Here is a 230,686-nt window from a genome sequence, read left to right as displayed (position 1 = left end):
TTCATGGCGATCCGCTACGGCTGGCACCTGCCGGTGGCGCGTCCGCCGGAGTCGTGATCCAGCGGCGTGCGGAAGGACTTCCGCAGCCGGCAGTCGCCAATCCGCGGGCAGCCCAGGACAAGAAAAAGGCCCGGCAATGCCGGGCCTTTTCGCACGTTGCAATCGCTCGCCGCAGGCGACTCAGGCGACGAACAGCGCCTTCATCTTCTTCAGCGCGTTCGCCTCGATCTGGCGGATGCGCTCGGCCGACACGCCGTACTCGTCGGCCAGTTCCTGCAGGGTGATCTTGCTGTCGGCATCCAGCCAGCGGCGCTTGATGATGTCGCGCGAACGCGCATCCAGTTCCGCCAGGCCTTCACGCAGCAGCTGCAGCTGGTTGTCCTCGCTGTCGGCGCGTTCGTAGGCCTGCGAGGGATCTTCCTCGTTGGCCATCAGATACGCGGCCGGCGACGGCGGTGCGTGGTCGTCGTCCTCGTCGGACGGCGCATCGAAACCGATGTCGCGACCGGACAGGCGCGACTCCATCTCCAGCACCTCGCGCTCGGACACGTTGAGGTCCTTGGCCACGGCGGTGACCTCGGCCGCGTTCATCCAGCCCAGGCGGGTCTTGGACTTGCGCAGGTTGAAGAACAGCTTGCGCTGCGCTTTGGTCGTGGCGACCTTGACGATGCGCCAGTTCTTCAGGATGTACTCGTGCATTTCGGCACGGATCCAGTGCACCGCGAAGCTGACCAGGCGCACGCCCATGTCCGGGTCGAAACGCTTGACCGCCTTCATCAGGCCGATGTTGCCTTCCTGGACCAGGTCGCCCAGCGGCAGGCCGTAGCCGTTGTAGCCGCGGGCCACGTGCACCACGAAGCGCAGGTGGGAATGGACCAGTTCGCGGGCCGCGTCCAGGTCTTCCTGGTCGCGATATCGCACCGCCAGTGCACGTTCCTCGTCGGACGTCAGCACCGGGATCTGATGCACGGCGCCGATATAGGCATCCAGCGAACCGAGCGGACTGGGGATCGGGAGGTTGTTGGCAACCAATGCGTTGGAAGTAAGCGTCTGGCTCATAGGGCTCATCTTAGCAGTCTACTAATTGGACTGCTGGGTACAGTAAAAAGTTCCTGTGTTCTGTTTATGCAACATATGAATCAGGAATGACACTGCATCACAAGCCACTGAAACAATCGGGACGCATCGTCATCCCGTTCTCTGACCGCAAAAGTAGCAGCCGGTTCGCGAAAATGGCGTCCACGTCAGGCGACAGCGTCGCCCTGTCCAACCGCGGTTCAGGCGCCGCCCAGCGCCGCTTCCAGCTCTGCGCGCGGCGGCAGACTCCAGTCGATGGGGGCGGCGCCGCGGCGCTTCAAGTACTCATTGGCCGCGGAGAAATGCTTGCAGCCGAGGAAGCCGCGGTGCGCCGACAGCGGCGAGGGGTGCGGCGCCTTCAGCACGCGGTGGCGGCGGGTATCGATGACCTTGCCCTTGGCCTGGGCATAGCTGCCCCAGAGCAGGAACACCAGACCCTCGCGCTCGCGGTTGAGGGTCTCCACGACGTGGTCGGTGAAGCCCTCCCAGCCCTTGCCCTGATGGGCGCCGGCGCGGCCCTCCTCTACCGTCAGCACCGCGTTGAGCAGCAGCACGCCGCGCTGCGCCCAGGGCAGCAGGCAGCCATGGTCGGGACGGCGGATGCCCTGGTCGTCCTCGATCTCCTTGTAGATGTTCAGCAGCGACGGCGGCACCGGCACCCCCGGCAGCACCGAGAAGCACAGCCCGTGCGCCTGGCCGTAGCCGTGGTACGGGTCCTGGCCGAGGATCACCACCTCCACCTTTTCGAACGGGGTGGCGTCGAAGGCGGCGAAGATCTGCCGCCCCGGCGGGAACACCCGCGCACCGGCGGCCTTGCGCTGGCGCAGGAAGGTGGCCAACTCGCGCATCTCCGGACGCAGCAGCCAGTCGCCGACCTGCGCCTTCCATGACGGCTCCAGCTGGATCCGGCTTTCGTCTTCGTTGTTGCTCATCGCTTCCAGGCTCGGGACATCACATCGGTCAGAAGGTCACCGCGATCTCGTCGAGCCGCGCCAGGCGCAACTGGAACAGCACCTTGGTGACCAGCAGGCGCTCTTCGATCGGTTTCTGCACCAGGTCGTTGGCGCCGGCGCGCAGCAGCTCGGACTGGGTGTGCGGATTGCTGTCGCCGGTCATCACCAGCACCGGCATGCGCCGCTTGCCGTAGGCGAAGTCGACGCGGATGCGCTGGACCACGTCGCGGCCGTTGAGCTCGCCTTTCAAGGTGACGTCGGTCAGCACCAGGTCGATACGGCGGGTGGTGCGGCCCAGCGACTCGGCGGTCAGCAGGGCGAAGGCGTCCTCGGCGCTGAGCACGTGCACCACGTGCAGCTGCTGGCGCTCGAGCATGCGCTTGGTGGCTTCGGCCACCACCCGGCTGTCCTCGACGTAGAGGACGGTGGCGCCGGCCACCGGCTGCGGCTGCACGTAGCCGCGGATGAAGGTGGCCAGCGCCTCGTGGCCGAGCGCCTTGTCGAAATAGTCGGTGACGTACTCGGTGAAGCGGCGCTCGACCAGGTGCTGCTGGGCGTCGCCGGAGACCACGATCACCGGCACGTAGGCCTGGCCGGCGGCTTCGCGCACGCTGCGGGCCAGGGTCAGGCCGTCGCCGTCGGGCAGCCCCAGCGAGGTGGTGACCAGATCGACCGGGCCGGCCTCCAGTGCGGCGCGCGCCTCGGCGATGCTGGCGCAGCCGACCACGGTCACGTCGGGCAGTTCGCGATGCAGCACGTCGGCGATCAGCTTGCGCACCAGCTTCGAGCCATCGACCACCATCACCCGGGGGGCGGCGCTGATCAGATGCTTGAGCTCGTGCCCGGCCATGTGCGCCTCAGGTGTCGGTGGGCCGCGTCTGGCGCAGGAAGTGACCGGTCACCAACCAGGCGCCGAGCCAGCCCAGCAGCAGGGTGCCGAGCAGCACGAAGCCGGCGTGCAGCGCGTCCAGCCCGTGCAACACGAAGTGGCTACCGTAGCTGTCGGCCAGTGCCGCCAGCGGCTGGCCCAGGGCCATGCCGGAGGCGGCGAGCAGGCCCAGCGCCAGCACTCCGGCGCCGAAACCGTACCAGGCGCCCAGGTACAGGAACGGGCGGCGGATGAAACCGTCGCTGGCGCCGAGCAGCTGCAGCACGCCGATCTCCTCGCGTCGCGACTGGATGTCCAGGCGCACCGTGTTGCCGACCACCAGTACCGCACCGGCGCCGAGCAGCAGCGACAGCACCTGCACCAGGCGTTCGCCGAAATGCAGCCAGCCGTCCAGGCGCTTGCGCCACAGCGCGTCGTGCTGGACCAGGTCGGCCTGCGGCAGCGCGGTCAGCGCGGTCGCCAGCGGGGTGTCGTCGGCCGCGGCGGGAGTGACGATCAGCAGCGTCGGCAGCGGGTTGTCCTGCAGCGCGTCCAGCGCCTCGCCCAGGCCAGCGCTGTCGCGCAGCTCGGCCATGCCTTCGGCGGGGGTGCGCAGCGTCACCGCGGCCACATCGCCACGGCCGCGCAGGGTCTGCGCCAGCGCCTGCGCCGCGGCGGCGTCGACGTCGGTCTTCAGGAACACGTTGATGTCGCGCGACTGCTGCACGCTGCCGGCGAACTGCTTGAGGTTGTCCAGGGCGATCGACAGGCCCAGCGGCAGGGTCAGCGCCAGCGCCATCACCGCCATGGTCAGCAGCGTCGCCCACGGCTTGCGCATGGCGCGGCCGAGGCTGTAGACGATGCTGTGCAGGTGGTGGTCCCACCACACGCCCAGCCGCGAGGGCGCCGCGGCGCCGGCGTTGCGCGCGCTCATTCGGCCAGGTCCTGCGGCGAGATGTCGTCGATCAGGCGGCCGTGGTCCAGGATCAGCACGCGCTTGCGCATCTGCTTGAGCAGGGCCAGGTCGTGGCTGACCACCAGCACGCTGGTGCCACGCGCCGGCAGTTCGGCGAACAGCTGCATGATTTCCGCGGCCAGGGTCGGGTCGAGATTGCCGGTCGGTTCGTCAGCGACCAGCAGCCGCGGTTCGCCAACCATCGCCCGGGCGATCCCGACGCGCTGCTGCTCGCCGGCCGACAGCTGCGAGGGCAGCGCCTTCTCGCGGTGGCCCAGGCCCATGCGCTCGAGCACCGAGCGCACGCGCTTGCCGATCTCGGCGCGACGGGTGCCGCGCAGGATCAGCGGCAGGGCGACGTTCTCGGCGATGCTGCGGTCGGTGAGCAGACGGTGGTCCTGGTAGACCGCGCCAACCTCGCGCCGGTGCAGGGGCACGCGGCGGCCGCGTACCTTCAGCAGGTTGCGCTCGCCGAACAGCACCGCGCCGCGCGAGGGCCGCTCGCTCAGGTGGATCAGCTTGAGCAGGGTGCTCTTGCCGGCACCGGAATGGCCGGTGACGAACAGCATCTCGCCCTCCTCGACCTCGAAGCTGACGTCCACCAGCGCCGCGTGGCCGCCGGCGTACTGTTTGCTGACATTGTCGAACCGCAGAACGCTCATCCGGCGATTATGCCGGAGCGGCTGGGGTGTTCGTCCACCGCGCGCGTCGCACGCGGCGGACGGCCGGTCCGGCTCAGGAGCTGGACACCAGCGAGCGCAGCTTGCGGCCCAGGCGGGTCAGGAACGAATCGTTCTTCGCCGCCGCACCACGCTCGGCCTGGCGCGCAGCCTTGACCGGGGTGGCCACGACCTGCACCGGCTTGGCCGGGGCCGCGGTCGCCGGGGCGGCGCTGCCGTTGCCGGCCGGTGCGCCCTCGGCACCTTCCAGCGGACGCCCGCCGCGACGGCGACGGCGCTTGCGCGGCGCACGCTCGCCCTCGACCGCGGGCGCTGCGCCCTCGGCCGGCGCGGCACGCGGCGGCTTGGGGGCAGACGCTGGCGCGGCGGCAGCCGGCGCAGTGCCGTCGGCCGCAGCGGCGGTGGCATCGGCCGGACGCGGCGTGCGCGGACGCCGCGGCTTGCCGTCGGCGCTGCGCGACTCGCCACGGCCGCCCGGGCCGCTGCGACCGCCGCCGGGCTTGCCGCGACCGCCGCCACGACGCTGCTCGTCGGCCTCGCGCTGGGCGCGGGCCTCGCGGAAGATCTCGCCGATGCTCTCCTCGCCATCGGCCTCGGCCGCCTCGCCCTCTACCGGCGCGCGCGGGGTGCGCGGCAGCGCCACCAGCAACTCGGCGGTGACCGGCTCGACCGGGATCTTCTGTTCGATGTAGGCCTCGATGTCCGGCAGGCTCATCGCATAGCGCTCGCAGGCGAAGCTGATCGCGTCGCCCTCCTCGCCCAGCCGCGCGGTGCGGCCGATGCGGTGCACGTAGTCCTCGGCGTCGAACGGCAGGTCGTAGTTGTAGACGTACTTGACCCCGTCGATGTGCAGGCCGCGCGCGGCCACGTCGGTGGCCACCAGGATCTCCAGCTGGCCCTTCTGGAAGCGGTTGAGCAGGGTCTCGCGCTTCTTCTGCGGCACGTCGCCGGACAGCACGCCGACCCGGTAGCCGTTGCGCTCAAGCGCCCGCGCCACGCGCTCGACGAACGCCTTGGTGTTGACGAACACCATGGTGCGCGCGCCCTCGCTGCGCGACAGCAGACCCAGCAGCAGGGTCAGCTTCTCCTCGTCGGAGGGGAAGTAGATGCGCTGGCGCACGCGCGCGGCGGTGATGCTCTCGGTCTCGACCACGAGCTTTTCCGGCTCGTTCATGTGCTCGTAGGCCAGCTCCAGCACGCGGTGGCTGAGGGTGGCCGAGAACAGCAGGGTCTGGCGGGTGCCGCGCTCGGGCATGCGCCGCAGCAGGAAGCGGATGTCCTTGATGAAGCCCAGGTCGAACATGCGGTCGGCTTCGTCGAGCACGCAGATCTCGCAGGCGTGCAGCGACACCACCTTGTGCTGCTTGACGTAGTCGATCAGGCGGCCGGGGGTGGCGATGATCACGTCCACGCCCTGCTGCAGCAGTTCGCGCTGCTTGTCGTAGTCCACGCCGCCGTAGACCAGGGCGAAGCGCAGGCCCAGTTCGGAGCCGAACTTGACCGCGTCCTTGTGGATCTGGATCGCCAGCTCGCGGGTCGGGGCCAGGATCAGCGCGCGCGGATCCTCCGGCTTGCGGTCGGCCAGCGCCGGGCGGCTGAGCAGGCGGTTCATCACCGCCACCAGGAACGCCAGGGTCTTGCCGGTACCGGTCTGGGCCTGGCCGGCCACGTCGCGGCCGGGAAGGGCCACCGGCAGGGTCAGCGCCTGGATCGGGGTGCAGCGGGTGAAGCCGGCGCTTTCGAGGCCTGCGAGCAGCGCGGGCTGCAGTTCGAACGCGGAAAAAGTCACATCGGTCAGCGGTTTGTCGCTCATCATTCCATCTTCGTGAGGCCACCCCGCCCGAAGCGTAAGGTCGCGGCTTGCATCGGTCCCGGCAGCGTCGCACACTGGCGTCTTCCATGCGCGGGTCGCGCGACAGGGGGAATCCCTTGAGATCGCCGCGCAATGCCCCAGTTTACCGCAATGCGGCGGCCACCCGGTCCGGCCAGTCGCATTGGCCCAGGAGAACCCCCAAAGTGAGCGACAAGGTCCTTTACGTCGGCGACGCCGATTTCGATGCCACGGTGCTGCAGTCCGACGAGCCGGTCCTGGTGGACTTCTGGGCCGAGTGGTGCGGCCCGTGCAAGATGATCGCGCCGGTGCTGGACGATCTCGCCGACGCCTACGACGGCCGCCTCAAGGTCGCCAAGGTCAACGTGGACGAGAACCGCGCCACCGCGATCAAGTACCACGTGCGCTCGATCCCGATGCTGCTGCTGTTCAAGAACGGCCAGATCCAGGCCACTCAGATCGGCGCGGTCGGCAAGGGCCAGCTGACCCAGATGATCGACAAGACCCTGGGCGGCAGCGCCGCCTGACACCCGCTGCCGGCGACCGCTCCGCAACCGGGGCGGCGCCGCGGCAGCCCGGCCGGCGCAGCATCGCCGGCGGCTGAATCGCCCACGAACGCCTGCTTGCCGTGCCTGCGTGGCGGTGATAGTGTCGATACATCCGGTGGCATTCGCACACCGCACCCCCTCTGGAAGATTCTCTCCCAGACCTCCTCCCAACCCCGTATGCCCCCACGCTGGGCGCTCGCACTCTTAGCGAGGAACACCACTTGTCCGATCACACCATGTCCGAACCCGGGAGCGCCGACGCCCCCGCCGAGAAGCGCGTGCGCAAGCCGCGCGTCAGCAAGGCCGCGAGCGGCGCGGAAGGCGCCGCCGAACACGGCGCGCCGGCACAGCCGACCCTGCCGCTGAATCCCGCGCCCGCGCCTGCACCCGTCCAGACCGAGGCGCCGCGCGCCGCGGCCCCGGAGTCGGCCCCGGCCGCGAGCAGCGGCCAGAGCCACGGCGGCGGCGACGCGCCGGCCCAGCAGGGCGGCGGCGGCCAGGCGTCCGAAGGCGGCGAGCCGCGCGAAGGCCGTGAGCCGCGCGACGGCGGCAACAACAACCGCTTCAACAATCAGAACCAGAACAACCAGAACAACCAGCAGGGCAACCGCCGCGATCGCTTCCGCAATCGCCGCGACCGCGACCGCAACCAGCGCGGCGGCGACCGCTTCCAGGACAACGGCCTGCCCAGCGACAACGGCGGCAACGAGCCGTTCGTGCCGCGCCCGCACGCCAGCGTGCCGGAAGGCTTCCCGATCTACTCGCTGAGCGATCTGAAGAAGATGCCGGCGCAGAAGCTGCTGGACATCGCCGAGCAGCTCAACATCCAGGACGGCGTGGCCCGCGCGCGCAAGCAAGATGTGATCTTCGCCCTGCTGAAGGTGCTCACCCGCCACGGCGAAGGCGTCGCCGCCGACGGCGTGCTGGAAATCCTGCCGGACGGCTTCGGCTTCCTGCGCGCGGCCGAGGCCAGCTACCTCGCCGGCCCGGACGACACCTACATCTCGCCCAGCCAGATCCGCCGCTTCAACCTGCGCACCGGCGACCACCTGTCCGGTCGCATCCGCTTCCCGAAGGACGGCGAGCGCTACTTCGCGCTGTCGATCGTCGACACCATCAACGGCGAGCCGCTGGAAGCGAGCAAGAACAAGGTCCTGTTCGAGAACCTGACCGCGCTGTTCCCGCGCAAGCGCTTCACCCTGGAGCGCGGCAACGGTTCCTCGGAAGACATCTCCGGCCGCATCCTCGACCTGATGGCGCCGCAGGGCAAGGGTCAGCGCGCGCTGATCGTGTCCCCGCCGAAGGCCGGCAAGACCATGCTGATGCAGCAGGTGGCCACGGCGATCACCACCAACCATCCGGACGTGCACCTGATCGTGCTGCTGATCGACGAGCGCCCGGAAGAAGTGACCGAAATGCAGCGCACCGTGCGCGGCGAGGTCATTTCCTCGACCTTCGACGAGCCGGCCGCGCGCCACGTGCAGGTCGCCGAAATGGTGATCGAGCGCGCCAAGCGCCTGGTCGAACACAAGAAGGACGTGGTGATCCTGCTCGACTCGATCACCCGCCTGGCCCGCGCCTACAACAACGTGGTGCCGTCCTCCGGCAAGGTGCTCAGCGGCGGTGTCGACGCCAACGCCCTGCACCGCCCCAAGCGCTTCTTCGGCGCGGCGCGCAACGTCGAGGAAGGCGGCTCGCTGACCATCATCGCCACCGCGCTGGTCGAGACCGGCAGCAAGATGGACGAGGTGATCTACGAAGAGTTCAAGGGCACCGGCAACAGCGAAGTGCACCTGAACCGCCGTATCGCCGAGAAGCGCGTGTACCCGGCCATCGACATCAACCGCTCCGGCACCCGCCGCGAGGACCTGCTGATCGAGCCGGAACTGCTGCAGAAGATCTGGATCCTGCGCAAGCTGCTGCATCCGATGGACGAGATCGCGGCGATGGAATTCCTGCTGGACAAGATGAAGAACACCAAGTCCAACGACGAGTTCTTCGGTTCGATGAAGCGCTGAGTCCAGCGCCGGTTCGACCGCAACGCCCCGCTTCGGCGGGGCGTTCGCGTTTGTGGCGGCGGCACTGTGTTGCCCAGTGTCTTGCTGGCGTCGGGTCCGACGGTCTTTCGACGTGGGCGCGGGTGAGATGGGCGGCATTCGCCCCGCCGCGTCCGTCGCCATGCCCGCCACCGCCAACACCGCCGTCAGCAAGGTCGCCCCGGTCACTCTCGGTTTCTGGGTGATGAAGATCTGCGCCACCACCCTGGGCGAGACCGGCGGCGATCTGTTGTCGATGACCCTGGATGTCGGCTATGCGCTGAGCAGCGTGCTGCTGCTCGGGGTCTTCCTGGTCTCGCTGTGGGCGCAACTGCACGCTCGCAACTTCCAGCCATGGCGCTACTGGTGGGTGATCCTGACCACCAGCACCGCCGGCACCACGCTGTCGGACTACATGGACCGCAGCCTGGGCCTGGGCTACGCGCAGGGCGCGCTGCTGCTGGTGAGCCTGCTGGTCGCGGTACTGGCGACGTGGTGGCTGTGCGAACGCAGCCTGTCGGTCGCGCGGATCGGCAGCGGCCGTGCCGAGGTCTTCTACTGGCTGGCGATCCTGGTCTCCAACACCCTGGGCACCGCGCTGGGCGACTACCTCGCCGACAGTTCGGGGCTGGGCTTCGCCGGCGGCGCGCTGCTGATCGCGGCGCTGCTGGCGGCGATCGCCCTGGCCTATGCGTTCACCCGGGTCTCGCGCACGGCGCTGTTCTGGGCGGCGTTCGTGCTGACCCGTCCGTTCGGCGCCACCCTCGGCGACCTGCTGAGCAAGCCGGCCGGCAAAGGCGGGCTGGACCTGGGTACGGTCGGTGCGTCGCTGCTGCTGGCCGCGCTATTGCTGGCGGTGCTGGTCGTCTCGACCCGGCGCCGCGACGGCGATCGCCGCGCGGCACGCTAACGTCGGCGGGTGGTCTGCGCGGGGCAGCCCGGCCTGTAAGACCGGGCGAACACCGTCGCCGATCAACCGCCCTGCAGCGGCGTCAGCAGGCGCGGACCGGCGCCGTCGGCCATGTACACGCCGCCAGCCGGCAACAGGTCCGGCGAGAAGCCTGTCGCGTCCTCGCCGGTGATCCACGGCGCACGCTGGCGCGGGCCGGGCACATAGCTGGTCCAGCGGCCATAGGACGACGGTGCGCCCTCGGGCATATCGTCGCGCAGCGCGTAATCGACCGGCACGCGCACGGTCCAGTAAGGCGCCTCCACGTCCTTGCCTTCGCTCGGCGGGCGGAAGGTCCACTTGCGCGCCGCACCCAGCGCGCTCTTGCCCAGCACCTCGCGCAGTTGCTGCATCTGCCGCTCGGACGCCACCACGCGCAGGTTGACCTGCTCCACCGCGGCGTCGGCGACGCGACCATCGCGGCCGACCTTGAGCACCAGATATGCCGATCCCGCGGCACCGACGCTGTAGGCGGCTTCCGGATAGGCCGGCGGCTTCATCTGGATCGAAGTGACCACGCTGCGGTCGTTGGGATCGTAGTGGCTGAAATCGGCGCCGCGGATCTCGACCTGGTAGTCGTCGCCCTGCAGGCGCTTGGCGACCACGCGCAGGGTCATCGGCGCGCGCGCCGGCACCGGTTTGCCATCGCGCAGGCCCGGCTCGAACTTCCACTGCATCACGGTGCTGCGGACGAAGTCGACCACGCCCTTGGGCAGGCGCTCCTGCCGATCCAGCGCCAGCGCCGACACCGTGCCGCTGGGCTCGATGTCGATCGTGCCGCTCACCAGCATGCTGCTCTCGATCTGCTTGCGCACCGCGCCGGGGCCGACCCCGTCGGCGGCGACAGCAGTAAACGCCAGCAGCAGCGACAGCACGGCGCTCCAGCGCCACCACGAACGGGGGGATCGACGGTGCATTGCGCATTCCTTTGCCTGAGATGAGGCGCCGATTACAACGCACTGGCGGCCCGCCGGCAACTCAGGCCAGGCGCAGCGCATCCGGGTAAGGCGGCGCGTCCGGATAATCGTCCTCGCGCAGCCGCGCCTGCAGGTCGCGCCACCACTGCGGATCGAACAGCTCGCCGTGCGCATGCCGCACCGCCTCCAGCGAGGCCGCGGGCAGGCCCATGAACATCGCGAAGCGCTCCGGGAACACGTCGCGCGGGGCGACGTGGAACCAGGGTTCGGCGGACATCGCCTCTTCCTCGTTGCGCGGCTGCGGCCAGTCGCGGAAGTTGCAGTCGGTGACCAGGCACAGTTCGTCGTAGTCGTAGAACACCGCCCGGCCCTGCCGCGATACGCCGAAGTTCTTCAGCAGCATGTCGCCGGGGAAGATGTTGTTGCGGGCCATGTCCTTGATCGCCTGCGCGTAGTCCAGCGCAGCCTCGCGCGCGGCCTCGGCGCCCTGCTCGCGCAGGTACAGGTTCAACGGGCGCAGGCGCCGCTGCACGTAGCACAGCTCGACGATCAGGTCGTCGCCATCCTCGCGCAGGCTGCGCGCGCAGCCCTCCATCAACTCTTTCAGCAGCGCCGGCGCGAAACGCGTGCGCGGGAAACGCAGCGAGCGGTACGGCTGCGCGTCGAGCAGGCGGCCGACGCGATCGAGGTTGAACACCAGCGCGTACTTCTCCTCCACTTCCTCGCGGCTCATCGTCTTCGGATAGGCGAAACGGTCGCGGATCAGCTTGAACACCAGCGGGTAGCTGGGCAGGGTGAACACCGCCATGACCATGCCCGGCGTGCCCTCGGCATGCACCAGCTGTTCGTTGGGATGCGCCTGGAAGTGGCGGAAGAAGGTCCGGAAGCGCTCGGTCTTGCCCTGCTTGGCGCGGCCGAGCATGGTGTACAGCTCGTCGATCGGCTTGTGCGGCAGCAGGCTGCGCAGGAACACCACCGCATCGCCGACGGTGGCCAGGTCGGCCTGGAAATAGCTGCGCGAGATGCCGAACAGTTGCGCCACGTCGTTGCGCTTGGTCAGTACCGCCTCGGCGCGCAGGCCTTGTTCGTCGTTGACCAGGGCGATCACGCACGGCGAGAAGCGGTGTTCGCCGAACACGCGGCCGATCAGGTAGGCGCGGCGCTCGCGATAGAACACCGTCTCCAGCAGTTCGATGCCGCGCACCGGGTTCTCGCCCCAGTGGGCGAGGTCGTCCTGCAGCCGCACCGCGATGGCCGCCGCGCAGCGCGTGCGGTGCGCGTACGGCACGTCGAAGCGGTAGTCGCCGAGCACGCGCACGAACGCATCCACCGGCCGCGCCTCGGACACCACATAGTTGTGCCGCGCCACCGGATGGGTGATGGCGTCGGTGGGTTCGATGTCCAGCGCCACGAACTCGATCTGCGCGTCCACGCCCTGGGTGCGGAAGAAGCGTCGGGTCAGGGTGTTGTAGAAGGTCTTGTACAGTTCCTGGTCGATCAGCGCGGCGATCAGTTCGGCGTAGTGGTCGCGCGCACGGATCCACAGCGCGCGATCGTGCGCCTGGCCGAGCAGTACCGCGCGCAGGCGCAGCATGCACTCGGCGATGCACTGGTCGTACAGGGCGATGCGTTCGATCGCATCTTCGCGCGCGGCGCTCCAGTCGCGGGCCTCGAAGCGCTGGCGCGCACGCGACGAGATCTGCGCGAAGCGCGCGTGGTAGTCCTCGAACGCCTCGAAGACGATGCGGCCGATGACCAGGGCACGGCGTTCGGACGGCAGCGGCAGCGGTGTGGAGGGCATGCCCGCAGTGTACCCAGGTGGTGGCGTCGCGCGGGTGTCGGGCACCCTGCCACGCTCCGTCTCGTGCGCACATCCAGCGGCCCGCTTCGCCAGGATCGAGCCGGACGCAGGTCAGCCGTAGAAGCGGCTTCAGCCGCGACCGGCCGTACCGGGAACGCCCTGTCGCGGCTGAAGCTGCTCCTACCGGACGCTTCCTGAGCCGGAAACGCAAAGGGCCGCCCCGAGGGGCGGCCCTTGCGTCACAGCCAGTTCGGGCGATCAGGCGTTCAACGTCGCCAGGGCGTCGTTGAGGGTCTTGCTCGGCCGCATCGCCTTGCCGATCAGCTCCAGGTTCGGACGGTAATAGCCCTGGATGTCGACCGGCTGGCCCTGCACGCCGTTGAGCTCGGCGACGATGGTCGCTTCCTGCTCGGTCAGCTGCTTGGCCAGCGGCGCGAAGCGCGCCTTCAGCGCGGCGTCCTCGTCCTGCGCTGCCAGCGCCTGCGCCCAGTACATGGCGAGGTAAAAGTGGCTACCGCGGTTGTCCAGGCCGCCGACCTTGCGCGAAGGCGACTTGTCGTTGTCCAGGAACTGGCCGTTGGCCTGGTCCAGGGTGCGCGCCAGCACGCCGATGGCGGCATCGTGGTGGCGCTGGCCCAGGTGCTCCAGCGACGCGGCCAGGGCCAGGAACTCGCCCAGCGAATCCCAACGCAGGTAGTTCTCTTCGACGAACTGCTGCACGTGCTTGGGCGCCGAACCGCCGGCACCGGTCTCGAACAGGCCGCCGCCGGCCATCAGCGGCACGATCGACAGCATCTTGGCGCTGGTGCCCAGCTCCATGATCGGGAACAGGTCGGTGAGGTAGTCGCGCAGCACGTTGCCGGTGACCGAGATGGTGTCCTCGCCATTGCGGATGCGCTGCAGCGAGAACGCGGTGGCTTCCACCGGCGGCAGGATGCGGATGTCCAGGCCGTTGAGGTCGTGGTCCTGCAGGTAGCGCTCCACCTTCCGGATCATCAGCGCATCGTGGGCGCGCTGCGGATCCAGCCAGAACACCGCCGGGGTGGCGCTCAGGCGCGCGCGCTCGACCGCCAGCTTGACCCAGTCCTGGATCGGCGCGTCCTTGGTCTGGCACATGCGCCAGATGTCGCCGGCTTCCACCGCATGCTCCAGCAGCACCGTGCCGCCGGCATCGGTGACGCGCACGGTGCCGTCGACCGGGATCTGGAAGGTCTTGTCGTGCGAACCGTATTCCTCGGCCTTCTGCGCCATCAGGCCGACGTTGGGCACGCTGCCCATGGTCGCCGGGTCGAACGCGCCGTGCAGCTTGCAGTCCTCGATCACCGCCTGGTACACGCCGGCGTAGCAGCGGTCGGGGATCACCGCCTTGGTGTCCTGCAGCTTGCCCTCGGCGTTCCACATCTTGCCGGAATCGCGGATCATCGCCGGCATCGACGCATCGACGATCACGTCGCTGGGCACGTGCAGGTTGGTGATGCCCTTGTCGGAGTTGACCATCGCCAGCGCCGGACGCTGCGCGTACAGCGCCTGCAGGTCGGCCTCGATCGGCGCACGCTGCGCCTCCGGCAGGCTGGCGATGCGCGCGTACAGGTCGCCGATGCCGTTGTTGGCGTCGAAGCCCACCTGCTTGAGCGTGGCGGCATGCTTGTCCAGCACGTCGCGGTAGAACGCCTCGACGACCACGCCGAACATGATCGGGTCGGAGACCTTCATCATCGTCGCCTTCAGGTGCAGCGAGAACAGCACGCCCTGCTGCTTGGCATCGGCGATCTGCGCCTGCACGAAGGCGGCCAGCGCACGCTTGCTCATCACCGCCGCGTCGATCAGCTCGCCGGCCTGCACCGCGGTCTTTTCCTTCAGCACGGTCACCGCGCCGTCCTTGCCGACCAGCTCGATCCTGACGCTGCCGGCCTGTTCGATCAGCGCCGAGCGCTCGCTGCCGTAGAAATCGCCGGCGTCCATGTGCGCCACGTGCGACTTGGACTCGGCGCTCCATGCGCCCATGCGGTGCGGGTGCTTGCGTGCGTAGTTCTTCACCGAGGCCGGCGCGCGGCGATCGGAATTGCCCTCGCGCAGCACCGGATTGACCGCGCTGCCCTTGACCTTGTCGTAGCGCGCCTTTGCTTCTTTCTCTTTCTCGTCCTTCGGCTCGTCCACGTAGTCCGGCAGCGCATAGCCCTGCTGCTGCAGTTCCTTGATCGCGGCCTTGAGCTGCGGCACCGAGGCGCTGATGTTGGGCAGCTTGATGATGTTGGCTTCCGGCGTGGTCGCCAGCTGGCCCAGCTCGGCCAGGTCGTCGGCGATGCGCTGGTCCTCGCGCAGGTATTCGGGGAATTGCGAGATCAGGCGGCCGGCCAGCGAGATGTCGCGGGTCTCCACAGCGATGCCGGCGGTGCCGGCGAACGCGGCGACGATCGGCAGCAGCGACTGCGTCGCCAGGTACGGGGCTTCATCGGTGAGCGTGTACAGGATCTTGGGCGTATTCGACATGACGCGACGGATGACCTCTGGCAGGGGGAAATAGGCAGCACCGACAGTACGGCGGCGTATGTTTTCTTGTAGTTTCGCGATGCCGCCAACCGCCGGACATCGGCCGTCCATTGTCGCGTGTCTGCCGGCTGCGGGCAAAGCGCGGGGTCCGCCGTCCGCCAGCGCGGTTCATGCGCGCTCCATCACTGGGAGGGCGCTTCAATCCGCGGGGTGCCGATGGACGCCGTGCGTGGATCGACACCTGCGGCTCACGCCGCCGGACGAATGCCGGGAGCGGGCGTGAGCAGTGATGCGGCGCCACCCGTCTCTGTCGAATGACAGCACACCATGCGGCCGGGCTCTCTCTCGCGGCGCCCAAGATCATCTCCGCGATGACGCGCCGCCTGTGTAGATCGGAGTCGCTCTACAGCTCGACCGCCAACCGGCGTGGCCGCGCTACGCCTTCCTGGGAGTCATCCGCCTAACTGGATAGCCGACCTCAGACGTACCCGAGCCCGCGCCAGTAGTCCAGCGGACGCCTGGCGGGCACGCCCAACGACGCCGCAATCTCGAGAATGCGCGGCACGTCGCGTCGGTAGACCACAAACAGGTGCTGGTCTTCGGTGGTCATATCGTCGATTTCCACCACGTCGTAGCCGTCGCCTTCGTCCGTCCACTCGGCAAGGTGGCGGTCCAGCCAGGTGTAGTACTCGGTCTGCGTCTCCACGTTCTTGGGAAAGGCAGGGAATGCGTCGCCCATCATCTGGCAGAGCTCGTGGTGGACATCGATCATCTTGTCGCCGTTGGCGGAGTAACGCTCCATCGCCGCGGTGATCGCGACTGCATACGCCTGTTCCTCGCACTCGGTCCACTCCAGCTCCGGCAGGAAGGCTTCGATGTCCCGAACGATCTCGCTTCGTTCGTCGGGTTCGGTGCTGCCGGAAGAAAGAAGCTCGACGAGTTCCAAGAGGGGTGCGTTCATTGCGCTCACTGACGGCTGAAGGATGATCGACGCCCAGCCCAGGCCGGCCGTCCACCCAAGGCGAATCGGCACGACCGCAACACTGGACACGCAGAAAAAAGCGCGCCGGAGCGCACCACGCGCGGCACTATAGCCGCTGGTGTTTGACATGCAAGTGTCCGTGGAGCGAAACACCCGGCCGCCACCCGGCACGGATGCAAGGCGTGGAGTACCGGGGCGACCGCGCTCAGTACGTGCCGTCGAACGCAAAGATCGGCGTGCGCTGGCGCCACGCGCCCGCGGTGAAATCCGGGAATGCGACGGTCTGGAAGCCGCTGGCGATCGACTGTTCGGAGAGCGGGGTGATCGCGCTCCAGGTCACGGCGTCGTAGATGTCGATCGGCATCGGTGCCCTCGCCTTCAGTGCTTCGACGAAGGCGTGGATGACGAACCAGTCCATGCCGCCGTGGCCGGCGCCGGCCGCGGTGGCGGCGTAGCGCGTCCACAGCGGATGCTCGTACTGGTCCTGGTAGGGCTTGAAGGCTTCCCATTGGTGCGGCGGGCTGCGGCCTTCGAGGTGGATCGACTGGTTGAGATCCATCCACAGGCCCTTGGTGCCCTGCACGCGGAAGCCCATCGAGTAGGGACGCGGCAGCGAGGTGTCGTGCTGTAGCAGGATGGTCTCGCCGTTGGCGCAGGCCAGGGTGGTGGTGACGACGTCGCCCAGCTTGAACGCCACCTTGGTGCTGGGATGGGTGTTGCCGCCGCTCTTGGCCACGGTGTAGTCGTGCAGGCCGCGGGCCTTGCTGGCGAAGGCGTTGAGATGGGTGATGCGGTTGCCGCGGTTGATGCCGGCGTACATCGCGCACGGGCCGATGCCGTGGCTGGGGTACAGCTCGCCGTTGCGCTGCACCGAATGCGCGGTACGCCAGCGCGCTTCGCTCCAGCCCTTGGCGCCGAACTCCACGCCGCTGTCGTAGGGCTGGTCCGGGTCGCCGGAGTTGAACTTCACCCCGCGCAGATCGTGCTGGTAACCGGCCTGCAGGTGCACCAGTTCGCCGAACAGGCCCTGCCGCACCATCTGCAGCGCGGCCATCACGTCGCGGCGGTAGCAGACGTTCTCCAGCAGCATGTACGGGGTGCCGGTGGCGAGCTGGGCGTTGAGCACGTCCCAGTGGTCCTGCAGGGTGATGCCGGCCACCACTTCGCAGCCGACCGCCACGCCGGCCTGCATCGCCGCGATTGCCATCGGCGCATGCCACTCCCAGGGCGTGGCCACGATTACGCCATCCAGGCCTTTGTGCGCCAGCACGCGCTTCCAGGCGCTGGCGTCGCGGTCCTGGCCGTAGGCGGTGGGTGCGGGCTTGCCGGCCTTGGCGACCATGGCCATGGCGCGGCCGAGCATGATCGGCTCGCTGTCGCACAGGGCGACCAGTTCCACGTCGTCGCGGCGCAGCAGTTCGGTCAGCAGCACCTGACCGCGCATGCCGGTGCCGATCATGGCCAGGCGCAGGGTGCGCTTGCGCGCCCAGGCCGGCGTCTGCGGCAGCAGGCTGCTGGCGGCGATGGCGGCACCGGCGGCGATGAAGTCGCGTCGTTTCATGATGTGCGGTCTCCTTTTGGATGCGCGCCGGCGTCGGCCGGCACGCATGCTGCTGCAGGTGCGCTCACTTGAAGCGGTAGCCGATGGTCACGCTGTAGCCGCGGCCGAAGATGGTGGCGTAGTCGCTGGAATCGCCCAGGAAGCTGTTCGGATCGTAGAACGGCAGGCGGTCGAACAGGTTCTTGACGGTGAAGCTCAGGTTCCAGGCGTCGTCCGGGCGCCAGGTGACGCTGAGGTTGGCGGTCCACCACGACGGCGCGCCATCGCATTTGCTCGGCTGCAGCTTGAGGTAGCCGGCGGTGCAGGTCTGCGGGTTGTTGTCCTCGGCGTCGATCCGGTCGGTGGCCCACTTGGTGCCGCCGACGTAGTTGACGAACATGCTGGTGGTGACCTGGCGGTAGGTCCAGTCGGCGTTGAGCGTGGCGCGCAGGCGCGGGTTGTTGTAGTAGCCGACCACGTCGCCGTAGTACCAGCCGCTGTCCTGGTCCATGTAGAAGCGGTTGCGGTTGGCGATGGTGGCGGCCAGGCCGATGTTCAGCCCGCCCCACTGGCCGAGCGAGAAGCGGCTGCGCGCGTCGATGTCGAAGCCGTCGACCAGGGTCTTGCCGCGGTTGCGGTACTGCCCGACCACACTGGCGACATTGCCCACGCTGTAGCCTGGCAGCGTGCCCGGGCAGGCCACGCCGCTGGCCGGGTCGGCGCACATCGCCGCCAGCTGGGCGAGGTTGGCGCGGTCGCTGTCGGTGATCGGCGAGCGGGTCATGGCGGTGATGTCGCCGGCGCGGCGGTAGTCCGGGGCGACGATCTCGTTGTCGCGATAGATGAACCAGTAGTCGGCCGAGACCGACAGCCAGTTGGCCGGCTCGTAGACGAAGCCGAGCGTGGCGATCTTGGCCTTCTCCGGCTTCAGGTCCGGGTTCGGCTGGGTCATGCGCGCCACGGTGCGGCTGCAGTCGGCATTGAGCAGGCTCTTGCCCAGATCCACGTCGCCGCTGCGGCGCGACTGCAGCAGCAGGTTGGCGATGGCGTTGGTCTCGCCGCAGCGCACCTCGTCGCGATAGCCGCCCAGCTGCGCATAGACGCCGCCGCTGCCGGACTCGGCCAGGCTGGGCGCGCGGAAGCCGGTGGAATAGGTGCCGCGCAGCAACAGTTGCTCGAAGGCCTGGTACTTGAAGCCGACCTTGGGCGCCAGGTTGGTGCTGAAGTTCGGGTATTTGTCGGCGCGCAACGCGGCGTCGAGTTCCAGCTTGTCGGTGATCGGCGCGACGGTCTCGGCGAACAGCGCATAGGTGTTGCGCTTGCCATCGAACCAGGAGCCGCCCTGCTGGGTGATCAGGCCGTTGGCCGCGTCCGGGTTGCCGGGGGTGTAGAAGGTCTCGCGGCTGGCGTTGAAGCCGAACGCGGCGCGCATCTCGCCGGCCGGCAGCTGGAACAACGGGCCTTCGATCTTGCCGTCGAGGGTGTGCAGGCGCGTCCACGATTCGATGTCGAAGGTGGGGAATGCTTCGCGGATCAGCGCAGCGTTGGCGGCGCTGATCTCGCCGAACCTGTACGCCGGGTGGTCGGAGATGATCACCCGGCCGGTGCCCGGGTCGATGGTGAACGGGCCGAACGCCTTCTCGAAGCCTTTCACGTTGACGTTGACGGTCTGGTAGGTGACCGAGTGGGTGCCGGCGGTGGCGAAGGCGGTTTCCCAGTTCCAGTCGCCGAAGCTGCCGCGCGCGCCACCGAGCACGCGGTAGCTCTTGTCGGTGTTGCGCTGGCCGAAGTAGTCGGGACCGGCGTCCTGCAGCAGGTACTGCAGGCCGACCACGCCGCCCATCATCGCCTTCAACTGCGGGCTGGCATGGTTGTACTCGTTGTTGGGCCCGAGGAACGGATACAGGAACTGGTTGACGGTGTTGCCGGTGTTGCGGGAGAACCAGCTGGTGGGGTTGCCGGTGGTGGTGTTGAACGCGCGTGGGGTGCCGCCGTTGGCGCGCAGGTCGATGTCGGTGTAGGTGGCTTCGGCGAACAGTTCGGTGCTGGCGCCGACCAGGAAGGTGCCGTTGAGGTAGGCGGTGTTGCGTTCGGACTTGGCGCCGGCGTCGATCTCGTTGTTCAACCAGGTTTCCCACACGCAGCGCGGGCCGGCGGCCTCGCTGGTCAGCACGTTCTGGCAGCCCGGTGCGGCTTCCTGCACGCGGCGCCCGGTGACCGGGTCGAAGGCGAAGTAGCTACCCGGGTTGAACTGGCCCGGCTTGCTACCCACGCCCAGGCGCAGGTTGGTCAGGTAGTTGGGATTGTTGACGTAGTACTGCGCCGGGCGCTTGTCGTAGAAGTCGCGCAACGGGATCGCATCGCGCCGGTACACGTTGACCGCGCCGTAGACGTTGAAGCGGTTCTCGGTGAGGTCGCCGAAGCCGGCGGTGATGCTGGCCTGGTGCTCGCCGTAGGAGTCGATGCGGGTGGAGGTGTCGTTGCTGAAATTGATCTCCGCGCCCTGGAAGTTGCGCTTGGTGATCACGTTGATGACGCCGGCCACCGCGTCGGTGCCGTACACCGCCGAGGCGCCGTCGGTGAGCACTTCCATGCGCTCGATCGCCGCGGCCGGGATCGCATCGATGTTGACGAACTGGGTCTGGAAGCCGGCCGGCGCGCCGTAGTACGACAGGCGACGGCCGTTCAACAGCACCAGCGTGCCCTGCGCGCCGAGGCCGCGCAGATTGGCCTGCGAGGCGCCATCGGAACCGGTGAACAGCGAGCGCGCGTCCTGTTGCGCCGGCCGCGCCGCGGGCAGGTTGTCGAGCACCTGCAGCAGCGTGCGCGCGCCCATCGCCTGGATGTCCTGCTTGCTGATCACCTGCACCGGCGAGGCGGTCTCCACGTCGGTGCGGCGGATGTTGGAGCCGGTGACTTCGACCCGGGCCAGGTCGGTGGCGGCCTGACTGTCCTGCGCGGCGGCGGGCTGCAGGGCGGCGAGCAGGACACCGGCGATGGCCAGGGTCAACGGAGCGAGCGGGCGACAGCGGGGATGGCGGTGACGGGCGGGCAACATCGGGGTTCTCTCCTGGCAGGGTGCGGCGCGAACGCGGAATCGGCGGGCAAAGCGCTCCCGGGCCACGGCCAGGCGGCCGCAGTCGGGAAAGGCGGGGGAGGAGCGGTGTTACGGGGCGGTCATGGGGCGACGAAGCTGGCGGTGTCGCCCTCCTGACCGATCAGCACGGCGTTGGCCCAGTTGCCGCAGACCTGGGCAGGCTGCGGACCCTGCGCGCCGAGCGTGCGCAGGCTCAGCGTGGACAGGCCGCGGATATCCAGTTCCGGCTTGACCACGCCGGGCGCGCTGACCAGGCCGCTGTCGTAGAGCAGGCGGCCGTCGCCCCAGACCTGGAACTGCAGGCCGCCGGCGCTGCGGCAGGCGTCGTCGATGCCCAGGTCGGCGCGCAGCAGGCGCCAGTCGCCGTGCAGGCGCAGGTCGAGGCGGCTGTCGGCGCCCACGCCCAGGCCGCGGCGGAACTGCAGGCCGTTCATGCGCATGCCGGCATCGCCGCGCAAGGCCTGGTCGGCGCGCACGCGACCGGCCAGCGCCGCCGGCAACGCCAGCTCGGACAGATAGCGCTGCTGCGCCGGCCGTTCCGGCGCCGGGTGCTCGAGGATGTGGAAGGTGGACAGCGCGATCGGGCCGACGTCGCGCGGCTGCAGCGCGTCGAAGGCGCGCGGCCGGCGCTGCGCGGCGACGACCATCGGATCGTTGCTGTCGGCGCCGTCGCCCTCGGGGTTCTGCACGCTCAGCACGCGGAAGCGCAGCAGGCGGCCGGCATGCGCCGGGAAGTCGATGCGCTGCACGCCTTCCTGCAAGCGCAGATGGCCGCGCGCCACCGGCTCACCCCATTCGCCATTGCTGTCGCCCAGGTAGACCTCGTAGTCGCGCACCTGGCCGTGCTTCCAGTTCTTGTCGTTGCGCGGCGCCAGCTCGATGCCGTCGATCATCTTGCGCTCGCCGAAACCGATCACCCATTCGTGCGCGCCGGTGCGCACGGCCTGGTTGCGCACGCTGCGGAACCAGGTGCCCGGGTCGTCGTCGAAGGCGTTCTCCAGCGGGTGCCCCGGTTCCTCGGCCGGGCGGTTCACCACCAGCAGGCTGTCGGCGGGCAGCGCGCGGCCCAGCACCGGCGCCGGCGGATAGGCGTCGTCGGCCGCGGCGGCGGCGACCGGGAAGTCCAGCCGCAGCTGCAGCGGCTGGCGGATGTCCTGCACGGCGGTGCGCACGTGCACGGTGCCGCGGCGCTCCGTGGCGTCGAAGTACCAGCCTTCGCTGGCCTGGGCGAAGGCCGCGGCGTCGGCGACCGTCGGCAGCGCGCGCTCGCCGACCTGCACCGACCGCGGCGCCTGCCGCGCGAGCACGCGCAAGGCATAGCGGCGCTGCGGCAGCTGTCCGGCGTAACGTCCTTGCACCGGATCGATCCACACCTGCACCGGGCCGCTGCCCTGCGCCGGCGCCTGCATGCGCACCACCTGCGTGCTGGACTCGCCCTGCTGGTAGCGGCGGGTGTTGCCGTCGTCCTCGTACAGCGTGTACTGCGAGGCCCCCTGCGGATACAGGTCGAAGGTGACCTCGTCCAGCGGCTTCTCGCCGTCGTACAGCATCGCCGGGTACATCGGCAGGATCGCGCCGGCACGCACGAACAGCGGCAGCGTGGCCAGATCGACCTGGCGGTCGAGCTGACGGCCGTCGGCGCCGGCCTGCACGCGGCGGCCGTCCCAGTAGTCGATCCAGCCGCCGGCCGGCAGATGGATGTCGCGCCGCCAGCCCCGGCTGGCCGCCTGGCTGCGGTATACCGGCGCCACCAGCAGGTCGCGGCCGAGCAGGAACTGGGTCTTGTAGGTCTCGTCCTGCGCGTGCGGATCGCGCGGGTCCTCCCACATCAGCCCGCGCACCGGCGGCGCGCCGGTCTGCGCGGCGTCGTGCACCAGGCCGTACATGTACGGGGTCAGGCGCATTTTCAGCTTCAGGTAATCGCGGTTGATGCTGCGGTACGGCTCGTCGTACCACCACGGATGCTTGCGCGCGTTCGACGACCAGCCGCTCATGCCCATCAGCACCGGGGTGAAGGCCTTCCACTGCAGGTCGCGGGTGAAGGTCTCGGCGCTGCCGCCGAAGATCGCATCCACATCGCCGGCCGCGTAGGCCATGCCGGACAGGCCGGAGCCGATCAGGGTCGGCACGTGCCAGCGGATGTAGTCCCAGCTGCTGCTCTGGTCGCCGGTCCAGGCCACCGCGTAGCGCTGGATGCCGGCCCAGCCCATCACCGTCCACAGGAACGGGCGCGCATCGGAATTGGCGAGGATGCCGTCGTAGGCCTGGTGGTTGGCGTCCATCGCGAACTGGTAGCCCTTGCCGGTCCAGGCCACGTCCAGCTTCTGCACGCGGCTGCCGGCCTTGCCGACTTCCCAGGCGATCTTGTCCACGCCGTTCTCGGTCCACAGGCCGGTGCGGAAGCCATAGCGGGCCAGGCCCTGCACGGTCTCCGGCAGCCTGGTGTAGCCGCAGCCGTAGCCGTCGTTGGGCAGGATCCAGCCGCCGGGCATGTCGTGCTCGCGGTACTGCCGCGCCACGCTGTCGACCACGTCCGGGGTGGTGCCGGTGGGGCCGTCATGCCAGCCGTCGGGCACGGTGCCGGGCTTCTTGGCGTTGTCGCCGTCGTTGTAGCAATCGGCATCGCCGTAGGACAGCGACCAGCGCGCTAGCATGCTCGGGCGGCCGGTCAGCCGGGTATAGCGCTCGATCAGGGCCGGCAGGTCGGCGCCGACGAAGTAGTAGGCGTCGAAGCGGTCTTCGCGGTGCAGCAGCGTGGCCTGGTCGTGCTGGCGCAGATCGTAGCTGCCGTCGCTCCAGGTGTTGCGCAGCATGCCCCAGCCGCGGCTGCTGAGCAGCATCGGCGCCGGGCTCGGGCGATCGCCCTCCTCCCAGCCGCCGGAATACGACACTTCCAGTTCGCGGCCCTTGAACTCGAAGCGCCCGTTCTGCTGGCCGCCGCCGTAATAGGCTTCGTCGGCCTGCGAGGACAGCACCTGCACGCTCTGCGTGGCGTCCAGGTCCAGCGGCTGCAGTTCCTGCCACAGCGCGACCGCGCGGCCCTGTTCCAGCCGCTCCAGGCGCAGTCGCAGCGGTTGCCGCTGCACGTGCAGCACCAGCGCGTCGGTGCGCACGCGCAGCTCCTGCGCATCGTCTTCCAGCTGCGCCTGCACCGCGGCCTTGGGCTGCGGCAGCACGATCGGCGTGGCCTTGTCGCCGGCGCCGGTGAGCGTGCCGTGGCGCCCGGCCTGCACGCGCACGATGTCCGCCGCCGGCAGCTCGATGCGCAGGCGCACGCCACGGTCGGTCTGCAGGTCCCAGCCCTGCACGCCGTCACGGCTGGTGCCGGCGGCGACCGTGCGCAGGTTGCCGACCGGCTCGGCGACGACGGTGGCCGCCGCCAGCAGCAGGGCCGGCAGCGCGATCGCAGGCAACAGCGACGAGCGACGAACGCGGTTCTCCACACGACCCCCAAACCCGTTTCCCCGGGCGTTTCGAAAGCGTTGCGCCGACTCTAGGCCAGGGATTTGAAAGATGTCAATAAATTGAAAGCAAAAAACAAGATTTATTTTGGAAAAACGAAAGATATTGCCTCGCATGACTTTGCTTTCAGCTCGGCAGAATCGGCTGATCCGGCTTGCTATAGCCGCATCCACCTGCATCTTTCGTTTTAGGGCGGGCGATCCGCAGACACATCGGGCACAGGTAAATACTTTCTTTTTTCTTTCGATGTTTGACATTTCGAAAGAAAAGCCGGATGGTGCGCTGGCCCAACAGGAACCACCGCATGGACCTCCTTCCGCTTTCCGATGCATCCGCCTGGCAGCGCCTGGGCGGGGCCGATACCGCCCGCGAGATCGCCCAGCAGCCGGCGCTGTGGCGGACCCTGGCGCAGGACCTGGCGCGGGCCGGCGACCGCCTGCAGGCCTTCCTCGGCGACCGCCTCGCCGATCCGAACCAGCGCGTGCTGTTCACCGGCGCCGGCAGTTCCGGCTTCATCGCCGAGATGGTGGCCGACGCGATCAATGCGCAGTGGCCGGCCGAGGTGCGTGCGGTGCACACCACCAGCCTGCTGACCCATCCGGCGCTGTACCTGCAGCGCGCGCGGCCGACCTTGCTGGTGTCGTTCGGGCGCAGCGGCTCCAGCCCGGAAAGCGTGGCCGCGGTGGAGCGCGTGCGCAGCGACGTGGACGACGCGCGCTTCCTCGACATCACCTGCAACGCCGACGGCGAACTGGCCCGCCGCGGCGCCGGCCGCGCCGACACCTGCACCCTGCTGATGCCGCCGGCCAGTTGCGATCGCGCCTTCGCCATGACCAGCAGCCTGACCTGCATGCTGCTGGCGGCGCTGAGCGTGTTCGACCGTGCGCCATGGGAAACGCGCAGCGCGCGCCTGCAGCGGCTGGCCGAACTGGCCGACCGCGGCCTGGCGCAATGGGATGGCGCGGTGGCGGCGCTGGCGCAGCGCCCGTTCGCACGGGTGATCTATCTCGGCAGCGGCCCGCTGGAAGCGCTGGCGCGCGAGGCCGCGCTGAAGGTGCTGGAACTCACCGCCGGCCGCGTGCTGGCGCTGGCCAACACGCCGCTGGGCTTCCGCCACGGCCCCAAGTCCACGCTCGACCGCAGCACCCTGGTGGTGGTGTTGCGCAGCGTGCAGCCGCTGGCGCGCCGCTACGAGCAGGACCTGCTGGACGAACTGCGCCGCGATGGCGTGGCCGGCCAGGTGCTGGCGATCGGCCCGCATGCGGACATCGGGGCCGGCGACGACCACACGCTCGCCGTCGCCGGCCTGGACGATCCGTGGCTGGCGCCGCTGTGGCTGGGCTTCGCGCAACTGTTCGCACTGCAGCGTTCGGCCGCGCTCGGCCTGACCCCAGACAACCCGTTCCCCGACGGCACCGTCAACCGCGTGGTCCAGGGCGTCACCATCCACCATGGCTGAGCCTGGCGCGCCCACCTGCTACGGCCTGGACGTCGGGGGCACCAAGATCGAACTGGTGGCCTGCGACGCCGCGCTGCAGGTGCTGTGGCGGCGCCGCGTGGCCACGCCGCAGGGCGACTACGCCGGCTTCCTGCAGGCGGTGGTGGCGCTGGTGGCCGCGGCCGATGCCGCGCTCGGCCACCACGACAGCCCGCTCGGCATCGCCCTGCCCGGCGTGCGCGACCGCCGCAGCGGCCGCCAGTTGAGCGCGAACGTGCCGGCGCTGACCGGCCAGTGCGTGGCGCAGGATCTGCAGGCGCGGCTGCCGCGTCCGCTGCGCATCGGCAACGACCTGCAATGCTTCGCGCTGTCCGAGGCGCACGGCGGTGCCGCCGACGGCTACCCCAGCATGTTCGGCGCCATCCTCGGCACCGGCGCCGGTGGCGGCTTCTGCGTGCAGGGCCGCCTGCTCGCCGGCTGCAACGGCATCGCCGGCGAATGGGGCCACTGGAGCGTGCCCGGGCACCTGCTGCAGCGCCATCGCCTGCCGCTGCTGGACTGCGGCTGCGGCCTGCAGGGCTGCGTGGAGCGCTACGTGTCCGGCAGCGGCGTGGCGGCGATCGCGCGCCATCTCGGCAGCGACGCCGCCGATGCCAGCGCGGCGATCGCCCTGGCCGAGGCCGGCGATGCGCGCGCGCAGCAGGCGCTGGACATCCACCGCGACCTGCTCGGCCACAGCCTGGCCGCCGTGGTGCTGGCGCTGGACCCGCACGTGATCGTGCTCGGCGGCGGGCTGTCGCAATACCCGCCGCTGTACCGGCAACTGCCCGACGCCATCGCCGCGCACCTGTTCGCCGGCGTGCAGGTGCCGCCGATCGTGCCGCCGCGCTTCGGCGATGCCGGCGGCGCCCGTGGTGCCGCGCTGCTGGCCTGCCATCCCGCCTATTCCTGATCCGCCGGAGTCCCCATGTCGCCCTTGCAGACCCTGCTCGCCTCCCATCGCGCCGGCGCCAACGTCGGCCTGTACAGCGTCTGCTGCAGCAACGACCAGGTGCTGCGCGCGGCGATGCAGGTCGCGCTGGCCCACGACACGCTGCTGCTGGTGGAGGCCACCTCCAACCAGGTCGACCAGTTCGGCGGCTACACCGGCATAACCCCGGCGCAGTACCGCGACTACGTCGGCGCACTGGCCGAGACGGAAGGCTTCCCGCGCGCGCGGCTGATCCTGGGCGGCGATCACCTGGGCCCGAACGCCTGGCAGAAGGGGCCGGCCGCCGAGGCCATGGCGCATGCGCGCGTGCTGATCGAACAGTACGTCGCCGCGGGGTTCCACAAGATCCACCTGGACTGCAGCATGGCCTGCGCCGACGATCCGGTGCCGCTGCCCGATGCCGTCGTCGCCGCGCGGTCGGCCGAACTGGCCGAGATCGCCGAGCGCACCGCCGCCGCGCATGGGCTGCCGCCACCGGTGTACGTGATCGGCACCGAGGTGCCGATTCCCGGCGGTGAAGCCTCGCTGGCCGGCGGCCTGCAGGTGACCACGCCGACCGCGGCCGCGCAGACCCTGGCCATCCACCGGCAGGCCTTCGACACGCCGCCGCTGCGCGCCGCGTGGCAGCGGGTGATCGCGCTGGTGGTGCAGCCGGGCGTGGATTTCGACCACAGTAGCGTGCACGACTACGATCCGGCCGCCGCCGCCGCGCTGGCCGATTTCCTCGAGCAGCAGCCGCGCATCGTGTTCGAGGCGCACTCCACCGACTACCAGCGCGAGGACGCGCTGCACGCGCTGGTGCGCGACCACTTCGCCATCCTCAAGGTCGGCCCGGCCGCCACCTTCGCTTATCGCGAAGCGCTGTGCGCGCTGGCCGCGATCGAAGCCGAACTGTTCCCCGCGGCGCAGTGCTCGCAACTGCCGCAGGTGCTGGACGCGGCAATGCAGGCGCAACCCGGGTATTGGCAGTCCTACTATCCGGGCGACGCCGCCGCGCAACGCCTGCTGCGCCGCCATTCCTTCAGCGACCGCTGCCGCTACTACTGGGGCGCGCCGACGGTGCGCGCGGCGGTGGACACCTTGTTCGCCAACCTGGAACGGCATGCGCCGCCGCTGGTGCTGCTCAGCCAGTTCCTGCCCGAGCAGTACCGCGCGGTGCGCGCCGGCCAGCTCGCCACTACCCCGGCGGCGCTGGTCCAGCACCGCATCGGCCTGTGCCTGGGCGAATACGCCCGCGCCTGCAGCGCCAACCGCGCCGGCGCGCGCCGGCCAAGCGCCGAAGCGGCTGCCGGCGTCGCGGAGAACGGCTAATCTTCCCGGTCGCCCGCGAATCCGAGAATGGCCATGCGCAACACCCGCTCCCGCCGCCAGCAGATCCTGCAGTCGCTGCTCGAACATGGCACGGTGCAGGTTGCCGATCTGGTCGAACGCTTCGACGTGTCGGCGGTGACCATTCGCGCCGATCTCAACCATTTCGAGGCGCAGGGCCTGGCCACCCGCACCCACGGCGGCGCCACGCTGGTGCGCACGCCGCCGCAGGAGCAGGACATCCACGAAAAGGACGCGCTGAACCTGCCACTGAAAGAATCGATCGGCGCCTGCGCCGCGCGCATGGTGCAGCCCGGCGCCAACATCATCATCGACTCCGGTTCGACCACGATGACCCTGGCCCGGCACCTGCGCGCGCACCGCGACGTCACGGTGATGACCAACGGCCTCAACATCGCCTGGGAACTGGCCAACGCACCCGGCATCAACGTGCTGCTCACCGGCGGCCAACTGCGCCAGCAGTCTCTGTCGCTGCAGGGCAGCCAGGCCGAGGCCAGCCTCAACGCCTACGGCTTCGACACGCTGTTCCTGGGCGTGGACGGCCTGGACCTGCAGTTCGGCCTGACCACCCACGACGAGGCCGAAGCGCGGCTCAACCACCGCATGGTCGAGCGCGCGCGGCGCATCGTGGTGCTGACCGACGCCTCCAAGTTCGGCCGGGTCAGCCTGCACCGCATCGCCCGCCTGGACCAGATCCACGCCATCATCACCGACGCCGGCATCGACGAGGCCACCCGCGAGGGGCTGCAGCGGCTGGGCATCGAGGTGATCGTCGCCGAGCCCGCGCCATGACCGATACGCGTTCCCTGCATGGCCGCCTGCTCACCCCGCTGGGCTGGCGTCGCGGCCACGTCCACTTCGACACCCACGTGCGCCGGCTGCAGGTGGACGACCACAGTGGCGGCGACGATCCGCAATTGCCGCTGATCCTGCCGGGCTTCGTCGACCTGCACGTGCACGGCGCCGCCGGCGTGGACCTGATGCAGGGCGGCGACGCGGCGCGGCGCATCGCCCGCGCCCACCTGCGCTTCGGCACCACCACCCTGCTGGCGACCACCATGACCGCCGGCGTCGAGGAGATCGCGCACGCACTGCGCGGCGTCGCCGCGGCCATGGCCGCGCCCGATGCCGACGCCGCCTGCATCGCCGGCGTGCACCTGGAAGGCCCCTTCATCAGCTCGCAGCGGCTGGGCGCGCAACCCGACCGCACGATCGAGGCCAGCCTCGCCCAGGTCCAGCAGTGGCAGGCGCTGGCGCCGATCCGGGTGCTGACCCTGGCGCCGGAGATCGGTGCGCACACCGCGCTGATTCCGGCGCTGACCGCGCTGGGTATCCGCGTGCAGCTCGGCCACAGCGCCGGCAGCTACGAGGACGGCGTGGCGGCGCTGCAGGCCGGCGCGGCCGGCTTCACCCACCTGTTCAACGGCATGACCGGCGTGGACCACTACCGCCCCGGCATCGCCGCCGCGGCGCTGGCGCATGCGCAGTACGCCGAACTCATTCCCGACCTGCAGCATGTGCATCCCGGCGTGATTCGCCTTGCCGCGCGTGCGATCCCGCGCCTGTACGCGGTGACCGACGCCACCGCCGCCACCGGCATGCCCGACGGCGAATACGCACTGGGCGAGCAGCGCGTGCACAAGTGCGGCGGCTGCGTGCGCCTGGCCAGCGGCTCGCTGGCCGGCAGCGCACTGACCATGGACCAGGCGTTGCGCAACCTGGTGCAGGCGGGCCTGGAGCTGGCCGACGCCGCACAGCGCGTTTCCACCTTCCCGGCCGACTACCTGAGCCTCGGCGACCGCGGCCGCATCGCCCCCGACGCCTGCGCCGACCTGGTGGTGCTGGACAGCGACCTGCGCCTGCGCCAGGTGGTGGTGGGTGGGCGCATGCTGGATCTGCACGCGCATCACTGATCGCCGTGCGCGGCTGCGCGGTGCTGGCCAGCGGTGGTGCACGCAGAAGCCGCCGAGTGGACCGCAAGGCATCGTCCAGGACGTGGGTCGGGATGGAAGGGCGCCGCTGATCCGCCGGATGCAGCTTGCGCCTCCGTGGCAGGAGCGGCGTCAGCCGCGACGGGCGTACCCCGCTAAGGCCGGTGTCGCGGCCGAAGCCGCTCCTATGACGGGTTTCCGGGCGATGGGAGTGTCCTGAAGTCCCCCCACACCTTCTTCCTCCAGCGCATCGGCAGTGCTGTCGGAGCATCGGGCCACGCATAAAAAAGGCGCAGCCTCACGGCTGCGCCAGCGTGTCGCACGTGCCGGGAGAGAGGCGGCGCGTGCGACCCGTGATCGGGCCTCAGCCCTGGATCACTTCACCTCGAACGTCTGCGGCGTGCCCGCCGCCTGGCCGTTCACGGTGACCTCGGCCTTGTACTGGCCAGCCGGCCAGCCCTTGGGATTGGTGAACTCGAAGTTGGTGGTGTCGGCACCGCTGGTATTGAGCGTCTCGGTGCGCTCGCCGGCGGTTTGGCCGTCCTGGAACACCAGCTTGGCGCCGACGTTGGCGTTGGTCGCCGAGCCCTCGGTCTTCACCGAAACGATGATCTTGTCCTTGCTGGCGAGCGTGGTCATCGGCGCGACGGACTTGTCCGCGGCGGCCGTGTTGCCGACAGCGACGGCGGCCACGTTCACCGCATTGGCGCCTGCGGCGGCCGGCGCCGGCTGCTCCGCCGGGGCTGCGGCCGGACCCGGCATCTGCTCGGTCGGCGCGGACGAGGTGGGATCGGGCGACACGGTCTGTTGCTGCTCCTGCTTCTTGCAGCCGGCCAGCGCCAACGCGCCGACCAGGGCGATCATCAGGGGCGAAAACGCGGAGATCGAGCGGGTCTTCATCGGTGGGGACTCCTGTCGGAATAACGAAAGGTGGTGGTGGCGACGCCTCAGGCGCCGGCCGGCAGCTTGAGGGTCTGGCCGGGATAGATCTTGTCGGGGTCGGCCAGCACGTCGCGGTTGGCCTCGAAGATGCGCGTCCAGGCGTTGCCGTCGCCGTAATGCAGCTTGGCGATCTTGGACAACGAATCGCCAGGCTTGACTACGTACACCTGCTGCACCTGCTCGGCGGTGCTGTCGACCTTGCTCTGCACGGCGGAAAAATCCGCCTTCTGTACGACGTCGGCGGTGGTGTCCACCTTGGCGGTGACCGCCGAGAAATCGGCGCGCTTGTCGCTGTTCATCGCGTGGCTTCCTGCGTGATGGGACGCTGCCACGGTGTCACAGGATTTGTTAAAAAAGGATCGCGCGGCCGTGAACCGCGCGGCTGCGGTTCAGGCGCGCCGCGCGCATTGCAACGCGGCGAAATGTGTCGCTCGCACGCTCGGGACCGTGCATGCCAGCGGGACCGCGGGCACTCGCCACCATCGCCATGTGGGCGCATCGTCCAGGCGACGACTGCGCGAACCCCGGCCTGCCGCAGAGAAGCTGACGACAGCGTTCCCCGCAGGGCGCTTCTTGTGGGAGGGACTTCAGTCCCGACTGCAGCACGCTCGGCCGCGTCGATGATGTCGCGCGTCCCGGCGGATAGTGCAATCGCAGTGTCAGCGCTGGCCTACTGACGCAGATCGCGCAGGAAGCTCAGCGGTTCGGCCACGTCCGCGGTGGCGCGCCAGGGATTGATGTCCAGCCCGCCGCGGCGGGTGTAGCGCGCCTCCACCTGCAGCGACTGCGGCCGGCAGCGGGTCATCAGATCGTGGAAGATGCGCTCCACGCACTGCTCGTGGAAGCCGGCGTGCTCGCGGAAACTGATCAGGTAGCGCAGCAGGCCTTCGCGGTCGATGCGGCCGCCGCGATAGCGCAGGTGCAGCGAGGCCCAGTCCGGCTGGCCGGTGACCGGGCAGTTGGACTTGAGCAATTCGCTGGTCAGGGTTTCCTCGACCACGTCGCCGTCGGCAGCGGACAGGAAGTCCGGACGCGGCGGACCGTAGCAGTCGATGGCGATGTCCAGCGCATCGAGCGACTCGCCCTCGCCCAGCGTGTCCATCGGCGGCAGGCCGAATTCCATCGCCACGTCGGCGCCGGCGCGCGCCGACAGGTCGGTGACGATGCAACTGCGCAGCGCTTCGGCGCTGTTGAAGCGCATCGCGTTGAGCGAGTTGAGATAGAGCTTGAGCGATTTGGATTCGATCAGGTTGGGCGAGGCGCACGGCACGTGCAGGGTCGCGGTGGCGACACAGGGCTTGCCCTGCGCATCGAGCCAGCTCAGTTCGTAGGCGTGCCAGCGGTCCACGCCGAAGAACGGCAGCGCCGCGGGGTCGAGACCGATCTCGGTGCGCGCCGCAGCGCGCGGGATGGGAAACAGCAGCGCGGGATCGTACTGCGACGGGTAGGCGACCTCGCGGCCGAGACTGGAATCCTGGGGGGTGTTCATGCCGTGCAGTGTAGCGGGCGCGTTCTGGCTGGGAGGTGTATGGGGCGGGGATTCGGGATTCGGGATTCGGGATTGGCAAAAGCAAAATCTGGCTCACTGGATCGACGTGCGTGCGTCGATGCGAGGCGTTGCACGTCGCGACCGAGGTCGCTTCCACAAAGGCTCACCGCGAGCCCGCCGGATGCACTGTGGGAGGGACTTCAGTCCCGACGCATTGCGCCATCGGCAAGCGCGCCACTCGCGCCTCGCGCCTGCATGACGGTTGACTCCCCGGGGACGATCGAGCGCCGCTCCAACGGATATGCGATGGGGCAGCACCGATGACGATTCCCTAAGCCGCCGCACCCACGCGCTTGCGAATCCCCAATCCCGACTCCCCAATCACTGCTTCAAATAATCCAGCGTCACCTGCAGCATCGCGCGCAGGCCGACGTCCAGGGCGGTCTCGTCGAGCAGGAACTGAGGCGAGTGATTGCTGGGCGCAGTCGCCGGGTCGATGCCGGGGCCGGTGGCGCCGACGAAGAAGAACATCGAGGGCACCTGCTGCGCGTAGAACGAGAAATCCTCCGCACCCATCTGCAGCGGCGGTTCGTAGACGTTGCCGGCGCCGACCACCGCCTGCAGGCTGGGCAGCATGCGCGCAGTCAGCGCCGGGTCGTTGACCGTGGCCGGGTTGCCGTCCTGGTCGGGCACGTGCGCCTCGGCCTTGGCGCCGTGCGCGGCGGCGGTGTGCTCGGCCACGGTCTTGAGGTCGGCGAAGATCTGCTGGCGCATGCCCTCGTCGAAGGTGCGGATGGTGCCGACCATCTCCACGTCGTCGGGAATGATGTTGTAGCGGATGCCGCCCTTGATCGCGCCGAAGCTGAGCACCGCCGGCTGCTTGGACAGGTTGGCGCGGCGGCTGATCACCGTCTGCGCCGCGCCGATCAGGTCGGCGCTGGTCACGATCGGGTCGATGCCGTTCCACGGCGCCGAGCCGTGGGTCTGGCGGCCGATCACCTTGATACTGAAACGGTCCGAGGCGGCCATCAGCGGGCCGCCGCGCACCGCGATCTTGCCGGCCTGGACGCTGGAGAACACGTGCAGGCCGAACATCGCCTGCGGCTTGAAGTCGCGGAACAGGCCTTCCTTGAGCATCAGCGAGGCGCCGCCCTCCTCGTTGCCCGGGGCGCCCTCCTCCGACGGCTGGAACACCAGCATGACCTCGCCCGGCAGCTGCGCGCGCATCGCCACCAGCGCCTCGGCGACGCCGAGCAGGATCGCGGTGTGCGCGTCGTGGCCACAGGCGTGCATCACCCCCACGGTCTCGCCGCGGTACTCGCTGGTGGCCTTGGAGGCGAACGGCAGGCCGGTCTGCTCGGTCACCGGCAGCGCGTCCATGTCCGCGCGCAGGGCGATCTTCGGCCCGGGCAGCGCGCCTTTGACGATGGCCACCACGCCATGATGGGCGATGCCGGTCTGCGGCTTCAGGCCCAGCGCGCGCAGCCGCTCGGCGACCTTGGCGGCGGTGCGCTCCTCGCGGTTGGACAGCTCCGGGTGCTGGTGGAAGTCGCGCCGCCACTCCACCACCTTGGCCTGCAGCCTGGTCGCGGCGGCCGTCACCTCCGGGCGCTCGGCGCTCTGCGCCCAGGCCAGGGCGGGGACGGCGAACAGCATCGCGGACAGCAGGCGGGACAGGCGCGGCATGGCAGGGCTCCAGATCGGGACGCAACGGGCGTTCAGTCACTGTAGTGCATCGGCCGCCGGCGATGGGCGGCCACGGATCCCGTTGCGGACAAAAAACCCTTGCGAATCCGTGTCAACCGATGCGCCGCCTGCGCGTTGCGAGAGCGGACGACCGGCCTTGCCCGCCCGCGGGGTCTGTCCCTTCAGTCATGGTCCAATCGCAACGCGCCGGCGATATGCTTTCTCGCTCGTCACCAGCCACTGCGGGAGGGCCCTCCACCCCGCCTCGCCACAGGAGTTTCCCCGGATGTCGCGTTTCTGGAAGATTGCGCTGCTGATCCTCGCAGCGGTGGCCGTGGTGGTGGTGGGCATGCGCGTCATGCGCGGCGGACATCACAAGGGCGGCGGCCCCGGTGACGGCATGGGCGACGACAGCGACAACACGCCGGTCCCGGTGACGGTCGTCGCCGCCACCCACCAGGCGGTGCCGATCTACGCCACCGCCACCGGCACGGTGACCGCGCTGAGCACCGTCACCGTCAGCCCGCAGGTCGGCGGCCAGCTGATGAGCCTGAACTTCCGCGAAGGCCAGGAAGTGAAGAAGGGCGAGCTGCTGGCGCAGATCGACCCGCGCTCGCTGCAGGCCAGCTACGACCAGGCCGCGGCGAGCAAGCGCCAGAACCAGGCGCTGCTGGCCACCGCGCGTTCCACCTTCCAGCGCTCCGACTCGCCGGCCTACCGCCAGTACGTGGCCAAGACCGACCTGGACACCCAGCGCAACCAGGTGGCGCAGTACGAAGCGGCGGTCGCCGCCAACGACGCGCAGATGCGTGCGGCGCAGGTGCAGTTGCAGTACACCCGCATCCTCGCCCCCAGCGACGGCATCGCCGGCATCCGCGGCGTGGACGTGGGCAACATCGTCAGCACCAGCAGCACCATCGTCACCATCACCCAGGTGCACCCGATCTACGTGACCTTCAACCTGCCGGAGATCCAGCTGCAGGACGTGCGCCAGGCGCAGGCGGCGGCGCCGCTGCCGGTGACCGCGCTGGACCGCACCGATGCGCATCCGATCGCCAGCGACGGCCAGGTCGACGTGATCGACAACCAGATCAGCGCCGACACCGGCACCTTCAAGGTCCGCGCGGTGTTCCCGAACGACGACCGCGCGCTGTGGCCGGGCCAGTTCGTCAACGTGCGCCTGACCCTGCGCACCGTGGCCGACGGCGTGGTGGTGCCGACCCAGGCGGTGCAGCGCGGGCCCAACGGCGACTACGTGTACGTGGTGCAGGCCGACAATACGGTCAAGATGCAGACGGTGAAGCAGGGCGCGGAAGTGGGCGACAGCCACGTGCAGCTGACCGAAGGCCTGAAGGCCGGTGAGCGGGTGGTCACCGAAGGCCAGTTCCGGCTCAAGCCCGGCACCAAGGTGAACGCGCTGAAGCCGGGCGAAGCGCCGCCGGAGCCGACCGAGGCCGAACTGAAGGCGGCCGAGGGCAAGCAGCAGCAGCGCGGCGGCGGACGCCGCGGCGGCGGGCCGCGCTGAGCGTGCCGCGCACGCGGCGCGCGGCGGCAACGGCCCTGCCGCGCCTGCGTGGCGGGCGTCGGCCGGATCGCGCGCAGGCGGCGGCGTTCCCGCCCTGCGTCGCGATCGTGGCGCAAGGCCGCGGCCCCCGCTGATTCCGCCGTCTTTCCCGGCGCCGGCCTGGCCGCGCCGGACTCTCACCAGCAAGGATCTTCCCCGTGGGCTTTTCGACGATCTTCATCCGCCGCCCGATCGCCACCACCTTGCTGATGGCAGGCGTGCTGCTGCTCGGCATCCTCGGCTACCGGCAGCTGCCGGTGTCGGCGCTGCCGGAAATCGACGCGCCCAGCCTGGTGGTGACCACGCAGTATCCCGGCGCCAACGCCAGCACCATGGCCTCGCTGGTGACCACGCCGCTGGAGCGCCAGCTCGGGCAGATCTCCGGGCTGCAGATGATGACCTCCGACTCGTCGGCCGGTCTGTCCACGATCGTGCTGCAGTTCGCGATGGACCGCGACATCGACATCGCCGCGCAGGACGTGCAGGCGGCGATCCGCCAGTCCACCCTGCCCTCCTCGCTGCCCTACCAGCCGGTCTACAACCGGGTGAACCCGGCCGACGCGGCGATCCTCACCCTCAAGCTCAGCTCCGACACGCTGCCGCTGCGCGAGGTCAACAACTACGCCGACTCGATCCTGGCCCAGCGTCTGTCGCAGGTGCCGGGCGTGGGCCTGGTGTCGATCGCCGGCAACGTGCGCCCGGCGGTGCGCATCCAGGTCAATCCGGCGCAACTGTCGAACATGGGCCTGACCCTGGAGGCGCTGCGCAGCGCGCTGACCCAGACCAACGTCAACGCGCCGAAGGGCTCGCTCAACGGCAAGACCCAGTCCTACAGCATCGGCACCAACGACCAGCTGTCCAGCGCCGCCGAGTACCGCGACACCGTGATCAGCTACCGCAACGGCGCGCCGGTGCGGCTGTCGGACGTGGCCAAGGTGGTGGACGGGGTGGAGAACGACCAGCTCGCCGCCTGGGCCGACGGCAAGCCGGCGGTGCTGCTGGAAGTGCGCCGCCAGCCCGGCGCCAACATCGTGCAGACGGTGGAGCAGATCCGCGCGATCCTGCCGCAGCTGCAGGGCGTGCTGCCGGCCGGCGTGCACCTGGACGTGTTCTCCGACCGCACCGAGACCATTCGCGCCTCGGTGCACGAGGTCAAGTTCACCCTGATCCTGACCATCGGCCTGGTGGTGGCGGTGATCTTCGTGTTCCTGCGCCGGCTGTGGGCCACGGTGATCCCGTCGGTGGCGGTGCCGCTGTCGCTGGCCGGCACCTTCGCGGTGATGGCCTTCGCCGGCATGTCGCTGGACAACCTGTCGCTGATGGCGCTGGTGGTGGCCACCGGCTTCGTGGTCGACGATGCGATCGTGATGATCGAGAACATCGTGCGCTACATCGAACAGGGCAAGAGCGGCCGCGAGGCCGCGGAGATCGGCGCGCGCCAGATCGGCTTCACCGTGCTGTCGCTGACCGTGTCGCTGGTGGCGGTGTTCCTGCCGCTGATCCTGATGCCCGGCGTCACCGGCCGCCTGTTCCACGAGTTCGCCTGGGTGCTGAGCATCGCGGTGGTGATCTCGATGCTGGTGTCGCTGACGCTGACGCCGATGATGTGCGCCTACCTGCTCAAGCCCGACGCACTGCCCGAGGGCGAGGACGCGCACGAGCGCACCGCGGCGGCCGGCAAGACCACGCTGTGGTCGCGCACCGTCGGCGTGTACGAGCGCAGCCTGGACTGGGTGCTGGGCCACCAGAAACTGACCCTGCTGGTGGCGCTGGCGACGATGGTGCTGACCGTGCTGCTGTACGTGGTGATCCCCAAGGGTCTGCTGCCCGAGCAGGACACCGGGCTGATCACCGGCGTGGTCCAGGCCGACCAGAACGTGGCGTTCCCGCAGATGGAGCAGCGCACCCAGGCGGTGGCCGAGGCGCTGCGGCGCGACCCGGCGGTGACCGGCGTGGCCGCCTTCATCGGCGCCGGCTCGATGAACCCGACGCTCAACCAGGGCCAGCTCAGCATCGTGCTGAAGCCGCGCAGCGATCGCGACAGCCTGGAAGACCTGCTGCCGCGGCTGCAGAAGGCGGTGGCCGGGCTGCCCGGCGTCGCCCTGTACCTGAAGCCGGTGCAGGACGTGACCCTGGATACCCGCGTGGCCGCCACCGAGTACCAGTACTCGCTCTCGGACGTGGACAGCACCGAGCTGGCCACCCAGGCCACGCGCCTGACCGAGGCGCTGCGCAAGCGCCCGGAACTGGCCGACGTGGACAACAACCTGGCCAACCAGGGCCGTGCGCTGGAACTGCACGTGGACCGCGAGAAGGCCAGCACCCTCGGCGTGCCGATGCAGACCATCGACGACACGCTGTACGACGCCTTCGGCCAGCGCCAGATCTCCACCATCTTCACCCAGCTCAATCAGTACCGCGTGGTGCTGGAAGTGGCGCCGGAGTTCCGTACCAGCACCGCACTGCTCAACCAGTTGGCGGTGGCCAGCAACGGCAGCGGCGCGCTGACCGCCAGCAACGCCACCAGTTTCGGCCAGACCACCTCCAGCAACTCCTCCACCGCCACCGGCATCGGCGCGCAGAACACCGGCATCACCGTCGGCAGCGGCGGCACCGTGCCGCTGGCGGCGGTGGCCGAGGCCAAGCAGTCGACCACGCCGCTGGTGGTCAGCCACCAGCAGCAGCTGCCGGCGGTCACCGTGTCGTTCAACCTGGCGCAGGGCTATTCGCTGTCGCAGGCGGTGGCGGCGATCGAGGAAACCCGCGCGCAGCTGCAGCTGCCGCCGCAGCTGCATGCCGAGTTCATCGGCAAGGCCGCCGAGTTCACCGGCAGCCAGACCGACGTGGTGTGGCTGCTGCTGGCCTCGGTGGTGCTGATCTACATCGTGCTGGGCGTGCTCTACGAGAGCTACATCCACCCGCTGACGATCATCTCCACGCTGCCGCCGGCCGGCGTCGGCGCGCTGCTGGCGCTGATGCTGTGCGGGCTGAGCCTGTCGGTGGACGGCATCGTCGGCATCGTGCTGCTGATCGGCATCGTCAAGAAGAACGCGATCATGATGATCGACTTCGCGATCGACGCGCGCCGCGAGGGCGCCAACGCCCACGACGCGATCCGCCGCGCCTGCCTGCTGCGGTTCCGCCCGATCATGATGACCACCGCCGCGGCGATGCTGGGCGCACTGCCGCTGGCGCTGGGCGACGGCATCGGCTCGGAACTGCGCCGCCCGCTGGGCATCTCCATCGTCGGCGGCCTGCTGCTGTCGCAGCTGGTCACCCTGTACACCACGCCGGTGATCTACCTGTACATGGAACGCGCTTCCGAGCGCGTGCGCACCTGGCGTGAGCGGCGTGCGGCGCGGCACGCGACGGCGGCGGAGGGAAGGGCGTGAGGGGCCGGGAATCGGGAATGGGGAATCGGGAATCGGAAAGCGCCGAGTCCGCGCGCTGCCGACTCGTTCACTCCATGCCGGATCCTCGAAAGACTGACACCGGGCGCGTACTGCGATTCCCGATTCCCCATTCCCCATTCCCGGCCCCATGAACATCTCCGCGCCCTTCATCCGCCGTCCCATCGGCACCGCGCTGCTGGCCATCGGCCTGTTCGTGATCGGCATGATGTGCTACCTGCGCCTGGGCGTGGCGGCGCTGCCGAACATCTCGATCCCGGTGATCTTCGTGCAGGCCAGCCAGGCCGGCGCCGATGCCTCGACCATGGCCGCCACGGTCACCGCGCCGCTGGAGCGGCACCTGGGCCAGGTGCCCGGCATCGACACCATGCGCTCCTCCAGCTCGGAGGGGAACAGCCAGGTGTTCATGGTGTTCCAGAGCAGCCGCAACATCGATTCGGCGGCGCAGGACGTGCAGACCGCGATCAACGCCGCGCAGGCCGACCTGCCCTCCGGCCTGGCCACGCCGCGCTACCAGAAGGCCAATCCCAACGACGACCCGGTCATCGCCATCGCCCTGACCTCGGACACGCAGTCGGCCGACGAGCTGTACAACGTCGCCGATTCGCTGCTGGCGCAGCGCCTGCGCCAGATCACCGGCGTGGCCTCGGTGGACATCGGCGGCGCCTCCACCCCGGCGGTGCGGGTGGACGTGAACCTGCGCGCGCTCAACGCCATGGGCCTGACCCCGGACGACCTGCGCAACGCGGTGCGCGCGGCCAACGTCACCTCGCCCACCGGCTTCCTCAGCGACGGCGCCACCACCACCGCCATCGTCGCCAACGACGCGGTGGCCAAGGCCGCCGACTTCGGCCAGGTGGTGATCAGCCAGCAACAGGGCCGCGCGGTGCGCCTGCGCGACATCGCCAACGTCTACGACGGCCAGCAGGACGCCTACCAGGCGGCCTGGTTCGGCGGCAAGCCGGCGGTGGTGATGTATGTGTTCACCCGCGCCGGCGCCAACATCGTGGAGACGGTGGACCGGGTCAAGGCCGAGATCCCGATGCTGCGCACCTACCTGCAGCCGGGCACGAAGATGACGGCGTACTTCGACCGCACGCCGACCATCCGCGCCTCGCTCAACGAGGTGCAGGCCACACTGATGATCAGCCTGGCGATGGTGGTGCTGACCATGGCGCTGTTCCTGCGCCGGCTGGCGCCCACGCTGATCGCCGCAGCCACCGTGCCGCTGTCGTTGGCCGGCGCGGCGCTGGCGATGTACGTCATGGGCTTCACCCTCAACAACCTGAGCCTGCTGGCGCTGGTGATCGCGATCGGCTTCGTCGTCGACGATGCGATCGTGGTCATCGAGAACATCATGCGCCACCTCGACGAGGGCATGTCGCGGCTGGACGCGGCGCTGGCCGGCGCGCGCGAGATCGGCTTCACCATCGTCTCGATCACCGCCTCGCTGGTGGCGGTGTTCATTCCGATCCTGTTCGCCAGCGGCATGATCGGGGTGTTCTTCCGCGAGTTCACCGTCACCCTGGTCGCGGCGATCTGCGTCTCGGCGGTGGTCTCGCTGACGCTGACCCCGGCGCTGTGCAGCCGCTTCCTGTCCGCGCACGCCGAGCCGGAGCAACCCGGCCGCTTCGGCGCCTGGCTGGAGCGCATGCACGATCGCATGCTGCGCGTGTACACCGTGGCCCTGGACTTCTCGCTGCGCCACGCTCTGTTGCTGGCGCTGACCCCGCTGCTGCTGATCGCGGCCACGGTGTTCCTGGCCGGCGCGGTCAAGAAGGGCTCGTTCCCGGCGCAGGACACCGGCCTGATCTGGGGCCGCGCCACCTCCAGCGCCACCGTGTCCTTCGCCGACATGCTCACCCGCCAGCGCCGCATCACCGACATGCTGATGTCCGACCCGGCGGTGAAGATCGTCGGCGCGCGCCTGGGCAGCAGCCGCCAGGGTTCCAGCGCCAGCTTCAACATCGAGCTCAAGCGCCGCGACGAAGGCCGCACCGATACCACCGCGCAGGTGCTGGCGCGGCTCAGCGCCAAGGCCGACCGCTACCCCGACCTGCAGCTGCGCCTGCGCGCGATCCAGGATCTGCCCAGCGACGGCGGCGGCGGCACCAGCCAGGGCGCGCAGTACCGCGTCTCGCTGCAGGGCAACGACAACGCGCAGTTGCAGGAGTGGCTGCCCAAGCTGCAGGCCGCCCTGAAGCAGAACCCCAAGCTGCGCGACGTCGGCACCGATGTGGACAACGCCGGCCTGCGCCAGAACATCGTCATCGACCGCGCCCTGGCCGCGCGCCTGGGCGTGTCGATCGGCGCCATCGACGGCGCGCTGTACGGCGCGTTCGGCCAGCGCCAGATCTCCACCATCTACTCCGACCTCAACCAGTACAGCGTGGTGGTCAACGCGCTGCCGGACCAGACCGCCACGCCGGCGGCGCTGAACCGCATCTACGTGCCCACCCGCAACGGCACGATGATCCCGCTGACCGCGGTGGCGCGTCAGGTGCCGGGGCTGGCGCCGTCGCAGATCACGCACATGAACCAGTACACGACCATGGACCTGAGCTACAACCTGGCGCCAGGCGTGAGCACCGGCGAGGGCGATGCGATCATCGCCGCCACCGTGGCCGGGCTGCGCATGCCCGGCGATATCCGCATCGCCGACGGCGGCGGCTTCGGCGTGCAGCTGCAGCCGAACTCGATGCTGGTGCTGGTGCTGGCCGCGATCGTGGTGGTCTACATCGTGCTGGGCATGCTCTACGAGAGCCTGGTGCACCCGGTGACCATTCTCTCCACCCTGCCGGCCGCCGGCATGGGCGCGCTGCTGGCGCTGTGGGTCACCGGCACCGAGCTGTCGGTGATCTCGATGATCGCGCTGGTGCTGCTGATCGGCATCGTCAAGAAGAACGCGATCATGATGATCGACTTCGCCCTGGTCGCCGAGCGCGAGCACGGCAAGACCCCGCTGGAGGCCGCGCGCGAAGCCTGCATCGTGCGCTTCCGCCCGATCATGATGACCACGATGGTGGCGATCCTGGCCGCGGTGCCGCTGGCGGTGGGCCTGGGCGAAGGCTCGGAGCTGCGCCGCCCGCTCGGCATCGCGATGATCGGCGGCCTGCTGATCTCGCAGAGCCTGACCCTGCTCAGCACCCCGGCCCTGTACGTGATCTTCTCCTGCCTGCGCGAACGCTGGTACGCCCGACGCGAGCGCCGGCGCGAGCGCCGGCTGGGAATGGAGAATCGGGAATCGGGAATGGGGAAAAGCGAAAAGCCAAGGAGCGTTCATGCACCACGTGGGTGACATTGACATAGGCGGGCCGAGTTCCCGCCATCACTCGACCCGCACGCCTTTCCGATTCCCCACTCCCGATTCCCTATTCCCGGCTTCTCAGCCACACCCCTCCACATAATCCACCTGCGGCGGCAGGCCCACGCGCCAGGCGACGGCCTTGCCGGCTGCGTCGGTCTCGAACACCAGCACGCCAGGCTGGCCGGACTCGCCGCGCACGCGCAGCATCTTGGCGCCTTCGACGTACTTGTGCGGCTGCTCTTCCACGCGACCGGCGTACAGCGCGCGCAGTTGCGCCAGGTCCATGCCGACCTTGCCGCCGCCGGGCGCGGTCTCCTTGGGGGTGCGCACGTCGTAGCGCACCAACTTGTCGCCTTCGATCATCAGGCCGAACCGGTTGTTGCCCTTGGCCCAGCGCGGACGCAGCACGTAGCAGCTGCTGCCGGCGCTGGGCTGGCCGTCGAGCTCGCCGCCCCAGGCGGCGCGTGCCTGCGCCGCCGGCATGCCCAGGCGCAGGTCGCCATAGCCATCGATGCGGGCCAGTTGCCGGTCGTCCGCGGCCAGTTCCGGCGGCAGCGCCGAGGCCGGCGCCTGTGCCGGCGGCACGTCGCTATCGGGCTGGTCGATGTCCGGCGGCGGCAAGGCGCCGTCGTCGGCGGTGGCGGGTGCCGCGGTCGGCGCCTGCGCCGGCGCAGACGGTGCGGGAGGCGCGGCCGGCGGCGCGGGCGGCTGCCGGTCGCAGGCGGCGAGCGCGAGCAGCAACACCGCCACGCCTGGTTGAATCGGCTTCATCGCACTTCCTCACTGGACCAGCGCATAGGCTAGCGTGCATGCCCTCGCCCTGCACGGCAGCGGCGACCCACTGCCAGGCATGCGCGGCCGAGCACCGCGTCCCGGACCAGGCGTTCGACCACGTCGACGGCGTGCCGCTTGCCGGCACCGACACGCCGACGCATCGCCCCTGTCATCGGCATTTCACCGCGCTGCGCCACGCTGCGCGCCTACCGACCCCGCCGCCATGCACCCGCGCAAGACCGCCCTCGCCCTTGCGGCACTGCAATCGCACGATGCGCCGCTGGACATGCGCCAGCGACGCGTGCTGATCCTGGCCGACGGCCAGCGCAGCGTCGAGGAACTGACCACGCTGGGCGGCCGCGGCGCCGATGCGATCGTGCAGGGGCTGCTGGAGCAGGGCTACCTGGACGATGGGCGCGGCGTCGCCGCCGCAACGGTGGCCGCGAGCGCGCCACCACCACCGGCCGACCCGCGTCGCGCCCTGCTCAATGCACGCATGTATCTGCTGGACCTGCTGCAACTGCAGCGGCATCCGGCCTCGCCTGCCCTGCAGCTGCAGTTGCGCGCCGCGCGCGAGGAGCAGGACACCCTGCGCGCGATCGCGCTGGCGCTGCGCACCATGCCGGAGATGACCTCCGAGCGCTACGCGCAGCGCATCCGCGAGCGCGTGTTGGAGATCCTGCCGGCATCGCTGCACGGCGCGCTGGCGACCGCGGCGGAGGCCGCCTGACGGGCAGCGCCGCCGTGCGTCGCAGCGGCAGCCCCGGCAGCAGCCTGAGCGGCGCGGCCGCGCCGGCGCCCGCTCAGGGCGCGCGGAAGTGCCGGCGCAGGCCCTGCCAGCACTGCTGGTAGTCGCGCTGGCGATGCGCGGCGTCCAGCGCCTGTGCGGTCGGGCGCAGCACCGCACGCGTCTCGAACATGAAGGCCATGGTGTCGGCGATGACGTCCGGCCGCGACAGGTCGGCCTGCGAGGCCTTGTCGAAGGTGGCCGCGTCCGGGCCATGCCCACTCATGCAGTTGTGCAGCGACGCGCCGCCCGGGGCGAAGCCGTCGGCCTTGGCATCGTAGACGCCGTGCACCAGGCCCATGAACTCGCTGGCCACGTTGCGGTGGAACCACGGCGGCCGGAAGGTGTGCTGCGCCACCAACCAGCGCGGCGGGAAGATCGCGAAATCCATATTGGCGGTGCCGGGCGTGTCGCTGGGCGCGGTCAGCACGGTGAAGATGCTGGGATCGGGATGGTCGAAACTGATCGAGCCGATGGTGTTGAAGCGGCGCAGGTCGTACTTGTACGGCGCGTAGTTGCCGTGCCAGGCGACCACGTCCAGCGGCGAATGCCCGATCGGCGCGCGCCACAGATGGCCCTGGAACTTGGCGATCAGTGCGAAGTCGCCCTCGTCTTCCTCGTAGGCGGCGACCGGCGTGAGGAAATCGCGTGGGTTGGCCAGGCCGTTGGCGCCGATCGGCCCCAGGTCGGGCAGCCGCAGCAGGCCGCCGAAGTTCTCGCACACGTAGCCGCGCGCGGGGCCGTCGGGCAGTTCCACGCGGAAGCGCACGCCGCGCGGGATCACCGCGATTTCCTGCGGCGCCACTTCCAGCGTGCCCAGTTCGGTGCACAGGCGCAGTTGCCCGAGCTGCGGGACCAACAGCAGTTCCGCATCGGCGTTGTAGAAGAACCGGCCCTGCATCGACGCGTTGGCCGCATACAGATGCACCGCCACGCCATGCTGCGCCTCGGCCGAGCCATTGCCCGCCATGGTGTACAGGCCGTCGACGAAGTCCACCCGCGTCTCCGGCAGCGGCAACGGGCTCCAGCGCAACTGGTCCGGCGGCACCGGACCGCGCTGGAAGTCGTTGTGGAACGCGCCGGCACGGTCGTAGGCGACGAAGCCGCCGTGCATCACCGCCGGCCGAATGCGATACAGCCAGCTGCGCCGGTTGGCGCCGCGCGGCGCGGTGAACGCGGTGCCCGACAACTGCTCGGCGTACAGGCCGTGGGCCACGCGCTGCGGCGAGTTCTGCCCGACCGGCAACGCGCCGGGCACCGCCTCGGTGGCGAATTCGTTGCCGAAGCCGGACATGTAGCGATGATGGTCATGCATATGCTTGAGCCTTGGATATCAAGCCCCTCTCCCACCGGGAGAGGGGTTGGGGTGAGGGTACGGCGACCCAGTGGCGTCGCAAATCACCTGGATCACGGCATCGATCGAAAGCAGTACGTCATTGTTCCAGAAGCGCACGACCCGCCAGCCTTGCGATGCCAGCCAACGCGTTCTTGTGGCATCGCATGGTTCGGTATGTTGCGCGCCGTCGATTTCGACAATCAGCTTTGCCGCCACACAACAGAAATCTGCGACATACGGTGGGATCGGGTACTGACGCCGGAACTTGGCACCTTGCAACTGTCCGCTTCTCAGATAACGCCATAGTGCGCGCTCGGCATCGGTCATGGTGCGACGTAGGTGGCGTGCGTGTGCCAGTGTCGATGTGGGTAGTGGCGGTTTGATCGTCATGACCCCACCGTACCCTCACCCCAACCCCTCTCCCGGTGGGAGAGGGGCTACACCGGCTGTCGGAAGTCTCCGCGATGCGCCGTCAGGACCTGACCTGGCCGCGCGCGTCCACTCGCGTCGAGCATCCGCTGTCTGCCAGCCTCCGCGCGCCGCCCGCGTTCCGCCCTCAGAGCACGCCGCGCTTCATCTGGTCGCGCTCGATGCTCTCGAACAGCGCCTGGAAGTTGCCTTCGCCGAAGCCCTCGTTGCCCTTGCGCTGGATGATCTCGAAGAAGATCGGGCCGATGCAGTTCTGGGTGAAGATCTGCAGCAGCTTGCGCTGCTTGGTCTCCAGGTCGGCGTCGATCAGGATCTTGTTGCGCGCCAGCCGCGCCACGTCCTCGCCGTGATTGGGGATGCGCTGGTCGATCACCTCGAAATAGGTGTCCGGCGTGTCCAGGAACTCGACACCGGCCGCGCGCATGCGCTCGACGGTCTCGTAGATGTCGTCGGTGAAGCAGGCGATGTGCTGGATGCCTTCGCCGCGGTAGGCGTCCAGGTACTCGTTGATCTGGCTCTTCGGATCGGACGATTCGTTGAGCGGGATGCGCACCACGCCGTCCGGCGCGGTCATCGCCTTGGAAACCAGCCCGGTCTTGGCGCCCTTGATGTCGAAGTAGCGGATCTCGCGGAAGTTGAACAGGCGCTCGTAGTAGTCCGACCAGCGCTGCATATTGCCGAAGTACAGGTTGTGGGTCAGGTGGTCGATGAAGGTCAGGCCGAAACCGGCCGGATGCTGCTCGGCACCGGGCACCGGCTCGAACTCGGTGTACACCGAGCCCTTCTCGCCGTACTGGTCGACCAGATACAGCATGCAGTCGCCGATGCCCTTGACCACCGGTGCCGGCACCGCGCGGGTGTCGGCCTTGTCGGCGATCGCTTCGCCGCCGTTCTCCAGCACCTTGGCGAACACGTCGTCGGCCGGGTGCCGGAAGCGGATCGCGAAGCCGCAGGCGCAGGGACCATGTGCGGCCGCGAAGTCGGCGGCGAAGGAATCCGGTTCCTCGTTGACCAGGAAGTTGACCCCGCCCTGGCGGTACACGGTGATCGCGCGCTGGCGATGGCGCAGCACCGCGGTGAAGCCCATGCTGCGGAAATACGCGTGCAACTGCTCGCCCTGCCCGGCCGGCGCGGCGAATTCCACGAACTCGAAACCGTCGATGCCCATCGGGTTCTCGAAGGTGGTGACCTGCATGCCGAGGTTGGTCGGCTGCGACGGATGCTGCGCTTGTGCATTCATGACGCGTCTCCTGGAGGGGGGAGTCGCGGCGGCCGGGCCGAAATTTCGGATGCGGACGGGCGCCAGACTCGCGAGAATGGACCGTAGTATCCTCCGTTATAGTTACAAGTGAAACCACCAGCAAGGTGCAATGCAGCATGACGATCGCCACGCCCGCTCCCACGCCCGACTCGCCCTCCCTGGATCTGGAACGGTTCCTGCCGTACCGGATCAGCGTGCTGTCCAACCGCATCAGCAGCAACATCGCCCGCGTCTACGGCGAGCGCTACGGCATGGCGGTGACCGAGTGGCGGGTGATGGCGGTGCTGGCGCTGTATCCGGGGCTGTCGGCCGGCGAGGTCTCCGAGCGCACCGCGATGGACAAGGTGGCGGTGAGTCGGGCGGTGGCGCGGCAGCTGGAGCGTGGCTTCATCCAGCGCGAGACCCACGGCGACGACCGCCGCCGCTCGGTGCTGCACCTGACCGCGGCCGGGGTGGAGGTGTACCAGGTGGTGGCGCCGATGGTGCTGGAATGCGAGCGGCGCCTGCTGGCGCCCTTCAGCGAGGACGAGCAGCGCCTGCTGAACCGGCTGATCGACCGCCTGGCGGCCGAGGGCCTGCCGAGCATGACCGGGCGCTGAGGCGCCGGAGCCCGTGACACCGGGGCCTCGAACACCGCAGGAGCGGCTTCAGCCGCGACCGCGCTTCCCTGGAATGCCCGGTCGCGGCTGATCCCACAAAAGGGGACAAGACCCGCTCCTACGAGAACTGCGCTTCGCGACCGCTCAGGCCTTCGGCGGCGCCCATTCCTTGAGGAAGTCCGAGAACTTCCTGCGATCGTAGTCCTTGCCCTTCTGCAGGTCGGCGAGCACCTGCGAGTGCAGCAGCTTGCCGTCGGCGTCGAGCACCAGCAGGTGCGGGAAATCGACGATCTTCGGGTACTGCGCCATGAACGCCTCGTTCTTGTTGGCGTCGCTGACGTTGACCTTGACCCAGACGAAGTTGGCGTCGCGGAAGCTGCGCAGCTCCGCATCGCCCTCGATGAAGGTGTCCAGGGTGTGGCACCAGTCGCACGCCTCGTTGCCCACGTCGAGCAGGATGCGCTTGCCGCCGCGCTTGGCCTCGACCATGGCGGTGTCCAGGTCGTCGGCCGGATTGCGCTGCGGATCGAACTGCGCGCCCAGGGCCTTGGCCGCGGCCACGTCGGCGGCGGCCGGGGTATTGCCCGAGGCCACCGGCTGGTTGGGGTCGGCCACCGGCGGTTTCTGCACCGAGGTGTCCAGCGGCTTGGCCGGCGCCTGCGCGTCGGGCGGCGCCGCGGTCTGCCCGCACGCGCTCAGCGCCAGCATCGCCGCCAGGGCAGCGCAGATCGTCTTGTTCATCGCCATTGCGTCGTCCTCAGGTTACTTCACACCGTGCATCAGCTTGCTGATCAGCGGCGCGATCAGGAACAGCACCACGCCGGCGCCCAGCAGCGCCCAGAAGCCGAAGGTATACCCGCCCAGCGCGGACGACACGGTCATGCCGCCTTCGCCGCTGACATGGCTGGCGAAGATGCCGGACAGGTTGTTGCCGATGCCGGTGGACAGGAACCAGCCGCCCATGCCGAAGCCGACCAGCCGCACCGGCGCCAGCTTGGTCACCATCGACAGCCCGATCGGCGACAGGCACAGCTCGCCCACCGACTGGATGACGTAGACCATGAACAGGGTCCAGAACGGGATCTTGCCGGCGTCGTTGACCAAGCTCGACAGCGCGAACATCAGCAGCAGGAAGGCCAGGCCGTTGAACGCCAGGCCGAGCGCGAACTTGCGCGAGATCGACGGATTGAAGCGGCCGGCCTTGACCCAGATCCAGGCGATGACCGGCGCCAGGGTGATGATCGCCAGCGAGTTGACCGACTGGAACCACGCGGTCGGGAAGGTCCAGTCGCCGAACTGGCGGTTGACGATCTCGTCGGCGAGGAAGGTGAAGGAACTGCCGGCCTGCTCGAAGAACATCCAGAACAGCACGTTGAAGGCGAAGATGATCAGCATCGCGATGACCTTGTCGCGCGCCACCTTGCCGTTGCGGATGCCTTCCACCAGCAACATGATCGCCAGGGCCACGAACATGGTGCTGAGGATCCACTGCAGCACTTCGGCGCCGGCGGCCAGCGCCAGGTACACCGCCGGGACCGCCACCAGCATGCCCAACAGCACGTAGACCACGCGCATGCCGCCGGCACCGCCCGGCAACGGCGCACCGATGCCCTTGAGCTGGCGGCGGCCGAACCAGAACCACACCAGGCTGATCAGCATGCCGATGCCCGAGGCGATGAACACCATCTTGTAGGACGGCATCGCTTCGGTGCCGAACACCTTCTCGGCCAGCTGCTGGGTCAGCCACGGCGCGATCATCGCGCCCAGGTTGATGCCCATGTAGAAGATGGTGAAGCCGCTGTCGCGGCGCGGATCGGCGGCGCTGTACAGCTTGCCGACCATGGTCGAGATGTTGGGTTTGAACAGGCCGTTGCCGACCACCACGGTGGCCAGGCCCAGTTCGAAGACCTGCGGGTTGGGCACGGAGATCAGGAACAGGCCGGTGGACATGACCGCCGCACCGACCAGGATCGAGCGCTGGTAGCCGAGCACCCGGTCGGCGATGTAGCCGCCGAAGATCGCCGCCGCGTACACCAGTGCCAGGTAGGCGCCGTAGGTGGCGCTGGCCGAGGCCTGGCCCGAACCCTGGCCGCCATGGAACTGCGCCACGATGTACAGCACCAGCGCCCAGCGAATGCCGTAGAACGCGAAGCGCTCCCAGAACTCGGTCATGAACAGCATCCACAGCGGACGCGGATGCCCCAGCAGGGTCTTGAATTCGGGCGGTTGCGCTGACGGCGGCTGCGGTGAGGCGGGGTGGTTCGACGCGACGACGTCAACGCTCATGCGGTGTTCCCTTGCGTATTCAGGATGGGCTGGGGCGGTGCGTCCGGCCAGGCCGGGCAACGGGCGAGGATCACCGAGCGACGGCGTGGCGTCAAATGCGTGGTGGGGACGGGACTCGGGGCCCGGGGCCCGGGACCCGGAAAGGCGGGCTCTCGAAGACCAGGGATTCCGGGCGAGAAGGCGATGTGCGCATGCGCTACGCCCGGGTCCACGCGGCACGCCCCACGGAAAGACCAACGCCTCCGACCACGACGCAGCGCAGCAAGGCCGAGCGGCGCCTGCCAGCGCGCTCCACTACGGCGCTTGCGACGCCCCATCCGGGACCCGGGTCCCGAGTCCCGGGTCCCGGCTTTCCAGCCCCACCGACGTCCGCACCTCGAACAGCTCCGGAAAGAAGGTCAGCGCCAGCGCCTGTTGCAGGAAGCCGACGCCGCTGGAACCGCCGGTGCCGCGCTTGAAGCCAATCACCCGCATCACCGTGCGCATGTGGCGGAAGCGCCACAACTGGAACTGGGTCTCCAGGTCCACTAGGTCCTCGCACAGCGCGTACTCGCGCCAGTAGCGGTCGGTGTTCTCGTAGATGCGCTCGAACACCGGGCGCAGCAGCGGGTCGCTGACGTGCGGCTGGCGCCAGTCGCGGACGTGGTACGGCGCCGGCACCGCGTGGCCGAAGCGGGCCAGGTAGCGCAGGAACTCCTCGTACAGGCTGGGCGCCTCCAGCACCGCCTGCAGCGCCGCCTGGCCCTGCGGGTCGTGGTCGAACACCGGCAGCATCTGCGCGTTCTTGTTGCCGAGCATGAATTCGATGGTGCGGTACTGCAGCGACTGGAAGCCGGAGGACGGACCCAGCACGTCGCGGAAGCCCATGTACTCGGACGGGGTCAGGGTCTCCAGCACCGACCACTGCTCGGTCAGCAGGCGCAGCACCTGCTTGCTGCGCGCCAGCACCTTGCGGCACTGCCACACCTGGTCGCGCTGCAGGTGCGCGATCGCCGCGCCCAGCTCGTGCGCCAGCAGCTTCAGCCACAGCTCGGAGGTCTGGTGCTGGACGATGAACAGCAGTTCGTCGTGGTGCGGCGGGTTCGACAGCGGCTGCTGCGCCGACAGCAGCCGGTCCAGGCGCAGATAGCCGCCGTAGGTCAGGCGGCCTTCCAGGTCGGTGTGGATGCCGGCTTCGAGCGGGCGCTGGTTCTGTTCGACGGGCATGGGCGGCGTGGGCGTTCCGGGCCGGCAAGGGTACCGCAGCGACGAATGTCACACATTCGTCAGCACCGGCTGACAAACTCCGGCACAATCGTCGGCGGCGCCTGGGGGGTGCCGTCAAGTCATATGCGTTAGTCCACGTCTTCAAGGATTGGGGAGATCTTGTTCATGCGAACCATGCTGCTTCGAGCTGCAGTGTTGTCGTGCGCGCTGGGTGGTGCCGGGTACGCCCAGGCCCAGGTGGTCATCAGCCAGGTCTATGGCGGTGGCGGCAACAGCGGCGCCACCTACAAAAGCGATTTCGTCGAATTGCACAACAACGGCAGCGAGGCGGTGAGCCTGGCCGGCTGGTCGGTGCAGTACGCCTCGGCCGCCGGCAGCAGCTGGCAGGTCACCACGCTCAGCGGCAGCATCGCGCCGGGCGGCTACTACCTGGTCAAGCAGGCCGACGGCAGCGGCGGCAGCACCGCGCTGCCCACGCCCGACGCCACCGGCACCATCGCCATGAGCGGCAGCGCCGGCAAGATCGCGCTGAGCAAGAGCAGCGCCGCGCTGAGCGGCGCCTGCCCGGCCGGCAACGCCGACTTCGTCGGCTACGGCAGCAGCGCCAGCTGCGCCGAGGGCAGCGCCCCGACCGCCGCGCCCAGCAACACCCTGGCGGTGCTGCGCGGCAACGGCGGCTGCACCGACAGCGACAACAACAACGCCGACTTTGCCACCGGCGCGCCGACCCCGCGCAACAGCGCCGCGCCGGTCAGCCTGTGCGGCGGCGGCAACCAGCCGGTGGCCAGCGTGGCCAACGTCAGCCGCGCCGAAGGCGACAGCGGCAGCAGCGCGTTCGTGTTCACGGTGACGCTGAGCCAGCCGGCCGGCAGCGCCGGTGTGACTTTCACCGTCGCCACCCGCGACGGCACCGCCACTGCCGGCAGCGACTACCAGGCACTGGCCGCGACCCAGGTGACCATCCCGGCCGGCGAAAGCAGCGCCGAGGTGCGCGTGCTGGTCAACGGCGACACCAGCAACGAGCCCGACGAGACCTTCTACCTCGACATCACCGGCGTCAGCGGTGCACTGCCGTCCACGCTGACCGCCAGCGGGGTGATCCTCAACGACGACTTCAACCTGGTGCCGATCCACAGCATCCAGGGTAGCGGCGCGCGCTCGCCGCTGGTCGGCCAGGTGGTCGCCACCAGCGGCATCGTCACCGCGCGGCGCAGCGCCGGCTTCTTCCTGCAGACGCCCGACGCCCAGGCCGACGCCGACCCGCTCACCTCCGAGGGCATCTACGTCTACACCGGCAGTGCGCCGCCGGCCGAGGCCGCGGTGGGCAATTCGGTGCGGGTGCAGGCCACGGTGGTCGAATACGTGCCCAGCACCGACCCCAGCCAGCCGCCGCTGACCGAACTGACCTCGCCGACGGTGCTGCTGCAGTCCACCGGCAATCCGCTGCCGGCCGCGGTCGAGCTGACCACCCGCTTCCCCGACCCGAACGGCGCCTACGACCAGCTCGAGCGCCTGGAAGGCATGCGCGTCACCGTGCCCAGCCTGACCGTCAACACGCCGACCCTGGGCAACGTCAACGAGACCAACGCCAGCGCCACCAGCAATGGCGTGTTCCATGCCGTGGTCACCGGCCTGCCGCGCGCCTGGCGCACCGCCGGCGTGCAGCAGCCCGACGCGCTGCCGGCCGGCTCGCCGGCCGATGTGCCGCGCTGGAACACCAGCCCGCAGGTGATCGCGGTCGGCAGCGCCGGCCTCGGCGGCCAGCGCATCGACGTGGCCGCCGGCTGCACCGTGCTCGGCGTCAGCGGCCCGCTGGACTACAGCTTCCGCCGCTACACCATTTACCCGGAAACCGCGCCCACCGTGCAGTGCGACGGCGCCGACCAGCCCAAGCCGGCCCCCGCGCCGCAGGCCGACGACGTCAACATCGCCACCTACAACATGGAGCGCTTCTTCGACGACCAGAACGATCCGGCGATCGGCGAACCGGTGCTGACCGCGGCCGCCTACCAGGCCCGCCTCAACAAGGCCTCGCTGGCGATCCGCAACTACCTCAACACCCCCGACATCCTCGGCACGGTGGAGATCGAGAACCTGAGCGTGCTGCAGACCCTGGCCGACCGGGTCAACCGCGACGCGGTGGCCGCCGGCCAGCCCGATCCGCAGTACGTGGCCTACCTGCAGGAAGGCAACGACGTGGGCGGCATCGACGTCGGCTTCCTGGTCAAGACCGCGCAGATCGGCGCCGGCATCGCCCGCGTCGAGGTGGTCTCGGTGAGCCAGGAAGGCAAGGCCGCCACCTGGACCGAGCCCAGCGGCACCGTCAGCCTGCTCAACGACCGCCCGCCGCTGCTGCTGAAGGCGGTGGTGCATTTTGCCGACGGCCGCGCGCTGCCGCTGACCGTGGTCGAGGTGCACCAGCGTTCGCTCAACGGCGCCGAGACCGACGACGCCAGCGGCCAGCGCATCCGCGCCAAGCGCCAGGCGCAGGCGGTGTTCCTGGCCAACCTGCTGCAGGCGCGTCAGGCCGCCGATCCGACCGAGCAGTTGCTGGTGATGGGCGACTTCAACGCCTTCGAGTTCAACGACGGCTATGTCGATGCGATGGGCACCATCACCGGCCTGCCGGCGCCCGACGCGCAGACCGTGGTCGGCGGCGACGGCGCCACCCTGGTCGATCCGGCGCTGTACAACCTGACCCTGCTGTCGACGCCGGACCAGAGCTATTCCTACGCCTACGACGGCAACGTGCAATCGCTGGACCACATCCTGGCCAACCGCGCGCTGATGCGCTCGGCGCAGATCGCCGGTCTCAGCGAAGCCCATGCGCGGCTCAACGCCGACTTCCCGGCCGTGGCCCGCAACGACGCCAACTCGCCGGCGCGGCTGTCCGACCACGACCCGGCGGTGGTGCTGATCAAGCTCAAGCCGCTGGAGCGTGCCGACCTGAGCCTGCGCGTGAGCGCCGCCAACGCGTCGGTCTATGCCGGCGACACCATCCGCTACAGCGTGGAACTGGCCAACGCCGGTCCGGACGCGGCGCGTGCGGCGGCAGTCGCCTTCGCCCTGGACGCGGCGGTGGCCCCGAGCGTGACCGCCGCCCCAGGCTGGGACTGCGCCGCGCCGGAGGTGGCTGCGCAGACCGTGGTCACCTGCAGCACCGCGCAGTTCGCCGCCGGCACCACGCCGCGCTTCGAGGTGGCGGTGCCGGCCGGCACCGCCCTGGTCGGGCGCAGCCTGAGCCTGGCCGCGTCGGTGACCTCGCAGACCGAGGACCCCAACGCCGGCGACAACGGTGGCGGCGCCACCGTGGCGGTGCAGGCGCGTCCGGCCGGCGACCTGGCGGTCTCGATCGACGGCCCGGCCACCCTGCCGTTCTTCGCCTTCTTCGCCGACTACCGCATCGACGTGCGCAACCACGGCAATGCGCCGGTGCAGGGCGCCAGCCTGGAGATCGACGGCAGCACCCTGTCGGCGCTCACTGCGCTGGTGCCGCCGCGCGGCTGGCAGTGCGTGCGGCAGAACCACGGCCTGCGCAGCGCGCGCTTCCAGTGCCGCAGCGGCGCCGACCTGGCGCCGGGCGCCAGCGCCGCGTTCCGCCTGAGCCTGGCGACACGGCCGCTGCCGGCCGACCGCCAGATCGTGATCGGCGCCAGCGCCGGGTCGACCTCGGCCGATGCCGACCCGAGCGACAACAGCGCGCGCTTGAGCACCCGCGTGGAGGGGCTGCGCCTGTTCGGCCGCTGATCGCGGCAAGCGGTGCAGACGAAAGGGCGTGGCCGCAAGGCCACGCCCTTTTTGCTTGGGGCAACGCCACCCGGCGCCGATCACGCGCTGCCGAAAGCGCTATCGCGCAGGAGCGGCGTCAGCCGCGATGGAGTATCCCCGGTAACGCCGGTCGCGGCTGAAGCCGCTGCTACGAGGCGACGTCCATGCGGCTTGAGGGTGCGTAGCGGGAGATGCGCGATGCCCTTGCGCTGCTGCTGCACGCGCGCGCCTTCTGTCCTTGTCCGACACTCTCGCCTCCATCGCGCACCGCACCGCTGGCATGTACCACCGCCACCGGTGGACACCCACGCGCACATGAACGGCATGCATCGCAGTGCAACATCGGCGATACCCAACGCCATCAATCGGCAACGCGGCACGACCACGCTTTTCTTGTGCGATACGGCATCGCCGCGTGCTGCGGTGCACGACGGCTTTTGTGCACGGCTTCCTTAACATGCCGACTCATATCATTTGAAACTTGTTGTCGAGAGCGCCATCGCCATGAGCATCGCCGCCCAGTTCGAAATTGAGTTCCTGCAGTACCTCGACGCGGGCGGCCAGCCGGTCCGCGACGCGCTTCCGGCCGACTCGGCCAACCCGCAGACGCTGCTGGCGCTGTTCAAGCAGATGCTCTACGTGCGCACCTTCGACAGCAAGGCGGTGGCCCTGCAGCGCACCGGCAAGCTGGGCACCTACGCCTCCTGCCTGGGCCACGAGGCCACCCACATCGGCATCGGCGCGTCGATGCGCCGCGGCGACGTGCTGGCGCCCAGCTACCGCGAGTACGGCGCCATGTTCATGCGCGGCGTGCGTCCGCGCGAGATCCTGCTGTACTGGGGCGGCGACGAGCGCGGCAGCGACTTCCAGCGCGATTCCGACGCCGCCCGCGACTTCCCGATCTGCGTGCCGATCTCCACCCAGTGCCTGCACGCCGCCGGCGCCGCGCTGGCGTTCAAGCTGCGCGGCGAACCTCAGGTGGCGGTGGCCACCTGCGGCGACGGCGGCTCGTCCAAGACCGACTTCTACGCCGCGCTCAACTCCGCCGGCGCCTACCAGCTGCCGCTGATCCTGTGCGTGATCAACAACGGCTGGGCGATCTCGGTGCCGCGCAACGCGCAGACCGGCGCGCAGACGCTGGCGCAGAAGGGCCTGGCCGGCGGCCTGCACTGCCTGCAGGTGGACGGCAACGACCTGATCGCCGTGCTCGAAGCGATGCGCCAGGCGCGCGAGCGCGCGCTGGCCGGCCAGGGCGGCACGGTGATCGAGTTCATGACCTACCGCCTGTCCGACCACACCACCGCCGACGACGCGCGCCGCTACCGCGACGACGCCGAGGTCAAGCAGGCCTGGGAACGCGAGCCGCTGCTGCGCCTGCGCACCTGGCTGAGCGCGCAGGGCCTGTGGAGCGAAGAAGAGGAGGCGGCGTGGAAGCAGGAATGCGCGCGCCTGGCCGACATCGAACTCAACGCCTACCTGGAAACCCCGGTGCAGCCGGTGGAAGCCATGTTCGACTACCTGTACGCCGACCCGCCGCCGGACCTGCTCGCGCAGCGCGCCGAGGCCATCGCCCTGGAGCAGCGCCATGGATGAGTTGAGTCCCCGCCTCGCCGATCACACGGCCGCGCCTGCGGCCGGCACCGCCCACAGCGCCGCCACCGCGCGCGGAGACAGCCCGATGACCAGCACGCCCATTACCCTGATCGAAGCGGTGACCCAGGCGCTGGCCTGGGAACTGCAGCACGACCCCTCGGTGCTGGTGCTGGGCGAGGACGTGGGCGTCAACGGCGGCGTGTTCCGCGCCACCGCCGGCCTGCAGCAGCGCTTCGGCGCGCAGCGCGTGCTCGACACCCCGCTGGACGAGACCACCATCGCCGGGCTCAGCGTCGGCCTCGCCGCGCAGGGCATGAAGCCGGTGGCCGAGGCGCAGTTCGACGGCTTCGTGTACCCGATGGTCGATCACCTGATCTGCCACGCCGCGCGCCTGCGCACCCGCACCCGCGGCCGCCTGCACTGCCCGATGGTGCTGCGCGTGCCGTGGGGCGGCGGCATCCGCGCGCCGGAGCACCACAGCGAAGCCAACGAAGCCATCTTCACCAACGTGCCGGGCCTGCGCGTGGTGCTGCCGTCCTCGCCGCAGCGCGCCTACGGCCTGCTGCTGGCGGCGATCCGCGAGCCGGATCCGGTGATCTACATGGAACCCAAGCGCATCTACCGGCAGTACAAGGAAGTTGTGGCCGACGACGGCGAGGCGTTGCCGCTGGACGTGTGCTTCGTGCTGCGCGACGGCACCGACGTGACGCTGGTCGCCTGGGGCGCGCAGGTCAAGGAAGCGCTGGAGGCCGCCGACCGCCTCGCCGCCGACGGCATCAGCGCCGAAGTGATCGACGTGGCCACGCTGCGCCCGCTGGACTTCGACACCATCGCCGAATCGGTGGCGCGCACCGGCCGCTGCGTGATCGTGCAGGAGGCCCCGCGCAGCGCCGGCTTCGGCGCCGAGATCGCCGCGCGCCTGGCCGAACAGTCGATGTACGACCTGGTCGCGCCGGTGCAGCGCGTGACCGGCTACGACACCCACATCCCGCTGTTCCGGCTGGAAATGAAGTACCTGCCGAGCACCGACAAGATCGTCGCGGCGGCCAAGCGGGCGATGGCCGCGGGTTGATATGCAGGCACGTTTGATCAGCGATTACCGCGCCGCCTATCCGCATCCGATCCGCATCGCCGCCGGCGAGCGGGTCGCGCTGGGCGTGCGCGACGAAGAGTGGCCGGCGTTCGTCTGGATCACCGGCACCGCCGGCAGCGCCGGCTGGGCGCCGCTGGCCTGGCTGCAGCCGACCGGCGACGGCCATGCCGTGGCGATGCGCGACTACGACGCGCGCGAACTCGATGCCGCGCAGGGCGACACCGTCGTCCTGCATCACGAATACGGCGACTGGTGGTGGGCCGAGCGCGCCGACGGCACGCAGGGCTGGCTGCCGGCACGCGACCTGGAACTGCTGGAAGAGACCACATGAGCCAAACCAAGAATTTCAATCTACCCGACCTGGGCGAAGGCCTGCCCGACGCCACCATCGTCGAGTGGTTCGTCAAGGAAGGCGACACCATCCGGCTGGACGAGCCGCTGGTGTCGATGGAAACCGCCAAGGCGGTGGTCGAAGTGCCGTCGCCGGTCTCCGGCAAGGTGCTGAAGCTGGCCGGCGCGCCGGGCGACATCGTCGTCACCGGGAGCATGCTGGCGCAGTTCGCGCCCGACCCGAACCTGCCGCAGCGCGCCGAAGGCCAGGACACCGGCCATCACCATGGCGGCGCGGCGCCGGCCGCGTCCGGCAAGGGCGCCGGTGCGGACACCGCTGCGGCCGACGACCGCGTGGTCGCCTCCGACGACGGCGGCGAACTGCACGACGCCGACAACGCGCAGTCCGCAGGCGAGCGCGACGATGCCGGCACCGTGGTCGGGGCGATGCAGAGCTCCAACACCGTGCACAGCGAGCAGGCCGTGTCGGTCGGCGGCGTACGCGCGATGCCGGCGGTACGCGCCCTGGCCAAGAAGCTGGGCGTGGACCTGGGCCGCGTGCGTGCCAGCGGCGCCGACGGCGCAGTCACCCTGGCCGACGTCAAGCAGGCCGCGGCCGATGGTTCGGCGAAAGTCGGCGCCGCTACAGGAACGGCTTCGGCCGCGACCGCACGGAGCCCTGCCGTCGCGGCTGAAGCCGCTCCTGCGCCAGCCCGCACATCCCAAGCCGTACCCGCGCGCACCCCGCTCTCCGCCGCCGGCAAGCCGATGCGCACGCAGCCGCCGGGCGTGGCCATGCAGGGCCAGCCCGAGCCGCTGAAGGGCGTGCGCCGCAACATGGCGCGGGTGATGGCCGAGGCGCAGCGCCAGGTGGTGCTGACCACGCTCAACGACGATGCCGATCTGCACGCATGGACGCCGGGCAACGACACCACCGGGCGCCTGGTGCGCGCGATCGTCGCCGCCTGCCGGGCGGTGCCGGCGCTCAACGCCTGGTTCGACGGCGAGGCGCTGACCCGCACCCTGCACGCGCACGTGGACATCGGCATCGCCGTGGACACCGACGACGGCCTGTTCGTGCCGGCCCTGCGCAACGCCGACATGCTCGATGCGCGCGGCGTGCGCGAAGGCATCAACCGCCTGCGCCAGCAGGTGGAGGCGCGCAGCATCCCGGCCTCGGAGCTGAGCGGCTACACCATCTCGCTGTCCAACTTCGGCATGTTCGCCGGCCGCTACGCCACCCCGATCGTGGTGCCGCCGTGCGTGGCCATCGTCGCCGCAGGCCGCGCCCGCCACCAGCTGGTGCCGGTGATGGGCGGCGTGGAGACGCACAAGATTTTGCCGCTGTCGCTGAGCTTCGACCACCGCGCCTGCACCGGCGGCGAAGCGGCGCGCTTCCTGCGCGCGATGATCGACGACCTGGCGCTGCCGGGCTGAGCGCCAGCCGTCTTGCAGATCAGCCGACCTGCCTGACGCCAGACGGTGCATCTGCTGCGCTGACGCAGTAGATGCACCGCCATGGTGGTATGCCCCCCATTGTGGGAGGGACTTCAGTCCCGACGCGACGAACTAAAAGCACCGCGATTGAGGCCGTTCTGCATTGGATGCCTCGGAGGCCATGCAGAGGCGCGCGTGGTCTCTGCAGTCTTCTACACACTACGGGATGCTCTCCCGAGCAATTCCTGCACAGCGCGTCGGGGCTTAAGCACCTCCCACAGTGCAGGGACCAAGTGCTACCGGCGGTCCGGCATTGGTGCTGCGATCGCTTCGCATGCATTCGGTGCACATCCGCCGACCTGCATGTACCGTGATGGCGAACCGCTTGGCTCGATTGCGCGTCACACGTCGCAGCTACGGCGATACCGCATCTGCTCGATGCAAAAACCCTGAACGCAACCTGTCTACCACGCGACGCGACGCCGCCGTTATGGTCGCTGCACAGGGGGAGGCACTGCGCCGATCGGCCGCACTGCCCTGAACGTCATGCCACGCATCGCGCCACGGCCGCTCCGCTGCCGCGACGGCGCGCCCTTCCTTCTTGCGTTCGAGGATTCCGCTCATGACTCTGCCACGTCATCATCGTCCGTCGGTGCTGCTGCCCTCCCTGCTGTTCGCGCTCGCCGCCACCTCCGCCAGCGCCGCGCAACGCGTGGATCTTCACGCCAAGAATCCGGACACGCTCGGCACCCAGTACCGCAGCGCCGCCGCGCGCGTGGGCGGCATCCCGGTCGCACCCGCGGTCCGCCATGCCGAACTGATCGGGCTGGACGCCGAGTCCGCGCTGACCCTGCTCGGCAACAGCGACGATGCCGACGGCACCGTGCACCGCCGCTACCAGCAGACCTTCCGCGGCATTCCGGTGTGGGGCGAGCAGGTGATCGTCAGCGAGCGCGCCGACGGCAGCGTGCGCAGCCTGTTCGGCCGCTCGGTGGCCGGGCTGGCCAGCGAGTTGCCGGCGACTGCCGCCAATGCGCCCAGCGCCACGCTGACTGCCGACCGTGCGTTGCTGCTGGCCCAGCGCGTCGCGCTGGGCGCGGCTCAGGCCGAGCGCCGCATCGAACGCGCGCAGGCGCCGCAGATGATCTACCTCGACGACAGCGACCGCGCGCACCTGGCCTACGTGGTGTCGTTCTTCGCCGATGCGCCGAACGGCGGCGCGCCGAGCAGGCCGTTCGTGATCGTGGATGCGCGCAGCGGCGCCATCCTCAAGCAGTGGGACGCGCTGACCACGCGCGATGCCACCGGCCCGGGCGGCAACGCCAAGACCGGCCAGTACGAGTACGGCAGCGACAGCATCCACGGCTTCCTGGAGGTGGACGACAACTGCCGCATGCAGAACAGCAACGTCAAGTCGGTGAACCTCAACGGCGGCAGCTCCGGCACCACCGCGTACCAGTTCACCTGCCCGCGCAACACCTACAAGGCCATCAACGGCGCCTACTCGCCGATCAACGACGCGCACTACTTCGGCGGCGTGATCGAGAAGATGTACCGCAGCTACGTCGGCGTGGCGCCGCTGACCTTCCAGCTGGTGATGCGCGTGCATTACGGCACGCGCTACGAGAACGCGTTCTGGAACGGTGCGACGATGAACTTCGGCGACGGCAACACGCGCTTCTATCCGCTGGTGAGCGCCGACGTCGCCGGCCACGAGGTCTCGCACGGCTTCACCGAGCAGCATTCCAACCTCACCTATTCCGGCCAGTCCGGCGGCATCAACGAGGCTTTCTCGGACATGGCCGGCGAGGCCACCGAGTACTACCTCAAGGGCACGAACGACTTCAAGGTCGGCACCGAGATCTTCAAGGCCAACGGTGCGCTGCGCTACATGGCCAACCCGACGCAGGACGGCAGCTCGATCGACAACGCCGCCAACTACCGCAGCGGCCTGGACGTGCATTATTCCTCGGGCGTCTACAACAAGGCGTTCTACACCCTGGCCACCACCTCCGGCTGGAACACGCGCAGCGCGTTCGAGGTATTCGCCCGCGCCAACCAGCTGTACTGGACGCCCAGCACCAGCTTCAACAGCGGCGCCTGCGGCGTGCAGACCGCCGCGAGCGACCTGAGCCGCTCGGTGACCGCGGTGCGCAATGCCTTCGCCGCGGTCGGCGTGAGCTGCCCGCAGTAAGGCCTGCACGGACGCGCACGGCCATCCGCGTGGATGGCCGTGCGTTGCAGTTCGGGATTGGGGATTGGGGATTGGCAACAGCTGCTCTCGCCGATTGTCGCGTAGGAGCGGCTCTTGTCCCCTTTTCGGGATCAGCCGCGACGCGCGATCGCCAAAACGTCACGACGGAAGCCGCTCCTGCGCCGGGTCGGCGATACTGTGTGGTCTCTCCCGCGCCCTGCCCGCCTCCGATGCCGTTCGCCTCCCTCGGCCTGTCGCCCGCGCTGTATCCCGCCTTCGCCGCCGCGCTCGCGCGCGTCGGCTGGCAGACACCCACGCCGATCCAGCAGCAGGCCGTACCGCTCGTCGTCGCCGGCCACGATCTGCTGGCCATGGCGCAGACCGGTTCCGGCAAGACCGCGGCGTTCGCGTTGCCGTTGCTGCAGGCCTGCGCGCAAGCGGACAGGCCGGCGCGCTCCACGCGCGTGCTGGTGCTGGTGCCGACCCGCGAACTGGCGGTGCAGGTCGCCGATACCTTCGTCGCGCTGGGCCTGGAACTGCCGCGGCGGCCGCGGGTGGTGGTGGCGGTCGGCGGCGTCTCAATCAATCCGCAGATGCTGGCGCTGCGCGGCGGTGCCGACGTGGTGGTGGCCACGCCCGGGCGCCTGCTCGACCTGCTGGCGCAGCGCGCGCTGCAGTTGGACGCGGTGGCGCACCTGGTGCTGGACGAGGCCGACCGCCTGCTCGACCTGGGCTTCGGCGCCGAACTGGAGCGGCTACTGCAACTGCTGCCGCCGACGCGGCAGACCCTGTTGTTCTCGGCCACCCTGCCAGCCCCGATCGCGGCGCTGGCCACGCGCCTGCTGCGCGCGCCGCGACGCATCGGCGACGCCGCCGACGCCGCGGCGATTCCGGCGACGCTGCGCCAGCGCGCGATCGAGGTCGACGACGGGCGTCGACTGGCCTTGCTGCAGCATCTGCTGGAACAGGAAGCGTGGCCGCGCGCACTGGTGTTCGTCGCCAGTCGGCGTAGCGCCGAGCAGGTCGCCACGGCGCTGGCCAAGGCCGGCATCGCCGCACAGCCACTGCACGGCGACCTCGCACAAGGGCGGCGCCTGCGCACCCTGGAGGCGTTCCGCCAGCAGCAGGTGCGGGTGCTGGTGACCACCGACCTGGCCGCGCGCGGCATCGACATCGCCGCGCTGCCGGTGGTGGTGAACTACGACCTGCCGCGTTCCACCGCGGACTACACCCATCGCATCGGCCGCAGCGCGCGCGCCGGTGCCGAGGGCCAGGCGCTGAGCTTCGTCGACGCGGCCAGTGCGGCGCATCTGCGCCTGATCGAAAAGCGGCAAGGCGTGCGCGTGCCGCGCGAACGCATTCCCGGTTTCGAGCCGAAGCAAGCGCCACCCCCGGCCGCCGCACCGTCCACGGAGGCGGCCGCCTCCACCGGCGGCATCAAGGGCAAGCGACCGAGCAAGAAGGACCGGCTGCGCGCGGCGCGTGCGCAGGACGGGGAGCCGCCCGCGAGCGGCTGAGCGCCGCCGCGTGGGCTGTACGACGCTTCGCTGCGGCATCCGTCGCCACACAGACGCGTGCCGAGATCAGGCACGTTTCCGGCCAGAACATCAGGACGACCGCGTCGCCATGCTACGCGGGCTTGTCGGACGGATCCGACCAAGGACGCCAGGAGCGTCCGCGCCAACGCGTGCCGCAGTCGGCCCTCCGGCCAGAAACGCCTGGAAGGCCTGCCGCACCGCGGCAAGCGCTGCGGCGATGCCAAAGGGCGCGGGCAGTGGCGTGGCGTCGCACGTCGATGCCACGGCGCCGCCCCCGGCGCGACAGGCAAGCCGAATCGCGCTCAGTCCTCGAAGGGATCGTGCTCGCTTTCGTCCTCGCCGCCCTTGGCCCGCGGCGGCCGCGTGCACGCGCGGCTGCGGATTTCCACGTAGAACTGCTCGCCGCCGGCGGCGACCAGCGCGTCGACCGCACGCAGCAGCTCGGCCGGCGGCAGCACCGCGGCAGTGGCTTCCTCGGTGCCGAACAGGGTGTCGAAATCCCAGTAGTCCGCACCGGCCGGCAAGGTCTTGCGGCGCTCGCGGCGGATGTACTTGCGGATGTCGTGCTTGGCGGCGTCGAGCAGGCGGTCGGGATGCTTGCCTTCGATGCGGAGCCGGTAGGTCTTCTTCACTGCGGGAAATCCTGGAAAGGGAATGCGGCGGTCATCGCAGGGCGACGGCGCGGCGGGCGCACCGACGGACGGCGCGTACGACGGCCGCCATGGTGCCAGAAGCGGCCACGCGCTGCGGATTGCGCGGATAATCGGCGCACGCCCCACGGCACGCAGGAGCCACCGATGACCGATCCGTCCGCTTTCGCGGGATACCGCGTGCTCGTCGCCGGCGCCAGCCGCGGGATCGGCCTGGCGATCGCCGATGCCTTCGCCCGCCATGGCGCCGCAGTGGCGATCTGCGCGCGCAGTCCCGCGCCGCTGGCCGACGCCGCCGCGCAGCTGCAGCGCCACGGCCACCCGATCGCGGCGCAGAGCTGCGATCTGGCCGACGCCGCGCAGATCCAGACCTGGGTGGCCCAGGCCGCGGACGCACTGGGTGGCATCGACGTGATGATCAACAACGCCTCCGGCTACGGCCATGGCGACGACGATGCGAGCTGGCAGGCCGGCTTCGACATCGACCTGATGGCCGCGGTGCGCTGCAACCGCGCCGCGTTGCCGCACCTGCGCGGCAGTGGTCGCGGCTGCATCCTCAACATCAGCTCGATCAACGGCCTGCGGCCGACGCCGCGGGTGCCGGCGTACTCGGCGGCGAAGGCGGCGCTGAACTACTACACGACCACCCTGGCGACGCAGCTGGCGCGCGAGCGGATCCGGGTCAATGCGATCGCACCCGGTTCCATCGAGTTCCCCGGCGGCCTGTGGGAGCAGCGTCGCCAGCAGCAGCCCGAGCTGTACCGGCAGATCCGCGCCAGCATTCCGTTCGGCGCCTTCGGCGCGATCGACGACGTCGCCAACGCGGCACTGTTCCTGGCCTCGCCGCAGGCACGCTGGATCACCGGCCAGGTGCTGGCGGTGGACGGCGGGCAGTCGCTGGGCGCCTGAGGAGGCTCGGTGTGCGGCCGCGTCCAGTGCGCGCGAGCGCGCTGCGGCGAGCGTGGGCTGCACGCGATGCCGTGGTGATGTGGCCTGGCGCCGGCGTCACGCCGCGGACGATCCACAGAGAAGTCGCCCAAACGTGCGTTGGCGGGCAATGCTGCGGACTCGCGCACGACGCTCCCATCCCGAATCCCCACTCCCCAATCCCGGCCCCTAAACCAACTGCGCCGCATCGACGACCTGCACGCCCGGTCGCGGCTGCAGCGCTGCCGCGACCAGCGCCGCGGCGATGCGTTCGGCCGGATTGATCCGGTAGCGCCGCGGCAGCAGCGGTCCGAGCGCACGCAACACCACACTGGCGGCATGCTCGCCGCGGCGGCGTTGCGCACGCTCGCCGCCGATCAGGCCCGGCCGCACCAGGGTCAGCGACGTAAAGCCGAGCGCGCGCAGGTCGTGTTCCAACTCGCCCTTGACCCGGTTGTAGAAGGCCCATGACCGCGGATTCGCACCCAGCGCGGAGTTCAGCGCGAAGGCCTCGGTGCCGTGCTGGCGCAGCAGGCGCGCGATCGCCAGCGGATAGTCGTGATCGACCCGGCGGAATGCCGCGCGCGAGCCGGCCTGGCGCATCGTGGTGCCGAGCGCGCAGATCGCCGCCTGCACCTGCCACCACGGCGCCTGCGCCGGCAGCGCGTCGAAGTCGAGCACCGGGTTGAGCAGCTTCGGATGGACCAGCTCCAGCGCGCGCCGGGTCGGCGCGATCACCGCGCTGCAGGCGGGGGCGGCCAGCAACTGGCGCAGCACGTGGGCACCGACCAGGCCGGAGGCGCCGGCGAGCAGGATTTTCATGGGAACGGCCTTGGTGTTGGCTGGGATGGGGCGACTATCGCAGGGGTGGTGGCAAGGTGCTGTCTGGGATGTTTGCGGCGGGCGGTGGGCTATGAGGCGCTGCGCGCCCGTACCCTCACCCCAACCCCTCTCCCGACGGGAGAGGGGCTATGGCTTTTCCCTTCTCCCACCGGGAGAAGGTGCCCCGCAGGGGCGGATGAGGGTTCGGGCGCCAGCCAGGTATCGCTCCTAAACGCCAGCATGCAACCAAGCGCCAGCACAGGGCCGGCCGCTCGCCTCCGGGATCCATGAGGCGCTGCGCGCTCGTACCCTCACCCCAACCCCTCTCCCGGGGGGAGAGGGGCTATGGCTTTTCCCTTCTCCCACCGGGAGAAGGTGCCCCGCAGGGGCGGATGAGGGTACGGGCCCCAGCCAGGCATCCACCCGACACGGCAGCAATCGCTCCGCCTGCCCCCCCCACACACGGTCGCCGCGCCGCAGCAGGTACGCCACAATAGCCGCCCCATCGCGCCGGCCGGCGCGCTGCAACCTATGAGGAGCGGTTCGATGTTCGTGGTGTGCGGAGAGGCCTTGTACGACATCTTCATCGACGGCTACGCCGGCACCTCGGTCGGGATGACCGCGCGCCAGGGCGGTTCGCCGTTCAACGTGGCCATCGGCCTGGCCCGTCTGGGCGCGCCGTCGGCGCTGTTCACCGGCCTGTCCACCGACCCGCTCGGCCGCCAGCTGCGCGCCACCCTCGAAGGCGAAGGCGTGGCCCTGGACTACTGCATCGACAAGCGCGAGGCCACCACCCTGGTGATGGTCGCGCTCGACGCCGGCGGCGTGCCCAACTACGCCTTCTACGGCACCGGCTGCGCCGATCGCGCGCTGACCGAGGCCGACCTGCCGGCGCTGGACGCGCGCGTCGGCGGCCTGCATTTCGGTTCCTACACCCTGGTCGCCGAGACCACCGCCAGCACCTTCCAGGCACTGGCCGAGCGCGAGCGCGGGCAGCGGCTGATCTCGCTGGACCCGAACGTGCGGCCGACGGTGGAGCCGGACATGGCGGTGTGGCGCGCGCGGCTGGCGCGCTGGATCGCGCTGGCGCACGTGGTCAAGGTCAGCCAGGAGGACATCGAGCTGCTGTATCCGCAGCAGGATCCGTTCGCCATCGCCCGCAGCTGGCTGCAGCAGGGGCCGTCGCTGGTGGTGATGACCCTCGGCGGCGACGGCGCGGTGGCCTGGCGCGGCGACAGCGAAGCGCGTGTGCCCGGCCGCGTGGTGCAGGTGGTCGATACGGTCGGCGCCGGCGACAGCTTCCAGGCGGCGCTGCTGCAGCAGTTGCCCGATCCGGCCGCGTTGGCGGCGCTGGGCAGCGAGCCGGCCGCGCTGGAGCGCCTGCTGCAGTTCTGCGTGGCCGCCGCAGCGATCAACTGCACCCGCGCCGGCGCCAATCCGCCCAGCCTGGACGACGTCCGCGCCGCGCTCTGAGGCCAGCCGACGGCATGCACGCGGCGCCCGCGGCCGGGTTGCCTATGATGGGCCGGCCGCCTGCGGCGACACATCCACCGGGAGACCTGCCTTGACCGACCTGTCCGAGATCGCCGTACGCCTGGGGATCGCCGCCCTCGCCGGCGCGGCGATCGGGTTGAACCGCGACCTGCACGGCAAGCCGATCGGCATCCGCACGCTGGGCCTGGTCGGCCTGGCCACCGCGATGGTGGTGCTGCTGGCCGACCCGCTCGGCAAGGGCGGCTTCACCGATGCCGGCAGCCGCGTCATCCAGGGCATCCTGACCGGCATCGGCTTCCTCGGTGCCGGTGTGATCTACCACGTCGAGAAGCACGTGCGGGTCCACGGCCTGACCAGCGCCGCCTGCGTCTGGCTCACCGCCTGCGTCGGCATCATGTGCGGCGCCGGCCAGTGGCAGATCGTGGCCGTGTCGCTGGCCATCGCCTTCGTCATCCTGCTGTTCGGCGGCCGCGTCGAACGCGCCCTGCACGCACTCCTGGGCGGCAGGCCGGCGCATGACGCCACGCCGGATCAGTCGTCGGACAGCGGCCCGCACCAGCCCGGCAAGTAGCTCGCCTCCTTGCTCTTGGCGAGCGCGAGCGCGGTCTCCATGGAACGGGCGAAATCCTCCTTGACGTCGCGGCGCCGCAGCCGGCGGCGGAACAGGTCGGCCCACAGGAATTCGCTGAACGGCGTGGTGTCCTTGGCGTAGCCGCCGGCGCGCCGGACCTCGCCGGCGAGGCTGCGGTAGGGATCGTCCTTCAGGTCCGCGATCGACGTGGGCATGTCCTTGAACGGGCGGCGCTCGCCCTTGGCGTCGTAGGGATAGGCCCAGCGGCGATGATCCAGCACGCTCCACAGCGCGGCCTTGTCGACCATGCTGAGGTCGGCGATCACCGTGACCAGGATGTCCTCCACCCCTTCGTCGTGCAGCGCCCGCGCCAGGTGGTGGTGATCGACCACGTAATAGCGGCCGTCCGGTCCCAGCACCACCGGGATCATGTGCGTGCCGAGCAGTTCGGCCTGCTTGTGCTTGGACGCGTGCGCGCGCCAGCGCTTGCGCTTCTCCTTCACCTCGCGCATGCCCACGGTCATCTGCGTGGGACGCAGGGACAGGATCGGAACGGGATGCAGCAGCGGTTCGCGGGGATCGGCCATGCTCAGTCTCCGTGGAAGTGTGCGCGCCGGCACCAGGCGCGGCCGCCAGAGTGCCAGCGTCGTGCGCGTTCTGCACAGCGCCTTGGCAGAAGCTCCCCTCTCCCTCCGGGAGAGGGGCTGGGGGTGAGGGTGCGACGGCCAGGGAACCTCTTCCCCCAGACACGTCCATAGCGCCCCAACCCTCATCCGCCCCTTCGGGGCACCTTCTCCCGGTGGGAGAAGGAAGCAAGGGGCCGGGGGTGAAGGTACGACCGCCATGGAATCCTCTTCATAGACCCACCGCCCGCCCGCTCAAGCGCGCGCCGCCGGCGCCGATATCCAGATCCTGAGCGCCACTATGGGCGGCGCATTGACCTGGGGAGGAGCCGGCTGGCATGTCGGATCAACGCGACGAGCCGCCGATCAGCGGACTGCGCAAGCTGCTGTCGCCACGTCGGCGCGATCCCGCGCCGACGACGGCCGCGGGGCTGCCGGCGCGCGCGCAGGGCCACGGCCATGGGCACAAGCACGGCCACGCGGCGCCGCCCGCGGAGGCGGCGACCGATCCGGCTGCCGCCACCGCCGCGCTGATCCGCCTGTTCCAGCAGGCGCACGAGCCGCAAGGCCTGCTCGGCGCCTTCGCTGACGGCATGGCCTCGCTGCACGGCGAGTTGGGCGACATGGGCCGGCGCCTGCAGTCGGCGGCGAGCAGCGGCGACTGGCCCAGCTACGGCCGCGCACTGCGCCAGCTGATCGACAAGTACATCCGCACCATCGACGTCGAAGATCCGCTGGCCGGGCCCAGCGACAGCGAGCGCCTGCGCGACCTGCTGCGGCAGACCGTGGCCGGCGCGCTGGCGGCGCTGCTGCACACCCTGCCCGAGCTCGCCGGCGAGGCCGAGGCCAGCGGCGAGGCGCTGCGCCAGTGGCGCCCCGGGCAACCACTGGAACCGGTGGCGCAACAGGTGCGCGAGCTGTGCCACCAGATCGCGTTGCGCGCCAACGACGGCCAGGAGCAGCAGGCGCTGTTGCTGAGCCTGTTCGACCTGCTGCTGGAGAACGTGGGCGAACTGCTCGACGACACCAGCTGGCTGCAGGGCCAGATCGCGGTGGTGCGCGACCTGATCGCCGGGCCGCTGGACCGCTACTCGATCGAGGAGGCGCGCGGCAGCCTGCGCGAGGTGATCTACAAGCAGGGCCTGCTGAAGCAGGGCATCGCCGAGTCCAAGGAGGCGATGAAGGAGCTGATGCTGAGCTTCGTCGCGGACCTGGACGGCATGGCCGCCAGCACCGGCGAATTCCACGACCGCATCGCCGACTACTCGCAGACCATCCGCGACGCGCGCAGCATCGCCGACCTCAACCGCCTGCTGCAGGAAGTGCTGCAGGACACCAGCCACGTGCAGGAGCAGGCGCTGCGCGCGCGCGATCACCTGATCGCCGCTCGCCAGGAGGTGGAGGCGGCGGAGCAGCGCATCCTGCGCCTGGAGCAGGAACTGCAGGACGTCAGCGGTCTGGTGCGGGTCGACCAGCTCACCGGCGCGCTCAATCGCCGCGGCCTGGACGACCTGTTCGTGCGCGAACTGGTGCGCACCGAGCGCAGCGCGCAGCCACTGTGCGTGGCGATGCTGGACCTGGACGATTTCCGCAAGCTCAACGAGACCTACGGCCACCCCGGCGGCGACAGCGCGCTGCGCCACGTGGTGGAAGTGGCGCGCACCACCTTGCGCGCCAGCGATGCCATCGCCCGCTTCGGTGGCGAGGAGTTCGTGCTGCTGATGCCGGACTGCACGATCTTCGAGGCCAGTGCGGCGGTGACCCGCGTGCAGCGCGCGCTGGCGCAGCGCGCGGTGGTGCACGAAGACCAGCGCGTGTTCGTCAGCTTCAGCGCCGGCGTCGCCCTGCGCCAACCCGGCGAAGCGCAGGACGCGCTGATCCGCCGCGCCGACCGTGCGCTGTACGAGGCCAAGAAGGCCGGAAAGAACCGGGTGGTGTCGGCCGATTAGCTGGCGCCGGCGTGGCCGGCGCGGGATTCGGGAGTCGGGATTGGGGATTCGCAAAAGCGGGCGTGTGCGGCGCTGTTGCGAATACTGAATCTCCAATCCCGAATCCCTATTCCCGCACCTTCTTGATGCCCAACACTACCGCCAGCACCAAGGCGCCGGCCACGATTCCCACCAAGGCGTTGCCCAGCGCAAGCACCAGGCTGCCCAGCCCGCCGGTTGGGGCAATGCCCTCGATGGCATGGTGCAGCGGGCCGATGCTGTGCACCAGGATGCCACCGCCGACCAGGAACATCGCCGCGGTGCCGGCGATCGACAGCGTGCGCATCAGCCACGGTGCCAGCCACAGGATGCCGCGGCCGATCGTCGCGGCGGCGGCGCCCTTGCGGCTCAGGTACAGGCCCAGGTCGTCGAGCTTGACGATGCCAGCGACCAACCCGTACACGCCGGCGGTCATCGCCACCGCGATCGCCACCAGCACCGCGACCTGCTGCACGAACGGCACGCCGGCGACCACGCCCAGCGACAGCACGATGATCTCCGCCGAGAGGATGAAGTCGGTGCGGATCGCGCCCTTGACCTTGTCCTTCTCCAGCGCCACCACGTCCACCTGCTGGTCGGCCAGCGCCTGGACCTGTTGCGCGTGACGTGCCGCATCCTCTTCCTTCGAATGCAGGAAGCGGTGCGCCAGCTTCTCCACGCCCTCGAAGCACAGGAACGCGCCGCCGATCATCATCAGCGGGGTGATCGCCCATGGCAGCCAGGCGCTGATCGCCAGCGCCGCCGGCACCAGGATCGCCTTGTTGAGCAGCGAGCCCTTGGCCACCGCCCACACCACCGGCAGTTCGCGGTCGGCGTTGACCCCGGTCACCTGCTGCGCGTTCAGCGCCAGGTCGTCGCCGAGCACGCCGGCGGTCTTCTTGGCCGCGACCTTGGTCAACAACGACACGTCGTCGAGCAGGGTGGCGATGTCGTCGAGCAGGGTGAACAGGCTGGCGCCGGCCATGCGGGGATTCCATTCGGGATGAGCGGCGATTCTCGCCGATTCCGCCGACCAGGTGCGTGAGCAGGCCGGCCTCAACCGCGCGTAACGCCGGCCCGGCTATCGTGCGCCACACCGCCGCACGGCCTGCACAGGACACCCGCATGGACCAGTTCCTCACCGCCCCCCGCGCCATCGTCGACGACGTCCTCGCAGCCGCGGCCATGCTGCAACCACTGCGGCTGTCGGAAACCGGCAGCGGCACCCGCATCGTGCTGCAGGCCGAGCGCGATCCGCGCCAGGTCGCGGTGCTGTCCGGCGGCGGCGCCGGGCACGAGCCGGCGCATGCCGGCTTCGTCGGCCCGGGCATGCTCAGCGGCGCCATCGCCGGCGACCTGTTCGCCTCGCCCGGCGTGGAAGCGGTGCTGGCGGCGATCCGCGCCTGCGCCGATGCGCCCGGCGTACTGCTGGTGATCAAGAACTACACCGGCGACCGGCTCAACTTCGGCCTGGCCGCCGAGCGCGCCCGCGCCGAGGGCATCGACGTGGCCAGCGTGCTGGTCGCCGACGACATCGCCCTGCCCGACGCGGCGCAGCCGCGCGGCATCGCCGGCACGGTGCTGGTGCACAAGTACGTGGGCCACCTGGCGCGCGAGGGTGTGCCGCTGGCCGAACTGGCGCAGCGCGGCCAGGCCTTCGCCGACCGCCTGCTGTCGCTGGGCATGGCGCTGTCCAGTTGCAGCGTACCCGGCCAGCAGGTCGGCCGCCGCGCGCCGGAACTGGGGCTGGGCATCCACAACGAGCCGGGCGCGCGGCCGGTGCAGCCGGGCACGGTGGAAGAGGCGCTGGCGCTGGTGCTGGACCCGCTGCTGGCGCAGGCCGATGCCCGCCTTGGCGCCGACGCGCCGCTGGTGCTGATGCTCAACGATCTCGGCGGCTGCTCCACGCAGGAACTGGGCGTGCTGACGCGGCTGGCGCTGCAGCGCATCGGTGTCGCGCGAGTCGCGCTGATGCCGGTGCCGGCAGCGCTGATGACCTCGATGGACATGCACGGCTTCTCGATCACCCTCGCCCCGGCCGACGCCGACGTGCTGGCCGCACTGCAGGCACCGGTGCAGACCCTGGGCTGGCCCGGCGTGCGTGTGCCGCATGCAGTGCAGACCTATGCGCCGGCACTGAAGCGCGACGACAGCCACCGCGATGGCGCGCGCGATGCGCAGTGCGCAGCGGCCCTGGGCCGGGTGGCGCAAGCCCTGATCGCCGCGCAGGCCGAGCTGGACGCGCTGGACGCGCGCAGCGGCGATGGCGACGCCGGCAGCACCTTCGCCGCCGGCGCGCGCGCCCTGCAGCAGGCGCTGGACACCGATGCGCTGGCCACCGGCGACGCCGCCGCACTGGCGCGCGGCCTGGCGGCGACGATCGAACACAGCATGGGCGGCTCCAGCGGCGTGCTGCTGTCGATCCTGTTCACCACCGCTGCCGGTGCGCTGGCGGACGGCCGCGACTGGGTGCAGGCGCTGCAGGCCGGCGTGGCGCGGATGCAGCACTACGGCGGCGCGCAACGCGGCGACCGCACCCTGCTCGATGCGCTGCTGCCGGCACTGGACGCCCTGGCGCAAGACGCCGACGTGGAGGCCGCCGCGCGCGCCGCCCGCGCAGGCGCCGATGCCACCGCCCAGCTCATCCGCGCCGGCGCCGGCCGTGCCGCCGCGGTGCCGGCGGACGCCTTACGTGACGTGATCGATCCCGGCGCCGAAGCGGTGGCGCGGGCGTTCGCAGCGTGGCGGTGAAGCGGCCGGTCGGGTCGGCCGATGCGGTTCGAGGCAGGTATGGGTCAATCGGGGCGGCAGGCGTGTTCGGGAATGCCCGTCGCGGCTGAAGCCGCTCGTACAAGGCTTGCGGCGAGCTGTCCGAGCGCACTGTGGGAGGGACTTCAGTCCCGACGCGCGCAAGCCAAAATCGCCAGTTGCTTCGGAGCAACGCCCCGTCGCCCCCCTACTCCGCCGACGCCGCGTCCAGCACCTGCGCCACCGCCTGCAGCGAGCCATGCACCGAACCGGACTGCAGCGCCAGCGGCTGGGTCTTGCCGCGCACCACCACCTCCATGCGCTGCGGCACGCCCTGCGCGTTGCCGACGATGCGGTAGGTGGTGTCGCCACGCGCGAAGCTGAGCAGATGGCGGTCGGCGTCGTAGTCCATCGCCTCGCCCTGCGCGTCCGGATACAGCAGGTCCACCCGCTGCTGCGCGCCAAGCGCCGCGTAGTACGGCGCGCCGCTTGCGCCGTCGCCGACATTGGCGAACACCACGATGCGCTTGCCGGCCGGCGCCAGGCGGAACTCGAGCAGGATCTTGCGCTGACCCACCGCCGTCTCGCCTTCCTCATCCCACAAGTAGTGCATGTCGGCCACGCGCTTGCCGGCACGGTCGCGGTACACCGTCTCCTGCGCCAGTCCCGGCCCGTCGCCGCGCGCGTCCTCGACCGTTTCGCTCTCCAGCAGTGGCGCGCCATCGCGGATCGAGTATGTCGCGAACTGGTGCCAGCAGCAGCCGTCCTTGGTCATGGTGTGGAGTTCGCGCGCCTGCGCATCCACCTCGAACAGGCCGCAATTGCTCTGCGCCAGCTCGGTGAAGTCCGCATCGGCCTCGAAGCCGTCGGCGGTGCCCAGGTACACCTGGTAGGACGGGCCGTGATAGCAGCTGTTCTGGCCGTCCATCACCGCCAGATCCTTGATCCCGTCGAAATTGAAATCGTCGTAGATCAGCACGCTCTGCTCGCCGTACGGCAGTTCGTGCACGTTGGCCTTGACCTTGCCGCTCTTCGCATCGGTGTCCACCACCAGCTCCGGCGAGGCCACCTCGAGCAGCGGCGTGGCGTTGCCGCGGGCGAACACGCGCACGATGCCGGGACGGAACACCTCGCCGCTGTCCTCGATCTCCAAGGTGGCGCGGTAGCGATCGGAGAAGTCCTGCAAGTCGTAACGGCGGTGCGTGCTGGCGGCGAAGGCCTTGGCGTCGAAGTCGTCGCCGGCATACCGATGGGTCTGCGTCGCGGCGGTCGCGGTCGACGACAACAGCACAAGCAGCAAGGCCAGGCGTGCACGCGCCGACAGCACACGGGCATGGCCAACGGCATGCGAGACGATGAAGGACATGGTGGCGTTCCTGGCAGCAGGCAGCGAAAGCCAAGGGTAAGGCCGGCCGTGGCGGCCGGCCAGAGGCCAGCGGACCTTGGCGCGTCAGAACAGCGCGCGTGCCAGCGCCCGCAGCGCCGTGCGCGCCTCGGTGGCGATGCCGCCGCCGTCCTCGCCCAGCCAGGCCGCCACGAGCAGCACCACGACCACCCCAGCCGCCAGCAGCGCGAGCCGACGCCACCTCATCGGTCGACGCACCACGACCGTCCGTTGCATCCCTGCCCGCTCACCGCCATCGCCACTCACCCTGCTGCACTGCGCGCCGTTCTCTGGCTCTCGTTGCGGGGCAGGATACGCCGTGGGTGCGTCGTCCCAGCAACGGCCGCCGCCGGGCTGGCCGACAGCGCCGTCGCCGACCTTGCCGCCGGCACCACGCCCGAGCACCTGCGATCCACGACGCGCAGCGGGATTCACCACGCGACGACCCGGCCGTCGCCACACTCGATCGCGCCTATCCTTGCCCGGAGCCCACCTTGAGCGCGACGCCCGACGCTGCGGCCACCCCGCACGTGATCGGCGGCCTCAGCCGCCGTACCCAGATCCTGCGCCTGCTGCTGCGCTACCGCAGTTCCGGGGTGTTTTCCGGCATGGACATGGAGACCGCCCAGGGCGAGCACGAGCTGCCGCCGGAAGGCACGCCCGAACAGTTCGTCACCGACCTGGAGGCGCTCGGGCCGACCTTCGTCAAGCTCGGGCAGATGCTGTCCACGCGCCCGGACGTGGTACCGCCGGAGTTCGCCACCGCCCTGGAGCGGATGCAGGAGAACACCACGCCGATTCCGAGCGAACGCATCCGCGAGATCGTCGAGGCCGAGCTGGGCGTCGGCATCAACAAGGCCTTCTCCGCCTTCGACGACACCCCGCTGGGCAGCGCCTCGCTGGCGCAGGTGCACCGCGCCGCGCTGCGCGACGGCACCCCCGTGGCGATCAAGGTGCAGAAGCCAGAGGTCGCCGCGCAGGTGCGCGCGGACCTGGAGGTGCTGCGCAGCTTCGCCAGCGCCGCCGACAAGCTGACCGGGCTGGGCCGGCGCATCCGCTTCGCCGACTGGCTGGCCGAGTTCGGCAAGGCGCTGCTGGCCGAACTGAACTACGAGGCCGAGGCCGAGAACCTGGCGCGCTTCGGCGAGCACCTGCGCCCGTTCCCGCAGCTGTGGGTGCCGCAGCCGGTGTGGGACCTGAGCAGCCGCCGCGTGCTGACCATGCAGCTGGCCGAAGGCGTGCGCGTGGACAAGATCTCCGGGCTGCGCCGCACCGAGCAGCCGATGGACGACCTGGCCGCGGCGCTGGTGCGCGGCTACCTGGACCAGATGTTCGTGCACGGCGAGATCCACGCCGATCCGCATCCGGGCAACCTGCGCGTGCTCGCCGACGGGCGCCTGGCGATCTTCGACCTGGGCATGGTCGCGCACGTGCCGCCGAAGCTGCGCGAGCGCCTGCTCAAGCTGCTGTTCGCCGCGGTCGATGGCCGCGGCGAGGAAGTAGCCGAGGAAACCATCGCGCTGAGCACGCGCCTGGAGGACTTCGACGAGGAGCGCTACCAGCGCGAGACCGGGCAGATGATCGCCCGCTACGCGGCGCACGACGCCATGTCCGAAGGCCGGGTGGTGCTGGACCTGGTGCGCATCGCCACCGCCTACGGCCTGCGCACGCCGCCGGAGCTGAGCCTACTCGGCAAGACCCTGCTCAACCTGGAAGCGGTGTGCCGCGCGCTGTCGCCGCACCTGGACACGCGCGTGGTGGTCGAGGACCAGTTGCAGCACGTGATGCGCGCGCGCCTGAAGAAATCGCTGTCGGCGGCCAACCTGGCCAGCGAGGCGATGGAACTGCAGGCGCTGCTGCGCGAAGGCCCGCGCCGGCTCTCTGACATCCTCACCCTGGCCGCGGAGAACCGCCTGCAGGTGCGCGTGGCCGGGCTGGAGGAATCGCGGCTGATGGAGAGCCTGCAGAAGATCGCCAACCGCGTCGCCGCCGGCATCGTCACCGCCGCGCTGATCCTGGCCTCCACGCAGATGATGCGCATCGACACCGGCAGCAAGCTGTTCGGCTACCCCGCGATCGCGATGGTGCTGTTCCTGCTCGGCGTGATTCTGGGCCTGGGCATCGTGGTCAGCGCCGTGCTGTTCGACCGACGCATCCGCGCGCGCGAGGAACGCGGGAGGCGCTAGAAGCTGGGAGTGGGGAATCGGGAATGGGGAATCGCAGGAGCGGCTTCAGCTGCGACCTGCGGCGCCGACAGCTGGCGGCCGAAGCCGCTTCGCGCTCCACCACTCCCCGATCCGGCTACTCCCGCGGATCGCGTAAAAGCTTCACTTCCTGCGGCGACTCCAGGGCGATGCCCTCCTCGGCCAGGCGCTGCAGCAGGGCGAAGAACAGTTCGCTGCGGGTGCCGTAGGTCAGCCGCGGCGAGGCCACGTAGGCGAAGCTGTTGAGGGTGACGTGGCCGTTGGCGATGGAGTCGATGAACACCGACGGCGCCGGGTCGTCCAGCACGCCCGGGTGTGCCGCGTACAGCTCCAGCAGCAACGCGCGCAGCTTGGTCACGTCGGTGCCCAGCGAGACCGCGAACTGGATCTGCACCCGGCCCAGCGGCCCGGCCAGGGTCATGTTGCGCAGGGTCTTGGTGATCAGTTCGGAGTTGGGGACGATCAGGGTGGAGCGGTCGCCGACCTGGATCTCGGTGGCGCGCACGCTGATCCGGCGCACATCGCCTTCCTGGTCGCCGATCTTGATCCAGTCGCCGATCTTGACCGGGCGCTCGGCGAGCAGGATCAGGCCGGACACGAAGTTCTGGGTGATCGACTGCAGGCCGAAGCCGATACCGACCGACAGCGCGCTGACCACCAGCGCGATCCGCTCCAGGCCGATGCCCAGCGCGGCCAGCGCCCACAACGCCGCCAGGATGATGCCGACATAGCGCGCCACCGTGCTGATCGAGTTGCGCGAGCCGTCGTCCAGTTCGGTCTTGGGCAGGTAGGTCTGGGTCAGCCAGCGATGCAGGTACTGCATGACGCCCAGGCCGAGCAGCAGCACCAGCACCGCGCGGGCGATCGCGCCCGGATACAGCACCACCTTGTCGCTGAGGCGGATGCCATCGGACAGCAGCGAGAACCAGTCCGAGACGATCGAGACGTTGGTGCCGAACGGCATCAACAGCGCGCCGACACCGATCAGCAACAGCACCACCCGTATCAGTGCCGAGGTCAGCACCCCGGCCTGCTCCAGGCTGCTCGAGCGCACCCCGAACGCGCCATTGGCGGCGCGGCCGATGCGGCCTTCGCTGGCGAACAGCCACAACGCGAAGTCGTCTGCGAAGGTCATCAGCAGGCGGATCGCGCCGACGATCATGGTGATCCAGATGATCTGCCGGGTGATGAACAGGCCCAGGTGCAGATAGCCCAGCAGCGCCGCCAGCAGCGCCACCACCACCGCGACCTTGACCAGCACGCCGATCAACGCCAGCGCACCGCCGTGCTGCCCGGGCGGCGGCGGTTGCGCATTGGCCAGGGCCTGCGCCGCCGCTTCGGCGTACTGGCGCCGGCGCAGCCGCGACAGGCTGGTCAGGGTGGCCAGGATCAGCACGCCGTAGACCAGCGCGATCACCCCGTCGGCGGCGACGGTGGCCGAGTCGCTGGTGCGCGCGGCCTGGTTGATCACCAGCAGCATGCTGCTGAGCCAGGCCAGCGCCGCGGTGGCCCAGGTGTACTTGCGCAGGCGTCGCGCGGTGGCGTCGTCGATCGGGAACAGCCGCCAGCTCGGCTGGTTCGGCAGCAGCACGCTGGCGCCGAGCGAGCCCATGAAGGCCGCGGCGAAGCTGACCACCACGAAGCCGTTGAGCACTGCGTCCAGGCGCTCCGGCACCGCATCGATGCTGCGCAGCGCCTCGGCCAGGGCCAGTGCGGCCAGGCCCGGGGTCAACGTGCCCAGCAGCAGGAACCAGATCGCCAGACCCGACCGGCGCAGGCGGCTGCCCGGCGCGCGCGACACCGCATAGCGCTTGCCCAGCCAGCGCAGCAGGTAGCGCAGCGGGAACAGCAGGATCAGCGCGATGGCGATGCCGACGCCAAGCGCGCCGCTGCCATGCTCGGCGATCGCGTCCTGCAGCGACTGCATGCCGAGCGTGTACAGCGCCAGCAGCTTGGCCTGGTCGTCGGGGAAATCGGCGGCGATCTGCTTCCACAGCGCCGGCGACAGCGGCGACGGCGAACGCAGCGACAGCTCCTGGCTGAAATGCTCGGCGCGCGCGCGTTCGATCTCGTCGGCCAGCTGCCGCGCCTCCACCACCATCAGCTTGCCGCGCTTGACCCCCGAGTCCAGGCTGTCGCGCTGCTTGGTCAGCGCCTTGCGCTGCGCGGCGATGTCGGGGGAGTCGCCGGTGGCGGCGGGGCCGAGCTGCTGCAGGCGTGCCTCCACCTGGGCCAGCTGCGGCGCCAGGGCGTCGACCGCGGTCTGCGCATCGTTGGAGGCGTCCGAGACCTGCGTGACCAGGTCCTGGAAGGCGGCCTGGTTGCCGGCATCCACTTCCTTGCCGCGCGCGTCCTTCAGCGACTTTGCGGCGTTGTCCAGCAGGGTCTGCGGGTCCGGCGGCGCGTCGGCGGCGTCCTGCGGCTGGGCCGACGCCACCGCCGCGCACAGCCACAACAGCAGCAGGGCGTAACGCAACAGGAAAGAGGACGACGCGGAACGGGGCAGCAGGCGCACGCAGGGACCGGCACGGGCAAGCGCGGACCACCGCGCGTGCGGCGCACTATACGGCGCAGTGCTTGAACCGGGCCAGCGGCGGGCGCGGGCACGCGTGCCGTGTGGGCGCGCCGGTGCCTGCGCCGGCTGCCTGTCGCGACCGAAGCGCGCCGCTCCTACGACGGCAGACGGGTCGCCACGACCGATACCCGGTTCACCGCGCGTCCGTCGTCAGCACGATCTTGCCGATATGCGCGCTGGATTCCATCAACGCATGCGCCTGCGCCGCCTCCTGCAGCGGGAAGCAGCGGTCCACCTGCGGCTTGATCCGGCCCTGCGCCAGCAGCGGCCACACCTGCTGCTCCAGTTCGCGCGCGATCGCCGCCTTTTCCATCACCGAGCGCGGACGCAGGGTCGAGCCGGTGTGGGTCAGCCGCTTGGCCAGCAGCGGCATCAGGTCCAGTTCGCGCACCTTGCCCTGCTGGATGCCGATCTGCACGATGCGCCCGTCCAGCGCCGCGGCCTGGTAGTTGCGCGCCAGGTAGTCGCCGCCGATCAGGTCCACGATCACGTCGGCGCCGCGGCCCTCGGTGAGGCGCTTGGTCTCGGCGACGAAGTCCTCCTCGCGATACAGGATGGCCGCCTCCGCGCCCAGCGCCAGGCTGGCCGCGCGCTTGTCGGCCGAGCCCACGGTGCTGATCACCCGCGCACCGAAGGCCCGCCCGAGCAGCGTGGCGACGCTGCCGATGCCGGAGGTACCGCCGTGCACCAGCAGGGTCTCGCCGGACTGCAGGCGGCCGCGCTGGAACACGTTGGTCCACACGGTGAAGAAGGTTTCCGGCACCGCCGCGGCCTCGGTCAGGCTCAGCGCCGCCGGCACCGGCAGGGCGTTGCGCTCGTGCACCACCGCGTATTCGGCATAGCCGCCGCCGGCGACCAGCGCGCAGACCTGATCGCCCAACCGGTAGCGCTCCACGCCCTCGCCCAGGCCGACCACCTCGCCGGCGAACTCCAGCCCCGGCAGCGGCGAGGCGCCCGGCGGCGGCGGATAGCTGCCCTGGCGCTGCATCACGTCGGGCCGGTTGACGCCGGCCGCAGCCACCCGCACCAGCAGTTCGCCGCGCCCGGGATGCGGCAGCGGCACGCGCACCGGCACCAGCACCTCGGGCGCACCGGGCTGGCGGATCTCGATCGCGGTCATGGTGTCGGGCAACGCGGCGGCGTGGGTCGGGGACATGGCGGGGTCCTGGCAAAGAGCGCGGCGCACGCAGGCGCAGGCGCGTGGGGGAACCGCGATGATCGACCTTCCGCGCTGAGGGGTTCGTGACGGCGGGCGATGTTCGCGATGAAGTGCGCGAAAGGCGTGTCTGCATCACTCACGCTTCCTGAAGTCGGGACTGAAGCCCCTCCCACAGTGCACCCGGCGGGCTCGCCGCACGCCCCTGTGGGAGCGACTTCAGTCGCGACGCGCGTGACGATGACCGCCAGTCACTTCCAACGCCAACGGTGTCGAGGCGTAACGCTCCGCTCACGCAAGCGCTCAAGGTAGGCGGCGCCTACTCGCCCACTGGCGCCGCCTGCGCCGGCCACTCGGTCATCGCCGGCACGGCAGCCTCGACCCGCTGCGGATCCAGCCGCGCCTGCAGCGCCGGCAGGGCGATCGCCAGCGGGCAGCGCAGACGGCCGCCGCAGCCGGGCAGCGGCCAGCGCCGCTCGCGCAGGCTGCGACCGTCGAAGCGGTTGGCCCGCAGCGCCGGCAAGGTCGGCACCACGCTGCGCAGTTGCAGGAAGTCGTGGCCGTCCTGCCGCACCAGGTCCAGCAGCAGCGCACCGCCGGGCGGATACGCGTCCGGCTGGCCGCGCACGATGGGATCGATGCCGAACAGGCCGGCCAGATGCGCCAGGTTCGTGTCGTGGCCGAGCAGCACCAGCGCGCGCGTGTCCGCAGGCGCCAGCGGCGCCACCGCCGGGGTCTGCCCGGCCGCGGCCTGCAGCGTCGCCAGCAGATGCGCGAGCAGGTTGGAGCCGCCGGCACGCGCCGCCGGCAACGCCCGCTTGCTGTAGGCGAAGGAGGCGTTGTGCAGGCCGATCAGCCGCTGCAGCGCCACGGCATCGGCGCGCCCCCAGGCCACCTGCGGCAACGGCAGGTCCTGCGCGTACTCCAGCATCAGGTTCTCGGCCAGGCTGCCGGCGGTCTTCAAGACCTTGGCCGCCTGCACCGGATCCTGCAGCCGCTGCGGATCGTCCAGGTGCGGCGAAGCCTGCGCAGCGCAGGTCGACCCCGCGCAGCCGGACAGCACCCGCTGCAGCGCGCGCAACCGCGTGCGTGTCGCCGCGTCCAGGTGCGGCGGCGACGCGGGCGCATCGTCGTCCTTGTCCTCGTCCTTGCCGAAATGGAACAGCGGATTGTTCTGCGTCGTCGGCAACGCCAGGTAGTGCGCCTGGCATCCCGGCAGCAGTCCCTCGGTGAAGGCGGCCGCGCTGTCGTGGTTGCGCGGCGTGCTGTCGGCGATCACCACCGCGCCGGATCCGGCGCAGTCCGGCGCCAGCGCCGACATGGACAGCCAGCGCTGCCGGTAGCGCGCACCCAGCGCCTGCATGCCGGCGGCGCCGTGCGCGGTGAGCTGGCCGGGTGCCACCGGCCATTGCGGCCAGGGTTGCGTGGCGTACCTGGCCAGGTCGTCTGGCGATTGCGTCGGTGCGCGCACGCCATGGCGCATCACCACGATCGTCAGGCGCACCTGCGCCGCATCCGGTGCGGTAGGCGCCTTGGGCGATGCCGCCGCCGGCCAGGCGGCGCTGGCGACGCAAAACACCGCGGCCAGGCGCCATCCGCTGCGCACGCGTGCGAATCGGGAAGCGAACATGGCCGGCCTCAGAACTTCAGCGACAGGTCGAGGAACACGCCACGTCCGGCCAGGCCGAAATACAGCGGCTGGTTGTCGGAGGAACGGGTGCCGGCGTAGCCGATCAGCGCATGCCGGTTCAGCAGGTTGTTGACGTCCATGCTGATCGAGTAGCCCTTCAACCCGTACGGCCCGTGCGTGCTGCGGTAGCCCAGCGCCGCATCCAGGCTGGCGTAGCCGCCCAGGCGCTGGTCGTTGCCGAACACGGTGGTGCCGTTGGCCGCGGTGCTGTTGTCCACGCCGTACTGCGCGCCCACCACCTTCTCCATCAGCGAACCGAAATAGCCGGTGCCGCTGTTGTACAGCAGGCCCAGGGCGGCGGTTACTCGCGGCGTGCCGGCGACCTGGGTGCTGCTGTGCTTGTAGGTGGCGTCGTTGTAGCTGGCGTTGGCGTACAGGCTCAGGATCGGCGTCAGCGCGTAGGTGGCCTCGGCCTCGGCGCCGCGGTACACCGCACCGCCGCCGTTGACGAAGGCGCTCTCGGTGCCGCTGTCGGTGTTGATCAGGGTCTGGCTGATGTAGTTGCTGAAGTCGATGTAGTAGACGTCGGCGCCGAAGGTCAGGCCACGCGCGGCGTAGCTGGTGCCGAGCTGGTAGTTGCTGGTCAGCTCCGGACGCAGGCCACGGGCGCCGTTGAGTTCGATCACGTCGATCGGCGGCGCCAGGAAGCCGCGCGCGGCCTGCACGTAGCCGCTCCAGTGCTCGTTGAAGGTCTGGTGCAGGCTCAGCGACGGCAGCGTGGCGTCGTAGCTGGCGTCGCTGTGTGCTGGCGCCGGCGGGGTGCTCTTGTTGAGTTCGGCATCGAGCTGGCGCTGCACCCGCGCGTAGCGCAGGCCCGGGCTGAGGGTCAGGCTGTCGCTGAGCTTCCAGTCGTACTGCAGGTACGGCTGCAGGGTGTCGGTGCGGTCGTGCAGGTTGTAGTTGTACAGTGGGCCGTACTTGGTGCCGCTGGCCGCGCCGGTCGTCATGTCCACCGGCAACTGCTGGCGCTCGTCCAGGTTGCGCTCCACCCATACGCCGGTCTGCAGCTGGCCCGGACCGAGGTCCCGCGCCAGACGCAGCACGTCGCCGAAGGCGCGAAAGTCGTTGTCCGAGAGCTTGCCCGGCACGTCCTTGGCGGCCTTGGACAGCTTCTTGCCAGTCGCGCTGTAGAAGGTCACGCCGTTGTCGGCAGCGCTCTCGCTGGTGGGGATGCTGGTCTTGGAAGCGGTGTGGTCGAAGCTGTTGTAGTAGACCTTGTTGTCCAGGTCCCACGCGCCCAGGCGCGTGCTCAGGCCCAGGTAGGTGAAGCTGGAGTAGTAGGCCGCGGCGTTGTAGCCGGTGTAGTTCTGCAGGGTCGGATCGTTGCCCAGGCCATAGCGCCAGCCATGCTGCGCGATCTGCGCGCGGGTGGCGCCCTGCACGGTGTTCTGGTGCTCCTGGTTGTAGCTGCTGACGAAGGTCAGCGTGGTCGCCTCGCCCAGATCGGTGACGGTCTTGAGGAAGGCATGCTCGCGGCGGTCGTCGGTGCCCTTGAGGTAGGTATCGCTGGCTTCCTTGGACAGATCCGCGAACAGACGCGTGTTGCCGATGTGCTCGTCGGCGCTGACGCCGCCGGCCCAGGTGTTCCAACTGCCGCCGGTGCCGTACACGGTCACGCCGTCCACCTGGCTGGGATTGCGCGTGCGCAGCGCCAGGGTGCCGCCGAAGGTGGCGTTGCCGATGGTGGCGCCGCCGCCGGGGCCGCGGTCGATCTCGGCCTGGCCGAGCACGTGGTTGTTGAAGTAGGCCGAGGTGGTGTGGTGCAGGTCGCTGGCATCGCCGAAGGGAATGCCGTCGAAGGTGATGTTGAACTGGCCGTCCTGGAAGCCGCGGATGCTGATGCCCTCGTTCTTGCCAAGGCCCGGGCCTTCCGGCGAGGTGGTGACCACGCTGGGCGCGTACTTGATGATGTCGTCGTAGTTGGAATTCAGGCGCAGGCCGTCGCGGATGAAGCGCTCGTCGATCACCGAGGTCGGCTGGCTCGCCTCCAGCGGCGCGGCGCTGGGCGCCAGTGTGTCGACGCTGTTGGCGGTGACGTTGATCGGCGCCAGTTCGCGCGGACCGTCGTGTTCCCCATCGGTCTCGGCATGCGCCGGGGCGGCGCTGCGCGGCGCCCGTGGGGCGGCGACCGGCGCGGCGGCGACGCTGCTGCGCACGATGGCGACCGAGCCCGGGGTCAGCATGCGGTAGTCCAGGCCGGTGCCGGCGAGCAGCGCATGCAACTGCTGCGGCGGCGCCAGGCCGGCCGGGGCACCGCTGCTGCGCAGGCCTTCGGCCAGCGCCGGGTCGTACATCAGTTGCAGCCCGCTGCTGCGCGCGAACTGGTCCAGCGCCTGCGCCAGCGGCATGGGCGCGATGGCTTGGGCCGTGGCGGCGGGCGCCGACCAGGCCGGCAGCGAAGACGTGCAGCCCAACAGCAGGGCGATGGAGACGACGAGAGGCTTGCGCATGACGATCACACCGGAGGGGAGGAAGGGCGGGCCCGCGCGTGCTGCGCGACGGCCATGCTTCCTAGGAGTGCCCCGGTGCGCCGTGCGGCTACCGTCGATTGCATGAATTTTTTCTTACAGCGGTGCCGGTGCGTGGCGGATGGTCACCGCGTGCGCATCGCGCTGCACCTGCACGTCAGGCAGGCTGCCGAGATAGGCGACGAAGGCCTCCGGATCGCGCAGGTGGAACACGCCGCTGACCCGCCGCGCCGCCAGCGCCGGGTCGGCGATGCGCAGCGGCTGCGTGGTGTAGGCGTTGAACAGGCGCGCCACTTCGCCCAGGCTGCGATCGTGCACGCCGACCTGCGCCGGCAGCCAGGCGGTGGCGTCGGCGATGTCGGCGTGGTCGCGCCGCGCCAGCACGCGGCCCTGCGCATCCAGCCGCGCCTGCTGGCCGCGGCCCAGGTCAGCCAGCGTCGTCCCCTCCGACGGCAGGTCGCCTCGGTGCCACCACGCCGGGGTATCGCGCGACACCTGCACCCGCCCCTGCAGCACGGTGACGCGTGCACCACCGGCCTGCGGGTCGACCCCGAACACGGTGCCGACATCGCGCAGCACCAGCGCGCCAACGCTGACCCGCAGCGGCCGCGCCGGATCGTGGCCGAGATCGAACACCGCCTTGCCGCGCAGCAGGGCGATGTCGCGACGCTGCGTGCCGTAGCGCACGGCGATCGCGCCACCGCGCTCCAGTTGCACCACGCTGCCGTCGTCCAGCGCGACGCTGCGCGGCGCGTCCGCTGGCGCTGCGTACACCGTCGCCAGCACCTGCTCCGGCGCGCTCAGGCGCAGCGCCACACCCGCGGCGGCCAGCGCGAGCACGGCGGCGGCCGCCAGCGGCCAGCGCCTGCGCCGTGGCAGGACACGACGCGGGTGGGGCACCGACGTCGGCGTGTCCACATCCGGGCGCAGCGGCACCACCACCGCCCCGCTGCGCAAGGCATGCGCGCGCAGCTGCGCACTGCTGGCCTGCTGCGCCTGCGCCGCGGACGGCAGGTCGGCGTGCATCCGCGCGATGTCGAAATAGGCGGCCACGTGCGCCGGCGAGTGCCGCAGCCAGGCCAGGAACTCGGCCTGCCGCGCCGGCGGCAACGCGGTCTCGCGCTGCGCCAGGTACCAGTCCGCGGCCGCCTCGGCGACGCGCTGCGGATCCTCACGCATAGCGCGCCATGCCCTGCCGGCACACCGCCAGGCCCTTGATGATGTATTTCTTGACCATGTGGCTGGAGATCTGCAGTTGCTCGGCGATTTCCTGGTAGCCCAGTTCGTCGCGGTAGCGCAGCGTCATCGCCGCGCGACACTTCGGCGGCAGCCGCGCCATCAGCTCGGCCAGGCGCTGCCGGCGCTGCGCGCGGTGCACCTGTGCATCGGCCTCGCAGGGCACCGCCAGCCGCTCCAGCACATCGTCCAGGCAGGTGTCGCGCTGGCTGTTGCGCTGGTGCAGCAGCGCGTGCTCGCGCATCAGGTTGGCGGCGATGGTGAACAGGTAGGCTTCGGGATTGGCGATCTCCGGCGCATGCGCCTCGCTGCGCTGCAGCCGCAGCCACACTTCCTGCAACAGGTCGTCGGCATCCCAGGCCGCGGCGCGACGCTTGCGGAAATAGCGGCTCAGCGACGGCCGCCATTGCAGGAACAGCCGCGACAACGCCGGCAGGGGTTCGGAACGCACCAGCCACTCGCAATGCCGGCGCCATCGGCGGCCGGCGGATTCGGAAAGGCTGCGATGCTGGTCCTCGGCGATGACAGTCCGATGACGCACGGGTCCTGCGGGCGTAGCGGAGCGGTTGCGCCCCGGCAAGCATTCAGTTCACCGCTGACTGCCGGATTCGCGCGATCGGCGCATGCAACGCGGCCGGTCACCGCGCCTGCGCCATGGCCATGGACGCGGCGGCGGCGCATCCCAGCGTTTCCCGTGCGGGACAGGATGTCTCTCGGACCGGCCTTCCGTTCCGTTGGCATCGCCCCATATCGTGAAAGTTGCCGCATCCAATCTTGCGCGGCGTTCGCATGAAGGATCTCTCCATGACCGACCCCATCGTCCAGATCAAGCCGCTTGGCTTCCCTTGGGACACGATCGACCCGTTCCTGTTCTGCGTCTACCACGACGATGCCTACCCCGCCGGCAACGGCGCGATGGGGCCGGCGGCGTCCCTGCACGGCCGCGCCATCGGCCAGGACTTCAGCCGCAAGGACGGCTGGAGCATGTATCACGGCGAGGAGATTCCCGGCTTTCCCGGCCATCCGCACCGTGGCTTCGAGACCGTGACCATCGTGCGCAAGGGCCTGATCGACCATGCCGACTCGCTCGGTGCGGCGGCGCGCTTCGGCGCCGGCGACGTGCAGTGGGTGACGGCCGGCGCGGGCATCGTCCATTCGGAGATGTTCCCGCTGCTGGACACGGCGGCACCCAACCCGCTGGAGCTGTTCCAGATCTGGCTCAACCTGCCGGCGCGCAACAAGCTGGCTGCGCCGCACTTCACCATGTTCTGGTCGGAAGACCTGCCGCGCTTCACCGCCACCAACGATGCCGGCCGCACCACCGAGGTGGCCTGCGTGGCCGGCCGCATCGGCCCGGTCGACGCCGCGCCCGGCAGCGCCGGCGGCCCGCTCGCGCCGCCACCGGATTCGTGGGCCGCGCAGGACGATGCCGATGTGGCCATCTGGACGATCCGCATGGCACCCGGCGCACGCTGGATCCTGCCCGCCGCGCAAGGCCGCGGCACGCGCCGCGGCCTGTATTTCTTCAAGGGCGCAGCGGTGACGGTGGGCGGGCGCCCGGTGACCCGCCATGCGGCGATCGAGCTGCGCGCCGATCAGGCGGTCGAGTTGGTCAATGGCGACGGCGAGGCGAGCGAATTCCTGGTGCTGCAAGGCCGACCGATCGCCGAACCGGTGGCGCAACACGGTCCGTTCGTGATGAACACGCCGGCCGAGATCGCCCAGGCCATGGCCGACTATCGCCGCACCCAGTTCGGCGGCTGGCCATGGCGGGACGAGGCGCCGGTGCACGGCAGCGACCCGACCCGCTTCGCGCGACATCCGGATGGACGCGAGGAGCGGCCGGCGTCGCGCGCGGTCGCCGCCGACGGCTAGGGCGTGTCGCCGATGCGAGAGGACGCCGCGTTCCCAGCCTCGTACACACCAATTCTGCGCGTCGCTCCGCGCCGTACCCCCAACCCCGCTCCGCGCCCCGGCCCGCGCTTGCGGCGCAGGCGCTCCAGGTGCGCGCGCCAGTGGCGCGCAGACCACACCCTGTCGGCCAAACGGGAGAGGGGCTATGTGCTCAGTAGCGGGCCGAGGCCAGCGCCTGCGCGCGCTCCAGTTGCTCGGCGATGCGCTTGCGCGCCTGCTGCAGTTCCTGGCGGGTGGCGTCTTCCTTGGCCGCCGGCACCAGCTCGGCATCGATCACCGACAGCGCGTCGGAGTACTGCCGCACCACGGCCGCCGCGTAGGCGTTCATGTAGGCGGAGTCGTCCTTCTCATCGCCCAGCGCCTGCAGTTGCGCGCGGCCCTTGGCCACCTGCGCGTCGATCTTCTCCGCATCGCCGGGGCCGCCCTTGCCGGCCGTGGCCGGGTCCGCGTCGTGATGCACAGCGATGGTCTCGCGAGCGAAGTCGGCCACGGTCTTGCTGACGTTGCGCGACAGCGCCTGCTTGGACAGCGCCACCACGTTGCCCTCCAGCACCTGCAGCATCGCCTTGGCCGAGGCGTCGCCGCCGATCGGTGCGCGTCCGCTTTCGCCACCCACCGGCGCGGCGGTGGGCTCCGGCGAGGTGGCCGGTGCGGTGCGCGAGGCCTGGTCGCCGGGCTTGCCGCAGCCGCTCAGCGCCACGGCGGTGAGCGCGGCAAGCAGGGTCAGGCGGACGGGATGAAGAGGTGAGGTCATGGAACGCTCCTGGTTGGTCTGCGTTCCACCATGCCCAGCCAGCGCGCAAACCTGCGTGAATCGGCGGCGGCTGGCCAGGATGCAGGGCGCACTCGCGCGTACCGGAAGCGACTTGCAGGTTGGCGGAGTGATGACGGAGTCGCACCGCGGCAGATGCTCACTGCGATCCCTGATCGCCGCCATCGCGCCCCCCGATGCCGGAGCCGGCCTGGTGCGACCGGCTCCGGACACGGCTCAGCCGCAGCAGTAGCAGACCAGCGGCTTTCCGGGCCCGCCCGGCCCCAGCTCACCGCCGAACGGCGCGCACTCCTGCTGGCAGGCCCAGGCACTGCAGGCCGCCTCCTTCTCGATGCCGTCGCCGGCGGTCGCCTGCACCGCGCCGAAGCCCATGCTGGCCAGGAACACGGCCGCAAGCATCCCGTTGCGTAACGCTGTCCAACGCTGTTTCATGGCTTACTCCTCGATGGTTGCCAAGGCCGGCGGCGCATCCGTGCGACGCACTGCGGCCATCAGGTCCTGCATCCGCTCCGTGGTCTCGAAAACGCCGACGCGTGCGTAGCGCACGCGTCCTTCGTGGTCCAGCGCCAGCAGCGTCGGCACGTTGCGCGCGCGGAACAGCATCAGTGCGCGGCGGTCGGTCAACGTGGTCACCGGAAACGTGAAGCCGTGCTCGGCGGCGTAGCGCTGCGCCTGCGCGGGGCTGCACTGGCACACGCCCAGCACCTGCACGTCGGGCTGCTGCGCGGCCAGACGCTGCGCGGCCTGCACCATCTGCGGCGCCGAGCGCTTGCAGTACGGGCAGGTGGTGGTGAAGAAGAACAGGACCTGTCGCTCGGCCGCCGGCTCACCCAGCGTCAGCGGCGCACCGTCCAAGGTGGTAGCGGCGATGCGCGGCACATACATGCCCAAATACGGCTCGGTGGTGCGGGTGACGAACCAGCGCCGTTCCTCGCGCAGACCGCGGTTCTGCCAGGCCAGCACCAGCACCAACGCGCATGCCGCCAGCACCGCCAACCAACTCCAGGGAAACCGCCGTGCCATGCCGTGTGTCCATGTCGCCGTGTTCCCTGCAGGCTGCGCAGCGGTGGCGCACAGGTCAACGCTTTGCGCGCACGCGCAGCGACTGCGTGATCAGGCTGGGGATCGAGTCACGTGCACCGTGGGCGCGCATTCCAGCGATGTGGCGCATATGTGGGCATGCAGCGCAGACGCAGGCATTCGCTGACCTTGCCGCGTGCTCGGCGCGCGCAGCGCGAGAACAGCGGCACGGGGGATGCTGCGCGTGGTCGACGCACCGGTGGCGGTACGTCAGTGAGGCCTCCCGAGCGCTGTACGTCGCAGACGGGTCAGGCGGCCTACCCTGCGTTAAGACGCGCCACGAAGTGGCGCCGGCCTGGATCGATTGTTAGGCAGCAGCCCTTGATCTGCAGTAGGAACGTTTGCCAACCTTCTTGTGTTCAAGCACGCCTTGATCTTCGAGCACCCTGGCGAGGATGGCGAACAGCCAGCCCTTCGGGCCGTACTGCCGTCCTTGCTGCGGCGTGGCGACAAAGTTGAGCTCCAGGGCGTCTTTGACGTGAACCGTGGGAACCCATCGTTCGACGTAGTCCGCCTCACAGCTGCGCACAAAGGCGAGGAGCTCATCGGCAGCCGCTTGGATGTGCGCGTGAATTTTTTTCTTGTAGTCCACGATAGCCTCGTTCTCTCCGTGCTGCATAACACCTGAGTTAAGCCGAGCCGCGAGGCGGCGTCGGCTCGAAGGAACCGTCAGACAGCAACCACATCACTGCCTGCCCCAGCGCTCCTCTACATTGGACAGCACTTCGCAGTCGCAGAAGCCGCCGTACTCTCCAAGCCAGGCCACCAGCAACTCCGGCCGAATCTCGCGGGACGCAAGGAACTGTTCCGTCAGCCGCAAGGAATGGTCGCAACCGACTGCAAGCGACATGTCCAAGTAGTCGAATAGCGCCCAAAGTGTCTCTCTGGGAACAGGAAGGCTGCTCTCCTCGGATTCGCGCTGCTTGGCTTCCGCTGCCCTGCGGAGTTGCTTGCGCCGTTGAACTTCCAATTTATCTGCCATTGCTGCCTATCACCCGAGTTGAGGCACATAGCGAAACGGCATCGTCTTGGACGAATGATTAGGGCGTACCGTTGGGATACCACGCTTCCAAGCCGGTGACCGCCCAGCCGTCTCGGCCGGCAGGACCGCAGCTAGCCACCGAATAGTTGTCATAGTTCACGCTCATTTTACAGTTGAACGCTGGCTCGTTCGCGTAGCGGATCTGCAACAGATGGACTTCGTCTGGCCCGCATGCCACCGGCGTAGCCACACCGCGCACGCTCTTGCCGCCGACAACTCTGACCAACTGGTAGTGGCTTCCAACCCGCTGTACGCGCAGGGTGCCGGAGTAGAGCTTTCCGGTGCGACGCTGCTGGCCGATCACGTGGTAGTCCTCATCAACCTGAAATTTGGCAAGCTCCGGCTGAACCGGGGTGCAGAACCCGCGGACAGCCGGCGGCGGCATAGGTGGCGTACCAGTCGCCATCTGCATCAAGAGCGAAAGAATCATGTGTGTGCCCTAACGCCAGAATTGGCCAGCGCCGCGAAGCGGCTTCGACTTGGCAGCGCTGTTAGGCGGCACAGCCTCTGGACCAGGACCGCCGCCTGGAGGATAGCTGCGCTCCATGATTTCCCGGTAGCCCAGACCGTGCAACGCCTTTCGACAGGGTGCGAGATCTACCTGCCCGCCAAGCTGATGCTCCACGAAGGAATCGGCATGCGCCTGACGCCTGCCCAAGCACTGCCTTGATTCGAGATAGACGATCTCCGCGAGGCTGAGCCGCAGCCGCTGTTGCGGAGAAAGAGACGCGACGAGCTCGGCATGCGAGCGCTCGAAGCGATCCGGTGAACTCCCATCGATTCTGACCACCGGCGCAGCATTCGCCGAAAGCGCGGCGAGCGCGACCCAAGTCGAACACAATGCGCGTGCAATGTTCATATGCCGCCTAGCACCTGAGTTAACCGCACCACGACGCGGGTTCGGCTTGAATGAATGGCTAGCCTCGAACCGACGCAAACACGGCTGCTATGCCAACGCATGGACCGTGCCCCCCAGCACCGCCACCGAGCGTTGAGCATGCCACGGATCGCGATCGCCGGGCTTACGCGCTCCACTCGCTTCTTGCACGCCGCCATCGCATCCCAGCCCCGGACTCGCCAGGATCACGGCACCTACGCCAACGCCGCACTGATCTGCGCCGCGGCATCGCACACCGCGCGCATCGCCGCCTGCGCGTCGATCGGTTGCGGGCGGCGTTCGATGAAGGGCACGGTCAGGGTGTAGCGGGCGACGCCGTGCTGCAGGATCGGCGCGGTGAGGTCGATCACCCCGACCACTGCCTCGCTGGGGTGGATGCTGTAGCCCAGCGCGTGCACTTCCTGCGCCGCGGCCAGGAACGCGGCGCGGTCGTAGGCCACCTCGCTGGCGTCCAGGCGCTGCAGCAATTGCGCCTGCGCGTCGGCCGGCTGGAACGCGAACAGCACCAGGCCGGAAGTGGAATGCGCGAACGGGCGACGGTGGCCGGGGCGCACCACCAGGCCGAGGTCGCTGGGCACGTCCATCTGCGCGATGACCACGATCTGGTCGTCCGACGGCGCCACCAGGTGGCAGGGCTGGCGAATCGCGTCGGCCAGCGCGCGCATCACCGGCAGCGCCACCTCGGTGACGTTCTGCACCCGCGGCTGCTGCATGCCGAGCATGAACAGGCGGTTGGTCAGCGTGTAGCCCCCCTCGCCCGCAGTGCGGGTCAGGTAGCCGCGCTCTTCCAGCACCTGCAGCATGCGGAAGATCTCGCCGCGCGAACGGCCGATGCCCTGCGAGATCTCGCCCATGCTCATCGGCCGCCCGTCGCGCGCCAGCAACTCCAGGATGTCCAGCCCCTTGTCCAGGGCGGGCGCGCGGTACTTGGGCAAGGGGGTGGTCATTCCGTCGAGGGCCCGGCAGCAGGTGAAGAGGACTAGGGTACAGGGAGGCCGCGCCGGCTCGCACCGCCTGGGCCCCCGCAGCCCACGCGTCGATGCTGCATTGCAATCCACATATGAACTCAAATTTTATATTTGCATGGCACTCGCCGGCGCAGTACGCTCCGCCGACAATCCGAACGCGACGCGGCACACCTTGGGAGGGGTAGGCGGCAATGCACTACAGCAGCGAATCCGCCACACCGGCGTCCGCCAGTCTTACCCGGACCGCGCTTGCGCCGTTGGTCCTGATCGTCAGCCTGTTCTTTCTCTGGGGCATGGCGAACAACCTCAACGACATCCTGATCAAGCAGTTCAAGAAGGTCTTCGAGCTGAGCGACCTGCAGGCCGGACTGGTGCAGAGCGCGTTCTACCTGGGCTACTTCGTGTTCGCGATCCCGGCGGCGATGTTCATGCGACGCTACAGCTACAAGGCCGCGGTGGTGCTGGGCCTGCTGCTGTACGCGGCCGGCGCGTTCCTGTTCTACCCCGCCGCGCAGGTGCACACCTACTGGCTGTTCCTGCTGGCGCTGTTCGTCATCGCCAGCGGTCTGGCCTTCCTGGAAACCACCGCCAACCCGCTGGTCACCGTGCTCGGCCCCGCCGAGGGCGCGGCGCGGCGGCTGAACCTGGCGCAGGCGTTCAACCCGCTGGGGTCGATCACCGGCATCCTGGTCGGCCAGCACTTCATCCTCTCCGGCGTGGAGCACACGCCGCAGGAGCTGGCGGCGATGGCGCCGGCCGCGCGCGAGGCCTTCTTCGCCACCGAGTCGCTGGCGGTGCAGACGCCGTATCTGATCATCGGCGCGGTGGTGCTGCTGTGGGCGCTGCTGATCGGGCTGACCCGCTTCCCCGCCACCCGCGCCGGTGGCGATGGCGCGCGCGCCGGCGGCTTCGGCCAGCTGCGGCGCAATGGCCGCTTCGTGTTCGCGGTGGTCGCGCAGTTCTTCTACGTCGGCGCGCAGGTGGGCATCTGGAGCTACCTGATCCGCTACCTGCAGGACGGCGTGCCCGGCACCCCGGAGAAGACCGCCGCCGATTTCCTCACCCTGTCGCTGGTGCTGTTCATGGCCGGCCGCTTCATCGGCACCGCGCTGCTGCGCTTCCTGGCGCCGGCGCGGCTGCTGGGCGTGTTCGCCCTGCTCAACCTGCTGCTGTGCGCGGTGGCGGTGGCGCTGCCGGGCTGGATCGGCCTGTATGCGCTGGTCGCCAGCAGCCTGTTCATGTCGGTGATGTTCCCGACCATCTTCGCGCTGGGCCTGGACGGACTGGACGACGACGCGCGCAAGCTGGGGGCCTCGCTGATCGTCATGGCGATCATCGGCGGCGCCGCGTTGACCGCGGTGATGGGCGCGGTGTCCGACCACGCCGGCATCCACTGGGCGCTGGCGGTGCCCGCGATCGGCTTCGCGGTGATCCTCGGCTTCGCGCTGCATGCGGCGCGAAACCGCGTGGCGCCCCTTCCCTCTGCCCGCGGAGCCTGAACCATGCCGCGCCATTGCTACCTGCTGGACCTGCACGACGACCCGGCGCTGATCGCCGAATACGAACGCTGGCACCGTCCCGACACCGTGTGGCCGGAGATCGTCGCCTCGCTGCGCGCCGCCGGCATCCGCGAGCTGGACATCCACCGCTGCGGCGACCGCCTGGTGATGCTGATGGAGGTGGACGAGGACTATTCGCCCGCCGCCAAGGCCGCCGCCGACGCCGCCGATCCGCGCGTGCAGGCGTGGGAGGAGTTGATGTGGCGCTTCCAGAAACCCTTGCCCGGCTCGGCGCCCGGCGAAAAATGGCGCGAAGCGCTGCAGATCTTTTCCTTGCAGGCGGCGCTGGCCGCCCAGGAGCGCAACGGTACGGGCTGAGGTATTGCGTGGGCGTATGCGTGTGTTGGAAGGCCGGTGCCGAGCGCGCGCGAGACCGGTTGGTTTACCGCTTCGCTCGTCGCGGCTGAAGCCGCTCCCACGGTTGCAGAAAGTGCAGCAGGTGCGGTTCCAGAGGTCGCGGCAGGCGCGGCGGACGCTGTGTGACGTGTGTGGGAGGGACTTCAGTCCCGAGTGCTGTCGAAGCTGGTGCGTTCACAGGTTCGTGCGTCGCGACTGAAGTCGCTCCCACAGCGAGCGATCCAGCACCGCTGCCGCCGCCGTCGCAGGAGCGGCTTCAGCCGCGACAGATGCACTGGCAACCACCGCAACCGGCGCGCTTCCTTCGGCGGAAGCGCACCGAGGTCGCTGGCGTCAGCCGCCCTGCGCGGCCAGATCCGCGCTCCAGAACGGGCCGTCCGGATACAGGAACTGGGTGACCGAGGCGGCGTGCATCTCGGCCGAGAAGCCCGGCGTGGTCGGCGCCAGATAGCGGCCGTGGACGATCCGCACCGGATCGACGAAGTGCTGGTGCAGGTGGTCGACGAACTCGATCGCGCGGTCTTCCATCTTGCCGGTGATGGCGACGAAATCGGCCATCGCCAGGTGTTGCACCAGTTCGCACAGGCCCACGCCGCCGGCATGCGGAAACACGCGCACGCCGAACTTGGCCGCCAGCAGCAGGATCGCCAGGTTCTCGTTGACGCCGCCCACGCGCGCAGCGTCGATCTGGATCAGGTCCACCGCGCCGGCCTGCAGCAACTGCTTGAACACCACCCGGTTCTGGGTGTGCTCGCCGGTGGACACCGGCACCGGGGCGATGCCGCGGCGGATCGCGGCGTGGCCGAGTACGTCGTCGGGGCTGGTCGGCTCCTCGATCCAGGCGATGTCGAATTCGGCGAGCTGGCGCATCCAGGCGATCGCCGGGCCGACATCCCAACGCTGGTTGGCGTCCACCGCCATGGCGATGTCCGGGCCGATCGCGGCGCGCGCCAGGCGGCAGCGGCGGATGTCGTCCTCCACGTTGGCGCCGACCTTGAGCTTGATGGTGCGGAAGCCATCGGCCACCGCTTCCTTGGCCAGGCGCACCAGCTTCTCGTCGGAATAGCCGAGCCAGCCGGGCGAGGTGGTGTAGGCCGGATAGCCCTGTTCGAGCAGGGTCTGGATACGCTCGTCGCGCAGCGGTTCGGCATCGCGCAACATGGCCAGCGCCTCGTCCGGGGTCAGCGCGTCGCTGAGGTAGCGGAAGTCGATCGCGGCCACCAGTTGCTCCGGCGACAGCTCGGCGATGAAGCGCCACAGCGGCTTGCCGGCGCGGCGCGCGGCCATGTCCCACGCGGCGTTGACCACGGCGCCGATGGCCATGTGCATCACGCCCTTCTCCGGGCCCAGCCAGCGCAGCTGCGAGTCGTCGGTGAGGCTGCGCGCGAACCCGCCCAGGTCGCCGATCACCGTCTCCACGTCGCGGCCGACCACGTGATGCGCCAGCGCCGCCACCGCCGCGCTCTGCACGTCGTTGCCGCGGCCGATGGTGAAGGCCAGGCCGTAGCCGGCGAGGCCGTCGTCGGCATCGGTACGCAGGCGCAGATAGGCGGCCGAATAATCCGGATCCGGATTCATCGCATCGGAACCGTCCAGTTCGCGCGAGGTGGGGAAACGGACGTCGAAGGTCTCGAGCGCGACGATTTTGCTCATGGGGATCCTGGTCGGTGAGGCGGAAAGAGAAACAGTCGAAAACAACGATGGAGCAGCCCCTCTCCCCCCGGCGACCGAAGGGAGTCCCCTTCTTGGGAGAGAGGGGTTGGGGTGAGGGTGCAGCGGTGCAGTGATGTCACCGCCCCTGCAAAACAAGAACGAAGTCAGAGCACGTCGCGGTGTCGCTCACGCGCGAGCGAAAGCCGCAGCAGGATGCAATGCGAGGTGGCTTCGCCCCGGACCCTCACCCCAACCCCTCTCCCGAGGGGAGAGGGGCTTTAGGCCGCGTCGCGCGGATGCGCCACGACGGCCTGGCGTTGCTCGCCCAGGCCTTCGATGCCCAGCCGCATCACGTCGCCCGGCTTCAGGTACACCTGCGGCTTCTGCCCCAGGCCCACGCCCGGCGGCGTGCCGGTGCTGATCACGTCGCCCGGCAGCAGCGTCATGTAGCGGCTGATGTGGCTGACCAGCTCGGCCACGCCGAACACCATCGTGCGGGTGCTGCCGTTCTGGTAGCGGTGGCCGTTGACCTCCAGCCACATCGACAGGTTCTGCGGGTCCGGCACCTCGTCGGCGGTGACCAGCCACGGGCCGATCGGGCCGAAGCCGTCGCAGCTCTTGCCCTTCACCCATTGCCCGCCGTGCTCGAGCTGGAACGCGCGCTCGGACAGGTCGTTGATCACCGCATAGCCGGCGACATGCGACAGCGCCTCGTCCACCGGCACGTCGCGCGCGGTATCGCCGATCACCACGCCCAGCTCCACTTCCCAGTCGGTCTTGAGCGAACCGCGCGGAATGGTCACGGTGTCGTTGGGGCCGCTGATCGCGCTGGTGGCCTTCATGAACAGCACCGGCATCTCCGGCACCGCCATGCCCGACTCGGCGGCATGGTCGGCGTAGTTCAGTCCGACGCAGATGAACTTGCCGACGCGGCCCACGGCGGCGCCGTAGCGCACTTCGCCGTCCACCTGCGGCAGCGTGGTCGGATCGAGCGCGCGCAGCCTGGCCAGGCCGGTGGCGGTGAGATGCTCGCCGGCGACGTCGTCGATCACCGCCGAGAGGTCGCGCAGGTGGCCGTCGGCATCGAGCAGGGCCGGGCGTTCGTGGCCGGGTTCGCCGTAACGCAGCAGTTTCATGGGGAAATCCTCTGTCGAAAAGGGGAAAGCGCGGTCAGTTCGACCAGCCGCCGTCGATGATGTGGGTCTGGCCGGTGGTGAACGAGGAGTCGTCCGAGGCCAGGTACACCACCAGCTGCGCGATCTCGCGCGGGTCGCCCAGGCGGCCCATCGGCTGGCGGTCGGTGAAGCTCTTCCACACCGCCTGCTCGTCGCCGCCCAGCGCCTTGACCCGCTCGCCCAGCGACGGCGTCTTGATCGTGCCCGGGCAGATCGCGTTGCAGCGGATGCCCTTGGCCACGTAGTCGGCGGCGATGGCCTTGCTAAGGCCGATCACCGCCGCCTTGGTCACGCCGTAGGCGAAGCGGTTGGGCACGCCCTTGATGCTGGACGCCACCGAGGACATGTTGACGATGCTGCCGCGGCCCTGCGCGAGCATGCCCGGCAGCACCGCCTGGCACAGGTAGTACATCGCGTCGACGTTGATCGCGAACGAGCGCTTCCAGGCCGGCGTGTCGCAGTCGAGGATGCTGCCCTGGTGCACGTAGCCGGCGCAGTTGAACAGCACGTCGAAGGTCGGCTGCGCCGCCACCAGCGCCTGGATCGCGGCGGGATCGGTGACGTCCAGCGTCTGCGTGACGATGCCGTCGGATTCGGCGGCCAGCGCCTGCAGCGCGGCGGCATCGATGTCGGTGGCCAGCACCTGCGCCCCTTCGCGCGCGCAGGCCAGCGCGCTCTCGCGGCCGATGCCGGCGCCGGCGGCGGTGATCAGGCAGCGCTTGCCTTGCAGACGGCCGCTCATGCGCGGCTCCCGGAAACGGACGCGAACGTGGTCATGGGGCGGGACTCCAGGTGGGGGAGGAAGCAATCGGATCGGACAGGCGATAGACACGCCGCGCAGTGCCGGCGAACACCGCCTCGGCAGCGCCGGCGCCATGCTGCGCGACCCAGGCCTGCGCCAGCGCCATCCACGCGGCGTAGTCGGCGCGCTGGGTCAGCACCGGCCAGTCGCTGCCCCACAGCAGCCGCTGCGCGCCGAAGCAGGCGAACAGGTGCGCCACGTAGGGCGCCAGCAGCGGAGTGTCGAGGGCGGCATCGGCCGGCAGTTCGGTGAGCAGGCCGGACAGCTTGCACACCACGTTGGGGTGCTGCGCCAGGTGCGCCACGCCGTCGGCCCAGGCCTGGAAATCTGCCACGCCGATGGACGGCTTGGCGGCGTGGTCCAGCACCACGCGCAAGTGCGGGTGACGCTGCAGCCGTGCCAGCAGCGCCGGCAGGTGCAGCGGACGCACCAGTGCGTCGAACGCCAGGTCGTGCTGCAGCAGCGCGTCGAACGCCGCATCCAGCTGCGGCCGCGCCAGCCACTGCGGATCGGCCAGGTCCTGCACCATCGGCCGCAGCCCCTTGAGCAGGCCGGCGCCATCGGCGCACAGCGCGGCGATGCGCGCGGCAACGTCGGCGGCCTCGAAATCGACCCAGCCGACCACGCCGACGATGCGCGGCTCGGTCCGCGCCAGTTGCAGCAGGTAGCGCGTTTCCGCCTCGCTCTGCGCCGCCTGCACCGCCACCAGCGCGGTCACGCCCTGCGCGTCGAGCGTCGCAGTCAGGTCCTCGGGCAGGTAGTCGCGGTACAGCACGCCCAGCTCCGGGGTCAGCCAGGCATAGTCGCCACGCGCCAGGCGCCAGAAATGCACATGGGCGTCGATGACCTTCACGGCGTCGGCACCGGCGCGCGCAGCAGGTCGTCGTCGCGCAGTTGTTGCCACAGCGCCGCGGGAATCGCCGCGCGCAGGCGCGTGGCGGCGCTGGCCACTTCCACCGGCGTGCGCATGCCGGCGACCACCGCACTCACCGCCGGATGGGCGAGCGGGAACTGCAGCGCCGCCGCGCCCACGTCCACGCCGTGCGCGGCGCAGGCCGCGAACAGGCGCTGCGCGTGCTGCAGCGTGGCCGGATCCACCGGCGCGTAGTTGTAGGTGTCGCCCGGCCCGCGCGCGTCGCTCAGCAGGCCGGAACTGTACGGCCCGGCCACCAGGATGCCGATCTGCCGCTGCAGCGCCTGCGCCATGATCCGCTGCGCGGCGTGCTGTTCGAGCAGGGTGTAGCGGCCGGCCAGCATCACGCAGTCGAGCGGGAACAGCGGCATCAGTTCCACCGCCACGTCTTCCTCGTTGACGCCGATGCCGATCGCCCGGCACGCGCCCTGCGCCTTCAGCGCGGCCATCGTCGGCAGCGCTTCGTCCAGCGCCTGCCGCAGCATCGCCGGATGGCGCTCGCCGTGGGTCAGGCGGCCGATGTCGTGCAGCAGCAGCACATCGACGTGATCGGTGCCGAGCCGCTGCAGGCTGCTCTCGAAGGCACGCAGCACGCCGTCGCGGCTGTAGTCGAATTCGGCGCGGCGCCCTGCCACGGCGAAGCCATCGCGCCCCGGCGCGGCCGCGGCATCGTCGTAGACGCAGCGGCCGACCTTGGTCGAGAGCGTGTAGCTGGCGCGCGGCAGCCCGCGCAGGCCCTGCCCCAGGCGTTGCTCGCTCAGCCCGTAGCCGTAGTACGGCGCGGTGTCGAAATGGCGGATGCCGGCGGCATAGGCGTCCGCCACCGCGGCCAGCGCCACCGCGTCGTCCACCTCGGCGTACAGATTGCCGATCGGCGCGGCGCCGAAGCCCAGGGTGGACAGCTGCACGCCACTGCGGCCCAGCGCGCGCGGCGCCAGGGCGGCGTCGGCGGCGACAGCGCTCAGCGCCATGCGCGCACATCCGGAACGACAGCCACAGCGGATCGCCCACGGACGCGCGAGGGACGGAAGTTGCTGGGGTCACGCATGGCACGCCTCTGCCCGGGGTCGGGCGCGATGAAGGAAGGCCGCAGCATGCACGCCCGGGATGGCGATGGCACGGCGACTGTTCGCATATGAATATAGCAATCACAAGTGAACAATCAACCTGCAGCGCAGCAATTCCGCTCGGCGTCCGGCCGCGGCAGCGGGCACATGGCGTGGCCGAGGCCCGATGGCACTCGATGCGCCGCCGGATTCCGCGGCGTCGGTCATGGCGCATGCCGCCGGGCACGCCGAGGACAAAGGGACGGCGCGACGACGCGATGGGCAGTTCCCTTTGCGCCTCGCGCGCCTGAATGCCTCGCCCGGGTCGGCGGACTCAGCGCGCAGCCGGCCGCGTACCGAAGGCCAGGCGGGTCGCCTTGCGGTCGAACTGCAGCGCCACGCGCATGCGCCCCCCGGTCATCGGCCGCACGATCCAATGCACCTGCGCCTTGCCGAAGCCGGACGTCACCACCGGAATGGCCAGGAACCAGCTCGGTCCCGGCCCGACGCAGTACCAGAACGCATCGGCGGTCTGCAGCGCGGCACCCGGTGCGATCGAATACACATGGCCGTAGCTACCCTCGATGGTCTGCTTGGATCGCTTGACCACGGTCAGGTCGCTGCCACGCAACGGCCCGTGCTCGCCCGGAAACGCCTGCTCGCGGAACGAAGCCTCCAGCAGGTCCGTCACCTGGTTGCGCCCCATGCGATACAGCGCACCGATCGACAGGGCGGCGCTGCCGAGGAAGACGACCGCGATCACACCCGCGACCATATAGGGCAGCCACGTCATGCGTCGCCGCCCACGGCCGCGCAGGCGCCGCGCGCGTCTGCCTGCACCGGACGCGACTGCGCGCAGGCACCGGCATCCAGCACCAGCGCCCGCAGCGCGTCCGGCCGCTGCAGCAACGGCAGCGGCGTGTGCGACTGCAAGGCCGCCGGCAAGGTGTAGCCCCAGGCGACGCCGGCGAAGGCGATGCCGGCCTGGCGCGCGGCCTCGGCATCGCGGATCTCGTCGCCCACGCACAGCGCCCGCGCGGCGGGAACGCCGCAGGCACGCAGGCTGGCGCGCAACTTGCGGCGCTTGCCCAGTACCGCCGCGCCGCAGCGCACGTCGCGCAACTGCGCGAGCAGCGCGGGGCCGAGCACCCGCTCGACGTTGGCGCGGCTATTGGACGTGACCAGGGCCAGCTGCAAGCCGGCCTGCGCCAACTGCGCGAGCAACTCGGCGACGCCGTCGAACAGCGCGATGCGCTCGATCTGCGCGCTCATCAGCGTGCGCATGCGTTGCGCCACCGCCGGCACCCGCCACCAGCGCAGGCCGCTGCGCGCCATCAGCTCGCGGGCACTCAGGCTGCGGATCTCATCCAGCCGCGCCACGTCGAAGCGGCGGAAGCCGAATTCGTCGGCGACGCCGTTGATGGTCGCCAGGAACCAGGGAAACGAGTCGGCCAAGGTGCCGTCGAAATCGAAGATGACCAGGTCGTAGTGGCGCATGCGGCGCCAGCATGCCGGAGCGCTGGAGTCGGCGCCAGCGGCGGGCATGCCAATCGCGATGGCAAGGCGCACGCATCGGCCCGTCTTTCATCCGTCCTTGGCATGCGCTTCACCCGCACGCGCTGCCATGGCGCGCACGCTGGAACGCCATCGCACGGAGAGGCTCATGCACATGCAATCCCCCAATCCTGGCCAGGACCCGCAGCAGCCGCCGAACGAGGTGCCGGGCCAGGTGCCGAATCCGGGCGTGGATCCGACCCCGGACCGCCCGATCGATCCGATCCCCGACCAGCCGACCGATCCGACCATCCCGCCGATCCAGGACCCGGTCGGCGACGTCGACGCCCCGGTGCCGGGTCCGCGTGGGCCGACGCAGTACGTCTGAATCCTTCGCCGTTGCCGGGAGTGCGCGCGGGCTCGGCCGCAGCGGCGTTTGAACGACGGCGAGCGGCCTTTCGCGAGAGCGCCCGGCGCGGCGGAAGCCGCTCGCACAGGGAAGGGGCAGGACACCTTGTGGGAAAGGCGCCCTTGTGGGAGGGACTTCAGCCCCGACGACGGAAGGTGTCCGTCGGCTTTCGGTTTCGCGTGTCGCGGCGGCATCACCGCTGACGCCCACCAGGTTCGGTGCGGCGGCTGGCGACTGCCGCCTTCGGCAGTCGCCTCGCACAGGGAAGGGGCAGGACACCCTTGTTGGAAAGGCATCCTTGTGGGAGGGACTTCAGTCCCGACGACGGAAGGTATCCGTCGGCTTTCGGTTTCGCGTGTCGCGGCGGCATCACCGCTGACGCCCACCAGGTTCGGTGCGGCGGCTGGCGACTGCCGCCTTCGGCAGTCGCCTCGCACAGGGAAGGGGCAGGACACCCTTGTTGGAAAGGCACCCTTGTGGGAGGGACTTCAGTCCCGACGACGGAAGGTGTCCATCGGCTTTCGGTTTCGCTTGTCGCAGCGGCATCACCGCTGACGCCTACTGGGTTCGGTGCGGCGACTGGCGACTGCCGCCTTCGGCAGTCGCAGCGAAGAACAACGCCTCGGCCCACAGATGCAAAGGAGCAGACGCAGCCCCCGACTGCACTGCGCGACCGCCTCAGCGAATCCGGAACCCCATCGTCGCCTCCACCGCCTGCTGCCAGCCGGCGTACAGCGCTTCGCGGCGTTCGGCTGGCATGTCCGGCTCGAAACGGCGGTCCACCGCCCATTGCTGGGCGATCTCGTCGCGATTCTTCCAGAAGCCGGTCGCCAGGCCGGCCAGGTAGGCCGCACCGAGCGCAGTGGTCTCGGCCACCTCCGGACGCAGCACCGGCACGTCCAGGATGTCGCTCTGGAACTGCGCCATGAAGTCGTTGGCGATGGCGCCGCCATCGGCGCGCAGTTCCTTCAGTTCGATGCCCGAATCGACCTGCATCGCGGTCAGCACGTCGCGCGTCTGGTACGCCATCGATTCGATCGCCGCGCGAATGAAATGTTCCTTGGTCGTACCGCGGGTCAGGCCGAACACCGCGCCGCGGATGTCGCTGCGCCAGTACGGCGCGCCCAGGCCGACGAAGGCCGGCACGAAGTACACGCCGTCGTTGTCGCCGGCGCGCTCGGCGTAGGCCTGCGAGTCGCTGGCCTTGCCGAGCATGCGCAGGCCGTCGCGCAGCCACTGCACCACCGAACCGGCGACGAAGATCGCGCCTTCCAGTGCGTACTCGACCTTGCCGTCCACGCCCCAGGCGATGGTGGTGAGCAGGCCGTTCTTCGACGCCACCGCCTTCTCGCCGGTGTTCATCAGCATGAAACAGCCGGTGCCATAGGTGTTCTTGGCCATGCCCGGCTCGAAGCAGGCCTGGCCGAACAGCGCCGCCTGCTGGTCGCCGGCGATGCCGGCGATGGGCACCGCATGGCCGTAGAAATACTGGCCCTGGGTGTTGCCGTAGATCTCGCTGGACGAGCGCACCTCCGGCAGCATCGAGGCGGGGATGTCGAGCAGTTGCAGCAGTTCCTCGTCCCAGCGCAGTTCATGGATGTTGTAGAGCAGCGTGCGCGAGGCATTGGTGTAGTCGGTGACGTGGACCTTGCCGCCGGTGAGGTTCCAGATCAGCCAGCTGTCGATGGTGCCGAAGGCCAGTTCGCCGCGCTGCGCGCGTTCGCGTGCGCCCTCGACGTGATCGAGGATCCACTTGACCTTGGTGCCAGAGAAGTATGCATCGATCAGCAGGCCGGTCTTGGCCCGCACCATGTCTTCGTGGCCGTCGGCCTTGAGCTGGTCGCAGATGTCCTTGGTCTGCCGCGACTGCCAGACGATGGCGTTGTAGATCGGCTGGCCGGTGGCGCGGTCCCACACCACCGCGGTCTCGCGCTGGTTGGTGATGCCGATGCCGGCGATCGCGCTGGCATCCACCTGGTGGTTGTTGAGCAGTTCGGTGATCGTGGTGTAGACGCTGGTCATGATCTCGCGCGGGTTGTGCTCGACCCAGCCCGGCTGCGGGAAGATCTGCGAGAACTCGCGCTGCGCCATGCCGACGATGCGGCCCTGGCGGTCGAACAGGATCGCGCGCGAACTGGTGGTGCCCTGGTCGATGGCCAGGATGAACTGCTTTTCCATCGGAGACTCCTGCAGGATGCACGCCGCGCGCACGGGCGCGGCGCCAACGGGGAATTAGGGAGGCGCGCACGCCGCGCGCGGAAACGAACGCGCTGCCGGTGCGCTAGCCGCGGCGCGCAGCGGCCTGTTCTTCTTCCAGCGCTTTCACCCGCGCCGGCAGGAACGGATAGATCAGCCACTGGTAGGCGGCGCCACCGATCACGCCGCCGATCAGCGGGCCGACGATCGGGATCCACCAGTAGTTGTCGGCCGACGGCAGCGCCGAGGAACCCCAGCCGGCGACGTAGGCGAACAGGCGCGGGCCGAAGTCGCGGGCCGGATTGATCGCCCAGGCTTCCAGATAACCCATCGAGGCGCCGATGGTGGCCACCAGCAGGCCGATGATCAGCGCACCGGAATTGGCGGTGGGCGCGGCCTCGTTGTAGCGCTCGGTGATGGCGAAGATGCCGAAGATCAGGAACGCGGTCAGGATCACCTGGTCGCGCAGCGCGTGCATCGGCGTGATCGCCAGGCCCGGCGCGGTGAAGAACACCCCGGCCGCGCCGCCGCCGGCGCGGGTGAGATGCTGGGCCTGGTTGTAGTGGTCGATCACTGGCGCGAACAGCAGGTAGACGATCCACGCGCCGAGAAACGCGCCGATCACCTGGGCGACCCAGTACGGCAGCACCTTGGGCCAGGGAAAACCGCGGTACAGCGCCAGCGCCAGGGTCACCGCCGGATTGGCGTGGGTGCCGGACACCGAGCCGGTGACGTAGATGGCGATGGTCACCGCCAGACCCCAGGCGATGCACACGCCCCAGTAGGCGTGCTGGTAGGGGCTGGGGTCGTAGAGCACGTACATGCACGCCACCGAACAGCCGAAGGCGATGATGATCAGCATCGCGATCGCTTCGGAAATCAGTTCGCCCACCAATTGCCGGCTCATGCCCATGCCTCCCGGCCTGCCGTCGTTGCCGCTGTCGATCCACCCATGCCTGCCACCCTCCACGGTTGCGTCCAGGTTCGTGCGCCGCGGCGGGTGCCGGGCGCAGCGCGATTGTGCACGCGCCGCCGCGGCCCGAACCGGGCCGACGGCAGCGTTTCGATCAAGCCGGTGCCGCGGCCAGCGTGGCCGGCGCCTGTTGCAGGTAGGCGACCAGGCGCTGGCGGCCGGCGGGGTCCACGCGCAGGCCGAGCTTGCTGCGGCGCCACAGCAGGTCCTCGGCCTCCACCACCCATTCGTGCTGGCGCAGGTAGTCGACCTCGGCCTGGTACAGGTCGGCGCCGAAGTGCTGGCCCAGGTCCTGCAGCGAGGCGGCATCGCCCAGCAGTGTGTCCGCGCGGGTGCCGTAGTTGCGCGCCAGCCGCTGCGCGGTGGCCTCGGCCAGCCACGGCCGCGCCGCGCGCAACTCGCGCGCCAGCGTAGCGATGTCGTTGCGCTCGCCGCCCGGCAGCGGCGCACCGTGCGCGGTCCAGGCCGGCGCCTTGCGCCCGGCATGCGCGGTCAGCCGGTCCACCGCCTCCTCGGCCAGCTTGCGGTAGGTGGTGAGCTTGCCGCCGAACACGTTGAGCAGGGCCGCACCGTCGCGCGCGTCCAGTTCCAGCAGATAGTCGCGGGTGACCTCGGCGGCGTTGTCCTCCTCGTCGTCGAGCAGCGGGCGCACGCCGCTGTAGCTCCACACCACGTCGTCCGGGGCGATCTGCTTGCGGAAGTAGCGGTTGGCCGCCTCGCACAGATAACGCGTCTCCTTGCCGTCGATGCGCGGTGCGGCCGGGTCGGCGTGGTAGTCGACGTCGGTGGTGCCGATCAGGGTGTAGTCCTGCTCGTAGGGAATGGCGAAGACGATGCGCCGGTCCGGCTGCTGGAAGATGTAGGCGTGGTCGTGTTCGAACAGCCGCGGCACCACGATGTGGCTGCCCTTGACCAGGCGCAGCGCGTGGTCGTGGCCGACGTGCGCCACCTCGTCCAGGAACTGCACCGCCCACGGCCCGGCGGCGTTGACCAGCGACCGCGCGCGCAGTTCCTCGCGGCGGCCGTCGGCGTGCTGCAGTTGCACCTGCCACACACCATCGACCCGGCGCGCACCGACACAGCGGGTGCGGGTGAGGATGCGCGCGCCGCGCTGCGCGGCGTCCATCGCATTGAGCACCACCAGCCGCGCGTCCTGCACCCAGGCGTCGGAATAGACGAAACCGGTGCGGAACTCCTCGCGCAGCGGCGCGCCCACCGGGTGCGTGCGCAGCGCCAGGCGCCGCGAGCCCGGCAGGGTGCGGCGGCCGCGGCCGAGGTGGTCGTACAGGAACAGGCCGGTGCGGATCATCCACGCCGGGCGCAGGTGCGGCTGGTGCGGCAGCAGGAAACGCAGCGGCCAGATGATGTGCGGGGCCAGCCGCAGCAGCACCTCGCGCTCGGCCAGGGCCTTACCGACCAGGGCGAACTCGTACTGCTCCAGGTAGCGCAGGCCACCGTGGATCAGCTTGGTGCTGGCGCTGGAGGTATGCGCGGCCAAGTCGTCGCGCTCGCACAGGCACACCGACAGGCCGCGGCCCACCGCGTCGCGGGCGATGCCCACGCCGTTGATGCCGCCACCGACCACCAGCACATCGTAGGTCTCACGCATAGCCGACTCCGGAAGTGTCGTGTCCGGCTCGGCAACAGTGGCCGAGCGCAGAACTGAGGACGAAAAGATCGTAAACGAACATTTCCGAACATATCACGCTGCACTGCAGCGTGGCGTCGACGGCATCCTGCAAACCGGCCTTAACCGGCCAGCGGCTTAGCTCAGAGACAGCCGGGCGGACGCGCGGGGCCACTGCGGCGCGATGATCGCGCCACATCACGCAACATTAACGAAACAATCCGAACACACACCCCTGTGTGCCATCCCGGCGGCGGCAAGGCCGGCCTCGTTCAGTCCGCGGCAGCGTCCAGCGCCGGCGCGCCTTGGTCGGCCGCATCGCCCTCGGCGACGAACACGCGGGTGCCGGCCGCCTCCAGCACCGCGGCCAGCTCGGCCGGCGGCGCGCGGTCGGTGAACCAGGCGTGCACCCGCCCGATCGGTCCCAGCCGGACCATGGCGTTGCGACCGAGCTTGCTGTGGTCGGCAGCCAGGAACACCTGCCGCGAGTGCTCGATGATCGCCTGCGCCACCCGCACCTCGTGGAAGTCGAAATCCAGCAGGGTGCCGTCCGGATCGATGCCGGAGATGCCGATCACGCCGAAGTCCACCTTGAACTGGCGGATCAGCTCGATGGTGGCCTCGCCGGTGACGCCCTGGTCGCGGCCGCGCACGCGCCCGCCGGCCACCATCACCTCGAAGCTGGGATTGGCGCTCATCATCACCGCGACGTTGAGGTTGTTGGTGATCACGCGCAGGCCGCTGTGGCCCATCAGCGCGCGCGCCACGTCCTCGTTGGTGGTGCCGATGTTGATGAACAGCGAGGCGTCGTCGGGTATGTGCTGCGCCAGCAGCGTGGCGATGCGCCGCTTCTCCTGCGCCTGCAGCGACTTGCGCGCCGTGTAGGCCAGGTTCTCCACGCTGGACGGCAGGCTCACCCCACCGTGGTAGCGGCGCAGCACGCCGGCCTCGCACAGCAGGGTCAGGTCGCGACGGATGGTCTGCGGCGTCACCTCGAAGCGCGCCGCCAGCCCTTCCACCTCGGCATAGCCCTGCTGGCGCACCAGCGCCACCAGTTGCTCCTGGCGCGGATTGAGCGCGGACACCGCGCTCGGCTTGGGAATCGAATGGTCCATGCCCCGATGATGGCGGATGCGCCCGCGGATGCAACCGCGCCGCGTGCACACCCTCGGTGAACCGCAGCCATGGCCCGGGCCTGCGCGGTCTACGCGCCGATGCGGGCCAGCGCCTAGACTAGCGCCCCTCGCCGGGCCTCCCGCACTCCCACACCCGCCATGCTCAACAACGACATCCTGCGCTCCATCCGCTACATGCTCGACCTGAGCGACCAGAAGATCGTCGATCTGGCGCACCTCGCCGATCCCGCGTTCCCGATCGACAAGGCGCAGATCCCGGCGTGGCTGAAGAAGGAGGACGAAGACGGCTTCGTCGAATGCAGCGACGCGGTGCTGGCGCATGTGCTGGACGGGCTGGTGTTCCACTACCGCGGCCGCGACGAAAGCCTGCCGCCGCGCCCGGTGGAAGCGCGCATCACCAACAACGTGGTGCTGAAGAAGCTGCGCGTGGCGTTCCAGCTCAAGGACGTGGACATGCACCAGATCTTCGACGCCGCCGGTTTCCCGGTGTCCAAGCCGGAACTGTCGGCGCTGTTCCGGCAGCCGGAGCACAAGAATTTCCGCCTGTGCGGCGACCAGTTGCTGCGCAACTTCCTCAAGGGCCTGACCCTGCGCGTGCGCAGCGCCGGCTGAGCCGCGCACACTGCTGCACCAGGGCGCGGCCGTCGCCGCGGGACCGGTTTTCCACACGCCGGCCATCGCGAATCGGTAGGATGCGCGCATTCCGCCACCGTGGCGGCGCGGCCGGCTGCCGGCCCTGCCCGCCTCCCGTTCCGTTCCGAGGGTCCCCATGAAGCTAGAGGCGCTGTTCGACCAGTTGCACACCCTGCCGACCATTCCTCAGGTGGCGCAGGACCTGATCCTGCAGTTCGATGCGCCGGGCACCAGCCTGGACGCGGTGGCGCGCAACATCGAGCGGGACCCGGTGATCGCGGCCAAGGTGCTGCGGCTGGCCAATTCGGCGCGCTTCCGTGGCGCGCGCGACTCCACCACGGTGGAAGACGCGGCGCTGCGCCTGGGCTTCAACACCTTGCGCACCCTGGTGCTGGCCTCCTCGGTGACCGGCGCCTTCCATGCCCCGGCGCATTTCGACCTGCGCGCGTTCTGGCTGCACAGCTTCGAGGTGGCCGGCGTGTGCCGGCTGCTGGCGCGGCAGAAGGGCCTGGACGCGGAGACCGCCTTCACCTGCGGCATGATGCACAACATCGGCGAACTGCTGATCCAGACCGGCGCGCCCGACTACGCCGCGCAACTGCACCCGGACGCCTCGTCTAGCGGACGCGCCGCCGACGAGACCGTGCAACTGGGCTTCGGCTACCCGGAAGTGGGCGCCGAGCTGGCGCGGCGCTGGCACCTGCCGCAGGTGATCCAGACCGCCATCGCCTTCCAGGCGCGGCCGCTGCAGGCCCCGGAAGGCGAGCCGATGCCGAAGGTCGTCGCCCAGGCGGCGCTGGTCGCCGACGCGCTGGAGCGCCACGGCGGCGCCAACGACCAGGCGCGGCAGGCGGTGACCGGCCCGCTGCTGGACGACGTGGACCTGGACGCGCTGTTCGCCGCGCTGCCGGACGTGATCGAGGCCGATCGCGCGTTTACCGAGATGTTGAAGTAAGGGAAGCCGTGCCGCCACGTCGGTCACACCGCGCGGCGACATAGCGGGAAACTGCGTCTTTCCGATTCTGCCGCACCCTCATCCGGCGCTACGCGCCACCTTCTCCCGGCGGGAGAAGGGGTGGTTTGCGGTGTTTGCCACCGCGCGAGGGCGTCGGCGGCACCGTAGTGGCAGCGCGCGGCTTGCGCGCTTTCGGCGTCTTGGCGGTTGCCGTTTGTGTTGCGCCTTTCTTTTTTGTTGCCGGCGCTGGCGTCGTCGACTTCGCCTTGGTCGTGGCCGTCGTCTTACCCTTGCCCTTGGTCCGCGCTGCCGCCTTCTCCGCCCGCGACGGCGCGCCAGATGCGGAGGTGCGTGTGGTCTTCTTCGCCTTGGCGCCCTTCGTGTTTCCTTCAGCGCCCGCTTCACCGCGCTTCGGCTTCGCCGGCGACGCAGCTGCACCGCGGGCCGGCGCCGCGCCCAGAGCGACCCAGGTCGGCGCATGGTCGCTGGCATGCGGCAGGTCGCGCACCCAGCGGTCCACGCCGGCGTCGCGCAGGCGCGCGGCCAGCGGTGGATTCAGCAGCAGGTGGTCGATGCGCAGCCCGGCATCGCGCTGCCAGTGCTGGCGGAAATAATCCCAGAACGTGTACACGCGGCGCTCGCCGTGCACCTGGCGCAGGCTGTCGGTCCAGCCCTGCGCCAGCAGTTCTGCATAGGCCTGGCGGCTTTCCGGTTGCAGCAGCGCATCGCGCCGCCATGAGGCCGGGTTGTAGATGTCCGCATCGGTGGGCACCACGTTGAAGTCGCCGATCAAGGCGACCGGATGCGGCAGCGCCACCAGGTGCTGCGCATGCCGCTGCAGCCGCGCGAACCAGTCCAGCTTGTAGTCGAACTTCGGACCCGGGCGCGGATTGCCGTTGGGCAGGTACAGACAGCCGACCAGCACGCCGTGCGCCATCGCCTCGATGTAGCGGCTCTGGGTGTCGCGCGGATCGCCGGGCAGGCCGCGCCGGCTCTCGACCGGATCGCAGCCCCTGGCCAGCAGCGCCACGCCGTTCCAGCTCGACTGCCCCATCCACACCGCGCCGTAGCCGGCGGCATGCAGCTCGGCCAGCGGAAAGCCGGCATCCACGCTCTTGAGCTCCTGCAGCCCGACGATGTCCGGCGCCTCGCGCTGCAACCATTGCAGCAGCTGCGGCAAGCGGCTGCGGATACCGTTGACGTTGTAGGTGGCGATCTTGAGCGTCTTCATCCGGCGCGCCTGCAGAACCTGCCATCACCTTGGCCCCGCTACCCTCGCCGCATCGTGAAAACGGGAGCCGCCGCATGACCCCGCTCGACAAACCCCTGCGCCGCGCACTGGAGATCGACGGCGTGCACTACACCCTGACCGTGGACCCGGATGGCCTGAAGCTCACCGAGAAGGGCCGGCGCAAGGGCCTGGACTTACGCTGGAGAGAGCTGGTCAGCGGCGACGCGGCATTGGCGACCGCGCTGCAGGCCTCATTGGCCGATCGCCCCGGCAAACGCTGAGCGCGAGCGCAGCCGGCGACACGCCCGGGCCACGCGGGCAGGCATGGCCACCGATGGTGCTATCGTCGCGCCATCGGCAACCAGCAGGGAGCGGTCGGATGCACAGGCACAACGGTGGTGCAGTCGGGACCAGTCAACGACGCGCTCGGCGCACCGGATGGGTCATGGGCCCGCTGCTGCTCGCCCTGCTGCCCCTGGCGACGCACGCGGCGCCGGAGGTGCCGGACAGCCTGCGCGTGTCCAGTACCAACACCTACGCCGCGGGCACGCCCGAATGGCGGCAGGTGCGCGATTGGCTGGCGAAGCAAAAAACGCGCGGAGACGTGATGAGCATGGGAAATCCTGACCGGCTCGGCCCTATCGTCCTGACCTACACGAGGACGCTGCACGGCGTACAGACCCGGGCGCCCGAACCGCTGCCGTTACCCGACCAGGGCACGCCAGGCGACAGCATCGCCATCGCCAGTTGCATCGGCGGCGTGAGGCAGTCGTGGATCTACGGCGTCGAGGCGCGACCCGCAGATGCGTGGACCCTTACATCGTTTGCCACCTCGCAGACTGCGGATTGCAAGCAGGCCGATGGCACGCACTGACTCCGCAACCTGCAGTACCTCTGCAGGTGCGGCTTCCACTGGTGCCAGTCGTTCTTTTTTGCCGCAACTCGTCAAGGCCCACAGGCGCTGATACCGCGACGTGTGCGATCGGCGACGCCTCATCAGGGCTGAAGCCGCTCCTCCGGTGCGCCTCGCAGGGGTGATCGGCGCATCCGACGACGAAGTCGACACCGATGGGCATCGCCTTGGCCAACCGCCCCTCCTATCTCGTCACACACCGCAAGAGCCTTACGAACGGCTTCAGCCGCGACGAACGAAGCTGGCCAGCCATCCGTCCCTGGAAGCAGTCGGGACTGAAGTCCCTCCCACAGTGCCCCCAGCCAGCACATCGCCGGTTCCTGTGGGAGCGGCTTCAGCCGCGACGCGCGGATCAGACAGCACGCCGGACCGCCAGCAGGTCACCCGTGGATGCTCAAGTACACACGCCTCGGCTACCATCGCCGCGGGCGCGCCGCCGCGCGTGCCGACCGTGCCCTCACCTGCGATCCACATGCCTTCCGCTTCGCCCCGACATGTTGCAGACGCCCCGCTTGGCCGCGTGCGCGCCATCGTCCGACTCGCCGTCTGCATCGCGGCCAGCGTGCTGCTGATCCCGCCGCAGTGGCTGCTGATGCGCTTCACCCGCGGCCGCGCCGCGTTCGTGCTGCCGCGGCTGTGGTTCGGCTGCCTGCGGCGCGCGCTGGGGATTCGCGTCGAGGTGGTGGGCACGCCGCGCGACGCGGGCGGGACGCTGTTCGTCGGCAACCACATCTCCCACTTCGACATCGTGGTGCTGGGCAGCCTGCTGCGCGCGCGCTTCATCGCCAAGAACGACATGGAGCGCTGGCCGGGCATGCGCCACATCGGCGCGCTGGCGCAGACCGTGTTCATCAGCCGGCGTCGCCAGGATGCTGCGGCGGTGGCGGCCGCCGTGGCTGCGCAACTGCGCCCGGATCACGACGTGGTGCTGTTCGCTGAGGGCACCACCTCCTCCGGCGAGCGGGTGGCGCCGTTCAAGTCCAGCCTGTTCTCGCTGTTCCTCAGCGCCAACGCGGGCGCGCGGCAGTGGACGCTGCAGCCGTTCACGCTGGAGGTGCGCAGCGTCGACGGACACCCCATCGCGCAAGGCGGCGATCGCGATGCCTACGCTTTCTACGGCGAGATGCAGGCCGGTGCGCACGTCGCGCACTTCCTGCGCCTGTCCGGTGCGGTAGTCAGGGTGACCTTCCACGCACCGCTCGCGGTGGCGCCGGGCAGCGACCGCAAGGCGCTGGCTGCGCAGTTGCACGGCATCGTGGCGTCGGCGCTGCCCAGCGCGCCGGCGGATGCCGCGGCGGCGGCCTAGACCGCCGCCACCCCACACTGGGCGCGCGCTCGGGCAGTGCCCGATGAAGCGTCAGTGCGCGATGTCCGGCGCCACCGGCTCCGGCAGCCGCACCACCGCGTACTGCTTGCGGAACTCCATGGCGCCCAGCGCTGGCCAACTCTCGGCGTAACGGCGCAGGCAGGCCACGCCGTCGGGAAAGTCCTCGCCATTGACCCGGCAGTCGGCCGCCACCTCGCCGTCGGCGTCGCGCGAGGCGAACAGGCGGATGCCGAGCATGCGCTGATCCCGCTGCAGCAACGGCATCAAGGCGTCCAGGCTGTTGGTGAACAGGCAGCACGGGCAGAACGCGTGTTCGGTGTCCTCGCCCGCCGCGGCCCGCGCGGCGTCGCCATTCATGTGCGCCACCGGCCCCAGCACCACCGTGCGCCGCAGCGCCGACTCGGTCGTGGCCGAGGCGGGGAACTCCATCTGCAACGTCATGCAGCGCGCATCGGCCGGCGCGGCCACCGCCTCCGACAGCGCCACCAGATCGGTGCGCGCCCAGGTTGTGAAGCCCGAAGCCAGGCTCGCGTCGGTGTCCTCGCCGATGGAATGCTGGAACTCGACGATCCCGTCGGGGAACAGGCTGCGGTGATGCACGCGAATGCAGCTGGCCGTGCGCACGCCCTTGCGCAGCTCGGCCAGATCCACCAGTTCGGTGAGCAGTTGCAGGCCGTTGCCGAGCACGACCACCTCGTCGTGCAGGGTCGCCGCATGCCCCTCGCGCTGCAGCACCTGCAGCAACAGCTGCTGCAGTGCATGGCGCGGTTGCGCCTCGGGCGCGGGCTCCGGCCCTGCAGCCTCGTGGGCGGTATCGGCCCCGCGTGGCGAGGTGCGGGACAACAGGCGTCGCATTCGATCGATCATCCTTGCTCCAGGGCGTCCAACGCGCCATTGGTCGCCGGAAGTATGCGCAGTCGCCCGCGGCCACGGCAACCGGCGACGCCACGCCGCCCCGGCGACCAGCGGGCCATGGAACGGCGCCAGGGGCCTGGGCGTCTCTCGCGTCACACGCCAACCGCAGCACATTCATGGCCACCGTGCCGCGTCTCGCAGCGGCGGACGGCACCCGGTGCAGCGGCCATCCGCGCGCCGTACCGACACAGCGTCTGTCAGCGCCTGGCCGCCTCGCACAGCTTGCGGTTGAACCAGGTGGACTTGGCGATCGGCAGGTAGGCGTCCCAGTCGCTGGGCGGCAGCATGGTGCTCTGCTTTTCCAGTTCCGCCTGGAACGAGGCCTCATCGCGGCTGCGGCCGGCCATGGTGCCGTCCAGCGTCGCCAGGCATTCCTGCGGCCGGCCCAGGCGCAGCAACGTGATGGCGCGGTCGTTGGCGAAGCGGTCGCGATCGAGCCAGTTGAGGAAGCCGCCACACTCGCCTGCGAACGCCTGCATGCCGGCAAGCGCCTTGTCGTAGCGCTTGCCGCGATAGTCCTGCAGATACGCCTCGCGCCGCCGGCTGCTGGCCGCGGCGGTGCAGCCGGCCGGCAACTGCAGGTAGTCGCCCTCGAAGCTGGCGCGCATGCCGCAATAGTCGCGGCAGCTTTCCTCGGTCAGCGCGGCCACGTTGAACCCGCCCGGCACCGGCTTGAACGCCAGCTTGCACGGCACGTCGCCGGCATCGTTCACCTCCGCCTTGTCGCCCTGCAGCGTGCCCGACAGCGAGCAGGTGTGGCCGTTGGCGCCGACCGACAACAGGTCGAACTGGCGCGCGCCGCCCTTGTCGGTGACCCGCATGCTGCCCCAGCCTTCCTTGGTGCTGTATTCGCCGGGTGCGGGGCCGGCCGCCGCCGCGGCGAACGCCACCAGCCCCACCAGCATCGCGCTCCATCCGTATCGCCGTGCCATCGCCTGTTCCTGCCTTCGATCTGAGCCGGCAAGTGTGCGGCATCGCCGCGGCGACGGACCAGTGCCGATGTCGCATCCCGACAGCAACGGCCTGTGCGACTCAGCGCAGCGGCACGCGCGAGCGGAACTCGGACAGAAACAGGCGCGGAGCCATCGGTGCGCCGCATCGTGCTCCAGGCGCGGATGCCACAACATCGATACGGTGATGGGCTCGGTGACCACCGGCAGCGCGAACGTGCAAGCAGACTCGCGCAGCGTGTCGGGCTGCGCCGCCATGAACGAGGCCGGCACCAATGCGATCAAGTCCGAGCCGCCCGGCTGGGTGCGCACCGACATGGGCGGGCCGCAGGCGCGCCTGTCCATCGACGACAGCATCCCGCCGCTGCTCGACACCATCGATGCCGCCCATGGCCGCGGCGGCCTGCACTACCTGGATTACCTGGGCCGCGTGGTGCCGTGGTAGAGGACGCCGCGTGATCGGCCGCAGGCCTGCATCGGCCAAGCCGTCCATCGATCGCGCCGCGCCTGCAACGATGCCCCGCGGCTCAGCCGGCGTCGGACAGCGCCAGGGCGAGCGCCGCATCCTCCGACAGCGGCCGTGACAGGAAATACCCCTGCACCAGGTCGACCTGCAGCTCGCGCAGCGCGTCCAGTTCCTGCGCCGTCTCCACACCTTCAGCCACCACCCGCGTGCCGATCTCGTGGGCGAAGTTGGTCAGCCCCTTGGCCAGCGCGCGGCGGCTGCGGTCGGAATGGATGCACTGGGTGATGCTCATGTCGAGCTTGATGACGTCCGGCTGCAACTGCAGGATGTGGCGCATGCTGGCGTAGCCGGCACCGGCATCGTCCACCGCCACCTGCGCGCCGCGCTCGCGCAGCGGCGCCAGCGCCTGCGCCAGCGCCTGGTAGTTGCGCACGATGGCGTGCTCGGTGATCTCCAGGATCAGGCGCGTCACCTCGGTGTCGTCGCCGAGCAGCCCCGCCAGGGACCCGGACATGATCAGTTCCGGCGACATGTTCACGCTGAGCCGGTACTGCGGCGGGAAGCGCCGCAGATACGCCAGCGCCTTGGCCAGCACGTGTAGCTCCAGGCGAATGCCGACACCGGCCAGTTCGGCCTGCTGGAACCACTGCGCAGGCCCGCGCTGCGGCACGACGTCGAAACGCGACAGGCACTCGAACCCATGCAGGCGCAGCCCCTGCAGCGCGAACACCGGCTGGAACACGATGCGCGGCGCACCCGCCGCCAGCGCGCCGTCGATCTCGTCGATCATCGCCTGCCGTTCCAGCTTGTGCGCCTCCACCTCGTGCAGGCGCAGCGCGAAGATCTCGGCGAACGCACGCAGCATGCCGATGTCGCGCTCGCCCAGGTCGTGCCTGGGCAGGAAGCTGAAACAGCACAGCGTGCCGTAGATCCGGCCGTTCACCTGGATCGGCACGCTCATGTGCGCGCCGATCGGGATCTGCCACGTCGCCGGGATGCACTGCGCCGCCGGCACCAATGAGGTATCCGGAATGAGCTGCGGCAACTCGCCGCGGACCACGCCCATGCAGTAGCCGTCGGCGAACGGCAGGATCTGGCCTTCGTGGATCGGCCCGTCGGGCGGCCCGTCCACGTGATCCAGCACGCGGTCGGTTTCCCGGAAGCGCGACAGGAACGCCACGTCCATGCCCAGGTGCAGGCGCACCACGCGCAGGCAGCGGCGCAGTTCGCGGTCGCTGATCTCGCCCGACAGCAGCTCGAACAACGGATGAGGCTCTGGCAGATCCTCGGTCGACGCCATCCCGCTTCTCCCCTGAAAGCGTTGCGACCCGCGCGGCGCGCGCCGCACACGGCGCTGCGCCGTGACCGACGTGATCGAGCAGCGGGAACCCCGGACCTTCCCCCGTTTGTCCAGCGGGCGACACGTCCTTGTCATTCGACTGTAAGCCGTGGCGTACAGCGGCGAAAGCGCCGACGTGTTCAGGAATGTAGCTGTCTACGCCAGCGACCGCTTCGGTGAGTCCGCCGCCGCGAATCCAGCCAACGGGCGGGCGACCACCGGCGCTGGAGTGATCAGGCATGGTGGCCGACGCCGTGTCGTCGATGGAATGGGCGGCCGGGCTCGCGCATGCCGACACTGCGATCAGCCCGGTGCACGCCCCCCTGCCGGCGCGCGCGCCCAGCGCATCAGACGTAGACCATCAATCCCAGCAAATCCAGCGCGGCATGCGCCACGATCGCCGGCCACAGCCGCCCGGTGCGCGCCACCCACCAGCCCAGGATCAGCCCTATCACCACGATGGCGATGGTGCCGACCGGCCCCTGATAGAGGTGGTACGACGCGCGGATCGCCACGCTCACGTTCACCGCGAACGCCAGGCTGTGCCGCCGCTCCAGCGCGCGGATCACGTAGGCGCAGACGAACACTTCCTCGAAGATCGGATTGAGCAGCGAGACCAGCACCACCACGCCCGCCGACAGCGGCCCGGCCACCATCGCGTCCATCGACGGATTCACCTCGGCCGCCACGCTGTCGTTCAACAGATTCAACGGATAGGTCGCCACCAGGCAGGCGGCCAACAGCGCCAGGCCCACACCGATGTCGCGCGCCTGCCACTGCAGCCCCAGCGCCTGCCGCGTCCAGCCGCGGAACCACAGCGTCGGCAGCAACAACGTCAGCACCAGCAGCTCGTAGAACACCATGCCCCACAGGTTCGCGTCGGAAAACGACGGCTCCACCACCGGCGCCAGCACCGCCAGCGCACTCCAATAGATCGGCAACCCGAATGCCACTGCCATCACCAGCAGCAACTCGCCCCAACCGCCTGAGGGTTCCCCACGTTCCCGCATCCACACTCCCCTGTCGTTCGCTGCGCGCCGGAACGGCGTCGCCGCCGCTTTCCACCAGGGGCGCACCGTAGCAGGGTGGCATGACCAGGGACATCGGTGGCGGCGTCACGCGACGGCGTGCAGTTCAACCCGGCGCGGCGTGATGCGCGCGGTGCTGCGCGCATACCAATCCAGTCAAGCTAGTACAGCGCGTCCCGGGTGCGCTGCGGCAATTCCCGGTCGTAGGCCTCGCCGTCGAACGCGCCGTCGGCCAGATGCGCGTGCATGGTGCCGGGGCTGGGCAGGCGATCGCGCGGCAGGTGCCGTGTCGGGTCCCACAGCTGCGAGCGCACGATCGCCTTGGCGCAATGGAAGTAGGCCGCCTCGATGTGCACCACGATCACGCTGCGCGGCAAGCGCTCGCCGACCGCGAACCGCGCCAGCAGGTCCGGATCGACGCGGATCTCGGCACGGCCGTTCACGCGCAAGGTTTCACCGATGCCGGGAATCAGGAACAACAGCGACAACCGCGGATCCTGCAGCAGATTGCGTAGAGTATCGACGCGGTTGTTGCCCGGGCGATCCGGCAACGCCAGCGTACGCGCATCCAGCACCTGCACGAACCCCAGCGCATCGCCACGCGGCGAGCAGTCCAGCCCTCCGGTGCCGGCTGAGGCGAGCACCACGAACGGCGATGCGCGCACGAACGCCTGGTAGTCGGCGTTCAAATGGTCGAGTTGCTTGCGCACCGCGCGCTCGGCTGGTTGGCCGTACAGGGCTTCGAGGGTGTCGAGATTGGTGACGCGATGCGGTTCGGGTGGCTCCTGCGGCGAGGTGGGCGATGCCGTCTCAATTGGCACGTCCGCCTTGGCTGCGCCGGTATTGGCGATCGCAGCAGCAAGCACGCTCTCATATAGGTGCAGACGCAGACGGAAATTAGCGCCCAACCAGCTGACCATCCATAGCATGGCCGCGAACATCGCCAGAACTGACAACCACGCAGGCAAGGCCAGCAGATCGCGCCAGTTGCGCAAGACGACGAGCAGCGACAAGCACAGAGGTAGCAGCCCCAGCTTATCCATACCTCCGACAAACAGACCAAGCTTGGCAGCTAGACGTTCCTGTGCCATCTTCGCGTAACGCAATTGGTCCTCCAGCACGTCGCGTGGATACAAAAGCAACCACTGAACTAGCTGACGCAGTTCGCCGACATCATGATCGTGCTGCAAGATCCACTGCCGGCGAGAATTGGAGAACTCGTAAATGATCAGCCATACCGTGCGAATAAAATAAGGTGTAAGGGCGACTGTCAGCGCCAATCCCACCCGCGATAGGCTCACCATCCACAGCTGCGGCGCGAGCCAAATCAACAGCAGCGAAGGCAGCAGCGCGAGCATGGAACCCACCCAACCCACCGCATTGAGCACACGCATCCAGCGCGGCGTCGACAACGCAGAGACTGGTCCTTCCGGCATAGCCTCGATCTTCTGCTCCAACAGCGCGAATGTCAGCGGAGGCATGATGGCATTCATGACAGCGATCTCGTAAGGTTGAACGTGAAACGCCGACTACTACAGCGTTACCACATCATTTTTGTTGTGCCGATGGAGTTCTACTGCGCAAGCAGACTTGTCCCGCATTAAGATGTAGATATTGAATTTAACCTGGCGAATGAAATGCTTGAGCGAATCCGCGATCACTTGAGAGTTATTGCACCAGAAGTGGAGAAGGCACTACTTCCGGCAGCCAACGAACTAGAGATCAACGCACTAAAATCAGCGTTGGGGCGCCCATTGCCTGAGGATCTCGTGGCAGTCTATCGCGAAAGTGCAGGCTTGAATCCTGATGCCACAGCAAATTTCGCTCTAGGATTCTCTTTCATGGATGTGGCAACGGTGACTTTCGAGGTCGAAAGAAGCTCCTGCAACGACGATGCAGGAGCTTCTGCCCAATTCGCGGATAAGGGAATCCGCCCTGTGCTGAAACTCGGAAAGGATCGCTTAGTGATTGGAAGCGACTTTTCCCATTGCCGCCTTTGTGTTGACCTGTCTCCTGAAGAGAACGGTACCTATGGCCAAGTCATATTTATAGATCAAGAATGGGGAGTAGCCCTTCTATTAGCGCGTTCGATGAATGACTTTCTTCGAAAGTTCGAGCAGGACCTGTCCATGGGGAAATACAGTCTGGCGCAGGATGCTCTGGATGACGGCGTCCAGTGGCTAAGTGCGACAAGAGACATCGATGTTGGCAACTGGTACAACTCGCCAACTTGGTCGTATGTCGACCATCCCCACATTCGAAGGACATAGTTCAGCAACTTGCAGCGTTAGCAGATCGCCGCGCCAGGCGTTCAAACCTGGCGGCATTGCGGGCCGATCACCCGCACTTCGAATACCCACAATTCAAACAAGTCGCGCACCCGTCCATAATGACGAGCGCCTTGGTATTGCACTTATGGCACATCGTGGCCGACGGCGGGAAACTCGCGCCATCGCCGGTGACGGCGATGTCCTCTTCGTGGTCGGCGGTGGAGTCGGCGGACACTGCCCCCTCATCCGCCCTGCGGCCACCTTCTCCCGCAGGAGAAGGAACCGCCTTGCTCACGTCACTGTTTTTTTTTGAGCGTTCTTCGTACTGCTTGCGCTTCTCGGCGATCAGCGCGCGCTGGTGGTCGCTCATTTCCGGGTCGTGCAGCAGGCCGATCGACTTCATGTGCTCTTCGACGATGCTGCCCAGTTCGGCGACCAGCGACGGCATGTACACGCCGCCGGCCTTGAAGTAGCCGCCCTTGGGGTCGAACACGGCCTTCATCTCGTCGACCAGGAAGGTGACGTCGCCGCCCTTGCGGAACACCGCGGACATGATGCGGGTCAGCGCCACGATCCACTGGAAGTGCTCCATGGACTTGGAGTTGACGAAGATTTCGAACGGGCGGCGCAGTTCGTGCTCGGTGCCGGCGTTGAGCACGATGTCGTTGAGGGTCACGTACATGGCGTGTTCCACCAACGGCGATTTGATCTTGTAGGTGCTGCCGATCAGCACGTCCGGGCGCTCGATGCGTTCGTGCATGTGAATGATGTTGTCCGCCGGCGCTTCGGCCTCGGCGGTGGTACGGTCGATCGACGAGGCGGGCACCGCGGCGGCGGCGTCGCGCGCCTTGTCCTCGGGGGTGACGACGGCGTAGCCCTTGATTTTCTGGTCGATCTTGATGGCCATGAGGCGTGCGTTCCTGGAAGGCGGAGCGGGACGGGCGTGGGCCCGGCCTCTCTCCCGCGCACGGGAGAGAGGGTGCGACGGGACGGCTTACTTCTTGGCGCGGGTGGCCGCGGCCTTCTTGCCGGCGGCCTTGCGCACGGCGGTCTTCTTCACGGCGGCGCTCTTCTTGGCGACCTTGGCGGTGCTCTTCTTGACCGCCTTGGCGACCTTCTTCACCGCTTTCTTGGCGACGGTCTTCTTCGCTGCAACCTTCTTCGCCGCTTTCTTCACTGCCTTCTTGGCAACGGCCTTCTTGGCGGCGACCTTCTTGACCGCCTTCTTCGGCGCGGCCTTCTTGGCGGTCACTTTCTTGGCGGGAGCCTTCTTCGCAACGGCCTTCTTGGCAGCAGCCTTCTTCGCCGGCGCCTTCTTCGCAGCCGCCTTCTTGGCGGTCTTCTTGCCGCCCTTGGTCAGCGCGGCCGCTTCGGCCTGGGCGCTGGCCTTGGCCGCTTCCAGCTTCTTGCGCGCGCTAGCGACGGTCTTCTTGACGGCCTTTCCGGCCTTCTCGGCGCGCTTGGCGACGGCCTTCTCGGCCTTCTTCACCGCCTTGCGGGTCTTGGCGACCTGGTCCTGCACGCGCTTCTGCACGGTCTCGGCGGTCTGCTTGACCGTGGCGACGGCCTCGCTGGCGGTGGCGGCGATGGTCTCGCCGACGTTGGTGGCGGTTTCTTTCACGTTCTCGGCGACCTGCGTCAGCGTCGCCGTGACGCCATTCCCATTGCTCATAAAACCCTCCTCAGGGTGTCAGTGTTTATGTCACGCGGGCGATGCTATACCGATTGCAGCGAAGCGGGGAGCCGGAAACGGCGACACACGGGAGACGGTGGGGAAGCGTTGGGGAAGCGCGGCGCGCCGCGCTCCAGGGCCTCCACCGCCGCCCTCCCCTCCGCCGGCGCGAAGGGGAGACGGGACGGCGTCAGAACTTGCCGTAATACCCTTCTTTCAGCGCATCGAACAGGTTGGCGGCGGTGTGCATCTCGCCGTCGTATTCGATCTGTTCGTTGCCCTTGACCTCGACCACGCTGCCGTCTTCCAGCTCGAAGCGGTAGGTGGTGTTCTCCAGGTCCGCCTCCTTCACCAACACGCCCTGGAAGGCGGCCGGGTTGAAGCGGAACGTGGTGCAGCCCTTCAGCCCCTGCTGGTGGGCGTAGCGGTAGATGTCCTTGAACTGCTCGTAGGGATAGTCGGTGGGGACGTTGGCGGTCTTGGAGATGGAGCTGTCCACCCACTTCTGCGCGGCGGCCTGCACGTCCACATGTTCCTTGGGGTGGATGTCGTCGGCGGCGATGAAGTAGTCCGGCAGGCGCGCGGCGGCGTCCTCGGCGAACGGCATCGCCTTGGCGTTGACCAGGTGGCGGTAGGCCAGCAGCTCGAAGGAGAACACGTCCACCTTCTCCTTGCTCTTCTTGCCCTCGCGGATCACGTTGCGGCTGTAGTGGTGGGCGAAGCTCGGTTCGATGCCGTTGGAGGCGTTGTTGGCCAGGCTCAGCGAAATGGTGCCGGTGGGGGCGATGGAGCTGTGGTGGGTGAAGCGCGCGCCCACCTCGGCCAGTTCCTCGACCAGTGCCGGCGCCACTTCGGCGATGCGCTGCATGTAGCGGCTGTACTTGGCGTGCAGCAGCCGGCCCTCGATGCGCTCACCGACGCGCCAACCGTCGCGGACCATCTCCGGGCGCTGCCGCAGCATCGCCGCGGTGACCTCGAAGGTCTCCTGCATGATCGGCGCCGGGCCCTTCTCCTTGGCCAGCGACAGCGCGGTCTCCCAGCCGGCCACGGCCATCTCGCGGGCGATGGACTCGGTGAACTCGCACGACTCGGCGCTGCCGTACTTCATGCGCAGCATGGTCATGGTCGAGCCCAGGCCGAGGAAGCCCATGCCGTGGCGGCGCTTGCGCATGATCTCGTCGCGCTGCTGCTGCAGCGGCAGGCCGTTGACCTCGACCACGTTGTCGAGCATGCGGGTGAACACCCGCACCACTTCCTTGTATTCCTCCCAGTCGAAGCGGGCGCGCTCGGTGAACGGCTCGCGCACGAAGGTGGTGAGGTTGATCGAGCCGAGCAGGCAGGCGCCGTAGGGCGGCAGCGGCTGCTCGCCGCAATTGTGGGCGTGCAGGCCGTTGCCGTCGAAGGTGTTGATGCCGGGGACCTGCACGTCGTAGACGTCTTCGATGCCATCGGCGGCCACCGACTGCACGGTCGCCACGAAACGCTCGCGGTTCAACTGGCGACGGTAGCCGGACAGCAGCGCCTTGAGGCGGTTGGCCTTGGCGGTGTCGGCAAAGCCCACCCGCTGGGCGAAGGCATCGAGGTTGTCGCCGCTGACGACCAGTTCGTGCTGCGCCTTGGTGACGTAGGCACGCGTGCCGCCGTGCCCGTCGGGCAGCAACGCCGTGCCGGCGGGGCGCCGGTCGCGGTAGATCTGCGAGGCGATGCCCAGCCGCAACAGCATGCGCTGCGCTGCCTCAAGCCGCGCCAGGTCGGACTGTGCCAGGCGCACGCTGACGCCCTTCTCCTGGCTGCCCTGCACCGAGCCGTCGGTGTCGAACAGGCCGCGCAGGAAGCCGCGATGGAAATCGCTGGAGGTCTTCTCGACGGCCGGGGTGATCGCCTTGTCGCCCGGACGCAGGCCCAGCTCCAGGGCCAGATCGCGCAAGGCGGCCGACTTCAGGCGGTACTCGCCACGGTCGCGCACCTCGCTCCAGCCGGCGAAGTCGGCACGGTGCGGCAGGCTGCGCGTGCAGCGCAGGGCTTCGTCCATCAGCGCCACCGGTGCCAGCGGCGCCGCATTGACGGCAGCGGCCTGCGACCAGACAGACAACACGGCGGCGTCCTGCTTGAGCGTGCCGTCGCCCACCAGCATGCCGAGGAGGACACCTTCCTCATAGCTGCGTGCGCCGCCCCACTCCGCACCGGCACGGTGATTGTTGAGCAGCACCCGGTCGCCTGCGACCAGTTGGTCCGCCTGGCACCATTGGGTGTCCAGCGACCAGCGGGTCTGCCGCACCACGCGCCGCACGCGGTGGTCTGCGGTCAGACGCAGCGCGTAACCTTCCTGCGTCTGCAGTCGCACCACCTGCTTGTGCGCGGTCTTGAAGAAACCCTCCGCACCGGAGGCATGGTCGCCGCCATCGACCCGCGCCAGGAACGGCGTGCCCAGCAGATCGGCGACCTGACGCGGCCCCTCGGCGGTCTGCACCCAGGTGTCGGCGGTCACGCAAGGATTGGTCGCGCGGATGTTCTCGCACCACCAGTTGTTGTTCATTTCGTTGACGCGGTCGATCAGGATGAAACCCGGCTCGGCGTAGTCGTAGGTGGAGACCATGATCATGTCCCACAGGTGGCGGGCGCGGATGTGCCCGTACACCTTGCACGCGACCAGGCCGTCGTCGCGCACGATGTAGTCCTTGTGGGTGGGCCAGTCGCGCCAGACCACGGCGCTGGCGTCGGCCAGGTCGACGTCGGCCTCTTCCTTGCGGTTCACCGGGAACACCAGCGGCCAGTCGGCGTCCTGCTCCACCGCCTGCATGAAACCATCGGTGATGAGCAGCGACAGGTTGAACTGGCGCAGGCGCCCGTCCTCGCGCTTGGCGCGGATGAAGTCCTTCACGTCCGGGTGGGACACGTCGAAGGTGCCCATCTGCGCGCCGCGGCGGCCGCCGGCCGAGGACACGGTGAAGCACATCTTGTCGAAGATATCCATGAACGACATCGGCCCGGAGGTGTAGGCGCCGGCGCCGGCCACGAACGCGCCGCGCGGGCGCAGCGTGCTGAACTCGTAGCCGATGCCGCAGCCGGCCTTGAGGGTCAGCCCGGCCTCGTGGACCTTCTCCAGGATGCCGTCCATCGAGTCGGTGATGGTGCCCGACACGGTGCAGTTGATGGTGCTGGTGGCCGGCTTGTGTTCCTGCGCGCCGGCATTGGAGGTGATGCGCCCGGCCGGGATCGCGCCGCGGCGCAGCGCCCAGGCGAAGCGCTCGAACCAGTGGGCGCGCTGCTCCTCGCCGACCTCGGCATCGGCCAGCGCGCGGGCCACGCGCAGGTAGGTGCCGTCGATGTCGGCATCCAGCGGATCGCCCTGCTTGGTCTTGAGCCGATACTTCTTGTCCCAGATGTCCTGCGACGCCGGCTGCATCGGGATGGGGTCGTGCTTGGATCCGGTCTGGACGACTTCCAGGCGCACCGTACTCATTCTGCTGTGTTCTCCTCGAACCTGTCCCGATGGGGCGGATGGGTGGTCATCCGCCGTGTGTCTTGTCTATATCGCACTTGCGCTGCACGGCAGCGACGGCCGCGGCAGCGCACGCGGCGCCTGCCCTCGACCGACCGAAATTCCCCGAATCCGCGACGTCCATTGTCACCGTCCCGTGATGCAACGCCGAGCGCGCCCCTGGATGTGAAGTCCTGGTGAAGAAAACCCTAGTTCTAGTGCCGTACCGAATCGATACCGCTACATGTAGTGGCTAATGCAAGCGTGAACGCTAACGCCGGGCAGGCCGACTGTCAACGTCGTCGCGCGCCGATCACGTGCCGTCGAGCGGGTGTGCACGCGGGGTGCCGTGGCGGCCTTGCGCAGGCGGCGTCGGAACGCTTTCACTGGCGGTTAAACGCCGCGCGTTCATCTTGATTTACGCGCACGCGCGCCCATCTGCCCCACGTCTCCCGCGTTCCCCGGAAACCGACCCCATGCGACCGCTGCCCACGCTGCTGACCCTGACCGCCGCCGCTGCCTTCGGCGGTTTCGCCGCCACCGCCATCAATGCGCAACTGGACAACCGCGCCGAGGCCGCGCCGGTCGCGGCCCCGCCGCTGTCCGGGGCCGCGCGCCTGCCGTCCGCGGTGGCCGGCGAGCCGCTGCCGTCGCTGGCGCCGATGCTGCAGAAGGTGATGCCGGCGGTGGTGAGCATCAACACCAAGCAAGTCGTGCGGGTGCGCAATCCGTTCTTCAACGACCCGATCCTGCGCCGCCTGTTCCCGGACATCCCGCAGGAACGCATCAACGAATCGCTGGGTTCGGGTGTGATCATCGACGCGAAGAACGGCTACGTGCTGACCAACCACCACGTGGTGGAGAACGCCGACGACGTGCAGGTGACCCTGGCCGACGGGCGCAGCTTCAAGGCCGAGTTCATGGGCTCGGACGCGGACACCGACATCGCGCTGATCCGGATCAAGGCCGACAACCTCACCGAGATCCGCCTGGGCGACAGCGACAAGCTGCGCGTGGGCGATTTCGTCGCGGCCATCGGTAACCCGTTCGGCTTCACCCAGACCGTCACCTCCGGCATCGTCTCGGCGATGGGCCGCAACGGCATCCGCGGCCTGGGCTACCAGAACTTCATCCAGACCGACGCCTCGATCAACCCCGGCAACTCCGGCGGCGCACTGGTGGACCTGCGCGGCGAACTGGTCGGCATCAACACCGCCAGCTTCAACCCGCAGGGCAGCATGGCCGGCAACATCGGCCTGGGCCTGGCGATCCCGTCGAACCTGGCGCGCGCAGTGGTCGACCAGTTGATCAAGAACAACGGGGTGATGATCCGCGGCACCTTCGGCATCGAGACGCAGAACCTGACCTCGCAGATGGCGCAGGGCCTGGGCCTGTCGGCGCCGCGCGGGGCGCTGGTGACGCGGGTGCTGGCCGGCTCGGCGGCCGCGGCCGCCGGGCTGCAGCCGGGCGACGTGATCACCGGCGCCAACGGCGAGCGCCTGGACAGTGCCGAGGCGCTGCACAACTACGAGGGCCTGCAGCCGGTGGGCAGCACGGTCACCCTGGACGTGCGCCGCGACGGCAAGCCGCTGCAGCTCAAGGCCACGCTCAAGGAACAGCCGCGCGCGATCAGCGGCGAGTCGCTGGATCCGCGGCTGAGCGGCGCCACCTTCGCCGACCTGCCCGAATCGCTGCGCCAGTCCGGCATCTCCGGCGTGCTGATCGGCAACGTGGCGCGCGGCAGCCGTGCGGCGCGCAACGGCCTGGCCAGCGGCGACATCGTGGTGGCCGCCTCGGTCGGCGAGTTCGCCGACCTGGCCAGCTACCGCGCCAACTTCGCGCGCAAGCCGGCGCAACTGGTGCTGCGCGTGGTGCGTGGCGGCGCGCAGGCCGACCTGGTCATGCAGTGAGCCGGCACGCTCAGTCCAGGCGCGCGGCGTAATCGTCGCGCACGTGCTGGTTCAAGTAGGTGGTGAGACCGCGCCCGGCGGCGGCCAGGCGCTGCATCTCCATGACCTGGAGCAGGCCAGGATGCTGGCGGTCGTAGCGGTAGGTGGCGCCGTCGGCGAAGCGCAGCACGATCCAGTCCGGGCCGCTGTCGTAGGCGACCACCCCGGCATGGCCGCTCCGGTTGCCGTACGCGTGCATTGCGGTTCCTCCGGGACTTGGCCGATCGCGGGCGAGCGCCGACACTATGGCGCACTGCCTGCGGCGACGAGCTAACACCCCGTACACCCCGCCGATGGTATTGGTGTCGCCCCGTTCTGCGCAGCGTCCGCGATGGCGGACGGCAGGCCCCCAAACCCCAGAGGAGACATGCCCATGAATGCCAGCCCGACCAATACCGAGAACCTCAAGGACAACCTGAGCGAAGCCGGCGCGCACCTGAAGTCCGCGGCCAGCTATGCCGGCGACGCGATCAAGGGCGCTGCCGGTGCCGCCGGCGAAGAACTGAAGCTGGGCAAGGCCAACGTCAAGGCCGAACTGTCCGACAGCGCGCTGTCCGGGTTGGCGGCGGCCGAGTTCGGCGGCGCGGCGGCGAAGGAGCAGGTGGACGTGCTGCTGGACAAGGGCCGCGACCTGATCGACAGCGCGGCCGAACTGATCCGCGAGCGTCCGCTGGCCTCGTTCGGCGTGGCCTTCGCCACCGGCTGGATCATCGCCAAGCTGGCGCGCAGCGGCGGCGACAAGTAAGCCGCGCGTGAGCGAGGAGCAGGCCCGCACCGACGGCGCCGCGGCAGACACCGCGGCCGCACCGTCGCTGGAGGAATCCTTCCGCGCGCTCGGCACGGCCGGGCGCGAAGGACTCAATGCCACCCTGGACACCGGCCGCGCGCTGCGCAAGCTGGTGGCCGCGGACTTCGCCCTGGCCCGTGCCGCCCTGGCGCGGGCGCTGGTGTGGCTGACCGTGTCGGTGGCGTTCGGCGCGTCGGCGTGGATGCTGCTGATGGGCGCGATGATCGCCCTGCTGCAGCGCATGGGCTGGTCGTGGCTGGCGTCGATCTCGGCGACTGCGGCCTTCAGCCTGGTGGTCACCGCGCTCGGCGCCTGGCAGGCGCTGCGCTACTTCGACATGAGCAAGCTCGACGCCACCCGCCGCCAGTTGGCCAAGCTGGGCATCGGCGGCGACGACGAGGACGGCGACGAGGATGTCGCCAAGCGCGAGGCCACGCCATGACCCTGCGGCAATTGCAGCACCGCATCGCCCGCGCCGAAGCGTTGCTGGAAGGACGCCAGGAGCAGGTGCGCACGCACTGGACGACCCTGCAGCAGGTCTGGCGCGAAGGCTGGACGCCGTGGCGGATCGTGATCGTCGGCCTCAGCACCGGCTTCCTGGTCGGCCGCGCCGAACCGGCGGCGGTGATCGGCAAGCTCGGCGGCGCGCGCTGGCTGCAGATGCTCAGCGCGCTCTCCAGCCTGATCAACGCCACCACCGCCAAGAGCGCGTCCGATGACGCCGAGCGCGCCTCCGACGATGCCGAGGAAGCGGCGGACACCGCACAGGATGCGGCCGTGGATGCCGCCACCCAGGCCCCGCCTCCCGTTGCACCCGTTCCCCCATCCGCTGTCCGCCCGCAGCCGCCGCGGCCGCCGATGGCCTCGCGCCCCGGGCAACCCGCCGCGGCCGAAGCGGCCACCGACCTGTCCGAGCGCCAGGGCAAGGACTGACGTTCCTGGGATCGGCGTGGCTGGCCTGGGCGGCCACGCCGCGCGCACGCGGCGGCCACGCCGCCTTGATATCGCGCCGGCCACGATCCGGCCTACACTTCGCTTCCTTTTCGACGCCGTTCGGCGCGTGCACTGCGGCGCGCGCCGCGGCCACTGCATCGCAGGTCCGATGAGCACAGTTCCCGATCCCGCGGTCGTCGCCGACGACGCCCCGCACGGCCCCCTGCCGCCGCCGCCCGCTCCGCGCCCGCGCGGACCAGTCTCGCTGGTGGTGCTGGCCACCCTGGCAGTCTGCTACACCCTGTGGGCCGCGCAGGACGTGATCCTGCCGATCCTGCTCGCCGCCTTCTTCGCCCTGGTCGGCAACCCGATCCTGCGCATGCTGCAACGGCTGTACCTGCCGCGCTTCCTGGCCGCGCTGCTGGTGCTGCTGTCGGGCATGGCGGTGGCGACGACGCTGACCGTGCAACTGGCCGGCCCCGCCGCCGAGTGGGCGCAGCAGGCGCCGGCGCAGCTGCGCCACCTCGCCACCCAGGTGCGCGACTTGACCAAGCCGATGCAGCAGGCCAACCAGGCCGCGGAGAACTTCGCCCGCGCCGCCGGCGGCGAGAGCGGACGCCGCGTGCAGGTGATCCGCACGCAGATGGACGACCCGTACAAGGCGCTGGTGCGGACCCCGCGGGTGGCCGCCTCCGCGCTGGCGGTGGTGTTGCTGACGTTCTTCTTCATGGTGTTCGGCGAGAACCTGCAGCGCCATGCGATCGCGCTGCTGCCCAGCCGCCAGCAACAGAAATTCACTACCGAGATCCTGCGCTCGATCGAACGCGAGGTCTCGCGCTACGTCCTGACCATCACCGTGATCAATACGCTGGTCGGCCTGATCTTTGCCGGCATTTTGATCCTGCTGGGCATTCCGCCGCAGGAAGCGCTGCTGTGGGGCACGGTGGTGGCGCTGCTGAACTTCGCGCCCTACGTGGGGCCGCTGATCGGCGCGGTGCTGATGCTGCTGATGGGCTTCGTCGCCTTCCGCGAACCGCTGAGCGCGGCGCTGCCGGCGATCCTGTACCTGGCGCTGCATACCCTGGAAGGCCAGGTGGTGACGCCGATCGTGCTCGGCCGGCGCATGGCGATCTCGCCGCTGATGCTGATCCTGGCGCTGATGCTGTTCGGCTGGCTGTGGGGCATGATCGGCCTGCTGCTGGCGGTGCCGCTGCTGGTGTGCATCAAGATGGTGCTGGCGCGGGTCGAAGGCATGCAGCGTTGGGCGCGGTTGCTGGAGTGAAACGGGATTCGGGAGTCGGGATTGGGGATTGGCGGAAGCGCGCGGGTACTGTCTACCGGGCACGGCCATCGTAGGCCTCGGCGCTTGGCGTAAAATGCGCCGGTGACTTCCATGCCCTCCTTCCCCGTCCGCGCGATCACGCTGGATCTGGACGACACCCTGTGGCCGTTCGCACCGATCGGCGCGCGCATCGAGCAGGTGCTGCACGACTGGCTGCTGCAGCACAGCCCGGCCACCGCCGCGCGCTTCCCGGTCGCGGCGATGCGGCAGTTGCGCGAAGAAGTGTTCGCCGCGCATCCGCACCTGCACCACGACCTCAGCGAACTGCGTCGGCTGACCCTGCGCCGTGCGCTGCAGGATAGCGGCGCCGATGAAGCGTTGCTGGAACCTGCGTATGCGGTGTTCCATGCCGCGCGCAATCAGGTGGAGTGCTACCCGGACAGCATCGCCGCGCTGGAGCGCATCGCCGCGCGCGTGCCGGTGGTGGCGCTGAGCAACGGCAACGCCGACCTGGCCACGATCGGCCTGGACCACCATTTCGCCTTCCAGCTCAGTGCCCGCGAACACGGTGCGGCCAAGCCGGACCCAGGCATCTTCCGCGCCGCCTGCGCGCGCCTGGGCCTGCCCTGCGCACAGGTGCTGCACGTGGGCGACCATATCGAGATCGACGTGGTCGGTGCGATGCAGGCCGGCCTGCGCGGTTGCTGGATCAACCGCGAGGCGCAGGCCTGGCATCCGCCGACCCCGCCCGATCTGCACTTCGACACCCTCACCGGCCTGGCCGACTGGCTGGACGCGACCCAGCCGGCCGACGCGGCGCGCGTCTGATCCGCGCCCTCTCGCCTACCGGTCTTCTCCCTCTTCCAAGGATCCGCTGATGTCCCTGCCGACCGGCTTCACCGACGCCTCCACCCATGCGCTGCCGCTGTACGTGCTCGACCGCGAGCACCTGGCCGAATGGCGCGCGGCGCAATCGCCGGCCTGGGTGGCGTGGATGGACACCCAGCAGTTCATGGCCGCGCCGGGCAGCGTGCTGCTGCTGCCGGGCGCCGACGGCGTGGCCGCCGCGGTGCTGGGCGTTGGCGATCGCGGCGATGCATATGCCTACGCGCATGCGCCGTTCGCGCTGCCGGCCGGCAGCACCTGGCGCGTGGACAGCGCGCTGGACGCCGACACGCTGGCGACCCTGCACCTGGGCTGGGGCCTGGGCAGCTACCGCTTCGCCCGCTACAAGCAACCGCCGCGGCTGCCGGCACAGTTGCTGGCCACGCCGCAGGCCGAAGTGTGCGACCTGATCGCGGCCAGCCTGCGCGTGCGCGACTGGGTCAACACGCCGACCGAGCACATGGGGCCGGAGCAACTGGAAGAGGCCGCACGCGCGATCGCGCAGGAACACGGCGCGCAGTTCGAGAGCATCGTCGGCGACGCGCTGCTGGAGCAGAACTTCCCGGCGATCCACGCGGTCGGCCGCGCCTCGCACCGCGCGCCGCGCCTGCTGGTGCTGCGCTGGGGCGAAGAGGCGCATCCGCACGTGGCGCTGGTCGGCAAGGGCGTGTGCTTCGACACCGGCGGCCTGGACCTGAAGCCGGCCGACGGCATGCGCAACATGAAGAAGGACATGGGCGGCGCCGCACACGCGCTGGCGCTGGCCGGACTGGTGATGGCGCAGCGTCTGCCGCTGCGGCTGACCGTGCTGCTGCCGGCGGTGGAAAACGCCGTCGGCCCGAATGCGTTTCGCCCGGGCGAGGTGATCGCCACCCGTCAGGGCACCAGCGTGGAGATCGACAACACCGACGCCGAAGGCCGCCTGGTGCTGTGCGATGCGCTGGCCTACGCCGGCGAGCAGCGCCCCGATGCGATCCTGGATTTCGCCACGCTGACCGGCGCGGCGCGCATCGCCCTGGGTCCGGATCTGCCGGCACTGTTCTGCAACGACGACACGCTGGCGCAGGCCTGGATCGCCGCCGGCGAGCGCACCCGCGACCCGGTCTGGCGCATGCCGCTGTGGCGTCCTTACCTGCGCTATCTCACCAGCTCGGTCGCCGACCTGGCCAACGCCGGCTCGCGCATGGCCGGTGCAGTCACCGCCGCCCTGTACCTGGAGCGCTTCGTGCCGGCGCGGCAGGCCTGGGCGCACCTGGACGTGTACGCCTGGAACGACAGCGACCGCCCCGGCCGCCCGGCGGGTGGCGAAGCGCTGGCGCTGCGTTCGGCGTATGCCATGCTGAAGGCGCGTTACGCGGGGTAAATCCGGCAGGAGCGCGGCGCGCGACCTAGATATTGTCGAGCACAGCACCTCGCGCCATTCGTTTCGAATTCCAAGGCGCGGAACCGGTCATGCCGCCAGCGCGTCCATCAGAGATTTAGCTGTCGACACAATCATAAGATCTGCGTTCTCGACCACATCCTCTTTTGTTCCATGGCCGAGACTGAACAAATAGAGTTGCGCGCCTTCCCGACGCGCAAACTTCATTCCAGGAATGAAGTCACTGTCTGCCGTGACAAGTACGATGACTTCCACATGCTTTTTTAGAGTCAAGGCAGCGATATCCATGCCGATACGCATGTCCACGCCTTTTTGCTTGATGACCGGTTTCAGGTCCGAGCTTTTCAGCTTCAACGTGTCAGACCCGGCATCGTAGTTCCCCGCGCTCTTCAGCGACTTGAACTTTGCCATCCAACCATCGTGGCTGCATTCGCCCTGACGAAGCGCAAAATGGGGAAGCTTGGCAACATCCCTCACCAAGGCCACGTTGGATTGGAACACAGGCGTCTTGTCGTACTCGATGACCTCGCCAGTGACAGGCTGCTCAACCGATCTTCCAAGTGGCGAAGCGTCGTAGTAGTAGACGCGATGCAGAAGGCAATCCTGAAGGCATTCGTGCTTGCGAATTGCCTCTACAAGTTGCTGTATGCGGTTGGCGGAAACTTCACCGCTCGACTTCAATTTTCTTTTGACGAATCCCGCATCCAGCAGGACGGCAAAGCGCCGATGCATGCCCATCTCCCTAGGCAATAAGATGGCCGGATGCAGGTGGGGGGCAAGCCCCGCTTATATGTCACCTGCAAACGGCCGGTTTTCGGTTCAAATACTGATACCAATCGACGGTACCGTCAAGTGAAACCCTTACCAGTGACGCCGGCAGTTTCAAATCAGGCGACATCATTGGTGGTGCAACCAAACCTCGGACATCCAGAGACAAGTAGCCACGACGTCGGACATCGTCCTTGTCTTACCGCCGTTGACAACAGGAACACAGCTGTCAACCCGCCAACGCCTCCAGCGAATCGCGCTCGATACCGGCGTAGATGGCGAACTCGTCGTGCACCGTCGCGCCCAGCGCCTGCTCGAACGCGGCGCGGTTGGCGTGCGCGGCGTAGGCGCGCTGTTCGCCGCCGCCGAGGTTGGACTGGAAGATGCCGGCGGCGCTGACCGGCAGGAAATCCTCGTAGACGATCGGGTCGGCGCTGACCAGGCCATCGGCGATCAGCGCTTCGGCTGGCTTCCCGGCCAGGGCCGCGGCGCCGGCGGCGCGACCGGCATCGGTGAGGGCGTAGCGGAAATAGCCCAGGCCCTCGCGACGCAGAGTGGCGTAGTCGTCGGGGAAGTCAGCGAAGGCGGCCTGCAGGCGCGTGGCGTAATCGGCACCGGCGCTACCGTCCGCTGCGCGTGCGCGTTCCAGCAGCGCGTCGTACAGCGCGCGGCCCTTCGGCGTCAGGGCCAGGCCGCGCTGTTCGATCTCGCCGAACCGCGCGGTGTGGGTGCCGGCCTCGGCGCCGTCCGCGCCGGCGGGGAAGCGCACGGTTTCCTCCAGCGCCTTGAAGCTGGTCTGGCGCAGCAGGATCGGGCAGGCGCGACGCGGCGGGCCTTCGATCACCGCCTTGGCATCGATGCCCCGGCGCAGCATTTCCGCCTGCGCCGCGTCGATGTCCAGGGTGCGCGGGGTCAGGTGGTTGATGTGCGGGCCATGGAAGCTGACCACGTCGGCGATCAACTTGTGCGCCTCGCTCAGCGCGCGGTAGGTCGGCAGGCTCACGGTCGCGTCGCTGTGCCAGCGGAAGGTTTCCAGCGCCTCGGCGACGAAGCGCTGCGCGTCGGCGTCGGCCAGGCCGCCGTCGCGTTCGCACTGCGCGATCAACGCGAGCGCGCCGTCGGTGAAGATGCGCCGCTTGGCGAGGATCTGCGCCGCCTGCTCGCGCAGCGCCGGGTCTTCGATCAGCTCCAGCCGCAGCAGCGAGGTGAACACGCGGAACGGATTGCGCGCCAGCGCCGCGGCATCCAGCGGGCGGAACGCGGTGGAGTGCACCGGCACGCCGGCCACCGACAGGTCGTAATAGCCGACCGGCGCCATGCCCATCACCGCGAACAGGCGGCGCAGCGTGGCCAGTTCCTCGGCGGTGCCGACGCGGATCGCGCCGTGCCGCTCCTGATCCAGGCGCGCGCGTTCGTCGTTGCGCTGCAGCTGCGCCTCCAGTGCCGGGTCCGCGGCCAGGGTCTGCGCATTGACCTGCGCCACCAGCTCCATCAGCGTGCCGTACAACGGCACCTCGGTGCGGTACATGTCGGACATGGCCTGCGCGAACAGGCTGCGGATAGCGTCGGGCGAAACGAAGGCGTTGGTCATCGGGCGGTCCGGAGCGGCGGTGGCGCCGGCAGCAGGACCGGCAGAACGCCTATTCTCGCGCCGCGGCGGCGGCGCGGCCAGTGTGGATGAATGGGCGGCGCGTACCGGTGCGGCACGGGAGTGGCCGGCACCGCTGTCTCCTTCTCCCACCGGGAGAAGGTGCCCCGCAGGGGCGGATGAGGGTCCGGGCGCAGCCTCGTGCACCCAAACTGCCTGGGGCGCTGCGCGCCCCGACCCTCACCCCAACCCCTCTCCCGGGGGGAGAGGGGCTCGTGCGCGCTGAAGTGGATGCATAACGTCGCCTGCGTGCCGTGCAGGCAACGGGAGGTTCGCGCAACGACATGGGCGAACGTGCAGGCAGCCATGTCGTTGTGCTTCCCACGCTTATTGCGTGCGCGTGGACCCGTCCTGGGGCTGCGCCGCAGCGCGATCGCGTGCGGCGCGGTCGCCCAGTTGCCGGCGCAGCAGCGCGTCCAGCACGATCGGCCGATCCCAGTGGTCGTAGCTGGCGACGATGGCATGGCGCAGCGCGCGGTAGGCCAGCGAGCCGGGCGGCGCGTCCATGTCGCTCGCCACAACTGCCCAGCCGGCAGGGACGCCGGCCGCGGTGCGGGCGCGCACCACCTCGCGGTAAGGCCGTCCCGCGGCCTTGGCCAGGAACGCGGCGACATAGACATCGCGCGGCGGCCAGCGCCGATCGCGCAGAAGCACCTCGGCATAGCCACGCGGCATCTGCGCGTAGCGCACGACCTCGTCGAGGAAACTGTCGGGGTAGCGCGCGGCGTAGCGGTCGATGTCCAGCAACTGCCGATCGATCCAGGCATCGTCGGTGCCGGGCACCTCGACCGGTGCCGCATCCCCGCCCTCTGAGACAGGGGCGCGCGCGGGCGCCGCCGCCCCCTGCGCCATGGCCGGGCCGGCAGCCAACAGGGCAGCGCACAGGAACAGACCGGCAGGAGACGGAAGCGGAGGCATGCGTCGATTCTGCCGGAGGCAGTGGGCGCTGTCAGTGCTGCAAGGCAAGACGACAGCCGGCGGGTACGCATAGCGCAGGCTCAGCGGTGTCGCGGCTGAAACCCCTCCTGCGCGACAAGGCCAGAGGCCGGTACACCACGCCGCCTGACGCGGCAGCGGCTCAGCCCCGCTGCAGGCTCGCTGCATGCCGGTTGAGATCGGCCACCGCCTGCGGCCAGTCCGCGGCCGCGGCCACTTCGCGCAGGCGCGGTTCGTCGGCCGACAGCCCGTGCTCGGCCTCGTGCGCCCAGGTGGTGGTGTACGGCGTATGGATGCCCCAGCCGCCGAGCGCGATCACCGGCTCCACGTCCGAGCGCAGCGAGTTGCCGATCATCACGAAGCGCTCGGCGCCGATACCGAACTCGGACAGCACCTTGGCGTAGGTCTTGGGATCCTTCTCCGACACCACCTCGATGCGCGGGAACAGCTCGCCCAGGCCGGACTGCGCGATCTTGGCTTCCTGATGGAACAGGTCGCCCTTGGTGATCAGCACGATCTCGAACTCGGCGGCGATCGCCGCCACCGCCTCGCGCACGCCGGCGATCACCTCCACCGGATGCTGCAGGGTGGCGCGGCCGATCTCGACGATGCGCCCGATGTCGTGCGCGGAAATGCGCGCCTCTGTCAGCTCGATCGCCGCCTCGATCATCGACAGGGTCATGCCCTTCACGCCATACCCGAAGACCTTGAGATTGCGACGCTCCACCGCCAGCAGATGCTGCAGGGTGCCGGCATCATGCAGGTCCAGGTACTGGCCGAGGATGGCTTCGAACGCGGCCTCGGCGTCGCGGTAATAGTCCTCGCTCTTCCATAGGGTGTCGTCGCCGTCGAAGCCGACCAGGGCGATGGGAGAGGAACGCAAGGCGGTAGGTGTCGGCATCATCCGCCAAGCATAGCAGCGGGTCGCCGACCGATAGACGACAGGCACTGCCCTGACGCACAACGCACGACGGCGGCCCAAGGCCGCCGTCGTGGTGAAGCGTCAGCGTGCACCACGAGACTCGTGGTGCACCAGGGTCGGCCACGGTCAGGCGGCGCGCGTCCTCATCGCCGCGCGACCGCCCTTCCGGTACCGCTCCCGTTACTGGCCGCCGTTGCTGTCGCTGCCGGTCGCCGCGCCGCCCTGCTGCTTGGCGACGTAGGCCTTGTACTCGTCCGGGGTCAGCTTGCCGTCGTGGTTGGCGTCGGCCTGCGCGAAGATCTGGCTTAGGCCGGCGTTGACCTGCGCCTCCTGCTTGCTGATCGCGCCGTCCTTGTCGGCGTCCACGTCGGCCCAAGTCTGGGCGCCGCCGGAGGCCGCGCCGGCCTGCCCGCTCTGGCCGGTGGCGCTGGTGGACGACTGCGTCTGCGCCTGCGCGGCGGCATCGGCCTGCGCGTCCTGGGCGAACGCCGGCAGGGCCAGCGCGGCGGCGAGAAGGGCGGCGGTACCGATCAGCGGGGTGCGGGTGCGAATGTTCATGGGTGGATTCTCCTTGGCTCTCTCGGTGTGGCATGTCCGGTCGATTCCGGAACACGGCGCTACCGTGCCGGTCTCAGACTGAATCCATTCCCTGTCGAAATTCGCCGCAAAACGCTTCGTTAACCACGGCGTGCGCGCAGCACGTTACCGCGCTGGTTAGGGATCGGTGAGCACGTGGTAAGGCGACCATTCAAGACGTTCGGATTGCAGAAAGAAAACGTCTGTTTCAGCGTGTTTCGTGACCGCCGTCGCCGGCGTTTTCGCTTGAACGCGCCCTGAATACGACCCACGCCAGGGCCACGCCGGAGAGGGCGCCGGCCACTTCCAACACCACCCGCGAGCCCAGTTCGTCCGGATCGTGGATGCTGGCCAGGGCGATGCGCGCGTACAGCGGCGACTCCAGGCGCACGATGCTGGTGTAGAACAGGTTCCAGCAGTCGATACCGGCCGCCACCGCCACCGCGATCAGGCAGGCGCCGCCCAGCTGCTGACCCTCGGACCAGCCCAGCCGCCGGCCCAACCACTGCCATAACGCATACACCAGGAAGCCGACCGCCAAGGCGATCAGCCCGGCTTCCAGCGAGCCCAGCAGGCCGAAATGCAGCGGCAGGTTCATCGGGTGTCCTCGGTCGGCAAGGCCGCAAGTCTAGAGCGTGTCGCGCATCGGCGTACGAGGCACCGCGCCGGCGCGCGGATCAACTGGCGTTTTCGGCGATCGCGCTCACCACCGGCGCGCCGTCCTCGTCCCAGCGCACCGTCATCAGCATCGGCTTGCAGCACACCTGGCAGTCCTCCACGTACTGCTGCACGTCCACCGACGGATCCAGGGCGACGTCGATCCATTCGCCGCAGTAAGGGCATTGCAGGTCGACGAACTGGTGCGTGCCGGTCATGGGTGGTCCGTGGCGAAGGCGAGGAGGCGCTAGCGCACCGGCACGTCGAAGGCGACGCCGGGGCTGGGCTCGGGCTGGAAGGTGTAGTGCCACCATTCCATCGGATAGTTGACGAAGCCGCGCGCGGCCATCGCCTTCAGGAGCTGCTGGCGATGCGCACGCTGGGTGGCGTCGATGGCCGGCGTGTCGGTGTGCGCGCTGGGGTCGAAGAAGTCGAAGCCGGTGCCCATGTCCACTGCGCGGCAAGCGCCCTGGCGGCAGTCCAGCAGACCCAGATCGACGGTGGCGCCACGGCTGTGGCCGGAGTGTTCGGCGATGTAGTCGCCGAGCAGCACGCCCTTGTCGAGCTTGGGGTAGTAGCGCGCCTTGGCGACCTGATCCTGCGGATCGCGCGCCCAGGCGACGAAGGCGCGGACCGAGCGCTGCGGCCGATAGCAGTCGAACACCTGCAGGCGGTAGCCCTTGGCCTGCAGGTCGCGTTGCACCTGCGCCAAGGCCTTCGCGGCCGGCGCCAGCAGATAGCACTTGGGTGCGTCGTAGCCGGGCACCGGGCGACCGGTGAAGTTGTCGTGGCCGGCGTAGCGGATCTCCATCGCGATGTCCGGCGCCAGGGTGTGCACGTCGACCAGTCCCGCCTGTTCCGGCGTGGTCGCCGGCGAGGTGGTCGGTTCCACCGCGAACGTAGCAGGCACGACGGCGAACGCGAGCGTCAGGCCCACTGCGCGCAGTGCGCCAGCCCGGCGCCCGGGGCGCGACGGAGAAAGGTGGCGGCAGAAGCGGTCATGCGACATGTGTGCAGCATAGGCCATGGCCGCGGCCGCTGTCCTGCCGCGCGCCTGCCACGACGCGCGATGCGAACTGCGCAAGGCAGGGCAGCCACCGGCGCGTGCCGATGACCGCCCTGCGCGGCGCGACTCAGGGCCCGGGGGCTTGCGCCTGGGTCTGGGTGCGCTGCTGGTCCTGCACCTGCCGCTCCTGCGCCTGGCGCTGGGTCTCGGCCGCCAGTTGCTGCTGGCTCTGCTCCAGCGGCACGGTCGCCGCCTGCTGACGGTCGACATACGCGCGATGCACGTCGTGCGCGTTCTCCGGATTGCGCTGCACCGCGATCATGCCGCGGCCATCGGTGCTGGCGACCAGGTCGTCGATGCGCGACATGCCGCTGACCTTGGCCTCGAACGCCAACTGCCCGGCCGCACGCTGCATGGACTCGCGGTCGCCGTAGCCACCGTTGCGCCCCTGCTTTTCCAGCTGCGCGACCGCCTGGTCGAACAGCGGACTGTCGCGCCGCAGTTGCTCCACGCCCTGCTGCCGCTGCACGCTGCGGTCGATCGCGCCCAGCGTCTCCGGGCCGGCCTTGCCATCCACGCCCTTCAGGTGCTGGTCCTGCTGGAACTTCTCCACCGCCGCTTCGGTCTTCGGGCCGTAGGTGCCGATCGCATCCTTGGCCTCCAGGTAGCCGAGCGTGGCCAGTTTCTCCTGCAGGCCCTTCACCGCCTCGCCCTGCGCATTGCGCGCCAGCACGCCGTTGTGCGCGGCCGGCTCGCGATGGCCGTCGTGCGGCTTCGGCGCGGTGTGCCCGTCGCGCTGCTCGCCGGGCTTGGCCACGGTCTTGCCGAGGTCGGCCAGCTTGAGCAGGTCGGCCTTCTCGTTCTCGGCGCGGTTCTCCAGCGAGTCCAGGGTCTTCTGCTTGTGCACGCGCGGGAACAGCTCCTTGACGTGCTCGGCCTTGTAGTCCTGCACCGCGCTGACGATCTCCTTGTCGGAAATCTTGGACAGATCCGCCTGCTTGCCGAACTTCTCTTCCATGGCGCGCAGGAACACGCCGGACCCGCCCGGCTTCTTGTCGCTGCCCGGACCGTACTGGACCGCGGTGCTCCACATCGCGTCCTGCACCGCCGGGCCGCGGTCGGACAGGTCCATGCCCTTGTCCTTGAGCCGGTCGACCAGTTTGTCGAAGTGGGTGCGCTTGATGTAGTCGTGCTGTTCCTGGCCGAAGCCGGGGTCGGTCTTGGCCAGTTCCTTCCACTTGGCGCTGAACTCGGCGGAACCCGGCTTGAGGCCGGCGAAGTCGTCGCTGTACTTGCTGTCCTTGACGAACGCGGCGACGGTGCCGCCGTTGATGACCTTGCCCTCACGGGTCGTCGTCTGCGAGGTCATCTGGTACGAGCCGTAGGACACGCCGCCCGGGTCGTCGACGCCGGAGGACACGGTCGACGCGCCGCGGCCGCCGGTCTCGTAGTGTTTGGAGGTCTGGCCCAGTTCCCAATCCTTGTCGCTCATCGCGTTCTCCTTGGCAGGACGCGCGGCGTGGAAAGCGCCGCGCGTCGGGTTCGATACAGGGGTGGTCAGTGCGCTTCGAGTTCGTCGGCGCGGTGCGCGGTCATTTCCAGCCGGCATTCGGCCGCATCCACGCGCTCGGCCTGGCCGCCGTCCGGATCGGCGACGCACTTCTCGTCGCGCTCGGCGATCCACTTGCGCTGCCGCTCGCGCAGCGCGTGCTGCTCGGCCTCGCTCAGTTTGGCCATCGCCGCCTTGTAGGCGGTGTTGAGGCGCTGGTCCTGGTAGGCGTGTTCGTCGGAAATGCAGTCCAGCATCGCCGGGGTCGCGCCACCGGCGGCGGTGATGCAGGTGTCGTAGGACGGTCGCAGCACGGGGGAATCTCCTGAAGCGGTGGAAGGGGCGGTCGCCGCAGCCGATGCAACCGGTGTGGCCGCGCCCGCATCGCCCTGGGTACCGGCATCGTGCGCGGCAGCAGGGGACGCGGCGGCCGCAGCGTCTGCCGCCGGAGCGGCCGGTGCCTGCGTCTGGCCGGGTGTGGAAGACGGCGCGCTGCACGCGGCGGTGGCCACGCACAACAGCAGCAGGGAAGAGCGTTGGAACGCCTTGGCGATGGCCATGGTCGGAATGCGTCCTTGTCGTTTGCGCAAGCGGGAAGGCGAGGTTCTAATCGATCGTCGTGCACACTGTCCATCGCACGCCGCGATGGCAGGCGATCGTGTTTGGCCGGCGTTGGGCAATGTCGCGCCGGCGCATGCACGGCGGTCTTGCGCAGCGCTCGACATCGCCACGCACGCCCACCGCCGCGCAACGCGCGACGGCGGCCGTTGCCGCGAGACCGATCAGCGCGGCGCCTGGGTCTTCTCGCGCTGCGGATCCGGCTGCTGCTGCTCTTGCGCCTGCCGCTGGGTTTCGGCGGCCAGCTGCTGCTGGCTGCGCTCCAGCGGCACCGCCGCGGCCTGCTGCCTGTCCACGTAGGCACGATTGACGTCGTGCGGGTTGTCGGGATTGCGCTGCACGGCGATCAGGCCGCGGTGGTCGCCGCTGAGCACCAGGTCGTCGATGCGGTTCATGCCGCTGACCTTGGCCTCGAACGCGACCTGGCCGGCGGCGCGCTGCATCTCTTCGGCGCTCTTGAAGCCGCCGTTGGGTCCCTGCTTCTGCAGGTGGTCCATGGCCTGCTTGTACAGCGGGTTGTCGGCCAGCGCCGCAGCCTCCGCCTTGGCCTGCGCCGGCTGCTTGGCGATCGCCTCCAGGGTGGCCTTGTCGGCGATGCCGGTTGGCGCCAGGCCCTTCTCGCGTTGCAGGTTGGCGACCACTTCCTTGGTGCGATCGCCGTAGTAGCCGGTGCCGCTGAGCAGCTTGCCCTGGTCGTCCTTGACGCCCAGTTCGATCAGGCGCTGCTGCATCGCCTTGACGTCGGCGCCCTGCTCGCCCGGCTTCAGCGCCGTGCGCGGCTCCTGCGCGCCCTGCGTCCGCGCCTGGGTCTGCTGGCGGTCCTGCAGCAGGTCGCGGCCCTTGGCCAGCGGATCGGAGGCGAACAGCTTGGCGTTCTGATGCGTGGCCAGGTAGTCGTCCAGCGGCATGGTGTTGACGCCCTTGCTACCGGTGGACTGGCTGACCAGCAGTTCGCCGCTCTTGGGATCGCGCACGACCATCATGATGTGGTCGATGCCCTTCCAGTGCTCGTGCGCGGTCTTGCCCGAATCCACGCCGATGACCATGCCTTCCTTCAACGCGCCGGGCTTGAACACGTCCTTGCCCTGCAGCAGCACGCCGGAGTTGTCGAAGGCCTTCTTGACGATCTCGCCGGAGCCGGACATGCCCTGCACCAGCATGTCCTTCTGGGCGAACACGTCGCGGCCGGCCTTGCGGTTGATCTCGTTCATCGTCGCGTTCTGCAGCTCGGTGACCCAGCCGGAACAGTCGATGTAGCCCTGCGACAGATGCTTGCCGTCCACGCCGGGGTGGTAGTACTTGCTGCTCTTGACGTTGATCGCGTACTTGACGTCGTCGTGCTTGACGCCCAGGTCGTAGGCGGCGGTCAGCGCGATGCCGTCGTGGCCGCCCTGCTTGCCGCCGGCCGGTGCCGGCGTGCGCGCGGGCGCCTGGGCGGCCTGACCCTCGGCGAGCGGCTTGATGCCCTTTTCCGGGATCGCGATGTGGTCGTACTTGGCGTCCCAGTACTTCACGAAGGCCTTGGCCATGTCCTGATCGGACAGCTTCTTGAAGTCGGCCAGCGAGGTGCCGGTGTAGGCCTGGAACTGGCGCGCGCCCTGCGCATCCTTTTCGCCGGGGACGTTGTTGAGGATGTTGGCGCGGGTGCCCTTCAGCTCGAAGTGGCCGGTGGCGATCGCGGCCTGGATCGAGCGATAGCCGCCGGCGCCCTGCTGGTGCGCCATGTACATGTCCAGGCCGTCGGGCTGCGCCTTGCCGGACAGGTAGGCGCGGCCGTCGCGCTCGTGCTGGCGGGTCAGGCTGTTGCGGTTGTCCTGGTACATGCGCGCGGCGGCATCGGTGTTGGCCACCGCGTCGAGCTCGCGACCGCGGATGCCGTAGGCGCTGGCGGCGCCGGGCGTGAACTGGAACAGGCCCTTGGCGCTGTTGGGACCGCGGCTGGCCTGCTCGTCGAAGCGGCCGCCGGTTTCGATGTAGGCGAAACGCATGAAATCGTCGACCGGAATCTGCCGCTGCCTGGCTTCCCGCTCGATGATGTCGAGATTCTCTGCCTTGCTGGTATCGCGTGCCATCTCGTGTAACTCCTTGAGGTTGAGGTACGGCCATCGCGGCCGCCTGGGTCAACCGAGCTCGTCCATGAGCTTGTTAGTGCGCGGTCAACAGAACGATTGCGTACTGCGGAACATCGGGTGCTGCGTCACCGGCGCGCCGCCGCGCGCCGTGGAGTCATGCGACGGGCGTCGGCTGATACTGGCCGCTGTCCGGGTCGTAGGCGTACTGCAGGACGTCGCTGCCATCGAGCAAGCGCGCGCGGCCGGGACCGGCGATCGCGGTGCCGTGCAGCGCCACCCGCAGCGCCGGCATGTGCTGGCCGGGCACCGCCTGGAATTCCAGAGCGCCGGTGCTGGACACGTGCGGCACCACGCCGTCCGGGTGGCTGGCCGCCTCGTTGTCCTCGCCGGCCGCCACCGTGCCGCAGTAGACCCAGCTACGGTAATCGCCGAGGTCGTGCCGGTTCGGATCGAACACGAACATGGCGAAACCGGCTTCGGTGATGCCGTTTTCGAAGCGGGTGGTCGGCACGGCCAGCAGCAACCGGCCATCGCCCAGCGCATGCTGCTGCGGCGCGCGGGTGGTATCGAACGCATCGGCGCGCGCGTAGGCGCCGAAGCTGCCGACGTAACGCTGCGCATGCAGCACCATCCACGGCCGCTCGCCGCCCGGGGTGGTCAGCTGGAAGGTGGCGGCACCGAGCGAGACGCCCTCGCCGGGGTTCGGGAAGGTTTCCGCATCGTCGATGCCGTACCGGCCCGGCGTGGCGTAGCTGAAACCGGTGTAGTACTGCTTGCCGTCCAGCTCGAAATGCCGGCCGCCCCAGAAATTCACCACGGCACCGTTGTCGATCTCGTAGGACACGGCGCCATCGCCGTCCCAGCCGTAGATCAGGTACAGCACGCTGCCCGCATCGGGTGGCACTTCGGGAGCGGCGCGCTTGTTGTCGTTCGACATGTCCAGAACATCCTGTATTCGGTGAAGAAGCCGGAAGAACCCACCTGCACATCCCGATGCGCCCGCTACCGCGGCCGGCGTGACGCAGGCGGCGCACGACGCGGACGCGGCGCGCTGCGCGGAGAGCACACTCCCCGCAGGCGCAGCTTCGGACGGAACAAGGTGACGTGCACGCCGGCCCCGAGCAGGGGCGGTGATGGCGGTCGCGCATGGCGAACCGCACGCCGGCAATCCACGCCGGCATTTCGGGCGAGTGCAGCATCCCATGCCGCTCGCGAATGACTCGCCTGATCATCAGGCCCCGTGGGGCGCATCTTAAACCAGGTCCCGCGCCCGAAACCACCGCTGCCGCGCGCGCCGCGTCACATCCGCGCGCCGTCCGTTCAGCGGTCCAGCGGCGGGGTGTAGTGCTGCTTGGCGGGGTCGTAGGTGTAGGTGACGGTATCGGCCGGGCCCAGCGTGCGCACCTTGCCCGGCCCTTCCACCGCCGTGCCCTGCAGGGCGATCCGCAGCGACGGCACATTGCCGCTGGCCGGCGGCAAGAAGCTCAGCGTGCCGGTGCTGGTGGCGCACTTCATGTTGCCCTGGTCGTCGCACGCGGCACTGTTGTCCTCGCCGGCGGCGACCGTGCCCAGGTAGACCCAGCCCTTGTAGTCGCCAAGATCGTTCTTGTTCGGGTCGAAGGTGAACACCGCAAAGCCGGCACTGGTGATGCCGTCGGCGAAACGGGTGGTCGGCAGCGCCAGCAGCAGGTGTCCGTCCTTGGTGGTGGTGCTCTGCGGCTTGCGCTGTTCGTCCAGCGTGTCGGCCTTGCCGTCGGAGCCGAAGTCGCCGGCCCAGCGCTGCGCGTGGAACAGGGTCCAGGCCGGCTTGCCGCCGGCGCTGTCGAGCACGTAGGTGGCCTGGCTGATGCTGACGGTCGCGGCCGGGTCGGGCAGGTCCTGGTCGCCGCCCTGGTCCCCGGGCTTGGCGTACTTGCCGCCTGTCGCGTTGGCGAACCCGGTGTAGTACTGCTTGCCGCCGAGGTCGAAGCGGTAGCCGTACCAGAAGCTGGCCACCGCACCGTTGTCGATGGCATAGGACGCCGAGCCGTCGCCCTTGGCGCCGTAGATGTCGGCCAGCACCTGGCCCGGCGCCGGCACCTCGGCGGCGGCCGGCTGCGCCGCGGCGCTCGCGTCTGCGGGCGCGGCGGATGCAGGCGCGCTCGTCGTCGCCGGGGTCTGCGTCGCGGCCGGCGCATCGGCGGCCTTGTCCTTGCACCCGCCCAACAGCAGGAAGGTTGCCGCCCACATGGCCGTGGTTCCTCGCCTCATCGCACTGCGTCCTTTGGAGTCCGTTGGCGCGCGATGCTACCAAGAACCGCGGCGACGCCAAGTGACAGGCGTGCACGCCGCCGGGACCGGCGCCCAGGCCGCAGCGCCCCGGCTCAGGGCGCGTCCGGCTCCATCGCCGGCACCGGCTGCGGGCGCGCCAGCAGCGGCTGGGTCAGCGCGTACAGGATGCGCAGGTCTTCGGCGTCGAAGGCGCTGGCGTCGTTGCCGCGGTAGTGGTGGTGGAAGGCGCGCAGGGTCGCCGCCCGGTCGTCGACCGGGTAGCCGATCAGCGCCAGCGCCTGCCACGGATCGAAGCCGGGGGGCGCCGGCGGTGTATCGGCGGCCGGCCAGCGGCCGAAGCCGGCGTCGGCCAGTCGCTTCCACGGGAACAGCGGGCCCGGGTCGACCTTGCGCGAGGGCGCGAAGTCCTCGTGGCCGACCACCTGGGTGCGCGGGATGCGCAGGCGCGTGCACAGGTCCTCGAGCAGCACCAGCAGGCTGTCGATCTGTTCCTGCGCGAACGGGGTCTTGCCGTCGTTGTCCAGTTCGATGCCGATCGAGGCGGAGTTGATGTCGGTGATGGTACCCCAGCGCCCGGCGCCGCCGTGCCAGGCGCGGTCCTGGTCGGCGACCAGTTGGTAGCGCGCGCCGTCGCGGCCGATCAGGTAGTGCGCGCTGACCTTGCCCTTGCTGTTGTGCGAGCGCAGCGTGTCCAGGCTCTGCTGCACCGAGTGCTGGTCGGTGTAGTGGATGACGATCAGGATCGGCCGGCGCGCGTCGTAGTTCGGCGACGGCACCCAGGTGGCCAGCGGATTGCGCTGCGGCGCGTGCGCGCAGGCCCCCAGCAACGCGAGCGTGGCCAGCAGCAACAGCCGGCGCACGGCGGACAGGGACGGCACGGGAGCGCGGGTCATGGACACTTCCTGGTCGGGGACGCACAAGCGTACGCAATCGGTGCGGCGGTGGCGTGCAGGCGCACGTCGGCGCTCACCGCCGCGCACTCAGAAGCGGTAGTTGAAGTTGACGTACCACTGCCGCCCGATCGCGCTGTACACCCGCGGGAAGTACGGCCAGGTGGTGTAGGTGTCGTCGCGCGGGTGCAGCGCGTCGAACACGTTGAGTACGCTCAGGCCGACGGTGGCCTTGTCGGTGATCTGCTTGGCGAGGTCGAGGTTCCACACCAGGTAGGGCGCCACGCGGCCGCGCTCGGCGTAGTCGGGCCGCGAGCCGTAGCGGTAGCCGTACACGCTGGCCGACCAGTCGCCGCGGCTCCAGTTCGCACGCCAGTTGCTGCGCGTGCGGAACGCCAGGTAGTCGACGTCGTTCATCACGTCCACCGGGCGCGCGCCGGCGAACTGCGCCACCTCCATCCGCAGCACCCGGGTCAGGCCGCCCTGCAGGCCGAGCGTGCCCCAGGCGCCGAGGTCGAGGTCGTAGCGCAGGCTGGCATCGATGCCGTCGGTGCGCATCAGCGACTGGTTGATGGGGAAGGTCTTGAACGCGGTGATCTGGCCCTCGCTGGTCAGGTCGGTGCCGGGGCTGCGTGTGACCGCGTCCAGGTAGAAGCGGCAGGCCGCCGAGGCGGTGTCCACCGCGGCGCCGGCGCGGTCGCGGCCGAGCAGGCAGTTGGCGTTGTTCTCCAGCAGTGTTTCGCTGGAGATGGCCTCGACCCGGCCCTTGAGTTCGATGCGGTAGTAATCCAGGCTCAGCGACAGCGTCGGCAGCGCATCCCACACCGCGCCGAGCGTGGTCGACTTGCCGGTCTCCTCGCGCAGCAGCGGATTGGAGGCCTGGGTGGAGAAGGTCTGATACTCGTGTGCGCTCGCGCAGGCCGCCGACAACGGATCCAGACCGTCGCGGCGGCACAGGTATTCGTCGACCACGGTGGGATTGTTGGCGCTGGTGCCGGCGTAGATCCACAGCAGGTCAGGCGCGCGGAAGCTGGTGGCGTGGCTGCCGCGCAGCAGCAGGGTGTCGAACGGACGCCACTCCAGACCGGCCTGCCAGGTCGCCGCGCCATCGACCGCGGTGATGTCGTCGTAGGCGTCGTAGCGCGCGGCCAGGGTGGCGCTGAGCCGGCTGGCGATCGGCACGCGCAGTTCCAGGCCGGCGGCGTAGCGCTTGCGCGGACCGCCGCCGGGCGTCTGGGTAAGGTTGTAGATGCGCTCGCTGCCGGTGTAGTCGACGGTGGTGCGCGGATCGGGCTGCAGGTCGTAGGTCTGCCGCGCCGCTTCCAGCACGGTGGCGATCTGCACCATGCCCGCCGGCAACTCGAACAGGTCGCCGCTGACCACGAACTGGGCCTGGTCGGTGGCCGATTCGCCGCGGCTGACCACCTCGGTGGTGAGCTGCTGGTACAACGCCGGGCTGCCGGGCGCGAACAACCGGTCCGGGCGCACGCGGCGGATTTCGGTGCCGTCCGGCCGATAGCCCAGCACCGGCCCGAAGTAGTAATCGCGCACCGCGTTGGTCAGGAAGCGCGGGCGCCGCGTGGTGATGTCGTAGCGCGACAGCGACACGCTGGCATCCCAGTCGAAGCGCCCATCGAAGGCCTTGCCGCGCACGCCGGCGTTGAGGTTCCAGCTGCGCTCGTCGTAGTCGATGGTCTTGATGCCGCCGACCTCGTCCGGCAGGAAGATGCGCTGCGCGGTGACCAGCCCCAGGTCCGGATCGTAGGCGGTGAACGCGCCTTCGCCGATGTAGTAGTGAGTCTGGCTGGAACTCTTGTCCTGCGCGCGGTTGGCCAGCAGTTGCGCATAGGCGACCACGTCGTGGCCGAGTTCGGCATCGCCGGCCAGGTAGGCCGAGGTCTTGCCGTAGCCGTTCTGCACCGAGCGCCCGGCGTAGTAGTCGAACGCGCCGCAGCGGTTGGCTGCGGGCAGGCTGTCGCTGGTGCGGTAGGGCCGGAATGCCGGATTGGTGGCGGCGCAGGCCGCGGCCAGCGCCTGCGGCGAGGTCGACAGCGTGCCCGCCTGCGGCCACAGATAGGTGGTGCCGCGGCGCAGATACACGCCGGAGATGGACACGTTGGGCGAGCTGGGGTCGGCCTTGTTGGCGGGATGGTCGTCGTAGGAATCCATGAAGTCGCGCTGGCGGGCGACGATGGGTTCGCGATCCAGCCGCTCGAAGGCGTAGGTGACGCTCCAGCCGTCGCCGCGGCGCCCGCCGGTCCACTGCAGTTGCCCGCTATCGCCGCCGCCGCGGGTGGTGGTGCCGGCACGCACGCGCAGACTGTCGCCCTGGAAATCGCGCTTGGTGATGATGTTGACCACGCCGGCGACCGCGTCGGAGCCGTAGATGGCCGAGGCGCCGCCGCTCATCACTTCGATGCGCTCCACCGCCGCCGCCGGAATGCTGCCCAGGCTGACCGCGGTGCCGTTGGCGCCGTAGGACTGCGGATAATCGGCCATGCGCTTGCCGTTGAGCAGGATCAGCTGGTAGCCCGGCCCCAGCCCGCGCAGGTTGAGGTACTGGCCGTTGGGCGAACTGCCGGTCTGGTCGCTCTCGTTGAAGGTGCTACCGCTGAACTGGGTCAGCGTGCCCAGCGATTCCCACACCGTGGCGAAGCCCTGCTTGCGGATGTCCTCGGCGGTGATGACGGTGACCGGCGCCGGGCCTTCCACCTGCGCGCGGGCGATGCGCGAGCCGGTGACCAGCACCGCATCGAGATCGCGCGGCGTCGCCGCCTGTTCCTGCGCCGCGGCCGGCAAGGCCGCGACCAGCGTCGTCAGCGACGCCAGCGCCACGCGCACGGACCGCAAGGGAGAAGGACGACGAACGATTCGCATGGGCACGCGGCTCTCCTGCTGGCGCGGGTGGATGGCGCGAACGCCGCGGGCGCGGCCACGGCCGAGCGCCTGTCCCTGGCGTCCACGCACACGGCGATAGCGCGTGCGCGGCACGCGGCCATCGTGTTGCGGGTTCCTGCATCTTGCCGAGCGGACGCGGCGCTGCCGTGCGGTGCCTGCACGTTCCCCAGCGCCATCGCCACGCTTCCCCTGTGCAGCCGGGTGTAACACGCGCTCGCAAAACCTGTCAACGCAGCGCCTTGACAGGAAAAAACCGGGAATCGAAGATCCTGGCGTCGGCGCGTGACATCCGCCGACCTTCTTTCCAAACAGTGGGTTCCCATGATCACGATGCGCGGCCTGTGCCTGTTGCTCGCCGCGGCGGCGAGCGGCGCCATCGCCACGGCACGCGCCACCGAGCCCATGCCGCTGCAGGCACAACCGGCGCAGTTGCAGGCCGCGCACTGGACCGCCCGGCTGCCGGCGGCGTCGCCGCCGCTGCTGGAGGCGACGCAGCGCGCCGCGTTCAACGCCCGACTGCTGCGTGACGATGCGTCGATGCACGACCTGGCTGCGCTGCCGACGCAACTGCCCGCCGCGCAGGTGCGCGCGCAGATCCTGGCGCTGTCGGCGCCGCCGACGCGCACGCTGTACGACAGCCAGGGCGGCGTACTGGACGCCGCGCGATTGCAGGCGCTGCAGCGCGCGCTGGCGCTGGACGCGCTGCCTGCGCAGGTGCAGCCGCGTTACGCGCTGGTGGTGCAACGCGCCGACCTGCGGCGCTTCCCGACCGCCGAGCGCGTGTTCAGCGACCGCGACGATCGCGACATCGACCGCTTCCAGGAATCGGCGCTCTATCCGGGCACTGCAGTGGCGATCCTGCATGCCAGTGCCGATGGGCAGTGGCTGTTCGTGCTGTCGAACAACTACGCTGCCTGGATCGCCCGCAACCGCGTGGCCGAGAGCGACCGCGCCAGCGTGCTGGCGTACGCGCAGCGCACACCGCGACTGCTGGTCACCGGCGCACGCGCGGCCACCGTGTTCACCCCGGACCTGCCGGCGGCCTCGCAGGTGGCCCTGGACATGGGCAGCGCGCTGCCGTTGCTGCGCGACTGGCCGCCGCAGAACGTGGTCAACGGCCAGTCGCCGCTGGCCGCCTACGTGGTGCAGCTACCGCTGCGCGACCGCGACGGACGCCTGCAACTGGTGCCGGCGCTGATACCGCGCAGCGCCGACGTCGCCGAGGCGCCGCTGCCGGCCACGCCGCAGATGCTGCTGCAGCAGGCGTTCAAGTTCCTCGGCGAACGCTACGGCTGGGGCAACAGTTACGACGCGCGCGACTGCAGCGGCTTCGTCGTCGACCTGCATCGCAGCCTCGGCATCGAGTTGCCGCGCAACACCGGCGACCAGGCGCGCAGCCCCGCACTGATGTCGGTGCCCTACACCGCCAGCGACCCGCTGCCGCAGCGGCGGCAGGCATTGGCGCAACTGCGCGTCGGCGACCTGGTCTATATCCCCGGCCACGTGATGCTGGTGATCGGCCATGAGGATGGCCAGACCTGGGTGATCCACGACGTGGCCGGCGCCAGCTACCGCGACGCCGCCGGCCAGCTGCAGCGCGTGCGCCTCAACGGCGTGTCGGTGACGCCACTGGAACCGCTGCTGCTAGGCGACGGCACGCCGTTCATCGACCGCATCACCCGCATCCAGCGCCTGCGCGCGCCTACCGCCGAATGAAGATCACCGAGATCCGCCTGGGCATGCTGCGCGTGCCGCTGAAGACCCCGTTCAAGACCGCGCTGCGCACCGTGCAGGCGATCGAGGACGTGGTGGTCATGGTCCACACCGACGATGGCCGGATCGGCCATGGCAGCGCCCCGGCCACGCCGCCGATCACCGGCGACACCCATGGAGCGATCATCGCGGCGATCGAGCGCTGCCTGGCACCGCGCCTGATCGGCGAGGACATCGCCGACCTGCAGCGCCTGCGCGGCCTGATCCAGGGCGCGCTGGAACACAACAGCAGCGCCAAGGCGGCGATGGAGATCGCCGTGCACGACCTGTGGGCGCAGCAGCACGGCGCACCGCTGTACCGCCTGCTCGGCGGCGGCACGCCGCACCTGACCACCGACCTGACCATCAGCGTGAATGCCGTGGACACGATGGTGGCCGACGCGCTGTCGGCGCTGGCGCGCGGCTTCGTGGCGCTGAAGATCAAGATCGGCACCGATCTCGCCGAGGACATCGCGCGGGTCAAGGCGATCCACGCCGCGGTCGGCGATCGCGCGCAACTGCGGCTGGACGCCAACCAGGGCTGGACGCCGAAGCAGGCGGTGCAGGCGATGCACGCGCTGGAACATGCCGGGGTCACGCTGGAACTGCTGGAGCAGCCGGTCAAGGCCGGCGACGTGGACGGCCTGCAGTACGTGACCGAGCGCGTGCAGACCCCGGTGATGGCCGACGAAAGCGTGTTCTCGCCGGCGCAGGCGATCGCGTTGCTGCAGCGGCGCGCGGCGGACATCGTCAACGTCAAGCTGATCAAGGCCGGCGGCCTGTCCAACGCGCTGCGCATCGCCGATATCGCGGCGGTGTACGGGGTGCCGTGCATGATCGGCTGCATGCTCGAATCGAGCATCGGCGTGGCCGCGGCGGCGCACCTGGCGGTGGCGCGCGCGGACGTCATCACCAAGGTCGACCTGGACGGCCCGTCGCTGGGGGCATTCGATCCGGTGGTCGGCGGGGTGCAGTTCGACGAGGCGCAGATCCGGATTGGCGATGCGCCGGGACTGGGGATTCGCGAGATCCAGGGGTTGGAGCTGTTGCCGCGGTCGGTGTAATGGCGCCGCGCATGGCTGGCTGGCTCTAGCAATCGTGGGAGGGGCATCATTCCCGACTGCTGTCGCAATCGGTCATTGGATGGCTTCACTCGTCGCGACCGAAGTCGCTCCCACAGGGGCTCGCGGGGAACCCATCGAGTGCACTGTGGGAGGGACTTCAGTCCCGACGCATCGCGCCATCGGAACGCATAGCACTTCGCTCGCCTCGGCTGCATGGCAGCCGACGCCTAGAGGAGGCCAATGCGCCGCCCGCCAACTCCGCAGGCGGCGCAGTGTCACTAGACCACGGCCTTTCAGCCACCATAGGGATCGACCGTGCGAATGCTCCCGTCCGGCTCGACGTGCAGCGGCGTGCACTTGACCGAGCGCAGGTGGGTCACGCCGCCGGACAACAGGGCGTCGTGGTAGAACAGGTACCAGCGCCCCTGAAACGCGCAGATGGAGTGGTGCGTGGTCCAGCCCACCACCGGCTTCAACAGCACGCCGCGATAGGTGAACGGGCCATACGGACTGTCGCCGATGGCATAGCACAGCAGGTGCGTATCGCCGGTGGAATACGACAGGTAATACCGGCCCTGATCCTTGTGCAGCCACGGCCCCTCGAAGAAGCGGCGCGCGTGGTCGTCGGCGCGCAGCGGCCGGCCGTGCTCGTCGAGGATCACGATTTCCCGCGTGCGCTCGGCCAGTTGGGTCATGCCTGGGTCCAGCCGGGCGATCCGCGGCCCCAGTGCCGGCGCATCGCCCTCGGGCTCGGCGTGCGCCGCATCGAAGCGATCGTCGCGGTACTTCTGCAACTGCCCGCCCCAGATGCCGCCGAAGCACAGGTAGTGCGCGCCGTCGTCGTCCTCGAACACGGCCGGGTCGATCGAATAGGTGCCCGCGATCGGCTCGGGTTCGGCGGCGAACGGGCCTTCCGGGCGATCGGCCACCGCCACGCCAATGCGGAACAGACCCTGCGCGTCCTTGGCGGGGAAGTACAGGTAATAGCGCCCGTCGCGTGTCGCCGCGTCCGGCGCCCACATCTGCCGGCTGGCCCAGGGCACGTCGCGTACATGCAGGGCCACACCGCAGTCGGTGGTCGCGCCGTCGGGCGTGTCCATACGCAGCACGTGGTAGTCCTCCATGCCGAAGTGACCGCCGTCGTCGTCGAACGGCGCACCGCTGTCGATGTCGTGCGACGGATAGATGTACAGGCGCCCCTCGAACACATGGGCCGACGGATCGGCCGTGTAGATGTGGGTGACCAGCGGTTGCGAGACGGCGTGCGCCGCAAGATGGTCGAGGTCGCTGCCCTGGCGCCGCGCCTGCAGGTCGTGTTCGATGCGACGTTCCATGCGCTTGTCGATCCGGTAGAAACACAGCAGCGCCACCGCGACCAGGAACGGGAGGGCACTGTAGACGCTCACGGTCAGGCGGATGCCGTCCACCACGGCCTGCGGCTGCTGCGGCGCGCCCGCCTGGTAGCCGTGGTGTGCGAGGATGCCGGCGACCAGCGCGCCGCCGATGCTGAGTCCGATCTTCAGCCCGCACAGCATCGCCGAGAAGATGATCGCGGTGGCGCGGCGATGGTTCTTCCACTCGGAGTAGTCGGCGACGTCGGCGATCATCGCCCACAGCAAGGGGATGGTGATGCCGTAGCAGAAGCCGTGCAGCATGAAGGCGCCGAAGGCCACGCCGATCGCAGTGGGCGGCAGGACGTAGAACACCAGCAGGAACAGAGTGGAGACCAGCAGCGCGCCGCCGAAGGCATCGCGCTTGCCGAAGCGGTCGGCCAGGCGCCGCGAGAAGCCGATACCCAGGATCATGCACAGGATGCCGCACGCATTGAACAGGCTGAACGCCGAGGTCGCCGCATCCTGCGGCCAGGTGAAGCCGGACAGTCCCCAGCCGCCGAGCAGCGCATTGACGCCACCGATGAAGCCGTTGAAGCCGGAGGTGTCGAGAAAGCCCGCCAGCGCGGCCTCGCTCAGGTAGTACTGGAAGTAGTAGATGTAGGTGCCGCCCTTCAGCGCCAGGTTGACGAAGACCAGCACCGTCAGTGCGAGCATCACCTTCCACGGCCGGTTGTGCAGCAGGTCGGTCAGGTCCTGCAGCACGCCGGCGCTCTGTTCCTTGGCCGGGACGATGCGCTCGCGGGTGGTGGCGAAGGTGATCAGGAAGAACAGCGTGCCCACCACCGCGAACACCGTCATCAGGCGCTCGAAGCCGCGCACGTTGTCGCCGTCGCCCAGGATCAGCACCAGCGGCAACAGCAACACCTGGATGATGAACTGCGCGATCATCACCGCCACGAAGCGGTAGGCCGACAGGCTGTTGCGCTGGGCCATGTTGCCGGTGAGCACGCCGCTGAGCGCCGAATACGGCAGGTTGTTGGCCGCGTACACCAGCATCAGCAGGCCATAGGTGGTCAACGCGTAGACGACCTTGCCGCGCGCGCCGAGCTCCGGGGTGCTGAAGGCCAGCAGCGACAGCACGCCGAACGGGATCGCCGTCCACAGGATCCACGGCCGGAACTTGCCCCAGCGGGTGGCCGTGCGGTCGGCGGCGATGCCGATCAGCGGGGTGAACACGAACGCGCCGAGCAGGCCGATCACGAAGATGATCGTCCCCGCCGTGGCGGCCGGCAACCGGTATACATCGGTGTAGAAGAACGCCAGGTAGGTGATCAGCGTCTGGAAGATCAGGTTCGCCGCCAGGTCGCCCAGGCTGTAGCCCAGCTTCTCGCGCACCGACAGCGTGTGCGCGGCGGTCTCCGCACTGCGGGCCTCAGTCACGACGCGCCTCCACGGTGAAGCGCGCACGCACGCGGGCATCGGCGCTTGAACCGCCGATCCGTACTTCGTAGCTCCCTGCCGGCACGACGTAGGTGCCGCGCGCATCGTCGTACTGGCGCAGCGCCTGCTGCGCGTCCAGTTCGAACGTCAGGGTCCGGCGTTCGCCCGGGGCCAGGCGCACGCGCTGGAAGCCGCGCAGTGCCTGCTGCGCATCGCCGGGCGCGGCCGCCAGCCGCCGCACGTACAGCTGCGCGACTTCGTCGCCGGCGCGCTTGCCGGTATTGGCCACCTCCACCTGCACCTTGAGGCGTCCGTCGTCGGCGATGCGCGGCGCATCCACGCGCAGCTTGCCGTAGTCGAAGCGCGTATACGACAGCCCGTGGCCGAACGGATACAGCGGGGTGCCGCGGTAATAGCGGTAGGTGCGGCCTTCCATCGCGTAGTCGTCGAACGCGGGCAGCGCCTGGTCCGCCCGGTAGAACGTCACCGGCAGGCGGCCGGCAGGGTTGACCTCGCCGAACAGCGCCTGGCCCACCGCGGTGCCGCCGCGCTGCCCGGGATACCAGCTCATCAGGATCGCCGGCAGATGCGCCTGCGCCCAGTCCACCGCCAGCGCCGAGCCGCCGGTCAGCACCATCACCACCGGCGTGCCGGTGGCGTGCAGCGCTTCCAGCAAGGCGCGCTGCGGCGCGGGCAGGCGCAGGTCGGTGCGGTCGCCGCCGGCGAAGCCCGGGTAGTCGACCTTCATCTCTTCGCCCTCGACATCGCCGGTCAGCCCGCCGACGAACACCACCACATCGGCGCTGCGCGCGGCATCGAGCGCCTCGTCGAACGGCGGCTTCGCCCCGGGCATGCGCCAGCCCAGGCGCACGCTCGCGTCGCGCTCGGCGTCGTAGTACTCCAGCTTCACCGCATAGGCGCGGCCCGCCTGCAGGTCCAGGTCCACGCCGTCGGCGCGCATGCGGTCGCTGTCGGTCCAGTGATCCAGCACCAGCTTGCCGTCGACATAGAGGCGGAAGCCGTCGTCGGCGGCCGCCTCGATCCGGTAGCGGCCCGAGACCGGCGGCAGCAGCTGACCACTCCAGCGAATGCTGAAATGATCGTTGGGAATGCCCTGCCCCGGCCCCGCTTCGCCGCGGGCCAGCAGGTTGTCGGTCGGCGAGCCGCGATCCCAGCGGAAGCCGATCTGCGCGTCGGTGCGAACCAGCGCCGGCGTCCCCGATAGATCGGGCGTGCGGAAATATTCGCCGCGCAGGCCGCGTTCCGGCGAGTCCGCCGAGGGCCGAAGATACGCCGCCTCGATCAGCGGCGTGGCGCTCGGATCGTCGCGCCCTTCGACCAGATCCACACCGCGCGCATAGCGCACGTCGATGCCCTTGGCCGCGTCGCGGATGCCCTGCAGGATCGTCACCGGCGCCGCCGGCGTGCCGAAGTAGTTGCCGAGCAAGGCCATGGTGTCGTCGGCGGTCGGGCCGACCACGGCGATGCGCTTGAGCGTGCGCGACAGCGGCAGCACGCCATCGTTCTTCAGCAGTACCAGCGATTCCTGTGCGGCCTGCAGCGCCAGCGCATCGTGCGTGGGCGCCTGGTTCACCGAGGCGGGGATCCGCGCCCAGCGCACGCGCTCGGGCGGATCGAACATGCCCAGTCGCATGCGTGCGGCGAACAGGCGCGTCACCGCGTCGTCGATCTCCGCTTCGTCGATCAGCCCCTGGCGTACCGCCGCCGGCAGCGTGGCGTACTCCTGGCCGCACTCCAGTTCGGTGCCGTTCCTGACCGCCAGCGCCGCGGCGGCCTCGCGGCTGGGCGCCAGATGGTGATGCTTCCAGATATCGACGATGGCCCAGCAGTCCGAGACCACGTAGCCGGTGAAGCCCCAGTCGCGGCGCAGCACGTCGCGCAGCAGGAACTGGCTGGCGCTGGCGGACTCGCCGTATACGCGATTGTAGGCGCCCATCACCGCGTCCACCTTGCCCTCCTTCACCAGCACCTCGAACGCGGGCAGGTAGGTGTCGTAGAGGTCGCGCTTGCTCGGGCGCGCGTCGAAGTGATGGCGGTCGGCCTCCGGGCCGCTGTGCACGGCGAAATGCTTGGCGGTGGCGTCGAGCTTGCGGTACACCGGATCGTCGCCCTGCAATCCCTGCACGAAGGCCACGCCCATGCGCGCGGTGAGGTAGGGATCCTCGCCGTAGGTTTCCTGGCCGCGTCCCCAGCGCGGGTCGCGGAAGATGTTGATGTTCGGCGACCAGAAGGTCAGCCCCTGGTAGCGGCCATGCGCGCCTTCGCGCAGGAACTGGTGGTGCTTGGCGCGCGCCTCGTCGCTGATGGTGGTGGCCACCTGCCCCATCAACGGCACGTCGAAGGTGGCGGCCAGCCCGATCGCCTGCGGAAACACGGTGGCCTGCCCGGCCCGCGCCACGCCATGCAGCGCCTCGTTCCACCAGTCGTAGGCCGGCACGCCCAGGCGCTCGATCGCCGGCGCGGCGTTCTGCATCTGCGCCGCTTTTTCCTCCAGCGTCATCTGCGCGACCAGCGCCGCCGCCCGGGCCTCGAAGCTGGCCGAGGTATCCTGCCACGGCTTGGCGTCGACGGCGTCGGCGGCATGGCCCACGCCGGCCAGCGCGATGGCGGCGCACAGGGCCAGCGTGCGGAACAGGCGGCCACGAACACCGCTGCGAAAGGAAAACCTGCGCGTCATCATCGTTTGCTCCTGGAGGCACGCTCGTCGCGCGCGAAAGGACCGAGCAGGGTGCCCACGAAGCCGCCTGCACGATCCGTACTCAACACGGTTCCGTCGACGTCGTCGGCGAGGGTCTGCCAGCCCTGCCCCGTGCCGGCGTCGAACGCGAACGCATACGTGCCGGCGTCGCCGGCGATCTTCAGACGCAGCGACGTGGACGCGTCCACTTCGCGACTGGCAATGGTTCTGGTCGCGCCCTTGCCCGCGCGCGCTTCGAGGAACACCACCACGCGATCGCGGCCCACGCGGCGTACGCCAAGGAAATACCACCAGTCCTCGTTCTGGAACGCCGCCAGCCCGGCCGCCACGCCCGCTTCGGGGCGCGTCATTGCGGTGCTGGCCTCGAACCGCAAATGCTGCTGGCGGCGCCCCAGGAAGGCGGGGTTGCGCAAGGTGTCCAGGTTCTCCGGCAGCGGATGCACGGCCAGGCTGCCCGGACGCGTGCCCAGGTCCGCCCAGTCCTGCTTGGGCACACGCACGCGCAACCAGCCGCGGCCAAGCGTCGGCGCATCGAACTCATCGCGCTCGACGAAGTTGCCGGTGGACGGCGCCTGCGACGCCTCGCCCTGCATCCACGACGGTGCCTTGACCGCATACGGGATGGCCTGCCCGGCCGGCAGGATCACCGGCCAGCCGTCGCGCCACTGCACCGGCAGCAGGTAGGTCTCGCGCCCGGTGTTGTAGTGGCGCACGTCGTAGGTGCGGCTGGCCAGGAACACCGCCCACCAGGACCCGTCGGGCCCTTCCACAATATCCGCATGCCCGGCGTTGGCGATCGGCAGCGGCCTAGCGTCGGGCAGGTCGCGCTGAGTGAGGATCGGATTGCCCGCATACGGCTGGTAAGGCCCCCACACGTCGCGGCTGCGCAGCACCACCTGCGAATGCTGCGGCCCGGTGCCGCCCTCGGCATCGGAGAGGTAGTACCAGCCGTCGCGTCGATACAGGTGCGGCCCCTCGATCCAGATCGGATTCTTTGCCGGCTCGACGCCGCCGTCGATCAGCACCTTGCGCGGCCCCACCGGGGTGAAGGTCGCCAGGTCGAGTTGCTGCATCCAGATCGCGCGGTGGCCGTCGTAGCGCGGCGCGCCGGGCGGCACGTCGTTGTTGAGCAGGTAGACGCGGCCGTCGGCGTCGAAGAACAGCGACGGATCGATGCCGCCGATGCCCGGCAGCCAGTGCGGATCCGACCAGGGGCCAGCGGGATCGCGCGCGGTGGCGATGAAGTTGCCGCCGCTGTCGACGGCCGTGGTGACCACGTAGAACACGCCGTCGTGATAGGAAATGGCCGGCGCGAAGATGCCGCGCGACACGCTCAGGCCATCGAAGTCGACTTGCGTCGGCCGGTCGATCACGTTGCCGACCTGTTTCCAGTGCACCAGATCCACGCTCTCGAACACCGGAATGCCCGGGAAGTATGTGAAGCTGGAATTGACCAGATAGAACCGCCCGTTCGCGCGCACGATGCTGGGGTCGGCGTGGAAGCCGGCCAGGATCGGATTGCGGTAATGCCCGGCCGGCAGCGGCGAATCGAAGGCTGCGTCGCGCCCGGCGTAGTCGAACCAGTCGAAATAGACCGGCGGTGCGGGCGCGGCCCACAGCGGCTGCAGCGCAGCGGACAACAGCAGGACGGCCGTGGCGAGCAACGGGCGCATCAGTGAACTCCTTCGGACAGTGCGAGTTCGAACGGTCCTGCCGGCGCACCGGAACGGTCGCGCAGCGTGCAGACCGGGCCATCGGCCCAGCAGTAGCGCACGCGTGCGGCGGCGGCTACCTGGGGACTGCGCAGGACGACGGTGCGCCCGTCCAGCGCCGCGTCGGCATAGGTACAGCGCTGCGCCTGGGCATCGCAGAGTTCGAAGCCGATGGGGCCGCTCGCCCCGGTCGTGACCAGGCGGCCGTCGACGTCGTCGAACACGATGCGCACGGCGCCCTGCGTGCGCGCTGCCGTGCGTGGCCTCGGGCCGGACGGCGCCAGCGCGCGTTCGCCGTAGACCACGTGGCGCGCCGCCCGCGCCAGGCGCCGCCCCAGTTCCTGCTTGTTCGGCGGATGGATGTCGTAGGCATCGCCGATGTCGATGGCCACCGCGAGGCCGCTGTGCGGGTCTTCCGCGGCCACGCGGCGCTGCGCCTCGCGCACCTGCGCCCAGCCGCTCTCCACTGGGGCCTGCGGCGGCAGGCCGTAGCCGGCGAGCTGCACCACCAGCAGCGGCATCTTTGCGCCGAACTGCCCGCGCCAGTCGTCGCGCAAGCCACGCAACCGCGTCGCATAGGCCGCGCCCTCGCCGGTGTTGGATTCGCCCTGATACCACAGCATGCCGCGCAGCCCGTAACGCCCCAACGGCGCGATCATGCCGTTGTACAAGGTCGACATGCCGGAGGCCGCGTGCCACGGCGCCAGCGGCGGGGACTGTGGATCGGGGGCGACCCGATACTGCCAATGCGCATCTAGGACGATCCGCGTGCCGGCGTCCAACTGCACGGCATGGGCGCTCGCCGGGCCTGCCAGCCCGCCCTCGCCGTAGGTATCCAGCACGTTGACGACCACCGTGTTGCTGCCCGCTTTCAACAGGCCGGGCGGAAGCGCATACCGGCGCGGATCGCTTGGCGCGTTCTGGCTGCCCACGGCCACGCCGTTGACCCAGGTCATGTCGGTTTCGTCGACCGGCCCCAGCACCAGCCGTGCGTCCTGCGCCGCCTGCGCGGCGGTCAGGGTGACCTGCGTGCGGTACCAGACCATGCCGTTGTAGTCGGCCAGCGCCGGCACGCCCCAGCGCTCCCATGCGCCGAGCGCCTCTGGCGCGTCCTGCCACCCGGTGCCGCCAGTGCCGGGCTGCCATGGCGTATCGGCCGGCCTGGCAACGGCGCGCGTGGTCCACCATTGCTGCCAATGCCGGCCCCAGCGTGCGCTCGCCGCGATGGGGTCGGTGGCAGACAGCGCCAGCACGTCCAGCGCCTCGTCCATGCCACCCTGCGCACGCAGGGCGTCGGCGCTGGTCCAGGCCTCGATCCGCGCACCGCCCCAGGCCGACTGGATCAGCCCCATCGGCACCTTGACCGTCTTCTGCAGTTCGCGTGCGAAGTAGAAGCACGCGGCCGAAAACTCGCGCACCGTGTCCGGCGCCGCGGGTTGCCATGCGACCGCAGCCGCGAACGCATCCTGCGGCGCGACCGCCGCGGCCTTGGGCACGGTGAACAGACGGATGCTGGGCTCGGCGACCGCGGCCAGTTCGCGGCTCGCATCCAGCGCGCGCCACACCGGCAGCTCCATGTTCGACTGCCCGGAACACAGCCACACATCGCCCACCAGCACATCGCGCACGACCTGGCGCGCCAGTCCCGCGCGCACGGTCATGTCGTAAGGACCGCCCGCGGCGACCCGCTTGAACGTGGCACGCCAGCGGCCACCGGCGTCGGCACGCGCGCTGACCGACTGCCGCGCAAAGGTCACCGACACCGTGGCACCCGGCGCGGCGTCGCCCCACACCGGCAGCGGCCGGTCGCGCTGCAACACCGCGTGATCCTGGAACAGCGGATGCAACAGCGGTGGCGCCGCGTCTTGTGCCATGCAGGGCGTGGCGCAGCATCCCAAGGCCGCCGCCAGCAGCCAGCCCCTCCACATGGTCGGCTTCATCGTCCATCTCCCGGTGCGGAGGGAAACTGCAGGTCCTGGTACCAGGCCAACGGGTGCGGTGGCGCGGCTTCGCCCGCGGGCAACGGTCGCCCGCTGACCGACTGGAAGTACGCCACGCTGGCATCGCGCCACCACTGCGCTTCGCGCAGCTGGATGCGCAGGAACGCCGCCACCTGCGCATGCCGCTCGGCGTCCACCTTGCCGCGCAGCCCATCCCAGGTGGCCTGCATGGTCTGCACCTGGCGCACGCCCAGCGCATAGCGGCCGACCAGTTCGTCCCACAACGGTCGTCCGGAGGCCATGCGGTGGTCCCACGGCACGTGGTGGAACCACAGCAGCAGCGACTCGGGCACCCGCGTCGTGTCGCCATACACTGCCGCCACGTCCGGCGCGTACTGGCTCACCGCATTGCTGCCATGCGCAGTGCGATCGAAACCGATGCCATCGCGATCGGCGCGGTGGTAGTACACCGCGGTCCAGTCCGCGCGCGGGCCGCCGTCCACCCAGGGGCCGGGACCGTAGTGGTGGCCGCGCGCCATCAGGTGGTGCAGGCCCAGCGGGGTCATGTAGTTCACCGCGGCCTCGCGCGAGCCCATCATCATCCCGACGATGGGCTGCACCACCTCCGGTGCCGGCGAGAACGTCATCGCCACCCAGTCCGAGGCGATGGCGCGGGCGGATTGGTGCGGATTCCAGGCCAGGCGGCCGAAGGCGTACCAGTTGGCCTGGTCGAAGTGCGAGCCGCTCCAGGTGCGGTCGTTGCCGATGTTGGCGACGCCGGCGATGCCGGTCAGGACATGGCCTTCCAATGTGCCATCCACCACGTCCGCCACCGTGGATCCCGCGCCGCGGGCATGGGTGTCGGATTGCAGCACGTCCTCGTACAGCGGCCCCAGGTACACCAGGTGCGTGGCGAAGCCGAGGTACTCCTTGGTGATCTGCACCTCCAGCATCAGCGGCGTGCGCGGCATCGCGCCGAACAGCGGATGGAAGGGCTCGCGCGGCTGGAAGTCGATGGGCCCGTTCTTGACCTGCACGATCACGTTCGGGCGGAAGGCGCCGTCGAGGCCGACGAACTCGGTGTAGGCCTGCATGGCGCGGTCCACCGGCACGTCGTGGGCGTAGACGAAGGCCCGCCACATCACCACGCCGCCGTGCGGCGCCAGCGCATCGGCCAGCAGGTTGGCGCCGTCGGCGTGCGAACGGCCATAGTCCTGCGGGCCGGGCTGACCTTCCGAATTGGCCTTGACCAGGACGCCGCCGAAATCCGGAATGCGCGCGTAGATCTCGGCGGCCTTGTCGCGCCACCAGCGCTGCACGGCCGGGTCGTGCGGATCGGCGGTCTTCAACCCGCCCACTTCGATGGGTGCGCTGAAGCGTGCGCTGAGGTACACGCGGATGCCGTAGGGCCGGAACACGTCCGCCAGCGCCGCGGCCTTGGCGAGGTAGGCCGGCGCCAGGCTCTGCGCATTGGCGTTGACGTTGTTCAGCACGGTGCCGTTGATGCCGATCGAGGCATTGGCGCGCGCGTAGTCGGTGTAGCGCGGGTCGCGCCACTCCGGCAGGCTCTGCCAGTCCCACAACGAGCGGCCGGCATAACCGCGCTCGACATGGCCGTCCAGGTCGTCCCAATGGTCGAGCACGCGCAGCCGGATCCGTGGCGACTCGCGCACATCGAGCGCGTCGAGCGACGCGCCGGTCTGCAGCAGGCGCAGCAGATGGAACACCCCATACAGCACGCCGATATCGCGGCGTGCGCCCACCAGCAGCACCGCGTGCCCATCGATGCGGACGCGCTTGAGCAGGTAGCCCTCCTCGCCCAGCGCCGCGATCTCCTCGCGAAATGGCGCAAGCGCTGGCGACGACTGTGGCGTGCCCAGTACCACCGCGTGATCGCTGCTTGCGCCCGCACGCATCGCCGGGGCGCGCCCCAGCAGGCCGGTGAGGCCACGCACCAGCTCGTCGCGCGCCACGCGCTGCGTCGGCGTCCGCGCCGGCGCCACCACCTCGTCCAGGTGCGTGTCGCCATCCGCACGTGCGGCGCCTTGCGAGGGCAGGTAACGCAGCCACAGCGCTGCGCCGTCCTCCGCGCGCAGGCTGCCCGCGCAGACCATCAGCACCATGGCAGCGCATGCCATCCACTGACACCGCATGACATGCGGACGGCGCCCAAGCGCCGCCAGCAAACCTTGTAAGCTGACGGCATACCCGCGGCGCGGCAGCGTCAGGAACAACAAAGGGAACGCGTTTTGGACAAGCCGAAGAAAGCGGTCCGCCGCAAGACCAGCGGGGTGACGATCGACGAGGTGGCGGCCTTGGCCGGGGTTTCGCCGATGACCGTGTCGCGCGCGATCAACCAGGGCAAGGTGCGCGATGCCACCCGCGAGCGCGTGATGCGCGCGGTGCGCGAACTGGGCTACACGCCCAACCTGGCCGCCAGTTCGCTGGCCGCCGCGCAGCACACCCGCATCGCCCTGATCTACACCAATCCCAGCGGCGCCTACCTGCGCGAGCTGCTGGTCGGCCTGCTGCGCGTCGCCTCCAACGCCGCCATCCAGTTGGTCATCCACTACTGGGAAGACCTGGACCCCGATGCCGAGCGCAAGGCCGCGCGTGCCCTGGGCGGGCGCGTGGATGGCGTGATCCTGCCGCCGCCGTTGTGCGAATCGCAGGCGGCGGTGAGCGAACTGGTGAAGGCCGGCATCCCGGTGATCGCGATCGCCGCCGGGCGCCTCAGCGACGCGATCTCCTGCGTGCGCATCGACGACTTCCATGCCGGCAAGGAGATGGCCGAACACCTGATCCAGCACGGCCACCGGCGCATCGGCTTCATCCGTGGGCGCCAGGACCTCAGCGCCAGTGCGCGGCGCTACGAGGGCTTCGTCACCGCGCTGCAGGAGGCCGGGCTGAAGGTCGAACCCGGCCTGGTCCAGCAGGGCGACTACACCTACCGCTCGGGGTTGGCCGCCGCCGAAAAGCTGCTGTCGCAGCGGCGGCCGCCGACCGCGATCTTCGCCAGCAACGACGACATGGGCGCGGCGGCGATCTCCGTCGCGCACCGGCGCGGCCTGGAAGTGCCGCGCGACCTGTCGGTGGTCGGCTTCGACGACACCTCGGCCGCCACCACCGTGTGGCCGGAACTCACCACCATCCACCAACCGATCGCCTCGATGGCCGATGCCGCCATCGACATCCTGCTGCGCAGCATCCGCCGCAAGCGCGACGACGCACGCATGTCCAGCGACCACGTGGTCCCGCACCGGCTGGTGCTGCGCGGTTCGGTCGCCGGCCCACCCAAGGGGCGCTGACGCAGGACGCAGGCTCACGCGCTCGGGCATGCGACAGTGCTCTCCGCTTCGTTCAATGCGCCGAGCGCGACCCGCGACACCGACAGCGTCATCGCGCCCGCCGTGGTCAATGCCCACGGACGATCCAGCTTGCTCAGATCCGCGCCGGCCGCCGCCAGGCACTTGAGCGGCACGCCCACGCGCTTCCACTGGCCGACCGGCAGGGCTGTCAGCGTCGGCCCGATCGCCACCCGCGCGGCGCAGCCGCTGCCGCAGCCGACCGCCAGCCACGCCTCGCCCTGCGGGGCGGCGTCCACGCGCAGCGTGGTCACCAGCATCAAGTCGCCATTGCTCTCGCGCTGCAGGTCCAGCGGCGTATGCGACTGCAGCGCGACCACCGCCTCGCGTCCACCCGACCAGGCGAGGCGGCGGCCATCCTCCTGCGCCAGGTGGTCCACGCCAGTAACCTTCAGCAGCGCGCCGTCGAGCGATTCCGGCACGCGGGTGACGGTGACGCCCTGCCCGGTGCTGCCTTCCAGGCGCAGCGCCATGCCCGGGCCGGCCGCGCCGCGGACGAAGAACACGCCGGCCGCAGCTTCGTTGCCGGTGAGGCCGGAGACTTCCGGCAACCTGGCCAGGTTGCCGTTGTCGGCATAGCGCAGGCCGTAGCCGAAGGCGAACAGCGGGTCGTAGCCCTTCTGCCCCACGTTGTTGGCGTATTGCGTGGCCGTGCGCGGCCAACTGAAGCTCAGCGTGCCCTTGAAGTCGTGCTGCACGCCGCCCTGCGCAGTGCGCAGCAACACGTCGGCGATACCCGCGCCTTCCGAGCCGGGCAGCCACGCCGCCACGAAGGCATCGGCCGCGTTGAGTTCGCGGTTGACCCACAGCGGGCGCCCGCTGAGGAACACCGCGACCACCGGAATGCCGTCGGCCTTGAGCCGCTTGATCAGCGCCAGGTCGGTGTCGTCGCCCGGCTTGTAGGCCAGGGTCGGCCGATCGCCCTGGAACTCCGCGTAGGGATTCTCGCCGAACACCACCACCGCGACGTCCGGCTTGGTGGCGTACGTGCCGTCGACCGAAAGCACGGCCTCGCCGCCCGCGGCCTTGGCCTGCTGCGCGAAGCCCTCGTAGATGGTGTCCGCATTCGGGAAATCCTTGCGGGTGGTGCCGGTGCCCTGCCAGTTCAGCGTCCAGCCGCCGGCCTGCTTGCCGACGTCGTTGGCACCGTCGCCGGCCACCAGGATGCGCTGCTTCGGCGACAGCGGCAGCAGACCGCCCTGGTTCTTCAGCAGCACCAGCGACTCGCGCACCGCCTGCCGCGCCACCGCGCGATGCGCCGGCGCGCCGATCAGCGCGAACTGCCCACCGACCGCGCGCGCCGACGGCTTGCCCGCCTCGAACAGGCCCAGCCGCATCTTGACCCGCAGGATCCGGCGCACCGCATCGTCCAGGCGCCGTTGCGAGATGGTGCCGTTCTTCGCCGCCGCCAGCGTGGTGGTGTAGAAGCCCTTCCAACTGTCCGAGGCCATGGCCATGTCCAGGCCGGCGTTGATGGTGGCCGGGCAATCGGTCGGCGTGCAGCCCTTGACCTGTCCGTGGCCGTTCCAGTCGCCGACCACGAAACCGCCGAAGTGCATGCGCCCCTTCAGCGCATCGGTCAGGTAGGTCTTGTGGCCGTGCATCTTTTCGCCGTTGACGCTGTTGAACGAGGCCATCGCGGTCTGCGCGCCGGCGGCGATGGCCGGGGGATAGCCCGCAGCATGGATACGGACCAGTTCGGCTTCGCCGATTTTGGTGTCGCCCTGGTCGCGGCCGTCACTGGTGCCGCCATCGCCCAGGAAGTGCTTGACCGAGGCGATCACATGGCGCCCATCTAGGAAGTCCGGCGTACCCACCTTGCCCTGCAGCCCCTCGACCATCGCACCGGCGTAGCTGGCCACCACGTCCGGCGACTCGGAATAGCCCTCGTAGGTACGCCCCCAGCGGTCGTCCTGCGGCACCGCCACGGTCGGCGCGAAGGTCCACTCCATGCCGGTGGCACGGGTCTCCAGCGCGGTGATTTCGCCGATCCGGCGCAGCAACGCCGGGTTGCGGGTCGCGCCCAGGCCGATGTTGTGCGGAAACAGGGTGGCGCCGACGATGTTGCTCTGCCCGTGCACCGCATCGATGCCGAACAGCACCGGAATCGCCTTGCCGCCGTGCGACGTGTCCATCGACGCCGCATAGAACGCATCGGCCAGCGCCAGCCACTCGGCCGGCGCGGCATCGTAGCGGCCGCCGGGATCGGAATTGCCGCCGGCCAGGATCGACCCCAACCGATAGGTGCGCACATCCTCCGGGGTGAGGCTGCCGATATCGCCCTGCACCAGTTGGCCGACCTTTTCCTCCAACGTCATGGTGGCGATCAGGTCGGTGAGGCGCTGTTCCAGCGCGGGATCCTCGGGCAGCGGCCAGCGCACGCTGGGCCAGGGGCTGGCCTCTGCCGCGGCGGGCGCCGCGGCCTGGACGTCGCCCTTGCACACGGCGAGCGCCAGCAGCAGCGCGGCCAGCAACGCGCCGCTGTGGCGGGTGGAATCGGTGTCGGTCACGGCGCTGCTCCTTGCCGCCGCGCTCAGCGCAGCAGGTACTGGTTGATCAGGTTCTCGTAACGCTCCTGGCGGCCGCTGATCTGCCGCGGCTCGCCGCCCTTCGCGCCCAGTGCGGCCAGCTCGGCGAGGCCGAGCGCACCGCGCGCGAACTGCTCGCCGGCGCCGCTGTCGAAGCTGGCATAGCGCTCCTGGCGCCAGCGCTCCCACGGCGAATCGTTGAGCAACGCATGGGCGACTTCCAGCCCGCGGGCGAACGCGTCCATGCCACCGATGTGGGCGATGAACAGATCCTCCAGCTCGGTAGACTCGCGGCGCACCTTGGCGTCGAAGTTCAGGCCGCCCTCCAGGCCGCCCTGGCGCAGCACCACCAGCATGGCGCCCACGGTGTCGTACAGGTCGGTCGGGAACTGGTCGGTATCCCAGCCGTTCTGCGCATTGCCGCGGTTGGCGTCGATGCTGCCCAGCAGGCCGTGGTCGGAGGCGACCTGCAGGTCGTGCTCGAAGGTGTGGCCGGACAGCGTGGCGTGGTTGGCCTCGATGTTGAGCTTGAAGTCCTTGTCCAGGCCGTGCTGCTTCAGGAAGCCCGCCACCGTCGCGCTGTCGAAGTCGTACTGGTGCTTCATCGGCTCCATCGGCTTGGGCTCGATCAGGAAGTTGCCCTTCAGGCCAATGCTGCGGCCGTAGTCGCGCGCCATGGTGAGGAAGCGCGCGAAGTGCTCGAGTTCGCGTTTCATCTGCGTGTTGACCAGCGAGGCATAGCCTTCGCGGCCGCCCCAGAACACGTAATGCTCGCCGCCCAGTTCCACCGTCGCTTCCAGCGCCGCCTTGACCTGCACGGCGGCGCGCGCCACCACGGCGAAATCGGGATTGGTCGCGGCACCGTTCATGTAGCGCGGATGCGAGAACAGATTCGCCGTGCCCCACAGCAGCTTCATGCCGGTCGCGTCCTGGCGCGCCTTGGCCAGGCCCACCATGTGCTTGAGGTTCTTCTCGTACTGCCCGGCATCGTCAGCGTCCGGCGCCAGGTCGATGTCGTGGAAGCACCAGTACGGCACGCCGAGCTTGGTGAAGAACTCGAACGCCGCATCCACTTTCGCCTCGGCGCTGGCCAGCGGCGCACCGACCTCCCACGGGAAATGGCGCGTGCCCGGGCCGAACGGATCCTGCCCGGCGTTGCAGAAGGTGTGCCAGTAGCAGACTGCGAAGCGCAGATGGTCCTGCATGGTCTTTCCGCCGACGACCTTGTTGGCGTCGTAGACCTTGAAGGCCAGCGGGTTGTCCGAGCCGCGGCCTTCGAAGGGGATGCGGCCGATACCGGAGAAATATTCCTTGGCGCCGATGAAGGGCTGAGTGTGCATGGTGCGGGTTCCTGTCGTGGTGGGAGGGCGTGCGAAACGGGCAATCAGCCGCGGAACAGCGGCAGGCAGGCGTCGAGGTGGCGCAGGAAGCGTGCATAGGCCGCGGCATAGGCCTGGGTGCGCGCCGGATCCGGACGGGCGGACAGCTGCGGATCGACCGCCACATGCTGTTGCGCGATGTCGGCAATGGAAGCGGCATCGCCGCGTGCCAGGCCCACGGCCCACAGCGCCTGCAAGGCCGCACCGAACGCCGCGCCTTCCGGCTGCGTGGGCACGTCCACCGGCAGGCCGAACACATCGGCCACCAGCTGCCGCCACGCGCCGCTGTTGCTGCCGCCGCCGGTCAGCACGATGCGCTCGAACTGCATGCCGGCACGCACGAACGCGTCGAAGCCGTACTTCAGGCTGTAGGTCGCCCCTTCCATCGCCGCGCGATAGAGGTGGGCCGGGGTCATGTTGTGCGTGTCCAGGCCCGCCAGCAGGCCCTTGCCCAACGGCAGGTCCGGCGTGCGCTCGCCATTGAGGAACGGCAGCATCACCAGGCCGTCGGCACCGGGCGCGGTGGCGTGCAGATGCGCATCGCCGTCGCGTGTGCTGAAGCCGAACGCGGCGGCGACCTGCTCGGTCGCCACGGTGCAGTTCATCGTGCAGATCAGCGGCAACCAGCCGCCGGTGGAGGAGCAGAACGCGGCCCACGCACCGTCCGGGTCGACCACCGGCGTGTCGGAGTAGGCGAACAGGGTGCCGGAGGTGCCCAGACTCATCGCCAGGCGGCCGGGCACGACGCAGCCGGTGCCGATGGCCGCCATCATGTTGTCGCCGCCGCCGACGGCGACCTTCAGCGTCGCCGGCAGACCGAACATGTGCGCGGCGGCGGGGTCGATGTCGAACAAGGCATCGGGCGCGGCGAAACGCGGCAGGCAAGCCGCCAGATCGCGCTGCGGATCGGTGGCGCGCAACAGCTCGGTCGACCAGGTGCGCGTGCGCACGTCCAGCCAGCCCGTGCCCGAGGCGTCGCCGTACTCGCAGAAGCGCTGGCCGGTCAGCACGAAGTTGAGGTAGTCGTGCGGCAGCAGGATCGTGGCGAGCCGCGCATAGGCCTCGGGCCGGTGCGTCTTGGTCCACGGCAGCTTGGAGGCTGTGTAACCGGTGAGGATCGGATTGCCCGCCAGCGCGATGGTGCGCGCCGCGCCGCCGAGCGCGTCCATGATCTGCACGCACTCGGCCGAGGTGCTGGTGTCGCACCACAGCTTGGCCGGTGCCAGCACCTCGCCTGCCGCATCGACCGGCACGAAGCCATGCTGCTGGCCGGAGACCGCCAGCGCGGCGAGGCGCGAGCGCAGCGCAGGATCGATGGCGTGGAAGCAGACCTGCAGGGCCGCGACCCAGTCGGCCGGATGTTGTTCACGGCTGCCATCGGCGGCGGAATGCAACTCCAGCGGCGCACTGCTGCTGGCCACGACGCTGCGCCCGACCGGGTCGTAGACCACGACCTTCAGGCTCTGCGTCCCCGCATCGATTCCGGCTACCAGTTCCCTTTCTTCCACGTCGTACCGCCTTTTCGTTAGCGCTATCATTTTTGGACGACAGCGTGGGTGCCGTTACGCCAGGGAACTGCTCCGTTGCCAGACCTCGGGCGACGCCTTGCAATAGCGTTCGATGAACTCCGCCTGCGACGGCATCGCCGCGCTGGCCTGCTGCAGCGGCTGCCGGATCCGCGTCAGCAGCGTGCGCAGATCCGCGTCGCCGATGGCGGCGGCCAGCGGATGCGGCGGTCCCGGCTGGATGCCCTGCCCCAGCAACACGCTGGTCCAGGAGTCCACGCGGAACAACTCGCCCGGGCCCTGCCAGGCGTGCGCCCGTTCGCGCCAGGCGCGCAGCCGAATCGCCAGCGACTCCGGCAGCGCCATTTCGCGGCAGGCTTTCCACATCGGCTCGTCGCGCTGGGTGGCGTGGTAGTGCAGGATGATGAAATCGCGCACGTGCTCCATCTCCTGGCGGCTGACCGTGTTGTACAGCTCCACCAGCGCCGGGCTGATGCCCTCGTGGGGAAACAGCTGGATCAGGCGCACCACCGCACTGATGGTCAGGTGGATGCTGGTCGATTCCAGCGGCTCGATGAAGCCGCTGGCCAGGCCCAGCGCCACCACGTTCCTGTTCCAGGCCTGCAGCCTGCGCCCGCTGCGAAACGGCACCAGCCACGGGTCGCGCAGCGGCGGGCCGTCGACGTCGCGCAGCAGCTTGGCGTGCGCCTCGTCGTCGGACATGTGCCGGCTGGAGAACACCAACCCGCACCCGACCCGGTGCTGCAGGGCGATATGCCAACGCCACCCAGCCTCGTGCGCGATGGCACGGGTATACGGCACCGGCGGCGCGACCGCCTCGGTCTGCACCGCCACGGCGCGATCGCTGGGCAACCATTCGCGCCAGTCTTCGTAGCCGGTGTGCAGGGTCTGCTCGGTCAGCAGGCCGCGGAATCCGGTGCAGTCGATGAACAGATCGCCCTCGATGAGCTGCCCGTCTTCCAGCAGCAGCGCCGCGACCGAGCCGTCGTGCGCATGTTGCCGGACCTCGCGGATCTGTCCCTCGACCCGGCACAGGCCGTACCCTTCGGCCTTCTTGCGCAGGAACTTCGCGTAGAGCGCGGCATCGAAGTGATAGGCGTAGTTGACCTGCGGTTGCGTCTCCAGCGAGAACCGGTCCGCACGCGAGGCCACGCTCTCCAGGCAGAAATCGCCCAGGTCCGACGGCATGCCGCGGCGCAGGCTGTCCAGCCAGAAATGATGGAACGGCGTGGCCCAGGTGCCCTGCCCGATCGTGCCGAACGGATGGATGAAGCGATCGCCGGGGCGGCGCCAATGTTCGAACGAGATCGACAGCTTGAACGTGCCGGCGACGGCGCGCAGGAATTCCTGTTCGTCGATCTGCAAAAAGCGGTGGAAGGCGCGGATCGGCGGCACGGTCGACTCGCCGACGCCCACGGTGCCGATCTGCTCGGACTCCACCAGGGTGATGTCCAGGCGATCGCGGAACTGGTGGGCCAGCGCGCAGCCGGCCAGCCAGCCCGCGGTGCCGCCGCCGGCGATGACGACCTTGCGGATGCGTCCGTCCGTGGTGTTGGCTAGGTTCACGACAAAGTCCCCATCAACGGTTGAGCCGCGCCAACAGCTGCGCGCGCGTGCGGCGTGCCCGTGCCTCGTCGAACGGGGCCAGTTCGCCCCGGGCGGCCTCGGGCAGGTGCTGGCCTGCGCGTTCGCCGGGGCCGAACACGTAGTAGTCGAAGAGCTTGGCCCAGGCCTGCTTCTCGCGCGCCGGCAGATCGCGCAACGCCCACATCGCGTGCTGCAACGCCGTCAGCGGCGAGGGCAGGAACGCCGGCGCACTGCGCCACCAGTAGTTCACCAGCACGTTGAACGGCGCGAGGCTGCGTACGTGGTGCCACCACATGCTGGGGATGAACAGCGCATCGCCCGGCTCCAGCTCTGCGTGCCGTGCGCTGGCCAGCGCATCGCGGAAACGCGGATAGCGCGCGAAGTCGGGGCGGTCGACATCGACCACGCTGACCACCTGGCCGCCCGGCGTCGGCTCCAGCGGCCCCGGATACAGGTTGTCGATCTGCTCGGGCGGAAACAGGGTGACGTGGCGCCGGCCCACCGCACAGCAGGCCAGGTTGTCCGGCGTGTCGAAATGACAGGACGCCGTCACCCGGTTGCCGATCCAGATGCTCGGCGGCGCATCGACGCCCTGCCCGGCCAGGCCGGCGTCGTTGGCCTGGGCGAAGCCGGGCAGCGCCCGCTCGATCGGCAGCGACGCGACATAGTACGTGGGCGGCCGCGGATCCTCGAAGGTCGCGGCGATCGCCTCCAGCACCTGCGTGAGCGTTCCGCGGCGGACCTCGAAATTCAACGCGGTGAAGTCGGCGTTGTAGAACGGGCGTCCTTCGATCCCGGGCTCGCCGAAGGAATATGGAACAGGCACGCCCGTATCGAAGCCGCGCAGGTAGGACAGGGCGTCCTGCGTGGAGCGCAAGCCGGCCTGGACAAGTCCCCAGTCGCGCGCGATGCCGCGCAACACCACCGGCTCCCCGGCCGCCACCAGGTCCTGCAGTGGCAGCGCGGTGGGCTGCACGCCCTCCAGTGTCCGCATGGCTGCGCCGTCCGGCACGCTCAGTTCCTGCCTGCCGCGCCGGCGGCATCCTGCAGGCGCAGGCGCCGCTGCTTCTCGGCGATCAGGCGGCGCATGTTGTGCAGCGAGGCCAGCATCAGGTACGCGCCTTCCAGATAGCCGGCGCGGTTGAGCGCGGCCAGCGCGGCGCCGTCCAGTTGGGCCAGGCGCTCACGGTCGATCGCGTGCAGGCCGTTCACGCCGACGCGGTGCTGCGCATCGAGCTGCACGTCGAGCGCCACCGGCTGGATCAAGCCGTGTGCATCGAGCGCGGCGAACATCTCCGCGCCGAATGCATGGCCTTCGTGGATACCGCGCAGCACGCCGGCGATGTGGTCGAGATAGGGCGTGTTGCCGCCCTGCGGCAGAAACACCGGCTCGCCCTGCAGCGCCGTCACCCGCGGATGCTCCATGTCCACGTGCAGCACCGCGTCCTGGGTCAGCACGCCGTCGATGCGCTGCTCCTGGAAGCCGATCAGGAACGGCCCCTTGGCCGCCGCCCCAGGGAGATAGGAGGCCGTCCAGCGCCGCTCCTGCAGGAACAGGTTCTCGTGCTGCTCGAACCCCAGCAGCACCACCGACTGCCAGGCGCCGTCCGCCGGATCCTTGCGCAGGAAGATCGGATATTCCCGCTGCAGCTCGGCGTACTCGCTGGGGTAGGCCGGCACCATCCCCACCGCGTCGCCGAACTCCGGACCGAAGTCGGTGGCCACGCGCAGGTCGCGATGGGCGATGTTGTTGAGCATCTCGTAACGCGGCATGGTGGTGCGCACTCCCCTCTGGAGTCCGGCACGGGGCGCCGCCGCAATCGCAGCGGCGCCCGTGGCGACATGCGAAGAGAACCTCTCCGCCTTGTTCAGAACTTATAGCGAACGCCCAGCATATAACGCGGGCTCTGGTCGGCCAGCTTCACGATCATCTTCGAGGTGCGCGAGCGCCAGCGTACGTCCTCGCCGGTCAGGTTGATCGCCTCCAGCCCGAACGACCAGTGATCGTTCAACGTGTAGTTCACGCTGAGATCCCACTGTTCGTAGGGTTCCACATAGTACGGATTGCGGCTGGTACCCTGGTTGGCCAGGATCAGGTACTGGTCGCGCCAGTTCCAGGCCAGGCGCACCGACCAGCCGTACTTCTCGTACATCAGCACCGCGTTGGCGGTGTCGCTCAGGCCGGTGAGCGCGAACTGGTCGATGCCCGGGTCGCCACCGTTGTCGTAGCCGACGTCGCCCTTGACGATGGTGTAGTTGGCGAGGATGCCGAACCCGGTGTCGCCGAGGAAGTACTGCCCGCCGAGCTCCCAGCCGTGCAGCTTGGCCTGGTTCTGGTTGATCGGACGGTTGACGTTGAACTCGTACAGCGGATCGTCGGCCTCGCCGTAGAGATCGTAGGCCGCTTCGGTCGCCAGCACCTGCGCACCGGTGCCGTTGTAGGCGGCCAGGCCGGCCGGGTTGTTGCGCAGCAGGGCCAGCGCGGTGAACAGCGAGGTGTCGTTGGCCGAGCAGGCCGCCGCATTGGCCGGGCCGACCTGGGCCAGACAAGCGCCGCTGGTGAGGAACGCCAGCGCCGACTTCGCGTCCGGACCCGAGGTGGGATCGCGCAGGCCGTACAGATTCTCCTGCACGACGGTGTTGCCGATGAAGTTGTTGACCGACTTGTTCCAGTACGTCACCGACAGGTAGCTCGCATCGGCGAAGTACCACTCCAGCGCCAGGTCGAGGTTGTCGGACTCCAGCGGCTTCAGCGACGGATTCTGCGCGTTGCCGCTGGCCCGCGAGGACGGATCGATCAGCACCGAGCCGAACGGCTGCTGCGCCCCGGGGCCGGCATACAGATTGCCGATCGGCGCGCGCGCGATGCTCTTGCCGAAGGAGACGCGGCCTTTCAGCGTATCGGTGAGGTCGATGCTGAAATCCAGGTTGGGCAGGATGTAGCTGTACGTGGTCTTCTCGCTGAACGGCTGCTGCTCGTTGGACAGCACCACGCGGAAGTCGTTGTTGGACTGCCACTCGATCGCCTCGGGCGTGGCGATGATCGAGGTCGACACCACGTCGGTGGTTTCGTAGCGCACGCCAAGCCGTGTATTGGTGCGCCGACCGGCCAGCTCGCCATCCAGTTCCACCTGGAAGTACGCCGAGCGGGTCTTCTCCTCCACGAAGTTGTCGGCGGCGCGCTGCGGGCTCACGCCCAGGCCGACGCCGTACTGGCTGGCCGCCCATTCCGCCAGCCGGCCCGCATCGCCGCGCCATGCCGGCCAACTCGTCCCGCCGTAGTCATGGAACAGGCCGATGATGTTGACCGGCTGCATCAGGTTCATCAGGCCGCCGGCGGTATCCCGATCGACGTTGGCCACGCCCCAGTCGCCCAGCGTGGAGTACGCCTCGGCGGCCTGGATGCGGTGGGTGGTCGACTTGTTGGTGTCCACGCCGAACTGGAAGCGGCCCTGGTCGAAGCTCCATTCCCCGTCGACGCGCGCCTGCTTGATCTGGCTGATCTGGCTCTGCGAGTTGACCCGCAGCACCTGCGAACCGATCTCGCCGGGCACGAAGCCCGGATTGACCACGCCATTGGCCTTGGCCGCGGCAGCGGCGTCGCTCGGATACCAGACCTGGGTGCCGATCGGCAGGCCATTGTTGAAGTTCAGCTCCTGCACCCAGGAGCCGCCGCAGTGCGGCCCGGTGGTGCAGTTGTTGGTGCCGGCGATGCTCATGAAGAGGGAGCCGCCACCGGTCAGCGGATCGTTCGGACGGCTTTCGTTCTTCGAGTCGTGCGCGTCGAAGCTGAGCTTGAGCCGGTCGGTCACGTTCCACACCGCATTCAGACCGAGCGAGCCCAGCTTGTACTTCTGCATGCTGCGCTGCTGCTCAAGGCCGAAATCCTTGGTGCCGGCGATCTCGCGGATGTAGGTCGGCACGGCCACCGCGCCGCTGGTATCGAACGTCACATCGGTGTAGTTGCTGTTCTGCAGCCACATGCCCTGCTCGCCACGATTCTCGGTGATCTCGTTGGTCGAGTAGGTGTAGTCCAGGGTCAGCGTCAGGCTGTCGGTGGGTGCGAACTGCAGCACCGCCTGGCCGTTGACGCGCTCGCGTTCGAACTCGGAGAACGCATAGCGCAGGTCGTTCGGGCGGGCGTACAGCGCGCCGATCTGCGGCGCATTGACCACGGTCGGATTGCCGGGCATCGAGCCCGTCCACGGCTGCACGTTCCAATAGTTCTCGGTGGCCTGCACCGAGCCGCCCTTGCGCTTCTGGTAGCTCGCGCTCACGCCGACGCCGAAGGTCTTGTCCGGATTGCTGTAGCTGAAGATGCCCGACAGTTCCGGGGTGATGTCGTTGTCGAACGGCTGGCTGCGGTCGGAGACGGCCTTGGCGCCGGCACTGGCGACGATGCCCTGGTGGTCGAACGGGCGCGCGGTCAGGATGTTGATGGTGGCGCCGATGCCGCCGCTGGGCATGTTGGCCTGGCTGGTCTTGTAGACCTCGATGCCATTGATCGCCTCGGCGGCGAGCTGGGCGAAGTTGAAGGCGCGGGTACCGCCATCGACGCCGCCGATGGCGACCTGGCCGGCAGCGCCGAACGCATCGGCGCCCGGCATCTGCCGCCCGTTGAGCGTCACCATGTTGAACTGCGGGCCGAAGCCGCGCGCGGTGACCTGCGCGCCTTCGCCATCGCGCCGTTCGATGGAGATACCGGTGATGCGCTGCAGCGACTCGGCCAGGTTGGTATCGGGGAACTTGCCGATGTCTTCGGCACTGATGGCATCCACCACGCCCGCGGCGTCGCGCTTGATGTCCATCGCCTGGCTGAGGCTGTTGCGCAGGCCGGTGACCTGGACCGTGTCCAGCTGCGTCGGGCTGCTCTGCGCCTGTTGCTCTGCCGCCGGCGCGGGCGTCGACGCGTCCTGTGCGAATGCGGGATTGATGACCAGGACGCCACCGACGAAGGTGAACATGGCCCTGGATTTGAACTTCGCCAGCGTGCGGCTCATGGACGAGCCCCCAGGTCTGGGCTACGACGAAACATAGAAGCGCTCATGACTCTCCCCTCTGACATGCGATCGATGGATGTACCGCCCCTCCCCTAAGAGGCACGCACGGGCGATGCCCGTCTTCCACGCCGAACATCGCAGCGCGCTCTGCGGTCGCTGCGACTCAAAACTCCGTTTCAGGATTGCCAGACGACGCGCGATAAAGGCTCCCCCCGAGCCCGACTGCCGCTGATTGATAGCGCTATCATCGCGTCACGGCGCAGACTACGCACCCGGGACATCGCTTGTCATCATGCGTCGCAACAAAGGACTGCATTCCTTGAAGAACACCCCCAAAACGACGCGTCGAAGAGGGAACGCCATCACCATCGACGACGTCGCGGCGCATGCGGGCGTCTCGCCGATGACCGTCTCGCGCGTCACCCACGGTCACGCCGGCGTGCGCGAGAGCACGCGCGAGCGAGTGACGCACAGCGTGCGCGCGCTGGACTACCGGCCCAACCCGGCCGCCAGCGCGCTCGCCGCCGCGCAGCGCACCTGCATCGCGTTGATCTATACCAATCCCAGCTCCAGCTATCTGCGCGAACTGCTGGTCGGCGCGCTGCGTGGTTCGACCCGCGTGGCGGCGCAACTGGTGATCGCCACGTGGGACGGACTGGGTCCGCGGGCACGCCGCGAGGCCGCACGCACGCTCTGCAGCAGCGTGGCAGGGGTGATTCTCCCCGCGCCCTTGTGCGAATCGAAAGCCATCGTCGCCGTGTTCGTCGACGCCGGCATTCCCGTCGTCTCCATTGCGTCGAGCCGGTTCAGCGACAGGCTGTCCTGCGTGCACATCGACGACCGCCGCGCCAGCCATGACATGGTCTCGCACCTGATCGCGCACGGGCATACGCGCATCGGCTACATCACCGGCGACCCGAACCAGACCGCCAGTGCGCACCGCTGGCAGGGTTACCGCGATGCCCTGGCGGATGCGGGCATCGACTACGACGCCGCGCTCGTGCAGCCGGGCGACTTCACCTATCGCGCCGGACTCGAGGCCGCCGAGCGACTGTTGGCGTTGCGGGCACGCCCCAGTGCGATTTTCGCGAGCAACGACGACATGGCCTCGGCGGTGGTGTCGGTGGCGCATCGTCGCCGCCTGAAGGTGCCGCAGGATCTGTCGGTGGTGGGATTCGACGACACGTCGGCGTCGACGATGGTGTGGCCGGAGCTGACGACCATCCATCAACCGGTGGCGGACATGACCGATGCGGCCATCGATCTGTTGTTGCGGGAGATCCGGCAAGGGGCTGGTTCCGAGCGCGCCTATGTCGATCATGTGGTGCCGCATCGATTGGTCGCGCGCGATTCGGTGTTGCGGCCTTCGCTGGTTCGCTAACCTCGTGCCATAGACGAGCGACCGGGAAGCCGCTGCAGATGCGGCGTCTGTGTCTCAGGTACGTAAAACGCTCATTCGCCGAACGCTTTTGCCGTTGCCGTTGCCGTTGTCGTTGCCTTTGCTGTGGCTGTGGCTGTTGCTGTTGCTGTGGCTGTGGCTTTTGCTGTTGCTTTTGACTTACCGGGTTCCCTTCCGAAGCGGCGAACCAGGCGGGAAAAACCCGAAGGGCGGCGCACATGGACGTGCGCCGTCCGCGGCAGGGGCAGGATGCCCCTTCCGCGGATCCCGCCTGGTTCGCGGACCCGGAGCGCGCAGCGCGGAGGGCGCGTAGGCAGGGCGCGCTTTCTTTTGGTTACCTTTTCTTTGCGCGAGCAAAGAAGCGCTTCTCAGCAGCCGAAGGCTGATCAAAGTAACTCGCCCGAAAGGGCGAAAGCCTTTGCTGTTGCTTCAAGCTTTCGTGTCAGACAAGAAGAACCGTAGAAGCGGATTCAGCCGCGACCAACGTAATCGGTCATGCATGTCGTGGCGTAAGCCGCTTGTGTCAAATAAGGGTCTATCGTTGTAGGTGAGAGCGGAGTGCGGCAGGCCGTTTAGCCGCAGTGCCAGCAAGCACGAGTAGGAGTCAGCGCCGCCGCACTCCGGTTCTCCTGCCTGACAAGCCCGAACAGTTGCCCGAGTGACGAGCTCGAACTCCACAAGCATGGGCATCGGCAGGAGCGCTCTCGTCCATGAGTCTACTGCGGAGAACGTCTATGCGGCGCCATGTCGGGATCGATGTATCCAAGGCTGAGCTGGTCATTCATGTCCTGCCGGACGAGCAGGCCTGGACCCAGCCCAATACGCCACAGGGGCAGCGTGCGCTGGCCCAACGTCTGGCTGGGATGGACTGCGAGCGGATCGTGCTGGAAGCCAGTGGCGGCTACGAACATGCCGTGCTGCAGGTGCTCCGAGAGGCGGACCTGCCGGCAGTGCGGATGGCCGCCGATCGTCCGCGCAAGCTCGCCCAGGCCTTGGGCCTGCATGCCAAGACCGATGCCCTGGACGCGCGCCTGCTGGCCATCGCCGCCCAGCACATCCCGACCACCCCCACGCCCGTGGTGCCCGGGCACCAGCAGTCTCTTCGCGAACTGCTGGACCTGCGTGCCACCCTGGTGGGCCAGCGCGATGCCCATCGGCGGCGCTTGGAACACATTACCAGCGCCAAGGCGCAACACCGCTGCCGAGAGGTGATCGCCCTGCTGAACCAGCAGATCCAGACGTTGACGCAGGAGATCGAGCAGCAGGGCAAGACCTGCTCGAGCCTACCCAAGGTGCCTGGGCTCGGGACGATCCTGCGCGCGGTTCTGGCCGCGCGGCTGCCAGAGCTGGGCACGCTGCCGCCACGCAAGCTCGCTGCCTTGGTCGGGCTGGCCCCGTTCAATCACGACAGCGGTTGCTGGAAAGGCCAGCGCCGCATCAAAGGTGGACGTGCCGACGTGCGGCGCGTGCTGTACATGGCCACCTGGGCCAGCATCCGCGCCAAATCCCCCTTGGCCAACACCTACGCACGTCTGCGCGCAGCGGGCAAGCCGGCCAAGGTCGCCATCGTCGCCTGCATGCACAAGTTCCTGCGCTGGCTCAATGCCATCGCGCGCGATCAGGCCCCGTACGCTCCTCCTGTCATCGCAGGTGCATGACAGTTGACTCCTACAATCCAGCGGCCGCCGTAGTAACAGCAAGTGCATGAGCAAGTGCGATAGCGAGAGCAAGTGCAATAGCAAAGCTTTCGCCTTGCGGCGAGTTACTTTTCTTTGCTTGTGCAAAGAAAAGTAACCAAAAGAAAGCACACCCTGCCTCGCGCCCTCCGCGCTAACGCGCTCCGGGTCCGCGTCCAGCCCGGGGATTCGCGGAAGGGGCATCCTGCCCCTGCCGCGAACGGCGCACATCCATGTGCGCCGCCCCTTCGGGGTTTTTCCCCGGGCCGGCCGCCGCTTCGGAAGGGAACCCGGCAAGTCAAAAGCCGAAGCAACGGCAACGGCAACGGCAACGGCAACGGCAACGAGCATCTTGCTCGGTGCGGAAACAAGCAATCGAAAAAACCAGACCGACGGCGACGCGTTGCCAACGCCTAGTTCCCCGCCACCCACCGCGTCGGCCAAGTCGTCGACAAGATCGCCGCACCAGCGCGCGCCATCCGCCTCGCAACTGCGCTACCTTGCACCCAAGGCGCGCCCTCGCGCCCAAGCCGCCCCCGGAGATCACATGCCCCTGCTCCATCGGTCCCCTACCGCGCCACAACACACCAGCCGCCATCGCGCCTGGCGCATCGGCCTCGCACTGCTGTGCGCCCTGATCGCCGCGCCCGGCATGGCCGCCGACACCGCCGTGCCGGCCCTGCAGCGCGCGCAGCAACTGATCTTGGTGCTGGCACCGGACTGGGACAGCCCGCAGGGCACGTTGCAGGCGTTCGAGCGCGACGCGAAAGGCTGGCGCGCGCAGGGCAAGGCCTTCGACGTGAGCCTCGGCCGCCACGGCAGCGCCTGGGGCCTGGGCCTGCATCCGGCACAAGACGACGGCCCGCAGAAACGCGAAGGCGATGGCCGCAGCCCGGCCGGCGTGTTCACCATCGGCGAAGCCTTCGGCTACGCGCCGCGCATCGACAGCGCCATGCCCTACCAGGCGATGCAGCAGAGCAACTACTGCATCGATGTGCCCGGATCGCCGCTGTACAACCAGATCGTCGATGCCGACAAGGTCGGCAGCGCCGCGGTGGCCGGGTCCACCGAACCGATGCGCCTGGACCTGCAACACGCCGGCGACCAGCGCTACCGCGAAGGCTTCGTGATCCAGCACAACGCGCAGGCCACGCCGGGCGCCGGCAGCTGCATCTTCGCCCACCTGTGGCGCGCGCCCGGCGCGCCCACCGCCGGCTGCACCGCGATGCAGCCAGCGGACATGCAGCGGCTGCTGGCGTGGCTGCGGCCGTCGGCCGCGCCGCTGTTCGTGCTGCTGCCGCGCGATGCCTACCGGCGCCTGCAGGCCGACTGGGCGCTGCCGGCCGTGGAGCCGGCGTCGTGAGCCAGGCGCCCGCACCCGGGCTGGTCCGCGCGGTCAGCCGCTGGCAGATCGTCGGGTTGTCGATCAACGACGTGATCGGCAGCGGCATCTACCTGCTGCCGGCCGCCACCGCCGCCCTGCTCGGGCCGTTGAGCCTGTGGGCGGTGTTGCTGGCCGGTGTGGCGGTGGCGCTGCTGGTGCTGTGTTACGCGCAGGCGGCCAGTTACTTCGACGAACCCGGCGGCAGCTATCTATATGCGCGCGAGGCGTTCGGCCGTTTCGCCGGCTTCGAGATCGGCTGGATGATCTGGCTGACCCGGATCAGTTCGGCGGCGGCGCTGAGCAACGGCCTGGCCGATGCGGTGGTGCGCTTCTGGCCGGCCGCGGCCGGGGGCGGCGCGCGCCTGGCCATCGTGATCGGCTCGCTCGGCCTGCTCACCGCGATCAACGTGATCGGGGTAAAGTCGGCCGCGCGCACCGGCGTGGCGCTGGTGATCGGCAAGCTGGTGCCGCTGCTGCTGTTCGTGGCGATCGGCGTGTTCTACGTGGACTGGTCGTGGGCGTTCTCGGGCAAGACCCCGGACCCGCACGATGTCGGCAACCTCGGCGAGGCGGCGTTGCTGCTGCTGTTCGCGTACGCCGGCTTCGAGAACATCCCGGCCGCCGCCGGCGAATACCGCAATCCGCGCCGCGACGTGCCGTTCGCGCTGATCACCATGATCGTCACCGTCACCTTGATCTATGCCGCGGTGCAGGTGGTGGCGCAGGGCACGCTGCCCAACGTGGCGCAATCGGCGACGCCGCTGGCCGATGCCGCCAGCGGCTTCGGTGGCGAAGCGCTGGCGCTGATCCTCACCGTCGGCGCCACCATCTCCATCCTCGGCACCACCAGCAACACGGTGATGCTGGGGCCACGCTTCCTGTTCGCGCTGGCCAAGGACGGCTACGGCCCGGCGTTCCTGGCGCGGGTGCATCCGCGCTTCCGCACGCCGGCCGCGGCGATCCTGCTGCAAGGCGTGCTGTCGCTGGCGCTGGCGCTGTCCGGCTCGTTCGTGCAACTGGCGCTGCTGTCGATGGTCACCCGCCTGTTCGCCTACATCGGCACCGCCGCGGCGGTGCTGGTGCTGGCACGGCGCTACCGCGACCGGCCAGGCGCGCTGCGGCTGCCGGGCGGACCGCTGATTCCGCTGGCGGCGCTGTTGCTGGCGCTGGCATTGTTGCTCAGCGCCAGCTGGCAGAACCTGGCCGCCGCGGGCGTGGCGCTGCTGGTGGGCGCGCTGTTCTATCGGTTCCCGCGCAAGGACGCGGCGTGAACGCCTTCACGCCGCCTTGCGCGCAGGTCACGCGCGGATAACCGCGGCGCCCGGACGCTGGACGCCCACCAGCGAGAGCCGCCCGCCATGAAACGACGCCGCGTCTACAGCGCTCCGGATCTGCCCACCGCGACGCGTGCGCTGCAGGCCGCGCGCAGCGCCGGTCTCGACAACGACGATCTGTCGCTGGTCGCGCGCGGCGACATCGAGCTGGACGCCATCCCCGACGACCGCAAGGAAGGCAAGACCGACACCGTGCCGGCCGCGGCGCGCGGCGCCCTGGGCGGCGGCGCCGCCGGCCTGCTGGCTGGGCTGGCGGCGATCGCGGTGCCGCCGCTGGGCATCACCCTGGCCGGCGCAGGGGTCATGGCCATCGCCGGCGCCCTGGTCGGCAGTTGGTCCTCAGCACTGGTCGGATCCACCGTACCCGACCCGGTACGGCGCAACTTCGAAGAGGAAATCGAGGCCGGACGCATCCTGGTGGTGATCGAAGGCGAACCGGACCAGTTGGATGCCGCCGATGCGCCGCTGCGCGCGGTCGGCACCACGGCCTTGCCTTACGAAGCGGCGGCTGCCGCGCACTGACATCACGCCAGCTAGGCCAGGCCTGGCGCGAGACGCTCTCCGTTGCGCAGTTCCGTACTGACGCGGTTGCACGGCCCGAAGGCCCGCCGCCATGGCCGCCATGGCGTCGTCATCCGCGCGCGTGTCGTTCGTCAGGCGGCCGGTGTCAGCGACCGCATGCGCACCAACAGACCCGCGGCGTACACCAGCCCGTAGGCGATCAGCGCCGCGGCGATGCTCATGGTCAGCGGACTGGCGTTCTGCAGGGTTTCCGCGCTGCCGCCGGCGAAGGCGCCGCTGGCCCAGCGCCAGGCCAGGCGCCCGAGCAACAGCACGCTCAGCGCGGCACCGATCCAGGGATTGGGCGTATACCAGCGCGCGCCGTCCTGCAGCTCGATGCGGGTGTGGTGCAGGGCAAAGGCGCCCAGCGCGGCGCCGCCCACGGCGCCCAGCGCCATGCCCAGGCGCACGGCCGGCAACTGGACGGCCAGCCAGGTCAGCAGGCCCGCGACCAGCAGCAGGAACCCCAGCCGCACGCCGGTGCGCCGCGGCTGCCAGGGCTGGCGGCCGAAGTAGCGACGGATGCGTCGGTAATACAGCCAGCCGACGCCGGCCGTGGCCAGGTACGGGGTCAACAAGGCGATGCCGTTGGCGGCCATGGGATCTGTCGGTAGAGAGGGGGCGTAGCGGCGGATCGTAAGCCACCCCGAGCGCCTGCGCAGCCTGCCAGAAGGCATGAATGTTTCATATCGCGATCACGCCGCGCAGGGGCCGGATTAACGGCCGCGTGGCTAGCGTGAAGCGCATTCACCGCAACGGAGACCCAAGATGAGCGTTCCGTATCAGATTCCCGGCCGTGCGCCCAACGACGAGGACCGCAACAGCGTCTCGCAGTACTGGCGCGATCGTTTCGCCGACGAGCCCTATTACAGCGAAGGCGAGCGCTTCGAGGACTACGAGCCCGCCTACCACGCCGGCCACGAGGCGCGCATCCGCGACTTCAACCGCGCCTACGAGCAGGTGGAAGCGGAACTGCACCGCGACTGGGACAACAACAAGGGCTCGCAGACGCTGAGCTGGAGCAAGGCCCGCCACGCGGTGCGCCGCGCCTGGGAGCGTGCCGGCAACGGCGAATAAGGCGACGCGCCACCTTCCCACCTGTAGAAGCGGCTTCAGCCGCGACGGGCTTTACCAAGAAAGCCTGTCGCGGCTGAAGCCGCGCCTACGATGGCAGCACGGCGATGTCCTGATCGCACCCACGGTGCCATCACCTACGCATCGGCAGGCAGGCACGCCCCATGCTGCTCACCCGGCAGCGGCGCAACCGCCGCTGCCGGGTGTACTCCTCAACTCTCCAGCGGCTGCAACTTCAGCAACCGCCCACCGGCGCCATCCTCCAGCAGCCACAGCGCGCCATCCGGCCCCTGCTCCACCTCGCGGATGCGCTTGCCCATGTCGTAGCGCGCCGCCTCGCGTGCGCTCTCGCCGTCGAACTCGATCCGCACCAGCGACTGCGAGGACAGGCCGCCGATGAAGCCGTTGCCGCGCCACTGCGGGAAGCGGCTGCCGTTGTAGATGACGAAGCCGGCCGGCGAGATCACCGGCGTCCAGCTCACCTTGGGCGCAGCGAATTCCGGGCGCGTGCTGTGATCGGGAATCGGGCGTCCATCGTAGTGGTCGCCATTGGACACGATCGGGTAGCCGTAATTGGCGCCGCGCTGGATCAGGTTCAGCTCGTCGCCGCCGGCCGGGCCCATTTCGTGTTCCCACAACCGCCCGTTGGCGTCGAAGGCCAGACCGAGCACGTTGCGGTGGCCCAGCGACCACACCTGCGCGGCGACGCCGCCGCGGTTGGCGAACGGATTGTCGGCCGGCACGCTGCCGTCGTCGTTGAGACGCACGATCTTGCCCAGGTTGCCACTCATGTCCTGCGCCGGATCGAACTTCTGCCGCTCGCTGGAACTGATCCACAGCTTGCCGTCCGGGCCGAACGCCAGCCGATGGCCGAAGTGGCCGTTGCCGGACACCTTGGGCTGCTGCCGCCAGATCACCTGCTGCTGCGACAGGGTGCCGCCGCCGCTGCTGTCCAGGGTCAGCTTGGCGCGCATCACCGCCGCGCCGCGAGTGTCGCCGCTGCCGGGTTCGGCGTAGCTCAGGTAGACCCATCCGTTCTTGGCGAAGCCCGGATGCGGCAGCACGTCGCCGAGACCGCCCTGGCCGCCGTACGCCACGGTGGGGACGCCGCTGACCGTGCCGGTATGGCCGCTGACCGGGTCGATGCGCTTCAACGTGCCACCCTTCTCGCTGACCAGCGCAGTGCCATCGGGCAGGAAGCTCATCGCCCAGGGTTCGTTGAAGGTGGCGACCGGCGTCGCCGAGAACGGCCAGTCGCCGCGCCGCTCGGCGGCCGTGTCGGCGGGGGCGGCGTGCGCCGCAGAGATCGCCAGGCCCATGGCCAGCGCGCAAGCCAAACCCAGGGGAGTTCGCATGACGTGCACCTATCGGTTGGGGTCGAATCCCGAACCTAGCAGAGCCCGCGTGCACGGCAAGCATGCCGCGGCCAAGCCGTGGTCGCGGTCACGACGGCAGCGGTCTGCCCGCCCGGGGCAGCGCGCCAGACCGGATCACTCCAGCGGAGGCGGCAGCGTCTGCCCGACGTGGCGCTTGCCGCCTTGACCGGCCCCCACCGCATCGCGGGTGTTCTTCTGCACCGCCACTGCACCGAACAGGCTAAGCGCGAAGGCCATGGCATAGAAGCCTTTCTCGCTCAGCAACAAGGTTGCATTGAACAGACCGACTGCCAACAGCACCAGCGCCGCGATCACCGAGAACCAGCAGATCGAGTAATACAACGCGCTCACCGGAATGTCCTCGACGCGGTCGCGCACGCTCTTTTGCAGCGAGACCGCGGAAAACAGGCCGAACAGCAGGACCGTGAAGTAATACCCCTTCTCGTTCAACATCATTTCGGCATTCCACAAGCCGATCAGGAACCCGCCCGTGCCCAGCAGCAACGCCCCCCAGGAGGCAGCGATAAAGGCGGCGGAGGTCTTGGGCGCAGCTTGCATGAGAAATTCCTTGTGATGAGGGAAGACTAGGATCGGCGCATGGGCGAGGCGCAGCGCGCATCCCGACAACGCAACCTGAATGCATAAGGTAGAGGAAAGCGGCGAGTTACGCACCCGATCACAGTGGATGCCGCGCCGCCCCCGCCGTAGATGCCTGCAGCAGGCCGCATCGGAACGCTTCCGCAGATGCAGGCGGCGTCACGCCGCGTCCTGCATGGAAGGCCGGGAACGCAGGCCGCAGGCAGGAGCCGACGCGACGAGTACACGCGCCCGCACCCACGACAGGCGTCCGTTGCGACCCCACAGAGGCACGCCAGACCATGAAAGTGGCTGCAAGAGCAGCCAGCGCGCGTCCTCCGGGCGGCATGGCGCTGCCTCCGGATCGGGGCGATCCGCGCGGCCGAATCACCATCGGCGTCACGCCCACGTCGGCGACGGCTGGCGCTGCGCCAGGCTCAGCCGGGCAGCAGCTCGAAGGCCACGGGCTCGCCGCTGGCCGAGGACGCGCACACCCACAGGTCGAACAGGCCCGGCTCGGCCGCGCACTGTCCGTCGCGGCCGGTGAAGGCCAGCGCGTGGCGATCGAGGGTGAAGCGGACCTCCATGCCCTCGCCTGCGGCCAGCCGCACCTTGCGGAACGCCTTCAACTCGCGCACCGGGCGCACCCGGCTGGCGACGCGGTCGTGGATGTACAGCTGCACCACTTCCTCGCCTTCGCGCTCGCCGACGTTGTCGATGCGCGTGGTCACGGTCAGGGTGTCGTCCCAGCCGACCTGGGTGCGGTCGAGCTGCGGCGCGCCATAGGCGAACTGCGTGTAGCCGAGGCCATGGCCGAACGGATACAGCGGCGCGTTCGGCACCTCGCGCCAGCGCGACTTGAACTCGCTCATCGTCGGCAGTTCCGGCCGGCCGGTGCGCGGGTGGTTGTAGAAGTACGGCTGCTGCCCGGCATCCAGCGGGAAGCTCACCGGCAGGCGCGCGGACGGGTTGTAGTCGCCGAACAGCACGTCGGCCACCGCCGGACCGGTCTGCGTGCCCAGGTACCAGGTCACCGCGATCGCCGCGGCGTCGCGCACCGCACCCTGCAGCGCCAGCGCGCGGCCGTTGCGCAGCAGCACCACCAGCGGCGTGCCGGTGGCGGCGACCGCCTCGGCCAGCGCCTGCTGCGCCGGCGGCAGCACGATCTGCGTGCGCGACTGCGCCTCGCCGCTGTAGCGCTGCGGCTCGCCCAGCGCCAGCACCACCACGTCGGCGGCGCGCGCGGCGGCCACCGCCGCCTCGATGCCGCCGTCCAGCGGCGCTTCCAGGCCGCAGCCGGGCACCACGGTCAGCGCCTGCGCGTCGTCCAGCGCGGCGCGCACGCCGGCTTCCAGGGTCACATAGCGGCTCTTGTCGCCGAACAGGGTCCAGCAGCCCTCGATGTTGTCGCGGTCCTGCGCGAACGGGCCGATCAGCGCGATCTTCTGGCCCTGCTTGCGCAGCGGCAGCACCGGGCCGTCGTTCTTCAACAGCACGATCGAGCGCCGCGCCGCGTCGCGCGCCAGCGCATCGTGCGCGGCGATGTGCGACAGGTCGGCCTCGCGCGCCGGGTCCAGCGAACGGTACGGATCGTCGAGCAGGCCGATCGCTTCCTTCAGTTCCAGCACGCGGCGCACCGAGGCATCCAGCAGCGCCATCGGCACCTCGCCGTCCTCCACCAGCGACGGCAGGTGCGCGGCGTAGAAGCCGCTCTGCATGCTCATGTCCATGCCGGCCAGGAAGGCCTTCTTGGTCGCGTCGCGCTCGTCGGCGGCATAGCCGTGCGCGATCAGCTCCATGTCGGCGGTGTAGTCGGAGATCACCACGCCGGGGAATTTCCATTCGCCGCGCAGGATCTCGGTCAGCAGTTCGTGGTTGGCGCTGGCCGGCACGCCGTTGATGTCGTTGAAGGAGGTCATCACGCTCAGCGCGCCGGCCTCGAAGGCGGCCTGGAACGGCGGCAGATGCACGTCGCGCAGGGTCTGCGGGGCGATGTCGACGCTGGCGTACTCCATGCCGGCGGCGACCGCGCCATAGGCGGCGAAGTGCTTGGGCGTGGCCAGCAAGGCGTCGTCGGCGCGCAGGTCCGGCCCGTGGAAGCCGCGCACGCGCGCGGCGGCGAAGGCGCAGCCCAGCACCACATCCTCGCCGGCGCCCTCGGCGCCGCGGCCCCAGCGCTGATCGCGGGCGATGTCCACCGCCGGCGCGTAGGTCCAGTGGATGCCGGCGGCGGTGGCCTCGACCGCGGTGGCGCGCGCGGTGCGCTCGGCCAGTTCCGGCTCGAAGCTGGCGGCCTCGCCCAGCGGGATCGGGAACACCGTGCGCATGCCGTGGATCACGTCCGCAGCCAGGATCACCGGGATCCCCAGCCGGCTCTCCTCCAGCGCCACCTGCTGGATGCGCCGCCCCAGTTCCGCGCCGACGCCGTTGAACAGCGAGCCGACCCGACCGGCGCGCACCTGCTGCAGCACCTCGTCGGCATTGCGGACGTTGGCTTCCGGATTCACGTCGGGGGCGAACGGGCGCACCATGTCGGCGAAGACGCCGAGCTGGCCGACCTTCTCCTCGACGGTCATGCGGGCGATGAGCGATTCGATACGATCCGAAGCCATGGGGTCCTTTGAGAAAACGTTTACATAGCCGCCAATTCTAGCTCTGCGGCCAGTCGATGGGGCAAGTTCCGGCGCCGGAATCGCCTATTCATAAAACTGTCTACCGACCGGGCCCGACCCGGCCGCCGCGCACCATACGCCGGCGAAGGGGCGCCGCCTAGGGGGGACTCGAGGGGAAGCCGGGCCCGGCCCGGCGTGGATCCCGGATCGCCGCGGCCGGCCGCTGGCGCGGCGCACAGGCCACCCGCCTCAGCTCAGGAGCTGAAGTAGGCCTCGGCGATGGCGCTGTGCAGGTGGCCGAGGTGGGTCTGGATCTCGTCCATGAACCCGGCCGGGTTGTGCGCGGCCAGGTAGGCCGGATCGGCATTGCGCACCAGCCCGCTGATGCGCATCAGCGCGCGCTCCACCGGCGGCCGCGGCGGCATGGTCGGCAGGATGTGCTGGGCGCGGACCAGGCAGAACTGCACGCTGCGCGGGAAATCGTTGTTCTGCAGCAGGAAGCGCAGCGCCTGCTCGCCGGTGACGCGCTGGCGCACGTGGCGGCGGTACATCTGGTAGGCGGCCTGCGCGCGCAGCACGCTCATCCACTGCATGGCCTGGTAGGCCTCGCGGTCGTCGGCCTTGCGCGGGGTGATCAGGCCCGAGGCACCGGCATCGATGATGCGCGTGGTCATGTCGGCCTGTTCGATCGCCGTGCCCAGGCGCAGGAACTGGAAGCCGATGTCGCGGCTGACGTTGGCGGTCAGCAGCCCGGACACCTTCAGGCAGGCGTCGGTCACGTGGCCCAGGAACTCCATGCGGTAACGGCGACCGACGCTGCGCTCGCCGTTGGCGTCGATGTACAGGTGCAGGTCGTTGACCGCTTCCCAGATCTCCTGCGGCAGGGTGTCGCGGATGCTGCGCAGCAGTTCGCGCGCGTACTGCACCGAACTGCGCAGCGAGGACGGATTGCGCTCGTCCAGCAGCAGGAAGCGCACCACGTCGGCGTCGCCGACGTCGTCGCCGGCGTTGGGGAACCACAGCGCGAAGATCTCGCCGGCGCCGACCGTGTCGATCATCGGCCGCCAGGCGAAGCGCACCGAGCGCGGCAGGTCCAGCTGCAGCAGGCTGCCCACCCCGACCAGCCGCGCGGTGGTCTCGGCGCGGCGCACGTAGCGGCTGAACCAGTAGAGGTTGTCGGCGACGCGCGAGAGCATCAGTCCAGCTCCTCGTCCAGGTCCACCACCCAGGTGTCCTTGGCGCCGCCGCCCTGCGAGGAATTGACCACCAGCGAGCCCTCCTCCATCGCCACCCGGGTCAACCCGCCGGTGGTCACGTAGACGTCCTCGCGGGAGAGGATGAACGGGCGCAGGTCCAGGTGCCGCGGCGCCGGTCCGGCCTCGGTCACGATCGGCGCGGTGGACAGGCCCAGGGTCGGCTGCGCCATGTAGTTGCGCGGGTCTGCCAGGATCAGCTTGCGGAACTGCTCGCGCTGGCGCGTGGTCGAGCGCGGGCCGATCAGCATGCCGTAGCCGCCGGACTCGTTGGCCGGCTTCACCACCAGTTCGTCCAGGTGCTCAAGCACGTACTGGCGGTCGGTGTCGTCGTGGCACAGGTAGCTGGGCACGTTGGGCAGGATCGGCTCCTCGTCCAGGTAGTAGCGGATCATCTTCGGCACGTAGGCGAACACCACCTTGTCGTCGGCCACGCCGGCGCCCGGCGCATTGGCCAGCGCCACCTTGCCGGCGCGCCAGCTGCGGATCAGTCCGGCCACGCCCAGCACCGAATCGGCGCGGAACGCCTCCGGATCCAGGAACAGGTCGTCGACCCGGCGGTAGATCACGTCGACCCGGCGCGGCCCGTACACCGTGCGCATGTAGGTGCAGTCGTCGTCGGCCACGAACAGATCGTCGCCCTCGACCAGCTCGATGCCCATCGCCTGCGCCAGGTAGGCATGCTCGAAGTAGGCGCTGTTGAAGATGCCCGGGGTCAGCAACGCGATCACCGGCTGGTCGCCCGGGCGCGGCGACAGCGCCGCCAGGGTGTCGTAGAGCTGCGCCGGGTAATCGTCCACCGGCAGGATCGCGCTGGTCTCGAACAGCTCCGGGAACACCCGCTTGGCGACCATGCGGTTCTCGAGCATGTACGACACGCCGCTGGGGATGCGCAGGTTGTCCTCCAACGCGTACAGGGTGCCGTCGGCGTCGCGCACCAGGTCCGAGCCGCACACGTGCGCCCACACACCCAGTGCCGGGGTGATGCCCACGCACTGCGGGCGGAAGTTCACCGAGTGCTCCAGCAGCATCGCCGGGAACACCTTGTCCTTGACGATGCGCTGGGCGCCGTAGATGTCGCCGATGAACAGGTTGAGCGCGCGCATGCGCTGCTTCAGCCCGGCCTCGGTGCGTTGCCATTCGTGCAGCGGGATCACCCGCGGGATCAGGTCGAACGGCAGCGTGCGGTCGACGTTGCGGCCGTCGGAGTAGACGGTGAAGGTGATGCCCATGACCCGCGCGGCGACGTCGGCGGCGAGCTGGCGTTCGGACAATTCGCGTCCACTGAGGCTGGACAGGTACTCGATGACCCGGCGCGCGGCCGGACGTGGCTGCCCGTCGGACTGGATCAGCTCGTCGAAGGTGGCCGTGCGGTACTTGCTCCAGTCCATCGCGCCCCTTGTTGCTGCGGGCCGGCGGCGAGAGGCGCCGGCATGTTGTCCCGCAACATGCCCGCAGACGTGACAGCCGTCAAGCCGCCGGCGGCGGCACGGCGTCCGGGGCGCGGCGGATCCGCGCGCTGTCCATGAACATCGCGTCGCTGGAAGCCTGGAACACGCGCAGGTCGAAATTGGGCAGGATCGCCAGCAGGTGATCGAACAGGTCCGCCTGGATCTGCTCGTACATCGCCCAGCGGGTGTCGTTGGCGAAGCAGTACAGCTCCAGCGGCAGGCCGTTGGCGCCGGGTTCCAGCTGCCGCACCAGCAGGGTCATGTCCTGGCGCACGTGCGGGCTGGCGCGCAGGTAATGTTCGACGTAGGCGCGGAAGGTGCCGAGGTTGGTGATCCGGCGGCCGTTGATCGGCGCCACCCCACGTTCGGCCAGCGCCCCGTTCCACGCGCCGAGTTCGTCGCGCTTGCGGTCGATGTACTCGCGCAGCACGGTCAACTGCCGCATCTGCTCGATCTCGGCAGCGTCGAGGAAGCGCACACTGTGCTGGTCCAGATATAGCGCGCGCTTGATCCGGCGCCCGCCGGCCTCGCTCATCCCGCGCCAGTTCTTGAACGAGTCGCTGATCAGCTTCTTGGTCGGGATGGTGGTGATGGTCTTGTCCCAGTTCTGGACCTTGACCGTATGCAGCGCGATGTCGATCACGTCGCCGTCGGCGTTCTGCTGCGGCATCTCGATCCAGTCGCCGACGCGGACCATGTCGTTGGAACTGATGGTGACGCTGGCCACCAGCGACAGCAGGGTGTCCTGGAACACCAGGATCAGCACCGCCATCATCGCGCCCACGCCCGACAGCAGGATCACCGGCGACTTGTCGACCAGCACCGACACCATCAGCACCGCCGCGACCACGCCGAGCACGATCTTGAGCAACTGCATGTAGCCCTTGATCGGCTTGTTGTGCGCATCCGGGCGCCGCTCGTAGACGTGGTTGAGCAGATCCAGCACCCGCGACAGGGCCAGCGCCACGGTCAGCACGATGAAGGCGGCGCAGACGTTGCGCACCACGCTGACCATCGCCGCCGGCAGGTGCGGCACCGCGCCGATGCCCAGCGACAGCACCAGCGCCGGGATCACGTTGGCCAGGCGCGGGATCACGCTCAGCTTCACTTCCTTGTCGCTGAGCACGGTGGCGCGCAGCACCCGCCGCAGCCCGCGCAGCAGGATCCGCTTGGTCACCCAGTTGGCCAGCCACGCCGCCAGCAGCAGCGCCACGATCACCATCGCGTCGTAGGCCCAGGGATACGGCGCCAGGGTGTGCTGCAGGTCGGCGAAGAAACGTGCGCCGGGCAGCGCCGCCGGCGCGGCGCTGGCGAATGGCAGCGATGCCTGCGTGCTCATGCGCGGCTGCGCTCGATGATGACCCCCACTGCCTGCGCTCCGCGCACCGCGCCCGGCTTGCTCAGCTTCAGCCGCAGCCACTGCACGTCGAATTCATGCAACACCGCTTCCGCGCAGCGCTCGGCCAGGGTTTCCACCAGCCCGTAGCCGGACTGCTCGACCAGTTCCACCAGGCGCTTGCTCACCGCCTTGTAGTTGAGCGTGTCGGCGATGTCGTCGCTGGCCGCGGGCTTGCGGTTGTCGAAGCCCATTTCCAGATCGAAGCGCAGCGTCTGCCGGATCCGCCGCTCCCAATCGTAGATGCCGATCAGCGCGTCGATTTCCAGACCTTCGATGAAGACTTTATCCATGGGGAGCGGGGAATGGGGAATAGGGAGTGGGGAATGGTAAGAGCAGAGGCAAAAGCGGCGCGTGAGCCGCTCACGATTCCCGATTCTCCATTCCCGATTCTCGACTTGCCGCCAATGGCGGCAAGTCCGCCATGTCCCAGCGCGGCGTCACCTGCACCGCGGACGCGGTGTCGTGCAGGCCGGCCTGCAGGCGCAGGGCGCCAGCGAAGGCGATCATCGCGCCGTTGTCGGTGCACAGCGCCGGGCGCGGGAAGCAGGCACGGCCGCCGCGGGCCTGCGCCATCGCCTGCAGCTTGGCGCGCAGGCGCAGATTGGCGCCGACGCCGCCGGCGACCACGATGGTGTCGCTGCCGGCCGCCTCCAGCGCGCGCTCGCACTTGATCGCCAGCGTGTCCACCACCGCGTCCTCGAAGCCGCGGGCGATGTCGGCGCGCACCGCGTCGGACTGGTCGCTGTCGCGCCAGGCCAGCAGCACCTGGGTCTTGAGCCCGGAAAAGCTGAAGTCCAGGCCGGGCCGGTCGGTCATCGGCCGGGCGAAGCGGAAGCGCCCCGAGGTGCCCTGCGTGGCCAGCGCCGCCAGTTGCGGGCCGCCCGGATACGGCAGCCCCATCAGCTTGGCGGTCTTGTCGAAGGCCTCGCCGGCGGCGTCGTCCAGGGTCTCGCCGAGCAGGCGGTAGCGGCCGATGGCCTCCACCGCGATCAGCTGGGTGTGGCCGCCGGAGACCAGCAGCGCCACGAACGGCGGCGCCGGCGCGCCGTGCACCGGGTCCGGATCCTCCATCAACGGCGCCAGCAGGTGGCCTTCCATGTGGTGCACGCCGATCGCCGGCACCTCCAGCGCCCAGGCCAGGGCGCGGGCCACGCCGGCACCGACCAGCAGCGCGCCGACCAGGCCCGGGCCGGCGGTATAGGCCACCCCGTCCAGGTCGCGCACCTGCAGGCCGGCCTCGGCCAGGGTCTGGCGGATCAGCGGCAGCAGCTTGCGCACGTGGTCGCGGCTGGCCAGCTCCGGCACCACCCCGCCGTACTCGGCGTGCAGGGCGATCTGGCTGTACAGCGCATGCGCACGCAGCGCGGCCGCCCCGGAGCGAGTGGTGTCGTAGACGGCGACGCCGGTTTCGTCGCAACTGGATTCGATGCCGAGCACGTTCATGGGGTGCATTGTGCGGCCGAATCGGCGGCAGGCCAAACGGGGTGCTTGCAGCCGCGAAATCTGTCGCTATAATGTGCGGCTCGCCGGGCCTGACCCGGTCACCATTGTGTCCCGGAGATTCCATGCCCAGCGTTAAAGTCCGCGAGAACGAGCCCTTCGAGTTTGCGCTCCGTCGCTTCAAGCGCACCTGCGAAAAGGCCGGCGTGCTGGCCGAAACCCGCAAGCGCGAGTTCTACGAAAAGCCGACCCAGGAACGCAAGCGCAAGGCCGCTGCCGCGGTGAAGCGCCAGCTGCGTCGCACCTCGCGCGACGTCACCAAGCGCCAGCGTCTGTACTGAGGATCGCGGCCTGCGGTAGCGGGATGTGCCGGTTTCGGCATCCGCTACGGTAAGCCCACGAAGCCGGCACGCGCAAGCGTCGCCGGCTTTTTGTGCGTCTTCCGTCTTGGCCAGGCGCTCCGCCCCGCGCGGGCATCGGTCCCATCCCTGTCCCTCGGCACCCGCGTGCCGCCTCGGCCACGGCCACGGCCAGCGCCAGCGCGCTTGCCTAGAATGCCCTTCCCCCCTTTTCTCTTCCCTGTGGAGCCCCTCATGACCCTCAAGCAGCAGCTCACCGACGACATGAAGGCCGCGATGAAGTCCGGCGACAAGCACAGCCTGGGCGTGATCCGGCTGATCAACGCCGCGATCAAGCAGAAGGAAGTGGACGAGCGCGTGGAGATGGACGACGCCGCGGTGATCGCGGTGATGGACAAGATGGTCAAGCAGCGCAAGGACTCGGTGAGCCAGTACGAGGCCGCCGGCCGCGACGACCTGGCCCAGGTGGAGCGCGAGGAGATCGTGGTGATCGAGCGCTACCTGCCGAGCAAGATGGGCGAGGCCGAGATCGTCGCCGCGATCCAGGCGGCGAAGGCGCAGACCGGCGCCGCCAGCCCGGCCGACATGGGCAAGCTGATGGCCGTGCTCAAGCCGATGCTCGCGGGCAAGGCCGACATGGGCCAGGTCTCGGTGCTGGTCAAGCAGCAGTTGGCCGGCTGACCGCACCGATGCGTTAGCGCGCGCGGCGGGCTTCACCCGCCTTTCGGCGACGGGCTGCTACAACGCCGGCAAGCCCGCGCCCCCTTCTGCGCGCAGTGCGGGACCGGCGTTGCGACGCCGCGCACCGAAGGTCACGCGCCCATGTCCATGCCCCTGTCGTCCGATCGCCTGCACAAACATCTCGACCGCCTGCAGCAGAGCCTGCCGGCCGCGCTGGTGCGGCGCTTCGTCGAGATCGACGTGATGACCCAGGCGGCGTCGCTGTCGTTCTACGCGCTGCTGTCGCTGGCGCCGCTGCTGGTGCTGCTGCTGTGGCTCACCGCCTCGCTGTATCCGCAGGCGCAGGAGGCGTTGATCGCGCAGATCGGGCAACTGGCCGGGCACGGCGCGCGCGAGGTCGCGCAGACGGTGATCGACAACGCCAAGAACCAGCCCAGCGTGGGCTCGCTGGCGGGGCTGTGGAGCACCCTGTTGCTGTTCGTCGGCGCCACCGCGGTGTTCGCGCAGTTGCAGAACGCGCTGAACCTGATCTTCCGCACCGACAAGCAGCGCCTGGACGGCCTCATGGCCTGGCTGAAGAAGCGCGTGTTCTCCTTCGGCGTGGTATTCGCGCTGGGCTTCCTGCTGCTGATCTCGATGATCCTGACCACCGTGCTGCAGGTGGTGTTCGCGCGGATGCCGTCGGTGCTGCCGGCGGTCGGCTACGTCTCGACCCTGGCGATCTACGTGCTGGCCTTCGCCGTGCTCTATCACTACCTGCCCGACCGCCGCGTGGAATGGCGCCAGGCCATCATCGGCGGCGCGATCACCGCCTGCCTGTTCGTGGCCGGGCGCTACGCGATCGGCCTGTACATCGCCACCGCCGCGCCCGGCAGCGCCTACGGCTCGATGGGCGCGCTGGTGATCCTGCTGGTGTGGATCTACTACGCCACCGTGGTGTTCTTCGTCGGCGCGCTGATCACCGCGGTGATCGACGAGCGGCTGCGCTCGCACAGCAAGCTCGTCGCGGCCGGGATCGACCCGCGCAGCGCTGCGCAGGCACCGCCGACGCCCTGACCGCACGGCGCTGAACCACACGCAGGCCGCGCGGCCAGCGTGACGGCGCACGCGCGTGGCATCCTATGCGGATGGCCCGCATCCCCGACGCATTCATCGACGACCTGCTCGCACGCACCGACATCGTCGAGGTGATCGGCACGCGCGTGCCGCTGAAGCGCCAGGGCAAGGAGTACGCGGCGCGCTGCCCGTTCCACGACGAGCGCTCGGCCTCGTTCACGGTGTCGCCGACCAAGCAGTTCTACCACTGCTTCGGCTGCGGCGCGCACGGCACCGCGATCAGCTTCCTGATGAACTACGACCGCCTCGAATTCCTCGACGCGGTCGACGAGCTGGCCAAGCGCGCCGGCATGGAGATCCCGCGCGACGCCCAGCAGCGCGGTGCCGCCCAGGCCGCCGGCGACGACCATCGCGACCTGTACTCCGCGCTGGAAGCGGCGGCCAAGTTCTTCCAGCGCCAGTTCGACGGCAGCGAGAAGGCGCGCGCCTACCTGGACGGCCGCGGCGTGGACGCGGAGAACCGCGCGCGCTTCCAGATCGGCTACGCCCCGGACGGCTACAGCGCGCTGAAGGACGCATTGGGCACCGACGAACGCCGGCTCAAGCTGCTCGACCGCGCCGGGCTGTTCTCCAAGAACGACCGCGGCCACGTCTACGACAAGTTCCGCGACCGGGTGATGTTCCCGATCTTCGACCGCCGCGGCCGGGTCATCGCCTTCGGCGGCCGCGTGCTCGACAAGGACGACGGCCCCAAGTACCTGAACTCGCCGGAGACCGCGCTGTTCCACAAGGGCCGGGAACTGTACGGCCTGTGGCAGGTGCGCCAGGCCAACCAGAAGATCGAGCGGCTGATCGTGGTCGAGGGTTACATGGACGTGGTCTCGCTGTTCCAGTTCGGCGTCACCCAGGCGGTGGCGACACTGGGCACCGCGACCACGCCGGACCATGCCGAACTGCTGTTCCGCAACGCGCCGGACGTGTTCTTCTGCTTCGACGGCGACGCCGCCGGCCGCCGCGCCGGCTGGAAGGCGCTGGAATCGGTGCTGCCGCGGATGAAGGACGGACGCCAGGCGTTCTTCCTGTTCCTGCCCGATGGCGAGGATCCGGACACCATCGTGCGCAAGGAAGGCGCCGCGGCCTTCGACGCGCGCCTGGTCCAGGCCACGCCGCTGTCGCAGTTCTTCTTCGACGAACTCTCGCGCGAGATCAACCTCGGCACGCTCGACGGCAAGGCGCGCCTGGCCGAACGCGCGCGGCCGATGCTGGCGCAGATTCCCGACGGCGCCTTCGGCGACCTGATGCGCCAGCGCCTGGCCGAACTCACCGGCATCGGCGCCGCCGCACCGGCAGTCGCCACGGCCGCGGCGAGCCGGCCGCCGCCGCGCGCGCCGCGCCCGGCGCACAAGCGCAGCCTGGTCCGCGAGGGGATCGTGCGCCTGCTGCAGGCGCCGTCGCTGGCGCTGGACCTGCCGCCGCCCTACCCGTTCGCCGGCCTGCGCCTGCCCGGCATCGAGCTGATGATCGAACTGCTGCAGATCGTGCATACGCGCCCGGAGATCACCACCGGCGCCCTGCTCGAACACTTCCACGAACGCGAGGAACTGGCCGCACTGCAGAAGCTGGCGGTGCAGGAGATCGCCGGCGAGACCGCCAGCTGGCGCCAGGAACTGCACGACGTGGTCGTGCAGCTGGAAAAGCAGACGCTGCAGCAGCGCCTGGACGAACTGCAGGCCAAGCAGCGCGCGCAAGGTTTGGACGAGACCGACAAGTACGAGCTGCGGGAGCTGTTGAAGGCGCGCGCGGGGCTGCATTGACGCAATGCGCGCGGACGTCCGAAATGGCGGCGATCCGTATGCCGGACCGCCAGCTCTGACCCCACCCCGTCAGAACTATGCCGACGTTTCTGCGCGCGCCAACGCCGCTATCGCGTCCGCCTCCAGCTTCTCCCACTCCGCCCCCTTGGCTTCGATACGCGCGACCAGCGCATCCAGCAGCGCATCTGCATCCAGCGGCAGCGTCTGCGGCGTGGCACCGGGCGGAAATACCGGCTGCAGCCAGTTCGCGATCAGCGCCTCGTAAGCCTTGGTGTGCTGGAACGCCACCTGCTGCAGGAACGTCTTCAGGTCGGTCGAAGGACTACCGCTCGGCGTTCCGGCCAGCGGCTGATTGGCAATCTGCGTGTAGGCCACACCCGACGCCCATGCTTGCACGATGGCTGCATTCACCGCCAGATCGACATCCGAGATGGGCTTGTTGTCGTAGAGCGTCTTGATCTGCCGAAGCATGGCAATGACCCACGCGTGCGGCACCGCGTCCAGGGTATTCCACATATCGCGGTTCCATGCCTGGTAACCGTTGGCCGGCGTGGGCGGTAACAGCTGCGCGTAGAGACTGGCGAACGCAGCGTTACCTGGCGTAGCTCCTGCGGTGGGATAGCAGTACACCGCGTTGTATCCATCGAACTTGCCCGCCTGCTTGAGCCAGGCCGCGGTGGTCGGCGACAACGCGCCACCGAGGCTGTGCCCGGCGAAGATCACCGTGGCATCGTTGCTCGCGTTGCTCTGCAGGAAGCTGCACAAGGTCGTCTTTGGCGCCATGGCAGTGTCTGGACTCACCATAGTGAGCAGATGCCATACGCCCAGTGCCGTGCCCATCGAGATGACCGCGGCATCCTGCGGGATCGGCTTGGATGCCCTTGTCGGCGCAGCGCTTGCCAAAGGATCGTAGGTGGCGAAGTCGACCACCGAAGCGACATCGAAATCCTCGACCAACCAATCGTAGGGAGACTTCGGGTTGGTGGCGCAGATCGCCACCACATAGACGGCGGTCGAAAAGCCAGGCATGTCCGCGCACTTGGCGACGAACATTGCATTGTCAGAAAGATCGGAGTGTTGCCCCTGCCACACCTGCGGCCCCCAGACCAGTTCCCAGGTCCCGATCTTCTGCTGCGCTGGCGCCGACTTCAGGGTGTCCAGCAACATGCGCTGATAATCGGACTGCAGTGCTGGGGCGATTCCGGTCCGCGTCCCCACTCAATTGGCCAAGCTCGAAAGCGCAAACACGGTCTGGTACTGATCGTATTGCATGTGCGTGCTCCTGATCCCTGGAGAAGCGGGAGGCGATGGCGCACGCGTGGCGCGCCATCGTGCCCGACGCGCTCCCCCACTCGGACGGGCAAAGGCAATCTAGCAAGCCACCGATGCGCGCATCCGCCGGAAACGGCCGTCACCGCAACATGTCTGCGAGTTGTCTACGCCGTGCGTCCGGATTCGCGTGCGGGCGCCAGGCTTCCTAAAATGCACGACTCCCCCGCTCGACCTTCCCCGATGATCAAGTCCTGGCTTGCGCGCCTGCGCATCGAACCCTTCACCCTGGCGCTGCTGTGCACGGTGCTGCTGGCCTCGCTGCTGCCGGTGCAGGGGCGCGCGGCGTCGGTGATGGACGTGGTCACCGATCTGGCGATCGCCGCGCTGTTCTTCCTGCATGGCGCGCGGCTGTCGCGCGAGGCCATCGTCGCCGGCGCATTGCACTGGCGCCTGCACCTGACCATCTTCGCCGCCACCTTCATCCTGTTCCCGCTGCTGGGCCTGCTGTTCAAGCCGCTGTCGCACTGGCTGCTGACCCCGGACCTGTACATCGGTGTGCTGTTCCTGTGCACGCTGCCGTCCACGGTGCAGTCGTCGATCGCCTTCACCTCGATGGCCGGCGGCAACGTGCCGGCGGCGGTGTGCAGCGCCTCGCTGTCGAGCCTGCTCGGGGTGTTCCTGACGCCGCTGCTGATGGGCGTGCTGACCGACGCGCAGAACGCCATGTCCAATCCGCTGGAGGCGATGGGCAAGATCATGCTGCAGCTGCTGGTGCCGTTCGTCGCCGGCCATCTGCTGCAGCGCTGGATCGGCGGCTGGGTCGAGCGCCGCCGCGCGGTGCTGCGCTACACCGACCAGAGCACCATCCTGCTGGTGGTGTACACCGCGTTCAGCGCCGCGGTGGTCGAAGGCCTGTGGCGCAAGACGCCGCTGCCGGCGCTGCTCGGCGTCGCCGTGGTCGGCGCGGTGCTGCTGGCGCTGGCGATGGCGTTGATCACCTTCGGCGCACGGCGCCTGGGCTTTTCCCGCGAGGACGAGATTCCGATCGTGTTCTGCGGCTCCAAGAAGAGCCTGGCCACCGGCGTGCCGATGGCCAAGGTACTGTTCGCCAGCGGCAGCCTCGGCGCGATCGTGTTGCCGGTGATGATCTACCACCAGATCCAGCTGATCGTCTGCGCGGTGATCGCGCAACGCTACGCGCGCGCGGCGAAGGCAGAAGCGACCGGCTAGCGGCGAACGGCAAGGGGCGGTCGCGGGCGCCGGCCGGCACGCCGCGCCGACGCGGGCCGCAAGCGCGTGTCATGCGCCGCGCAGCACCTGCACGGGCGACATATGCAGATGCGCAGCCGGCATGAGCGATGACGGCAACGGCTGCGTACAGTAGACGGCCGGCACGGCCGGCGCCGTGTCTCCCTCCCCTCCCGGTGCCCCCATGAGACGCATGTTCCGCCGTTCCGCGACGATCTCCGCCAGCCTGGCCGCGCTGCTGGCGCTGAGCGCCTGCCAGCAACCGCCCGCGCCTGCCGCACCCAAGGCCGCCCCAGCGGCACCTGCCGCCGACAGCGCCGGCATCGCCTGGCGCGAGGGCGACGTCGACGACGCCTTCGCCGAAGCGCGCGAGCACGACAAGCCGGTGCTGCTGTACTGGGGCGCGGCTTGGTGCCCGCCCTGCAATCGGCTCAAGGCCACGCTGTTCAAGGACCCGGCGTTCATCGCCCGCACCCGCGCCTTCGTCGCGGTGCACCTGGATGGCGATTCGGAAGGCGCGCAGGCCTGGGGCGAACGCTTCGGCATCAAGGGCTATCCGACCATCATCGTGTTGCGCCCGGACCGCAGCGAGATCACCCGCCTGGCCGGCGACAGCGATACCGTGCGCCTGGCCGAGGCCCTGCGCGTGGCCGCGACCCGCACCACCACCTCGGCGCAGTTGCTGCAGCAAGCGCTGAAAGCGCCGGCCACGCTCAGCGCCGACGACTGGACCCTGCTCGGCGAATACGGCTGGGCGGTGGATGCGGCCCAACTGGTCAAGCCGGGTCAGGCGGCCGACGTGCTCACGCGCCTTGCCGCGGCCGCGCCGCAGCCGGCCTTGCAGCGCCGTTTCGCGTTGCTGGCGCTGGCCGCGCAGGATCCGGCCAAGGCTGCCAAGGTGGATGCCAAGCACCGCGCCGCCGACCGCGAGCTGCTGCAGGCGGTGCTGGCCGACCCGGCCGAGGTGCGCGCCAACCGCAGCACGCTGACCTATGCGGCGCGCGAGCTGGTGCAGGCCGCGGCCAGCGACGCCGCCGAGCGCAGCACGCTGTCGGCCGCGCTGACCCATGCGCTGGACCAGGTCTACGCCGACAGCAGCCTGCCGATCAGCGATCGCCTGGACACCGCCGCCGCGGACATCGCCCTGGCACGCTTGGCGCAAGGCCAGCCGGCCGAGGCCGGCGACGGTCCGCATCCGCCGCTGCCGCCGGCGGTGGCCGCCAAGGTGCAGCAGCGCGTGCACTGGGCCGAGCAGGCCGCCAGGACCGACTACGAACGCCAGTCCACGATCAGCAGCGCCGCCGGCCTGCTGGACGCCGCCGGCGACAGCGCCGGTGCCGAACAACTGCTGCTGGCCGAGCTTCAGCGCAGCAAGACCCCGTACTACTACATGCCGGAACTGGCCGGCCTGGCCGAGGCGCGCGGCGACAAGCAGACGGCGCTGTTCTGGCTGAAGAAGGCCTACGAGAGCGCGCAGGGCCCGGCCACCCGCGTGCAATGGGGCGTGCTCTATGTCGATGGGCTGGTCCGGCTGCAGCCGGACAATCCGGCCGCGATCGAGGCGGCCGCCGGACAGGTGATCGGGGAGTTGGCCGGCCAGCCCGACGGCTATCACCAGCGTACCCGGCAGCGTTTCGACACCCTGGCCAAGACCCTGCAGGCCTGGAGCAAGGGCCACGACGGCAGCGCGGTGCTCGCGCGGCTGCAGCACAAGATGCAGCAGAGCTGCGGCAGCCAGGAGGGCGACGGCTGCCAGCATTGGCTGGGGTGAGCGCGAGAGGCGCCTCACGCACCACGGCAGGGCACTGCGCCGGGAGCGACCGCCAGTGCCTGCACAGCTGTCCGCTCCCGACCCGGCGGATCTGCCGCGTCGCAGGACGCGACAGCCCCCCTCACGCCCACGACGCGGCAGACGCGCCGTGGGCTGGGCCGCTCCCGATCAGGCCGCCACGCGCACCGGCGCCGCCTGGTTGGCCGCGCGCTGCTGCTCCTTGGCGGTATGCGCGTTCAGGCCGCTGGCCTGGTTTTCCAGCGCGCGCGCCGCTTCGGCCATCTTTTCGACCAGCGCCGCGTTCTGCTGCGTGGCGGTGTCCATCTGCACCACGATCTGGTTGACCTGGCCGATGCCGGCACTCTGCTCGCGGCTGGCGCCGGCGATGTCGGTCATGATGCGCTGCACCTCGCGCACCGAGCCGAGCAGTTCTTCCATGGTGGCACCGGCGCGTGCGACCAGCGCCGAACCGCGATCGACCTGCTCGCTGGAGCTGGCGATCAGGCCGCGCACTTCCTTGGCCGCATCGGCGCAGCGCTGCGCCAGGCTGCGCACTTCGGTGGCGACCACGGCGAAACCACGGCCCTGCTCGCCGGCACGCGCGGCTTCCACCGCCGCGTTCAGCGCCAGGATGTTGGTCTGGAAGGCGATGCCGTCGATCACGCTGATGATGTCGGCGATCTTGCGTGAGGCGCTCTCGATGCCGGCCATGGTCTGCACCACGTCGCGCACCACCTCGCCACCGCGCTGGGCGACGTCGCTGGCACCATCCACCAGGCGGTTGGCGTGACCGACGTGCTCGACGTTGCGCTGCACGGTGCCGGTGATCTCCTCCATCGAGCTGGCCGCCTCTTCCAGCGCCGCAGCCTGCTGCTCGGTACGCCGGGCCAGATCGTTGTTGTCCTCGACCATCTCCGCGGCCGCGGTCTGCAGCGTGTGCGCCGCCTCGCCGAGCTGACGCGTGGCATGGATGTCCAGCAACGCGCCGACCGCACGCAGCGGGGTGCCGTCGGCGGCGCGCTTGGTCAGGCCGCGCGCGTGGACCCAGCGGTACTCACCGCTCTTCAGCTTGATCCGATACTGAATGTCGAAGCCGGTCCGGCCGGTGCGGTCGTTGATATGCGACGCGAAGGCATTGAGCGCGAATTCCGCGTCCTCCGGATGCAGGCGCGAGGACCAACTGTCGAGCACGTTGGGGAACTCGGCCTCGGAGGCGAAGCCCAGCAACGCGCGGAACTGCGGCGACCACCAGAACTCGTTGGCCGGATTGATCGGATCGCCGGCGGTCACGCTCATGTCCCACAGGCCGTCGTTGAGCATCTGCTGGCCCAGCTCGAAGCGCGTCAGCACGATGTCCAGGAACGCCTCGCGCTCGCGCCGCTCGGTGATGTCGGTGAGCGCGCCGGCCACCCGCAGCGGTAAGCCCTGGGCGTCGCGCTGGGTGGTACCGATCGCGCGGAACCAGCGGTACTGACCGTTCTTCAGCTGCAGGCGGTAGTCCACGTCGTACGGGGTCTGGCCGCTGCGGTCGCCCAGGTGCTTGGCGAACGCGTCCAGCGTGGCCTGCTTGTCGTCCGGATGCAGGCGCGAGGCCCAACTGTCGAGCACGTTGGGGAAGTCGAGCTCGGAGGAGAAGCCCAGCATCGCGCGGAACTGCGAGGACCACCAGAATTCGTTGGCGGGGTTGACCGGATCGCCGGCGATCACCCGCATTTCCCACAGGCCGTCGGTGGTCGCCTTGGTGACCAGGTCGAAACGGACGCGCATGTCGTCCACATTGGCGAGGGCGCTGTCGGCCTGCGCACGGGCGCGGTCACGCTCGGCCTCGGCCTCGCGCAGGCGCTCGGTCAGTGCCTGCAGCTTCGCCGCGTCTTGCTTGCTCTTGCCCCACATGGATGTCTCCGCGGCTTTGCCGATCTTGGTCGTTCGCCCGGTAACGACCGCGACCGGCAACACTTGAGCGGAAAACTGAACGACCTGTTCAGGCGATCCAGTGATCGACCAGCAGGAACGCGAACAGCGCCATCAGGTACACGATGGAGTAGCCGAACATGCGCATCGAGAACATCTCGTCCGGCGGATCGAGCATGCGCCAGGCGTACCAGAGGAACACCGCGTCCAGCACCAGGGTGCCGCCGAGGTAGAACACCCCGCTCATGCCCACCGCCACCGGCAGCAGCGTCACCACCACCAGCAGCACCGTGTACACCAGGATCTGCCGGCGGGTATGCGCCACGCCATGGGTGACCGGCAGCATCGGGATCGAGGCCTTGGCGTAGTCGGCGCGGCGGAAGATCGCCAATGCCCAGAAGTGCGGCGGCGTCCACACGAAGATGATCAGCACCAGCAGCGAGGCATAGGCCCAGTCCCACTGGCCCTGCATGCCGGTGATCGCGGCCCAGCCCAGCAGCGGTGGCGCCGCGCCGGCCAGGCCGCCGATGACGATGTTCTGCGGCGTGGTGCGCTTGAGGAACACCGTGTAGATCACCGCATAGCCGATCAGCGAGGCGAAGGTCAGCACCGCGGTAATCCAGTTGACCCACACCACCAGCACGGTCATCGACAGCGCCGTCAGCACGGTGGCGAACAGCAGCACCTGCCACGGCAGCACCTTGCCCACCACCAGCGGACGCCAGGAGGTGCGCGCCATCTGCGCATCGATGCGCGCGTCCAGCAACTGGTTGATCGCCGCCGCCGCCGAGGCCGCCAGCCAGATGCCGAAGAAGCCGAGCAGGCCGGTGCGCACCTGCGCCCAGGTCGGCAGCCCCGGGATCGCCAGGCACATGCCGACCAGGGCGGTGAACACGATCAGCGCCACGACCTTGGGCTTGGTCAGGTCCCAGTAGTCGCGCCAGTGGACGCGATGCGCGCTCATTGCGGCGCCCGCAAGCGCGCCAGCAACGACACCAGCACGAACAGCAGCGCCACCGCGCCGGCGTTGTGCAGCACCGCCACCGGCAAGGGCAGCGCCAGCTTGACGTTGAGGATGCCCAGGCACACCTGCGCGACCAGCAGCAGCGCCAGCGCCGCGGCCCAGCCGCGCATGCCCGGCGTGCGGCTCAGGCGCCAGCTCAGCCACAGCAGGTAGGCCGCCACCACCATCGCCATCATCCGGTGCGCCATCTGGATCGCGATGCGCGCCGCGCCGTCGAGCACGCCGCCTTCGTAGTCCACGCCGATGCCGCGCCACAGGGTGAAGCCCTCGCGGAAATCGTGCGGCGGCCACCACTGGCTGACGCAGCGCGGGAAGTTGTCGGCCGACCAGCTGCCGCCGCCGCAGGCCAGCGCCGCGTAGTTGGCGCTGACCCAGCCGCCCAGCGCGATCTGCAGCACCAGCACCGCCACGCCCAGGCGCAGCAGCCACTTCAGGCGTGGCGCATCGGCCAGGGTGATCGGCAGGTGGGTGGCGCGCCAGGCCATCCACACCAGCAGCGAGAACATCAGCAGGCCGCCCAGCAGATGCCCCATCACCACGATCGGCTTGAGCAGCAGGGTCACCGTCCACATGCCCAGCAGGGCCTGGAAGATCACCACCGACAGGGTCAGCACCGCGGCACGGGCCAGGTCGTCGTTGGACCAGCGCAGCGCCGCCAGCAGCAGGATCGCCTCGCCGCCGACTGCCACCAGCATCGCCAGCCCCGGCCAGCCGGACATGTACAGCGGGATCGACAGCGCCACCAGCGCCGCCGCCGTCACGATCTGGGCGATGCCGAGCCGGCGCCGCCGCGCCGCCAGCAGCGACAGCACCAGCACCTCCACGCCCAGCGCACCGGCCAGGAAGCGGTGGATCTGCTCGCGCCACGCCTTGTGCGTTTCCAGCGGCCGGATCTTGCTGGCGGCGTGGGTATCGGCTTCGGCACTGGTCTGTGGCCAGGTGATGCGCCCGTAGCAGGTCGGCCAGTCCGGGCAGCTCATGCCCGCATCGGACAGGCGCACGAACGAGCCGAACATGATGGTGCTGGCGGTGAACAGCGCCGCCAGCCAGGCCATGCGGTGGAAATGCCGGAACAGCGCCGGGCGCGCGAACAAGGTCATAGGAAGCGGCTCACAGGAGTTTCAGCAGTTTCGCCAGGTCCGCGCGCAACCCGGCCGGGTCGAACCCGGGGGCATAGCGCAGCACCACGAAACCGTTCGGATCGATGACGTAGACCGGCACCCCGGCCGCATCGCGCACCCGCGGGAGCGCCGCCAGCAGCGCCGGATCCGCGCGCAACGCCTGCACCTGCGGCAGGGCCTGGGCGGCGGCCGGCGGCGTGCCGATCCACAGGATCTGCACGTGGTCGGCATCGTGGCCGAACAGCTGCCAGACCTTGTCCAGGTCGCGCGCCAGCGCCTCGCAGGCGCTGCCGCAGTCCGCCGGCGGCGCCAGCGCGATGCGCCACAGCCGCCGCTGCGGCTCCCAGGCGTAGACGCGGCCGTCGGCCAGCCGCGGCTGCAGCGCGCGCAGGTCGGCCGGCGGCTGCAGCAGTTCGCCGTGGTTGCGGCTGGCGGCCGGCTGCCAGCCGGAAAAGCGCAACGCGCCGGCGACCAGCATCGAGCCGAAGAACAGGACGAACAACACGATCAGCGGCCAGCGGCCGCGTGCGGCCGCCGGGCGCGGGGCCGGGGTGGGAGCATTCATGCCGGGGATTTTCTCATGCGCGCGCGCTCAGCGCCCGCCCCGCCCCCTGCGCGCGCGCCAGCTGAGCAGCGCCGCGGTGACCAGCACCGCCAGCGCCAGGCCGAACCATTGCACCGCGTAACCCAAGTGGCGCTCGGGCGGCAGCGTGTTCGGCAGCAGGTCCAGGTCGCGCGGATAGCCCAGCGGCAGGGCCGGATCCAGGCGCAGCACCTGCGACAAAATGTCGCGGCGGCCGAGCGCCTCGCCGATCGCTCCCGGCTCGATGCGCATCGCCAGCCAGCGCTGCGGCGACGGCGCCGCCACCAGCGCCGGACCCAGGGCCAGCCCATGCGACGGTGCCGGTCCGAGCAGGCCGGCCACGGTGTAGCGGCCCTGCAGCGGCGCCGGCTCGGGCAGCGCGCGATCGGCCGGCAGCGGCAGCCAGCCCAGTTCCACCAGCAGCGGCGCCGCCGCGCCGTCGGCCAGGAACGGCTGGTACACCTTGACCCCGCTGCGGCCCTGCCGCAGCTGGTTGTCGAGCAGGATCTGCCCGGGCAGGAAGCGGCCGGCACCATGCACCCAGCGCAACTGTCGTGGCGGCGTCGCACGCAGCGCATCGGCCAGCGTCTGCGGACGATCGCGCACATGCGCCGCCTGCGCCAGCAAGGCCTGCTTCTCGTGCATGCGCTGCAACTGCCAGCGGCCGAGCATGCAAAAGCACAGCGCCACCGCCACCGCTACGCTCCAACCCAGCCACAGCGGCATGCGCCGGCGCGCACCCACGCGCGAGGCAGCGGCGAGGGTCATAATGCGGACACACCATGCGCCGAGACGCCCATGAACGACTCGCTGAAGACTTTGCTGATCGTCGCGTTCCTGCTGCTCATCCTGTGGAACCTGGGCGCCGGCCTGTACTACCTGTTGGTGGACCGCGGCCAGAGCAAGCGCACGGTGAACGCGTTGACCTGGCGCATCGGCCTATCGGTGTGCCTGATCCTGCTGGTGATCCTGGGCATCTACACGGGAGTGATCAAGCCTCACGGCCTTGGCCGCTGAGAAGCCGGGAATGGGGAATCGGGAAAAGAGAATCGGCAAAGCGGGAGCGCAAGCGAAAGCCGCTCTTGCGATTCCCCATTCCCGATTCCCTATTTCCAGCAGTCAAAGCACATAGACGAACAGGAACAGCGCCAGCCACACCACGTCGACGAAGTGCCAGTACCACGCCGCCGCTTCGAAGGCGAAGTGGTTGTCGCGGCTGAAGTGGCCGCGGCTGATCCGCAGCAGCATCACCAGCAGCATGATCGTGCCCAGCAGCACGTGCGCGCCGTGGAAGCCGGTGAGCATGAAGAAGGTCGAGCCGTAGATGCCCGAGCCCAGGGTCAGGTTGAGTTCCTTGTAGGCATGCATGTACTCCTCGGCCTGGAAGTACAGGAAGGTGCAGCCCAGCGCCACGGTCAGCGCCTGGAACACCATCAGCCGGGTGCGCTGTCCGGCCTTGAGCGCGTGGTGGGCGATGGTCAGGGTCACGCCGGAGCTGAGCAGGATCAGCGTGTTGATCAGCGGCAGGCCCCAGGCCGGGATGGTCTGGAACTGGCCGCCGATGCCGCCCGGGCCGTTGGTCGGCCAGGCGGCGGAATAGCCGTCCCACAGCAGCGCATTGGTCATCACCCCGTCGCCCTCGCCGCCCAGCCACGGCAGGATGAAGGTGCGGGTGTAGAACAGCGCGCCGAAGAAGGCGCCGAAGAACATCACCTCGGAGAAGATGAACCACACCATGCCCATGCGGAACGACACGTCGACCTGGCGGTTGTAGTGCCCGGCGATCGATTCGCGGATCACATCGCCGAACCACATGAACAGCGTCGCCACCAGCATCGCGATGCCGGTGAAGAAGGTCCACTTGCCCCAGGACGCGTCGTTGAGCCAACTGGCCACGCCGATCATGGTCACGAACATCGCGATCGAGCCGATGAACGGCCAGCGGCTCTGGCTGGGCACGTAATAGGCGTTGGCGGTGGCGTCGGTGCTGGGCTGGGCCATGGCAGGCATTCCGGTCGGGTCAGGGAGCCGCGCGCGCGGAACCGGCCAGTTTCGGCGATCCCAGTTCCGCGCTCAGCGCATCGTTCTTGTAGAAGGTGTAGGACAGGGTGATGGTGCTGATGTCGCTGGGCAGGTTGGGATCGACGATGAAGCGCACCGGCATATCGCGTTTCTCGCCGGCCTGCAGGGTCTGCGCGGTGAAGCAGAAGCACTCGGTCTTGGTGAAGTAGCCGGACGCGCGTGCCGGCGCCACCGACGGCACCGCACTGCCGACGATGGCGTGCGCGCCATCGTTGTGCGCGTAGTACAGCGCCTCGTTGAGTTCGCCCGGCACCACCTGCATGGTCAGCTGCTCCGGATGGAACGACCAGGGCAGCTTGGAGTTCACCCCGCCATCGAACTGCACCGTGACCGTGCGCTTGCCCGCGAGCGGTTTGCCGGCCTGCGGCCCTTCGCCGGGGCCGCGCTCCAGGCGCACGCCGAACACCTTCTCGCAGGCGATGCGGTACAGCGGCACCAGCGAGAAGGTCAGCACGAACACCGCCAGCGCCACGCCGACCAGCTTGAACAGCCCGGCGCTGCTGTGCACCCGCGGCGCTGGCGCGTTCATCGGCCCAACACCCCCGAAAGGACGAAGGCGACGTAGATCGCCAGCGCCACCGCGCCGACCACCAGCGCGGTGCGCACCGCACGTTTGCGGCGCAGGACCAGGTCGTCGAGCGGCGGTTGCGCGGTCATCAGTGGCTGATGTCGTCGTGGGCCAGATCGCCGGGCTTGAGCACCGGCGGCAGGGTGAAGGTGTGCGCCGGTGCCGGCGACGGCACCGTCCACTCCAGGCCGCGCGCGCCTTCCCACGAGCGCGCTTCGGCGCGCGCGCCGTTGCGCAGCGACGCCAGCAGGATGCCGGCCATCAGGAACGGGGTGACGAACATGCCGAACGCACCGATCGAGCTGACCAGGTTCCAGTCGGCGAACACCACGTTGTAGTCGGGGATGCGCCGCGGCATGCCGGCCAGGCCAAGGAAGTGCTGCGGGAAGAACAGCAGGTTGACGAACAGCATCGTCCACCAGAAGTGGAACTTGGCCCAAGTCTCGTTGTACATGCGCCCGGTCCACTTCGGCCACCAGTAGTACACCGCCGCGATCAGCGCGAACACCGCGCCGGTGACCAGCACGTAGTGGAAGTGCGCGACCACGAAGTAGGTGTCGTGGTACTGGAAGTCGGCCGGCACGATCGCCAGCATCAGCCCGGAGAAACCGCCGATGGTGAACAGGATGACGAAGGCGATGGCCCACAGCATCGGCGACTCGAAGGTCATCGAGCCCTGCCACATGGTGCTGACCCAGTTGAACACCTTCACCCCGGTGGGGATAGAGATCAGCATGGTGGCGAACATGAAGTAGATCTCGCCGCCCAACGGCATGCCCACGGTGAACATGTGGTGCGCCCAGACGATGAAGCTCAGGAATGCGATCGCCGCGATCGCGTAGACCATCGCCTGGTAGCCGAACAGCGGCTTGCGGCTGAAGGTCGGGATGATTTCGCTGATCACGCCGAACGCCGGCAGGATCATGATGTAGACCTCGGGGTGCCCGAAGAACCAGAAGATGTGCTGGTACATCACCGGGTCGCCGCCGCCGGCGGCGTTGAAGAACGAGGTGCCGAAGAACTTGTCGGTGAGCAGCATGGTCACCGCGCCGGCCAGCACCGGCATCACCGCGATCAGCAGGAACGCGGTGATCAGCCAGGCCCAGCAGAAGATCGGCATCTTCAGCAGGTCGATGCCCGGCGCGCGCATGTTGAGCACGGTGGCGATGATGTTGATCGCGCCCATGATCGAGCTGATGCCGGCGACGTGGATGGCGAACACCGAGAAGGCGACGTTGTAGCCGCCCTGCAGCATCAGCGGCGGATACATGGTCCAGCCGCCGGCCGGCGCGCCGCCGGGCAGGAACAGGGTCAGCAGCAGCAGGGTGAAGGCCACCGGCAGCAGCCAGAACGACCAGTTGTTCATGCGCGGCAGCGCCATGTCCGGCGCGCCGATCTGCAGCGGGATCATCCAGTTGGCCAGGCCGACGAAGGCCGGCATCACCCCGCCGAAGATCATCACCAGCGCGTGCACGGTGGTCATCTGGTTGAAGAACTCGGGCTTGACGAACTGCAGGCCCGGCTGCGCCAGTTCGGCGCGGATCACCACGCTCATCGCCGCACCGATGACGAACATGGTGAAGCTGAAGAGCAGGTACAGCGTGCCGATGTCCTTGTGGTTGGTGGAGAAGAACCAACGCTCGACGAAGCTCTGCTGATGCCCGTGCTCGTCGTGGTGATCGACTGCCGAATGGGCCATGGCGGCTACCTCAGAAAAGGAATGCTGGAGATCAGGCGGCTTGCACGATCAGGTGCGAGTCGGAACGAGGACGCGACAGCCGCGCCTGCGGCGGCGGTGCCGGCGCCTGGGCGTCGGCGGGCGCGGCAGCGGGTTCGGTGGAGGCCGGCGCAGCATCCGGGGCCGCCGCCGGCGTGGCCGGGGCGGGCGCAGCGGCGGGCGCCGGCTTGCGCGATGCCAGCCACTTCTGGAAGTCCTGCTTGCTCACGGCCTCGACCACGATCGGCATGAAGCCGTGGTCCTTGCCGCACAGTTCGGCGCACTGGCCGCGGTACACCCCGGGCGTGTCGATGCTGGTCCAGGCTTCGTTGATGATCCCGGGGATGGCGTCCTGCTTCCAGCCCAGCGCCGGCACCCACCAGGCGTGGATGACGTCGTCGGCGGTGATGACGAAGCGCACCTTGGTGTTCACCGGCAGCACCAGCCGGTTGTCCACGTCGAGCAGGTAGTGCGGGTCGTGCTCGGCCGTCGGCACCGCGCCGCTCTGCCGCAGCCGGTCGGAACTGCGCGCCAGGCGGCTGGTGAACGAGACGTTCTCGCCCAGGTATTCGTAGCGCCACATCCACTGGTAGCCGGTGACCTTCACCGTCATCTCGGCATCGCGAGTGTCGTACATCGCGATCAGCTTGGCGGTGGCCGGCCAGGCCATCACGATCAGGATCAGCACCGGGATCACCGTCCACACGATCTCGGCCTTGGTGTTGTGGCTGAACTGCGCCGGCACCGCGCCCTTGGACTTGCGGAACTTGAAGATCGCATAGGACATCGCGCCGAACACCAGCACGCCGATGACCACGCACACCCACAACGCGACCATGTGCGCGTCGTAGGCGTTGCGCGCGCTCTGGGTGACGCCCCTGCCCATGTTGAGCTGCCACGGCTTGGGATCGGCCGATTGCGCCCACGCCAGCGGTGCGGCCATCGCCGCCGCCAACGCCATCCCGCCCCTGACCGCCTGTTGCACCCACCCGCCGCGTTGCTTCATTGCCTAGACCCCTTGGAGCGTCATCGGTTGCGGCCGGTCACGGCCGCGAGCAAGCCTTCCAGGGTCTGCGCCAGTTGCCGGCGTTCGTCGGGGCCGAGGAATTCGCCGACCCTGACCTGCTTGCCGCTGGATGCCAGCACCACCCTGTCGTCGCCTTCGATCCGCAACCGCACCCAATGCGGGTGGGCGCGGAACGCCGGCGTTCCTGCATTCGGACGGGTCACTTCCACGCAGGCCGGACCCACCCGGATATCCTCTTCGCGCTCGCCGCCACGCCACGACCAATGCAGCGCGAGCGCCACCACGATGCTGTGCAACAGGGCGAACGCAGGCGCGAACACATTGCCGGCGAGCCACCCCAGCCCAGCCACGGCCCACATCGCCCCGGCCAGTGCGACGAACAACAGAACGAATTGCCGGGCATTCAACGCCCGCGGCGGTCGCAGCCGCAGCTGCGTACCCGACCCCTCCGGAGAAAACGGAAACATTTCGATCATGTCGAACCGCCGCTTCCGAACCGCTCGTGCCCGAGCCGCGAGCACGCCTGGATGGTAGCCCCCGGCCTGCGCGGCGGCAAGCGCGCGTTCACCACAAAAAATGCTGTAGCGCAACAAGATGTGCGTTCAGCCTGGACGCGTCCGCCATCGCCGTGGCGATGCCGGCAACCCCCTGCGCGTGCAGGCGCTGACATAAAATAGCGGGCTCTGTCCCTGGCCTTTCCCGCATGAACGCTCTGCCTGGCGCCGGCTCTGTTCCGGCGATGCCGTCCGCGTCTCCTTCGCCCTTGCTGTCCCCCGAACTCCCGCCCGCGCCGCAGGCCCTGCGCGCGGCGATCACCGCCGCCTGGCTCAAGGACGAAGCCGAACACGTACGCGAACTGCTCGAGCAGGCGCGCCTGCCCGCGGCCGACCAGGCCAGGGTGCAGGCGCTGGCCGCCGACCTGGTCACCCGCGTGCGCGCCCGCGCCCAGGACCAGGGCGCGATCGAGGCCTTCATGCGCCAGTACGACCTCGGCAGCGAGGAAGGCGTGCTGCTGATGTGCGTGGCCGAAGCGCTGCTGCGCATCCCCGACCAGGACACCGCCGACAAGCTGATCCGCGACAAGCTCGGCGATGCGGACTGGAAGAAGCACATGGGCGAGAGCGACTCGATCCTGGTCAATGCGTCGACCTGGGGCCTGATGCTCACCGGTAAGCTCGTGCAGATCAACGACCTCACCCGCGCCGACGTGTCCGGCGCGTTCAAGCGTCTGATCGGCCGCGTCGGCGAGCCGGTGATTCGTCTGGCGGTGCGCCAGGCAATGAAGATCATGGGCCATCAGTTCGTGATGGGCCGGACCATCGGCGAGGCGCTGACCCGCTCGAAGAAGGGCGACAACGCCCACTACCGCTACTCGTTCGACATGCTCGGCGAAGGCGCGCTGACCATGAAGGACGCGCAGCGCTATCTCGATGCCTACCGCCAGGCGATCCACGCCATCGGCAAGCACTTCGCCGCGCAGCGCCAGCAGGGCGGCGGCAAGGACGCGGTGTTCGCCGCGCCCAGCATCTCGATCAAGCTCTCGGCGCTGTATCCGCGCTACGAGCACGCCAAGCGCACGCGGGTGATGGCCGAACTGGTGCCCGGCGTGCTGGAACTGGCGCAACTGGCCAAGTCCTACGGCATCGGCTACACGGTCGACGCCGAAGAAGCCGACCGCCTGGAACTGTCGCTGGACATCATCGAGGCCACCTTCTCCGATCCCTCGCTGGACGGTTGGGAAGGCTACGGCCTGGCGGTGCAGGCATACCAGAAGCGCACCCCGTACACGATCGATTTCCTCGCCGACCTGGCGCGCCGCGTCGGCCGCCGCATCCCGGTGCGCCTGGTCAAGGGCGCCTACTGGGACGCGGAGATCAAGCGCGCGCAGGTCGAGGGCCACCCGGGCTATCCGGTGTTCACCCGCAAGCAGAACACCGATGTGTCCTACCTGGCCTGCGCCAAGCGCCTGTTCGCGCACAGCGATGCGCTGTATCCGATGTTCGCCACCCACAACGCGCAGACCATCGCCGCGGTGCGCGCCATCGCCGGCGGCCGCGACTACGAGCACCAGAAGCTGCACGGCATGGGCGACGACCTCTATGCCGAAGTGATCCCCGCCGACCGCCTCGGCGTGCCCTGCCGCGTGTACGCGCCGGTGGGTTCGCACGAGGACCTGCTGCCCTACCTGGTGCGGCGCCTGCTGGAGAACGGCGCCAACTCCAGCTTCGTCAACCGCATCACCGACGAAGACGTGGCCATCGAAGACCTGATCCGCGACCCGGTCGAGGCCGTGTCCGCGTTCGCCTCCATCCCGCATCCGAAGATTCCGCTGCCGGTCGATCTGCTGCGCAGCCAGAACCACAACAGGAAGAACTCCATGGGCGCCAACCTCGCCAACGACAACGATCTGCGCGCGCTGGCCGACCAGCTCAACACCGCGCTCAAGCCCTGGCAGGCCGCGCCGCTGGTGCCCGGCGCGGTGATCGCCGGCGACGCCCTGCCGGTCGCCAACCCGGCCGACCGCCGCCAGGTGGTCGGCCACTGGAAGCCGGCCGATGCCGCCACCGTGGAGAAGGCGCTCAGCAATGCCGCAGCCGCCTATCCGGCCTGGAATCGCACCCCGGCCGCCAGCCGCGCCACCATCCTCGAACACGCCGCCGACCTGCTGGAAGCGCGCATGCCCGAGTTCATGGCGCTGTGCGTCAAGGAAGCCGGCAAGACCCTGCCCGACGGCGTCGCCGAAGTGCGCGAAGCGGTGGATTTCCTGCGCTACTACGCCGGCCAGGCGCGTGCGCAGTTCGGCGCCCCCGAGCGCCTGCCCGGGCCGACCGGCGAATCCAACGAACTGCAACTGCACGGCCGTGGCGTGTTTGTCTGCATCAGCCCGTGGAATTTCCCGCTGGCCATCTTCCTCGGCCAGGTCGCCGCGGCGCTGGCCGCCGGCAACAGCGTCATCGCCAAGCCGGCCGAGCAGACCAACCTGGTCGGCCATGCCGCGGTGAAGCTGCTGCACGAAGCCGGCGTGCCGGAGGCGGTGGTGCAGTTCCTGCCCGGCGACGGCGCCACCGTCGGCGCCGCGCTGACCCGCGATCCGCGCGTGGCCGGCGTCGCCTTCACCGGCTCCACCGACACCGCCCGCGCGATCAACCGCGCGCTGGCCGCGCGCGATGCCGCCATCGGCGTGCTGATCGCCGAGACCGGCGGCCAGAACGCCTTCATCGCCGACTCCTCGTCGCTGCCGGAAGCGGTGGTCAAGGACGCGATCTCCAGCGCCTTCATCTCCGCCGGCCAGCGCTGCTCGGCCGCACGCGTGCTGTTCGTGCAGGACGACATCGCCGACAAGGTGATGACCATGCTGGCCGGCGCCATGGCCGAACTGAAGGTCGGCGACCCCGGCCTGCTGTCCACCGACGTCGGCCCGGTGATCGATGCCGATGCGCTGCAGATCCTCACCGACCACGCCGCACGCATGGACCGCGAAGCGCGCGCGATCGCCGTCGCCGCCACCGACGCCGCTACCGCCCACGGCAGCTTCTTCGCCCCGCGCGCCTACGAGCTGCAGTCGCTGACGCAGCTGCAGCGCGAGATCTTCGGCCCGGTGCTGCACGTGATCCGCTGGAAGGCCGACCAGCTCGACGCGGTGATCGACCAGATCAACGCCACCGGCTACGGCCTGACCCTGGGCGTGCATTCGCGCATCGACGAGACCATCGAGCGCATCGCCTCGCGCGTGGCGGTGGGCAACGTCTACGTCAACCGCAACCAGATCGGCGCGGTGGTCGGCGTGCAGCCGTTCGGCGGCCAGGGCCTGTCCGGTACCGGCCCCAAGGCCGGCGGCCCGCACTACCTGCTGCGCTTCGCCACCGAGAAGGTGGTGACGGTCAACACCACCGCCGCCGGCGGCAACGCCTCGCTGCTGACCCTGGGCGACTGACCGGCCCGCTTCGGCGCAGCGTTCCGCCCGGAACCTGCGCCGAGCGCCGCCTGCCGCAGCGCGCGCCATGCGCCGCGGACAGGCATAAAAAAAGCCCCGCCGAAGCGGGGCTTTTTCGTGGAACTGCGAAGCGCCTGCGATCAGAACTTGTAGTTGACCGAGGCCGCCAGCACGTTGCCGCTCACGTCGTAGTCGCCGACCAGGCGATTGCCGGTGGCGCTGGTGGTGGCGATGCTCGGGTCGTTGGTGAACAGGTGGGTGTAGCCGAAGCTGTACTCGGTCTGCTCGGACGGCTTCCAGGTCAGACCCAACGAGACCCACTTGCGGCTCGCGTCCGGCACGCGCACGTCGCGGTGCTGGTCGGTGGTCGGGGTCTGGTCGTAGGCCAGGCCGCCACGCAGGGTCAGCGTGTCGCTCATGCGGTAGTCGGCACCCAGCGACACGAAGGTGGTGTCGCGGTACGAGAAGTCCAGCACGCTGTCGGGCTGGTTGGAGGCGAAGTCGACGGTGACCTTGTCGAACTTGCTCCAGGCGGTGCGGGTGACGTCAGCCATCACCGTCCACTGCTCGTTGATGTCGTGGGTGAAGCTGGCGGTGGCGCTGGCCGGCAGCTTGACCGTGGCGCGGCCCTTGGTGTCGACGAAGGTGCCCGGCGCGGCGAAGGCCAACACGGTGGCGGCATTGCCCGGCACGGTGAAGTCGGCGTCGCCGTCGGTGATCTTGTGCTCGACCTGCGAGCGGTAGCTGAAGCCGATGTGGGTGTGCTCGTCGACGCTGAACAGGCCGCCCAGGGTGAAGCCGACCGCGGTGTTGTCGCCCTTGATGCGCGAGAAACCGTCGGCGCTGCCCGGCGCGAAGCCCGGCACTCGGCGCGAGGCCAGGACGGTGCCGAAGTCGATGGCGTTGGTCAGTTCGATGTTCAGGCGCTCGGCGAACACGGACGCGCCGAAGGACACGTACGGGTTGACGTCGTAGGAGAAGGCGAAGTTCAGGTCGATCGCCTGCAGCTCGGTCTTCACGCCGTTGTAGCGGCCGACCCAGTCGCGGTCGTATTCGGTCTTGAAGCCGAACGGCACGGTCAGCGAGGTGCCGAAGTGCATGTTGTTGTTTTCGCCGAACGGCATGTGGAAGTACGCGGCCGGAACCGGCGCGATCATGCCGGCGTCGCCGCCACGGCCACCGGAGATCGGCTGGCCATTGGCGTAGGTGCCGCCGTTGCCCTGGTACTTGGCCGAGAACTGGATGGCGCTGACGTCGGCCTGGAACACCTTGCCGTCGAGCTGGCGCATGCCGGCCGGGTTCACGGCGATGATCGAGGCATCGCCGGGGGCGCTACCGGAGCCGGCAAAGGCGCGGCCCAGACCCTTGGCGCTGTTCTCCTTGAGCTGGAACGCGGCGCCGTGCGCCTGGCCCATGGCCAGCGCGCCGACGATGCCGACGGCCAGAGCGGTGAAACGGACGAACTGGGTTGCGTTTTGCATGGCTAGCTTTCTCCGGAAGACGAGTGTCTGTGTTCGCGCCTGCGCATTCCCGGGCCGGAATGGTCCAGGAATACGCGCCGGAGTCCCCTCCCGACATACGACGCCGTATGCGAGTATACCCCGCACCGTTAACTAAACAATAACGACATGATGCGTTCAGCTTCGTGTGGAGTCGGCGTGCGTTCAGCCGGATGAAGTCGTTATCGTGGCGTCCCTGGCGGTCTCCGGCTCCCCCGTTCCCTCGCATGTTCGTTTCCATCCCCTCCCGCGAACGCACCACGCTGCGCTGGGCCACGCCGTTGTTGTTCGCGGCGATGTGGCTGGCCTTCCTGTGGTCGATCAGCCGCCCCGACGAGGCGCGCGCGACCCTGTGGCTGGACTGGGGCGCGCTCTCGGCCGGGGTGGGCAGCCCGCGCGACTGGCTGGCCACGGTGCAGGACGGCAGCGTGCTGCGCCTGTTCACCGCCCTGTTCCTGCACGCCGACTGGTCGCACCTGCTCGGCAACCTGGTGTTCCTGCTGATCTTCGGCCTGCCCGCCGAACGCGTGCTGGGGCCGTGGCGGTTCCTGCTGCTGTTCCTGGGCGGCGGGGCGATTTCCAACCTGGCCGCGGTGTTCGCGGTCGGCACCCCGGACCGGGTGATCATCGGCGCCAGCGGCGCGGTCTCGGCGCTGATCGGCACCTACCTGGCGCTGTTCCCGCGGGCCAAGCTCGGCGTGGTGCTGCCGCTGGGGCTGTTCCTGGAATTCGTGCGCGCCCCGGCCTCGCTGCTGATCGGCACCTGGGCGGCGCTGCAGGTGGTGTTCGCCTACATCGGCCCGGCCTTCGGCATGGTGGCGTGGTCGGCGCACCTGGCCGGCTTCGCCTTCGGCATGGTCTACGGGCTGTACGTGCGCGCGGCGATCGCGCGGCGGCTGCGCAAGCGCAAGGGCTTCTGAGCCGCCTGCGGCAACGGCGCCCGTATACTGCGCGCATGTTCAAGCATTTGTACAAAGTGACCTTCCTCAACCACGGAAAGGTCTACGAGCTGTATTGCCAGCACGTCGGCAGCAGCCACCTGTGGGGCTTCACCGAGATCGGCACGCTGGTGTTCGACGTGCACGACGGGCTGGTGATCGATCCCACCGAGGAACGCCTGCGCGAGGAGTTCGGCGACACCAAGACGCTGCACTTGCCGATGCAGAGCATTGTGCGCATCGAGGAAGTGGAGAAGAAGGGCCAATCGACGATCCGCGACGCGGCCACCGGCGAGAAGGTGGTCACGCCGTTCCCGATGCCCGGCAAGCCACGCTGAGCCGATGCGCATCCTGATCGCCGACGACTATCAGGATGCGGTGCGCCACCTGCCCTGCTTCGCGCGGCTGCAGGCGCACAATGTGCGGGTGCTGACCGCGCTGGTGCCCGAGCGCGAGACCTTCGTTCGCCACGCCGCCGAGGCCGAGGCGCTGGTGCTGATCCGCGAGCGCACCCGCATCGACGCTGCCCTGCTGGCGCGACTGCCGAAGCTGCGCCTGATCAGCCAGACCGGGCGGATCGGCGAACACATCGACCTGGCCGCCTGCACCGCGCGCGGTGTGGCCGTGGCCGAAGGCGTCGGCGCGCCGGTGGCACCGGCAGAACTGACCTGGGCGCTGCTGATGGCCGCCAGCCGGCGCCTGCCCGCCTACCGCGATGCGCTGCTGGCCGGACACTGGCAGGCCACCGGCGATGCGCAGCTGGGCCGCAGCCTGGACGGGCTGACCCTGGGCATCTGGAGCTACGGCAAGATCGGCCGCCGCGTCGCCGCCTACGGCCGTGGCTTCGGCATGCGCGTGCAGGTATGGGGGAGCGAGGACAGTTGTGCGCAGGCGCGCGCCGACGGCTTTGCGGTCGCCGCCAGCCGCGAGGCGTTGTTCGCCGAGAGCGATGTGCTGACGCTGCATCGCCGCCTGGTCGCGGCCACCCGCCACCAGATCGGACTGGACGACCTGCTGCGGATGAAATCGGACGCGCTGCTGGTCAACACCAGCCGCGCCGAACTCATCGCGCCCGGCGCGCTGCTGGCCGCGCTGGACGCCGGCCGTCCTGGACAGGCGGCGCTGGACGTGTTCGAGCAGGAACCGGTGCTGGATCCGCAGCATCCGCTGCTGCGGCATCCGCGGGTGCTGGCGACGCCGCACCTGGGCTACGTCGAACAGGGCAGCTACGACCTGTATTTCGGCGCCGCCTTCGACAACGTGCTGGCCTTCGCCGCCGATGCGCCGCAGCGGCTGGCCAATCCAGAGGTCCTCAGCGTCGCCGACTGAGCGGCTGGCCACCGCCGCCGCGCAGCGGCCACGCCGCGCGCGATGGCGAGGCGGGCCGCCGTCGGCTCAGGTACCGGAGGCCGGCGCAGGCCCGGTCTTGTCGGAGCCGGTCTTGTCGGAGCCGGTCTTGTCTGACTCGGGCTTGGCAGGCTCGGTCTTGTCGGAGCCGGTCTTGTCGGACTCGGGCTTGGCCGGTTCCGCCGCCGGCGGCTTCGCCGGGGCGGCCTTCGGCGCCGCGCCCGCAGGCTTGTGCGCCGGCTTGGCCTTGCCCTTGCCGGCCGGTGCCGCCACGGCCGCCCGCGCCACCGCGCCGGGCTGCTTCAGTTCGGCCAGCGCCTGCGCGATCGGGCCATCGCCCGGCAGTACGTCGCCGGCGGTGTAGCCCTCGGCGCCCTCGTCGTCGCCATGCAGGTGGCCCGGAAGGGTCGCTTCGCTGTAGTCGGCGATCGCCGCCGGCTTGTCGGCATCGTCCGCGCTGGCCTCCGGATGCAGCACCACGTCGGGCACGATGCCGCTGGCCTGGATCGACTTGCCGCTGGGGGTGTAGTACCGCGCCGTGGTCAGCTTGACCGAGTCGCCGTTGTCCAGCGGCAGCACGGTCTGCACCGAGCCCTTGCCGAAGGTGCGGCTGCCGACGATGCGCGCGCGCTTGTTGTCGCGCAGCGCACCGGCCAGCACTTCCGAGGCGCTGGCCGAACCGGCATCCACCAGCACCACCATCGGCGCGCCGTTGAGCAGGTCGCCGGGGGTGGCGTCGAACTTGGAATCGCTGACCGAGATGCGCCCGCGGGTACTGACGATGGTGCCCTTGTCGAGCACGTCGTCGGCCACCTGCACCGCCGCGGTAAGCAGGCCACCCGGATTGCTGCGCAGGTCCAGCACCAGGCCGCGCAGCTTGCCGCCGGCCTGCGCCTGCAACTGCTGCAACTGCTTGTGGAAATCGGCGCCGGTGTCGGCCTGGAAGGTGCTGATGCGGATATAGCCGTAGCCCGGTTCGAGCATGCGGCTGCGCACGCTGGCCACGCGGATGGTCTGCCGGGTCAGGGTCACGTCGAACGGCTTGGCGACCTTGTCGCGGGCGATGGTCAGTACGACCTTGCTGCCCGGCTCGCCGCGCAGCGGCTCCATCGCCTTGACCGCGCTGATCGGCTTGCCGTCGATGGCGATGATGATGTCGCCCGAGCGCAGGCCGGCGCGCGCGGCGGGCGTGTCGTCGATCGGCGACACCACCTTGAGCGTGTTGTCCGGCAGCTGCAGCAGCTCCACGCCGATGCCGTCGTAGGCGCCGCTGGTCTGCTCGTCGAAGGCTTCGGCGTCTTCCTTGCTGAAATACGTGCTGTGCGGATCCAGGTCCAGCAGCAGGCCGCGGATGGCGGACTGCATCAGCTTCTTGTCGTCGACCGGATCGACGTAGGCTTCCTTCACCGCGTTGTAGACCGCCACGTAGCGGCGGATCTCGTCCAGCGGCACCTTGGCACTGGCCGATTCGGTGGAATCCGGATCGTCGGCGCTGGCCGCCGGGGCCGTGGGCGTCTGCGCCTCGGCGCGTTGCGCCATCGACGGCAGCGGCGCCAGAGCGAGCAACAGGGCTGCGGACAGGACTACGCGCATGAAGCACTCCGATTGGGGAAGACCCGCACCGTGCACGGCGCGGTTGTCCGGATTATGCGCGAAGCCGAGCTAAATTCGCGTTGAACGCGTCGCGGCCGCGTGGCTCAGCGGCGCTGCAGCCACGACGATGGATCCACCGGCTGACCATTGCGACGCAGTTCGAAGTACAGCGCCGGACGGCCCTGGCCGCCGGAATTGCCGACCTTGGCCACCGCATCGCCGCGCTTGACCTTGGCGCCCGCGTCGCGCAGCAGGGTGTCGTTGTGCGCGTACAGGCTCATGTAGCCATTGCCGTGGTCCACGATCAGGATCATGCCGTAGCCGGTCATCCAGTCGGAGAACACCACAGTACCGTCGGCGACCGCGGTGACGGTGCTGCCGGCGGGCGCGGCGATCAGCACGCCGCTGCTGGTACGCCCATCGGGCAGCCTGCCGCCGTAGCGCGCGATCAGGTCGCCCGACAGCGGCCAGCCCAGGCCACCGACCTTCAGCGGCGGTGCCGAGGCGACCACCTTGGGCGGTATCTTGCCGCCGCCACGCCCGGCCTTCGCCGCGGCCTTGGCCTGCGCCGCCTGTTCGGCCGCCTCGCGCCTGGCCGCGGCGCGGCGCTCGGCCTCGGCGCGGGCGGCGGCGGCACGCAGGTTGGCGAGCAGGGTTTCCAGCGCCTTGGCATCCTGGCCCAGCGCCTTCTCGCGTTCGCTGCGGTCCTGGTAGCGCTGGTCCAGTTCCGAGACCACGCTGGCGCGCTGCTTGCGGTCGCGCTGCAGCGCCTGGGCCTGTTCCTGCTGGCGGCGCTGGGCCTCGCTCAGTTGCTGCTTCTGTTCGACGACCTCGCGCTGCACCTGTTCCAGCGCCTGCAACTCGTGGGTCAAGGTCGCGATGCGCTGCGCGCGCTCGCGCTGCAGATAACGGTGATACGCCAGCAGGCGGTTGGCATCGGCCACGCGGTCCTGCGCCAGCAGCAGCTTCAGCGGCGCATTGCCGCCGATGGCATAGGCCGCCCGCAGCAGCTGCGCCAGTTCGGCGCGCTGGCGCGTCAAGCCACTGCGCAGGCCATCGCGCTTGCGCTCGAGCTCGGCCAGGGTCTGCTGGTGCCGCTGCAGCGCCTGTTGCGTCTGCGCCAGGCTGCGGCCGGTGACGGCGACCTTCTCGTCGGCCTCGCGCAACTGGCGTGCGGCGTCGCCGCGCTTGCCTTCCAGTTGCCGGCGCTCCTCGGCCACGCTCTTCAGCTCGCTGCGCACCTTTTCCAGGCGCTTCTCGGCCTCGCGCGGATTCTGCGCCGCGGCTACGCCGGCGGTCAGCAGCCACGTCAGCGCCAGCAGGCGGCGCACAAGGCCGCGCCAGTGTCCGGGCGCACGCCGCTCGGCCGCGCGGGGCGCGGCGGAATGCGATGGGACAGGCGCGGCTGCGGGCAAGCGAGGGTCCAGTGACTTCAGGCAGGTGTGGATTGTAGCGAAGCGTGTTGTGATCGCCCCACGATTGATTGCGGCCGCATCGCCGGCGCCCGGGAGGTGAAGGATGAAACGCATGCATCTGGCGGTTGTGCTGACGCTGGCCCTGACGGCCGGCCCGGCGTTCGCGGGCGAAGGCATCAGCAAGGTCAACGGCAGCATCACCGCCGACGCCGGCAAGCAGTACGGCGATCTGGAAACGGTCAACGGCAGCATCACCGTCCAGTCCGGCGCCCAGGTGGGCAGCGTGGAAACGGTCAACGGCAGCGTCAAGGTCGCCGACGGCGCGCAGACCAAGGGCTTGTCCACGGTCAACGGCGGCATCACCCTCGGCGAGCGCGCACAGGTCGCCGGTTCCATCGAAACCGTCAACGGCGGCATCTTCGTCGACCGCGGCGGCCGCGTCGGCGGCGGCATCGAGAGCGTCAACGGCAGCATCGGCCTGGTCGCCACGCAGTTGGACAAGGGCATCGAGACGGTCAACGGCGACATCACCGTCGGCCACGATTCGCATGTCGGTGGTGGCATTTCGATCAACAAGCCCAGTTTCAGCATGTCGTTCAAGCCGACGCGCAAGCCGCGGGTCATCGTCGGCCCGCGTGCGGTGGTGGACGGCCCGCTGCGCTTCGAGCGCGAAGTGACCCTGTACGTGCACCGCAGCGCCAAGACCGGGCCGATCACCGGCGCCACCGCGCTGCCCTTCGACGGCGACACCGCGCCGAACAACTGAGCCGTGCCGCGACGACGCGCCCGCCCGGGCGCGTGCGGCTTGCCTATAGAATCCGGGGTTCCCTCGCCATCAGGAGCCCCCATGTCCCGCAAGCTCGTGCTGTGCCTGGCCGCAGCCGCGGCGCTGACCGCGTGCAAACGCGAAGCGCCTGCCCCGGCCGCCGACACCGCGCCACCGGCCGCGGCGCCCGCACCCGCTGCGGCGCCCACGCACGCGTTCTCCACCGGAATCGCACCGGCGGACTTCGCGGAACTGGTCAAGACGCTGTCCTCGGATGCCTTCGAAGGCCGCGGTCCGGGTACGCCGGGCGAAGACAAGACGGTCAGCTACATCCGCGACCAGATGCAGCGCATCGGCCTGCAACCGGGCAACGGCGACAGCTGGTTCCAGGACGTGGCGATGACCGAGACCACCGCGGCGCCGGGCACCACGCTCACCATCGCCCACGACGGCGCAGCACGGCAGCTGGCCTTCGGCACCGACATGGTGGTGGGCACGCGCACCGGCCAGCCCGAGGTCAAGCTCGATGGCAGCGACATGGTCTTCGTCGGCTACGGCGTGGACGCGCCGGAGCAGAAGTGGAACGACTATGCCGGCCAGGACTGGAAGGGCAAGACCGTGGTGATGTTCGTCAACGACCCCGGCTTCCACACCGGCGACGGCAGCCTGTTCGAAGGCAAGCGCATGACCTACTACGGGCGCTGGACCTACAAGTTCGAGGAAGCCGCGCGCAAGGGCGCCGCCGCCGCATTGATCGTGCATGACACGCCCGGCGCCAGCTACGGCTGGGACGTGGTCAAGAACTCCTGGTCCGGCGCGCAGTACGACCTGCCGGCGAAGGACGATCCGGAGCCGCGCATTCCGGTGCAGGGCTGGCTCACCGCCGAGGCGGCCAAGCAGCTGTTCGCCGACGCCGGCCTGGATCTGGCGCAGGCCTACAAGGACGCCAGCAAGCGCGGCTTCAAGCCGATCCCGCTGAAGGCCAAGCTCTCGGTGGACCTGAAGAGCACCATCGCCGAGAAGACCTCGCGCAACGTGGTCGGCGTGCTGCCCGGCGGCAGCCGCGCCGACGAGGCAGTGCTGTACATGGCGCACTGGGATCACCTGGGCAAGCACGAGGGCGAGCCCGGCGACAACATCTACAACGGCGCGGTCGACAACGCCACCGGCGTGGCCGGCATCCTCGAAATCGCCGAGGCGTTCGCGCACCAGCAGCCCAAGCCCGAGCGTTCGGTGGTGTTCCTGGGGGTGACGCTGGAGGAGTCGGGGCTGCTCGGTTCCAAGTACTACGTGGCGCATCCGACCTTCCCGCTGAACAAGATCGCCGGCGTCATCAACCTGGATGCGATGCCGGTGGCCGGGCGCGCCAAGGACCTGGTGGTCAACGGGTTCGGCAGCTCACAGCTGGAAGACCTGCTCAAGCCGATCGCGGCCGCGCAAGGCCGCGTGCTGCACGCCGAAGACGCGCCGCAGAGCGGGTTCTACTTCCGTTCGGATCACTTCAACTTCGCCAAGGCCGGCGTGCCGGCGCTGTACATCGACGGCGGCGAAGACCTGGTCGACGGTGGCATCGAAGCAGGACGCCGTGCGGCAGCCGAGTACGCCAAGCGCTACCACACGCCAGCCGACGAGTACGACCCGGCGACCTGGAAGCTCGACGGTGTGATGGACGACCTGCAGGCGGTGTACGGCGTTGGCAAGGAACTGGCCGCCGGCGACAGCTGGCCGAACTGGTACGCGGACAATCCCTTCAAGGCCGCACGCGACAAGATGATGGGCAGGCCGACGTCGTTGCCCGCGGCCGAGCCTGCCGCCGGCAAGTAGGCGGCGGCTTCCTTAGTGTCATGGCAGCGGCGCTTCGGCGCCGTTGTCGTCTCTGCCCCCATCGGTCGCGCGGCGCACCGGGCATCGTCGCTGCCACCACATCGTGCAAATCGCTTACCGCACGCAGCGGTGCGCGGTTGCCGGACGTCTTCCGAGCGCCTCGAATGCCGATCGGAAGCCCACGCGTAGAGCACTTCGGCGGCGACGAGAGCTACCGCTATAGAAACGCCCGGGCATGCGCTGCCCGGGCTTTCATGGGATGACTATGCCGCATGACGTGACCGTGGCGGCTGACCGCCACGGTCGCCGTCGGCTCAGGCGGCCTGCTTGGTCTGCGCCAGGCTGGCCATGTCGATGACGAAGCGGTACTTCACGTCGCCCTTGAGCATGCGCTCGTAGGCCTCGTTGATCTGCGCCATCTCGATCGTTTCGATGTCGGACACGATGCCGTGCTTGGCGCAGAAATCCAGCATCTCCTGCGTCTCGCGAATGCCACCGATCAGCGAACCGGCCAACTGGCGCCGCTTCATGATCAGGTTGAACACCGTCGGCGACGGATGCGGCTCGGCCGGCGCGCCGACCAGGGTCATGGTGCCGTCGCGCTTGAGCAGGGTCAGGAACGCATCCAGATCGTGCGGCGCCGCGACGGTGTTGAGGATGAAATCGAAGCTGTTGGTGTGCGCCGCCATCTCGTCGGCATTCTTCGACACCACCACCTCGTTCGCTCCCAGGCGCAGCGCGTCCTCGCGCTTGCCGGCCGAGGTGGTGAACAGCACCACGTGCGCGCCCATCGCATGGGCAATCTTCACGCCCATGTGCCCGAGGCCGCCCAGCCCAACGATGCCGACCTTCTTGCCCGGGCCGACCTTCCAGTGATTCAGCGGCGAATATGTGGTGATGCCGGCGCACAGCAGCGGCGCCACCGCCGCCAGTTGCTCGGCATCGTGGCGAATATGCAACGTGTACTTCTCGTCGACCACGATGTGATCGGAGTAGCCGCCATACGTGTTCTCGCCGCCGAACATCGGACCGTTGTAGGTGCCGACGAAGCCGTTCTCGCAATACTGCTCCTCGCCATCGGCACAGGAAGCACAATGCCGACAGCTGTCGACCATGCAGCCGACACCGGCAAGATCACCGACCTTGAAGGCACTGACCTGGTCGCCCACCGCGGTGATGCGACCGACGATTTCATGGCCCGGCACCGACGGGTACTGGGTGTTGTGCCACTCGTTGCGGGCGGTATGCAGATCCGAGTGGCAGACGCCACAGTAGAGGATCTCGATACTGACGTCGTGCGCACCGAGCGCGCGGCGCTCGAAGGTGAACGGGGTCAGCGGCTGATCGGACGCCTTGGCGGCGTATCCATTGGCTTGGCTCATGGGGAAGGCCTCGTGGTGGGTGAAAGGGGCCGAAGGGCGGTGCGCATGTAGAGCAATCGATGCCTACGCGGTCGCCTGAGGCGGAAAAGTCTAAGCGGCGGGGCATGAAAGAGACGCATCGCCACATGGAACGGTGCGATGCGCGTCGTCAAAACGCCTCACCGAGTGCGGACTGGCGCACATGTTCGGCTGAACGCCAATGCACTTGACGGTGACATGTGGACGCGCTGATCGGCATTCATCGGCAGATTGCACGTGAGCGGATCTGCAATCGATGAGAAACGCGCACCAAGAAGTGCGCGCAATGCGTCCAATGACCAGTCACAGGATCGCCTACATGCTCTGTCCACTTTGGACGCAGAGTCGGTTCGATCGTGCAGTAGGCCTTGGCAGGCAGATGCTTGTAGGCAGGGTTGCCGCTTGTCGACAACAGACGCCCAGGAGGCCGTGGAGGAACCGAGCCCCTCTCCCGCCGGGAGAGGGGCTGGGGTGAGGGTACGGCGCGCGCAGCGCCGATCGGTCACTGCGAGGCTTCGCCCGCCCCCTCATCCGCCCCTGCGGGGCACCTTCCCCCGCAAAGGGGGCCATGGTCCCGACAGGAGAAGGAAGAACCGAGCCCCTCTCCCGCCGGGAGAGGGGTTGGGGTGAGGGTACGGCGCGCAGCCCTCGGGTGGCATGTCGCCGCGGGGCCTGCGCCCGTGCTTCGCTCGCATGCGCGTTGTTTTTCGCACACGCAATAAAAAATCCCCGTCCTAGTGGGACGGGGATTTGGGGTAAAGCCCCTGGCGATGACCTACTCTCGCATGGCTTGAGCCACACTACCATCGGCGCAGCTGCGTTTCACTTCCGAGTTCGGGATGGGATCGGGTGGTTCCACAGCGCTAATTTCACCAGGGAGACGGTTGGAGTGTCGCCGCGTGCGTGTACTCGGTTGTTGGACCGAGGACGGCAGGGCGCCAGCCTCTCATGGGGTGTGATGTAGCGAGCGAGTGAGAGCGATCGACGTGTGTCGCGCTAAGGGATGCTTATGAGGAAGCATCTTGAGGTTATATGGTCAAGCCGCACGGATCATTAGTATCAGTTAGCTCAATGCATTGCTGCACTTACACACCTGACCTATCAACCACGTAGTCTACATGGTTCCTTTAGGGGACTTGTGTCCCGGGAGATCTCATCTTGAGGCGCGCTTCCCGCTTAGATGCTTTCAGCGGTTATCGCTTCCGAACATAGCTACCCGGCAATGCCACTGGCGTGACAACCGGAACACCAGAGGTTCGTCCACTCCGGTCCTCTCGTACTAGGAGCAGCCCCTCTCAAATCTCCAACGCCCATGGCAGATAGGGACCGAACTGTCTCACGACGTTCTGAACCCAGCTCGCGTACCACTTTAAATGGCGAACAGCCATACCCTTGGGACCGACTACAGCCCCAGGATGTGATGAGCCGACATCGAGGTGCCAAACACCGCCGTCGATATGAACTCTTGGGCGGTATCAGCCTGTTATCCCCGGAGTACCTTTTATCCGTTGAGCGATGGCCCTTCCATACAGAACCACCGGATCACTAAGACCTACTTTCGTACCTGCTTGATCCGTCGATCTTGCAGTCAAGCACGCTTATGCCTTTGCACACAGTGCGCGATGTCCGACCGCGCTGAGCGTACCTTCGTGCTCCTCCGTTACTCTTTAGGAGGAGACCGCCCCAGTCAAACTACCCACCATACACGGTCCCCGATCCGGATTACGGACCTAGGTTAGAACGTCAAGCACGACAGGGTGGTATTTCAAGGATGGCTCCACTGCAGCTAGCGCCACAGTTTCATAGCCTCCCACCTATCCTACACAGACGAACTCAACGTTCAGTGTAAAGCTATAGTAAAGGTTCACGGGGTCTTTCCGTCTTGCCACGGGAACGCTGCATCTTCACAGCGATTTCAATTTCACTGAGTCTCGGGTGGAGACAGCGCCGCTGTCGTTACGCCATTCGTGCAGGTCGGAACTTACCCGACAAGGAATTTCGCTACCTTAGGACCGTTATAGTTACGGCCGCCGTTTACTGGGGCTTCGATCAAGAGCTTCGCCTTGCGGCTGACCCCATCAATTAACCTTCCAGCACCGGGCAGGCGTCACACCCTATACGTCCACTTTCGTGTTTGCAGAGTGCTGTGTTTTTGATAAACAGTCGCAGCGGCCTGGTTTCTGCGACCCTCTTCAGCTATAGCTCGCACGAGCCACCAAAAAGGGTGCACCTTCTCCCGAAGTTACGGTGCCATGTTGCCTAGTTCCTTCACCCGAGTTCTCTCAAGCGCCTGAGAATTCTCATCCTACCCACCTGTGTCGGTTTACGGTACGGTCTGCGTAAGCTGAAGCTTAGGAGCTTTTCCTGGAAGCGTGGTATCAGTGACTTCGTCTAAAAGACTCGTCTCGGTGCTCGGTCTTAAAGGATCCCGGATTTGCCAAAGATCCAAACCTACCGCCTTTCCCCGGGACAACCAACGCCCGGTACACCTAACCTTCTCCGTCCCTCCATCGCACTTACGCGAGGTGCAGGAATATTAACCTGCTTCCCATCGACTACGGCTTTCGCCCTCGCCTTAGGGGCCGACTCACCCTGCGCCGATTAACGTTGCGCAAGGAAACCTTGGGCTTTCGGCGTGCGGGTTTTTCACCCGCATTGTCGTTACTCATGTCAGCATTCGCACTTCCGATACCTCCAGCAGACTTCTCAATCCACCTTCGCAGGCTTACGGAACGCTCCTCTACCGCGCATCGCTTATCGCGATGCACCCCAAGCTTCGGTTCACTGCTTAGCCCCGTTAAATCTTCCGCGCAGACCGACTCGACCAGTGAGCTATTACGCTTTCTTTAAAGGGTGGCTGCTTCTAAGCCAACCTCCTGGCTGTCTATGCCTTTCCACATCGTTTTCCACTTAGCAGTGAATTTGGGACCTTAGCTGTGGGTCTGGGTTGTTTCCCTTTTCACGACGGACGTTAGCACCCGCCGTGTGTCTCCCATACAGTCCGTCTCGGTATTCGGAGTTTGCAATGGTTTGGTAAGTCGCGATGACCCCCTAGCCATAACAGTGCTCTACCCCCGAGAGGATACATATGAGGCGCTACCTAAATAGCTTTCGAGGAGAACCAGCTATCTCCGGGTTCGATTAGCTTTTCACTCCTAATCACACCTCATCCCCTACCTTTGCAACGGGAGTGGGTTCGGGCCTCCAGTCAGTGTTACCTGACCTTCACCCTGGGCATGACTAGATCACCCGGTTTCGGGTCTACTGCCCGCGACTATGCGCCCTTATCAGACTCGGTTTCCCTTCGCCTCCCCTATACGGTTAAGCTTGCCACGAACAGTAAGTCGCTGACCCATTATACAAAAGGTACGCAGTCACTCTTGCGAGCTCCTACTGCTTGTACGCACACGGTTTCAGGATCTATTTCACTCCCCTCTCCGGGGTTCTTTTCGCCTTTCCCTCACGGTACTGGTTCACTATCGGTCGGTCAGGAGTATTTAGCCTTGGAGGATGGTCCCCCCATGTTCAGACAGGGTTTCACGTGCCCCGCCCTACTCGTCTTCACTGGTATGGCCCTTTCAAATACAGGGCTATCACCTTCTATGGCCAACCTTTCCAGGTTGTTTTTCTAAAACCATACCAGCTTAAGGGCTAGTCCCCGTTCGCTCGTCACTACTTAGGGAATCTCGGTTGATTTCTTTTCCTCCGGTTACTTAGATATTTCAGTTCACCGGGTTCGCTTCCAGCAGCTATGTATTCACTGCAGGATACTGCCGAAGCAGTGGGTTTCCCCATTCGGACATTGCCGGATCAAAGCTTGTTGCCAGCTCCCCGACACTTTTCGCAGGCTGCCACGTCCTTCATCGCCTCTGACCGCCAAGGCATCCACCGTGTGCGCTTATTCGCTTGACCATATAACCTCAAGTTGCCTCAAGGTCATATTCAGTCCAGGGGTACAAAGCCTGGACGCGAACTATAACGACTCAATTTCTAGGGACTCGAGGTCCCCGCCTTAGCCACAACGACACGTCGAGAAGTATGTTCTCAAACGCTCGCTACATCACAAATTATTAAAGAACAACGCTACGGCCTCAACGCCGAGCATCTAAATTCTTAGTGTGCGATACATTCAGAGTGGTGGGTCTGGGAGGACTCGAACCACCGACCTCACCCTTATCAGGGGTGCGCTCTAACCACCTGAGCTACAGACCCAA

General features: G+C 69.2%; 185 protein-coding genes, 1 tRNA gene, 2 rRNA genes and 1 pseudogene (1 of these 189 only partly in view). 67 read left to right on the top strand and 122 right to left on the bottom strand.

Features of this window, described 5'->3' with window-relative positions; all coding sequences use genetic code 11:
- Positions 1 to 57 carry the end of a trimeric intracellular cation channel family protein gene (locus tag RAB70_RS06575; protein WP_026143642.1) on the top strand. 561 nt of this gene lie to the left of the window's left edge, so 57 of the gene's 618 nt are visible here — the last part of the coding sequence; its start codon lies off the left edge, out of view; it ends in the stop codon at positions 55 to 57.
- 123 nt (positions 58 to 180) lie between these two features.
- Here the strand turns inward: RAB70_RS06575 and rpoH are convergent, their stop codons facing one another.
- The 6 genes from rpoH to rhlB form a co-directional block, all read right to left on the bottom strand.
- Positions 181 to 1,059, bottom strand: a complete 879-nt coding sequence (gene rpoH / locus RAB70_RS06570; RefSeq protein ID WP_026143641.1) for an RNA polymerase sigma factor RpoH — start codon at positions 1,057 to 1,059, stop codon at positions 181 to 183.
- Positions 1,060 to 1,277: 218 nt separating this feature from the next.
- A complete protein-coding gene (gene ung, locus RAB70_RS06565) occupies positions 1,278 to 2,009 on the bottom strand; it encodes a uracil-DNA glycosylase (RefSeq protein ID WP_148828661.1) in 732 nt (243 codons plus the stop codon).
- Positions 2,010 to 2,037: 28 nt separating this feature from the next.
- Complete coding sequence (locus RAB70_RS06560) at positions 2,038 to 2,880, bottom strand: response regulator (protein WP_017909425.1); 843 nt, start codon at positions 2,878 to 2,880, stop codon at positions 2,038 to 2,040.
- A 7-nt stretch (positions 2,881 to 2,887) separates the two neighbouring features.
- Positions 2,888 to 3,832, bottom strand: coding sequence for a permease-like cell division protein FtsX (gene ftsX, locus RAB70_RS06555; protein WP_017909424.1), 945 nt, complete (start codon positions 3,830 to 3,832; stop codon positions 2,888 to 2,890).
- Positions 3,829 to 4,515: a cell division ATP-binding protein FtsE gene (gene ftsE / locus RAB70_RS06550; RefSeq protein WP_017909423.1), complete on the bottom strand. Its 687-nt coding sequence runs from the start codon at positions 4,513 to 4,515 to the stop codon at positions 3,829 to 3,831. Before ftsE ends, ftsX begins: the two co-directional genes overlap by 4 nt.
- Before the next feature lie 73 nt (positions 4,516 to 4,588).
- Entirely contained in the window at positions 4,589 to 6,346 is a 1,758-nt protein-coding gene (gene rhlB, locus RAB70_RS06545) for an ATP-dependent RNA helicase RhlB (RefSeq protein ID WP_148828662.1), read from the bottom strand.
- Positions 6,347 to 6,549: 203 nt separating this feature from the next.
- Between rhlB and trxA the strand changes: the two genes are divergently transcribed.
- The 3 genes from trxA (at position 6,550) to RAB70_RS06530 (ending at position 9,858) form a co-directional block, all read left to right on the top strand.
- Positions 6,550 to 6,891 carry a thioredoxin TrxA gene (gene trxA / locus RAB70_RS06540; RefSeq protein ID WP_017908556.1) on the top strand — a complete coding sequence of 114 codons (342 nt, stop codon included), beginning with the start codon at positions 6,550 to 6,552 and terminating at the stop codon, positions 6,889 to 6,891.
- A gap of 242 nt (positions 6,892 to 7,133) precedes the next feature.
- Entirely contained in the window at positions 7,134 to 8,930 is a 1,797-nt protein-coding gene (rho, locus tag RAB70_RS06535; protein WP_148828663.1) for a transcription termination factor Rho, read from the top strand.
- A gap of 127 nt (positions 8,931 to 9,057) precedes the next feature.
- Positions 9,058 to 9,858, top strand: coding sequence for a hypothetical protein (locus RAB70_RS06530; RefSeq protein WP_148828664.1), 801 nt, complete (start codon positions 9,058 to 9,060; stop codon positions 9,856 to 9,858).
- A gap of 62 nt (positions 9,859 to 9,920) precedes the next feature.
- On the opposite strand, the gene RAB70_RS06525 is transcribed toward RAB70_RS06530, so the two are convergent.
- The 8 genes from RAB70_RS06525 to RAB70_RS06490 form a co-directional block, all read right to left on the bottom strand.
- Entirely contained in the window at positions 9,921 to 10,814 is an 894-nt protein-coding gene (locus RAB70_RS06525) for a TonB family protein (protein WP_170268122.1), read from the bottom strand.
- Positions 10,815 to 10,875: 61 nt separating this feature from the next.
- Entirely contained in the window at positions 10,876 to 12,615 is a 1,740-nt protein-coding gene (gene aceK / locus RAB70_RS06520; RefSeq protein WP_148828665.1) for a bifunctional isocitrate dehydrogenase kinase/phosphatase, read from the bottom strand.
- A 258-nt stretch (positions 12,616 to 12,873) separates the two neighbouring features.
- Positions 12,874 to 15,105 (bottom strand): NADP-dependent isocitrate dehydrogenase, encoded by a 2,232-nt coding sequence (locus tag RAB70_RS06515; RefSeq protein WP_148828666.1) that lies wholly within the window; start codon positions 15,103 to 15,105, stop codon positions 12,874 to 12,876.
- A gap of 478 nt (positions 15,106 to 15,583) precedes the next feature.
- A complete protein-coding gene (locus RAB70_RS06510; protein WP_225851614.1) occupies positions 15,584 to 16,216 on the bottom strand; it encodes a hypothetical protein in 633 nt (210 codons plus the stop codon).
- Between the two features lie 76 nt (positions 16,217 to 16,292).
- Positions 16,293 to 17,648 carry a Gfo/Idh/MocA family protein gene (locus RAB70_RS06505; RefSeq protein ID WP_148828667.1) on the bottom strand — a complete coding sequence of 452 codons (1,356 nt, stop codon included), beginning with the start codon at positions 17,646 to 17,648 and terminating at the stop codon, positions 16,293 to 16,295.
- Between the two features lie 64 nt (positions 17,649 to 17,712).
- Positions 17,713 to 20,685, bottom strand: coding sequence for a TonB-dependent receptor domain-containing protein (locus tag RAB70_RS06500; RefSeq protein WP_148828668.1), 2,973 nt, complete (start codon positions 20,683 to 20,685; stop codon positions 17,713 to 17,715).
- Positions 20,686 to 20,804: 119 nt separating this feature from the next.
- Positions 20,805 to 24,167, bottom strand: coding sequence for a TIM-barrel domain-containing protein (locus tag RAB70_RS06495; protein WP_148828669.1), 3,363 nt, complete (start codon positions 24,165 to 24,167; stop codon positions 20,805 to 20,807).
- 145 nt (positions 24,168 to 24,312) lie between these two features.
- Complete coding sequence (locus RAB70_RS06490) at positions 24,313 to 24,492, bottom strand: hypothetical protein (protein WP_148828670.1); 180 nt, start codon at positions 24,490 to 24,492, stop codon at positions 24,313 to 24,315.
- Between RAB70_RS06490 and RAB70_RS06485 the strand changes: the two genes are divergently transcribed.
- The 5 genes from RAB70_RS06485 to RAB70_RS06465 are packed head-to-tail and all read left to right on the top strand — an operon-like array spanning position 24,491 to position 29,857.
- Entirely contained in the window at positions 24,491 to 25,645 is a 1,155-nt protein-coding gene (locus RAB70_RS06485; RefSeq protein WP_148828671.1) for an SIS domain-containing protein, read from the top strand. The two genes, RAB70_RS06490 and RAB70_RS06485, sit on opposite strands and share 2 nt — an antisense overlap.
- Positions 25,638 to 26,576: an ROK family protein gene (locus RAB70_RS06480; protein ID WP_148828672.1), complete on the top strand. Its 939-nt coding sequence runs from the start codon at positions 25,638 to 25,640 to the stop codon at positions 26,574 to 26,576. Before RAB70_RS06485 ends, RAB70_RS06480 begins: the two co-directional genes overlap by 8 nt.
- 15 nt (positions 26,577 to 26,591) lie before the next feature.
- Positions 26,592 to 27,926 (top strand): D-tagatose-bisphosphate aldolase, class II, non-catalytic subunit, encoded by a 1,335-nt coding sequence (locus RAB70_RS06475; protein WP_148828673.1) that lies wholly within the window; start codon positions 26,592 to 26,594, stop codon positions 27,924 to 27,926.
- A gap of 33 nt (positions 27,927 to 27,959) precedes the next feature.
- Positions 27,960 to 28,736: a DeoR family transcriptional regulator gene (locus RAB70_RS06470; RefSeq protein WP_026143390.1), complete on the top strand. Its 777-nt coding sequence runs from the start codon at positions 27,960 to 27,962 to the stop codon at positions 28,734 to 28,736.
- On the top strand, positions 28,733 to 29,857 hold the full coding sequence (locus tag RAB70_RS06465; RefSeq protein ID WP_148828674.1) for an N-acetylglucosamine-6-phosphate deacetylase: 1,125 nt from the start codon (positions 28,733 to 28,735) through the stop codon (positions 29,855 to 29,857). The genes RAB70_RS06470 and RAB70_RS06465 overlap by 4 nt, the downstream gene beginning before the upstream one ends.
- 393 nt (positions 29,858 to 30,250) lie before the next feature.
- Here RAB70_RS06465 and RAB70_RS06460 read toward each other — a convergent pair whose 3' ends face one another.
- The 4 genes from RAB70_RS06460 to RAB70_RS06445 all read right to left on the bottom strand — a co-directional run bounded on the left by RAB70_RS06460 (position 30,251) and on the right by RAB70_RS06445 (position 33,992).
- A complete protein-coding gene (locus RAB70_RS06460; RefSeq protein ID WP_017912389.1) occupies positions 30,251 to 30,775 on the bottom strand; it encodes a hypothetical protein in 525 nt (174 codons plus the stop codon).
- A gap of 47 nt (positions 30,776 to 30,822) precedes the next feature.
- Positions 30,823 to 31,116 (bottom strand): LysM peptidoglycan-binding domain-containing protein, encoded by a 294-nt coding sequence (locus RAB70_RS06455; protein WP_017911040.1) that lies wholly within the window; start codon positions 31,114 to 31,116, stop codon positions 30,823 to 30,825.
- A gap of 371 nt (positions 31,117 to 31,487) precedes the next feature.
- Positions 31,488 to 32,306, bottom strand: a complete 819-nt coding sequence (queF, locus tag RAB70_RS06450; RefSeq protein WP_017911041.1) for an NADPH-dependent 7-cyano-7-deazaguanine reductase QueF — start codon at positions 32,304 to 32,306, stop codon at positions 31,488 to 31,490.
- Positions 32,307 to 32,687: 381 nt separating this feature from the next.
- Positions 32,688 to 33,992 carry a M20 family metallopeptidase gene (locus tag RAB70_RS06445; protein ID WP_148828675.1) on the bottom strand — a complete coding sequence of 435 codons (1,305 nt, stop codon included), beginning with the start codon at positions 33,990 to 33,992 and terminating at the stop codon, positions 32,688 to 32,690.
- Between the two features lie 286 nt (positions 33,993 to 34,278).
- Between RAB70_RS06445 and RAB70_RS06440 the strand changes: the two genes are divergently transcribed.
- The 3 genes from RAB70_RS06440 to RAB70_RS06430 all read left to right on the top strand — a co-directional run bounded on the left by RAB70_RS06440 (position 34,279) and on the right by RAB70_RS06430 (position 42,264).
- Complete coding sequence (locus RAB70_RS06440; protein WP_017912391.1) at positions 34,279 to 35,517, top strand: efflux RND transporter periplasmic adaptor subunit; 1,239 nt, start codon at positions 34,279 to 34,281, stop codon at positions 35,515 to 35,517.
- Between the two features lie 197 nt (positions 35,518 to 35,714).
- Complete coding sequence (locus RAB70_RS06435) at positions 35,715 to 38,948, top strand: efflux RND transporter permease subunit (RefSeq protein ID WP_148828676.1); 3,234 nt, start codon at positions 35,715 to 35,717, stop codon at positions 38,946 to 38,948.
- Between the two features lie 148 nt (positions 38,949 to 39,096).
- A complete protein-coding gene (locus tag RAB70_RS06430) occupies positions 39,097 to 42,264 on the top strand; it encodes an efflux RND transporter permease subunit (RefSeq protein WP_148828677.1) in 3,168 nt (1,055 codons plus the stop codon).
- A gap of 87 nt (positions 42,265 to 42,351) precedes the next feature.
- Here the strand turns inward: RAB70_RS06430 and RAB70_RS06425 are convergent, their stop codons facing one another.
- Positions 42,352 to 43,044, bottom strand: a complete 693-nt coding sequence (locus RAB70_RS06425) for a lectin (protein WP_225851615.1) — start codon at positions 43,042 to 43,044, stop codon at positions 42,352 to 42,354.
- Positions 43,045 to 43,270: 226 nt separating this feature from the next.
- On the opposite strand from RAB70_RS06425, the gene RAB70_RS06420 reads away from it, so the two are divergent.
- Positions 43,271 to 43,777 carry a hypothetical protein gene (locus RAB70_RS06420; protein WP_017916823.1) on the top strand — a complete coding sequence of 169 codons (507 nt, stop codon included), beginning with the start codon at positions 43,271 to 43,273 and terminating at the stop codon, positions 43,775 to 43,777.
- Positions 43,778 to 43,850: 73 nt separating this feature from the next.
- Here RAB70_RS06420 and hmgA read toward each other — a convergent pair whose 3' ends face one another.
- From hmgA to hppD, 3 genes are all read right to left on the bottom strand, one after another.
- On the bottom strand, positions 43,851 to 45,149 hold the full coding sequence (gene hmgA / locus RAB70_RS06415) for a homogentisate 1,2-dioxygenase (RefSeq protein WP_148828678.1): 1,299 nt from the start codon (positions 45,147 to 45,149) through the stop codon (positions 43,851 to 43,853).
- Between the two features lie 18 nt (positions 45,150 to 45,167).
- Positions 45,168 to 45,560 (bottom strand): endonuclease domain-containing protein, encoded by a 393-nt coding sequence (locus tag RAB70_RS06410; RefSeq protein WP_148830344.1) that lies wholly within the window; start codon positions 45,558 to 45,560, stop codon positions 45,168 to 45,170.
- Between the two features lie 166 nt (positions 45,561 to 45,726).
- Positions 45,727 to 46,794, bottom strand: coding sequence for a 4-hydroxyphenylpyruvate dioxygenase (gene hppD / locus RAB70_RS06405; RefSeq protein WP_087963682.1), 1,068 nt, complete (start codon positions 46,792 to 46,794; stop codon positions 45,727 to 45,729).
- A 182-nt stretch (positions 46,795 to 46,976) separates the two neighbouring features.
- Between hppD and RAB70_RS06400 the strand changes: the two genes are divergently transcribed.
- A complete protein-coding gene (locus RAB70_RS06400) occupies positions 46,977 to 47,459 on the top strand; it encodes a MarR family winged helix-turn-helix transcriptional regulator (protein WP_010341302.1) in 483 nt (160 codons plus the stop codon).
- A gap of 144 nt (positions 47,460 to 47,603) precedes the next feature.
- Here RAB70_RS06400 and RAB70_RS06395 read toward each other — a convergent pair whose 3' ends face one another.
- The 3 genes from RAB70_RS06395 to RAB70_RS06385 all read right to left on the bottom strand — a co-directional run bounded on the left by RAB70_RS06395 (position 47,604) and on the right by RAB70_RS06385 (position 50,951).
- Positions 47,604 to 48,206 carry a thioredoxin family protein gene (locus RAB70_RS06395; RefSeq protein ID WP_017911302.1) on the bottom strand — a complete coding sequence of 201 codons (603 nt, stop codon included), beginning with the start codon at positions 48,204 to 48,206 and terminating at the stop codon, positions 47,604 to 47,606.
- Positions 48,207 to 48,221: 15 nt separating this feature from the next.
- Positions 48,222 to 49,745: a peptide MFS transporter gene (locus RAB70_RS06390; protein WP_148829840.1), complete on the bottom strand. Its 1,524-nt coding sequence runs from the start codon at positions 49,743 to 49,745 to the stop codon at positions 48,222 to 48,224.
- 294 nt (positions 49,746 to 50,039) lie between these two features.
- Positions 50,040 to 50,951 carry a tryptophan 2,3-dioxygenase gene (locus RAB70_RS06385; RefSeq protein WP_148829839.1) on the bottom strand — a complete coding sequence of 304 codons (912 nt, stop codon included), beginning with the start codon at positions 50,949 to 50,951 and terminating at the stop codon, positions 50,040 to 50,042.
- 165 nt (positions 50,952 to 51,116) lie between these two features.
- Here RAB70_RS06385 and RAB70_RS06380 point away from each other — a divergent pair, with 165 nt between their 5' ends.
- From RAB70_RS06380 to RAB70_RS06350, 7 genes are all read left to right on the top strand, one after another.
- Entirely contained in the window at positions 51,117 to 54,698 is a 3,582-nt protein-coding gene (locus RAB70_RS06380; RefSeq protein ID WP_148829838.1) for a lamin tail domain-containing protein, read from the top strand.
- Positions 54,699 to 55,223: 525 nt separating this feature from the next.
- Positions 55,224 to 56,312 (top strand): pyruvate dehydrogenase (acetyl-transferring) E1 component subunit alpha, encoded by a 1,089-nt coding sequence (gene pdhA / locus RAB70_RS06375; RefSeq protein ID WP_017916506.1) that lies wholly within the window; start codon positions 55,224 to 55,226, stop codon positions 56,310 to 56,312.
- The gene (locus RAB70_RS06370) at positions 56,305 to 57,384 is read left to right on the top strand and encodes an alpha-ketoacid dehydrogenase subunit beta (RefSeq protein ID WP_017910227.1); all 1,080 of its coding nucleotides are present in this window, start codon (positions 56,305 to 56,307) and stop codon (positions 57,382 to 57,384) included. The genes pdhA and RAB70_RS06370 overlap by 8 nt, the downstream gene beginning before the upstream one ends.
- Before the next feature lies 1 nt (position 57,385).
- Entirely contained in the window at positions 57,386 to 57,736 is a 351-nt protein-coding gene (locus RAB70_RS06365; RefSeq protein WP_017910228.1) for an SH3 domain-containing protein, read from the top strand.
- The gene (locus tag RAB70_RS06360) at positions 57,733 to 59,172 is read left to right on the top strand and encodes a dihydrolipoamide acetyltransferase family protein (protein WP_148829837.1); all 1,440 of its coding nucleotides are present in this window, start codon (positions 57,733 to 57,735) and stop codon (positions 59,170 to 59,172) included. The genes RAB70_RS06365 and RAB70_RS06360 overlap by 4 nt, the downstream gene beginning before the upstream one ends.
- 622 nt (positions 59,173 to 59,794) lie before the next feature.
- On the top strand, positions 59,795 to 61,366 hold the full coding sequence (locus tag RAB70_RS06355; protein WP_170268101.1) for a M4 family metallopeptidase: 1,572 nt from the start codon (positions 59,795 to 59,797) through the stop codon (positions 61,364 to 61,366).
- A gap of 230 nt (positions 61,367 to 61,596) precedes the next feature.
- Positions 61,597 to 62,883, top strand: a complete 1,287-nt coding sequence (locus tag RAB70_RS06350) for a DEAD/DEAH box helicase (protein WP_148829836.1) — start codon at positions 61,597 to 61,599, stop codon at positions 62,881 to 62,883.
- Positions 62,884 to 63,206: 323 nt separating this feature from the next.
- On the opposite strand, the gene RAB70_RS06345 is transcribed toward RAB70_RS06350, so the two are convergent.
- On the bottom strand, positions 63,207 to 63,536 hold the full coding sequence (locus RAB70_RS06345; RefSeq protein ID WP_043094485.1) for a DUF6172 family protein: 330 nt from the start codon (positions 63,534 to 63,536) through the stop codon (positions 63,207 to 63,209).
- 165 nt (positions 63,537 to 63,701) lie between these two features.
- Between RAB70_RS06345 and RAB70_RS06340 the strand changes: the two genes are divergently transcribed.
- Complete coding sequence (locus RAB70_RS06340) at positions 63,702 to 64,463, top strand: SDR family NAD(P)-dependent oxidoreductase (RefSeq protein WP_148829835.1); 762 nt, start codon at positions 63,702 to 63,704, stop codon at positions 64,461 to 64,463.
- A gap of 207 nt (positions 64,464 to 64,670) precedes the next feature.
- On the opposite strand, the gene RAB70_RS06335 is transcribed toward RAB70_RS06340, so the two are convergent.
- Entirely contained in the window at positions 64,671 to 65,303 is a 633-nt protein-coding gene (locus RAB70_RS06335; protein ID WP_148829834.1) for an NAD-dependent dehydratase, read from the bottom strand.
- 546 nt (positions 65,304 to 65,849) lie between these two features.
- On the opposite strand from RAB70_RS06335, the gene RAB70_RS06330 reads away from it, so the two are divergent.
- Positions 65,850 to 66,776, top strand: a complete 927-nt coding sequence (locus tag RAB70_RS06330) for a carbohydrate kinase (protein ID WP_148828758.1) — start codon at positions 65,850 to 65,852, stop codon at positions 66,774 to 66,776.
- 91 nt (positions 66,777 to 66,867) lie between these two features.
- On the top strand, positions 66,868 to 67,368 hold the full coding sequence (locus RAB70_RS06325) for an MgtC/SapB family protein (protein ID WP_148828759.1): 501 nt from the start codon (positions 66,868 to 66,870) through the stop codon (positions 67,366 to 67,368).
- Here the strand turns inward: RAB70_RS06325 and RAB70_RS06320 are convergent.
- Positions 67,329 to 67,955, bottom strand: a complete 627-nt coding sequence (locus RAB70_RS06320) for a ParB-like protein (RefSeq protein WP_148828760.1) — start codon at positions 67,953 to 67,955, stop codon at positions 67,329 to 67,331. The genes RAB70_RS06325 and RAB70_RS06320 overlap by 40 nt on opposite strands.
- Before the next feature lie 374 nt (positions 67,956 to 68,329).
- Here RAB70_RS06320 and RAB70_RS06315 point away from each other — a divergent pair, with 374 nt between their 5' ends.
- Positions 68,330 to 69,940: a GGDEF domain-containing protein gene (locus tag RAB70_RS06315; RefSeq protein ID WP_148828761.1), complete on the top strand. Its 1,611-nt coding sequence runs from the start codon at positions 68,330 to 68,332 to the stop codon at positions 69,938 to 69,940.
- Between the two features lie 106 nt (positions 69,941 to 70,046).
- Here the strand turns inward: RAB70_RS06315 and RAB70_RS06310 are convergent, their stop codons facing one another.
- The gene (locus RAB70_RS06310) at positions 70,047 to 70,943 is read right to left on the bottom strand and encodes a DUF808 domain-containing protein (protein ID WP_148828762.1); all 897 of its coding nucleotides are present in this window, start codon (positions 70,941 to 70,943) and stop codon (positions 70,047 to 70,049) included.
- A 140-nt stretch (positions 70,944 to 71,083) separates the two neighbouring features.
- On the opposite strand from RAB70_RS06310, the gene RAB70_RS06305 reads away from it, so the two are divergent.
- Positions 71,084 to 72,709, top strand: a complete 1,626-nt coding sequence (locus tag RAB70_RS06305) for a dihydroxyacetone kinase subunit DhaK (RefSeq protein ID WP_148828763.1) — start codon at positions 71,084 to 71,086, stop codon at positions 72,707 to 72,709.
- Between the two features lie 205 nt (positions 72,710 to 72,914).
- Here the strand turns inward: RAB70_RS06305 and RAB70_RS06300 are convergent, their stop codons facing one another.
- Positions 72,915 to 74,072, bottom strand: a complete 1,158-nt coding sequence (locus tag RAB70_RS06300) for an XAC2610-related protein (RefSeq protein ID WP_148828764.1) — start codon at positions 74,070 to 74,072, stop codon at positions 72,915 to 72,917.
- An 84-nt stretch (positions 74,073 to 74,156) separates the two neighbouring features.
- On the bottom strand, positions 74,157 to 74,297 hold the full coding sequence (locus RAB70_RS06295) for a hypothetical protein (protein WP_017915346.1): 141 nt from the start codon (positions 74,295 to 74,297) through the stop codon (positions 74,157 to 74,159).
- 287 nt (positions 74,298 to 74,584) lie between these two features.
- Between RAB70_RS06295 and RAB70_RS06290 the strand changes: the two genes are divergently transcribed.
- Positions 74,585 to 76,276 carry an AarF/ABC1/UbiB kinase family protein gene (locus RAB70_RS06290; RefSeq protein WP_017911885.1) on the top strand — a complete coding sequence of 564 codons (1,692 nt, stop codon included), beginning with the start codon at positions 74,585 to 74,587 and terminating at the stop codon, positions 76,274 to 76,276.
- Positions 76,277 to 76,391: 115 nt separating this feature from the next.
- Here RAB70_RS06290 and RAB70_RS06285 read toward each other — a convergent pair whose 3' ends face one another.
- The 6 genes from RAB70_RS06285 to RAB70_RS06260 all read right to left on the bottom strand — a co-directional run bounded on the left by RAB70_RS06285 (position 76,392) and on the right by RAB70_RS06260 (position 85,870).
- On the bottom strand, positions 76,392 to 78,770 hold the full coding sequence (locus RAB70_RS06285; RefSeq protein WP_148828774.1) for a DUF3772 domain-containing protein: 2,379 nt from the start codon (positions 78,768 to 78,770) through the stop codon (positions 76,392 to 76,394).
- Between the two features lie 232 nt (positions 78,771 to 79,002).
- Entirely contained in the window at positions 79,003 to 80,025 is a 1,023-nt protein-coding gene (locus tag RAB70_RS06280; RefSeq protein ID WP_148828765.1) for an NAD(P)H-quinone oxidoreductase, read from the bottom strand.
- 319 nt (positions 80,026 to 80,344) lie between these two features.
- Positions 80,345 to 81,655: a histidine-type phosphatase gene (locus RAB70_RS06275; RefSeq protein ID WP_148828766.1), complete on the bottom strand. Its 1,311-nt coding sequence runs from the start codon at positions 81,653 to 81,655 to the stop codon at positions 80,345 to 80,347.
- Between the two features lie 8 nt (positions 81,656 to 81,663).
- Positions 81,664 to 84,165, bottom strand: coding sequence for a TonB-dependent receptor (locus tag RAB70_RS06270; protein ID WP_148828767.1), 2,502 nt, complete (start codon positions 84,163 to 84,165; stop codon positions 81,664 to 81,666).
- A 114-nt stretch (positions 84,166 to 84,279) separates the two neighbouring features.
- Positions 84,280 to 85,362: a FecR domain-containing protein gene (locus tag RAB70_RS06265; protein ID WP_148828768.1), complete on the bottom strand. Its 1,083-nt coding sequence runs from the start codon at positions 85,360 to 85,362 to the stop codon at positions 84,280 to 84,282.
- Positions 85,355 to 85,870, bottom strand: coding sequence for an RNA polymerase sigma factor (locus RAB70_RS06260; RefSeq protein WP_026143698.1), 516 nt, complete (start codon positions 85,868 to 85,870; stop codon positions 85,355 to 85,357). Before RAB70_RS06260 ends, RAB70_RS06265 begins: the two co-directional genes overlap by 8 nt.
- Before the next feature lie 353 nt (positions 85,871 to 86,223).
- Here RAB70_RS06260 and RAB70_RS06255 point away from each other — a divergent pair, with 353 nt between their 5' ends.
- Positions 86,224 to 87,294: a pirin family protein gene (locus tag RAB70_RS06255; protein ID WP_225851625.1), complete on the top strand. Its 1,071-nt coding sequence runs from the start codon at positions 86,224 to 86,226 to the stop codon at positions 87,292 to 87,294.
- A gap of 190 nt (positions 87,295 to 87,484) precedes the next feature.
- Here RAB70_RS06255 and RAB70_RS06250 read toward each other — a convergent pair whose 3' ends face one another.
- From RAB70_RS06250 to RAB70_RS06215, 8 genes are all read right to left on the bottom strand, one after another.
- Positions 87,485 to 88,087: a DUF4142 domain-containing protein gene (locus tag RAB70_RS06250; protein ID WP_043094462.1), complete on the bottom strand. Its 603-nt coding sequence runs from the start codon at positions 88,085 to 88,087 to the stop codon at positions 87,485 to 87,487.
- Between the two features lie 234 nt (positions 88,088 to 88,321).
- Entirely contained in the window at positions 88,322 to 88,537 is a 216-nt protein-coding gene (locus RAB70_RS06245) for a hypothetical protein (protein WP_026143700.1), read from the bottom strand.
- A gap of 3 nt (positions 88,538 to 88,540) precedes the next feature.
- Positions 88,541 to 89,101 (bottom strand): peroxiredoxin, encoded by a 561-nt coding sequence (locus tag RAB70_RS06240; protein ID WP_017911546.1) that lies wholly within the window; start codon positions 89,099 to 89,101, stop codon positions 88,541 to 88,543.
- Between the two features lie 391 nt (positions 89,102 to 89,492).
- Positions 89,493 to 89,777, bottom strand: a complete 285-nt coding sequence (locus RAB70_RS06235) for a hypothetical protein (protein ID WP_225851626.1) — start codon at positions 89,775 to 89,777, stop codon at positions 89,493 to 89,495.
- 93 nt (positions 89,778 to 89,870) lie between these two features.
- Positions 89,871 to 90,167 carry a DUF2695 domain-containing protein gene (locus RAB70_RS06230; protein WP_017911548.1) on the bottom strand — a complete coding sequence of 99 codons (297 nt, stop codon included), beginning with the start codon at positions 90,165 to 90,167 and terminating at the stop codon, positions 89,871 to 89,873.
- A 58-nt stretch (positions 90,168 to 90,225) separates the two neighbouring features.
- Positions 90,226 to 90,657: a hypothetical protein gene (locus RAB70_RS06225; protein ID WP_148828771.1), complete on the bottom strand. Its 432-nt coding sequence runs from the start codon at positions 90,655 to 90,657 to the stop codon at positions 90,226 to 90,228.
- 9 nt (positions 90,658 to 90,666) lie between these two features.
- On the bottom strand, positions 90,667 to 91,086 hold the full coding sequence (locus RAB70_RS06220; RefSeq protein WP_148828772.1) for a hypothetical protein: 420 nt from the start codon (positions 91,084 to 91,086) through the stop codon (positions 90,667 to 90,669).
- A gap of 233 nt (positions 91,087 to 91,319) precedes the next feature.
- Positions 91,320 to 92,072: an IclR family transcriptional regulator gene (locus tag RAB70_RS06215; RefSeq protein ID WP_017910861.1), complete on the bottom strand. Its 753-nt coding sequence runs from the start codon at positions 92,070 to 92,072 to the stop codon at positions 91,320 to 91,322.
- A gap of 212 nt (positions 92,073 to 92,284) precedes the next feature.
- Between RAB70_RS06215 and fucP the strand changes: the two genes are divergently transcribed.
- Both fucP and RAB70_RS06205 read left to right on the top strand, forming a co-directional pair.
- Entirely contained in the window at positions 92,285 to 93,592 is a 1,308-nt protein-coding gene (fucP, locus tag RAB70_RS06210; protein WP_148828773.1) for an L-fucose:H+ symporter permease, read from the top strand.
- 3 nt (positions 93,593 to 93,595) lie between these two features.
- Complete coding sequence (locus RAB70_RS06205) at positions 93,596 to 93,970, top strand: L-rhamnose mutarotase (RefSeq protein ID WP_017910859.1); 375 nt, start codon at positions 93,596 to 93,598, stop codon at positions 93,968 to 93,970.
- Positions 93,971 to 94,342: 372 nt separating this feature from the next.
- Here RAB70_RS06205 and RAB70_RS06200 read toward each other — a convergent pair whose 3' ends face one another.
- From RAB70_RS06200 to RAB70_RS06170, 7 genes are all read right to left on the bottom strand, one after another.
- Positions 94,343 to 95,662: an L-fuconate dehydratase gene (locus RAB70_RS06200; protein WP_043094452.1), complete on the bottom strand. Its 1,320-nt coding sequence runs from the start codon at positions 95,660 to 95,662 to the stop codon at positions 94,343 to 94,345.
- A gap of 278 nt (positions 95,663 to 95,940) precedes the next feature.
- Positions 95,941 to 96,798 carry a fumarylacetoacetate hydrolase family protein gene (locus RAB70_RS06195; protein WP_148829567.1) on the bottom strand — a complete coding sequence of 286 codons (858 nt, stop codon included), beginning with the start codon at positions 96,796 to 96,798 and terminating at the stop codon, positions 95,941 to 95,943.
- A 34-nt stretch (positions 96,799 to 96,832) separates the two neighbouring features.
- The gene (locus RAB70_RS06190) at positions 96,833 to 97,579 is read right to left on the bottom strand and encodes an SDR family oxidoreductase (protein ID WP_148829566.1); all 747 of its coding nucleotides are present in this window, start codon (positions 97,577 to 97,579) and stop codon (positions 96,833 to 96,835) included.
- Positions 97,580 to 97,610: 31 nt separating this feature from the next.
- Positions 97,611 to 98,492: an amidohydrolase gene (locus RAB70_RS06185; RefSeq protein WP_148829565.1), complete on the bottom strand. Its 882-nt coding sequence runs from the start codon at positions 98,490 to 98,492 to the stop codon at positions 97,611 to 97,613.
- The gene (locus tag RAB70_RS06180) at positions 98,489 to 99,523 is read right to left on the bottom strand and encodes an aldo/keto reductase (protein ID WP_148829564.1); all 1,035 of its coding nucleotides are present in this window, start codon (positions 99,521 to 99,523) and stop codon (positions 98,489 to 98,491) included. Before RAB70_RS06180 ends, RAB70_RS06185 begins: the two co-directional genes overlap by 4 nt.
- A 409-nt stretch (positions 99,524 to 99,932) precedes the next feature.
- Positions 99,933 to 100,391, bottom strand: a complete 459-nt coding sequence (locus tag RAB70_RS06175; protein ID WP_148829563.1) for a hypothetical protein — start codon at positions 100,389 to 100,391, stop codon at positions 99,933 to 99,935.
- Positions 100,388 to 101,095, bottom strand: coding sequence for an HAD hydrolase-like protein (locus RAB70_RS06170; RefSeq protein WP_148829562.1), 708 nt, complete (start codon positions 101,093 to 101,095; stop codon positions 100,388 to 100,390). The genes RAB70_RS06175 and RAB70_RS06170 overlap by 4 nt, the downstream gene beginning before the upstream one ends.
- Before the next feature lie 166 nt (positions 101,096 to 101,261).
- On the opposite strand from RAB70_RS06170, the gene RAB70_RS06165 reads away from it, so the two are divergent.
- Positions 101,262 to 101,480, top strand: a complete 219-nt coding sequence (locus RAB70_RS06165; protein ID WP_026144744.1) for a hypothetical protein — start codon at positions 101,262 to 101,264, stop codon at positions 101,478 to 101,480.
- 699 nt (positions 101,481 to 102,179) lie between these two features.
- Here RAB70_RS06165 and glpK read toward each other — a convergent pair.
- The 4 genes from glpK to RAB70_RS06145 form a co-directional block, all read right to left on the bottom strand.
- Positions 102,180 to 103,679 carry a glycerol kinase GlpK gene (gene glpK / locus RAB70_RS06160; RefSeq protein ID WP_148829561.1) on the bottom strand — a complete coding sequence of 500 codons (1,500 nt, stop codon included), beginning with the start codon at positions 103,677 to 103,679 and terminating at the stop codon, positions 102,180 to 102,182.
- Between the two features lie 103 nt (positions 103,680 to 103,782).
- A complete protein-coding gene (locus RAB70_RS06155) occupies positions 103,783 to 104,604 on the bottom strand; it encodes an MIP/aquaporin family protein (RefSeq protein ID WP_017916383.1) in 822 nt (273 codons plus the stop codon).
- Positions 104,605 to 104,764: 160 nt separating this feature from the next.
- Positions 104,765 to 106,279: a glycerol-3-phosphate dehydrogenase gene (gene glpD, locus RAB70_RS06150; RefSeq protein ID WP_148829560.1), complete on the bottom strand. Its 1,515-nt coding sequence runs from the start codon at positions 106,277 to 106,279 to the stop codon at positions 104,765 to 104,767.
- Positions 106,280 to 106,569: 290 nt separating this feature from the next.
- Positions 106,570 to 107,412, bottom strand: a complete 843-nt coding sequence (locus tag RAB70_RS06145; protein WP_017907479.1) for a DeoR family transcriptional regulator — start codon at positions 107,410 to 107,412, stop codon at positions 106,570 to 106,572.
- Positions 107,413 to 107,571: 159 nt separating this feature from the next.
- Between RAB70_RS06145 and RAB70_RS06140 the strand changes: the two genes are divergently transcribed.
- Together RAB70_RS06140 and RAB70_RS06135 are read left to right on the top strand one after the other, a co-directional pair.
- Positions 107,572 to 108,045: a DUF1456 family protein gene (locus RAB70_RS06140; RefSeq protein WP_017907478.1), complete on the top strand. Its 474-nt coding sequence runs from the start codon at positions 107,572 to 107,574 to the stop codon at positions 108,043 to 108,045.
- A gap of 157 nt (positions 108,046 to 108,202) precedes the next feature.
- Complete coding sequence (locus tag RAB70_RS06135) at positions 108,203 to 109,021, top strand: HDOD domain-containing protein (protein ID WP_017907477.1); 819 nt, start codon at positions 108,203 to 108,205, stop codon at positions 109,019 to 109,021.
- Between the two features lie 88 nt (positions 109,022 to 109,109).
- On the opposite strand, the gene RAB70_RS06130 is transcribed toward RAB70_RS06135, so the two are convergent.
- Positions 109,110 to 110,252, bottom strand: coding sequence for an exodeoxyribonuclease III (locus tag RAB70_RS06130; RefSeq protein WP_148829559.1), 1,143 nt, complete (start codon positions 110,250 to 110,252; stop codon positions 109,110 to 109,112).
- Positions 110,253 to 110,326: 74 nt separating this feature from the next.
- Here RAB70_RS06130 and RAB70_RS06125 point away from each other — a divergent pair, with 74 nt between their 5' ends.
- The 3 genes from RAB70_RS06125 to RAB70_RS06115 all read left to right on the top strand — a co-directional run bounded on the left by RAB70_RS06125 (position 110,327) and on the right by RAB70_RS06115 (position 112,471).
- Complete coding sequence (locus RAB70_RS06125) at positions 110,327 to 110,533, top strand: hypothetical protein (RefSeq protein ID WP_148829558.1); 207 nt, start codon at positions 110,327 to 110,329, stop codon at positions 110,531 to 110,533.
- A 164-nt stretch (positions 110,534 to 110,697) separates the two neighbouring features.
- On the top strand, positions 110,698 to 111,126 hold the full coding sequence (locus tag RAB70_RS06120) for a hypothetical protein (protein WP_148829557.1): 429 nt from the start codon (positions 110,698 to 110,700) through the stop codon (positions 111,124 to 111,126).
- A gap of 559 nt (positions 111,127 to 111,685) precedes the next feature.
- Complete coding sequence (locus tag RAB70_RS06115) at positions 111,686 to 112,471, top strand: 1-acyl-sn-glycerol-3-phosphate acyltransferase (protein ID WP_148829556.1); 786 nt, start codon at positions 111,686 to 111,688, stop codon at positions 112,469 to 112,471.
- Positions 112,472 to 112,522: 51 nt separating this feature from the next.
- Here RAB70_RS06115 and RAB70_RS06110 read toward each other — a convergent pair whose 3' ends face one another.
- Positions 112,523 to 113,347 (bottom strand): DUF6348 family protein, encoded by an 825-nt coding sequence (locus tag RAB70_RS06110; RefSeq protein ID WP_265531395.1) that lies wholly within the window; start codon positions 113,345 to 113,347, stop codon positions 112,523 to 112,525.
- A gap of 257 nt (positions 113,348 to 113,604) precedes the next feature.
- Positions 113,605 to 114,339, bottom strand: coding sequence for a hypothetical protein (locus RAB70_RS06105; RefSeq protein WP_192578970.1), 735 nt, complete (start codon positions 114,337 to 114,339; stop codon positions 113,605 to 113,607).
- A 205-nt stretch (positions 114,340 to 114,544) separates the two neighbouring features.
- Here RAB70_RS06105 and RAB70_RS06100 point away from each other — a divergent pair, with 205 nt between their 5' ends.
- Positions 114,545 to 114,802, top strand: coding sequence for a hypothetical protein (locus RAB70_RS06100; RefSeq protein ID WP_225851689.1), 258 nt, complete (start codon positions 114,545 to 114,547; stop codon positions 114,800 to 114,802).
- Between the two features lie 82 nt (positions 114,803 to 114,884).
- Here RAB70_RS06100 and RAB70_RS06095 read toward each other — a convergent pair whose 3' ends face one another.
- The 3 genes from RAB70_RS06095 to RAB70_RS06085 form a co-directional block, all read right to left on the bottom strand.
- Entirely contained in the window at positions 114,885 to 116,123 is a 1,239-nt protein-coding gene (locus tag RAB70_RS06095) for an EAL domain-containing protein (RefSeq protein WP_148829554.1), read from the bottom strand.
- 386 nt (positions 116,124 to 116,509) lie between these two features.
- The gene (locus tag RAB70_RS06090; RefSeq protein ID WP_211352241.1) at positions 116,510 to 117,172 is read right to left on the bottom strand and encodes a CPBP family intramembrane glutamic endopeptidase; all 663 of its coding nucleotides are present in this window, start codon (positions 117,170 to 117,172) and stop codon (positions 116,510 to 116,512) included.
- Between the two features lie 179 nt (positions 117,173 to 117,351).
- Entirely contained in the window at positions 117,352 to 118,683 is a 1,332-nt protein-coding gene (locus tag RAB70_RS06085) for a pyridoxamine 5'-phosphate oxidase family protein (RefSeq protein WP_225851688.1), read from the bottom strand.
- A gap of 144 nt (positions 118,684 to 118,827) precedes the next feature.
- Between RAB70_RS06085 and RAB70_RS06080 the strand changes: the two genes are divergently transcribed.
- Positions 118,828 to 119,460 carry an SMI1/KNR4 family protein gene (locus tag RAB70_RS06080; RefSeq protein WP_148829552.1) on the top strand — a complete coding sequence of 211 codons (633 nt, stop codon included), beginning with the start codon at positions 118,828 to 118,830 and terminating at the stop codon, positions 119,458 to 119,460.
- 67 nt (positions 119,461 to 119,527) lie between these two features.
- Here RAB70_RS06080 and RAB70_RS06075 read toward each other — a convergent pair whose 3' ends face one another.
- The 3 genes from RAB70_RS06075 to RAB70_RS06065 all read right to left on the bottom strand — a co-directional run bounded on the left by RAB70_RS06075 (position 119,528) and on the right by RAB70_RS06065 (position 124,595).
- A complete protein-coding gene (locus tag RAB70_RS06075) occupies positions 119,528 to 120,367 on the bottom strand; it encodes an NrdJb (RefSeq protein WP_148829551.1) in 840 nt (279 codons plus the stop codon).
- Between the two features lie 87 nt (positions 120,368 to 120,454).
- Positions 120,455 to 121,132: a hypothetical protein gene (locus RAB70_RS06070; protein WP_148829550.1), complete on the bottom strand. Its 678-nt coding sequence runs from the start codon at positions 121,130 to 121,132 to the stop codon at positions 120,455 to 120,457.
- Positions 121,133 to 121,322: 190 nt separating this feature from the next.
- Complete coding sequence (locus RAB70_RS06065) at positions 121,323 to 124,595, bottom strand: LAGLIDADG family homing endonuclease (protein WP_148829549.1); 3,273 nt, start codon at positions 124,593 to 124,595, stop codon at positions 121,323 to 121,325.
- 494 nt (positions 124,596 to 125,089) lie between these two features.
- Here RAB70_RS06065 and RAB70_RS06060 point away from each other — a divergent pair, with 494 nt between their 5' ends.
- A complete protein-coding gene (locus RAB70_RS06060; protein ID WP_148829548.1) occupies positions 125,090 to 126,523 on the top strand; it encodes a Do family serine endopeptidase in 1,434 nt (477 codons plus the stop codon).
- Positions 126,524 to 126,533: 10 nt separating this feature from the next.
- Here RAB70_RS06060 and RAB70_RS06055 read toward each other — a convergent pair whose 3' ends face one another.
- The gene (locus RAB70_RS06055) at positions 126,534 to 126,761 is read right to left on the bottom strand and encodes a hypothetical protein (RefSeq protein ID WP_043094420.1); all 228 of its coding nucleotides are present in this window, start codon (positions 126,759 to 126,761) and stop codon (positions 126,534 to 126,536) included.
- Between the two features lie 174 nt (positions 126,762 to 126,935).
- Between RAB70_RS06055 and RAB70_RS06050 the strand changes: the two genes are divergently transcribed.
- The 6 genes from RAB70_RS06050 to RAB70_RS06025 all read left to right on the top strand — a co-directional run bounded on the left by RAB70_RS06050 (position 126,936) and on the right by RAB70_RS06025 (position 131,812).
- Positions 126,936 to 127,307 carry a hypothetical protein gene (locus RAB70_RS06050; protein ID WP_010340149.1) on the top strand — a complete coding sequence of 124 codons (372 nt, stop codon included), beginning with the start codon at positions 126,936 to 126,938 and terminating at the stop codon, positions 127,305 to 127,307.
- Positions 127,308 to 127,314: 7 nt separating this feature from the next.
- Entirely contained in the window at positions 127,315 to 127,791 is a 477-nt protein-coding gene (locus RAB70_RS06045) for a phage holin family protein (protein ID WP_148829547.1), read from the top strand.
- Positions 127,788 to 128,282, top strand: coding sequence for a hypothetical protein (locus RAB70_RS06040; protein WP_148829546.1), 495 nt, complete (start codon positions 127,788 to 127,790; stop codon positions 128,280 to 128,282). The genes RAB70_RS06045 and RAB70_RS06040 overlap by 4 nt, the downstream gene beginning before the upstream one ends.
- A 169-nt stretch (positions 128,283 to 128,451) precedes the next feature.
- Positions 128,452 to 129,564: an AI-2E family transporter gene (locus RAB70_RS06035; protein WP_017910745.1), complete on the top strand. Its 1,113-nt coding sequence runs from the start codon at positions 128,452 to 128,454 to the stop codon at positions 129,562 to 129,564.
- Positions 129,565 to 129,675: 111 nt separating this feature from the next.
- A complete protein-coding gene (locus RAB70_RS06030) occupies positions 129,676 to 130,392 on the top strand; it encodes an HAD family hydrolase (protein ID WP_148829545.1) in 717 nt (238 codons plus the stop codon).
- Positions 130,393 to 130,441: 49 nt separating this feature from the next.
- A complete protein-coding gene (locus tag RAB70_RS06025) occupies positions 130,442 to 131,812 on the top strand; it encodes a M17 family metallopeptidase (RefSeq protein ID WP_148829544.1) in 1,371 nt (456 codons plus the stop codon).
- An 87-nt stretch (positions 131,813 to 131,899) separates the two neighbouring features.
- Here the strand turns inward: RAB70_RS06025 and RAB70_RS06020 are convergent, their stop codons facing one another.
- From RAB70_RS06020 to RAB70_RS05950, 15 genes are all read right to left on the bottom strand, one after another.
- Positions 131,900 to 132,562, bottom strand: coding sequence for an NYN domain-containing protein (locus RAB70_RS06020; protein ID WP_170268075.1), 663 nt, complete (start codon positions 132,560 to 132,562; stop codon positions 131,900 to 131,902).
- 265 nt (positions 132,563 to 132,827) lie between these two features.
- Entirely contained in the window at positions 132,828 to 134,189 is a 1,362-nt protein-coding gene (locus RAB70_RS06015) for a VOC family protein (RefSeq protein WP_148829542.1), read from the bottom strand.
- Positions 134,190 to 134,573: 384 nt separating this feature from the next.
- Entirely contained in the window at positions 134,574 to 135,164 is a 591-nt protein-coding gene (locus RAB70_RS06010; protein WP_225851655.1) for a hypothetical protein, read from the bottom strand.
- A gap of 160 nt (positions 135,165 to 135,324) precedes the next feature.
- Positions 135,325 to 136,083 (bottom strand): HAD family hydrolase, encoded by a 759-nt coding sequence (locus tag RAB70_RS06005; RefSeq protein WP_148829168.1) that lies wholly within the window; start codon positions 136,081 to 136,083, stop codon positions 135,325 to 135,327.
- A gap of 201 nt (positions 136,084 to 136,284) precedes the next feature.
- Positions 136,285 to 136,662, bottom strand: coding sequence for a hypothetical protein (locus RAB70_RS06000; protein WP_017910738.1), 378 nt, complete (start codon positions 136,660 to 136,662; stop codon positions 136,285 to 136,287).
- Between the two features lie 226 nt (positions 136,663 to 136,888).
- Entirely contained in the window at positions 136,889 to 137,278 is a 390-nt protein-coding gene (locus RAB70_RS05995) for a hypothetical protein (RefSeq protein ID WP_017910737.1), read from the bottom strand.
- A gap of 79 nt (positions 137,279 to 137,357) precedes the next feature.
- The gene (locus tag RAB70_RS05990) at positions 137,358 to 137,555 is read right to left on the bottom strand and encodes a CPXCG motif-containing cysteine-rich protein (RefSeq protein ID WP_010340161.1); all 198 of its coding nucleotides are present in this window, start codon (positions 137,553 to 137,555) and stop codon (positions 137,358 to 137,360) included.
- A 29-nt stretch (positions 137,556 to 137,584) separates the two neighbouring features.
- Entirely contained in the window at positions 137,585 to 138,274 is a 690-nt protein-coding gene (locus RAB70_RS05985) for a M15 family metallopeptidase (protein ID WP_148829169.1), read from the bottom strand.
- A gap of 196 nt (positions 138,275 to 138,470) precedes the next feature.
- Complete coding sequence (locus tag RAB70_RS05980; protein ID WP_148829170.1) at positions 138,471 to 139,835, bottom strand: peptidoglycan-binding protein; 1,365 nt, start codon at positions 139,833 to 139,835, stop codon at positions 138,471 to 138,473.
- Positions 139,836 to 139,900: 65 nt separating this feature from the next.
- Positions 139,901 to 140,206 (bottom strand): lysozyme inhibitor LprI family protein, encoded by a 306-nt coding sequence (locus RAB70_RS05975; protein WP_017910734.1) that lies wholly within the window; start codon positions 140,204 to 140,206, stop codon positions 139,901 to 139,903.
- Between the two features lie 468 nt (positions 140,207 to 140,674).
- On the bottom strand, positions 140,675 to 142,582 hold the full coding sequence (locus RAB70_RS05970) for a peptidoglycan-binding protein (protein WP_148829171.1): 1,908 nt from the start codon (positions 142,580 to 142,582) through the stop codon (positions 140,675 to 140,677).
- A gap of 154 nt (positions 142,583 to 142,736) precedes the next feature.
- Positions 142,737 to 143,519, bottom strand: a complete 783-nt coding sequence (locus RAB70_RS05965) for a hypothetical protein (RefSeq protein WP_148829172.1) — start codon at positions 143,517 to 143,519, stop codon at positions 142,737 to 142,739.
- Between the two features lie 383 nt (positions 143,520 to 143,902).
- Positions 143,903 to 144,832, bottom strand: coding sequence for a hypothetical protein (locus tag RAB70_RS05960; RefSeq protein ID WP_148829173.1), 930 nt, complete (start codon positions 144,830 to 144,832; stop codon positions 143,903 to 143,905).
- A gap of 113 nt (positions 144,833 to 144,945) precedes the next feature.
- Positions 144,946 to 145,746, bottom strand: a complete 801-nt coding sequence (locus tag RAB70_RS05955; protein ID WP_148829174.1) for an N-acetylmuramoyl-L-alanine amidase — start codon at positions 145,744 to 145,746, stop codon at positions 144,946 to 144,948.
- Positions 145,747 to 145,833: 87 nt separating this feature from the next.
- Positions 145,834 to 148,620, bottom strand: coding sequence for a TonB-dependent siderophore receptor (locus RAB70_RS05950; RefSeq protein WP_225851656.1), 2,787 nt, complete (start codon positions 148,618 to 148,620; stop codon positions 145,834 to 145,836).
- Between the two features lie 342 nt (positions 148,621 to 148,962).
- On the opposite strand from RAB70_RS05950, the gene RAB70_RS05945 reads away from it, so the two are divergent.
- Positions 148,963 to 150,357: an SH3 domain-containing protein gene (locus RAB70_RS05945; RefSeq protein ID WP_148829176.1), complete on the top strand. Its 1,395-nt coding sequence runs from the start codon at positions 148,963 to 148,965 to the stop codon at positions 150,355 to 150,357.
- Complete coding sequence (locus RAB70_RS05940; protein ID WP_148829177.1) at positions 150,354 to 151,457, top strand: dipeptide epimerase; 1,104 nt, start codon at positions 150,354 to 150,356, stop codon at positions 151,455 to 151,457. The genes RAB70_RS05945 and RAB70_RS05940 overlap by 4 nt, the downstream gene beginning before the upstream one ends.
- A 293-nt stretch (positions 151,458 to 151,750) precedes the next feature.
- On the opposite strand, the gene RAB70_RS05935 is transcribed toward RAB70_RS05940, so the two are convergent.
- The 6 genes and pseudogenes from RAB70_RS05935 to RAB70_RS05910 form a co-directional block, all read right to left on the bottom strand.
- Positions 151,751 to 152,767, bottom strand: a complete 1,017-nt coding sequence (locus RAB70_RS05935) for a glycoside hydrolase family 43 protein (protein WP_225851657.1) — start codon at positions 152,765 to 152,767, stop codon at positions 151,751 to 151,753.
- A pseudogene (locus RAB70_RS05930) lies at positions 152,741 to 154,336 on the bottom strand (MFS transporter); the annotation flags it as partial. The pseudogene RAB70_RS05930 and the gene RAB70_RS05935, both read right to left, overlap by 27 nt.
- A complete protein-coding gene (locus RAB70_RS05925; protein WP_408068863.1) occupies positions 154,224 to 156,929 on the bottom strand; it encodes a glycoside hydrolase family 3 C-terminal domain-containing protein in 2,706 nt (901 codons plus the stop codon). The gene RAB70_RS05925 and the pseudogene RAB70_RS05930, both read right to left, overlap by 113 nt.
- Complete coding sequence (locus RAB70_RS05920; protein WP_148829179.1) at positions 156,929 to 158,623, bottom strand: glycoside hydrolase family 43 protein; 1,695 nt, start codon at positions 158,621 to 158,623, stop codon at positions 156,929 to 156,931. The genes RAB70_RS05925 and RAB70_RS05920 overlap by 1 nt, the downstream gene beginning before the upstream one ends.
- Entirely contained in the window at positions 158,623 to 160,602 is a 1,980-nt protein-coding gene (locus tag RAB70_RS05915) for a sialate O-acetylesterase (RefSeq protein WP_148829180.1), read from the bottom strand. The genes RAB70_RS05920 and RAB70_RS05915 overlap by 1 nt, the downstream gene beginning before the upstream one ends.
- Positions 160,599 to 162,755, bottom strand: coding sequence for an alpha-glucuronidase family glycosyl hydrolase (locus tag RAB70_RS05910; RefSeq protein WP_408068862.1), 2,157 nt, complete (start codon positions 162,753 to 162,755; stop codon positions 160,599 to 160,601). Before RAB70_RS05910 ends, RAB70_RS05915 begins: the two co-directional genes overlap by 4 nt.
- A gap of 96 nt (positions 162,756 to 162,851) precedes the next feature.
- Here RAB70_RS05910 and RAB70_RS05905 point away from each other — a divergent pair, with 96 nt between their 5' ends.
- On the top strand, positions 162,852 to 163,910 hold the full coding sequence (locus RAB70_RS05905) for a LacI family DNA-binding transcriptional regulator (protein ID WP_017908659.1): 1,059 nt from the start codon (positions 162,852 to 162,854) through the stop codon (positions 163,908 to 163,910).
- Positions 163,911 to 163,924: 14 nt separating this feature from the next.
- Here the strand turns inward: RAB70_RS05905 and RAB70_RS05900 are convergent, their stop codons facing one another.
- The 7 genes from RAB70_RS05900 to RAB70_RS05870 all read right to left on the bottom strand — a co-directional run bounded on the left by RAB70_RS05900 (position 163,925) and on the right by RAB70_RS05870 (position 175,987).
- Positions 163,925 to 166,477, bottom strand: a complete 2,553-nt coding sequence (locus tag RAB70_RS05900; protein WP_148829182.1) for an exo 1,3/1,4-beta-D-glucan glucohydrolase — start codon at positions 166,475 to 166,477, stop codon at positions 163,925 to 163,927.
- A 23-nt stretch (positions 166,478 to 166,500) separates the two neighbouring features.
- Complete coding sequence (gene xylA / locus RAB70_RS05895) at positions 166,501 to 167,835, bottom strand: xylose isomerase (protein ID WP_148829183.1); 1,335 nt, start codon at positions 167,833 to 167,835, stop codon at positions 166,501 to 166,503.
- A gap of 44 nt (positions 167,836 to 167,879) precedes the next feature.
- Positions 167,880 to 169,412, bottom strand: a complete 1,533-nt coding sequence (gene xylB, locus RAB70_RS05890) for a xylulokinase (protein ID WP_170268076.1) — start codon at positions 169,410 to 169,412, stop codon at positions 167,880 to 167,882.
- A gap of 24 nt (positions 169,413 to 169,436) precedes the next feature.
- A complete protein-coding gene (locus RAB70_RS05885; RefSeq protein ID WP_148829185.1) occupies positions 169,437 to 170,966 on the bottom strand; it encodes a tryptophan halogenase family protein in 1,530 nt (509 codons plus the stop codon).
- 13 nt (positions 170,967 to 170,979) lie between these two features.
- The gene (locus RAB70_RS05880) at positions 170,980 to 171,981 is read right to left on the bottom strand and encodes a cupin-like domain-containing protein (protein ID WP_148829186.1); all 1,002 of its coding nucleotides are present in this window, start codon (positions 171,979 to 171,981) and stop codon (positions 170,980 to 170,982) included.
- Between the two features lie 20 nt (positions 171,982 to 172,001).
- On the bottom strand, positions 172,002 to 172,760 hold the full coding sequence (locus RAB70_RS05875; protein ID WP_192578950.1) for a SapC family protein: 759 nt from the start codon (positions 172,758 to 172,760) through the stop codon (positions 172,002 to 172,004).
- Between the two features lie 95 nt (positions 172,761 to 172,855).
- Positions 172,856 to 175,987 carry a TonB-dependent receptor gene (locus RAB70_RS05870; RefSeq protein WP_017911596.1) on the bottom strand — a complete coding sequence of 1,044 codons (3,132 nt, stop codon included), beginning with the start codon at positions 175,985 to 175,987 and terminating at the stop codon, positions 172,856 to 172,858.
- 403 nt (positions 175,988 to 176,390) lie between these two features.
- Here RAB70_RS05870 and RAB70_RS05865 point away from each other — a divergent pair, with 403 nt between their 5' ends.
- From RAB70_RS05865 to RAB70_RS05845, 5 genes are all read left to right on the top strand, one after another.
- Positions 176,391 to 177,368: a LacI family DNA-binding transcriptional regulator gene (locus RAB70_RS05865; protein WP_230979394.1), complete on the top strand. Its 978-nt coding sequence runs from the start codon at positions 176,391 to 176,393 to the stop codon at positions 177,366 to 177,368.
- A 752-nt stretch (positions 177,369 to 178,120) separates the two neighbouring features.
- Positions 178,121 to 179,044, top strand: a complete 924-nt coding sequence (locus RAB70_RS05860; protein WP_026143295.1) for an IS110 family transposase — start codon at positions 178,121 to 178,123, stop codon at positions 179,042 to 179,044.
- A gap of 565 nt (positions 179,045 to 179,609) precedes the next feature.
- On the top strand, positions 179,610 to 180,425 hold the full coding sequence (locus RAB70_RS05855) for a L,D-transpeptidase (protein WP_148829654.1): 816 nt from the start codon (positions 179,610 to 179,612) through the stop codon (positions 180,423 to 180,425).
- Positions 180,422 to 181,717, top strand: a complete 1,296-nt coding sequence (locus tag RAB70_RS05850) for an APC family permease (RefSeq protein ID WP_017908671.1) — start codon at positions 180,422 to 180,424, stop codon at positions 181,715 to 181,717. Before RAB70_RS05855 ends, RAB70_RS05850 begins: the two co-directional genes overlap by 4 nt.
- An 87-nt stretch (positions 181,718 to 181,804) precedes the next feature.
- The gene (locus RAB70_RS05845; protein WP_017908672.1) at positions 181,805 to 182,302 is read left to right on the top strand and encodes a hypothetical protein; all 498 of its coding nucleotides are present in this window, start codon (positions 181,805 to 181,807) and stop codon (positions 182,300 to 182,302) included.
- Positions 182,303 to 182,433: 131 nt separating this feature from the next.
- Here the strand turns inward: RAB70_RS05845 and RAB70_RS05840 are convergent, their stop codons facing one another.
- Positions 182,434 to 182,940, bottom strand: a complete 507-nt coding sequence (locus RAB70_RS05840; RefSeq protein WP_148829653.1) for a hypothetical protein — start codon at positions 182,938 to 182,940, stop codon at positions 182,434 to 182,436.
- A 169-nt stretch (positions 182,941 to 183,109) separates the two neighbouring features.
- Here RAB70_RS05840 and RAB70_RS05835 point away from each other — a divergent pair, with 169 nt between their 5' ends.
- Positions 183,110 to 183,418: a hypothetical protein gene (locus RAB70_RS05835; protein WP_017916324.1), complete on the top strand. Its 309-nt coding sequence runs from the start codon at positions 183,110 to 183,112 to the stop codon at positions 183,416 to 183,418.
- Between the two features lie 209 nt (positions 183,419 to 183,627).
- On the opposite strand, the gene RAB70_RS05830 is transcribed toward RAB70_RS05835, so the two are convergent.
- The 8 genes from RAB70_RS05830 to tsaD form a co-directional block, all read right to left on the bottom strand.
- Complete coding sequence (locus tag RAB70_RS05830; RefSeq protein WP_043084971.1) at positions 183,628 to 184,770, bottom strand: PQQ-dependent sugar dehydrogenase; 1,143 nt, start codon at positions 184,768 to 184,770, stop codon at positions 183,628 to 183,630.
- Between the two features lie 135 nt (positions 184,771 to 184,905).
- Positions 184,906 to 185,349 carry an inner membrane protein YiaA gene (gene yiaA / locus RAB70_RS05825; RefSeq protein WP_043094380.1) on the bottom strand — a complete coding sequence of 148 codons (444 nt, stop codon included), beginning with the start codon at positions 185,347 to 185,349 and terminating at the stop codon, positions 184,906 to 184,908.
- 455 nt (positions 185,350 to 185,804) lie between these two features.
- Positions 185,805 to 187,979, bottom strand: coding sequence for a glycoside hydrolase family 3 N-terminal domain-containing protein (locus RAB70_RS05820; RefSeq protein ID WP_148829652.1), 2,175 nt, complete (start codon positions 187,977 to 187,979; stop codon positions 185,805 to 185,807).
- A gap of 254 nt (positions 187,980 to 188,233) precedes the next feature.
- Complete coding sequence (locus RAB70_RS05815) at positions 188,234 to 189,175, bottom strand: alpha-E domain-containing protein (RefSeq protein ID WP_043094377.1); 942 nt, start codon at positions 189,173 to 189,175, stop codon at positions 188,234 to 188,236.
- Complete coding sequence (locus RAB70_RS05810; RefSeq protein WP_017915484.1) at positions 189,175 to 190,623, bottom strand: circularly permuted type 2 ATP-grasp protein; 1,449 nt, start codon at positions 190,621 to 190,623, stop codon at positions 189,175 to 189,177. The genes RAB70_RS05815 and RAB70_RS05810 overlap by 1 nt, the downstream gene beginning before the upstream one ends.
- Positions 190,624 to 190,702: 79 nt before the next feature.
- On the bottom strand, positions 190,703 to 192,022 hold the full coding sequence (locus tag RAB70_RS05805; protein ID WP_017915483.1) for a mechanosensitive ion channel family protein: 1,320 nt from the start codon (positions 192,020 to 192,022) through the stop codon (positions 190,703 to 190,705).
- The gene (gene folB / locus RAB70_RS05800; RefSeq protein WP_017908622.1) at positions 192,019 to 192,372 is read right to left on the bottom strand and encodes a dihydroneopterin aldolase; all 354 of its coding nucleotides are present in this window, start codon (positions 192,370 to 192,372) and stop codon (positions 192,019 to 192,021) included. The genes RAB70_RS05805 and folB overlap by 4 nt, the downstream gene beginning before the upstream one ends.
- 70 nt (positions 192,373 to 192,442) lie before the next feature.
- Entirely contained in the window at positions 192,443 to 193,525 is a 1,083-nt protein-coding gene (tsaD, locus tag RAB70_RS05795; protein ID WP_148829651.1) for a tRNA (adenosine(37)-N6)-threonylcarbamoyltransferase complex transferase subunit TsaD, read from the bottom strand.
- A gap of 122 nt (positions 193,526 to 193,647) precedes the next feature.
- Between tsaD and rpsU the strand changes: the two genes are divergently transcribed.
- From rpsU to dnaG, 4 genes are all read left to right on the top strand, one after another.
- On the top strand, positions 193,648 to 193,863 hold the full coding sequence (gene rpsU / locus RAB70_RS05790; RefSeq protein WP_003465342.1) for a 30S ribosomal protein S21: 216 nt from the start codon (positions 193,648 to 193,650) through the stop codon (positions 193,861 to 193,863).
- Between the two features lie 252 nt (positions 193,864 to 194,115).
- Positions 194,116 to 194,562, top strand: coding sequence for a GatB/YqeY domain-containing protein (locus RAB70_RS05785; RefSeq protein ID WP_017912044.1), 447 nt, complete (start codon positions 194,116 to 194,118; stop codon positions 194,560 to 194,562).
- 141 nt (positions 194,563 to 194,703) lie between these two features.
- Complete coding sequence (locus RAB70_RS05780) at positions 194,704 to 195,618, top strand: YihY/virulence factor BrkB family protein (RefSeq protein WP_017908625.1); 915 nt, start codon at positions 194,704 to 194,706, stop codon at positions 195,616 to 195,618.
- 71 nt (positions 195,619 to 195,689) lie between these two features.
- On the top strand, positions 195,690 to 197,432 hold the full coding sequence (dnaG, locus tag RAB70_RS05775; RefSeq protein WP_148829650.1) for a DNA primase: 1,743 nt from the start codon (positions 195,690 to 195,692) through the stop codon (positions 197,430 to 197,432).
- A 75-nt stretch (positions 197,433 to 197,507) separates the two neighbouring features.
- On the opposite strand, the gene RAB70_RS05770 is transcribed toward dnaG, so the two are convergent.
- Positions 197,508 to 198,599: a lipase family protein gene (locus RAB70_RS05770; RefSeq protein ID WP_225851696.1), complete on the bottom strand. Its 1,092-nt coding sequence runs from the start codon at positions 198,597 to 198,599 to the stop codon at positions 197,508 to 197,510.
- Positions 198,600 to 198,944: 345 nt separating this feature from the next.
- On the opposite strand from RAB70_RS05770, the gene RAB70_RS05765 reads away from it, so the two are divergent.
- Both RAB70_RS05765 and RAB70_RS05760 read left to right on the top strand, forming a co-directional pair.
- Positions 198,945 to 199,934 (top strand): bile acid:sodium symporter family protein, encoded by a 990-nt coding sequence (locus tag RAB70_RS05765; RefSeq protein ID WP_148829649.1) that lies wholly within the window; start codon positions 198,945 to 198,947, stop codon positions 199,932 to 199,934.
- Between the two features lie 202 nt (positions 199,935 to 200,136).
- Positions 200,137 to 201,723 carry a thioredoxin family protein gene (locus RAB70_RS05760; RefSeq protein WP_148829648.1) on the top strand — a complete coding sequence of 529 codons (1,587 nt, stop codon included), beginning with the start codon at positions 200,137 to 200,139 and terminating at the stop codon, positions 201,721 to 201,723.
- 168 nt (positions 201,724 to 201,891) lie between these two features.
- Here RAB70_RS05760 and RAB70_RS05755 read toward each other — a convergent pair whose 3' ends face one another.
- The 5 genes from RAB70_RS05755 to RAB70_RS05735 form a co-directional block, all read right to left on the bottom strand.
- On the bottom strand, positions 201,892 to 203,616 hold the full coding sequence (locus tag RAB70_RS05755; RefSeq protein WP_148829647.1) for a PAS domain-containing methyl-accepting chemotaxis protein: 1,725 nt from the start codon (positions 203,614 to 203,616) through the stop codon (positions 201,892 to 201,894).
- 88 nt (positions 203,617 to 203,704) lie between these two features.
- On the bottom strand, positions 203,705 to 204,598 hold the full coding sequence (gene cyoE / locus RAB70_RS05750; RefSeq protein ID WP_017914360.1) for a heme o synthase: 894 nt from the start codon (positions 204,596 to 204,598) through the stop codon (positions 203,705 to 203,707).
- A complete protein-coding gene (locus RAB70_RS05745) occupies positions 204,595 to 205,758 on the bottom strand; it encodes a heme A synthase (RefSeq protein WP_017914359.1) in 1,164 nt (387 codons plus the stop codon). Before RAB70_RS05745 ends, cyoE begins: the two co-directional genes overlap by 4 nt.
- Before the next feature lie 10 nt (positions 205,759 to 205,768).
- On the bottom strand, positions 205,769 to 206,344 hold the full coding sequence (locus RAB70_RS05740) for a hypothetical protein (protein ID WP_148829646.1): 576 nt from the start codon (positions 206,342 to 206,344) through the stop codon (positions 205,769 to 205,771).
- A gap of 27 nt (positions 206,345 to 206,371) precedes the next feature.
- Positions 206,372 to 207,130, bottom strand: coding sequence for an SURF1 family protein (locus tag RAB70_RS05735; RefSeq protein WP_148829645.1), 759 nt, complete (start codon positions 207,128 to 207,130; stop codon positions 206,372 to 206,374).
- Between the two features lie 30 nt (positions 207,131 to 207,160).
- Here RAB70_RS05735 and RAB70_RS05730 point away from each other — a divergent pair, with 30 nt between their 5' ends.
- Positions 207,161 to 207,379, top strand: a complete 219-nt coding sequence (locus tag RAB70_RS05730) for a twin transmembrane helix small protein (protein ID WP_010341612.1) — start codon at positions 207,161 to 207,163, stop codon at positions 207,377 to 207,379.
- A gap of 102 nt (positions 207,380 to 207,481) precedes the next feature.
- Here the strand turns inward: RAB70_RS05730 and RAB70_RS05725 are convergent, their stop codons facing one another.
- Genes RAB70_RS05725 through RAB70_RS05700 form a run of 6 tightly spaced genes read right to left on the bottom strand, consistent with a single transcriptional unit; the run spans position 207,482 to position 212,232 of the window.
- Positions 207,482 to 208,363: a cytochrome c oxidase subunit 3 gene (locus RAB70_RS05725; RefSeq protein WP_010341611.1), complete on the bottom strand. Its 882-nt coding sequence runs from the start codon at positions 208,361 to 208,363 to the stop codon at positions 207,482 to 207,484.
- Between the two features lie 19 nt (positions 208,364 to 208,382).
- Positions 208,383 to 208,973: a cytochrome c oxidase assembly protein gene (locus RAB70_RS05720; protein ID WP_017914171.1), complete on the bottom strand. Its 591-nt coding sequence runs from the start codon at positions 208,971 to 208,973 to the stop codon at positions 208,383 to 208,385.
- Positions 208,970 to 209,101 carry a hypothetical protein gene (locus tag RAB70_RS05715; protein ID WP_017914172.1) on the bottom strand — a complete coding sequence of 44 codons (132 nt, stop codon included), beginning with the start codon at positions 209,099 to 209,101 and terminating at the stop codon, positions 208,970 to 208,972. The genes RAB70_RS05720 and RAB70_RS05715 overlap by 4 nt, the downstream gene beginning before the upstream one ends.
- The gene (gene ctaD, locus RAB70_RS05710; protein WP_017914173.1) at positions 209,101 to 210,711 is read right to left on the bottom strand and encodes a cytochrome c oxidase subunit I; all 1,611 of its coding nucleotides are present in this window, start codon (positions 210,709 to 210,711) and stop codon (positions 209,101 to 209,103) included. The genes RAB70_RS05715 and ctaD overlap by 1 nt, the downstream gene beginning before the upstream one ends.
- A gap of 31 nt (positions 210,712 to 210,742) precedes the next feature.
- Entirely contained in the window at positions 210,743 to 211,735 is a 993-nt protein-coding gene (gene coxB, locus RAB70_RS05705; protein WP_148829644.1) for a cytochrome c oxidase subunit II, read from the bottom strand.
- 20 nt (positions 211,736 to 211,755) lie between these two features.
- The gene (locus RAB70_RS05700) at positions 211,756 to 212,232 is read right to left on the bottom strand and encodes a DUF2244 domain-containing protein (protein ID WP_019796200.1); all 477 of its coding nucleotides are present in this window, start codon (positions 212,230 to 212,232) and stop codon (positions 211,756 to 211,758) included.
- Between the two features lie 263 nt (positions 212,233 to 212,495).
- Between RAB70_RS05700 and putA the strand changes: the two genes are divergently transcribed.
- Complete coding sequence (gene putA / locus RAB70_RS05695) at positions 212,496 to 215,690, top strand: bifunctional proline dehydrogenase/L-glutamate gamma-semialdehyde dehydrogenase PutA (RefSeq protein WP_148829655.1); 3,195 nt, start codon at positions 212,496 to 212,498, stop codon at positions 215,688 to 215,690.
- A 140-nt stretch (positions 215,691 to 215,830) separates the two neighbouring features.
- On the opposite strand, the gene RAB70_RS05690 is transcribed toward putA, so the two are convergent.
- Positions 215,831 to 217,171, bottom strand: a complete 1,341-nt coding sequence (locus RAB70_RS05690; RefSeq protein WP_017908050.1) for an outer membrane protein transport protein — start codon at positions 217,169 to 217,171, stop codon at positions 215,831 to 215,833.
- Between the two features lie 245 nt (positions 217,172 to 217,416).
- On the opposite strand from RAB70_RS05690, the gene RAB70_RS05685 reads away from it, so the two are divergent.
- The 3 genes from RAB70_RS05685 to RAB70_RS05675 are packed head-to-tail and all read left to right on the top strand — an operon-like array spanning position 217,417 to position 219,456.
- Entirely contained in the window at positions 217,417 to 218,109 is a 693-nt protein-coding gene (locus tag RAB70_RS05685) for a rhomboid family intramembrane serine protease (RefSeq protein WP_017908049.1), read from the top strand.
- A 35-nt stretch (positions 218,110 to 218,144) separates the two neighbouring features.
- Positions 218,145 to 218,465 (top strand): DUF1820 family protein, encoded by a 321-nt coding sequence (locus tag RAB70_RS05680; protein ID WP_017908048.1) that lies wholly within the window; start codon positions 218,145 to 218,147, stop codon positions 218,463 to 218,465.
- A gap of 4 nt (positions 218,466 to 218,469) precedes the next feature.
- A complete protein-coding gene (locus RAB70_RS05675) occupies positions 218,470 to 219,456 on the top strand; it encodes a D-2-hydroxyacid dehydrogenase family protein (protein WP_148829643.1) in 987 nt (328 codons plus the stop codon).
- Between the two features lie 66 nt (positions 219,457 to 219,522).
- Here the strand turns inward: RAB70_RS05675 and RAB70_RS05670 are convergent, their stop codons facing one another.
- Together RAB70_RS05670 and RAB70_RS05665 are read right to left on the bottom strand one after the other, a co-directional pair.
- A complete protein-coding gene (locus RAB70_RS05670; RefSeq protein ID WP_225851695.1) occupies positions 219,523 to 221,067 on the bottom strand; it encodes a S41 family peptidase in 1,545 nt (514 codons plus the stop codon).
- A 104-nt stretch (positions 221,068 to 221,171) separates the two neighbouring features.
- Positions 221,172 to 222,482, bottom strand: a complete 1,311-nt coding sequence (locus RAB70_RS05665) for a murein hydrolase activator EnvC family protein (protein ID WP_408068861.1) — start codon at positions 222,480 to 222,482, stop codon at positions 221,172 to 221,174.
- A gap of 103 nt (positions 222,483 to 222,585) precedes the next feature.
- Between RAB70_RS05665 and RAB70_RS05660 the strand changes: the two genes are divergently transcribed.
- Together RAB70_RS05660 and RAB70_RS05655 are read left to right on the top strand one after the other, a co-directional pair.
- A complete protein-coding gene (locus RAB70_RS05660; RefSeq protein ID WP_148829641.1) occupies positions 222,586 to 223,248 on the top strand; it encodes a hypothetical protein in 663 nt (220 codons plus the stop codon).
- Positions 223,249 to 223,329: 81 nt separating this feature from the next.
- Complete coding sequence (locus RAB70_RS05655; protein ID WP_148829640.1) at positions 223,330 to 225,072, top strand: M28 family metallopeptidase; 1,743 nt, start codon at positions 223,330 to 223,332, stop codon at positions 225,070 to 225,072.
- Between the two features lie 314 nt (positions 225,073 to 225,386).
- On the opposite strand, the gene RAB70_RS05650 is transcribed toward RAB70_RS05655, so the two are convergent.
- From RAB70_RS05650 to RAB70_RS05635, 4 genes are all read right to left on the bottom strand, one after another.
- Positions 225,387 to 226,454 (bottom strand): NAD(P)-dependent alcohol dehydrogenase, encoded by a 1,068-nt coding sequence (locus tag RAB70_RS05650; protein ID WP_148829639.1) that lies wholly within the window; start codon positions 226,452 to 226,454, stop codon positions 225,387 to 225,389.
- 780 nt (positions 226,455 to 227,234) lie between these two features.
- Positions 227,235 to 227,349: ribosomal RNA gene (gene rrf / locus RAB70_RS05645) — 5S ribosomal RNA — on the bottom strand.
- A 155-nt stretch (positions 227,350 to 227,504) separates the two neighbouring features.
- Positions 227,505 to 230,384, bottom strand: a 23S ribosomal RNA gene (locus tag RAB70_RS05640).
- A 223-nt stretch (positions 230,385 to 230,607) separates the two neighbouring features.
- A tRNA-Ile gene (locus RAB70_RS05635) sits at positions 230,608 to 230,684 on the bottom strand.
- Positions 230,685 to 230,686: the final 2 nt, after the last annotated feature.

Source organism: Xanthomonas sontii, assembly GCF_040529055.1.
GTDB classification, from domain to species: Bacteria; Pseudomonadota; Gammaproteobacteria; order Xanthomonadales; family Xanthomonadaceae; genus Xanthomonas_A; species Xanthomonas_A sontii.
This window is presented reverse-complemented; position numbering and strand designations above follow the sequence as displayed.

Coding starts and splice junctions, on each gene's coding strand:
- rpoH (WP_026143641.1), bottom strand. CDS start 1,059: ATGAGCCAGACGCTTACTTCCAACGCATTGGTTGCCAACAACCTCCCG.
- ung (WP_148828661.1), bottom strand. CDS start 2,009: ATGAGCAACAACGAAGACGAAAGCCGGATCCAGCTGGAGCCGTCATGG.
- RAB70_RS06560 (WP_017909425.1), bottom strand. CDS start 2,880: ATGGCCGGGCACGAGCTCAAGCATCTGATCAGCGCCGCCCCCCGGGTG.
- ftsX (WP_017909424.1), bottom strand. CDS start 3,832: ATGAGCGCGCGCAACGCCGGCGCCGCGGCGCCCTCGCGGCTGGGCGTG.
- ftsE (WP_017909423.1), bottom strand. CDS start 4,515: ATGAGCGTTCTGCGGTTCGACAATGTCAGCAAACAGTACGCCGGCGGC.
- rhlB (WP_148828662.1), bottom strand. CDS start 6,346: ATGAGCGACAAACCGCTGACCGATGTGACTTTTTCCGCGTTCGAACTG.
- RAB70_RS06530 (WP_148828664.1), top strand. CDS start 9,058: ATGGGCGGCATTCGCCCCGCCGCGTCCGTCGCCATGCCCGCCACCGCC.
- RAB70_RS06525 (WP_170268122.1), bottom strand. CDS start 10,814: ATGCACCGTCGATCCCCCCGTTCGTGGTGGCGCTGGAGCGCCGTGCTG.
- aceK (WP_148828665.1), bottom strand. CDS start 12,615: ATGCCCTCCACACCGCTGCCGCTGCCGTCCGAACGCCGTGCCCTGGTC.
- RAB70_RS06515 (WP_148828666.1), bottom strand. CDS start 15,105: ATGTCGAATACGCCCAAGATCCTGTACACGCTCACCGATGAAGCCCCG.
- RAB70_RS06510 (WP_225851614.1), bottom strand. CDS start 16,216: ATGTCAAACACCAGCGGCTATAGTGCCGCGCGTGGTGCGCTCCGGCGC.
- RAB70_RS06505 (WP_148828667.1), bottom strand. CDS start 17,648: ATGAAACGACGCGACTTCATCGCCGCCGGTGCCGCCATCGCCGCCAGC.
- RAB70_RS06500 (WP_148828668.1), bottom strand. CDS start 20,685: ATGTTGCCCGCCCGTCACCGCCATCCCCGCTGTCGCCCGCTCGCTCCG.
- RAB70_RS06485 (WP_148828671.1), top strand. CDS start 24,491: ATGGACCTCCTTCCGCTTTCCGATGCATCCGCCTGGCAGCGCCTGGGC.
- RAB70_RS06490 (WP_148828670.1), bottom strand. CDS start 24,492: ATGCGGTGGTTCCTGTTGGGCCAGCGCACCATCCGGCTTTTCTTTCGA.
- RAB70_RS06480 (WP_148828672.1), top strand. CDS start 25,638: ATGGCTGAGCCTGGCGCGCCCACCTGCTACGGCCTGGACGTCGGGGGC.
- RAB70_RS06475 (WP_148828673.1), top strand. CDS start 26,592: ATGTCGCCCTTGCAGACCCTGCTCGCCTCCCATCGCGCCGGCGCCAAC.
- RAB70_RS06470 (WP_026143390.1), top strand. CDS start 27,960: ATGCGCAACACCCGCTCCCGCCGCCAGCAGATCCTGCAGTCGCTGCTC.
- RAB70_RS06465 (WP_148828674.1), top strand. CDS start 28,733: ATGACCGATACGCGTTCCCTGCATGGCCGCCTGCTCACCCCGCTGGGC.
- RAB70_RS06460 (WP_017912389.1), bottom strand. CDS start 30,775: ATGAAGACCCGCTCGATCTCCGCGTTTTCGCCCCTGATGATCGCCCTG.
- RAB70_RS06455 (WP_017911040.1), bottom strand. CDS start 31,116: ATGAACAGCGACAAGCGCGCCGATTTCTCGGCGGTCACCGCCAAGGTG.
- queF (WP_017911041.1), bottom strand. CDS start 32,306: ATGAACACCCCCCAGGATTCCAGTCTCGGCCGCGAGGTCGCCTACCCG.
- RAB70_RS06445 (WP_148828675.1), bottom strand. CDS start 33,992: ATGCCGCGCCTGTCCCGCCTGCTGTCCGCGATGCTGTTCGCCGTCCCC.
- RAB70_RS06440 (WP_017912391.1), top strand. CDS start 34,279: ATGTCGCGTTTCTGGAAGATTGCGCTGCTGATCCTCGCAGCGGTGGCC.
- RAB70_RS06430 (WP_148828677.1), top strand. CDS start 39,097: ATGAACATCTCCGCGCCCTTCATCCGCCGTCCCATCGGCACCGCGCTG.
- RAB70_RS06425 (WP_225851615.1), bottom strand. CDS start 43,044: ATGAAGCCGATTCAACCAGGCGTGGCGGTGTTGCTGCTCGCGCTCGCC.
- RAB70_RS06420 (WP_017916823.1), top strand. CDS start 43,271: ATGCACCCGCGCAAGACCGCCCTCGCCCTTGCGGCACTGCAATCGCAC.
- hmgA (WP_148828678.1), bottom strand. CDS start 45,149: ATGCATGACCATCATCGCTACATGTCCGGCTTCGGCAACGAATTCGCC.
- RAB70_RS06410 (WP_148830344.1), bottom strand. CDS start 45,560: ATGACGATCAAACCGCCACTACCCACATCGACACTGGCACACGCACGC.
- hppD (WP_087963682.1), bottom strand. CDS start 46,794: ATGCAGGTCACCACCTTCGAGAACCCGATGGGCATCGACGGTTTCGAG.
- RAB70_RS06400 (WP_010341302.1), top strand. CDS start 46,977: ATGACGATCGCCACGCCCGCTCCCACGCCCGACTCGCCCTCCCTGGAT.
- RAB70_RS06395 (WP_017911302.1), bottom strand. CDS start 48,206: ATGGCGATGAACAAGACGATCTGCGCTGCCCTGGCGGCGATGCTGGCG.
- RAB70_RS06390 (WP_148829840.1), bottom strand. CDS start 49,745: ATGAGCGTTGACGTCGTCGCGTCGAACCACCCCGCCTCACCGCAGCCG.
- RAB70_RS06385 (WP_148829839.1), bottom strand. CDS start 50,951: ATGCCCGTCGAACAGAACCAGCGCCCGCTCGAAGCCGGCATCCACACC.
- RAB70_RS06380 (WP_148829838.1), top strand. CDS start 51,117: ATGCGAACCATGCTGCTTCGAGCTGCAGTGTTGTCGTGCGCGCTGGGT.
- pdhA (WP_017916506.1), top strand. CDS start 55,224: ATGAGCATCGCCGCCCAGTTCGAAATTGAGTTCCTGCAGTACCTCGAC.
- RAB70_RS06370 (WP_017910227.1), top strand. CDS start 56,305: ATGGATGAGTTGAGTCCCCGCCTCGCCGATCACACGGCCGCGCCTGCG.
- RAB70_RS06365 (WP_017910228.1), top strand. CDS start 57,386: ATGCAGGCACGTTTGATCAGCGATTACCGCGCCGCCTATCCGCATCCG.
- RAB70_RS06360 (WP_148829837.1), top strand. CDS start 57,733: ATGAGCCAAACCAAGAATTTCAATCTACCCGACCTGGGCGAAGGCCTG.
- RAB70_RS06355 (WP_170268101.1), top strand. CDS start 59,795: ATGACTCTGCCACGTCATCATCGTCCGTCGGTGCTGCTGCCCTCCCTG.
- RAB70_RS06350 (WP_148829836.1), top strand. CDS start 61,597: ATGCCGTTCGCCTCCCTCGGCCTGTCGCCCGCGCTGTATCCCGCCTTC.
- RAB70_RS06340 (WP_148829835.1), top strand. CDS start 63,702: ATGACCGATCCGTCCGCTTTCGCGGGATACCGCGTGCTCGTCGCCGGC.
- RAB70_RS06335 (WP_148829834.1), bottom strand. CDS start 65,303: ATGAAAATCCTGCTCGCCGGCGCCTCCGGCCTGGTCGGTGCCCACGTG.
- RAB70_RS06330 (WP_148828758.1), top strand. CDS start 65,850: ATGTTCGTGGTGTGCGGAGAGGCCTTGTACGACATCTTCATCGACGGC.
- RAB70_RS06320 (WP_148828760.1), bottom strand. CDS start 67,955: ATGGCCGATCCCCGCGAACCGCTGCTGCATCCCGTTCCGATCCTGTCC.
- RAB70_RS06315 (WP_148828761.1), top strand. CDS start 68,330: ATGTCGGATCAACGCGACGAGCCGCCGATCAGCGGACTGCGCAAGCTG.
- RAB70_RS06310 (WP_148828762.1), bottom strand. CDS start 70,943: ATGGCCGGCGCCAGCCTGTTCACCCTGCTCGACGACATCGCCACCCTG.
- RAB70_RS06305 (WP_148828763.1), top strand. CDS start 71,084: ATGGACCAGTTCCTCACCGCCCCCCGCGCCATCGTCGACGACGTCCTC.
- RAB70_RS06300 (WP_148828764.1), bottom strand. CDS start 74,072: ATGTCCTTCATCGTCTCGCATGCCGTTGGCCATGCCCGTGTGCTGTCG.
- RAB70_RS06295 (WP_017915346.1), bottom strand. CDS start 74,297: ATGAGGTGGCGTCGGCTCGCGCTGCTGGCGGCTGGGGTGGTCGTGGTG.
- RAB70_RS06280 (WP_148828765.1), bottom strand. CDS start 80,025: ATGTCCCCGACCCACGCCGCCGCGTTGCCCGACACCATGACCGCGATC.
- RAB70_RS06275 (WP_148828766.1), bottom strand. CDS start 81,655: ATGTTCGCTTCCCGATTCGCACGCGTGCGCAGCGGATGGCGCCTGGCC.
- RAB70_RS06270 (WP_148828767.1), bottom strand. CDS start 84,165: ATGCGCAAGCCTCTCGTCGTCTCCATCGCCCTGCTGTTGGGCTGCACG.
- RAB70_RS06265 (WP_148828768.1), bottom strand. CDS start 85,362: ATGCGTGAGGATCCGCAGCGCGTCGCCGAGGCGGCCGCGGACTGGTAC.
- RAB70_RS06255 (WP_225851625.1), top strand. CDS start 86,224: ATGACCGACCCCATCGTCCAGATCAAGCCGCTTGGCTTCCCTTGGGAC.
- RAB70_RS06250 (WP_043094462.1), bottom strand. CDS start 88,087: ATGACCTCACCTCTTCATCCCGTCCGCCTGACCCTGCTTGCCGCGCTC.
- RAB70_RS06245 (WP_026143700.1), bottom strand. CDS start 88,537: ATGAAACAGCGTTGGACAGCGTTACGCAACGGGATGCTTGCGGCCGTG.
- RAB70_RS06230 (WP_017911548.1), bottom strand. CDS start 90,167: ATGGCAGATAAATTGGAAGTTCAACGGCGCAAGCAACTCCGCAGGGCA.
- RAB70_RS06225 (WP_148828771.1), bottom strand. CDS start 90,657: ATGATTCTTTCGCTCTTGATGCAGATGGCGACTGGTACGCCACCTATG.
- RAB70_RS06220 (WP_148828772.1), bottom strand. CDS start 91,086: ATGAACATTGCACGCGCATTGTGTTCGACTTGGGTCGCGCTCGCCGCG.
- RAB70_RS06215 (WP_017910861.1), bottom strand. CDS start 92,072: ATGACCACCCCCTTGCCCAAGTACCGCGCGCCCGCCCTGGACAAGGGG.
- fucP (WP_148828773.1), top strand. CDS start 92,285: ATGCACTACAGCAGCGAATCCGCCACACCGGCGTCCGCCAGTCTTACC.
- RAB70_RS06205 (WP_017910859.1), top strand. CDS start 93,596: ATGCCGCGCCATTGCTACCTGCTGGACCTGCACGACGACCCGGCGCTG.
- RAB70_RS06200 (WP_043094452.1), bottom strand. CDS start 95,662: ATGAGCAAAATCGTCGCGCTCGAGACCTTCGACGTCCGTTTCCCCACC.
- RAB70_RS06195 (WP_148829567.1), bottom strand. CDS start 96,798: ATGAAACTGCTGCGTTACGGCGAACCCGGCCACGAACGCCCGGCCCTG.
- RAB70_RS06190 (WP_148829566.1), bottom strand. CDS start 97,579: ATGAGCGGCCGTCTGCAAGGCAAGCGCTGCCTGATCACCGCCGCCGGC.
- RAB70_RS06180 (WP_148829564.1), bottom strand. CDS start 99,523: ATGGCGCTGAGCGCTGTCGCCGCCGACGCCGCCCTGGCGCCGCGCGCG.
- RAB70_RS06175 (WP_148829563.1), bottom strand. CDS start 100,391: ATGACGTGGCTGCCCTATATGGTCGCGGGTGTGATCGCGGTCGTCTTC.
- RAB70_RS06170 (WP_148829562.1), bottom strand. CDS start 101,095: ATGCGCCACTACGACCTGGTCATCTTCGATTTCGACGGCACCTTGGCC.
- RAB70_RS06165 (WP_026144744.1), top strand. CDS start 101,262: ATGCACATGCAATCCCCCAATCCTGGCCAGGACCCGCAGCAGCCGCCG.
- glpK (WP_148829561.1), bottom strand. CDS start 103,679: ATGGAAAAGCAGTTCATCCTGGCCATCGACCAGGGCACCACCAGTTCG.
- RAB70_RS06155 (WP_017916383.1), bottom strand. CDS start 104,604: ATGAGCCGGCAATTGGTGGGCGAACTGATTTCCGAAGCGATCGCGATG.
- glpD (WP_148829560.1), bottom strand. CDS start 106,279: ATGCGTGAGACCTACGATGTGCTGGTGGTCGGTGGCGGCATCAACGGC.
- RAB70_RS06145 (WP_017907479.1), bottom strand. CDS start 107,412: ATGGACCATTCGATTCCCAAGCCGAGCGCGGTGTCCGCGCTCAATCCG.
- RAB70_RS06140 (WP_017907478.1), top strand. CDS start 107,572: ATGCTCAACAACGACATCCTGCGCTCCATCCGCTACATGCTCGACCTG.
- RAB70_RS06135 (WP_017907477.1), top strand. CDS start 108,203: ATGAAGCTAGAGGCGCTGTTCGACCAGTTGCACACCCTGCCGACCATT.
- RAB70_RS06130 (WP_148829559.1), bottom strand. CDS start 110,252: ATGAAGACGCTCAAGATCGCCACCTACAACGTCAACGGTATCCGCAGC.
- RAB70_RS06125 (WP_148829558.1), top strand. CDS start 110,327: ATGACCCCGCTCGACAAACCCCTGCGCCGCGCACTGGAGATCGACGGC.
- RAB70_RS06120 (WP_148829557.1), top strand. CDS start 110,698: ATGGGCCCGCTGCTGCTCGCCCTGCTGCCCCTGGCGACGCACGCGGCG.
- RAB70_RS06110 (WP_265531395.1), bottom strand. CDS start 113,347: ATGCGACGCCTGTTGTCCCGCACCTCGCCACGCGGGGCCGATACCGCC.
- RAB70_RS06105 (WP_192578970.1), bottom strand. CDS start 114,339: ATGGCACGGCGATACGGATGGAGCGCGATGCTGGTGGGGCTGGTGGCG.
- RAB70_RS06100 (WP_225851689.1), top strand. CDS start 114,545: ATGGGCTCGGTGACCACCGGCAGCGCGAACGTGCAAGCAGACTCGCGC.
- RAB70_RS06095 (WP_148829554.1), bottom strand. CDS start 116,123: ATGGCGTCGACCGAGGATCTGCCAGAGCCTCATCCGTTGTTCGAGCTG.
- RAB70_RS06090 (WP_211352241.1), bottom strand. CDS start 117,172: ATGCGGGAACGTGGGGAACCCTCAGGCGGTTGGGGCGAGTTGCTGCTG.
- RAB70_RS06085 (WP_225851688.1), bottom strand. CDS start 118,683: ATGAATGCCATCATGCCTCCGCTGACATTCGCGCTGTTGGAGCAGAAG.
- RAB70_RS06080 (WP_148829552.1), top strand. CDS start 118,828: ATGCTTGAGCGAATCCGCGATCACTTGAGAGTTATTGCACCAGAAGTG.
- RAB70_RS06075 (WP_148829551.1), bottom strand. CDS start 120,367: ATGGCCATCAAGATCGACCAGAAAATCAAGGGCTACGCCGTCGTCACC.
- RAB70_RS06070 (WP_148829550.1), bottom strand. CDS start 121,132: ATGAGCAATGGGAATGGCGTCACGGCGACGCTGACGCAGGTCGCCGAG.
- RAB70_RS06065 (WP_148829549.1), bottom strand. CDS start 124,595: ATGAGTACGGTGCGCCTGGAAGTCGTCCAGACCGGATCCAAGCACGAC.
- RAB70_RS06060 (WP_148829548.1), top strand. CDS start 125,090: ATGCGACCGCTGCCCACGCTGCTGACCCTGACCGCCGCCGCTGCCTTC.
- RAB70_RS06055 (WP_043094420.1), bottom strand. CDS start 126,761: ATGCACGCGTACGGCAACCGGAGCGGCCATGCCGGGGTGGTCGCCTAC.
- RAB70_RS06050 (WP_010340149.1), top strand. CDS start 126,936: ATGAATGCCAGCCCGACCAATACCGAGAACCTCAAGGACAACCTGAGC.
- RAB70_RS06040 (WP_148829546.1), top strand. CDS start 127,788: ATGACCCTGCGGCAATTGCAGCACCGCATCGCCCGCGCCGAAGCGTTG.
- RAB70_RS06035 (WP_017910745.1), top strand. CDS start 128,452: ATGAGCACAGTTCCCGATCCCGCGGTCGTCGCCGACGACGCCCCGCAC.
- RAB70_RS06030 (WP_148829545.1), top strand. CDS start 129,676: ATGCCCTCCTTCCCCGTCCGCGCGATCACGCTGGATCTGGACGACACC.
- RAB70_RS06025 (WP_148829544.1), top strand. CDS start 130,442: ATGTCCCTGCCGACCGGCTTCACCGACGCCTCCACCCATGCGCTGCCG.
- RAB70_RS06020 (WP_170268075.1), bottom strand. CDS start 132,562: ATGCATCGGCGCTTTGCCGTCCTGCTGGATGCGGGATTCGTCAAAAGA.
- RAB70_RS06015 (WP_148829542.1), bottom strand. CDS start 134,189: ATGACCAACGCCTTCGTTTCGCCCGACGCTATCCGCAGCCTGTTCGCG.
- RAB70_RS06010 (WP_225851655.1), bottom strand. CDS start 135,164: ATGCCTCCGCTTCCGTCTCCTGCCGGTCTGTTCCTGTGCGCTGCCCTG.
- RAB70_RS06005 (WP_148829168.1), bottom strand. CDS start 136,083: ATGCCGACACCTACCGCCTTGCGTTCCTCTCCCATCGCCCTGGTCGGC.
- RAB70_RS06000 (WP_017910738.1), bottom strand. CDS start 136,662: ATGAACATTCGCACCCGCACCCCGCTGATCGGTACCGCCGCCCTTCTC.
- RAB70_RS05995 (WP_017910737.1), bottom strand. CDS start 137,278: ATGAACCTGCCGCTGCATTTCGGCCTGCTGGGCTCGCTGGAAGCCGGG.
- RAB70_RS05990 (WP_010340161.1), bottom strand. CDS start 137,555: ATGACCGGCACGCACCAGTTCGTCGACCTGCAATGCCCTTACTGCGGC.
- RAB70_RS05980 (WP_148829170.1), bottom strand. CDS start 139,835: ATGAGCGACAAGGATTGGGAACTGGGCCAGACCTCCAAACACTACGAG.
- RAB70_RS05970 (WP_148829171.1), bottom strand. CDS start 142,582: ATGGCACGCGATACCAGCAAGGCAGAGAATCTCGACATCATCGAGCGG.
- RAB70_RS05965 (WP_148829172.1), bottom strand. CDS start 143,519: ATGTCGAACGACAACAAGCGCGCCGCTCCCGAAGTGCCACCCGATGCG.
- RAB70_RS05960 (WP_148829173.1), bottom strand. CDS start 144,832: ATGAGGCGAGGAACCACGGCCATGTGGGCGGCAACCTTCCTGCTGTTG.
- RAB70_RS05955 (WP_148829174.1), bottom strand. CDS start 145,746: ATGACCCGCGCTCCCGTGCCGTCCCTGTCCGCCGTGCGCCGGCTGTTG.
- RAB70_RS05950 (WP_225851656.1), bottom strand. CDS start 148,620: ATGCGAATCGTTCGTCGTCCTTCTCCCTTGCGGTCCGTGCGCGTGGCG.
- RAB70_RS05945 (WP_148829176.1), top strand. CDS start 148,963: ATGATCACGATGCGCGGCCTGTGCCTGTTGCTCGCCGCGGCGGCGAGC.
- RAB70_RS05940 (WP_148829177.1), top strand. CDS start 150,354: ATGAAGATCACCGAGATCCGCCTGGGCATGCTGCGCGTGCCGCTGAAG.
- RAB70_RS05925 (WP_408068863.1), bottom strand. CDS start 156,929: ATGACGCGCAGGTTTTCCTTTCGCAGCGGTGTTCGTGGCCGCCTGTTC.
- RAB70_RS05920 (WP_148829179.1), bottom strand. CDS start 158,623: ATGCGCCCGTTGCTCGCCACGGCCGTCCTGCTGTTGTCCGCTGCGCTG.
- RAB70_RS05915 (WP_148829180.1), bottom strand. CDS start 160,602: ATGAAGCCGACCATGTGGAGGGGCTGGCTGCTGGCGGCGGCCTTGGGA.
- RAB70_RS05910 (WP_408068862.1), bottom strand. CDS start 162,755: ATGCGGTGTCAGTGGATGGCATGCGCTGCCATGGTGCTGATGGTCTGC.
- xylA (WP_148829183.1), bottom strand. CDS start 167,835: ATGCACACTCAGCCCTTCATCGGCGCCAAGGAATATTTCTCCGGTATC.
- xylB (WP_170268076.1), bottom strand. CDS start 169,412: ATGATAGCGCTAACGAAAAGGCGGTACGACGTGGAAGAAAGGGAACTG.
- RAB70_RS05880 (WP_148829186.1), bottom strand. CDS start 171,981: ATGCGGACACTGGAGGGCGTGCAGCCCACCGCGCTGCCACTGCAGGAC.
- RAB70_RS05875 (WP_192578950.1), bottom strand. CDS start 172,760: ATGCCGCGTTACGAGATGCTCAACAACATCGCCCATCGCGACCTGCGC.
- RAB70_RS05870 (WP_017911596.1), bottom strand. CDS start 175,987: ATGAGCCGCACGCTGGCGAAGTTCAAATCCAGGGCCATGTTCACCTTC.
- RAB70_RS05865 (WP_230979394.1), top strand. CDS start 176,391: ATGACCGTCTCGCGCGTCACCCACGGTCACGCCGGCGTGCGCGAGAGC.
- RAB70_RS05860 (WP_026143295.1), top strand. CDS start 178,121: ATGCGGCGCCATGTCGGGATCGATGTATCCAAGGCTGAGCTGGTCATT.
- RAB70_RS05855 (WP_148829654.1), top strand. CDS start 179,610: ATGCCCCTGCTCCATCGGTCCCCTACCGCGCCACAACACACCAGCCGC.
- RAB70_RS05845 (WP_017908672.1), top strand. CDS start 181,805: ATGAAACGACGCCGCGTCTACAGCGCTCCGGATCTGCCCACCGCGACG.
- RAB70_RS05840 (WP_148829653.1), bottom strand. CDS start 182,940: ATGGCCGCCAACGGCATCGCCTTGTTGACCCCGTACCTGGCCACGGCC.
- RAB70_RS05835 (WP_017916324.1), top strand. CDS start 183,110: ATGAGCGTTCCGTATCAGATTCCCGGCCGTGCGCCCAACGACGAGGAC.
- RAB70_RS05830 (WP_043084971.1), bottom strand. CDS start 184,770: ATGCGAACTCCCCTGGGTTTGGCTTGCGCGCTGGCCATGGGCCTGGCG.
- yiaA (WP_043094380.1), bottom strand. CDS start 185,349: ATGCAAGCTGCGCCCAAGACCTCCGCCGCCTTTATCGCTGCCTCCTGG.
- RAB70_RS05820 (WP_148829652.1), bottom strand. CDS start 187,979: ATGGCTTCGGATCGTATCGAATCGCTCATCGCCCGCATGACCGTCGAG.
- RAB70_RS05815 (WP_043094377.1), bottom strand. CDS start 189,175: ATGCTCTCGCGCGTCGCCGACAACCTCTACTGGTTCAGCCGCTACGTG.
- RAB70_RS05810 (WP_017915484.1), bottom strand. CDS start 190,623: ATGGACTGGAGCAAGTACCGCACGGCCACCTTCGACGAGCTGATCCAG.
- RAB70_RS05805 (WP_017915483.1), bottom strand. CDS start 192,022: ATGAGCACGCAGGCATCGCTGCCATTCGCCAGCGCCGCGCCGGCGGCG.
- folB (WP_017908622.1), bottom strand. CDS start 192,372: ATGGATAAAGTCTTCATCGAAGGTCTGGAAATCGACGCGCTGATCGGC.
- tsaD (WP_148829651.1), bottom strand. CDS start 193,525: ATGAACGTGCTCGGCATCGAATCCAGTTGCGACGAAACCGGCGTCGCC.
- rpsU (WP_003465342.1), top strand. CDS start 193,648: ATGCCCAGCGTTAAAGTCCGCGAGAACGAGCCCTTCGAGTTTGCGCTC.
- RAB70_RS05785 (WP_017912044.1), top strand. CDS start 194,116: ATGACCCTCAAGCAGCAGCTCACCGACGACATGAAGGCCGCGATGAAG.
- RAB70_RS05780 (WP_017908625.1), top strand. CDS start 194,704: ATGTCCATGCCCCTGTCGTCCGATCGCCTGCACAAACATCTCGACCGC.
- dnaG (WP_148829650.1), top strand. CDS start 195,690: ATGGCCCGCATCCCCGACGCATTCATCGACGACCTGCTCGCACGCACC.
- RAB70_RS05770 (WP_225851696.1), bottom strand. CDS start 198,599: ATGTTGCTGGACACCCTGAAGTCGGCGCCAGCGCAGCAGAAGATCGGG.
- RAB70_RS05765 (WP_148829649.1), top strand. CDS start 198,945: ATGATCAAGTCCTGGCTTGCGCGCCTGCGCATCGAACCCTTCACCCTG.
- RAB70_RS05760 (WP_148829648.1), top strand. CDS start 200,137: ATGAGACGCATGTTCCGCCGTTCCGCGACGATCTCCGCCAGCCTGGCC.
- RAB70_RS05755 (WP_148829647.1), bottom strand. CDS start 203,616: ATGTGGGGCAAGAGCAAGCAAGACGCGGCGAAGCTGCAGGCACTGACC.
- cyoE (WP_017914360.1), bottom strand. CDS start 204,598: ATGAGCGCGCATCGCGTCCACTGGCGCGACTACTGGGACCTGACCAAG.
- RAB70_RS05745 (WP_017914359.1), bottom strand. CDS start 205,758: ATGACCTTGTTCGCGCGCCCGGCGCTGTTCCGGCATTTCCACCGCATG.
- RAB70_RS05740 (WP_148829646.1), bottom strand. CDS start 206,344: ATGAATGCTCCCACCCCGGCCCCGCGCCCGGCGGCCGCACGCGGCCGC.
- RAB70_RS05735 (WP_148829645.1), bottom strand. CDS start 207,130: ATGACCCTCGCCGCTGCCTCGCGCGTGGGTGCGCGCCGGCGCATGCCG.
- RAB70_RS05730 (WP_010341612.1), top strand. CDS start 207,161: ATGAACGACTCGCTGAAGACTTTGCTGATCGTCGCGTTCCTGCTGCTC.
- RAB70_RS05725 (WP_010341611.1), bottom strand. CDS start 208,363: ATGGCCCAGCCCAGCACCGACGCCACCGCCAACGCCTATTACGTGCCC.
- RAB70_RS05720 (WP_017914171.1), bottom strand. CDS start 208,973: ATGAACGCGCCAGCGCCGCGGGTGCACAGCAGCGCCGGGCTGTTCAAG.
- RAB70_RS05715 (WP_017914172.1), bottom strand. CDS start 209,101: ATGACCGCGCAACCGCCGCTCGACGACCTGGTCCTGCGCCGCAAACGT.
- ctaD (WP_017914173.1), bottom strand. CDS start 210,711: ATGGCCCATTCGGCAGTCGATCACCACGACGAGCACGGGCATCAGCAG.
- coxB (WP_148829644.1), bottom strand. CDS start 211,735: ATGAAGCAACGCGGCGGGTGGGTGCAACAGGCGGTCAGGGGCGGGATG.
- RAB70_RS05700 (WP_019796200.1), bottom strand. CDS start 212,232: ATGATCGAAATGTTTCCGTTTTCTCCGGAGGGGTCGGGTACGCAGCTG.
- putA (WP_148829655.1), top strand. CDS start 212,496: ATGCCGTCCGCGTCTCCTTCGCCCTTGCTGTCCCCCGAACTCCCGCCC.
- RAB70_RS05690 (WP_017908050.1), bottom strand. CDS start 217,171: ATGCAAAACGCAACCCAGTTCGTCCGTTTCACCGCTCTGGCCGTCGGC.
- RAB70_RS05685 (WP_017908049.1), top strand. CDS start 217,417: ATGTTCGTTTCCATCCCCTCCCGCGAACGCACCACGCTGCGCTGGGCC.
- RAB70_RS05680 (WP_017908048.1), top strand. CDS start 218,145: ATGTTCAAGCATTTGTACAAAGTGACCTTCCTCAACCACGGAAAGGTC.
- RAB70_RS05675 (WP_148829643.1), top strand. CDS start 218,470: ATGCGCATCCTGATCGCCGACGACTATCAGGATGCGGTGCGCCACCTG.
- RAB70_RS05670 (WP_225851695.1), bottom strand. CDS start 221,067: ATGCGCGTAGTCCTGTCCGCAGCCCTGTTGCTCGCTCTGGCGCCGCTG.
- RAB70_RS05660 (WP_148829641.1), top strand. CDS start 222,586: ATGAAACGCATGCATCTGGCGGTTGTGCTGACGCTGGCCCTGACGGCC.
- RAB70_RS05655 (WP_148829640.1), top strand. CDS start 223,330: ATGTCCCGCAAGCTCGTGCTGTGCCTGGCCGCAGCCGCGGCGCTGACC.
- RAB70_RS05650 (WP_148829639.1), bottom strand. CDS start 226,454: ATGAGCCAAGCCAATGGATACGCCGCCAAGGCGTCCGATCAGCCGCTG.